Here is a 212968-nt window from a genome sequence, read left to right on the forward strand (position 1 = left end):
GCCGACGGCTCGAACTCGTAGAGCGGCAGGACCTCGTCCTCGGCCGGCGGCTCGATGCCCTCGACGACCTCCAACGGGAGGAGGCGCACGGCGGTGGGCTCCTGGACCAGCATCGACCGGAACCGGGTGTAGACGAGGTGGACCTCGTCGACGCCTGGGAACACGTCCTCGCCGCCCTCGGCCTCCCCGGCGAGGAACGCCGAGATCAGCGTCTGGCCGATCTCCTTGGCGACGTCGTAGGACGGCTGGTCGGAGTGGCCGGTCCAGGCCTTGACGATCGAGCGGCCACGGAACTTGTAGAACGCCTCGCCCTTGCGCCCGGAGACGTAGAGGTCGACCTGCTTGCCCTCCCCCTTGAGCTTCTCGACCAGGCCCTCGGCCTCACGCAGCACGCTCGAGGAGTAGGCCCCGGCCAGGCCGCGGTCGCTGGTGACGACCAGGACCGCGGCGCGGTCGGCACGCTCGGGCTCCGTCGTCAGCGCGTGGTCCACGTTGGAGTACGTCGCCACGGCCGAGACCGCCCGCGTCAGCTCGCGCGCGTACGGCGCGGCCGCGCCCGCCCGCTGCTGCGCCTTGATGATGCGGGACGCAGCGATGAGCTCCATGGCGCGCGTGATCTTCTTCATCGACTCCGTCGACTTGATCCGCGCGCGGTACTCACGCAGCGATACGGCCACGTCAGCCTCGCTTCTGCTTGACGATCTGCTCCTGCTCGACGTCCGCGTCCCCGAGGGCCTCGGTCCTCTCCGAGCCGGCCCGGAGGGAGCCGCCCTCGGAGGTCTCGAACTGGCCGAGGAAGGACTCGTACGCCGCAGAGAGCTCGGACTCGGTCGAGTCCTCGAACTTCAGCGTCTCACGGATGCCGTCCAGGATGCCGGGCTTGGAGCGCTTGACGTAGTCGATGAACTCCTGCTCGAACTTGAGCACGTCGACGACCGGGAGCTTGTCCAGGCGACCGGTGGTGCCCAGCCACAGGGACACCGTCATCTCCTCGACCGGGTAGGGCGAGTAGGCCGGCTGCTTGAGCAGGGCCATCAGGCGCTGACCGCGGTCGAGCTGCTGGCGCGAGGCGGCGTCGAGGTCGGAGGCGAACATGGCGAACGCCTCCATGGCGCGGAACTGCGCCAGGTCGACCTTGAGGGAGCCGGTGACGGCCTTCATCGCCTTGGTCATCGCCGCACCGCCGACGCGCGACACGGACACGCCGACGTCGATGGCCGGGCGCTGGTTGGCGGCGAACAGGTCGGACTGCAGGAAGATCTGACCGTCGGTGATCGAGATGACGTTGGTCGGGATGAACGCCGAGACGTCGTTGGCCTTGGTCTCGATGATCGGCAGGCCGGTCATGGAGCCGGCACCCAGCTCGTCGGACAGCTTCGCGCACCGCTCAAGGAGCCGGCTGTGCAGGTAGAAGACGTCACCCGGGTAGGCCTCGCGGCCCGGCGGACGGCGCAGCAGCAGCGACACGGCGCGGTAGGCCTCGGCCTGCTTGGTCAGGTCGTCGAAGACGATGAGGACGTGCTTGCCCTCGTACATCCACTGCTGGCCGATGGCGGAGCCGGTGTAGGGCGCCAGGTACTTGAAGCCGGCGCTGTCGGAGGCCGGAGCCGCGACGATGGTGGTGTACTCCAGCGCGCCGGCCTCCTCGAGGGCGCCACGCACCGAGGCGATGGTCGAGCCCTTCTGGCCGATGGCGACGTAGATGCAGCGCACCTGCTTCGTCGGGTCGCCGGTCTCCCAGTTCTGCTTCTGGTTGATGATCGTGTCGATCGCGATCGTGGTCTTGCCCGTCGCACGGTCGCCGATGATCAGCTGACGCTGGCCGCGGCCGATCGGCGTCATGGCGTCGATCGCCTTGATGCCGGTGGCCAGGGGCTCGTGCACCGACTTGCGCGCCATGACGCCGGGGGCCTGGAGCTCGAGGGCGCGGCGACCGCTCGTCTGGATCTCACCGAGACCGTCGATCGGGGTGCCGAGCGGGTCCACGACGCGGCCGAGGTAGCCGTCGCCCACCGGGACCGAGAGGACCTCGCCGGTCCGGCGGACCGTCTGGCCCTCCTCGATCTTGTCGAAGTCACCGAGGACGACGACGCCGATCTCGCGAGTGTCGAGGTTCAGGGCGAGGCCGAGGGTGCCGTCCTCGAACTCGAGCAGCTCGTTCGCCATGGCCGAGGGCAGACCCGTGACGCGCGCGATGCCGTCGGCGGTCTGCGAGACGGTGCCGACCTCCTCGCGGGCAGCGGCCTCCGGCTTGTACTCGGCGACGTACTTGCTCAGCGCGTCGCGGATCTCCTCCGGACGGATGGAAAGCTCCGTCATCTCCTGATGCCTTCTCTCTCGAATCTTCGTGGTGAACGTCGTGGGTCAGCCGGCCCGGTTGCCGGAGAGGTCCCGGCGGGCGTCGTCCAAGCGGCTGGCGATGGTGCCGTCGATGACATCGTCGCCGATCTCGACCCGGATGCCACCCAGCACCTGGGGGTCGACCAGCTGGTTGAGGTGGATCGGACGCCCGTAGGTCCGCTGCAGGACAGCGCCGAGGCGCTCGGTCTCGCTGTCGGTGAGCGGCTTGGCGACGCGGACCGTGGCCACGCCCTCCTCGTGGACGGCCGCAGCCACCTTCTGGTACTCGGCCAGAGCCGCCGAGACCGTGCGGTAGGTCCCGGCCAGGGCCTGCTTGGCAAGCGTGACGGTGGCCGGCAGCGCCTTGCCGGCCAGAAGGTCGTCGACCAGCCTCGCCTTGTCCTGCGTCGAGCGCACCGGGTCCGAGAGCGCGTCGCGCAGCTCCGGGGTGGCCTGGACCGACTGGCCGAAGGTGAAGAGCTCGTCGGCGAGCCGCTCGGCCTCGCCGCCGGCGGAGCGCACGGTCGCGACCTCGCTCAGGTGCTCGAGGGCGTCGGCCAGGTCATGGCTGGCGGTCCAGCGGCGGCCGACCGCCGACGCCACCAAGGTCAGGGCTCCGTCCGGCACCTGGCCCCCGAAGACCTCCCGCGCCAAGCCCTGCTTGGCCTCGGTCGGGACGGAGACATCGGTGAGGAACCGCCGCAGCGCAGGCTCCGACCTCAGCGCCTGGGAGAGGGAGAAGAGGCCGTCGGCGAGGGCGCTCGCCCCCTCACCTGAGCCGGTCAGCCCGACCAGCTCGCCGGTGAGGGCGGCGACCGCCTCCGCCGAACCACCGCGGAACTGCAACTGGGAACTGCCCATCAGCGGATCGACTCAGTCTCAACGCCGGCCTCGAGCTCGGCCAGGAAGCGCTCGACCACTCGGCTCTGGCGAGCGTCGTCCTCGAGGCTCTCGCCGACGATGCGACCGGCCAGGCCGGTGGCCAGGCCGCCGACCTCGGCGCGCAGCGAGGTGACCGCCTGCTGGCGCTCGGCCTCGATCTGCGCCTTGCCGTGCTCGACGATGCGCGCGGCCTCGACCTGCGCCTGCTCACGCATCTCGGCGACGATCTGAGCGCCCTGCTCACGCGCCTCCTCGCGGATCCGAGACGCCTCGTGGCGCGCGTCGGCGAGCTGCTGCTCGAGCTCGGCGAGCTTCGCGTCAGCCTCGGCCTGCTTGCTCTCGGCAGCGGCCAGGCCACCCTCGATCGCCGTCGTGCGCTCGGCGTAGGTCTGCTCGAACCGCGGCACGACGTACTTCCAGATGAGGAAGAGCAGGATGCCGAAGACGACCAGCGAGAGGATGAACTCGGACCAGACGAACCCGAGCGGGTTCTCCTCGTGGCCCGCTTCGGCGGCCAGGGTCACAACTGTCTGCATGGCAGCTTCCTAGGTTAGATCCCGCTAGTCGTCGATCAGAGCACGAACGCGAGGGCGATACCGATGATGGCGAGCGCCTCGGCCAGCGCGAAGCCGAGGATCGCGATCGCCTGGAGGCGGCTCTGCGCCTCGGGCTGGCGGGCAACGCCGGAGATGTAGGCGGCGAAGATCAGACCGATGCCGACACCGGGGCCGATCGCAGCCAGGCCGTACCCGATCATGTTGAGGTTGCCGTTCACGGCGGTATTTCCTTCCGGTTGATTTACTGCTGTTGGAGTTGAAAGCTCGGTGGGAGCGGGGAGCGGCTCAGTGCTCTTCGGCGAGCGCGCCCTGGATGTACATCGCGTTGAGCAGGACGAAGACGTAGGCCTGCAGGAACTGGACCAGGAGCTCCAGGAACGCGATGGCGACCGCCAGCAGCCAGGCCACCGGGCCTGCGACGTACCCGATCCCGCCGTGCTGGATGAGGTAGAGGCCACCGGTCGCGAACAGGATGAGCAGGATGTGGCCGGCGAACATGTTGGCGAACAGACGAAGGGCCAGCGTGACCGGTCGGACCAGGATGTTGGAGAAGAACTCCAACGGCACCAGCAGCGGCAGCATGAAGACGGTCACGCCCGAGGGGACGGTCTGGAGCTTGAGATAGCCCAGCAATCCGTGCCGCCTGATGCCGACCGCGTTGTAGATCACCCAGGAGAGAGCCGCGAGCGCGTAAGCCATCGAGGCGCGCGAGAAGGTCGGGAACTGGATGAACGGGATCGTCGCGAAGACGTTGTTCACCAGGATGAAGAAGAACAGGGCGACGAGGTACGGCACGAACGCCCGGAAGTCGTGTCCGCCGATGACATCGCGGGCGACGCCGTTGCGCACCATGTTGTAGGCGCTCTCGCCGGCGTACTGCAGCCTGCTCGGGACCAGTGTCCCGCGGCGGACCGCCAGCCAGAAGAAGGCGAACACGATGATCGCCGCCAGGACCAACTGGACCATCGGCTTCGTGACCGAGGAGTCGAAGAAGCCGGGGAGGTCGAAGTTCGACGGGCCCGGAGCGTTGAACTCCTCGGCCCTGACCACCGTCGCGAGCGAACTCACTGCGCCTCCTGCACTCTCTTCTTCAGATACAACTCGTCAGCCTTACGTCTTCGGGTCGCGATCGCTACCCGGGTCTTCCTTGCCGGCGCCCATGTCCGGACGTAGCGACGCCCACGTCATGTAGAGACCCAGTGCCGCGCCGAAGAGGATCCCAACCGCGACCAGGAACCTCGTCCCCAGCCACCGATCCAGTCCCCAGCCGATCGCGCCGTAGAACCCCACGCCGGCCACCAGGTAGCCGAAGGAGCGCCATGGGTCCCTGCGCGGGGAGTCGTGGGGTGCCATCGCGCCCCGGACAATAGCAGCCGCGGGCGATCACCGCGCACCCGCCCCAGTGGCCTCGCTCGTCTCATCGAGCGCCGATGCAGTCTCCCCTGGAAGAGTCACATCGTAGACGGCGATCCGGCGGCGGGTCGCGAACAGCAGGTGCGCCAGCGTCCAAGCCAGGGTGACGGCGATGAGCGACCCCGCAGCCCACCGCGTCACGGTGTTGTCACCCGAGCCGGCGACCGCCGTGAGCGCCAGCGTCAGGACCATCACCTGGCAGGCGTAGGTCAACAGGGCGAGGAGCAGCGAGGCCACGGGCATCACGCGGGCCACGACCCCGACGAAGAGGGCACCGCCGGCGAGGACACCCGCCGTCACGAGGGTGGCCGCGAGGCCCGCGTACAGCGCCGCGGGGCCGTCGACCGCGAGCCCCACCACCGCCACCGCGAAGCCGAACGGCAGCGCGCTCGAGGCCGCACCGAGGAGCGTGCCGGCACCTGAGGTGGCGCGGACCTGCTTCGTCTCGGTCGTCATCAGTGGCGGCCGTTCTAGGGAGAGGTAGTCGTCGGATCGCTCGTGAAAGTTATCACAAGCGTTCCTTGCCTTCGAATTGGAACGTTCTACCCGCTCGCTCGGGCCCCGGCGGGCGCCGCCGGGTCGACCTGCCGCAGCTTGGGCAGCAGGAAGGTCAGGGCCAGCGTGATGAGGAGCGAGGCGACGAGCGTCCCCCACATCCAGGGGCCGGAGTAGAGGCTGGCGAACGACGATCCGAAGGCGATCAGTCCCGCCCACAGCCACATGATGAGGACCGCACGCCGCTGCGAGTGGCCGATCTCGAGCAGGCGGTGGTGGAGGTGCTGCTTGTCGGGCGCGAAAGGCGAACGGCCGGCCCGCGTGCGCCGGACGACGGCCATGACCAGGTCCGCGATCGGCACGAGCAGCAGGGTGAGCGGCAGGGCGATCGGAAGGAAGGTCGGGAGCAGGCTGGCCGCCGAGCCGCTGACCCCCTGGCTCAGCTCTCCGGGAGTGAACTGGCCGGAGAGGCTGACGGCGCTCGCCGAGAGGACCAGGCCGAGGAGCATCGAGCCGCTGTCACCCATGAACAGGCGCGCCGGGTTCCAGTTGTGCACGAGGAAGCCCACGCAGGCGCCGGCGAGCGCGACGCTCAGCAGGGCCGCCGTGCTGGCCCGTTCGACCTGGTTGAGGCGCGTGATGCCGTAGCAGAACGCGAAGAACGCCAGCGCCCCGATCCCGACGACGCCTGCCGCGAGGCCGTCGAGCCCGTCGATGAAGTTCACGGCGTTGACTGTGGCGACCACCATGACGCCGGTCAGCAGCGCACCTTGGGTCGGGTCGAGGGAGAAGAAGGTGTTCCCGCCCGTGGGGATGAAGAAGTACTGGATGTTGAAGGCGATGAGGAAGGCCGTGGCGAGCACCTGTCCGCCCAGCTTCGTGAGCGCGTCGAGCTCGAAGATGTCGTCGAGCACCCCGACCATGCAGATGATGGCGCCCGCCACGAGGACGACTCCCGCGTCACGCAGCACGAAGGGCGAGCCGCCGGCGAGGAACGGGAGCTGCCGGGCGACGAGGTAGGCGGCCCCCAGACCTCCGAGCATCGCCATGCCGCCCATGTAGGGGATCGGCTCGGCGTGCACGTCGCGGTCACGCACGCGTGCGACCGCGCCGGTGCGGAGTGCGAGCTCGCGTGCAATGACCGTCAGGAGGTAGGTGACGGCGGCGGCGACGAGGAAGAGCAGGAGATAGGCGCGCACTACTCGCCTTCGTCGCCAGCGCCGTCGGCGAGGGTGACGCCATGCGGAGCGAGCACCTCGTTGAGCCGCGCGACGCTGATGGCACCGAGGCGGAGCAGGCGTGGCGACTCCCCCGTCGCGTCCACGATCGTGGACGGGTCGGCGCCGGGCGTGGGCCCCGCGTCGACGACGACGGACACGGCGTGCCCCAACATCTCCTCGGCTCCGTCCGCATCGGTCGCGGCCGGCATGCCGGTCCGGTTCGCCGAGCTCACCGCGAGAGGTCCGGTGCGCTCGAGCACCGCGATGGCGATCGGGTGGTCGGGGACCCGGACCGCGACGGTCCCCCGGGTCTCGCCGAGGTCCCACTGGAGCGAGCTCTGCTGGTGGCACACCAGCGTCAGCGCACCGGGCCAGAACGCCTCGGTCAGCGCCCGCGCCCAGCTGGGCACGCGAACGGCCAGGGCATCGAGCGTCGCGGCCGAGGAGACCAGCACGGGCGGCGGCATCTCCCGACCGCGCCCCTTCGCGGCGAGCAGCGCCTTCACCGCGACCGGGTCGAAGGCGTCGGCACCGATGCCGTAGACCGTGTCGGTGGGGATCACCACGAGCTCGCCTCGGGTGATCGCCCGCGCCGCGGCGTCGACCGCGGTGCTGACGTCCTGCTCGGTGACGGCCACGAAACGCTCACTCACAGAGGTCATCGTGCCAGCCTCGCGGTCGTGAAGCGGGGGCGCCCCGCGAGATCGACGTGGTCGCGCACGTCGACCCACCGTCCGCTCGCGGCGAAGACCGCCGGCGCACCGCCGCGAAGCCCGTCCGGCCCCTGCTCGTCGGCGTGCTCGGCGCCGACCACTCCCCCGGGCCGCAGCAGCACGGCGGCGCGCTGCTCGAGCACCCGCATCGCGTCGAGCCCGTCGTCCCCGGAGTAGAGCGCGAGATCCGGGTCGTGGTCCCGGGCCTCGATCGCGACGGACTCCCACGCGTCGAGAGGGATGTAGGGCGGGTTGCAGACGACGACGTCGACGGTGCCGGCCAGGTCGTCGAAGCCGGAGCCCATGTCCCCGTGACGCAGGTCGACGCCGGTGCCCGCGAGGTTGCGCATCGCCCAGGCGTACGCCGCCTCGTCCAGCTCGACCGCGTGGACCCGGGCGTTCGGCACCTCGTCGGCCAGGCTCTTGGCGATCGCACCCGAGCCCGTGCACAGGTCGACGACGACCGGGCCCGGGTCTCGATACGCGCCCGCTCGTCCCTCGCGGTCGCTACTCGACCAACGAGCCGGGTCACCCGACCAACGGTGGCACTGCTCGATCGCCCACCCGGCCAGCAGCTCGGTCTCGGGCCGTGGCACGAACACGCCCGGACCCACGGCGAGCTCGACGTGACGGAAGTAGGCGACTCCGGTCAGGTGCTGGAGCGGCTCCCGCGCCGCGCGGCGGGCCACCAGCGCCAGGTAGCGGTCAGCCTGCTCGTCGCTGATGTGGTCGACGAGCACGAGGTGGCCCCGGCTCACGCCCAAGGTGTGGGCGAGCAGCTCGCCGGCGTCGTGCTCCGGGCTTGCGACACCGCCCTCGCGCAGGAGCACCACGCCCGTGGCGAGCAGCCCGCGTCGGGTGGCCGCTGCCATCAGCCCTCGAGCGACGCAAGACGCGCGGCGAGGTCGGCCTCGACGGCCGAATCGAGCACTGGCCCGAGGTCGCCGTCGAGCACCTGGTCGAGGTTGTAGGCCTTGTAGCCGGTGCGGTGGTCGGAGATCCGGTTCTCCGGGTAGTTGTAGGTCCGGATGCGCTCCGACCGATCCACCGTGCGCACCTGGCTGCGCCGAGCATCGCTCGCCTCGGCGTCGGCCGCGTCCTGCGCGGCCTGCAGCAGCCGGGAGCGGAGGATGCGGAGCGCCTGCTCCTTGTTCTGCAGCTGGCTCTTCTCGTTCTGGCAGCTGACCACGATGCCCGTCGGGAGGTGGGTGATCCGCACGGCGGAGTCGGTCGTGTTCACGCTCTGGCCTCCCGGACCGGAGCTGCGGAACACGTCGATGCGCAGATCGTTCTCGTCGATCGTCACATCGACCTGCTCGGCCTCGGGCATCACCAGGACGCCCGCAGCGCTGGTGTGCACGCGGCCCTGGCTCTCGGTGACCGGCACACGCTGCACGCGGTGGACGCCGCCCTCGAACTTGAGCAGCGCGTACGGCGCCCGGCCCGGCTCTGAGGAGCCCTTGGCCTTCACCGCCACGGTCACCGACTTGTAGCCCCCGAGGTCGGACTCGGTGGCGTCGAGCATCTCGGTCCTCCAGCCATGACGCTCCGCGTAGCGGGTGTACATCCGGAGCAGGTCACCGGCGAAGAGCGCCGACTCCTCGCCGCCCTCCCCCGACTTCACCTCGAGGATCGCGTCCTTGTCATCGGACGGGTCGCGCGGCACCAGCAGGCGACGCAGTCGCTCCTCGGCCTCCGTGCGCTGCTCGGCGAGCTGGTCGGCCTCGTCGGCGAACGAGGCGTCCTCGGCGGCCAGCATGCGCGCGGCCTCGATGTCGTCGCCGAGCTGTTGCCAGTGCCGGTAGGCGCCGATGATCGCACTCAGCTCGGCGTAGCGCTGGTTGAGCTGCTTGGCCAGCCGTGCGTCGGCGTGCGTCTCCGGCGCCGCGAGCCGTCCCTCCAGCTCACGGTGCTCCTCGACGAGCCCCTCGACAGCTTCGAACTGTGCCATTTAGCGCCTCCGCTTCGCTTCGGCGCGTGCTCCCGCGCCCTTCATGCCTTGCCTTCCCTCGCTGCGCTCGGTCGTTCCTCCCTCGCTTCACTCAGTCCAGGCAAGGCGGCACGGGAGCTGTCCGAGGCGAGCCGATCCCCGAGACCGCGGACCAGCCCGGCCCGAGATAGCCGGGGAAATGACGAGCGCCGGCCTCCCGCACGATGGCGGGGGCCGGCGCTTCGACGCAGCTACTTCTTGCCGTAGCGGGCCTCGAACCTGGCGACGCGGCCGCCGGTGTCGAGGATCTTCTGCTTGCCGGTGTAGAACGGGTGGCACTGCGAGCAGACGTCGGCGCGGATGACGCCGTCGGTCTTGGTCGAGCGCGTGGTGAACGTCGCGCCGCAGGTGCAGGTGACCTGGGTCTCGACGTACTGCGGGTGGATGTCGGCCTTCATGGATGTCCTCATCACTCAGGGCCCGGGTCCTCGTGCGACGCACGCGGTGAACCGGTGCCGGAACGGATCAATGTTAGTCAACACACGTCCGGGCCGACGAATTCCCGCCCCGGCCGACGTAATCCTCGACGATGACGTCGACGGGCTGGGTCACGTCCAGGACGAGTCCGCGCTCGTCCGGAGCCAGTGGCTCGAGGGTCGCGAACTGCGACGCCAGCAGAGATGCGGGCATGAAGTGGCCGGCTCGTGTGGCCTGGCGTGCCGCGATGACCTCGGGAGTGCCGTCCAGCTGGACGACCTCCAGCTCAGGGACGTGCTGGCGCAGCTGATCGCGGTAGGCCCGCTTCAAGGCGGAGCAGCTGACGACGCCACCGCTGCTCCGGTGCGCGGCCAGCCACGTGCCGACCGCCTCGAGCCACGGGTGTCGGTCGAGGTCGTCGAGCGCGTGGCCGGCCGCCATCTTCGCGATGTTCTCGGGCGGGTGCAGGTCGTCGCCGTCGACGAACGGGACCCGCAGCCGCTGCGCCAGCGCGGCCCCGACCGTCGACTTCCCGGACCCGGACACGCCCATCACCACGACGAGGGGCGCGCGCTGTGTCGGCGGCATGCCAGCTCCTCCGGAAAGACCCTGGCTCAGATCTGGTCTGTTCCCGGGGTCGTCTTCTGCACCTGCATGAGGAACTCGATGTTGCTGTGCGTCTTCTTGAGGCGCTCCAAGAGCAGCTCCAGCGCCTGCTGCCCGTCGAGCGCCGAGAGCACGCGGCGCAGCTTCCAGATGATCGCGAGCTCCTCCTTGCTCATGAGGAGCTCCTCGCGACGAGTGCCCGACTGGACGGCGTCGATCGCGGGGAAGACCCGCTTCTCGGCGAAGTCGCGGCGCAGCCGGATCTCCATGTTGCCCGTGCCCTTGAACTCCTCGAAGATCACCTCGTCCATCTTCGAGCCGCTCTCGATGAGGGCCGTCGCGAGGATCGTCAGCGAGCCGCCGTTCTCGATGTTGCGGGCGGCGCCGAAGAACCTCTTCGGAGGGTAGAGGGCGGCCGAGTCGACGCCGCCGGAGAGGATCCGGCCGCTCGCCGGCGCCGCGAGGTTGTAGGCACGCCCCAACCTGGTGATGCCGTCGAGCAGCACGACGACGTCGTGACCCAGCTCGACGAGGCGCTTGGCCCGCTCGATGGCGAGCTCGGCCACGATCGTGTGGTCGGAGGCCGGCCGGTCGAACGTCGAGGAGATGACCTCGCCCTTGACCGAGCGCTCGAAGTCGGTGACCTCCTCCGGCCGCTCGTCGACCAGCACCACCATGAGGTGGCACTCAGGGTTGTTCGTCGTGATCGAGTTGGCGATCGACTGCATGATCATCGTCTTGCCGGCCTTCGAGGGCGAGACGATGAGGCCGCGCTGGCCCTTGCCGATCGGCGCGGCGATGTCGATCACGCGACCGATCATGTTCGTCGCGTCGGTCTCCATGCGAAGCCGCTCGTTGGCGTAAAGGGGGGTCAGCTTGGAGAACTCCACCCGGCTCTGCGCAGCCGACGGCTCGGCACCGTTGACCGTGTCGATGCGCACCATCGGGTTGAACTTCTCCCGGCGCTCCCCCTCACGCGGCTGGCGCACCTGCCCCGTGATGGCATCGCCCCGGCGAAGGCCGAGCCTGCGGACCATCGACAACGAGACGTAGACGTCGTCAGGACCGGGCAGGTAGCCGCTGGTCCGCACGAACGCGTAGTTGTCGAGAACGTCGAGGATGCCGGCGGCAGGGACGAGCACGTCGTCGTCGCGGATGTCGGTGTCCGGCTCGCTGCGCTGGGCGCCCGGGCGCGGCGGCGCGTTGCGGTCGCGGTCCCGGTCTCGGCCACGGCGACGCCGGTTGCGACGACTGCCGCCGTCATCGCCGTCGCGGTTGACGCCCTGGCCCTGCCCCTGGCCGTGAGGCTGGCCGTGCCCCTGGGGCTGGCCCTCGCTCTCGGACTCGCCGTGACCACGGTGGTCGCCCTGGTCGCCCTGGTCGCCCTGGTCGCGCTGATCGCGCTGGTCGCGCTGATCGCGCTGATCGCGCTGATCGCCGATCTCGCTGTGCTCGGCTCGGGCGCGGCCCTGGCCGGGCCGCCGCTCGCCCTGCCGCTCGCCCTGCCGCTCACGCGGCGCGGTCTGCTGGGTTCGCTCCAGCTCGAGGTCCAGCTGCGGCTCGGGCTCCGGCTCGCGCCGAGCGACGACCGCCGGCTCGGTCGTCGCGCTCTCCTGGACCGCCGCACGCCGACCCGTCCGCGGCTTGCGCGGGGCGCGGGCAGGCTCGCCGGCGGGCTCCGCCTGGGCGGCGGGCGCCTTCACCTCCGGCTGCGCCGATGTCGCGGCCGGGGTCGTCTCGCTCTGTGCAGGCGCGTCGGCCTGCCCCTTCGTGGCGCGGGGGGCTCCACGCCGTGGCCGCGTGGTGATCGCGCCTGCATCCGACGTCGGAGCGTCGTCCCCGGCCCGCGTGGCACGGCCGCCGCCCGACTGGGCGGCCTTGATGGCGTCGATGAGCTGGGCCTTCTTCATGGAGCCGGCCCCGCTGATGCCCATGCCGCTCGCCATGGCCTTGAGGTCCGCGAGCAGCATCGCGTTGAGCCCACCACGTTTCTTCGCGGCGCCTTCGGTGCCGGCGGCGGTGGGTTCGATGGTTTCCGTCACGTGAGGTCCTTCCCACGTATCACAGCCTGACCCGGCGTGACGCCGGTGGCTGACCTGATGTCTAGCTTCCCTCGCTGAGGGGTCTCCCGACCTGGGCAGAGCGCGTCTGCGCGGGATGAGGGAAGAAGGTTCGCGCATCGCGGACCGATGGGTCCTGATGATGCCACGCCGAACTGTGCGGCGCGTCACCACCCTAACACCGGGCGTGGCGTGGTGATTCCGTCACGGGTCCGCTAGTCGACGCGAGCGCCGTCCATCGAGACGTCGAGATGCCGGGCGGTCCATCCCTCGGGGCACCTGGCGAGCAGCTTCCCCGTGAGGGCCGAGCCGTCACCGTCGGTGAAGGCCAGCACCGTCGGACCTGCACCCGAGACGACGGCCGCGATGCCGTCGGCGCGGAGCGCGTCGACCAGTGCGAGCGAGTCCGGCATGGCGGGACGGCGATACTCCTGGTGGAGGTAGTCCCGCGTCGCCCGGTGCAGCTGCTCCGGCTGGCTGGCCAGGGCGGCCACCAACAGGGCGGCGCGCGCAGCGTCCGCGGCCGCCTCCCCGTGGGGCACATGACTGGGGAGCAAGCCGCGGGCGACCTTCGTCTCGACCCCGGTGGGGGGCACGAACACCACCGCACTGACACGCGGGTCCACCGACGCCGGCACCGCCCAGAAGCTCCGGCCCTGCTCCGCGCCGCCGTTCTCCCCCGAGATCACGAACCCACCGAAGTAGGCAGGGGCGACGTTGTCGGGGTGACCCTCGAGCTCAGCGGTCAGGCCGAATGCCGACTCGTCGTCCAGCAGGAGCTCGCCGCCCGCAACCAGCGCTCGGGCGAGCACGACGCCGCCGACGATCGCCGCGGAGGAGGAGCCCAGGCCGCGGGCGTGCGGGACGACGTTGCGGCACCGCAGCCGCAGCCCCGCCGGCTGACCTCCCAGGAGGTCGAACGCCGCCCGCATCGACCTGACCACGAGGTGGCTCTCGTCGAGCGGCACGGCGCCGGCGCCCGCCCCCTCGACCTCGACGACGAGGCCGGAGGAGGTGACCTCGGCCTCCAGACCGTCGCGCAGCTCGAGCGCGAGCCCGAGCGAGTCATAGCCCGGCCCGAGGTTGGCGGACGTGGCCGGCACCGTGACCCGCACGGGCCCTGGGACGAACGATCCCATCGGGTCAGACGAGCCCAGCTGCGGAGGCCGCCACGTCGATCTCCGCATCGACGACGACCTGGGGGATCTCGCCGAAGAACTCCAACGCGGTCACGGTGTCCTTGAGCCCGTGGCCGGTCACCGTGATGACGACCGTGGCGCCCGCATAGGAGTCACCCGCCGCCAGCTCGGCCAGCAGGCCAGCCACCCCGGCGGCCGACGCCGGCTCGACGAAGACGCCGTCGCGCCGGGCCAGCTGCGCCTGGGCACTGAGGATCTCGTCGTCGGACAAGGAGGCGAACCGGCCGCCCGAGGCGTCCTTCGCCGCCTCGGCCAGCTTCCACGAGGCAGGGTTGCCGATCCGGATCGCCGTCGCCCGGGTCTCGGGGAACTCGACGGGCCGGCCCAAGACCAACGGGGCAGCACCTTCGGCCTGGAAGGCGCGCAGCACGGGCTTCTTCGACGCGTGGCCGGCGGCGGCGTACTGCTGGTAGCCGAGCCAGTAGGCCGACATGTTGCCGGCGTTCCCGATCGGCATCAGGTGGTAGTCGGGTGCGTCGCCGAGGCGGTCGACGACCTCGAAGGCGGCGGTCTTCTGGCCTTCGAGCCTGATCGGGTTCACCGAGTTCACCAGCGCCACCGGATAGTGCTCGGCGAGACCCCGCGACAGCTTGAGGCAGTCGTCGAAGTTGCCGCGCACCTGGATCACCTGTGCGCCGTGGACGAGCGCCTGGGCGAGCTTGCCGGCGGCGATCTTCCCGTCAGGGACCAGGACGATCGGAGTGATGCCCGCCTTCGCGGCGTACGCCGCCATCGACGCAGACGTGTTGCCCGTGCTCGCGCACACACATGCCTTCGCGCCCTCGTGGACGGCCACCGAGATGGCGGCCGTCATGCCACGGTCCTTGAAGGAGCCCGTCGGGTTCTGCCCCTCGATCTTGAGCCAGACCTCCCCGCCGGTGAGGCCGGAGAGCCAGTCGGAGCGGACGAGCGGCGTGCCGCCCTCTCCGAGACTGACGGCGGCGGTGTCGGCGGGGATGTCGAGCAGGGCGCGGTACTCCTCGATCACTCCGCGCCACTGGTGCGTCGGCTGCTGGGTCATGCGAGCTCTCCCTCTACGCGCATCACGCTGGTGACGTCGCGGACGATGTCCATGCCCCGCAGCGCCTCGACCGTCGCGGCGAGCTGGGCGTCAGTGGCCTCATGGCTCACCACCACCAGCTGGGCGTCGGCGTCACGGCCCTCCTGACGCACGGTCTGGATCGACACGCCGTGGTCGGCGAACGCCGTGGCAACCGCGGCGAGCACGCCCGCCTTGTCGGCCACGTCCAGCGAGACGTGGTAGCGGGTGATCGTCTCGCCCATGGGAAGGACGGCGCGATCGGCGTACGACGACTCGCCGGCCCCCTTGGTGTCAGCCACCCGGTTGCGCGCGACCGTCACCAGGTCGCCGAGCACCGCGCTCGCGGTGGGCGAGCCGCCCGCACCACGCCCGTAGAACATGAGCTGGCCGGCCGCCTCCGACTCGACGAAGACGGCGTTGAACGCCTCCCTCACGCTGGCGAGCGGGTGGCTGCGCGAGATCATGACGGGGTGGACGCGGGCGCTGACCGAGTCGTTCGTCAGCTCGGCGATCGCCAGCAGCTTGACGACGCTGCCCATCGCCTTCGCGCTGGCGACGTCGGCGGCCGTGACCTCGGAGATGCCTTCGCGGTGGACGTCACTGGCCGTGACCCGGCTGTGGAAGGCGAGGCTGGCCAGGATGGCGGCCTTCGCGGCCGCGTCGAACCCCTCGACGTCGGCGGTCGGGTCGGCCTCGGCGTAGCCCAGCTCCTGCGCCTCGGCAAGTGCCTCGTCGAAGCCCGACCCCTGGGTGTCCATTTTGTCGAGGATGTAGTTCGTCGTGCCGTTGACGATGCCCATCACCTTCGTCACCTTGTCGCCGGCGAGGGACTCGCGCAGCGGACGCAGGATCGGGATGGCGCCGGCGACGGCAGCCTCGTAGTAGAGGTCGCGACCCGCCTTCTCCGCCGCCTCGAAGAGGGTCGCGCCGTCCTCGGCGAGCAGCGCCTTGTTGGCGGTGACGACGCTGGCGCCGTTCTCGAGCGCGCTGAGGATCAGACCCCGCGCCGGCTCGATGCCGCCGATGACCTCGACGACGAGGTCGATGTCGCCGCTGGCGACGAGCGCATGGGCGTCGGTGGTCAGGAGCTCGTGCGGCACCTCGACCTCGCGCGGTGCCTCCAGCCGCCGGACGGCGACTCCGGCGAGCTCCACGGGTGCGCCGACGCGGGCGGCGAGGTCGCCGGCCTGCTCCTGGAGCAGCCGAACGACCTGGGATCCGACGGAGCCACAGCCGAGCACCGCCACCTTGAGGGGACGCATGGGTCCAGGGTATCGGCGGATCGTCGGTCGGTCCCCACGCGTCGTCGAACGCGGACAGGTCGGCCTCCCTCCTCGCTGGTGGCGGCTGCCACGATGAGCGGGTGCTCTTCCCCAACGCTGACCTCGACCGCATCGTGCGGGGCGAGGTCGACCTCGCGTTCCGGACCTGGTCGCGGCCGATGCATGTGGCGGGGGGACGCCAGCGCACTCGGGTCGGCGTGGTGGAGTTCATCTCGGTCGACCGGGTCGACCCGGAGACACTGACCGAGGGCGACGCGGCCCGAGCGGGGACGACGCTGCCCGAGCTGCGTGCCTTCCTCTCACGCAAGCCGGGTGACGTCTATCGAATCGGCGTCCGTTTCAGCGGTGCCGACGAACGGGTCGCGCTGCGAGAGAGCCGACCGGGACCGCACGAGCTCGGGCAGATCCTCGCGAGGTTGGCAGACATGGACCGGCGCAGCCGCGACGGCCCGTGGACCCGACGGCATCTCGAGCTCATCGAGGCCCGACCGGCCGAGCTCGCCGAGACCCTTGCGGCCGTTATCGGCCGGGAGAAGCGTCCGTTCAAGGCCGACGTACGCCGGCTCAAGGAGCTCGGCCTCACCGAGAGCCTTCCCGTCGGCTACCGCCTGTCGCCACGCGGTCGCGATGTGCTCGAGGCCATGCGCGCCGAGGACTGAGCCGCGTCGAGCGCGTGCGATGACAAGGCGCCGCCGCGAAGGCGCCCTTCAAACGGAGCGGGGCGTCGAGCGGCGGCGACGTCGCCAGCGAGCCTGCTGGGCGCGGCTCAGCCCAGGTCGGTGGCGAGGAGGTCGTCAGGGGTCTCGCGCCGCACGATGACCCGATAGGCGCCGTCCTTGACGGCGACGACCGGCGGCCGCAGCGCGTGGTTGTAGTTGGAGGCCATGGACCGGCCGTAGGCGCCGGTGCCGGGCACCGCGATCACGTCGTCGGGCCGGATGTCGCCGGGCAGGAACTCGTGCTTGACCACGATGTCACCGGACTCGCAGTGCTTGCCCACCACCCGCGCAAGGACGGGGGCGGCCTTGCTGGGGCGCGAGGCGAGCGTGCAGGAGTAGTCCGCGTCGTAGAGCGCGGTGCGGATGTTGTCGCTCATGCCGCCGTCGACGCTGACATAGGTCCGACTGGCGCCACCGTCGAGGGCCACCTCCTTGACGGTGCCGACCGTGTAGACCGTGCACATCGCGGGGCCGACGATCGCGCGGCCGGGCTCGATCGAGAGGTGGGGGCGGTCGATGCCGAGCGCGGCGCACTCCCCCCTGACGATCGTGGTGATCTGGTCGGCCAGCACCGCCGGGTCAGCCGGGTCGTCCTGGGTCGTGTAGGCGATGCCGAAGCCGCCGCCGAGGTCGAGCTCGGGCAGCACGCGGCCGAGCTCCTGGCCGATCCGCGCATGCAGGGCCAGGACGCGCCGGGCCGCCACCTCCCAGCCCGAGGTGTCGAAGATCTGGCTGCCGATGTGACTGTGCAGCCCGCGCAGCTCCAGGCTCTCGGCCTCGACGACGCGCCGGGCCGCCTCGAAGGCGTCACCCGAGCTGATCGAGAAGCCGAACTTCTGGTCCTCATGCGCCGTGGCGATGAACTCGTGGGTGTGCGCCTCGACACCTGCTGTCACCCGCACCATGACGGGCTGGACGACGCCGAGCTGCGCGGCGACGTCGGCCACGCGCTCGATCTCGACGAACGAGTCGACGATGATCCGGCCGACGCCGGCATCGACGGCCCGGCGCAGCTCCATGGCCGTCTTGTTGTTGCCGTGGTAGCCGATCCGCTTCGGGTCGACCTCGGCGCGCAGCGCGACGGTCAGCTCGCCGTCGGAGCACACGTCGAGGTGCAGGCCCTCCTCGGCGACCCAGCGAGCGACCGCCGTGCTGATGAAGGCCTTGCCGGCGTAGTAGACGTCGTAGCCGGCGAACGCGTCGCGGAACGCGCGGGCTCGGACACGGAAGTCGTCCTCGTCGAGGATGTAGGCGGGCGTGTTGACGTTCGCGACCACGTCGACGACGGGGAGCCCGCCGACGTGCAGGACGCCGTCCACCTTCTCCGCCGTGCGCGACCAGAGCATCGGCACGAGTGCGTTGACGTCATCCGGCTCGCGCAGCCACACCGGCGACGTGCCGGTGAAGCTGCCCGGGCTCAGATGCCCGCTCACATCCGCTCCGGCGCGGAGACACCGAGCAGGCCGAGACCGTTCGCGATCACCGTCTGCGTCGCGACCACGAGGACCTGGCGCGCGATGTTGGTGGCGGTGACGGGCTCGTCGCCCTGCGGCAGCATCCGGCATTCCTTGGTGTCGTACCACTTGTTGAAGACCGAGGCCGTGTCCTCGAGGTAGCGCGCGACGCGGTGCGGCTCGCGCAGCTCGGCCGCTGCCGACACCACCCGCGGGAACTCCGCCAGCGCACGGAGCAGCTCGCCGTCGCGCTCGTGGACCAGGAGCGAGGGGTCGAACCCGCCCGCCGCCGAGGTGAGGTCGATGGGGACCGCCATGCCGAGGTCGGCGGCGTTGGCGAGCATCCGGCACGTGCGCGCGTGTGCGTACTGGACGTAGTAGACCGGGTTGTCGTTGGACGCCTTGGTGATCTCGGCGACGTCGAGCGTGAGCGGCGAGTCCGCCGGGTAGCGCGCCAGCGAGTAGCGCAGCGCGTCGACGCCGATCTCGTCGGCGAGCTCGTTGAGCGTCACGATGGTGCCGGCCCGCTTCGACAGCTTGAGCTCGGCGCCGTCGCGCAGGATCTTGACGAGCTGGCCGATCATGACGTCCAGCGTCTGGTCCGGGTCGTCGCCGACGCAGGCGGCCATGGCGCGCAAGCGGCCGACGTATCCATGGTGGTCGGCGCCCAGCAGGTAGATGCAGTGGTCGAACCCGCGCGCACGCTTGTCGAGGTAGTAGGCAGTGTCCGAGGCGAAGTAGGTCAGCTCGCCGTCGGACTTGATGAGGACGCGGTCCTTGTCGTCGCCGAAGTCGGTGGTGCGCATCCAGAGCGCCCCGTCCTGCTCGTAGACGTGACCGAGATCCTTGAGCTTGGCCAGTGTGTCGGGCACCGAGCCCGACTCGTGCAGGGAGAGCTCGGAGAGCCACACGTCGAAGTGGGTGTTGAAGGCCTCCAGCTGGTCCTGCTGCTCACGCAGCTGGAGCTCGTAGCCCTTGGCGCGCACGGCAGCCAGGCGCTCGGGCTCGGGGAGCTCGAAGATGCCGGGCTGCGCCTCGCCGACCGCCTTCGCCAGGTCATCGATGTAGGCGCCGGCGTACCCGTTCTCCGGCGTGGGCTCCCCGGCCGCCGCGGCGATGATCGAGGCGGCGAAGTTGTTCATCTGCACACCGCGGTCGTTGATGTAGAACTCCCGCGTGACGTCGGCGCCGGCCGCGGACAGCACCCGCCCGATGGCGTCGCCGAGCACCGCCCACCGCGTGTGGCCGAGGTGGAGGGGCCCGGTCGGGTTCGCCGAGATGAACTCGACGTTGATGCGGTGTCCGGCGAGGGCGTCACCTGAGCCGTACGCCGACCCGGCGGCGACGATCGTCGCCGCCACCTCGCCCTGTGCGCCCGCGTCCACCGTGATGTTGAGGAACCCGGGCCCCGCGATCTCGACGTCCGCGATGCCGCTCGAGGCCTTCAGCCGAGACGCGATCAGCTCCGCGAGTGCACGCGGGTTCGTGCCGGCCTTCTTGGCCAGCTGCAGAGCGACGTTGGCGGCGTAGTCGCCGTGCCCCTTCTGACGCGGTCGCTCCACCGTCACACTGGTCGGCACGCCGTCGGGAAGGGTGAGGGCACCCTCGTCCGTCAGCGCCCTGAGGGCGTCGACGATCGCGGTGGAGAGCTGATCAGGGGTCACCGGCCAAGCCTATCCGCGTGCGCGCGGGCGTCTCACGTCGGCATCGACCGGCCTCAGCGCCCCGGTTTCGTCCTCCGGTCAGGCGGGCGGTAGGGTCATCCCCGCATCGGCCTGGCCGGTGCATGCCTCCGTAGCTCAGGGGATAGAGCACTGGTTTCCGGTACCAGGTGCCGCAGGTTCGAATCCTGCCGGAGGCGCGCTCGTGATGTCGCCGACATCCTGACCGGGCCGAACCAGATCGCCACCAGATCGCCATGGGTTCGGCCCGTTCCTCTTGGCTAGGCAGCGGGCGTCCGCCGCGCCATGGCTGTCAATGAGACACGCCGCTCGGCATCTGTCTTTTTCTCGTAGCGGGTGCCAATCCGCCGGAAAGGCATTACCGTTCGTCACACAGTTCACATCCTTCACATGCGCCCCGACGCTAACGGAGCGCCGGAACGACAGGGCGAGGTGCGATGTCACAACACAGGAGCAGCCTGAGGCGAAGCGTGAGCATCGCCGCCGGAGCACTTGTGGTGGCAGCCCTGCCGGCGGTCACCGTCGCCGAGGCCCAGGCGACGGGCGGCGACGACAGCGGCGTCGTGTTCTACACCCCCAGCGATGGCGGGATGGTGCCGCCGGCGGGCAGCAAGGTGCACGTGGTGCTGGGCGCCGACCCGGGCGTGTCCGCCGTGCAGCTGAGCTACCGCACCTCCGTCAACGGGCCTCTCGTGGCCATCGGCCGACCGCAGCGCACTCCGGGCACGAACATGTTCGAGGCATGGTGGACCGTGCCTGCGACGGCGAGCAACCTGCTCCTCGAGGCGACCGGCTACACCGCCGACAACACCGCCTTCGGCGGCGCCGAGGTCGAGACCGTCACGCCTTCCTCCGCAGCTTCGCGCTTCACCGACCCGGGGGCCGGCGACCCGAACGCCGACCCCCGGGTGCTCGGTCCGTTCGTCCGGCCTCGGCGCCTGTTGGACGCTGCGAGGCCTGACAGGAACGGCGCGGTCGTGCCGCTCGGCATGTTCCAGCGCGTCGACGGCCGCTCGTTCGCGCGCGCCTCGGGCAAGATCTCCTCCCCCTCGGTCGCCGACGCCGACCAGATCACGGCCGTCGACGCCACGCCGGGCACCGTCGTGCCGCCGACGCCCACGCTGCCCCTCCCGGCCGGCACGTACGACGCCGACAGCCAGATCTTCCGCGAGCCCGTCGACGTGTCGACCCATGCGATCGCCACGCCGCTGGGCTCGACCGTGATCCTGGTGAGCAACGGCCCCTCCTCCGACGCCCTGGAGGCACCTCTCTATCTCCAGACCGTCACCGCGGTGCGGTCCCAGACGTCGACGGTTCCCGGGACCGACAACGTGACGATCCAGGCCACGGTCACCGATCAGTACAACCAGCCCGTCGTCGGCGCGCCCGTGCGCCTGGCCGGCTACGCCTCAGGATCCGCCACGCCGGTCTCCCAGCTCGCGATCACGGACGGCGGCGGCCAGGCGACCTTCACAGGACCCGGGACCTCGGCCACCGGATACCCCACCGGCTTCTACACCGCCTACGCAGACCTCAACGTCGACGGCAGGCGCGGCAGCAAGGAGCCCGGCTACGAGTCGGTCGTCGGCACCGTCTCCTACGTCGCGCCGGGCAAGTCGCTCTACCACAGCGACGCCCGCATCCGTGACGCCGGCGGCGTGCTCGCCGACTCCCTGCGAGGCACCCGTATCGCGGCCGCCCGCCACTACCAGTGGATCGACCAGGACGGACAGCTCAGCTACACCTCCTACACGGGCCTGCGGGGCGGCGTCGGCCGGGTCTCCCAGCCCGGCCACCTCACCTGGGTCAATGCGCACGGCGCACCCTTCAACCCACGCTGGCTGAAGAAGGGCCGGTTCGAGACACGGGTCTGGGCGCGGATCAAGTCACGCCCCGGACTGCGCAACGCCGAGATGACGTTCAAGCAGAACGCCGCCTACGGCCTCTCGGTCGAGTGGGAGGTCAAGAACATCAAGCCGTTCACCACCACCGCAGCACTCGACGCGGCCTTCACCAACCTCGCGACGGCAGCCCAGCAGTACTACGGCTCCGCCTGGGCCTCCCGCGTGCAGGTCAAGATGCTCTCGAACCTGCCTGGTGGCCCCGCCTTCGCGCTGCGGGTGCTCAAGGTGGCGCGCGCACACGGGTTCACGACGATCTACCTGGCGCGCGGCGCAGCGACACGCATGCAGATCCCCGCATCCGCGCACTCCTACGTCACCTACGTGCGTGGAGCCGCAGCAGGCGTCTTCGCGCCGATCCCGCCGGCGTCGCAGTTCACCAGGATCATTCCACGCGACCCTGCGGTCCTCAGCGTCCGCTGAGGGACGCCGCGCACGGTCCCGACGACGCCTGCGCGGCTCTCACAGTTCAGCCAGGGCACTCTCCACGGCTCGGTGAAACGTCGGGTAGGCGTAGATCATCGAGCGGAGTGTGGCGACGGGGATCCGGGCATGCACGGCGAGCGTGAGCATCGAGAGGATCTCCCCGCCGTACGGACCGACGACGCACGCTCCCACCAGCACGCCGGCGTCGGCGTCCGCGACGACCTTGATGAGGCCCTCAGCGCCAGGTCCGTGCGTGTAGCCCCGCGAGGACGCGGCCAGGTCGGTCTGCCCGACCTGGACGGTCAGGCCCCGGTCGCGGGCCGCACGCTCGGTGAGGCCCACGCCCGCAACCTCGGGATCGGTGAACGTGGTGTGCGGGACCGCGTGGTACTCCGCAGTTGGGCCCTCCTCGCCGAGGAGGTCGCGGGCGGCGATGGCCGACTGGTACATCGACAGGTGCGTGTAGGCCCCGTGTCCCGCCACGTCGCCGATCACCCACAGACCATCGCCGGCCCGCATCCGCTCGTCGACCGACACGGACCGGGGATCGAGGCCCACCGACTCCAGGCCCAGGCCGTCGAGGTTGGGCGTGCGACCCGCGCCCACCAGAAGCCTCTCGGCGGACAGCTGCGACCCGTCCGAGAGGCCGAGCGTGAAGCCGCCGTCGGCGTACGCCACCGAGGTGAGCCCCGTGCCGGTCAGCACGCGGATGCCCTCCCGCGTGAAGATCTGCTCGATGAGGGCCGAGGCCTCCGGCTCGTCACGCTCGAGGAGCCTGGCCGCGTGCTGGACGAGCGTGACCCGGGCACCGAGCCGCGCGAACACCTGGGCCAGCTCGCAGCCGATCGGCCCTCCTCCCAGGACCACCAGGGAGGCCGGCACCGCCGTGGCGCGGACGGCGTCGCGGTTGGTCCAGTACGGCGTCGCCGCGAGCCCGTCGACGGGCGGAGCTGCGGGCCGCGTCCCCGGGTTCAGCACCACGCCACGGCGAACCGTGTAGGCGACCTCCGACCCGTCGCTCAGGGTCACGACGACCCGGCCGGGTCCGTCGAGCCGGCCGACGCCGTGGTGGACGACGGCGCCGGCGTCCTCGAGGCGCTTGACGGCGACGGTGTCATCCCAGTCGGCGGTGGCCTCCGACACGCGTCGTGCCACCGGTGACCACGACGGCTCGAGCGAGACGGTGCCCGCGATCTCGCCGGCCCGTCGCACCTCGGCCACCGCGTCGGAGCTGCGCACCATGATCTTCGTCGGGATGCATCCGTAGTAGGGACACTCACCCCCGACGAGGTGCTTGTCGATCGCGACGACCTGCAGACCCGCCGAGGCGACCCGGTTGGCGAGCGACTCGCCTCCGGGGCCGGTGCCGATCACGACCAGATCCACCTCGGGCATGCGAGCCTCCTCTGCGGGACGGGTTCAGCTGACGCATCTGGAGAGCACGGCGTCCCTCTTCGCATCCTGACCCATCTGGTGGGCCGCTTGCACGTGTGGCAGCACGACGCTCTGTCCGGCTATGTTCCCGATCCCGCCCTGGACCACACAGTTCGTCACCTTGGCCGGGTCGATGTCGGCGAGCACATGACCGAGCCTGTACAGCGCGACGGGCGAGAGATCGGTGTGCAGGTTGCTCATCGCCGACAGGACCCCGCGGGCCAGGAAGCCCGGCTTGTCGCGGTCGGCCCGGACCTTCCTCTGGATCGCCTTGATCACGACCTGCTGGTGCGCGGAGCGGTCGAAGTCCCCCCGCCGCAGGGCGTGCCTGATCCGGGAGTAGGCCATGGCCTCGTAGCCGGTGAGGTGGAGGTGGCCCGCCTTGAACCCCTTGGGCTTGATCGGGTTGTCGGCGAAGAAGAACGGGTTGTCGATGTTGATCCCCCCGATGCCGTTCACCAGGGCCTGGAACTTCTCGAACCTCGTGATGAAGACGTAGTCCGGCTGGATCCCGACGAGGTCGCCGACGACCTGCCCGAACAGCCTCGGGCCGCCGAAGTAGAGCGCGGCGTTGATCTTGCTCATCCCATGGCCCGGGATGGCGACCCAGGAGTCGCGCGGGACGCCGATGATGGCGGCCGCACCGGTGCGGGTGTCGATGCCCACCATCTGGATCGCGTCGCCCCGACTGTGCGTCATGTCCTCACCCGGTCGAGCGTCCGACCCGACGGCGAGCACCCACACCACGTCGCGCCCGATGTCGACGCCCTGCGCGCGCTCGGTCGCGACCAGCACGCTGTCGGGGGCGCGGGTCGCGTCGTCCGGGAGAGCGAGCACCGTCAGGGCGAGCACGCCGGCCAAGGCGGCCGTCACCGCGACGCGGCGACCGAGCATGCGGCCCAGGCGGATGTGGCCCAGCCGGATGTGACTCAGCCTGACTCTGATCCTGCTCATGCGGGTGTCCTCGTGATCTCGTAGCCGAAGATCTTCCAGGTGTTGCCCACGGGCGTCAGGTCGAGCGTCCCGGTGACCTCTTGGGGGCCGGTCACCGTGCCCGTCGTCTGGAACCCGAGATCGACCCTGGCCGTGACTCCGACAGGCCGCTGGGAGATCGAGAGGACATCGAGCGAGATCGACCGCGTGGTCGCCTCGGCGCGCTGGATCCGGTCGGCGATGGCGGCGTTGCTCATCAGTGCGAGGTCGCGCCTCGCCTTGGCGGCCGCACCGGCGGTGAAGCCCGAGAAGGCCGCCGCGTAGTCCGACCTCGGGAAGTCTCCGAGGTAGGCCCGGTCCAGCCAGCCGTCGATCACCGTGGTCACCGCAGCCGCGAGCTCGTCGCGCCGAGCGGAGCCGAGCCGACCCGTCACCGTCGCGACGCGCGCCGGCGCCTTCGTCGGGTCGGGCGCGGCCGACGGGCTCGCCGAGCGCGTCGGAGCTCGGCCGGCCGGCTTCTGCTCGCTGCCCGAGCTGCAGCCGGCGAGGGCGAGTCCGCAGATCACGACGGCTGCCGTGGCGACGGAGACGACCCCTCTCGTCACGTGTCTCATGGGTCTCGACTGCTCCCTTCGTGTGGTGTCGATGACACCTTGTCCGAAACAGCACCCCGACGCCTGCATTTGCTGGCGTGTGGGTCTAGCCTTGACGTCCGGAACTCGTTCCCACGCAACGACAGCGCGCTCATTCCGGAAGAGGCGATCCAAGCCGTGCCGCAGCCCTCAGGCAACCCGTCCACCAGCTCCACCGAGATCCCCGCCGAGTTCGGCGCCAATGAGTGGCTCGTCGAGGAGATGTACGACCAGTACAAGCGGGATCCCGGGAGTGTGGACCCGGTCTGGAGGAAGTTCTTCGAGACCAACGGCGTGCCCGGCACGGCCGGCGGCTCCAACGGCTCGGTGAAGCAGGCCGCCGCTGCCCCTGCCGCGACGCAGGCCGCACCCCAGGCCGCACCCCAGACTGCGACGACGGCGGCGCCGTCCGCCCCGTCTGCCAGCACCTCCCCCGCCCCGGCTCCCGTCGCCAAGCCGCGACCGGCCAACACCAAGGCCGCCGAGCCGGCCAAGGGCACGACGAACCCGGTCCCCAAGGAGTCCCCCGCGCCTGCGCCGGCCAAGGCCGCCGACGCCCCGACGTACACGGTGCTGCGCGGTGCCACGATGCGCACGGCGCTGAACATGGACGTCTCCCTCTCGGTGCCGACCGCCACCTCGGTCCGCGACGTCCCCGTCAAGCTGCTGTGGGACAACCGCACCGTCATCAACAACCACCTGGCCCGTGCGCGCGGCGGCAAGGTCTCGTTCACCCACCTGATCGGCTACGCCCTGGTGCAGGCCGTCAAGGCGATGCCCTCGATGAACGTGGGCTACGACGTCATCGACGGCAAGCCGAACCTGATCACGCCTGCCCACGTCAACCTGGGCCTCGCCATCGACGTGCCCAAGCCCGACGGCACCCGCCAGCTCCTCGTGCCGAGCATCAAGGGCGCGGAGACGATGGACTTCGCCGCCTTCTGGGCGGCCTACGAGGACCTCGTGCGCAAGGCACGTGACAACAAGCTGACGGTCGAGGACTTCCAGGGCACGTCGATCAGCCTCACCAACCCGGGCGGCATCGGCACGGTCCACTCGGTGCCGCGCCTGATGAAGGGGCAGGGCGCCATCATCGGCGTGGGCGCGATGGAGTATCCCGCGGAGTGGCAGGGCGCGAGCGCCGACGCGATCGCCAAGAACGCCATCAGCAAGGTCATGACGCTCACGTCGACCTACGACCATCGCGTCATCCAAGGCGCCCAGTCGGGCGAGTTCCTCAAGAGGATGCACGAGCTCCTGCTCGGCAAGGACGGGTTCTTCGACGACATCTTCCGGTCGCTGCGGATCCCCTACACCCCCATCCGTTGGAACGTCGACGTGGCGACCAGCCACGACGACCAGATCAGCAAGCAGGCGCGCGTCCTCGAGCTCATCCACGCCTTCCGGGTCCGCGGCCACATGATGGCCGACACCGACCCCCTCGAGTACAAGCAGCGCAGCCACCCCGACCTCGAGGTCGAGAACCACGGCCTCACGCTGTGGGACCTCGAGCGCGAGTTCCCGACCGGCTCCTTCGGTCGGGAGGACAAGCCGTTCATGAAGCTGCGCGACATCCTCGGGATCCTGCGCGACTCCTACGTCCGCACGACCGGCATCGAGTACATGCACATCCAGGACCCCGAGCAGCGCCGGTGGATCCAGGAGCGCGTCGAGCGGCCGCACGAGAAGACCCCTCGTGAGGAGCAGCTGCGGATCCTGCTCAAGCTGAACGAGGCCGAGGCGTTCGAGACCTTCCTGCAGACGAAGTTCGTCGGCCAGAAGCGCTTCTCGCTCGAGGGCGGCGAGACCTCCGTGCCCGTCGTCGACGAGCTGTGCGAGGCCGCGGCGGAGGCAGGCCTGGACGAGGTCGCGATCGGCATGGCGCACCGCGGTCGTCTCAACATGCTGGCCAACATCGTCGGCAAGTCCTACAACCAGATCTTCCGCGAGTTCGAGGGCAACATCGACCCGCGCACGGTGCAGGGCTCCGGTGATGTGAAGTACCACCTCGGTGCCGAGGGCGAGTTCGTCGCCGGCTCGGGCGACACCATCAAGGTCTCGGTCGCCGCGAACCCGTCGCACCTCGAGACGGTCGACCCGGTCCTGGAGGGCATCGCCCGCGCGAAGCAGGACGTGCTGGACCGGGGCGAGGCGTTCCCCGTGCTTCCGCTCCTGGTCCACGGCGACGCCGCGTTCGCCGGCCAGGGCGTGGTCGCCGAGACGCTGAACCTCTCCCAGCTGCGCGGCTACCGCACCGGCGGCACCGTCCACCTCGTCATCAACAACCAGGTCGGGTTCACCACCTCCCCCGGGTCGTCGCGCTCGTCGCTGTATGCGACCGACGTCGCCCGGATGGTGCAGGCGCCGATCTTCCACGTCAACGGCGACGACCCCGAGGCGTGCGTCCGGGTCGCCCGACTCGCCTTCGAGTACCGCCAGGCGTTCCACAAGGACGTCGTCATCGACCTGATCTGCTACCGCCGCCGGGGCCACAACGAGGGCGACGACCCGTCGTTCACCCAGCCGCTGATGTACGACCTCATCGAGCAGAAGCGCTCGGTCCGCAAGCTCTACACCGAGTCCCTCATCGGCCGTGGCGACATCACGATCGAGGAGGCCGAGGAGGTCCTGCGCGACTACCAGAACCAGCTCGAGCGCGTCTTCACCGAGGTCCGCGAGGCCGACAAGGCCCCCGAGGCCTGGACGACGGTCCCCGACTACCCGGACAAGCCGGCTGCCGAGACCCAGACCGCCGTGCCGCTCGAGGTGCTCAAGCGGATCGCAGACGCCTACGTCACGCCGCCGGACGGCTTCACCGTCCACCCGAAGGTCATGCCGCAGCTGCAGCGTCGCTCGACCTCCATCACCGAGGGCAACATCGACTGGGGCACCGGCGAGCTGATCGCGTTCGGGTCGCTGCTGATGGAGGGCCGCCCTGTCCGCCTGGCCGGCCAGGACTCGCGTCGCGGCACGTTCGCGTCCCGCTTCGCGACGATCATCGACCGCGTCAACGCCGACGAGTGGACGCCGCTGGCCAACCTCACCGAGGACCAGGCCAAGTTCTATGTCTACGACTCGCTGCTGAGCGAGTACGCAGCCCTCGGCTTCGAGTACGGCTACTCGGTGGCCCGCCCCGAGGCGCTGGTGCTGTGGGAGGCCCAGTTCGGCGACTTCGTCAACGGTGCCCAGACGGTCATCGACGAGTACATCTCCTCGGGCAAGACGAAGTGGGGTCAGGACTCAGGCGTCGTGCTGCTCCTGCCGCACGGCTACGAGGGCCAGGGCGCCGACCACTCCTCAGCGCGCATCGAGCGGTTCCTCCTCCTGGCGGCCGACGAGGCCTTCGTGGTCGCCCAGCCCTCCACGCCGGCGTCGTACTTCCACCTGCTGCGTCGTCACGCCCTCGGCGAGGTCCACCGCCCGCTCATCGTCTTCACGCCGAAGTCGATGCTGCGCCGCAAGGAGGCGACCTCGCAGCCCGAGGACTTCACCACCGGGTCCTTCCAGACCGTGGTCGGCGACGGCACCGCGGACCCGGCGAAGGTGGAGACCCTGCTGCTCTGCTCGGGCCGGGTCACCTGGGACCTGATGGTCGAGCGCGGCAAGCGGGACAACGGCGACACATTCGCGATCGCGCGGGTCGAGCAGCTCTACCCGTGGCCGATCGAGGAGCTGAACGCGGAGATCGCCAAGTACCCGAACCTCAGGCAGGTCCGCTGGGTGCAGGACGAGCCGTTCAACCAGGGTCCGTGGCCGGGCTACGCGCTCAACGTCGTGCCGCACCTCGGCGTCGCCGTCGAGGCGGTCACGCGCCCGCCGTCGAGCACCACCGCCGTCGGCACGGTCAAGCGCCACGTCGCCGAGCAGGGCGTCCTCATCGGGCAGGCGTTCGCCTGAGAAGGCCAACGTCTTGCGACGTACGACGAGGGGCCGGTCCCGACCGGCCCCTCGTCGGCATTTGGGAGACTTCTCGCATGTACTTCACCGACCGTGGGATCGAGGAGCTGGAGCGGCGCCGGGGGGATGAGGAGGTCAGCGTCGCCTGGCTCGCCGAGCAGCTGCAGGCGTTCGTCGACGTCCACCCGGAGTTCGAGACCGCTGTCGAGCGGCTCGCGACATGGCTGGCCCGCCTCGACGACCCCGAGGACTGAGCGTTCAGCGGGGGCTGATCTGCACCTCGGGCATGGTGGCATCGTCCGGTAGGTCGAGCACCGCGACGATCGCATCGACCACCGTCTCGGGCCGGGTCCAGTCCGACTCGTCGTACTCCCTGCCCTCCTGCCAGTGCACCTTCTCCTGCATCGGCGTCGCGGTGCGGCCCGGGAAGACGCTCGTCACGCGAACGCCGTTGCCCCGCTCCTCGGCCCGCAGGGCGTCGGCAAGGGCGCGGAGACCGAACTTCGACGCCGCGTACGCCGCCCACCCCGGCTGTGCCCGAAGACCCGCCCCCGAGTTGACCAGGACGACGGTGCCACGCGCGGCCCGCAGCGCGGGAAGCGCCGCCCGCGTCAGCAGGGCGGGCGCGACCAGGTTCACCGCCAGCTGATCGCCCCAGGCCGCCTCGTCGAGGTCGACGACCGACCCCAGCTCCACGACGCCGGCCGCGTGCACCACCGAGTCCAGGCGGTCGGGAAGCTCCAGGCGCCCGATGGAGGCGCTGTCGGACAGATCGGCGACGAGGACATGGGCGTCGCCGAAGTCGTCGGCGACCTTGGCCGGGTCGCGTACGACGAGCCAGAGCTCGTCGCCACGGTCGCGAAGCCGTCGCGCCAGCTCGCGGCCGATGCCCGATCCTGCGCCGGTGAGAAGGTGTCTCACCGTGGGCTCAGCGGGTGAGGACGATCTTGCCGAAGACGTCGCCCCCGGCGATCGCCTCGAACCCTTGGCGAGCATCGGTCATCGGCAGCACACGGTCGATGAGCGGGCGCGTGCCGGTGGCGTCCAGGAGCTGCACGAGCGAGGCCAGCTCGGCCTTGGTGCCCATCGTCGAGCCGATCACGCGCAGCTGCAGGAAGAAGATGTGGGTGAGCATCGTGTCATCGGGGTTGGGCCCCGAGGTGGCGCCGGAGATCACGATCGCCCCGCCGGGGCGCAATGCCCGCACCGAGTGCGCCCAGGTGGCTGCGCCGACGGTCTCCATGACCGCGTCGACCTTCACGGGCAGTCGCTCACCGCTCGCGAAGACCTCGTGCGCGCCGATCTCGGGCGCCCGCGCCCGCTTCTTCTCGTCGCGACTGGTGGCGTAGACGCGCAGGCCGCCGGCCCGGGCCAGGGTGATGAGGGCGGTGGCCACGCCGCCCCCCGCGCCCTGCACCAGGACGCTGTCGCCGGCCTTGAGGCCGCCTTGGGAGAAGAGCATCCGATAGGCCGTCAGCCAGGCCGTCGGCAGGCACGCTGCCTCCTCGAAGGAGAGCCCCGCCGGCTTCGGCACGAGGTTGCGCCGTGGCACGACGACGACGTCCGCGAAGGTGCCCTGGTGCCTCTCGGAGAGCAAGGACCGCTTCGGGTCGAGCGTCTCGTCGCCCGACCAGTCCGGGGAGCTGATCACCGAGTGCACGACGACCTCGTTGCCGTCCTCGTCGAGGCCGGCTGCGTCGCAGCCGAGGATCATCGGCAGGGCGTCGTCCTTGAGGCCCTGCCCCTTGAGCGACCACAGGTCGTGGTGGTTGAGGCTGGCGGCCTTGACGGTGACCGTCGTCCAGCCCTCGGGGGCGATGGGATCGGGACGCTCACCGACCACCAGGCCGCTCAGCGGGTCGTCGCGGGAGATGGACTGCGCGTAGACGGCGAACATGACCTCAACCTAGCGAAGCACCGGGCCGGGAACGCGCGGGGTCACCGCCGGGCGACTCCCTCGGCGCGGGCTGCGTCGGCGACGGCGGCGGCGACCGCCGGACCGACACGGGGGTCGAAGGGCGAAGGGATGACCAGGTCCTCGCTCAGGTCGTCGCCGACCAGGCGGGCCAGCGCCTCGGCGGCGGCGAGCTTCATGCCCTCGGTGATGGCGGTGGCCCGTGCGTCGAACGCGCCGCGGAAGATGCCGGGGAACGCCAGCACGTTGTTGATCTGGTTCGGGAAGTCGGAGCGCCCGGTCGCGACCACGCGGGCGTAGCGGTGGGCGACGTCCGGGTGGACCTCCGGGTCGGGGTTGGCCATGGCGAAGACGATCGCGTCGCCGGCCATGGTGGCCACCAGCTCCTCGGGCACGGTGCCGCCGGAGACGCCGATGTAGACGTCGGCGTCGCGCAGCGCGTCGGCCAGCGTGCCGGTACGGCCGTTGCGGTCGGCGGTCAGCTCGGCCAGGGCGCGCTTGACCGGCGTCAGGTCCTTGCGGTCCGAGCTCACGATGCCTCGGCGATCGGTCACGCAGAGGTCCTTGACGCCGGCCTCCACCAGGATCTTCGCGATCGCCACTCCGGCCGCGCCGGCACCGGAGATGACCACGCGGGTCGACTCGACGGTCCGTCCGGTGAGCCGCAGGGCGTTCCACAGCGCCGCCAGCGTGACGACGGCCGTCCCGTGCTGGTCGTCGTGGAAGACCGGGATGTCGAGGCGCTCCTTGAGGCGCTCCTCGATCTCGAAGCACCGGGGCGCCGAGATGTCCTCCAGGTTGATGCCGCCGAAGCTGGGGGCCAGGCGCACGACCGTCTCGACGATCTCGTCGACGTCGGTGGTGTCGAGGCAGATCGGGATGCCGTCGACGCCGCCGAACTGCTTGAACAGCACGGCCTTGCCCTCCATCACCGGCATGGCCGCCGCGGGGCCGATGTCGCCGAGGCCGAGGACCGCGGTGCCGTCGGTCACGACCGCCACCGTGTTCGGGACCCACGTGTAGACGTCGCTCAGGGACGGGTCGTCGGCGATCGCCGAGCAGACCCGCGCGACTCCGGGTGTGTAGGCCATCGAGAGCTCGGCCTGACCGGTCAGGGGCACGGAGAGAGCGACCTCCATCTTGCCTCCACGGTGGAGGTCGAAGACGGGGTCGCCGGCGTACGGGAGGGCGGAGTCGTTCATCACGAAGGGTGCTTTCTGCTGCGGCCAGGAAGGACAGATGACCTGTGGAAGGGTGGCCGCCCGGGGTGTCAGGCGAGGTCGACACGAGGGGTGCTCGTGGAGGGGATGTTGGCCCGGTCCGCCCATTCTCCCACACGAGGTCCTCCGCGACCTGCGTCCGTGGCGGGTCTCACATCACAGTCGGCCCGGCGAAGGCCAGACGCGGGCGCGGACGACGGCGAGGATCTCGGACTCGGCGATGACACCCCGGTGACGCGAGTCGACCCCGACGCTCGGGTCGTCGCTGAGCAGCCACCAGCCCGGGGCGCCCGACCGCGTCGTACGCCGCTCGACGGCCCGCTTCACCGCGATCGTCCCGTCGGCGAACCGCGCGACCACGATGTCGTCCGCGGCCGCGTCTCTGCGGTAGGAGACCAGCAGGCAGTCACCCGCACGCAGGGTCGGAGCCATCGAGTCGCCGCGGACGCGTGCGAGGCCCAGCCACGGCCCACCGCGTGGACGGGGTACCCGTGCAGAGCGTCGCGACACGCGGAGTAGTGTCTCAGCCGACGCTTCCGTTCCACGACGAGAGGACCCGCATGTTCGCGCGACTGTTCGCACCGACGCTCGAGGTCTCTGCCCACTGCGACCTGCCCTGCGGTGTCTACGACCCCGCACAGGCGCGCATCGAGGCCGAGTCCATCAAGGCCATCATCGCCAAGGCCAACGACAGCTCCGACCCCGACTTCCGGACCCGCGCGGTGCTGATCAAGGAGCAGCGCTCCGAGCTCGTGAAGCACCACCTCTGGGTGCTGTGGACGGACTACTTCAAGCCGCCGCACTTCGAGAAGTACCCGCAGCTGCACACCCTCTTCAACGAGGCCACCAAGCTCGCCGGCGCCTCGGGCACCAAGGGCACCCTGGACGCCGGGGTCGCCGACCAGCTCCTCGGCAAGATCGACGAGATCGCCGAGATCTTCTGGGAGACCAAGAAGGCCTGACCTTCCGCTCCCGTTTGTCGGGGCCGGTTCCGGGGTAGGACCCTTGGAACCGGCCCCGCGGCCTTTCGAGGAGGCGCATCATCACCCGTGACACGAACGCCGACGTCGAGCTCCGGCTGCCGACCGACGGCGCGTTCATCTCCGTGCTGCGCACGGCGACGGCCGGCCTCGCCGCGCGGCTGGACTTCACCCTCGACGACCTCGAGGACGTCCGCATGGCGGTCGGCGAGGCTGCCGCGCTCGTGCTGGAGGCCGCCGACGTCGACGCCGACCTCACCGCCCGCTTCTGGCTCCGCCCCCGCGAGCTCACCATCACCGTCTCGACCGCGGCCGCGGCTGCGGATGTGCCCGAGCCGGACAGCTTCGCCTGGACGGTGCTCACCACCCTCGCGCGCGACGCGCGGGTGCAGGCCCGGCCCGGCCTGTTCGAGATCACCTTGCTGGCCGCCTCGTCGATCGGCCACCCGGAGCCGACCGCGGGAGCCGGCCACTGACATGATCGACGCGTCGACTCGGGGCGAGACCTCAGACGGGTATGAGGAGATCAAGCGCCGAAGTGCGGCTCTCTTCACCGAACTGAGGGCCAAGCGCGCCACGCCAGCCGCCCAGGCGGCCGCCCGCGACGAGCTGGTCGGGCTGCACCAGCCGCTCGTCGAGCACTGTGCGCGCCGCTTCCGCAACCGCGGCGAGCAGCTCGAGGATTTGCTCCAGGTCGGGGCGATCGGCCTGCTGAAGGCGATCGACCGGTTCGACCCGGACCGAGGCGTGGAGTTCTCGACCTACGCGACGCCGACGATCCTGGGCGAGATCAAGCGACACTTCCGCGACAAGGGCTGGGCCATCCGAGTGCCGCGCCGCCTCCAGGAGCTGCGCCTCCAGGTCACCGCGGCCGTCCCCGAGCTCACCCAGACCCTGGGCCGCTCCCCCACCGCCGTGGAGATCGCCGACGCCGTCGGGTGCAGCGTCGATGACATCGTCGAGGGGCTCGAGTCGGGCAACGCCTACGCGACCTTGTCCCTCGACGCGGGCGACGACTCCGAGGACGGCGCCGCGACGATGCTCGACGCGATGGGCGAGGACGATGCCAACATCGCCCACATCGACATGCGGGAGTCGATCAGGCCGCTGCTCGACCAGCTCGGCCAACGGGAGAAGCGGATCCTCCTGCTCCGGTTCTTCCGCAACATGACCCAGTCGCAGATCGCCGAGGAGATCGGGGTCTCGCAGATGCACGTGTCGCGCCTGCTCACGCGAACGCTCGCGCAGCTGCGCGAGGGCCTGGAGGAGGACTAGCGCCCTGACGAGGAGTCCTCGTCGTGCGGCTCCAGCGCCGCCAGGCTCGCCGGCGAGAAGATCGCCACCAGCACGACCACCGAGACCAGGGCGAGCGGCACGGCGACCGCGGGCGTGCTGCGCCAGCTCCAAGCCAGGCCGAGCTGGATCAGCTGGGCCAGCACCACGGGGCTCCGCGCCCAAGAGACGAGCCGAGCGAGCCCGTAGGCGCACAGCAGCAGCGCGGCGGCATAGAGCAGGAAGAAGACCGCCGTGGTGACGCCCATCGTGACGCGACCCACGCTCAGGCTGGCCAGCTCGAGCACCGCCAGGACGATCAGCGCGAGTGCCTCGACTGCCACCAGGATGACGGCCGCGGTGAGCGTCGCGGGGCGTGAGGTGTGTCGAAGAGGGCTGCTGGTCACCGGTGCAGCCTACGAGGCGGTGAGCAGGCGCCGCGGCCGGGTGTGAAGGGCGCAAGCGCATCGCGGTGATGAAACACACCACGATTCACCCTTGTCTCTGGTGCCGATTCTGGGAAAACTAGTCCGGTGCGCTCGTGAAGGCGTTCACACACACGCCCGGGCCACCCGCGGAGCCGAGCGATCCGGCATCGCACCACGACGTTGAAGGAAAGAGGGATCCCCCAGCCATGGATTGGCGCCACCGTTCGGCGTGCCTCGACGAGGACCCGGAGCTGTTCTTCCCCATCGGGAACACCGGCCCCGCCATCCTGCAGATCGAGGAGGCCAAGGCCGTCTGCCGCCGCTGTGAAGTCCGCGAGCAGTGCCTGCAGTGGGCGCTCGAGGCGGGTCAGGACCACGGCGTGTGGGGCGGGCTGAGTGAGGACGAGCGTCGCGCGCTCAAGCGCCGCAACGCCCGTGCCCGCGTCCGCACGACCGTCTGAGCACCGCGACTGGCATCGTCTCGAGAGTCGAGGACCATCACAGCGGGACACTGATCTCGGCACGCGCTCCGGCCTCGTGGGCTCTGTTCTCCAAACGGAGAGTGCCCCCGAGCTCGGAGCCGACGAGCGTGCCCACGATCGAGAGCCCGAGGTGGGTCGACGTCGTCAGGTCGAAGCCCTCCGGCAGGCCTCGGCCGTCGTCGTCCACCGTCACCCTCAGCAGGTCGTCGGTGCGCCGCACGCGCACGACGATCTGGCCCAGGTCCGTCGGGCTTGCGACGTGATGAGCACTCGCCTCCGGGTAGCCGTGCTCGACCGCGTTCTGGAGGAGCTCGGTCAGCGCCATCGCCAGCGGTGTCGCGACGTCGGAGGCGAGACCGCCGAAGCTGCCCTCACGACGCACGCGCACGGCCGCGCCGACGCCTCCCATCTCGCCTAGCGCCCCGCCGATCCGATCCGCGATCTCGTCGAACTCCACGACCTCCTCGACCGCCTGGCTCAACGTCTCGTGGACGATGGCGATAGAGCCGACGCGGCGCACGGCCTCCTCCAGCGCGACCTTCGCCTCGGCCGAGTCGATCCGGCGGGCCTGCATCCGGAGCAGCGCCGCGACGGTCTGGAGGTTGTTCTTCACCCGATGGTGGATCTCGCGGATCGTGGCGTCCTTGGTGATCAGCTCACGGTCGCGCCGGCGCAGGTCGGTCACGTCCCGGACCAGGACCAGCGCGCCGATGTGCCTGCCCTCCGGACGCAGCGGCAGCGCGCGGACGATGAGGGAGACCGACTCGGTGCCGATCTCGGTGTCGCGGTGCGCACGGCCGCCGAGCACCGCGCTCAGCGTCTCCTCGTCGGGGCGGCTGCGCGGCGGGACCAGCTCACGGGTCACGTCGGCCAGCGACAGACCTGAGAGGTCACCGGAGAGCCCGAGCCGACGGAACGCCGAGAGGGCGTTCGGACTGGCGTACTCGACGTGGCCCTCGGCGTCGACGCGCACGGCCCCGTCACCGACGCGCGGCGTGTCGGCGTGGTCGCTGCGCTGCCCCGAGGAGGGGAACCAGCCGTTGGCGATCATCTGGGTCAGGTCGGAGGCCGTCTCCAGATAGGTCAGCTCGAGGCGGCTCGGCGTCCGGACGCCCAGCAGGTTGGTGTTGCGGGCGATCACCGCGATCACCCGGCCCGCTCGTCGCACGGGGATGGTCTCGACCCGCACCGGGACGTTCTCACGCCACTCCGGGTCGCCCTCCCGCACCAGACGGCCCTGCGCGTACGCATGGTCGAGCAGCGGCCGTCGCCCGATCGGCACGAAGGTGCCGAGCACGTCGTCGACGTACGCCGTCGGGCCGGTCGTCGGACGCATCTGGCCTGCCGCCCAGAAGCCCTGACCGTCGCGGTCCGGCAGCCAGAGCACGAGGTCGGCGAACGAGAGGTCCGCGACGATCTGCCAGTCCGCCATGAGGAGCTGCAGCCACTCCACGTCGGCCTCGTCGAGGTCGGTGTGGCTGCGCACCAGCTCGCTCAGGGTCGGCACGGCCGTCAGCGTAGTCGTCGGGTTTCGTGGCGCCGCAGGCGGTCTGAGAGGATGAGGACATGGCGATGCCGGGGTCATACTGGGAAGCCGTGCAGGCCACCGGACTGGCCGTGCCCTCCGACCGGCCGCTCGACGAGCTGACCGCCGACCTCACCCGGATGCTGGGTGACCCCGACCCCGAGGCACGTGAGGGCCTGGCGGCGCCGACGATCGTCGCCTGGATCCAGCGGGGTGTGTACGACGACCTCATCTCCGGACTCGGTGACGGGATGGCGGCCGGGCTGCGAGTGGGACTCGGCGAGGCAGGGACCGACACGGTCTTCCGCCGCAGCTGGTCGGCTGTCGTCCTCGGCGCGTGCGTGGAGCGCGACAACGAGCAGTCCTGCGCCCCGGGCGGCAAGGTGCTCGAGTGGGGCGATCGGCTGGCGATCTGGCTGCTGCGCGAGCGGGACCTGCGCGGCCACGTCACCGGGAGCGGCTGGGCGCGCGCGATCGGGCACGGCGCCGATGCGCTCGCCGCGGTGGCTCGCTCGCCGCACCTGGGTCGCCCCGAGCTGACCGTGCTGCTCGACGTGGTCGCCGATCGCGCCCTGGCGCCGACCGATGTGAGCTTCGGTCTCGCCGACGCCGACCGCCTCGCCGCCACCACGCTCGCCGTCCTGCGCCGCAACCTGGTTCCTCTGAGCGTCCTGGAGCCGTGGGTCGCGCGCCTCACCGGGTCCGCGGAGGGCGCCAGCGACTCCGGCTCAGCCGCCGATGTGGTGGCCGGCAACGCTCAGGCCTTCCTCCGCTCGCTCCACCTGCAGCTCGCGCTCGCGCAGCGACAGCCGGAGGTCCGCTCCGACCTTCTGCTCGTCGTCATCGACGCACTGCGGCGCACCAACCGCGACCTCTGAGACTCCGGCTCTCCACAGAAGGCACGAGGTCCCGCACCGGGATCGGTGCGGGACCTCGTGGTCGTCTGTCAGCGACGCTCAGCTGTTGGGGCGCTTGCCGTGGTTCGCGCCCTTCTTGCGGCGTGCGCGGCGCTTGCGGCCTGTCTTGCCCATGGTGTCCTCCTGAGTCCTGTGCCCGTCTCGGGGCGTCCTGCGGGTCGTGCCCGCGACACGGGCCGAGGAACAGTCTCTCAAACAGCCCCTGCGGGTGCGAAATCAAGCGTCGGTCGTGGTGATCTCCACGCGGACCTGCTGGAGGCGCAGCATCACCTTGTTGCGCAGCTCACTCGGGGCGACCTCGGCGCAGGAGCGGGCGATGACCGCCTTCATCGTGCGCTGCAGGTCGTACTTCTCCAGGCAGGGGTTGCAGCTGTCGAGGTGCTTGCGCACCGCAGCACAGTCAGCCTCGGCCAGCTCGTTGTCGATGAAGAAGACGATCTGCTCGAAGAAGTCCGCGCACTCAGCTGCCGAGGGGGCTGCCGAGGGGGCTGCCGAGGCGTCATCCGAGACGGCTGCCGACGTGGCCGCGGAAGCCGCCGCGCTGAGGTCGTTCTGGTCGTTCATCTCTTGTCCTCGTTCACCGTGCCCGCAGGCAGCAGGTCGTTCTCACGCACGTAGTCCGAGAGCAGGTCGCGCAGCTGGCGACGACCACGGTGGAGCCGTGACATCACCGTGCCGATCGGCGTCTCCATGATCTCGGCGATCTCCTTGTAGGCGAAGCCCTCGACGTCGGCCAGGTAGACCGCGAGTCGGAACTCCTCGGGAAGGCGCTGCAGCGCCTCCTTGACCTGGCTGTCGGGCAGGTGCTCGAGCGCCTCTGTCTCGGCCGAGCGCAGGCCGGTCGAGCTGTGCGCCTCCGCCCGCGCGAGCTGCCAGTCCTCCACGTCCTCGGACATGGACTGCTGGGGCTCCCGCTGCTTCTTGCGGTAGCTGTTGATGAAGGTGTTGGTCAGGATCCGGTAGAGCCACGCCTTGAGGTTCGTGCCTGGCCGGAACTGGTGGAAGGAGGAGTACGCCTTGGCGAACGTCTCCTGGACCAGGTCCTCCGCGTCGGCGGGGTTGCGGGTCATCCGCATCGCCGCCGAGTAGAGCTGGTCGAGATAGGGAAGCGCATCGCGCTCGAATCGGGTGGCGCGCTCGGCGTCGGTCTCGGTGGCGACGTCCACCGGTGCGTCGGACCCGACGGCACCGTCGAGGTCGCTGAAGTCTGACTCGCTCATCGCCGCCCAGCGTACGCGCTGGGGCCCCACCACGAGGGCGTCAGCCGGTCGCTCGAGCAGCAGGGTCATGTTGGTCGCAACGCGAGGACCGCGCCGGCCATTCCCTCGATCGCCCGCTTGATCGCCGAAAGGATCAGCGAGGACCGACGACCTCGCGGACGAGCCACTCCAGGGTCGACTCGACGAGAACGGCCAACGCCTCCTCCTGGCTCAGCGGGCTGCGCTTGCCGACACGCAGCGAGTGGTCCGCACCCGGCACGACCGCCAGGTCGACGCCGCCGAGCTCGGGGAACTCGTCGGGGCGCCCCATGGGGTCGTTCTCCCCCTGCACCACGAGCGTGGGCACCCGAGCGCTGCGCAGCTCCTCGACCCGCGAGGTCTGCGGGCGACCGGGGGGATGGAGAGGGAAGGCGATGGCGAGGCATCCGGCAGCGCCCAGCGAGCGCGCCGTCCGGGCCGCCGAGCGTGCGCCGGCCGAGCGGCCGCCGACCACCAGCGGCGTGCGGACGCGCATCCAGTTCGCGGCAGCCGTGAGCGCGGCGTCGAGGGTGGCCGGCGGGGTGGCGATGCGGCGGCCGGCGACGCGCCACGGCTGCTCGAAGCGCACGACCGTGATCCCCTGCGGTGGCAACGCCCGCTCGAGGGCGACCAGGTCCTCGGTGTCGATGCCGTTGCCCGCGCCGTGGCTGAGGAGCACCGTCGCGACCGGACGGCGGGCCCGCCGGGTGACGAGCACGCCCTCGCCCTGCGGCGTCTCGATCCGCGTGGTACTGCTCATCTGCTCCCCCGAGCGTCAGCCCCGGCGGGCAGCTCCTCGACGGGGAGCGGTTCGACGAGCTCGGGTCCGTTGTTCTCAGCGCTGTTGACCCGGGTCGAGACCGGATAGGCCTCCAGGCGGCCGGGGGCTGCGGGCACCAGCAGGTCGAGTGTGGCCGGCGTGGTCGGGTCCAGCCACTGACCCCATCGCTCCCGCTCCACCATGAGCGGCATCCGGTCGTGGATGCGGCCGAGGTCGTCCGGCGCGTCCGTGGTGATGACGGTGCAGGACCAGAGGAACGGGTGCGGGTCGTCGTCGGGCTTGGTCGGGTCGCGCCAGATCTCGTAGAGACCGGCCATCGCGAGGATGCCGCCGTCGCGCGGGCGGATGAAGAACGGCTGCTTGAGCGGCTTGCCGCTCGTCGTCCTCTGCTGCGTCGGATACCACTCGTAGTAGCCGTCGGCAGGCAGGAGGCACCGCCGCGTCGCGAACGCCTTGCGGTACGCCGGCTTCTCGGCCACGGACTCCATCCGCGCGTTGATCATGCGACTGCCGATGGAGCGGTCCTTGGCCCAGGAGGGGATCAGACCCCAGCGGAGGGCACGCAGCTGTCGTTCCTGCGGCCGGTCATCGCGAGCCGGCCGCTCGAGCACCGCATAGACCTCCTTGGTCGGCGCGACGTTCCAGTCGGCGGGCAGCAGCTCGTCCACACGCAGGTCGACCACCTCGAACTCGTCGGCGAGCTCCTCGGCGGAGCGGCTGGACGCATATCGACCACACACGCTCCTCAGCCTAGGGGGCCACGACGTCCGGCGTCGTCCAGCCGAGGCAATCCCCCGGGCGGCGCCGCTCAGGCTCCGCGCGCCAGCTCGTCGAGCAGACGGACCGCGGACGCGTCGGTGCCGGGCAGACCCTCGATCCACACCCGGGCTCCGCGGTCGACGACCATCCGGCGCAGCAACGAGACCCGCGGGGCCAACGCGTCGTCGCGGCCGGCCACCACGACGACCCGCGCCGGGCCCACGCGGCCGATCGCCTCCTGCCCGTCGAACACGCTCCGTGCCGCATGTCCGAGCAGGGCGAGCCGACGCGACGACGCGACTGTGTCGAGGCCCGGCACCTCGCTCAGCTGCGTGACGACGAGCGCGTGCTTACGGGCATCGGCGCGCGAGTCGCGATACAGGTCGCCGATCCGCTCCCGCAGGTGCGCGAGGCTCGACAGCCCCGTCAGCGGGTCGGAGCAGGACAGTCCGTGGAGGTAGCCCAGCGTCGCCTCGCTCCAGGCGACGGAGAGCACGCGCATCTCGTCGAAGGACGGGTCGCGCCCTCGGACGAGCCAGGTGGTCGACCGGAGCCCCTCGATGCACTCACCGAGCGACACTCCCGCATCCGCCAGGTCGCGACCGACCACCCAGCACGCCCCCAGGATCGATGGGCCACCGGCGGCGAGGGCCTCCCCGGCCGCCTCGAAGCGAGGCGGCAGCGCCGCCATCAGCTCCTCGGTCAGCTCCACCCTCGCAGACGGCTCCTCGTCCGCACCTCGCGGACGGCGCCACGGCGAGAACAGTCGCACTGGTCCCACTCCCTCGATCCCTTCCACGACGCCGGTCCCCACCGCGCCGTACGAGGATGGGACGGAACTCCGGTGCGGTCATGACGCGGGTTCGCGGCGTTGGACGTCCTCGGAAAGAATTTTTGATTCGGACGACGTCACCGGGCTCCGGTTCGTGCGTCAATAACACTGTGAGCGAGCAGCTGCCGGGCATCCTGACGCCCGTCGACGAGCCCGGCGACGCCGAGCTCATCTCAGCTGTTCGCGCGGGCGACCTGGGCGCCTACGGCCTGCTGTTCGAGCGACATGTCGAGGCCGCCCGGCGGCTGGCCCGCCAGCTGGTCGCGGCGGGTGACGTCGACGACCTCGTCTCGGAGGCGTTCACGAAGGTCCTGGCGGTGCTGCAGCGAGGTGGCGGCCCCGATCTCGCCTTCCGCGCCTACCTCCTGACGTCGGTGCGCCGCCTGCATGTGGACAAGATCCGCGGCGGCGCCCGGCTGCAGACCACGGACGACCTGACGCCCTACGACCCGGGCGTGCCGTTCGAGGACACGGCCGTCGCCGGCTTCGAGAACGCGACCGCGGCGAAGGCGTTCGCCTCCCTCCCGGAGCGCTGGCAGCAGGTGCTCTGGCACACCGAGGTCGAAGGGCAGAAGCCGGCCGAGATCGCACCCCTTCTCGGCATCTCGGCCAACTCCGTCTCGGCTTTGGCCTACCGGGCGCGCGAGGGTCTGAGACAGGCGTTCGTCACGATGCACGCCCAAGACGTCGTCGACGACCAGTGCGCGACCGTGCGCGCCAACCTCGGCGCCTATCTGCGCGGGGGCCTCTCACGGCGCGACGCCGCCAAGCTGGAGGCCCACCTCCAGGACTGCCGTCCGTGCACCGCGATCTACCTCGAGCTCGCCGAGGTGAACGCCGATCTCGGGGCCGTGCTCGCTCCTATCCTGCTCGGCAGCGCCGGCGCGGGCTACCTCGCGGCGGCTCACGTCGGCGCCCTGTCTGCGGCCAAGGGCGGCGTGGTGCTCCTGCTCGACCGGGGCAGGGACTGGCTGGTGCAGAACCCGGCCGGACGAGCGGTGGGCGGCGTCGCGGCCGCGGCGGCCGTGACAGCGGCCGTCGTCACGGGCGTCCACCTGACCACCACGCACGGCAGGCCCACTGCCTCCATCACCTCACAGCATTCGCCGGCGCCACGCACGCCCGGCTCGATCTCCTCTCCGCCGGCGGGCGGCGGGACCGGCCCCGGCGTCGGAGCGGGCCGCCTGACGGTCCCGGACATCGCCGCGTCGGGGACGGGCATCGCGGGTGTCTTCGGCGCCACCGCGCCCGGCACCTCCGTCGCCGGCTCAGGGCCCGGCACGTCCGCAACCGGCACGTCCGCCACCGGCACGTCCGCCACCGGCTCCGGATCCGCCGCCGGCTCAGGGTCCACCCCGGGCGGTGACCCCACGTCTGCCGACGGCGCACCGCGGATCGTCCACCCGCTCGAGCCGGTCGTGCTCGCTCCCGGAGCCTCCTCGGTGACGATCGACGTGACGCGAGGGGCCGTCGACCCCGACGGCGACCCGTTGCATGCGACCGCGGCCCACATGGCAGGGGCCCACCCCCACGGCACCGTCACGGTGGGCGGACCGCCGGGCCGCGCGGCCGAGCGCTCGGCGGCCGTGACACGCGACCTCGCGAGCGCCGGTGCGGCCACGGTGACCTATGAGCCACAGCTGTCGTGGCGCGGGACGGAGACCATTGTCTACGTGCTCGCCGATGGACGCGGCGGCACCGTCACCGGCACGGTCGAGGTCACGACGCCGAACCGACCGCCGGTCGCCCGGGCCGACACGGCAAAGGTCCACCCGGCTCCGTCCGGGAAGCCCGTGACCATCGCGGTGCTCGCCAACGACACCGACGCCAACCACGACGCACTCACCGTCACCGCCGTCACGGCCGTCAGCGGCCCGGGCGGTCCGGCGACCGTGACCGCGGACGGCCGGCAGGTGAGCTACCACCCACCCGGCATGGCGACGACGGCCGACGTGGCCTCCTTCCACTACACCGTCTCCGACGGCCATGGTGGCACGGCGACAGCAAGGGTGACGGTGACCTTCGGCAACAGCCCCCCGACCGCCGGCAACGACCGGGCGATCACCCCGGCGACCGGTGACCGGTCGGTGACGGTCGCCGTGCTGGCGAACGACGGCGACCCCGACGGCGACCCCCTCCGGCTGGCGCCGACCCTGGCTGCCGGGCCGGCCCACGGCACCGTGACCCGCAAGGGCGACAGCTTCCTCTACACGCCCGACCGGTCCTTCCCCGACGGCACGGCCGACGGGACCGACTCGTTCCGCTACACCGTGACCGACGGCTTCGGAGGCACCGCCACCGCCACCGTCACCGTCACCGTCGTGGCACCCTCCTCGGACCTCTCACTCACCGCCGCCGTCCGGGACAACCAGGGCGAGGGCGTGGTGCGGTTCGCCTTCACCGCCGGCGGCATCCCTCCCGCACGACACGCTCGGTTCACCGCGGTGATCACCGACTTCGGTGAGTGGAACCGGCTTGCTCGCGTGGACGGCGGGCCCTCCTGCGCCCGGACCCTCGCCGGCACCACCATGACCCTCGAGTGCGCGGTGAACGACAACGGCCCGTTCCTCGAGGCGGACTTCCATCCGAAGGCGGCGTTCACCATCGATGCCAGGCTCGTGCCCGTCGACTTCGTCGGGAGCCCTGGCGTGCTGCACCGCAGCGACGACACAATGGCGGGTGTCCCGAGCGCTACGAGGGGGTAACGAGCCGTCATGACCCTGAGCAGACTCGTCGCACGTCCGCTGCTGGCCTCCATCTTCGTCGCCGGCCCGGTGAACGCCCTGAAGAACGCCGAGGGGCATGCCGAGAAGGCGAAGAAGGTGACGGACCGCGTCGTCCCGGTCGCCGAGCGCCTGGGAGAGCGGGCCGGCGTCCCCGTCCCGCATGATCCGGCGGTCTGGGTGCGCATCAACGCGGCGGTCCAGCTCGCAGCCGCTCTCGGGCTGGCGACGGGCCGCGCCCCACGGATCTCGTCCGCGGTGCTCGCGGGCTCGCTGCTGCCCACGACGTTCGCCGGCCACCCGTTCTGGGAGGAGAGCGACCCGAGCGCGAAGGCCCGTCAGCGCATCCAGTTCTTCAAGAACCTCTCGCTCCTGGGCGGGCTGCTCATCGCGGCCGGTGACACGAACGGCAAGCCGGGGGTCGCCTGGCGCGCCCGCCATGCGGCCAAGGACGCCCGCCGAGCCGCCCGACACGAGGCGAGGCTCCTCCGCGCGAAGGCACATGTCGGCTGAAGCGACGACGGGCGGGAACGCGGCGGCCGATAGCCTTGGCGCGTGACGCAACCGATCGAGGACCCCTGGCCCGCTCCGCGCGCACGCGAGCCGATCAATGCCGTCGTCGCACTCCCGGGCAGCAAGTCGCTGACCAACCGAGCCCTCGTCCTGGCCGCGCTGGCCGACGGCCCGTCCGTCGTACGCCGGGCTCTGCGCTCGCGCGACAGCCTGCTGATGGCAGGGGCGCTGTCCGCGCTCGGGGCCGAGATCGACGCGACCGGTGAGCACTGGAGGGTCACGCCGGCCACCTTCGACCGCGAGGCCACCATCGACGTCGGCCTGGCGGGCACCGTCATGCGGTTCGTTCCTCCGGTGGCGGCACTCGGCACCGGGTCGGTCTCCTTCGACGGCGACCCGCACATGCGGAAGCGGCCCATCGGGGAGATCCTGGACGCACTGCGGGTGCTCGGCGTCTCCGTCCGAGGGAACGCGCTCCCCTTCAGCCTGCACGGCACCGGATCGGTGCCCGGCGGGATCGTCACCCTCGACGCCTCCTCGTCGTCGCAGTTCGTCTCGGCCCTGCTGCTGGCCGGCGCCCGCTACGACGCGGGCATCGACCTGCGCCACGACGGCGGACCCGTGCCCTCGCTTCCCCACATCGAGATGACCGTGCAGGTGCTGGGCGAGCACGGGGTGCAGGTCGAGACCGCACGCGACGACCGCGGCGAGCCATACCGGTGGGTCGTCGCGCCCGGACCCGTGAAGGCTGTCGACCACGTCATCGAGCCCGACCTGTCCAACGCGGCCCCCTTCCTCGCCCTCGCCGCCGTCAGCGGCGGCGCCGTGACGGTGCGCGACTGGCCGCGGCGCACGACGCAGGCGGGTGACGCCCTGCGCGGCCTGCTCGAGGAGATGGGCTGCACCGTCGACTTCACCGACACGGGGCTGCGGGTGAGCGGAGACGGCGAGCTCCGCGGCATCGACGCCGACCTGCACGACGTCGGCGAGCTCACCCCCGTCATCGCCGCTCTGTGCGCCTTGGCGAGGACGCCGAGCCACCTGCGCGGCATCGGCCACATCCGTGGGCACGAGACCGACCGGCTCGCAGCGCTGGCCACCGAGCTGGGGGCGCTCGGTGCCGACGTGACCGAGCACGCCGACGGCCTCTCGCTCCGGCCGGCGGCGCTGCACGGCGGGGTGTTCCACACCTACGCGGACCATCGCATGGCCCACGCCGGCGTCGTCATCGGTGCTGCTGTCGACGGCGTGCGCGTCGAGAACGTGGCCACCACCTCGAAGACCTTCACCGACTTCGCCCCGTTCTGGGCCTCGCTGCTCTGACACGCCTCGACGACCCATGGCCCGCAACACGAACCGCTACACGGACCACGACGTCGAGCACTACGACCGACCCCGCCGGCGGACCCGGCCCCGCACGAAGGAGCGTCCGTCCTACGACGAGGCTGCCGACGGGGTCGTGGTCACGGTCGACCGGGGCCGGTTCACCGTCATCGTCGATGGCCACGAGATCTGGGCCGTCAAGGCACGTCCGCTCGGCCGCAAGGGTGTCGTGGTGGGCGACCAGGTCCGTGTCGTGGGAGACGTGTCCGGGGCGGAGGGCTCCCTCGCCCGGATCGTCGAGGTCCAGCCGCGCAGCACGGTGCTGCGGCGCACCGCCGACGACGACGACCCCGTCGAGCGCGTCATCGTGGCCAACGCGGCCCAGCTCGTCATTGTCACCGCGTTGGCCGACCCGGAGCCGCGGCACGGGCTGATCGACCGAGCGCTCGTGGCGGCGTACGACGCCGGCATGACGCCCCTGCTCTGCCTCACCAAGGCCGACCTGGCCGACCCCGAGACGCTGCTGTCGACCTATCGCTCCCTCGGCGTTCCGTGGGTGGTGACGCGACGGAGCGAGGGCGAGCTCGACGGCGTCGCGGAGCTGCGCGAGCGCCTCTCCGGCAAGGTCAGCGTGCTGCTCGGACACTCCGGCGTCGGCAAGTCGACGCTCGTCAACGCGCTCGTGCCTAACGCCCGACGCGAGGTCGGGCACGTGAACGCTGTGACCGGGCGCGGCCGGCACACCTCCACGTCGGCGTTGATGCTGCCGCTGCCCGCCTCGACGAGCGCGAACGGTGAGCCCGGCTGGATCATCGACACGCCGGGGATCCGGTCCTTCGGCCTCGCGCATGTGGAGCCGGAGCACCTGATCGAGGCCTTCCCCGACCTGGACGAGATGACGGAGGAGTGCCCGCGGGGCTGCACGCACGGCGCCGGGGAGCCTGAGTGCGGCCTGGACGACGCGGTGGCGGCCGGCGATGCCGACCCCGATCGGGTGGCCTCGTTCCGGCGGCTGCTGGAGGCGCGGTCCGAGCCCCTGTACTGACACGGCGCCGCATCGGAGGGCTAGCCTCTCCCCCGTGCCCAGCGACTACACCGACGACCTGCGCCTCGCGCACCTGCTGGCCGACGACGCCGACTCCATCAGCTCCGACCGCTTCAAGGCGCTCGACCTGCACGTGATGACGAAGCCGGACCTCACGCCGGTGAGCGACGCCGACCAGGCCGTGGAGGAGTCGATCCGGCGCACCCTGTCCCGCACGCGGTCGCGCGACGCGATCACCGGCGAGGAGACGGGCACGACCGGATCCGCGAGCCGGCGCTGGATCGTCGACCCCATCGACGGGACGAAGAACTACGTGCGCGGCGTGCCGGTGTGGGCCACGCTGATCGCCCTCGCCGTCGAGGACGAGGTGGTCATGTCGGTGGTCTCGGCACCTCAGCTCGGGCGCCGCTGGTGGGCCGTCCAGGACGAAGGGTCGTGGACCGGGAAGTCGCTGATGAAGGCGACGCGCAACACCGTCTCCGACGTACGGCGCCTCGAGGACGCCTCGTTCGCCTACTCCGACCTCTCCGGGTGGGAGGAGCGCGGCCGGCTCCAGGAGACGCTGGCGCTGATGCGCCGCGTGTGGCGCACGCGCGCGTACGGCGACTTCTGGTCCTACATGCTCCTCGCCGAAGGAGCCGTCGACATCGCCGCCGAGCCCGAGCTCGCACTCTACGACATGGCCGCCCTGGTGCCGATCGTGACCGAGGCCGGCGGCACCTTCACCGCCCTCGACGGCACTCCAGGCCCGTGGGGCGGCAACGCGCTCGCGACCAACTCCCACCTGCACGAGGCCGCCCTGTCGTTCCTCGGCTCGCTGCCCGACGGCGACGACGACCCGGACTGGCCGACAGGACCCGGCACCGTCACTCCCCTCCACGGGCGGTGACCCCTCCGCCGCGCACGTGAGCACCGAACGGTTGTGGCGCCACTCCGCGCGGGACTACGGTCTGAAGATGCACATCAGCGAGGTCCTCGTGCGCAAGCCGAAGGGATCCGTCGTGACGGTCACGCCCGACACGACCATCCGTCAGCTGCTCGGCATCCTCGCCGAGCACAACATCGGTGCCTGCATCGTCTCCGACGGCGATGACATCCAGGGCATCGTCAGTGAGCGCGACGTCGTGCGACGCCTGCACTCCGACGGCGCGAACGTCGCGATCGAGAGCACCGTCTCCGCGATCATGACCGCCGAGGTGACGGTCTGCTCCCCCGCCGACGCGGTGGAGGAGATCCTCGGCGTGATGACCGAGCGACGCATCCGGCACCTGCCGGTGGTCGACGACGGCCGGCTGGTGGGGATCGTGAGCATCGGCGACCTGGTCAAGCACCGGATCGACCAGCTCACCTTCGAGCGCGACCAGCTCGACTCCTACGTGCGCCAGAGCTGAGCGCCGCGGCGATCTGCACAGAACCTCCACACGTCGCACCCGCGTTCGCGACACCGGCGCTTCTAGCCTGCTGCCATGCAGCGCCATCGCCGGGTCCTCGTGGTCGAGGACGAGCCGGTCATCAACCAGACCGTCGCCGACCGGCTCGCCGCTGAGGGCTACGACGTCGTCAGGGCCTGGGACGGCCCCGGCGCGGTCTCGGCCGACGCCGAGCACGAGCCCGACCTCGTTGTCCTCGACGTCATGCTCCCCGGGTACGACGGCCTGGAGGTGTGCCGCCGGATCCAGGCGCGGCGGCCGGTCCCGGTCCTGATGCTCACCGCCCGCGACGACGAGGCCGACGTCCTGGTCGGCCTCGGGGTCGGCGCCGACGACTACCTCACCAAGCCGTTCCGGATGCGCGAGCTCGTGGCGCGCGTCGGCGTGCTGCTGCGCCGCGTCGACCGCGCCACCGAGCTCGCCGACAGACGACCGACCGAGCTCGGCGACCTGCGTCTCGATGCGGCCGCGCGGCGCGTCTGGCTGCAGGGCGACGAGGTGCGGCTCACGCCGACCGAGTTCGACCTCCTGCTCTGTCTGGCCGCCGATCCGGGTGCGGTGGTCACGCGCGACCGCCTCATGGCCGAGGTGTGGGGATGGCCCGGCGCCTCGGCCACCCGGGCCGTCGACAGCCACGTGAAGGGGCTGCGCGCCAAGGTGGGGGCCGACCGGATCCGCACCGTCCACGGCGTCGGCTACGCACTCGAGGCCGACGCGTGAGCGAGAGCGGACGGACGTGGCCGGTCAGCCCGCTCACCCGCGTGCGCTCGGTCAAGGTCAAGCTCGGCCTCCTCGTCGCCGCCAGCGTCGTGGTGGCGGTGGCCGTGACGATGCTGGGCAGCGCAGGCGGCGTTCCCATGGCCCTCAGCATCCCCGTCACGATCCTCCTCGCGCTCGCCGTCACGCAGCTCCTGGCCGTCGGCATGACCTCGCCGCTGCGCGAGATGACCGCGGCCGCGGGACGCATGGCCACGGGTGACTACGCCGTCCGCGTCACCGCCACCTCCAGCGACGAGGTCGGCGAGCTCGCCCGAGCGTTCAACACGATGGCGCGCGACCTGCGGTCGGTCGACCAGCAGCGGCGCGACCTCGTGGCCAACGTGAGCCACGAGCTGCGCACGCCGCTCACGGCACTCTCGGCGCTGCTCGAGAACCTCGTCGACGGGGTCGCACCGACCGACCCCGCCACACTCGAGTCGGCGCTCGCGCAGACAGAGCGGCTGAGCGGGCTGGTCGGGGACCTCCTCGACCTCGCTCGTGTCGACGCCGGCAAGGCGCCCCTCTCGCCCGTGCCGGTCGCGCTCGCGCCGCTGCTGGCCGACGCCGTCACCGAGGCCGAGACGGCGACAGGGGCCCTCGGCCGCGCGGTCACCTACGACGTCGAGGTGCCCGACGGCCTGGTCGTCCGTGCCGACCCCGACCGGCTGCACCAGCTCGTGGCGAACCTGCTCGACAACGCCTCGCGGCACAGCCCCGCGGATGGCGTCGTACGCGTCGTCGTCTCCGCCAGCATGCCCGACGCCGACGGGCGCTACCGCCTGGAGGTCCACGACGCCGGACCCGGGATCGCCGCCGCGGACCGCGAGCGTGTCTTCGAGCCGTTCGGCACGCTCAGCACCACGAGCGGAGGCGGAGGCACCGGGCTCGGCCTCGCGATCGCCCGCTGGGTGACCGAGCTGCACGGCGGCGTGATCGGCTTCGTCGACCCCGAGGACGGCGCCGAGGGTGCCCGCGTGCGCGTCGATCTCCCGCTTCAGCCACCCGACCGCCCCGCCGTCACACAGGAGGCACCGATGCCACCGCCATCGACCCGCGACACCCCGCCCGCGATCCCCGCGGGGCCGTCGGGCGCCTCACCCGCCTCGCCGGTCCCGCCTCGACCGATGCTCGACGACGTCTTCGGCTCCTTCTGGCCCGAGCACGGTGTGGCGGCACGTCCGCCGGTCCTCGGAGCCGCGCTCGGCGTCGGGTTGCTCGCGGCGATCGTGCTGCCCTTCCGCGAACTCGGCATCGGCACCGCGCTCGTGCTCCTCGTCGCAGGCGGCGTCGTGCTCTCGGCCGCCAAGGATCGGCGCGACCCGTTCACCGTCACCTGCGCCGCGCTCTGCGCCCTGCTCGGCGGCGCCGCCGCGGTGCGCGCCGCGGACTGGATCGTCGTGCTCTGCCTGCTGGCCGGCGCCGTCGTCTGTGCGTGCGGGGTGGCGCGCGGCAGGACACTGCCCGGCTTCGTCCTGGCATGCGTGTCCTGGCCGCTCGCCGGGATCCGCGGCCTGCCTTGGCTCGGCCGCACCGCAGCCCGCGTGACCGGCCTCGGGCAGGGCGCAGCCCTCCTGAGGACGCTCGTCCTGTCGCTCGTCGGCCTGCTCGTCTTCGGCCTGCTGCTCGGCTCGGCCGACGCGGTGCTGGCCCGATGGGTCCGGGACATCTTGCCCGAACTCAGCGTCGACACGCTGGTGCTCCGGGCCTTCGTGCTCATCGCGGTGAGCGGCACGGTGCTCGCCGCGGCGTACCTCGCGCTCAACCCTCCCCACGTCGACCGGGCCGCTCTGGCGCCGCGGCCGGTGAAGCGGCGCTATGAGTGGCTGGCCCCCGTCCTGGTCGTCGACGCGGTGTTCGCCGCGTTCCTGGTCGCGCAGGCGGCGGCGTTCTTCGGCGGCCAAGCCTACGTCCGGACCACGACCGGCCTCACCTATGCCGACTACGTCCACCAGGGGTTCGGGCAGCTGACCGTCGCGACCGCGCTCACCCTCGTGGTCATCGCCGCGGCAGCCCGCAAGGCACCTCGGGAGACGGCGTCCGACCGGGGGTGGCTGCGGGTCGCCCTCGGCGTGCTGTGTGCCGAGACGCTGGTGGTGGTGTGGTCGGCGCTGTACCGGATGCACCTCTACCAGCAGGCGTATGGCTTCACCCGCCTCCGGCTCCTGGTCGACGTCTTCGAGGGCTGGCTGGGCATCGTCCTCGTTCTCGTCGCGGCGGCCGGGCTCGCGCTGCGCAGCGCATGGCTGCCGCGCGCCGCCCTCCTGAGCGGCGTCGTCGCCCTGCTCGGCCTTGCCGCCGTCAATCCGGATGCCTGGATCGCGCAGCGCAACCTCGACCGGTACGCCGACACCGGACGCGTCGACTGGGGCTATCTGCGCCTGCTCTCCGCCGACGCCGTCCCTACCCTCGCAGCCGGCGACGCGGACTGCGCGCTGCTGGGACGGGGAGCCTCCGACGACGACTGGCTCGAGTGGAACCTCGGCCGCGCCCGCGCCGAGGTCCACCTGCTCGGTCCGCTCGACGCGACGAGCGCCTCGGTCTGTGCGTCCACGGGCGCCGACTAGGGTGATGGGCATGACTGAGAAGCCCGAGATCGAGTTCTTCGACCCCGAACCGCCCGCCGACCTCGTGGTCACCGACCTCACCGAGGGCGACGGCGCCGAGGCCAGCGCCGGCCAGACGGTCACCGTGCACTACGTCGGCGTGGCCCACTCCACCGGAGAGGAGTTCGACGCCTCCTACAACCGCGGCGAGCCGCTCCGCTTCCGCCTGGGCGTCGGCCAGGTCATCTCCGGCTGGGACCAGGGCGTCCAGGGCATGAAGGTCGGTGGCCGCCGCCAGCTGGTCATCCCCCCGCACCTGGGGTACGGCGACCGCGGCGCCGGCGGCGTCATCAAGCCCGGGGAGACCCTGATCTTCGTCGTCGACCTGCTTGGCGTCGCCTGATCCCGCGGCCCGTCGACCGGGACGTCATGCGGGCTGGTCGCTCAGGCAGCCAGGTCGTCTGACGTCCGCGGCGGGGTCGTCACCAGGGCAGGTTGTCCTCGAACTCCGCCTCGTCGACGATGCGGGCGGCCTGCGAGCCCAGCCGTACGACGTCCCCGACGTGAAGCTGTCGCCCGCGCCGCATCTCGACGTCACCGTTGACGCGCACCTCGCCGGCGGCGATGACCTCCTTCGCCTGGCCGCCGTGCTCGACGAGGTTCGCCAGCTTGAGGAACTGACCCAGCCGGATCATGTCCTCACGGATGGGGACGTCGTCGGGCTCGGGCTCGGAGGACACGCTGCGGGCGGACACGTGGTCAGTGAACCACCTCATCGCACGAGCACGGTGACCGCGTGGATGCCGACACCGACGAGGCCGCCGACGATCGTGCCGTTGATCCGGATGAACTGAAGATCCCGGCCGACGTGGAGCTCGATTCGCCGTGCGGCCTCCTTGCCGTCCCAGCGCTGGATGGTGTGGGTGATGACGGCGGTCACCTCGGCGCCGTACCGGTCGACGGCGAAGACCGCCGCATCCTCCGCCAGGCCGTCGAGCCGTTGGCGCAGCTCCTCGTCGTCGAGAAGCCGGCGGCCGAAGGTCACCAGCTCCGTGCGCAGGCGCTCCCGCAAGGCGCCGTCGGGCTCGCGCAGCGAGGCGGTCAGCACGCGGCGCAGGGCGTTCCAGATCGACACCGTGGAGGCGAGCACCTGTGGATGGTCGAGCAGCCGTGCCTTGAGCCGCTCGGCCCGCTCCTGCGTCGGCGGGTCCTCCCGCAGGTTCTTCGCTAGCGTCACCAGCATCGAGTCGAAGGCGGCCCGCGCCCGGTGGTAGGGGTCGCCCTGGATGTCCTCGACCCAGCGGACCAGCTCGAGATGGATCCGCGCCGTGACACGGTCGTTGAGCGCGGTCGGGGTCCACCACGGCGCCCGCTCGCCCAGCACGTCGGTCACCGTCTCCTCGTTGGCCAGCAGCCAGGCATGCAGCTCGACGAGGACCAGGTCGACGAGGCCGCGCTGCAGGTCCTCGTCGATCGCCTCCTCGAGCAGACCGCCGAGGAGGGGCGCCACGGGCTCCTCGCGCAGCCGCGGGAACAGCACGTCGCTGAACAGGGAGGCGACGTGCTCGTCGCGCACCCGGGAGAGCGTCGTGGCGGCGATCAGCGAGACCTCGTCCACGAGTCTGCGGGCGTTGTCGGGGTGGCTGAGCCAGCCGCCGACGCGCCGCGAGACGTCCGCGGCCCGCATCCGGTCGCGGATGACCTCCTCCTGCAGGAAGTTCTCACCGACGAACTCCTCCAGCCCTCGGCCGAGGTCGTCCTTCCGCTTCGGGATGAGAGCCGTGTGCGGGATCGGCAGACCGAGCGGGTGGCGGAACAGCGCCGTCACCGCGAACCAGTCGGCGATCGCGCCGACCATCGATGCCTCGGCGCCCGCGTTGACGAACCCCAGCACCCCGTCCGCGCCCAGCGTGACGAGGTAGACGATCGCCGCGAGCAGCAGCAGCCCCAGCGCGACGCTGCGCATCCGGCGCAAGGCGGCGCGGCGTACCTCGTCAGCCGCCGGGTCCCCCATCATCAGGCTCACGGGGCCGATTGTGCCGTGCCGCCCCAGGATTCAGTCGGCCCCATGCGTGCGTGGGAGACTGCACCCCATGCCTCGCACGGTGATCACCTTCGGGACGTTCGACGTCTTCCACGTCGGACACCTGCGCATCATCGAGCGCGCCGCGTCGTATGGCGACCGCCTCGTCGTCGGTGTCTCCGCGGACGCGCTCAACCGGGTGAAGAAGAACCGTGAGCCCGTCTTCACCGAGGCCGAGCGCCTCGCGATCGTCGGCGCGCTCAAGGCAGTCGATGAGGTGTTCGTCGAGGAGAGCCTGGAGCTCAAGCGTCACTACATCGAGAAGTTCTCCGCGGACGTGCTGGTCATGGGGGACGACTGGGCGGGCCGCTTCGACGAGCTGACCGACATCTGCGAGGTCGTCTACCTGCCTCGGACGCCGGCGATCTCGACCACGGCCCTCATCGAGAAGATCTCGAACGGCTGAGCCCAGCGATCAGAAGCTGACGCCCGGCGGCAGGTTCGGCCGCTCGTCGGAGAGCGAGACGTGCACGACGCCGTCGACGATCTCGACGGCGTGGGTGCGGATGGGACGCGTCGCGGGCAGCGTGTCGACCTCCCCGGTGCGCAGGTCGAAGGCAGACCCGTGCAGGGGGCACTCGATCTCGCATCCCTCGACCCACCCCTCGGCGAGCGAGGCCTCCTGGTGGGAGCAGATGTCATCGACCGCATACACCTCGCCATCATCGGCGAGGACGACGCAGATCGGGACGTCGCCGTCGGGCTCGAAGCGGATCGGCTCGGAGGCGACGAGGTCGGAGAGCGGGCAGACCGGGATCACGGCTGAGACAGTAGCGGGCCGCCCCATCACCGGCGTGACAGACTCCCGCCTGTGTCCGACCACCCTGCACCGACGTACGGGCCGACCTACGTCCTGACTGTCGACTGCCCCGACGGGCCGGGCCTGATCCACGCCGTCTCCGGCTTCCTGCTGGAGCGCTCGGGCAACATCCTCGAGCTGCAGCAGTACGAGAACCACCGTGAAGGCCGCTTCTTCCAGCGCATCCACTTCGAGGTGCTCGACGGCGCCGCCAGCCTGTCAGGGCTGCGCGAGGAGTTCGTGCCGCTGGCGCAGCGCTACGGCATGCACTGGCAGATGCGCGCCGCGGACGCCCCCTGCCGCACGCTGATCATGGTCTCGAAGGACGGTCACTGCCTCAACGACCTGCTGTTCCGGTGGCGCAGCGGCGCACTGCAGGTCGAGGTGGCGTCGGTCGTCTCCAACCACCGCAACCTGGAGCCGCTCGCGCAGACCTACGGCGTGCCGTTCCATCACGTCCCGGTCACCCGCACCACGAAGGCCGCGGCGGAGAAGCGGCTGCTGGAGCTGGTCGAGCACGAGCGGGTCGACCTCGTCGTGCTCGCCCGCTACATGCAGATCCTCTCCGACGGGCTCTGCGAGGCGCTGGCGGGGCGCGCCATCAACATCCACCACTCGTTCCTCCCGAGCTTCAAGGGGGCGAAGCCCTACCACCAGGCGTTCGACCGGGGCGTGAAGCTCGTCGGCGCCACGGCGCACTACGTGACCGGCGACCTCGACGAGGGACCGATCATCGAGCAGGACGTCGTCCGCGTCGACCACCGGGCCAGCGTCGAGGAGATCGTGGCCGCGGGGCGCGACGTCGAGGCGCAGGTGCTCGCCCGCGCCGTGAAGTGGCATGCCCAGACCCGGGTCCTCCTCAACGGCCACAAGACCGTCGTCTTCCGCTGAGCGGTCATCTGCGTCCGCTCGCGGAGCAGTTGTGCGAGCCTGTCCGGCGGCTACTCGGCGCGGGCCGAGACGAGCGCGAGGACGTGCTCGACGAGGTTGATGAGGGTCGTCTTGGTGGACTCCCGGTCGCGAGCGTCGCACGTGATGACCGGCACTTCGGGCCGCAGGGCGAGTGCCTCGCGGATCTGCTCGCCGGTGTAGCGGTTGTCGTCGAAGACGTTGTGGGCGACCACGAAGGGCACGTTGCGCGACTCGAAGTAGTCGATCGCCCCGAAGGAGTCGGCCAGTCGCCGGGTGTCGATGAGCACGACCGCTCCGATCGCGCCCTGTGTGAGGTCGTCCCACATGAACCAGAAGCGGTTCTGGCCTGGGGTCCCGAACAGGTACAGGATCAGGTCGGAGTCGAGCGAGACCCGACCGAAGTCCATGGCGACGGTCGTCGTCGTCTTGTTCGGCACCGCGGAGAGGTCGTCGACGCCCGCGCTCGCAGACGTCATCACGGCCTCGGTGGTCAGCGGCATGATCTCGGAGACCGAGCCCACGAACGTCGTCTTGCCGACGCCGAAGCCACCGGCGATGACGATCTTGGCCGACATGGTCGCCTGACGGGTGTCGGGAATCACGGGTTTTCCTCCACGGTGATGGTCACAGGTTGCGGAGTCCGCTGAGGACCCGCTCCAGCAGGGAAGCGTCGGGACGACTGTCGGCATCGCCGTAGGTCGCGGCGTGGACCTCGACGACGCCTCGATCGGCGAGATCAGCGATGAGCACCCGCACGACGCCCAACGGCAGCTTGATGAGTGCGGCGACCTCGGCGACCGATCGGCTCTCGGTGCACAGCTCGGCGATGGCCGACTCCTCGGGGGTGCGGAACCCCTCCGTCGCGAGCTCGGCGTCGGTCTTGACGAGAGCCTCGATCGGATAGTCCCGCTTGGGCTTGGTGCGTCCGCCGGTGAGGGCGTAGGGCCTGACGAGCGGCAGCGGCTCGGGGGAAGCGTTGCTCACGTCTACACCTCACGTCATGGCGCCGTCAGGCACCGTCGGCGCCGGTTCGGATGTCGGGAGTGAGAGCGCTGGTCACGCGTGAGATCAGCAGCTGCATCTCGTAGCCGACCTGACCGAGGTCGCAGTCCGGGCTCGCGAGGGCAGCGAGGCTGGAGCCTTCGCCGACCGCCATCAGCACCAGATAGCCGCCGTCCATCTCGATGACCATCTGCTGCACCTGGCCGGCGGCGAAGCAGCGCGCAGCGCCCATCGTGAGGCTCGTCAGGCCCGAGGTGATCGCCGCGAGCTGGTCGGCTCGGTCGGGGGGGAAGTCGCGCGAGCTCGCCATCGGCATCCCGTCGGCCGACACCAGGATCGCGTGGGCGATGTCCGGCGTGCGCTGGGTGAGGCTGTCGACCAGCCAGTCGAGTCCGGCACTGACAGTCGTCACTGCTGCTCCTCCATTGCTCGGTTCGCGGACGCGTCGTACGCGCCCGGAACGGTGATCTCTTCGCTGACGCCCTCGGACCCGGGGGCCTCGGACGTGCGCGCACGGCTGACGCCCTGCTGGAAGCTGGAGAGGCCACGCGTACGCCGCCTCTCGAGCCGCGGCATCGGCACGACGTTCTCCGCGGCGGCCGCGGGGATGACGGGCTCCGCTGAGCCGGGGACCAGGTTGCGGCCCGGGACGCGCAGGGGCAGGCCGTCCGCGGTCGTCTCGGCCTTGGGGTCCTCGGCGACGGGGTCGGCCACCTCGGCGGCGCGGCGCCAGCCTTCGTCGCCGGGCGAGACCCAGTCCGCCGACTCGGCGTCGAGGTCCTGAGCGTCGGGGTCGGGCTGGCTGCGGCGCGCCTCGAGCGAGGTGCGGCGCGTGAACCACTCCGACTGCAGGGAGGCGAAGATCGACGTGTCGTCCTCCTCCCGGCCGTCCGACTCGGCGAGTGCCTCCTCGGCGGAGGGGGCGCTCAGGACGTCGACGGCCAGCTCGGCGATGAGTGGGTCGAGGACCGGGCCGCGGCCTTCGGCCTGCTCAGCCGGAGAATCCATCAAAGGCTCGGTCGAGGACGCGGAGCGGTCAACCGAAGCCTCGGTGAGGGACTCGGCTAGAGACTCGGCCGGGGACTCGGCGACGGACGCGGCCGAAGAGGCAGGCAGAGGCTCGGCCAGGGGCTCCGTCGCGGGCGCAGCATCGGCCGCGGGAGCCGGTGCCGCGCCGAAGGCGTCGAACGGGCGCTCAGGCGGCAGGCTGCTGCGCGGGACCCGCGTGGGCAGCCCGCTCGAGGTGAGCGTCGGCTCGGTCGCCGGTTCCGGCGCCGACCCAGTCAGTCCCGCGCGGTCGACCGGCGACAGCGCGCCGTTCGCAGCAGCGTCGAGAGGGCCCGGCGAGGAGCGCTGGTGCTCGCCGTCGTGCGGCGCGGCGCCGCCGACGGTGGATCCGCCGACGCCGGAGGCGCCCCGCTTGGTGAGACCGGCGAACGGGTTCTTGATCGCCCCGTCGACACCCTCGGCCCGACCGATGAGGTAGTTGTTGAGCAGCTCCTCGGGGTCGCGCAGCGGAACCGTCGAGGTGAACCAGCTCTGCACCGGGGGCTCGGAGGCGACCGGCCTGTCGGCCGGAGGCTGGTAGCCCTCCGGCGGACGCACGGACGCCGGCATCGGCGCGCCTGGAAGCGCCTGACTCGAAGGCGGCACCGGAGTGGACGCCGTCGGCCGCCGCGGCAGGGCGGGACGACCGAGGTTCTCCACCGTCCGCTCAGCCGGCTCCAGCACCTCGACAGACGCCACCGGCTCGACAGGGGCCACCGACTCGACAGCCGCCACAGGCTCGGCTGAGACGTCCGGCTTCGACGCGGGCGCGGTCTTCGGGGCGAGCTCGCGCTCCCCGATCGGGCTCACCGACCGGTCCGAGCGCTGGAGCGGCTCGCGAGGAGCCGGGCTCTCGAGGAGCGGGCCTGCCAGGTCGACGGCGTCCAAGAGCAGAGCCGAACGGGTCTCGGGCTCGAGGAGGGCCGCGGCCGGGACCTCGACGCGGGCGACGACGCCGCGCGGGCTGTTGGCACGCAGCTCCACCGTCAAGGCGTGGCGGCTCGCGAGCCGCGCCGTGACGACCAGGCCCATCATGCGGGCGACGTCGGCGTCGAGGTCACCGGCACTGCGCAGCTTCTCGTTGGCGGCGTCGAGCTCGCCCGCTGTCATGCCGATGCCGAGGTCGCGCACCTCGATGACGAGAGGGCCGACCGGCGAGGTCCGGCTCGAGCGGACGACGACCGTCGTGTCCGGCGGTGAGAAGTTCGTCGCGTTCTCGATGAGCTCGGCGAGGAGGTGGACGAGGTCACCGGCGACGCCGCCGCGGAACTTCGCCGTCTCCCCGGACTCGATCTCGATGCGCGCGAACTGCTCCACCTCGGAGCTGGCAGCGCGAAGCACGTCGAGGACCGGGACCGGGCCCCGCGCGGCCTGCCCGGTGTCGCCTCCTGCGAGGACCATGAGCGACTCGTCGTTGCGGCGCATGCGGGTCGCCAAGTGGTCGAGACGGAACAGGTTGGCGAGGTGGTCCGGGTCCTGCTCATCGGACTCCAGCTGGTCGATGAGCCGGAGCTGCCGCTCGACCAGGCTCTGCGACCGGCGGGAGAGGTTCACGAACATCTTGTTGACGTTCGCTCGCATCTGCGCCTGCTCACCGGCCAGCCGGATGGCCTCGGCATGGACGGCGTCGAAGGCCGTTGCGACCTCGGCGATCTCGTCCCGGCTCCCCACCACGATGGGCTCGACGCTGAGATCTCCGACCCGGTCGGAGGCCTCGAGGGCGCGCACCCGTTCCGGCAGGCCGCGCCGCGCGATGTCGAGGGCGGCGTCCCGCAGCCGGTTCAGCGGTCCGAGGATCGAGCGCGCCAGGAACACGCTGGCGAGCAGCACGAGGAGGAAGATCAGGGCCACGCTGACCCCGCTGATGGCGGCGTCACGCTCCGCCGCGGCCTTGCGAGCCTCCACCGCCGCGGCGAGGTCAGCGGCCGCGGTCGCGATGACACCGGCCACCTGGGCCAGGAAGTCCCCGGAGGCGGCGCTCCACGTCGAGAGGTTCATGTTGACCGCGTCGGTGTCGCCCGTGCTGAGCAATGAGCTGACAGCGGCCTGCATCGGGGCATGGGAGCCGAGGAGGTCGCCGCTGCCGCCGTTGATCGTGTCGAACTCCTTCTGCGCGCGCGGCGAGGTGTTGCGGTAGAAGAAGTCGCTCGCCGCGTGCCAGGACTCGGTCGCCGTGGCGAGCGCGGTGAGGTCGTACTGACTGAGGTCGTTGTCGGTGAGCGCCTTGGTCACGAGGGTGCGCTGGTCGGCCAGCGCCTCGGCCGCCGTGCGCACCTCGCCCAGCGCAGACGCCTGGCGGTAGAGGTCGTGGGCCGAGCCGAGGTCCGGGAGGCGCGCGGCCAGTCCCAGCAGGGTGTTGAGCGTGTTCGTGTACTCCGTCGAGGCGAGCAGCCGCGTCCCGGGCGTGATCGCATCGGCGCGGAGCTTGGCGATGCCGTTCAGCGACCCGCCGATCGTGGCCAGGTCCTGGCTCAGCCTCGGGTCGTGCGAGATGTCCATCTCGGCGCGTCGCGCCCGCCACGCCGCGATGCTCGCATTCGTCGCCGACTCGACCCGTGCCCGGTCCTTGGCCGTGACCCGAGGCTCGGTCAGCGTGTCGCGCTCGACCTGCAGCTGCAGTGCGAGGCGGAAGCTGTCAGGCAGCGCGGAGGCGATGGTCGCCGCACGGGTCGCGGCGGAGCGGTCGTTGACGGCAGCCGCGACCCGCAGCCCGCCGAGCCCGACCGCCGCGAGGGTCGGGATGAGCAGGACTGCGACGAGCCTCGGGCGGATGCCCCGCCAGGCGCTTCGACGAGTTGCACGAGTGGTCGGTGGCTTCGCCATGCTCCCTCACCTCTGGACGACGTCCCGGAACGTTGTGCAAGGCACAGGCGGCCCACCCGACGCCGGTTCCCTGAGCCTGCCTCCGTCGCTGACGTGCCCCCCATCCACGCCTGCGACGTCTGCTCGGCAGCGCCAAAGTACGGCAATTCACGAGACCGCACCCGGAGATGGGGAAATTCCCGGGATTTGCCGGAGCTACCGCCTCGTTGGGTGGTGTGGGCCCTACTCGGAGGGACTAGGAGGTGGTGACCCGGTCGGGCCGGGTGTAGATCACCATCGACGTGCCGCGCAGGAAGCCGACGACCGTCAGCCCCGCCTCCTCCGCCAGCTCCACCGCGAGCGACGAGGGCGCCGACACGGCGGCGAGGACGGGGATGCCGGCCATCGACGCCTTCTGGGTCAGCTCGAAGCTCGCCCGCCCCGAGACCATGAGGACCATCCCCCGCAGCGGCAGCTTCTCGTGCTCCAACGCCCAGCCGACGACCTTGTCCACCGCGTTGTGGCGGCCGACGTCCTCACGGACGACCAGCAGCTCACCGGTGCGCCCGTCGAAGAGGCCCGCAGCATGCAGGCCGCCGGTCATCTCGAAGACCTCTTGGGCCTTGCGCAGGCGGTCCGGCAGGGCGGTGAGCAGCTCGGCGGTCACGGCCAGCGGATCGCCGTCGACCTCGTACGACGATCGGGTTCGGACCGCGTCGATGCTGGCCTTGCCACACACGCCGCAGGAGGACGAGGTGTAGACGTTGCGCTCGAGCCCGAACTCCGGGACGACGGTGCCGGGTGCGAGCTGGACGTCGAGGACGTTGTAGGTGTTGACCCCCTCCTCGGTCGCCCCCGCGCAGTAGCGCGCGATGCTGATGTCGTCGCGCTGTCGGACGACACCCTCGGAGACGAGGAAGCCCGCGGCGAGCTCCATGTCATGTCCCGGAGTCCGCATCGTCACTGCGAGCGGACGACCCCCCAGCCGGATCTCGAGCGGCTCCTCCGCCGCCAGCCGGTCCTCGCGGACGCGAGGGGCACCGCCGACCTGGAGACGGGTGACCTTGCGGCGTACGGCGCGCTTGCGCATGTGGCGACCTTAGCCGCGCCGGCCAACGGCGCTCACTCGGCGGCCTGCTCGATGAGGGCTCGGGTGGCACGGATCGCCTGCGCGACCGCCTCGGGCGTTCCTCCGGCCCGGCCCGCGGCAAGTCCGATGACGAACGCGGAGACGGGGGCAGCCTTCCGCTCCACGGCGTGCGCGACGTCCCCGGCGATCGCGAGGATCGCGTCGACGTCCACCTCGGTGTCCAGCCCGAGCTCAGCGGCGAGCCGCGGGATCCACTCCTCGACAGTCATGGGTCTCCTCAGATCGGCAGCGGTTGAATCAGGACCGGGCCGCCCTCGGAGGGGATGACCGCCAAGGCGTCGGCCTCGGCCACGCCTCTCAGCATGCCGCTGCGGTCGTGGCCAAGCGCGACCGGGCCCGCCTCGGTGAGCCGCACGGGCGCCAGCCGATCGTCGCTTCGATGGGGCGGCAGGTCGGCGGCAACCGCGGACAGCATGGGAAGGTCGTCTCCGCGCAGTGCCAGGAGGGCGGGCGCCACGACCGTCACGAAGGCGACCAGCGCGGCGAAGGGGTTGCCCGGCAGAGCCGCGACCAGACGCCCGTCGGCAAGCAGCCACAGGCCGGTCAGGCTGCCCGGCCGGCATCGGACCCCGTCCACGACCGGTCGGGCGTCCAGCTCGCCGAGCAGCGGGCGCAGATGGTCCTCCGGGCCGACCGAGGACGAGCCGGTCACCACGACCAGGTCGCCCGTGGCCGACGTCAGCGCCGTTCGCAGGTCGCTCGCTCCGTCGGGCAGCCACGTGAGCCCGCCGAGCGTCCCCCCGGCCCAGGCGACCCAGCCCGGCAGGGCGGGTCCGATCGCGTCGTGCACCTGACCCGGCCCGTCGCCGAACTCGTCCCCGGTCACGAGTGCCGTGACGCACGGAACGGCTCGGACGGTCATCTGGGTGACGCCGACGGCCGCCGCAAGGGCCACGACCTGCGGTGTCACGTGGGCGCCGGCCGAGATCAGCTTCTCGCCGGGGACCGCCTCCTCGCCGCGCAAGCGGACGTGACGCTCGTCGTCGATGCGCCCGTCCACGACGACGCGGCCAGGCGCTGGGGTGGTGACCTCGGCGTCCTCGATCGGAAGGACCGACCGGGTGCCCGCCGGCACGGGGGCGCCTGTGGCCACTGCCCAGGCCTCGCCGTGCTCGAGCGCCAGGCCGGTGCCGGGCTCCCCGGCCAGCGTGGTGCCACGCAGGTGCCAGGGGCCGGGGCCTGCGACGGCATACCCGTCCATGGCGGCATTGTCGAAGCGAGGCAGGTGGTCGACGGCGACCAGCGGATGGGCGAGGCGCCGCCCGAGCGCCTGCTCGATCCGCACCGTGGTGACGGCGAGCGGGTCGACTGCGTCGTACGCCGCCTGACGCGCCTCGCTCCACCTCAACCGCATGGGCACACCCTAGGGTGCCCCGAACTCGTTCCGAGAAGTCCTCCCCCGGCGGCCGGTGGCCTCCGGCTGCGCTAGCGTCCTCGCATGATCGGGACCCGCGAGCCGATCGACCTGGCGGTCGTGTCGACCGGCTACGCCCCGGTCAAGGGCACCGCCCACCGGCCCCAGGACACGGTGCGGCTCACGGCGACCGGGGCGGTCGGCGACCGCGGGCTCGCGCTGGTCGACCCCGAAGCGCACCGGGTGCTGCGCACGATCCAGAACCCGCGTCTCCTGACCGTCCTGGCGCGTCGCGACGGCGACGTCCTCGAGGTCACCCTGGACGGCTCGGATCCGGTGCGGGCACCCCTCGAGCCCACCGGCGAGACGATCACGTGCGACTACTGGGGCCGTCCGGTCGAGCTGAGCCTGCTCGAGGGCCCGCATGCGGAGATGCTCGGCAAGCACCTGGGCAGGAGCGTGCGGCTGACGGCCGCGCCGCCCGCGGCCGTGGTCTACAACGGGAGCAGCATCACGATCGTGGGGACCGCCTCCCTCCGCGACCTGGCCGAGCGCGTCGGGCGCGACCTGGTGGCGGAGTCGGCGCGCTTCCGGGCGACGATGGTGGTCGAGACCGACGAGCCCTACGTCGAGGAGACCTGGCTGGGGCGAGAACTGAGGGCCGGTGATGCGGCTCTCGTCGCGGGTGTCGCGATCCCCCGCTGTGCGGTCATCGACCACTCCCCGGTCAGCGGCGAGAAGGACGCACGACTCCTCCAGACTCTGGCCTCCTACCGACCGCGCAACAGCGCCGGCGAGCCCGCGTTCGGCATCTACGCCGCCGTGACGGTGGGCGGCACGGTGGCAGGCGGCACGGGCCCGACCGGCTGAGACGTCACTCCTCCTCGTCGAGCTTGCCCTCGCGCTCGGCCTCCTCGACGATGCGTCGGACGTTCTCGACGTCGCCGCAGCCGGAGTCGAGCAGCTCGTTGCGCCGCGCCGCCCACTTCTCGCCCAGCTCGCGCCTGACCCGCTCCCCCACCTCGGTGCGGGCCGGACTGAGGATGGTGAGCTCCTCCTCCGCGACATGGTGGGCGACGAGGTTGCTCAACTTCTCGACGGCGTCGGTGAACCTCTGGCTGTCGGTGCCCTTGAGCTCCAGCACCTTCAGGAGGGCGGCGTTGCCCTCGGCATGCTCCTCCTCGCCGTGCTCGACCTCGTGCTCGCCGACGTCGGCGGCCTGGCGGCGCAGGACCGGGTAGACCAGCTCCTCCTCGGCCACGCCGTGGGCGATGAGGACGTCGGCGAAGGCACGACGAACCGTGTCGCGGTCCTGGGTCGTGTCCCGCAGCTGGCGGAGCAGCCGCTCGAAGAGGCGGTGGTCGTCGCTGATCAGGTCGATGACGTCCCCGGAGAGGGGACGGCCCACGTCGATGCTCGTCATGGCGCAGCAGTAGCCCGCAACGGCCCGCGGCATGCCGGGGCATCGACCGGTTACCAGGCGCCGAAGCCCCGACCACCGACGAAGGAGGACCGATGCGCGCCGTGACCTGGCAGGGCCCCAAGCACATGAGCGTGGAGGAGGTGCCCGACCCGAGCATCACCGAGCCGACCGACGCGATCATCCGCGTGACGACCACGGGGCTGTGCGGCTCCGACCTCCACCTCTACGACCCCTTGAGCCCCTTCATGACCGCCGGCGACATCGTCGGCCACGAGCCGATGGGCATCGTCGAGGAGGTCGGGAGCGGCGTCACGAACCTCGCGGCCGGCGACCGTGTCGTCGTGCCGTTCAACGTCAGCTGCGGAGAGTGCTGGATGTGCTCGCGCGGCCTGCAGAGCCAGTGCGAGACCACGCAGAACCACGAGCACGACACTGGGGCGAGCCTCCTGGGCTACAGCTTGCTCTACGGCCAGATCCCGGGCGGCCAGGCCGAGTACCTCCGCGTCCCGTTCGCCGGCTTCGGCGCGATCAAGGTCCCCCAGGGCCCGCCGGACGACCGGTTCGTCTACCTCTCCGACGTGCTGCCGACCTCGTGGCAGGCGGTCGAGTACGCCGGCGTCGGCCCCGAGGACACCCTGCTCGTGCTCGGTGCCGGCCCGATCGGCGACATGTCGACTCGCATCGCCCTGCACCGCGGCGTTCGCGTGATCGTCGCCGACCGGCTGACCGAGCGACTCGGGCGCGTCGCGTCGCGCGGCGCCGCGGTGATCAACATCGACGATGCCGGCAAGCAGCTCGCCGAGCGCGTGCGCGAGCTCACCGGCGGCCGGGGCGCCGATGCTGTCATCGACGCGGTCGGCATGGAGGCCCACGGCTCCCCGCTGGTCGAGATGACCCAGAAGATGGTCGGGCTGCTGCCCGACGCGCTCGCCCAGCCCTTCATGAAGAAGGCCGGCGTCGACCGGCTGGCCGCGCTCACCAGCGCCTTCGGCGCGGTGCGCCGCGGCGGCACGGTCTCCATCTCGGGGGTGTACGGCGGCGCCGTCGACCCGATCCCGATGATGCAGCTCTTCGACAAGCAGGTGCAGATCCGGATGGGCCAGGCGAACGTGCGACGCTGGAGTGACCAGATCCTCGACCTCCTCCAGCAGGACGAGGACGTGCTCGGCGTCGAGTCGTTCGCGACGCACCACCTACCGCTGGATGCCGCGCCGACGGCGTACGCCGACTTCCGTGCCAAGAAGGACGGCATGGTGAAGGTGTTGTTCAACCCGTGACGAGGAGGTGCTGTACCGCTGCACCGATCGGGGTACATGATCGACACGACCACCCCTCAGAGCAGGAGGAACGATGACGGACGAGCCGCTGAGCGACGACGAGCTGACCACCACCGGCGGGACCGGCCCTGGGTCCTCCCTGGGCGGTGACAGCGACGGCACCGATGGCGCCGGGAGCGACGGGGACGGGACCGACGGCGACAGCACGGACGGCGACGGAACAGACAGCGACGGAACAGACAGCGACGGAACAGACAGCGACGGGACCGACGGCGACGGGACCGACGGCGACAGCACCGACGGCGACGGGACCGACGCCTGAGTGAGCGCACTCGACCTGCTGAGCGGTGACGCCCAGACCTTCCTCGCGAAGGTCTGGGCGTCCCGTATGCACTTGCACCGCACAGACGCCGACAGCCTCACCGGTCTGCTCTCGCTGGAGGACGCGGACCGACTTCTCACCGACACCGCGATCCGCACGCCGGCGATCAGGGTCGCCCAGGACGGCGCGGTCCTGCCCGAGTCGTCGTTCACACGCCAGGCGACGATCGCAGGCAAGCAGCTGACCGGCCTCGTCGACCCTCGCAAGGCGCTCGAGCTCCTTGCCGGTGGCGCGACCATCGTCTACCAGGGACTGCACCGCTACCACCCGCCACTGACCCGGCTCGTCGCCCAGCTCGAGCTGGAGCTGGGCCATCCCTGCCAGGCCAATGCCTACCTCACCCCTGCCGGCGCCCAGGGCTTCGCTGTGCACTCCGACAGCCACGACGTCTTCGTGTTCCAGACGGCGGGCTCCAAGCAGTGGGAGGTGCACGGCGCCGACGGTCCGGAGGAGGTCCTGCTCGAGCCGGGTGTGTCGATGTACCTGCCGACCGGCACGCCCCATGCCGCTCGCGCCCAGGAGACGGTCTCGCTGCATGTGACGATCGGCATCAACCAGCTGACCTGGCGCGGACTCCTCGAGCGGACGATCGCTCCGCTCGTGAAGCGGGTCAGCGACGAGCATCTGCCGGCCGGATACCTGGACGACCCGGCGGTCCTGTCCCCTGGGCTCGCGGAGCGACTGCAGGCCCTCGCGGACGACGTACGCCGTCTCGACGCCACCAGCGCCGCCGAGGCCGAGATCCGCCGGTTCCTGACCTCCCGGCCGCCGCGGCTCACCGGCGGCCTGCGTGACGTGCTCGGAGTCGAGTCGATCGACGTCGAGACCCTTCTGCGCCGGCGACCGGGGCACCCCTGCGTGCTGCTCGACCACGGCGACACGGTCGAGGTGCTGCTCGGCGACCGCGCCATGACGGGCCCCGCCCGCATCCGTGCGGCCGTCGAGGAGGTCCGTGCGCGCGCCCAGTTCACCCCGGCGGACCTGCCCCTGGACCCGCAGAGCAGTCTGGTGCTGTGTCGACGACTGATCAGGGAAGGGTTGCTGGAGCTCGCATGACGCTCTCCGATGCTGCGAGCACCGAGCCGAGAGCGGGCGAGGCGGCGCAGGCCCGGTGGCGCTGCTCCGCCGCCAGCCTCGCCCGGTCCGAGCCCGTCGCTGGGTCGGCGACCCACGTCAGGACCTGGGTGCTGATCGAGCACGTCGGCCCGTGGGGTGCCACCGCGCTGCTGGACGCCCGACTGCCGGACGGACTCGGCGCCGAGCTCAAGCGACGTGCTCATGAGCACCACGCGAAGATCCTGCTCATCCGCCGGTTCAGCTCCGAGCCGTCCAACGAGGACGGACTCCGCGTCTTCGCCGCCTACGCCGACCCGGTCGGCCCTCGGATCGAGTCGGCGGTCGTGGCAGACCCGCTCGACGTGCTCGACCTCGACCTCGGCGCGTTCCGGGCCGGGGGCAGCACCGGTCTGTCGTCGTACGACGGCGACCTCTACTGCGTGTGCACCAACGGCCGTCACGACACGTGCTGCGCGGAGCGGGGCCGTCCCATCGCGAAGGCGCTGGCGGCGGCGTACCCCGAGGAGACCTGGGAGGTCTCCCACATCGGCGGCGACCGGTTCGCCGGCAACATGGTCGTGCTGCCGCACGGTCTCTACTACGGGCGCCTCGATCCCGAGCGCGCGCTGGCCGTCGTCGATGCCCATCGGGCAGGTGACCTCCAATTGAACGACCTCCGCGGCCGCTCGTCGTACCCGATGCCGGTCCAGGCCGCCGAGATCGGGCTTCGTCGCGAGCTGCACCTCACGGCCGTGGGCGGCTTGAGACTGGTCCGGGCCACGACCGAGGGCGAGGTGACGCGCGCGGAGTTCGAGGCGGGCGCGAACCGCTACGCCGTGCGGGTGCGGACCACCCGCGCTGCGGAGCCGGCCGAGCGTCTCACCTGCAAGGCGACGCGACCCGAAGGCGTGAGCGTGCACGACGTGATCGAGACGGTGAGGCTGTGACGGCTTGGTCCTCGCCCGGCGGCTTGGCAGTCTGGTTCCCGTGGTGACTGTCGACTCCGAGCTCGTGGCCGGACGCTACAAGCTGATCCGGGAGGTCGGCCGAGGCGGCATGGGCTTTGTCTGGCTCGCTCACGACGAGGTGCTCGGACGTGACGTCGCGCTCAAGCGCCTCGGTCAGTTCCCCGGCGCCCAGAACCAGGCTCGCGTCCAGCGCGAGGCGCAGCTCGCCGCGCGGCTGAGCCACCCCAACGTCGTGACCGTCTTCGACCTGGCTGAGGACGGCGACACCCGGTGGCTCGTCATGGAGTACGTCGCCGGGACGACGCTGTCGAGGCTCGCCGCCGACCGCGGTGGCCTGCCGCCGGAGGAGGCGGCGGCGATCATCCGGCAGGCGGCCGAGGCGCTCCGGGTCGCGCACGCCGCCGGCATCACGCATCGCGACGTCAAGCCGTCGAACCTCATCGTGATGCCCGACGGCACGACGAAGCTGACCGATTTCGGCATCGCCCGCGGCGCCTCGGACGACACGCTCACCGCGACCGGCATGCTCACCGGCTCCCCCGCCTACCTGGCTCCGGAGGTCGCGTCGGGGCGGTTCGCCACGTCCGCGAGCGACATGTGGTCCCTCGGCGCGACGCTCTTCCAGGCGCTGTCCGGGCGGCCGCCCTACGACCTGGGCGACAACCTCGTCGCCGGTCTGGTCAAGATCGTCCACGAGGAGCCGCCTCGGCTCCCCTTGGGCTCCGGACCCCTCGGCACGGTCCTGGCCGCGACGATGGTCAAGGATCCCGAGCGGCGCTGGACGGCCGCACAGGTCTCCGCGTTCCTCGACGCGGCGCCGACCACCACCGTGCGCCACGAGACCATGCGGCTCCCCGCCGTCCCCCCGCCACCGCCCCCGACCTCGGCGCGGATCGCGGCGCGGACCGTGGCTCCGGCGCCTACGGCGGCACTGACGCCGGCACCGGCACCGGCACCGGCACCGGCATCCCCGCCCGTGCGTCGTCATGCCGGACTCCTCTGGCCCTCCGTGGCGGCGGCGCTCGTCGTGGTCCTCCTGGTCGGCGCCTGGCTGCTGGGGCGATCCGGCTCCGCCACACCCCACCGAGTCGGCGGCGCCGCGGGCTCGTCGACGACGTCCTCATCGCCGAGCAGCCCGCAGGCCGGCTCGACGGCGCCGTCGACGCCGCCCGCCGCGTCGAGCGGCCCTACGGCAGCCGGCATGGCGTCGTTCATCACCGACTATCTGGACACGGTGACACGAGACCCGCGCTCGGCCTTCACGATGCTGACCCCCGCCTTCCAGCGGGCATCGGGCGGCTGGAGCCAATATCACGCCTGGTGGGCGCCGATCAGGAGCGCGACCGTCAGCGACGTGCGCGCCGACCCCTCGTCGATGACCGTGCGCTACCACGTCGCCTATGACGACCCGCGTCATCGGCTCTCCTCCGATGACGTCGAGCTGCGCCTCGTCTACTCCGATGGCCACTACCGCATCGACGGGGAGCCTCGATAAGGCAGGGCGAGCCTTTCTGGTCAAACTGCATTAATCTAGTAGTCTAACGGTGTGAGCACCGAGGCCTATCCCATCCGAGTCGCCGTCGTCGGTGGGGGCGCCAGCGGCGTGCTCACCGCGATCAACCTCCTCGCGCGGTCCGACGACCCCCGGCTGGAGGTCGTCATCCACGAGGCGAGCGGTGTCGTCGGTCGCGGCGTCGCCTATGGGACCAACGACCAGCGCCACCTTCTCAACGTGCGGGCCCGACACATGAGCGCTTTGGCGGATGCGCCGAGCGACCTGCTCGAGTGGGCGATGCGCACAGGCCGCAGCGACGACCCGCAGGGCTTCCTGCCTCGCGCGGACTACGCGACCTACCTGCAGGACCGGCTGACCGACGTCGCCGACGACCGGCTGCGGATCCAGGCCGGCCGCGTCCTGGACATCGTTCCCACCGGCGAGGCGACCACGTTCGAGATCGTCACCGAGCGCACTCGCAGCCTGGCCGACGCCGTCGTGCTCTGCCACGGCAACCAGGCGCCCCGTCGGCTCCGGACTGCGGGCGCGGGTGCGACGATCCCGGACGCGTCGTGGCATCTGCCCAACCCGTGGGAGCTCGGCCGGCTCCGGACCCTGCCGGACGACGCCCGGGTGCTCGTCGTCGGGACAGGACTGACCGCGGTCGACACCGTCATCACGCTTCTGGAGGAAGGACCCGGGCGGCAGGTGCGCATGGTGAGCCGTGGCGGCCGGCTGCCCAAGCCGCACGTCGCCCAGCAGCACACGTCCTGGGTCACCAAGGTGCCGGAGGGTCCGCTCACCGCCGACCAGCTGGCGGCCGCGGTGCGCGAGGAGTGCGAGGCGGCGAGCCGCCAGGGCGTCGGCTGGCGCAACGTCGTCGATGGGCTGCGCCCCGTGGCTCAGGACGTCTGGCGTCGACTTCTGCTCGAGGAGCGTCGCCGCTTCCTCGCGGTCTACGCCGGCGAGTGGGAGGTCCGTCGTCACCGCATGGCGCCTGAGGTCGCGCTGCGGCTGCAGCGGTATCGGTTCGAGGGCCGCCTCACGGTCGAGACCGGCACGCTGCACGCCGTCACCGATCTCGGCGGACGATGCGCCGTGGCGACGAGTGCCGACGGACCGTCGCTCGAGGTGGACGCGGTGGTCAACTGCACTGGCCCCCACCTCGACGTCGCGACGACGACCGACCCGCTGCTGGCCGCCTTGCGCGAGAGAGGGCTGATCTCCTCCGACCCGCTCGGTCTGGGCCTGGCCACCACCGTCGACGGCCGGCTGATCGGGGCCGATGGGGCGGTCGTCGACGGACTTCTCACGATCGGTCCGGCACGCAAGGGCACGTTGTGGGAGTCGACGGCCATCCCCGAGATCCGGGCTCAGGCCGCGGCGGCGGCACTGGCGCTCACCCGTCGCACCCGCGCCGTCGCCGCCTGACTCAGTAGTGGCACGCCGCCCAGACGACCTTGCCGTCGGCGGTGCTCCGACTCCCCCAGCTGTCGGCGACGGCTTCGACGATCGTCAGGCCCCGGCCGCTCTCGGCGTCCCCGTCGACACGACGTCGGCGGGGGCGCTGCGCCGTGGCGTCGCCGACCTCGACGACCACCTCGCCGTCGACGCGGCGCAGGAGGAGCTCGTAGGGGCCCCGCGCATGGCGCAGCGAGTTCGTGACCAGCTCGCTGGTGAGCAGCACGAGGTCGGCGATGACGCGGTTCGGCACGTTCCATGCGCGCATCTGGGTGGCGACCGCCCTTCGTGAGGCGGCAACCGCGCTGTAGTCCTCCCTCAACGGCAGCCTCATCTGCTCGCTGCCAGAGTCGTGCAGCTTGACCACGGCGAGCGCGACGTCGTCGTGGGTGCTGCTGGCCAGGAGGCCGACCACCGTGCCCGGCAGGTCGGCGACGGGGTCGTCACGACGCTCGACGAGGGTCTGCTCGAGGGTGTCCAGCCGCTTGCCGAGGTCGAGCCCACGCCGCTCGACGAGCCCGTCGGTGTAGACCGTCAACAGGGAGCCGACCGGAAGCTCGACCCGCTTGGTGTCGAAGCCGACGTACCCCGCGCCCAGTGGCGGGCCGTCGACCGGAAGGCGTGTCGTCGTCCCGTCGGGCGCGACCAGGATGGGCGGGAGGTGCCCCGCGTTGGCGTAGGTCAGCGACCGGTCGGCATCGTCGTAGACCCCGTACACACACGTGACGATCCCGAACGGCGCGACGTCCTGGACGATGGCGTCCAGGTTCTCGATGACCTCGCCGGGGGTGAGGTCCAGACGCGCGAAGGCGCGCACGGCGGCCTTGATCTGGCCCATGACCGATGCTGCCCGCACGCCCCGGCCCATCACGTCGCCGATGACCAGCGCCGTGCGACCGGCACCGAGGTTGATGACGTCGTACCAGTCGCCGCCGACCTGGGTGCCCTCGACCCCGGGCCGGTAGAACGTGGCGATCTCCAGCGCCTCGGTGTGCGCCTCCACGTCGGGCAGGAGGCTGTGCTGAAGCTCGTCGGCGATGGCGAGCTCGCGCGCGACCGTACGGCGGTCCGCCTCTGCGGCCGCGCGCTGCAGCTGCAGCAGCCGGTGCTGAACGCGGACCCGGGCGAGCAGCTCCCGCGCCGCGAACGGCTTGACGAGGTAGTCGTCGGCGCCCGCATCCAGGCCCTCGGCCATGCCGTCCTCGCCGGCCCGCGCGGAGAGCATGATCACCGGCACCGCGGCCAGCACCGCGTCCTGCTTCATCCGCGCCAGGAGCCCGAACCCGTCCAGGCCCGGCATCATCACGTCGGAGATGACGACGTCGACCGGCTGTGCGTCGAGCACCTCCAACGCCTCCACGCCGTCGGTGGCCAGCAGGACGCGGTAGTCCTCCGAGAGCAGGCTCGAGACGTAGGTCCGCATGTCGGCGTTGTCGTCGACGACCAGCACCGTGGCTCGGTCGCCGTCCGGCGCGCCGGGCGGCGGCTCCGGCTCGTCGGTGGCCGCGGCGGCGTCGAGCCAGCTCAGCGTCTCCCGCAGGATCGAGCGTGCGTCTCCGACCGCGGAGGGGTCTGCGAGCGGTGGCTCGGCCACCTCCACGACGTGGTCGGCGGGCAGGTGGTCGCGGCCGAGGGGAATGCTGACCGTGAAGGTGCTGCCCTCGCCGAGCCTGCTGGTCACCCCCACGTCGCCGCCGTGAAGGTCCGCGAGCTGTGCGACGAGCGCCAGGCCGATGCCGGACCCCTCGATGCTGCGGGAGTCGGCCCCACGGACACGGTGGAAGCGCTCGAAGAGCCGGGACAGCTCCGACTCGGCGATGCCCGTCCCGGTGTCCGCGACCCGGAGCACAGCCGACTCGCCGTCCTGGTCGACCATGACGGTGACGCCGCCGTGGAAGGTGAACTTGAAGGCGTTGGAGAGCAGGTTGAGCACGATCTTGGCCCAGTGGCCGCGGTCGACGTACACCTCGCCGTCGAGGGTGCCGCCCACGGTCAGCCGCAGGCCCGCACGCTCCACGGCGGTCTCGAACATGCTGGCCAGCTCCGTCGTGTAGCGCAGCAGGTCCGTCGGCTGGAACGTCGACTCGTCGCGCACCGTGTCGAGACGGGAGAAGTCGAGCAGGTTGTTGACAAGCCCCAGCATGCGGGTGCCGTTGCGAGCGATGACCTCCACACGCTTGCGCTGGGTGGCATCCAGGCGATGGCGGTCGTCGGCGAGGGCGTCCTCCGCGGGGCCCAGCAGAAGCGTGAGGGGCGTCCGCAGCTCGTGGCTGACGTTGGCCAGGAAGTCCGACTTCGCCTGGTCCAGGCGCGCCAGCGCCTGGGAGCGCTCCTTCTCCTGCTCCATCGCGAGCGCGTCGGTGATGGCCGCGGCGAAGTGGCCGGCGATCAGGTCCGCGAAGTCGAAGAACGACTTGTCCACGGGTCGATGCCGGTTGGCACCGAGCACCAGGAACCCGTACGGCGTCTCGGCCAGTGGCTTCAGCAGCGGGACCAGCACCGCCTTCTGGGGCGGCACCGTCCACGCGCCGGTGGGGAGGTCGGGGAAGCGCTCGTCGACGCCCTCGACGGTCACGTGCTGACCTTTGGCCAGGGCGTCGATCGGCCAGACCGGGTCGGGGTCGGCCACATCGATGCGCAGCGGCGCCGCCGCGTGTCCCCTGCGGATGCCGGCGGTGCCGGCCAGCACGGCGCTGCGGTCCTCGTCGAAGAGATAGGCGGCCACCCAGGGCAGCGACTCGTCGTTCGAGGCCAGGTGGTCGCAGCCTGCCCGGACCGCGTCGGCCACCGACTCGGCCGTGGACACCCGGATCCCGAGATCGCGCAGCGTGCTCATCCGGCGCTCCTGGACCACCTGCTCGGTGACCTCAGCGACCACGCACAGCATGCCCCTGATCGACCCCTCGTCGTCGGTCAGCGGGCTGTAGGAGAAGGTGTGGTAGGTCTCCTCGACGTAGCCGGAGCGTTCGAGGAAGAGCCTCAGGCCCTCGTCCCAGCTGGCCTCGCCGGTCGTCATCACCCGCTCGATCCGGGGTCCGATGTCGGGCCAGATCTCGGACCAGACCTCGTGGGCCGGCCGGCCGAGGGCCCACGGGTACTTGCTGGCCAGCGTGACCCGCCGGTAGGCGTCGTTGCAGAAGAACGTCAGGTCCGGCCCCCACGCCATCCACATGGAGAACTTCGTCGTGAGCATCGTGCTCACGGCGTTGCGCAGCGTCAGGGGCCAGGCCTCCGGATCGCCCAGCGGCGTGGTGGCCCAGTCGACGGCGAGGAGGTCCCCGCCGACATTGCCGGCCGCGCCGAGCGTCTCACGCATCGAGGTCGTCGTCATGCGCGGCTCAGTCTGCGAACTCGCGGTCGAGCGCCTCCTCGGCGGTCGGATGGATGGCGACGACTTTGTCCAGGCTGGTCAGCCGCAGCAGCCGGAGCACGAGCTCATTGGTGCACGCCAGCACCAGGGCGCCGCCCAGCACCTGGAGGCGGCGCCGGATCGAGACGACGGCGCCCAAGCCCGCCGAGTCCAGGAACACATCGCCTTCGAGCGAGAGGACCTGGTTGACATGCCCCTCGTCGGCCAGCTGAAGCAGGCGCGCGCGCAACCGCTCAGCGGTCGTGATGTCGATGTCGCCGCTCACCCTCACGACGCAGGCGTTGTCGACGAAGGACACGTCGAACGACAACGCCTCGTTGTCGGGATGGTCGGGCTCTGAAAGCGACACCTGCGCTCCTCGGGTCGATGCTGACGCCGGGCCCGTACCCGGACATCCGTCATTCTGCACCCCCGGGATGGCCCTGCGTCGGAGCGCCGACGAGCAGCCGGGCCGCTCAGGACGTGATCGTGCTCTGCGGCCGCCTCACGACCTCGACGTCGCCGCGCTCCCGCCCGCTCGCCACTGCAGCGCGTCGAGCAGCACCTGCTCGGCATGGTCGGTGTGGGCGAACCCACGGCGCAGCCGTTCCTGGACGATCTCGTCGCATCTCGCCGCGAACTCCGGGTCCCGCTGGCGGGCGAGCTCGAGAAGCTCCCCCGCTGCGTCGCTGCTGCCCTTCCGCGCGACCTTGCTCAAGCGGATGCCGCGAACCCAGCGCTGCTGAGGCATAGCTGCACGCAGGTCGTGGACGAAGCGCTCCGCCGCGCGTCGTCCCGCGGGCGACTCCTCGGGGAGAAGCACCCAGGACCACGCCGGTGCACAGGAGCCCCACTGGGGGTCGTCGATGCTGACCGTGCGGGTCAGCGCCCATGCACCGCCCCGGCCCCGAACGCGACCGGCCACCGTGCCGGCCAGCACGAGCTCGTCGGTCGCGAACTCTGTGACCGAGTCGCCGCGGTCACTGGTGCGGTCCGGCTCGACGACCTGGAGCCGGCGCCCGTCGAGGAGCAACGTGATCGTCCGCCCTGTGCGCAGGTCGACCGCCCGGACACTGCCCCCGCCGCCCTGGTCCCCCGCTCGCCTCATCTGACACCTTCCTTCTCGCCTCTGGTCGCGCACCGAGCGTCGCGTGCCCCGCCGGCCCCGCACGCCCGCCATCGTGGGAGATACCTCGCCGAGGTGAGGGCGTGACAGCGACGAGTACCCGATTCTGGGGAAGTACCCGAACCATGCCGCTCGCAATGCCCCCGCTCGCGCTGGGCTACTCAATTCCTTTACTTTTGACGACCCAAGGAGCAGCTCGATGCGGATATTCCAGACGATCGCGGGCGTCGCCGCCCTGGCACTGGCCGCCGGCGTCGCCGCCGTGCCGCAAGCGGAGGCGGCCCGGCCGCGGCAGACGATGGCGAGCGGGCTGATCAGCCCGCTCAGCCTCGCTGTCACCGACAGCGGGGCGGCGTACGTCACGCAGAACTTCGCCGGCGTCCTCGCCAAGGTGCGGCCAGGCCAGGCACCGAAGGTCGTCTACTCCTCGACGGGCGGCAACGAGGTCGGGGGCGTCTCGGTCCGCAGGGGACGCGTCGTCTTCACCGAGACAGCGAGCGACGCGCAGGGCAACCCCGCCGACTCGTGGGTCAAGGTGCTGCGGCCCGACGGGACGGCCCGCACGCTCGCGCATGTCCGTGCCTACGAGAACCGGAGGAACCCCGACGGCAAGGTGACCTACGGTGCGCGCGGGATCAGCCCCACCTGTGCCAGCAAGTGGCCGGTCGCCGAGGCGGGCCCGGCGGTCTACCAGGGAATGAAGGACTCCCACCCCTACGCGACGTGGCAGACGCGGCGGCTCACCTACGTGGCCGACGCGGGCATGAACGCCGTCATCGCCATCAACCGGCACGGCAGGATCCACACGGTCGCGGTGCTGCCAGCGGTGCCGGTCAAGATCACCCGGAGCCTCGCGAAGGGCATGCACCTCCCCCGCTGCGCCGTCGGGCTGACCTACTACGGCGAGCCGGTGCCGACCGATGTCCAGAAGGCGGCCGACGGTCGGCTCCTCGTGACGACCGAGGGTGGGGGCCTGGGTGAGCAGATGCCGCTGGGCGCGCTCTACCGGATCAAGGGACACAAGCCGGTCCAGGTCGTCGGCGGCCTCTCCGCCCCGATCGGTCTGGCCGTCAACCGCCGGGGCGACGTCTTCGTGTCACAGCTGTTCGGCCACGCCATCTCCAAGATCAAGCGCGGTAGCCACCACACGCGGACGTACGCCGACGTGAACATGCCCGGTGCGCTCGACTGGCGGCACGGGCACCTCTACGCCACGACCGACGTGCTCGTCGGCCTCGAGCCCGGCGGCCACCCGGGCGGCAAGGTGGTCCGCTTCCGTCGCTGAGCCTCTTCAGACGCGAGGGGCCGTCCCACGGCCCCTCGCGTCTGCGGGCGCCCCTACTTCGAGGGCTGCGGCACCTTCACCTTCGAACAGTCCACCTTCGGGTTCGCGCCCACGTAGTTGAGCGGCCCCGCCACGATCGTCAGCGCCGTGTCGCCGAAGCTCTTGCAGCTGACGTTGCGGTCATTCCCGAAGTAGCCCCGCTGCCACGCGGCCAGCACGCCGATCAGCAGCCACACCACCACGATCACTCCGATGAGGCCTCTCATGCCCTCCCTGTACCCGACGGCGGGCCGCTCGATGAGCGAGGCGACGAACAAGCCGTACGCCGACCAGTGCCGCGACCACCGCGATCGTGACGGCGCCGCCGACGCCCGTGACGAGGTGCGCGACCGCATGCCAGCTGTTGCCGGCGAAGTAGCCGATCGCGACCATGAGGCCGCCCCAGACGACGGCGCCGGCCACCCCCGCCAGCGCCACGGCCACGACCGGCACGTGACCCTGGCAGGCGGACACCCCGCCGAGCAACAAGGCGGTCTCGCCCGGGAACACGAACCCGAGGAACGCCGACGACTCCAGCGCCGGCAGCGCGAACACGACCGCCAGCGTCAGCCACATCGGCGTCGCCAGCAGATGCTGGACGATCCCAGACATCGATCCCCCTCCACGAGCCGCACACTGCGTCTCGTGACGAGACGGTAGGCGGGCATGGATGAAGGGCCGGTGAATCCCGCCGGGTCAGTCCAGCTGCCCCGAGGCACACGTGATGCGCGGCTGGTGCCGCATCTCCTTGACGAGACTGCGTTCATCGAAGCCTGCTTGCTCGGCGGAACGGCTCTCGGAGTCCTTGAACGGCGGATTCAGTCCCCCACCCGGCCGGTGTCGTAGGCCCACATCGCGATCTCGACCCTGTTGCGGGCGCCGATCTTGGTCAGCAGGCTCGCGACGTGGGTCTTGGCGGTCGTCAGGCCGATGAAGAGATCGGCGGCGATCTCGGCGTTCGTGCGGCCACGGGCGACCAGCGCCAGCACCTCCTCCTCGCGGTCGGTGAGCGGCGCGATCGGTTGGGTAGGTCGACTCGACGGTTCCCTGGCGGCCAAGGTGGCCAGCAGCCGCCGCGTGATGTTCGGCGCGATCAGGGCATCGCCGACGGCGGCGGCATGCACGGCCTGGACGAGCAGCTCCGGCCCGGCGTCCTTGAGCAGGAAGCCTCGGGCGCCGGCCCGAAGCGCGCCGTGAACGTACTCGTCCAGATCGAAGGTCGTGATCACCACCACCGCCATCGGGTCCGGGACGCCCCGCCCCGCGAGGAGCTCGGTCACCTCGATGCCGTCGAGCCCGGGCATCCGGATGTCGACCAGGCACACATCGGGGGTGAGCCGACGCGCCAGCTCGACCGCGGCGTGGCCGTCGGCGGCCTGACCGACGACCTCGATGTCGGGCTGGGCGTCAAGGATCATGGAGAGGCCGGTACGCACCAGATCCTGGTCGTCGGCCACCAGCACGCGCACCGTCATCTGCCGACCTCCGTCGGCAGCTCGGCGTCGACCGTCCACCCGCCCTCGGGCGCCGGCCCGGCACGCAGCGTGCCGCCCAGCAGTTGCACGCGCTCGGTCATCCCCAGCAGCCCGAAGCCGTGGCTCGCCGGCCGCGCCGGGTCGATCCGACCATCGTCGCTCACGCGTAGCCGCAGGCGTCCTGCACCCTCGACGACCCGGATCTCCACACGCGTGGCGCTGCGGGCGTGCCGCAGGGCGTTGGTCAGCGCCTCTTGCGCCAGCCGGTAGACCGCCGTGTCGACCTGGAGCGGAAGTTGGTCCAGGTCCTCCGGCAGCTCCACGTCAACGACCGGGGCCGAGTCGCGGCGGGCGAGGGACATCAGGTCGGCAACGCCGGGCTGGGGGGCGTACTCCGCGGGCGCCCCGTCGCGCAGCACCCGGACCATCGCGCGCATCTCCGCGAGGGTCCGCGATGCTTCCCCTTCGATGGCCGCCAGCGCCTCGAGCCCGGCCTCGGGTCGCTGCCCGGCCATCGCCCGGCCCGCCTGCGCCTGCACAACGATCGCCGAGACATGGTGGGCGACCATGTCGTGCAGCTCGCGCGCGAGCCCGACCCGCTCGTTGCTTCGGACCTGGTCCAACGCCCGGCGCCAGCTCTCGGCGCGGTAGCGGAACGCCGCTCCGCCCGCCGCCGCCGCCGTCAGGATGCCGAACCCACCGATGATCTCGGCCGGCCCGGTGGCGTCGGCGACGAAACCGATGACCGCAGTGACCCCCACCACCGCCAGCCCGATCACGATCTCGCGCCCTGAGCCCCAGCGGACCAGCGCATAGACGAGCACCAGGACGACGTAGACCATCGTGTCCAGACCGACATTGGGGGCCCCGCCCGCCAGGGTCGCCAACCCCAACACCATCGCGGTGCCGAAACCCACCACGACACAGGCCAACGGCCGGGTACGCCGCCACAGCAGTACCGCTGCGAGGCCGACGGCCAAGATCATCGCGATTGGCCGCCAGGCGACGTCCTCCCGGAGGACTCCCTCCAGCAGCGCCGCCACCACCAGCACACTGACCAGCACCCAGTCGCGCCACCCCCGTTCGGGGGCGCCGGCAGCGCGGGGTTCGGCCCACAGCGCGCGCAGGGCGTTGGTGATCACCCACCCAGCCTAGGGACCGCCGAGGCATCGGGGACCGACCAGAAGAACGAGACCTCGCTCGTCCCAGCGGCCGAGGAGAGTCCGGCCTCGACGCCGATGTCCCCGTGACCTGACGCGCCGAGGGTTGTCGCATGATCACTGTTGAGTCACTGACCCGGAGATACGCCGGCTTCACCGCCGTCGACAACGTCTCCTTCACCGCCCTGCCCGGTCGTGTCACCGGCTTCCTCGGCCCGAACGGCGCCGGCAAGTCCACCACGATGCGCATGATGGTCGGTCTCACGGCCCCGACGTCCGGAACCGCAACCATCAACGGAAACCGGTTCGCCGACCTCCCCAACCCCGGCCTCGAGGTGGGCGTCCTGCTGGACGCCTCCGCCCAGCACGCCGGCCGCACCGGCCGCGAGATCCTCACCATCGCCGCCGACACCATGGGTCTGCCCCGCCGCCGCGTCGACGAGATGCTCGAGCTCGTCAGCCTGACACCGTCGGAGGCCAAGCGCCGCGTGCGCAACTACTCACTCGGCATGCGCCAGCGGCTCGGTGTCGCCACCGCACTGCTCGGCGACCCACGGGTGCTGATCCTCGACGAACCGGCCAACGGGCTCGACCCTGCCGGGATCCGGTGGATGCGCGACCTGCTCACGGACTTCGCCAACCAGGGCGGCACCGTCCTGTTGTCCTCACACCTGCTCCACGAGATCGAGGTCATCGCCGACGACCTGGTCGTGATCGGCAACGGCAAGATCGTCGCGGCCGGCACCAAGGAAGAGCTGCTGGCCGCGGCCGGGACGCTCGCCCGGTCGACGTCACCGCGCGACCTCGCTCACGCCCTCGAGCAGGCCGGGATCCCCAGCACGCTCGCCGGCGACGGCTCGGTCCGCACGGACGCCGACCCCGCTCGGGTCGGATCCGTGGCCCTGGCCGCCGGGATCCCTCTGACCGAGCTCCGGTCCGCCGAGGGCACCGGGCTCGAAGAGATGTTCCTCTCGCTCACCGCCGACACCCAACGCGAAGGAGTTGCGGCATGACCGCCACGATCATCCCTCCCGACACCATCGAGGCCGAGCCGGCCCGACGGAGGGCCCAACCCATCCCGGCCACCCGACTCGTCAAGGTCGAGCTGCGCAAGATGTTCAACACCCGCTCGGGATTCTGGATGCTCATCAGCATCGGCGTGCTGTCGCCCATCTCGGCCGGGTCGCTCCTCGTCCTCGGCCTTGACAGCGACGTCACCTACCAGAACTTCGTGAGGGCGAGCGGGTTCCCGATGTCAGTGATCCTGCCGATGGTCGCGATCCTGGCCGTCACGGGTGAGTGGAGCCAGCGCAGCGGACTCACCACGTTCACGCTGGTGCCCAGTCGCGGACGCATGATCGGCGCCAAGGCGATCGCGACCCTCCTGGTGGGCCTCGGCGCCGTCTCCGCCGCCTTTGCGGTTGGCGCCCTCGGCAACGTGGCCGGGTCAGCACTCGCAGGCGTCGACACCGCGTGGGACATCTCGATGTCCATGGCACTCCAGATGGTGATCTACAACCTGGTGGGCATGGCCTTCGGCTTCGCACTCGGTGTCGTGCTGCGCAACTCCGCGGCCGCGATCGTGGGCTACTTCGTCGCTTCACTCGTCATGCCCGGCATTCTCGCGCTCCTGGCTCAGGTGCGTTCGTGGTTCGAGGACCTGCAGCCGTGGATCGACTGGCACTACACGCAGGTGGCGCTCCTCGATGGCGCCACGAACACTGTCAAGGAGTGGGCGATGCTCGGATCGACCACGATGATCTGGATCGTCCTTCCCCTCGTCGTCGGGCTGCTGTCCCTGCGCCGCTCCGAGATCAAGTAGCCGTCCACGCCGTTTCTCATGAGCAAGTCGTGAACAGCCTGAGAAAACCCACAGGGCCTGACCGCGTTTCCGCAGATCAGGCCCTGTTCTTTGTAGCGGGGACAGGATTTGAACCTGTGACCTCTGGGTTATGAGCCCAGCGAGCTACCGAGCTGCTCCACCCCGCGTCGGTGAACCCAACGTTACATGCCGACGCACCAGGGCCCAAATCGGGGGCGTCGTCGCCTCAGGCGACCTCCACCGACCGCTTCGCGAGCCCGATCGCGTAGCCCTCGATCCGCGTGAGCGGAGGGGCGGTGGGGTCGGCGGCGGCACCGAGGGTGACGAAGAGCGGCGTGAAGTGCTCGACGGTCGGATGGGCGTACGGCATGCCCGGCGCGTGCGCGCGGAAGGAGGCGAGCTCGTCGACGTCGCCACGTCCGAGCGCATCAGCGGCCCAATGGTCGAAGTCGGAGGACCATCCTGGCACTCGGTCCGGGTGGGACCAGTCGATGAAGGGAAGCCCGTGCGTCATGTAGCCGGACCCGATCACCAGCACCCCTTGCTCGCGCAGGGTGGCCAATCGCCGCCCGAGCGCCATGAGCCGCTCGGGATCATGGGTGGGCATGCTGACCTGGAGCACAGGGATGTCCGCCTCCGGATACATGATCTTGAGCGGGACCCAGGCGCCGTGGTCCAGGCCGCGAGTCGCATTCTCGTGCACGTGCTCGGTGTCGGGCATGAGCCGGCTGACCTGATCCGCGAACTCCGTCGCCGGCGGCGTGTCGTACCGCATGAGGTAGTACATCGGGGCGAACCCACCGAAGTCGTAGACGAGCTCGGCGGGGGCGCTGCTGCTGAGGCTCAGCGGCGCGGACTCCCAGTGTGCGGACACGATCACGATGCCGCGAGGCCGGGGCATGGCCCGAGCCCACGCGAACAGCTCGGTCATCCACTCGGTCATCTCGAACAGCGTCGGTGCCCCGTGGCTGAGGTAGAGCGCCGGCATCGGGCCGTCCGCTGCGGTCCACGTCCGGTGCGGCGCCGTCTGCTCCTCAGCCGCGACACGCCGCAGGTGCGCAGCGAACGGATGGGCTGGCGCGATCCCCTGGTCCGCGAGGGCGGTCCGTCCGACGGACGAGGTCACCGGCGAGGCTCCGATCTGACGTAGTTGCAGATTCAACGAATGTTCGCTCAGCCTAGCTCGTCAGCGGGCGTGAGCGAAGCGCCGACGGCAGGGCTCACTCACCTGATCCGGGAAGGGACCGGCGTCGACGCCGTGCTCGCGCCGTCACGAACCAGCCCACGAGCCCGGCAGCCACCGCCAGTCCGGCCAGCACCCACCACACCCATGCCTGCGCCCCCTCCTCGGATGCGGTGGTTGCCTGGACATCCGGAGCCACCGTGCCGGACGGGGCCGACGAGGTCGACGGGATCGACGTGGTCGACGGGGCCGAGGTCGTCGGTGAGGCCGGGGCCGGAGCGACGGTCTGGGTGACCGTGGCCGTCTGCGTCGCAGTGGCAGTGGGCCTGACCGTGACCGTCGCCGTTCGCGTGGCCGGAGGCTCCGGCGCCGGCGTGACCTCGGGCGTGGGCGTCGAGCTGGGTGGTGCGGTCCGGGTGACCGAGGGCTGATCGGACGGCTGGGGGGACGGCGCCTCGGTCGGCTCGCTGGTGCGGGTCGCGGTGCGCGTCGCGCTCGGCAAGGTCCGCGTCGGCGACGCGGTGACCGAGGGTGACGGTGGCCCCGTCGGCAACAAGGTGGGCAACACGGTGGGCGACACCGAGGGCGACAAGGTGGGACGATCGGCGGCGCCATCGCTGCCACCACAGCCAGCGAGCAGCCCGACCCACATCAGGAGCAGCCCGGACGCGGCGGCACGACCACCGGCGCGACCACCGGCACGGCGAGCGGCCACGGCGTCCTCCTCCCGAAGGTCTCGCCGCGATCGTCGCTGCCTCGCGAGGTGTCCGGCCTCACCGCATCCGGGTGACTCCCGCCCCGCTGGGCGCGGGAGCCCCGGGCATCATCCGAGCAGCTCGATCGCCTTCGCGATCTTCTGCTGCGCCTGTGTGAGCAGCTCCTCCCGCTTGGCGAAGTCGCCTTGCTTCCCGGCTGCCTCCGCCTGCGCGAAGAGCGTCTGCGCCTCGTCGAGGAGGCGCTTGGCCTGCGCCTCGGCGGTGCCGGCGGTCGACGGCTTCGTGGTCGGCGTCGACGATGGTGAGGACGACGGAGACGGCGTCGGGGTCGAGGTGGGCGAGGGGGCCGGTGCCGAGGTCGTCGACAGGGCCTTCGTGATCGCGTCCTGCAGGGTCTTGCCGTAGCCCATGTGGTTGCCGTACTTGACCAGGACGTAGGCGAGCACGGGGTACGGCGACGAGGTCGCCTGCCTGGCATAGACCGGCATCAGGGAGATGAGGCCGTGTGTGTTGGTCGGGATCGTCAACAGGTTGCCGTAGGAGAGCAGCGATCCGATCTTGAACGGCTGCAGCGCCTGCGAGATCGCCGAGTCGTTCTTCAGGTCGGCCACCACCTGCTGGGGCCCCTGCGTCACCTGGTCGGGCCGCTCGAGGACCTGGATCTTGCCGAAGTCCTTCGAGGTGGCATCGGAGTTGACCGTCATCACCGCCGACAGCGTGTTGCGCTTAGTCGGCGTGAAGGTGGTCGACAGCGACCAGACCTCCTTGTCGCTGCCGGGCGCGTCCAGGAACATGCGGTACGGCGCCATCAGGTGCGGCACCGTGGAGTTCGGATCCTCCGGCACCTGCCACCAGTCCGAGCCCTGCTGGAACGCGCGAGCGTCCGTCACGTGGTACTTGGCCAGCTGGAAGCGCTGCACCTTGAACAGGTCCTCGGGATAGCGCAGGTGTGGCTTGAGGTCGTCGGGGATCGCCGAGCGCGGCAGGACGGTGCCGGGGAAGACCTTCGACCACGCGTGCAGAATGGGGTCGGACTCGTCCCAGGCATAGAGGCGGACGGTGCCGTCGTAGGCGTCGACCGTCGCCTTGACCGCGTTGCGCATGTAGTTGATCTGGTCCGTGGGCAGCGTCCGCAGACCGGTGTCCTGCTGCAGGACGTCGTCGGTCATCTCCTTGAAGGAGTCCTTCTCGGCGCCCGGGTAGCGGTCGGTCGTCGTGTAGCCGTCGAGCACCCACAGGATCCGACCATCGACGACCACCGGGTAGGCATCGTCGTCGAGAGTCAGCCACGGCGCGACCTTCTCCACGCGCTCGCGCGGCGTGCGGTCGTAGAGGATCTGGGAGTTCTCGTTCATCCGGCCCGACAGCAGGAAGCTGGAGGATCCGAACTTGATGCTGTAGAGCAGCCGGCGGAAGGTGGAGCCGATCGGGACGCCGCCGGTGCCGCCGTACGTCGTGTGGGTGTCGTTGCTGTCGCTGCCGGCGCCGAGGTCCAGCTCGACCGGCGACGCGCCCTTGGGCCGCCCGACGACGGCGTAGGTCGTCGACTTCTCACCGAAGTAGACCCGCTGCTCGAACGGACCGGGGCCGGCGGCGACCAGGTCGTTCTGGTCGGACTCGCTGCCTTGGGCCCACTGGATGCTCTGCTGCTCGGTGCGGTCCTGGACGTCGCGCTGGTTCGCATAGGCGGCGATCACGCCGGACCCGTGCGTGTAGGTCGTGTGCAGGTTCGTCCAGCTGCGGTCGCGAGCGTCGATGCCGCCCTGGTCGAGCTCGCGCACGCCCAGCACGAGCGCTCGGTCCTTGCCGCCGATCATGTAGTGATCGACGTCGAGAGGCTGGGCGAGGCTGTAGTAGCTGCGCTCCTGCTGGCTCTCGTTGAACAGGTCGTGAACCAGCTGTGGGTCGACCAGGGGCGCCGATGCCACCTGCTTGTCGAGGTCGGTGGCCAGCGAGGAGGAGTTGGTGACATTGGCCTGGGCCGTGTAGTTCTGAACGGTCACGTCGGCGTCGTCGATGGCGTAGGCCTGCCGGGTCGCCGTGATGTTCTTGGCCAGGTAGGGCGTCTCCTTGTCGGGCGAGGGCCGCACCTGGAATCCCTGCACGATCGCCGGCCAGATCAGTCCGAGGAGAATGGCGGACACGACCAGCAGCGCGGCTCCGACACCGGGCAGCAGCCAGGTGCGACGCCAGATGTTGACGAGGAAGAGCGCCGCACAGATGAGGGCGATGCCTGCCAGGATGGCCTTGGCCGGAAGCACCGCGTGGTCGTCGGTGAAGGAGATGCCGGTCATCTTCGAGCCGTCGCCATGCACCAGGTCGTAGCGGTCCAGCCAGTAGTCCGCGGCCTTGGCGAGCACGAAGACAGCGATCAGCATCGAGATCTGCAGCTGCGCCGGCCCCGAGACGCGCTCGTGGCGCGACTGCAGGCGGATGCCGCCGTACAGGTAGTTGACGAGGAGCGAGAGCAGCAGTGCCACGATGCTCACCGCCATCGTGAAGTTCACGATGAGATGCCACCACGGGAGGTCGAAGACGTAGAACCCGATGTCCTTGCCGAAGTAGGCGTCCTTCTGACCGAAGTCGCCACCGTTGCGCCAGAGGAGATAGGTGCGCCACTTGCCTGCCCCGGACGCCCCCGCGAACACGCCCGCGATCACCGAGACGCCGACCAGGAGCCAGGTCCGGATCGGCGTGACCGCATCCCGGTAGCGCTCCAAGCCGTTGTCGCCGGTGGTCGGGTGGGTCAGCGGACGGTTGCGGTAGGCGAGCATGATCGTGGCCGCGACGGCACCACCCATGACCAGCCCGAAGGCCAGGAACAGTCCTGTCCTGGTCCAGAAGAGCTTCCCGAACACGCTCCCATAGCCGATCTGGGCGAACCACAGCCGATCGGTCCACAAGGACGCGAAGGTGGTGAGCAGGAAGAGCATCACGGCGAGCGCGACGGCGGTGATGATGAGCGCCCGGGTGCGACCCGAGCCGCTGCGCGGCGGCGTGTCGCGCGGGTCGTCGTCGAAGAGCTCACTCACCGGGGGTCCTCCTCCAAGGTCTCGCGCAGCAGCTCGACCAGCTGCGGCACGAGGTCGTCGCCTGCGACGACCGACTCCGGGTCGTCGTGGGCACGCAGACGCAGCGCACAGTACGACGCCCCGGCGCGCGTGACGCCCACCACCATCCGCACCTCCTGGCGGTCGGGGTGGTGACGCGCGAACTCCTCCGCGGCGCCCGGGTCCTCCGGGATGGCATCGTCGACGCCGGGAGGCAGCACGAGCCGCTCGACCACTGCGGCGCAACCCGCGACGCCGGTCGGCCAGCTGATGGTGGGAAGCACCTCCTCCAGCGGGCGGGTGAGCTGCTCCTGCTCGACCGGCGTCAGGCTCCCGGCCGCCGAGAAGTCGTCCAACCCCATCAGGGCCGCCAGGGCGGGCTCCTTCGCGGCCAGGGCCGCGGTGTCGACGAGCGCGTAGAGCGTCGCCGGCCTGTCCCAGCCCTGCCCGCTGGCGTGCGTCTCCAGCTCGAGCACGGCCGCGGCCAGGGCCGGGTCGGTGTCACTGATCTCGAGGCTCATGCCTTCCCTCCGCACGTCGGCAGCGTGGCGTCGTGGTTCTTGACCCAGGACTCCACCGACGTGACGGCGTCGTGCATGGTGGTCACCTTCACCAGCCGTACGTCGCCCTTCGCGGCCCCGAGCGCCTCGTCGCAGTTGTCCTTCGGGACGAGGAACAGCCTGGCACCATCACGGTCCGAGGCGGCGATCTTCTGCTGGATCCCGCCGATCGGACCGACCGATCCGTCCGGCTCGATCTCGCCGGTGCCCGCGACCTTCTGGCCCCCGGTCAGCGATCCTGGGGTGAGCGTGTCGTAGATGCCGAGCGAGAACATGAGCCCGGCACTCGGCCCGCCGATGCTCGGGTCGATGTTCACCGAGACGTCGAACGGGAAGTCGTAGTCGACGCCCAGCGCGACCCCGATCCGCGGCACACCGTTCTCCCGGACCGGCGTCATGCTGACGCGCTGCTGCTTGCCGCCGCGACTGATCACCATCTCCACCGCCTGACCCGCCGGCGTGCGCCGGATCCTCTTCACGGCATCCCCGGTGTTCTTCGTCGTCACGGCGAGGCCGTCGACGTCCAGGACCTGATCGCCCGTCTTGAGCACGCCATCGGCCGGGCCGCCCTTGGTGACCGAGGCGATCTTGACCACCTCAGGGACCTTCTGGCCGAGCTCGGCGAGGGCGACCGCGGTCGCGGTGTCCTGGGACGTCGACATCTGGACAGCACCCTCCTGCTTGCTCTGCCGGTCGGAGGTGCCCTTGGAGTAGACCGCGTTCCACGGGTAGACCGCGTCCTTCTTGCTGAACCACGCCCCGAGCAGCTCGGGAAGGTAGACCTTCGTCTCCGGGCGCGTCACCGACACGGTCGTCATGCGCAGCTGACCGTCGTCGCGGTAGGCCGGGTGACCGACGACGCCGATGATCTCCTTGCCGTCGGTCTTCCCGAGCACGTTGACGGTGAGGCCGGGCCGGTAGACGACGTACGGCAGCGGGCTGAGCCAGGCGACGACGACGAGAGCGATCACCAACGGCACCGCGATGACCCCCGCGAGAGTCCGCTGCGACATCGATGAGGGCCCCTTCACGGCGACAACCCTCCCATGACCAGCCAAGAGGGTGCTGAGAGGATCAGGAGACCCGCTTGTCGCGCGAGGGGTCGCGTGAGGCGCGCACGGCAACGCCGGTCGACCGCTCCCGAGGCTGCTGGACGACCACCCGCGGGCGCGCCGGCCGGCTGAGCGCCTCTCCCATCCGACGTACGGCGGTCTCGCGGTCGATCTCGCCGCGACCCTCCCGGCCGAGCCAGCCGACCCAGGCCATAGCGAGGATCGTCACGACCACCGGCGGCACGAGCCAGAGCAGGATCACCACAGGACCAGGCTATTTCAGTGGCCGCCCCAGGGGCCTACGGCGCGCCGACCCACTCATCGGTCCCGTCGCTGAAGCGCTGGTGCTTCCAGATGGGCACCTCGCTCTTGAGCGTGTCGATGAGGGCACGGCTCGCCGCGAAGGCGTCGCCTCGGTGACCCGACGCCGTCGCAACGATGACGGCGACATCGCCGATGGCCAGTTCGCCGGTGCGGTGGACGGCGGCGACGCCGTTGACGTCGTGCTCCTCGGCGATCCGCGCGCAGACCTCGACGAGGCGGTCGAGCGCAGTGGGGTGGGCGTCGTACGTCAGGCCCCGCACGCCCTTGCCCTGGTCGTGGTCGCGAACGCGGCCGACGAAGAGGGTCAGGCCGCCGGAGGCCTCGTCGTCGAGCGCCTTCACGACCTCGTCGACCTCGAGCGGGGTGTCGCGGATGTCCGCCAGTCTGACGCGCTCGGAACCGGCCCCGCGGAGGGAGGAATCACTCACACCGCTCACCTTAGGCTGCACATGGGTCGGCCGCGTACCGTTGGGGTCATGGCTGAGACCCCTGGTGACCCGGGCGAGAACCCGTTCAAGGGCACCCCCTTCGAGGCGTTCTTCACGAGCGGAGGCGGCATGCCTGACCTGTCCTCGCTCTTCGCGCAGATGCAGACGTTCATGCAGCCCTACGACGGCCCGCTCAACTGGGAGGTCGCCCTCGACCTGGCGCGCAAGACGGCGGCCCAGACCCCCGACCCCACGCCGACCGAGCGACAGAGGGCAGCCGTCGCCGACGCCCTCCGGCTCGCCGACCACTGGATCGACGGCACGACCGCCTTCCCGTCCGGGATCACGACGCCGCACGCGTGGAGTCGCGCGGAGTGGCTGGTCAACACCGTGGACGTGTGGAAGGTGCTGGTCGAGCCGGTGGCCGCGTCGTCGGTGAACGCCATGAGCGGTCAGCTGCCGGCGGAGATGCAGGCGATGGCGGGTCCGATGATGGGCTTCCTCGGCAGGGCCGTGGGTGCACTGCTCGCCAACCAGACCGGTTCGGGCCTGGGCGCGCTGGCCGGCGAGGTGCTCTCGGTCTCCGACATCGGCGTGCCGCTGGCGGCGCCGGGCCGCGCCGGGCTCCTCCCGACCAACATCGCGGCGTTCGCCGAGGGCCTCTCCGACGTCTCCTCCGACGACGTGCTGCTCTACGTCGCACTGCGCGAGGCCGCCCACCAGCGGCTGTTCGCGGGCGTTCCGTGGCTGCGCGACCACGTGACCGGCGCCGTCACCGACTATGCCCGCGGGGTCGAGGTGAACCTCGGCAACATCCAGCAGCAGGTCGAGGAGCAGATGCGGGGCGTCAACCCGGCGGACCCGCAGTCACTGCAGCAGCTGTTCGAGAACGGGTCTCTCTTCGAGATGCCCGACTCCCCGGCGCAGCAGGCGGCGCTCGAGCGGCTCGAGATCGTGCTCGCGCTTGTCGAGGGCTGGGTGGACGAGATCGTGAGCGAGGCGACCAAGGACCGCATGCCGGCGGCCACCAAGCTGCAGGAGGCGTTCCGCAGGCGACGCGCGGCCGGCGGTCCGGCCGAGCAGACCTTCGCGACGCTCGTCGGGCTCGAGCTGCGGCCGCGCCGACTGCGCGACGCCTCGAGCCTGTGGGGCGCCCTGCGGTCCCGCCAGGGCGCCGAGGCGCGCGACGGCGTGTGGATGTCGCCCGCGCTGCTGCCGACCAGTGCCGACCTCGACGACCCGCTCGGGTTCCGCGAGGGCGCCGACACGCCGGAGACCATGTCGGAGGACGAGTTCGACGCCGAGCTCCGCAAGCTCCTCGACGGGCCGCCGCCCGGCGACGCCGGCGACCCCGAGTGAGTCGCCTGCGCGACGACGCCCTCAGCCTGCTCGCCTCCTGGGCCGCTCCCACGCCTGCCCAGGAGGCGCTGCGCGAGCAGTACGTCGCCTACTTGAGCACCCATCCCTCGGGTGTGCTGCGCGAGGACCGACCGCACCACGTCACCGCGTCGACCCTGGTGATCTCCGCCGACGGGTCGTCGGTCCTCCTGACGCTGCACGCCAAGGCGGGCCGGTGGTTCCAGTTCGGCGGACATCTCGAGCCCGATGACGCCTCCCTGTTCGGCGCCGCGTCGCGAGAGGCCCAGGAGGAGTCCGGTCTGGCACTGACGCTGGATCCGGTGCCCGTGCAGCTCAGCGACCACGAGGTGCCGTTCTGCGGCGACGCCGCCGGCGTGCACCATCTCGACGTCCGCTTCCTCGCTGTGGCGCCGGCGGATGCCGTCCATGCCGTGTCCGAGGAGTCCCTCGACGTGCGCTGGTGGCCGTCCGACGCGCTGCCGGACCCCGATCCCGACCTAGTCGAGCTCGTCCTCCACGCCCGGCGGCGGCTCGAGTCGGACCGCGGCTGACCAGCCCAACAGGTAGCCCTTCGCCCGTTCGGCCTGAGGGTAGCGATCCACCCATCCCCAGAACCGAGCGTCGTGCGAGGACTCGAAGAGGTGGGCGAGCTCGTGAACCAGCACGTAGTCGATGACCCAGGACGGCATGCCCTGCAGCCGCGCACTGAGCCGAATGGTGCGGTCGCCAGGGGTGCAGGAGCCCCAGCGAGCGTTCTGGTTGTCGACCCAGCGGACGGACTCGGGGATCGCGATCCCGCCGAAGTAGCGGTCGCTGAGGGAGAGCGCCCGCTTGAGCAGCTCCTCATCGCTTGGCTTGCGGCGGCGCTCCTGGCGCTCCAACCGCGCCACCATCGACTCGACCCACTCGGCCTCCTCCTTCGCCGAGAGCGAGGCAGGGATGAGCACGACGATCCGGTCGCCGTCGCGGTAGGCCGACACCGTGCGGCGCCGGCGCTTGCTGCGCCGCACCTCCACGTTGTCCCGCTGCATGTTCGGACCCTAGTGGCCGCGACCCGAAGTCCGCACTAGATGTCGGCGGGCCGAGCCCACTCCAGCAGGCGCTCGCGGGGCCACGTGTTCACGATCCGTCCTGGATCGATCCCCGCCGCCTCGGCGCGCTCGCACCCGTAGACCTGGAAGTCGAGCTGCCCGGGCGCGTGAGCGTCGGAGTCGATCGAGAACAGGCAGCCAATGTCACGGGCGAGCTCGAGCAGCTTGGTCGGCGGGTCGCGACGCTCTGGCCGGCTGTTGATCTCGATCGCCACCTGATGCTCCGCGGCGGCCTCGAAGACGCGGCGTGCGTCGAAGCGGCTGCCGGGCCTCGTCCCGCGGCTGCCGGTGATGAGGCGGCCCGTGCAGTGACCCAGGACGTTGGTGAACGGGCTCTGGATCGCCGCGACCATGCGCCTGGTCATGTCGTCGGGCTCCATCTTGAGCTTGGAGTGCACGCTCGCCACGCGGACGTCGAGCCGCGCCAGCATCTCGTCGGTCTGGTCGAGCGAGCCGTCGTCGAGGATGTCGACCTCGATGCCCTTGAGCAGGCGGAAGCCGCCGTCCTCAGCCGTCCCGGACGAGAAGAGGTGGTCGTTGACCGCGTCGACCACCGCGAGCTGTCGTCGGAGACGCTCCACGCTGAGCCCCTTCGCCACCGTCAGGCGCGGCGAGTGGTCGGTGAGGACCAGGTAGTCGTGGCCCAGCTCCATCGCCGTGAAGGCCATCTCCTCGATCGGTGACCCCCCGTCGGACCAGTCGGAGTGGGAGTGCAGGTCACCCCGAAGCGCGGCACGGAGGCCGTCGCCGCCGGCCACGAGCGAGCCGCCGTACTCCTCCTCCAGGCGGGTCAGCCGGTCCGGGACCTCGCCGGCCACCACTTGGGCGACCACTTTCGCGGTGCTCGCGCCCAGACCTGGCAGGTCGGTGAGAGTCCCCGCGCTGACACGCGCAGCGATCTCGGCGTCGTCGAGCGGAAGCAGGCTCGCGGCGGCCGTCCGGAAGGCCTTCACCTTGTAGGTGTCCTCGCGCCCCCGCTCCAACAGGAACGCGATGCGACGCAGGACCGCCACGGGGCCATGAGGGGACGACACGCCGGAGTTCACGGCCACTATTTTTCCTCCACAAGCAGTGGAGATGCATCGCCGCTGGTCAGGGCGCGGGTCTTCTCGCCCTAGGCCGCCCGATCCACATGGTGTTCCGGCGGTTCTCCACGGTGTTCCGCCAGTTATCCGCACGCTGTCCACACCCCTATCCACAGGGTGGGGATCACGCGCGTTGACCATGCTCCACCGGCCCTCCTAGGTTTCCTTCCAGATGAGGCCCCCGGCGCCGCCGGTCGCCCTTCGCAAGGGGAAGGCGAGGGACGACTCAGGCACCGGGGGTCTCCTCATCGGCCCTGCGACAGGCCCGACGGGCTGCGCCGGGTGCCCCACCCGCTGCTTCGCTCGGTGCTCCCCCGCGCGACACGCCGGGGCCAGGAGAGTGCCTCTGGTGTGGATCAGAGCGCCGTGTGCCGTAGGGTCGAGTCGATTCAGCGGCGTGCCGCCGCAGGATCCCGGCGGGCTTTCCTGACATTCCCCCGCCGCGACGACCAACGTGAGACACATAGATAGGGGGCCGTCATGGCGGAGTCCTGGAGCGGCGAGTTCTACTGCGTCAAGTGCAAGGAGAAGCGCGAGGCGACCGGCGAGGTCAAGGTGAACGACAAGGGCACCAAGATGGCCAAGGCCGTCTGCCCCGTGTGCGGCACCAACCTCAACCGCATCCTCGGGAAGGCCTGAGCACTCAGTCTGCAGCCTCGACTGCGGCGTCGCTCGGGTCCGAGCGACGCCGTTGTCATTTCGTGACACCGACGTCTCGGACCCTGTGGATGAGCGAGCGCGCGTCATGCGGATCTGTGACAGGGTCCCCGCATGGCTGAACTCGGGCGCCCGGTCCTCCGACCGGGCTGGCATGCCGTTCGCTTCGACGACCACCACCTGATCGTCGGCCTCGACGCCCCGACGCGCGCGCTCCTGACCGACTCGCCGGACGTCCACCGCCTCGTGAGTCTTCTTCAGAGCCCGCGCTCGCGCTGGGAGCGGCCGACATCGCTACCCGCGCTTCGGGCGCTGGAGGCGCTCCACGCGGCCGACCTGATCGTCGACGCTCCGGCCTCGCAGCTCGAGTCGAGGGTCGCCGCCGTGCACGGCCCGGGCGCCGCCGAACGGGTCGCCGCCCGGCGGGCGGCTCGAGTCTCGGTCGACGCGCTCCCCGGTGTCTGCGACACGATCATCCCGCTCTTGCGGGCGGAGGGGATCGAGCCAGTCACCTCCGGGGCCACGCTCACCGTGGTCGTCGCGATGGGCCCTGTGCGTCGAGAGTCGGTTGACGTGCTGATGCAGCAAGGACGTTCGCACCTCGTCGTGAGCGGCATGCCGACGGGATGGGAGGTAGGGCCCTTCGTCGTGCCCGGCCGCACGGCCTGTCTTCGCTGCGTCGATGCCGCCCTCGCCGACGACCATCCCCGCCGGCCGCTCGTCGTCAACCAGCTGGCGCGCCGCACCGACCCCGTTCCGACGTCGCCCGCGCTCCAAGCTGCAGCGTTGGCGCTCGCGGCACGGGAGGTGGTGTCGTACGTCGACGGAGACCTGCCGTCCACCGTGTCGGCGTCGCTGCTTCTCCCCGCCGATGGCGGACCCGTCCTGCGGGAGTGGCCACGCCACGCGCTGTGCGGCTGCGCGTGGGACGTCGTGCTCGTCGAGGAGTGACCTCAGCCGAGCAGGCCGTGTCGGGGCTGCGCTCGGTGACACAGAGCTTGCTGCCGTCCGGCGCCGTCATGACCGTCCACCCTTGCTGCCTGCTCACCTGCTCGGCGCCGAGATCGACCAGCCGCTCGACCTCCTGGTCGCAAGCGTCGAAGGCGATGTCGATGTGGCCGCCCGTTCGTCCTTCGTCCAGGCGCTGGAGAAGGATCCGCACCGGCAGCTCAGCCGGCGTCGCGAGCCGCGCGAGCTCCGGCCGGCTCCCCCGACGAACCTCCCAGCCGGTCAGGCCCGCCCAGAATGCGGTCTCGGCGTCCCACGCGTGCGGCGCGATGTCGATGGTCAGCTGGTCCACCCGCGAACGGTGCCTGTGTCCCCACGCGTCGACGACAGCCGATAGCCCGTCACGCCCTGCCCGAAGCGCGTGCCGGACTCGTGCACCGGAGCCGGCAGGTCGACGAAGATCGTCAGCCAGAAGGGCGTCGCGTTGCCAGATCGATCGATGCGTTCCATCGGCTCGACACCTGACGGTCTTCGGGCCTGGTCCCCTCACCACCATTCGGAGTCGAGCTTGCCCTCCATCGCGCGGAGATGCTCGCGCGAGCACTGCTCGCAGAAGGTCTTGCGGACGCCGTGCTCGACCGCGCTCGTCCAGGTGAGCGTCTCAGCGCCCTCCGGCGCTGCCCGGCCGCAGAAGTCACAGGTCAGCACGTCCCCAGCAAACCAGACGCAGAACGGTCCGCCCATCCCAGCACTGGGACGGACGGACCGTTCTTGTCACACACCCGCGATCAGGGTGCCGGGAGGTGATCCCGGTTCACAGAGCGCGGGCGAGGGCCAGGCGCGCAAGCTGTGCTGCCTGCTCGGCCTTGCGGCTGAGCCGGCGGGCGCGGGCCAATCGGCGGCCACGCTGCATCTCTTGCGCCTCTCCCAGGCGCGCGGCCATCTGGGCCCGCGCCAGGTCTTCCTGCATGGTGTTCATCTCGATGCTCCTGTTTCGACGAATGTTCATAGGTGGGCGGCTAGGCGACGATCGGGTTCTTCCGCGGGCGACCGCGGGGACGCTTGCGGGGGATCACCGCTCCTTGGAGGAACAGCTCACCACCCCAGACACCCCATGGCTCGCGCCGTGAGAGAGCGCCGTCGAGGCACATCGCCTGTACGGGGCACGCCTGGCAGAGAGCCTTGGCATACTCCACATCGCTCGGGGACTCGGCGAACCACAGCTCCGGGTTGTTGACCCGGCATGGCAGCAGCTCGTCGTCGACCTTGCTGGCCACGTCGTGCAGTAGACCCAGGGTGGGGTCCAGGACGTCGTCCAGCCCAGCCTCGAACGCCTGGTCGGCGCGGTCGAGAACGCTGGTGGTCATCTCGTTCACCTCCTGTGCTTCCTGATCGCTCTGCTTCTTGATGGTGCGGTGTGTGACTTGGGATCCACTTGGACCGGCCTGGTGCGAGCAACAGAAAGGCCGCGGATCCCGTGGTTCGGGTTCCGCGGCCTGGAGGGCGCCGACGTCTGTCTCAGACGCTCGGTGGACTCCAGGCGTAGGTCCCACGAACCCAGCCCTTGCGGGTAGCGGTGGCCGGCTTGAGAGCCACCTCGCCCTGGGCGAGATCGACGGTGCGCACAGCAAAGGGCGCGCCGGTCGTGCACGTGGCGAAGGCGTGGCGGTAGCCGGACATGGCGAAGGACGACTGGATGTCAGCCGCCTGCTGGATCGCGTTGATGTTCATGCTGTGCCACCTCCTTCGTTCCGGTCGTGCGCGGGAGCTGCCGACTCCGTGTGCGCGGTCTGCGGGGTTGGTGAAGACGCTAGTGCCGGCCCTTTACGATCCGCAAATCATTTATTGGCTTTTCTTCAGGGAATTTCTGCCACGATCGCAAGGATCTCCTCGCCGAAGGCCGTCAGCTTCGCATCGCCGACACCGGGAACACGGAGCAGCTCGCTGCGCGAGCCCGGTCTCCGCTCGGCGATCGCCTCGAGCGTGGAATCGGGAAAGACGACGTACGCCGGCTTTTCCAATGTCTTGGCGGTGGAGGTGCGCCAGTCCTTGAGCCGGGCGAGGAGATCCTCGTCGTACGGCGCCGGGCAGTCCTGATGACGTCCGAGCTTCTTCTCAGCCACGCCGTTCAGCGGCCGCCCACAGGTGCGACACATCCGGGCCCCGCGGCTGCCTCGAGGTCGGTCGACGGACCGAGCACTGTCGGGCAGGAGGGGGTCGAGGAAGCGCGACGGCTTGCGGCTGCCGCGCTGTCCGGGCTGGCGGGCAGCCGCCCAGGAGAGGGCGAGTTCGCGACGGGCGCGGGTGACGCCGACATAGAGCAGGCGGCGCTCCTCCTCGACGGCGTCGGGAGAGTCCAACGCGTAGGTGATCGGGAGCGTGCCGTCCTGGAGGCCGACGAGAAAGACCGCGTCCCACTCCAGCCCCTTGGCTGCATGGAACGTCGCGAGCGTGACGCCGTCGGCCACCGGCGCATGCTGGTCGGCGGCCCTGCGGTCGAGGTCGTCAACGAAGGCGCCCAAGTCGGCAGGTGCGCCGCCTCCGACGCCTTCGGCGAATGCGGTGGCCTGGTCGATGAGGGCCTGCCAGGACTCCCAGCGGTCACGGACCTGACCGCGCGACTCCGGCGGCGCCGAGGTCCACCCCATGCCGGCCAAGGTGGCATGCACCGTCTCGAGGAAGTCCTCGTCCTGGCCCGACCTCGCCGCCCCTCGCAGCCGGGTCACCGCCTCACGCACCTCGGGCCGGTCGAAGAACCTGGCAGCACCTCGGACGACGTAGGGCACGCCGGCCGCCGTCAGCGCCTCCTCGAACGTCTCGGACTGGGCGTTGATCCGGAAGAGGATCGCCATCTCGCCGTAGGCCCGCCCGTCCGCGTGCAGCTGCCGGATGCGCGCGGCAACGGCGTCGGCCTCCGCCACCTCGTCGGCGTGCGGATGGAACGTGACCGCCGGGCCGGCACCCGACTGAGCCCGCAGCTGCACGCCCTGACTGGGCGAGCCCGCGAGGAGTCGGTTGGCGGTCTCGACGACCTGCGCGCTGGACCGGTAGTTGCGCACGAGCTCCACGCTGGTGGTGTTCGGATACTTCCGGGGGAACCCACGGAGGTAGGTGGCGTCGGCGCCGGCGAAGGAGTAGATGGTCTGGGCGGGGTCGCCGACGACGCACAGCTCGTCCCGCCCACCCAGCCACAGGTCGAGCAGTGCCGACTGGAGTGGCGAGACGTCCTGGAACTCGTCGACGACGAACCACTTGTACTGCCGGCGGACCTGTGCGGCGACCCTCTCGTCCTCGGCCAGCAGTCCGGCGGTCAGCAGCAGGACGTCCTCCATGTCCATGCGGCCCTGCTCGCGCTTGACCTCCTCGTAGGACCCGAAGACGCGACCCACCGTCTCGACGTCGACCGTGCCCACCTGGCGCCCGCGTGAGACCGCCACCCGCGCATAGGAGTCGGGATGGACGTTGCTGACCTTGGCCCACTCGACCTCCGAGGCGAGATCGCGCAGCAGCGCCTGGTCGGCATTGAGCCGGTGCCGCCGAGCGGCCTGCGCCAGCATCCCGAGCTTCGACTCCGTGAGGGTGGGCAGCTCGGTGCCGTGCACGTGTGGCCAGAAGTAGCGCAGCTGCCGCAGCGCCGCCGAGTGGAACGTGCGCGCCTGGACGGCACCGGCGCCCATGCCACGCAACCGCTGCCGCATCTCACCAGCGGCGCGGGTCGTGAACGTGACGGCCAGCACCTCGGTGGGCGCATAGACGCCCGTTGCCACCCCGAACGCGATCCGGTGCGTGATCGCACGTGTCTTGCCGGTGCCGGCCCCGGCGAGCACGCGGACCGGCCCGCGCAGCGCCTCGGCGACACGGCGCTGCTCCGGGTCGAGGGCGTCGAGCAGAGCATCGGGGCTGACGGTCACAGGCGGAAACACTCCAGGAGGGGCGATGGTTCGCGGACGTTCTCACCTTAGAGGCGTGCGGCGACAGTCCTGGCGGGGCGGCGCACCGTTTCCACAGGCCCGGGCTCGGGAACACTCTGGACGGCGCAACAGTTGACCTGACGGGCGCCGCGGAGCGCGCCCGTCGGCCACCACCCTAGATGTCGGAGGGGAACAGTCTCATGAGCGAGACCTTCACGATGTACACCACCACCTGGTGCGGCTACTGCACCCGGCTCAAGGGCCAGCTGGGCCGCGAGGGGATCAGCTTCCAGGAGGTCAACATCGAGGAACACCCCGACGCCGCCGGGATCGTCGAGAGAGTCAACAACGGCAACCAGACGGTGCCGACGCTGGTTTATGCCGACGGCTCCGCACACACCAACCCGAGCCTGGTCCAGGTGAAGGAGCGCCTCAAGTCGTTGGCGCAGGCGCAGGCCTGAGCGACAGCCCGGGCGAATCCCGCTGGGCGTTTCGTCCAAGGTGATGCCCTCGGAAATGGATAAGCCCCCCAGGTGTTCTCGGGTTCACCAGGGGGGCTCGGTCGCCGAGTCTGCCATCGCCGAACGCCGCCCGTCGCGCCAAAGTGACGGACGCCACAACCGGACGCAGCAGAACGCCCCGCCGCGCATGAGGCGTCACACGGTCACCTCTGCCCAGGCCTGTTCAGGTCGACTCCCGCCCGCTCCGAGATGCTCGTCACAACAGCCGATGGGTGACGGGGCCGGCGAGTGGGGCAGGCCTGCTGCCCGGACTTCGACGGTGAAGACTTCCAGCAGGCCACCCCGGACACCCGGCTTTTCAAGATGTGTCGGTTCCAAGGTGCTCACTTCCAGGGCGCGTCCTTGCGTGCGCCTAGATGACTGAGCCTGACCGCTAGGGTGAGCGGTTCATGCCGTCTGCCCCCGCGCGGAGTTTCACGTGATCGATCATCACCACGTCGAGCTATGGATCGCTCGCAACGCCCATCTGCGGCCGATGGTCTGGGCCGAGGCAGCCGGCATCCCGCTCCCGGCCGAGCATCAGCGCAGTGCCTCGAAGCTCAATCACGACTGGGACGTCGCCGACGTCGTGACGACCTGCCGCGCCCTCGGTATCGACACGCTGCCTACCCTCGACGCGGCCATCACAACCGCAGAGTCGTGGGCGGTCGACAAGCTGTCGATCGCAGGGAGACGCGCGGCTGCGGAGTTGGGCAGACCGGTTGCTGTGTCTCCGTTGGACGCCGTGGTGTGGGTCCTGTTGATCGGCTCGCAGCGTGGCCGGGCAACCCTCGAACTCCTCCGCTACCACCCTCACATCTGCGCCGGGCTGGGCGAGGTATTCGAAGGCGCATTGCCGGCACTCATCGAGCGTCCGGTCGGTCCGACATGGCTGCCCACCGTCCCTCCGCTTCAAATGGCCTGAGCGCCCCTCCCGCCGAGAGACGGGAGTGACGCTCACCGCTTGGGCGGGGTCTAGACCTGTGGCGTCCGTCGCAGCGTCATCCCCGGACCTGCCCCACACTTTCGCCGTGAAGATGCTCCGTAGGTGGCGACGCAGGTGGCAGTGCCGACGGAAGCACAGGTCCGGCGGCTGCCCCCACATCGAGCAGCACTGACTGCGGGTCGAGACTCACGCCGCTGCCCGGCCGGCTGGTGGCGCGGGCTTGACGCAGTTGGGCCTTGAGCGTCGACGACCTAGCGGATCTCACGCAGGTGAAGGAGAAGCTGGCCGCGCAGGCCTGACGACTCACCAGGAGCCCGGCAGATCACCAGGAGCCGGGCAGGGGGGCGCCGTACCACGCCTCGATCAGCGACCTGCTGATCGAGACGGCGCCGGGGAGCCGGATCTCTCCGGACTCGGCTGCGGCGCGCAGCTCTTCTCGGCTGAACCAGGCAGCCTCGGCGATCTCGTCGTCGTCGACCTTGATGCTCGTCGAGGTGGCCCGGCCCAAGAATCCCAGCATCAGGCTCGCGGGCAGCGGCCACGGCTGGTTGCCGAAGTACGACACCTCGCCGACGATGACCCCCGTCTCTTCGGCGACCTCCCGGCGCACTGCGTTCTCCAGCGACTCCCCTGGCTCACAGAACCCGGCGAGGGTCGAGAACCGGCCCTCCGGCCAGACCCTCTGACGGCCCAGGAGGCAGAGCTCCTCATCGGAGCCGGACTCGCCTGTGGAGATCAGCATGATGACGGCTGGATCGGTTCGCGGGAACTGCAGGTGCCCGTCGCTGCAGATCAGCTGGTGCCCGGACGCGCGCGGCGAGAGCGGACCGCCGCAGCGCGGACAGAACCTCGTGGCGTGGAGCCACTCGGCCAGACCGAGCGCGTGCAGGACGAGCGGCGCCTCCCCCACGTCGGGGCCGCTCGCCAGTGCCGGCAGCAGCCCTCGGAGCGGCACCCATCCGTCACCCGCGTCCTCGGCCCCGAGGATGACGGCGAAGTGAGTCCTGCCCTCGGCGTCGCCGAGCAGGAGGCGGACGCCGTCGGGCGCCTCCTTCGGGTGCATCCAGCAGATGCGATCGTCCTCGATGCGCACCCGGTTGCCGGCGACCACGAGAACGCGCGACCCGGGGTCGACCCACTGTCGCTCGAGCCAGTCCTCGTCGTCGCGGTGAGCATTGAGACGGTCGTGCGCGGACCGCGCGAGCCGCTCGTGGGCAGGGAGGTCGATGGGCACGCTCCCAACGTAGGGCCTCACGCAATATCGCGGGAGGTCCGGGTGTTGTCCCGACGTGTCAGAGCCGCTCGAGTCCGTCGTCGTCGGTGCCGGTCAGGCGGGGCTGTCGGCCAGCTTCCATCTCGCCCGAAGGGGCATCGAGCACGTCGTGCTTGACGCGAACGACGCCGCAGGCGGCGCCTGGCAGCATCGCTGGGACTCGCTGACCATGGCGGACGTCCACGGCGTCTCCTCGCTGCCTGGCAGCGAGCCGCCGACCGAGCCGGGGCCGGCGAACACCGTCGTGCCTGCCTACTTCGACCACTATGAGCGCGCTCATGATCTCCCGGTCCTGCGACCGGTGCGGGTGGACCGGGTCGAGCCCGCGAGCGAGGGACTGCTCGTCGTACGAGCGGGCCTGCGCAAGTGGCGGACACGCACGATCGTGAATGCGACCGGGACGTGGTCACAGCCCTACGTCCCGTACTACCCGGGAGCCGGCACCTTCGCCGGCACCCAGCTGCACACCCACGACTACACGGGCCTTGACGCCTTTCGACACCAGCGGATCGTGGTCGTCGGCGGTGGCGCCTCAGCCGTGCAGCTTCTCGGCGAGCTCGCGCTCGCCGTCGACGACGCGGAGACCGACCTGCTCTGGGTCACACGACGCGAGCCGGTCTGGCGCACCGAAGGCTTCGACCGCGAGGCCGGCAGCGCTGCGGTGGCGCTCGTGGAGGAGCGGGTACGCCGGGGTCTTCCACCGGCCAGCGTCGTCTCTGTCACGGGGCTCGCCTTGCGCCCCCAGGAGGAGGCGGCCCGCCGGCTGGGTGTGTACGCCCGACGCCTCCCGATGTTCGCCTCGATCGAGCCGTCCGGCGTCCGCTGGACCGACGGGTCGTTCCGTCCGGTGGACGTGATCGTGTGGGCGACCGGCTTCCGTCCGGCTGTCGCCCACCTCGCGCCGCTGCGGCTACGCAGCGCTCAGGGCGGCATCCAGCTCGACCGGTTCGGGACCACCGCCGTCGCAGACCGACGGGTGCAGCTGGTCGGCTACGGCCCGTCCGCGTCGACCATCGGCGCCAACCGGGCGGGGCGGTTCGCCGCTCGGGGCGTCGCCGCCTGGCTCGAGGGGCAGCAGGAGGCGTCGGCCTGACCGACTCAGGCCTGTCTGCTCATCCGGGCGCATCTGCGGCGAGCAGCGCCTCGAGAGCCGGCCGGTCGGGCAGGTTGTCGGGCTCGACGACCTCGCCGCTGCGCACGTGGACGAAGGCGGCGCGCACGCGGTCGAGCGGGACCCCGGTCAGCTCGGCCCAGGCCACGCGGTAGATGGCGAGCTGCAAGGGCTCGGCCGTCGCTGCCTTGCCGGTCTTCCAGTCGACCAGGAGCCAGGTTCCGTCCGGCTCCCGGTACACCGCGTCCACACGCCCACGGACCACCTGACCGCCCAGCACGAGCGAGAAAGGCGCCTCCACACGATAGGGCGCACGCTCGGCGAACGGGCCGGCCTCGAACGCCGCGATCACCTCCTGCAGATCGGCGTCGTCGACGATGTCGGCGTCCGCCCGGCCCGGCAGGTCGTCGGGGTCGAAGAGGTCCTGCTGACCGAACCTGGCCTCCACCCATGCGTGGAAGCGCGTGCCGAACCTGGCAGCCGACGACGGCTGGCGAGGCATGGGCCGGGCCAGGTCACGGGCGAAGGCGTCCGGGTCGTCGCGCAGACGCGCCAGCGCTGTGGCCGAGAGGCTCTCGGGACGCGGTACGACGACCTCGGGCCCGCTCTCCGCGCGGGCCTCCGAGACCAACCGGTCGATCTCGGCGTCCCACTCCGCAACACGTGCCGCTTGGATCATGTCGAGCTCGTCCTCGGCCCACGGGTCGACCTTCGCCACGAGCTCGGCAGCGGCCAGCCGTCGCAGCCCCTCGGCGCCGGGACCGGTCGGTGGCCAAGGGCGGGCCGGGTCAACCGCGGCATACGGGTTCGGCGACACCTTGGGATCCGGCTTCGGCAGCCAGGCGACCGGCTCTCCGTGGGCCTCGAGGTGGTCGCGCACAACGCCCTGGTAGGCCGACGGGCCGAAGGGCGTCTTGCGCGGCGTCCAGAGGTAGCTGGTCACCGAGAGCCTGTCCTCCGCCCGTGTGAAGGCGACGTAGCCCAGCCGCAGCTCCTCGGACGCCTCGTGCGCCTTGACGGCGCCCCGATAGGCCTCGATCGCGGGCTTGTCGAAGCCCTCGAGGTGCGGGAGGTCGTGAGCGTCACGGCGAAGCCGGGACGGCAGCACGGCCGGTGTGGTCAGCCAGGTCGGCCGGGTCCTGTTGGACGGGAACACGGTCTCGCAGACCCCGACCAGGAACACCTCCGCCCACTCCAGGCCCTTGGACCGGTGGACGGTGAGCAGCTTGACCGAGTCGGCAGCTGACGGGGTGGCGAGCTCCAGGCCGCTGCCCTCGTCCTCCTCCGCGGTGAGGTAGGCGAGCAGCGCAGCCATCGACACCTCACCGTCGATGGCCTGGAAGTCGGCGACCGCCTTGACGAACAGGTCGACGTTGTCGCGACGCGTGGCGGCTGCCGGGCCGGCCGCTGAGGCGAGCTCGACGTCGGTGCCGAGGGTGTCGATGACCCGGCGGACGACGTCGAGCAACGGCTCACCGGCGTGGGAGCGGAGCATCCGCAGCTCGCCTGCCAGGAGGGAGAAGCGCTCGCGTGCCTCCGGGGAGTAGGACCACTCGCCCGGGTCGCCGGGGTCGGCCAGCGCATCGTCGAGCGCAGGGAGCTCGGCCACGTCGATCCCGTCGGCGATCGCCACCATGGCGTCGTCGATCGATCCGACGTCAGCGGTCCTCCTGCCGCCCGCCAGCTCCTGAGCGCGGGCAGCCAGCAGCTTCTGGTCGCGCGGGCCGATCGCCCAGCGCGGCCCGTTGAGCAGCGTCAGCAGCGCCGAGTTGGCCGTGACGTCGTGGAGCAGGTGCAGGACCGCGACGATCTCCGCGACCTCGGGAAGCCGGAGCAGGCCGGCCAGGCCGACGATCTCGACCGGGATCTCGGCCGACGTGAGCACGTCGAAGACGCGCTCGGCCGAGGCGTTGTCCCGGGTGAGGACCGCCAGCTTCGACCAGGCCGGCTCGTCGAGGGCCGCGTGCGCCGTCTTGATCTCCTCGGCGAGCCACGCGAGCTCGTCGTCCTGTCGCTCGAAGACCGCCGCCGTCACCCGACCGGTGCCCTTGCGCTGGTCGGGCACGAGCGGGAGCACCCCAGGCGTGGCGTCATACAACGGGCTGGCGAGCTCGTTGGCCACCGCGAGGATCTCGCTGCCGGAACGGCGGTTGACGGTCAGGTGGAAGAGGTCGACCGCCCCGCCGTCACGTCGAGGGAACGTGTCGGCGAAGCCGAGGATGTTCGACACCGAGGCACCTCGCCAGCCGTAGATCGCCTGGTTGGGATCGCCGACCGCCATCACGGCGTGACCGCCGCCGAAGAGGCGGGAGAGCATGATCGCCTGGGCCGTGGAGGTGTCCTGGTACTCGTCCAGCATGACGACCTCGAACCGCTTCCGCTCCGCCTCGCCGACGTCGGGCTGCTCCTCGGCCAAGCGCGCCGCGAGTGCGATCTGGTCGGAGAAGTCCATCAACCGCAGGTCGGCCTTGACCCGACGGTAGGTCTCGACGAGCTGCAGCAGCTCCTCGCGGCGGTCGAGCGTCTCCAGCGCCTTGGCGACCGGCTCGAGCCACGTCTTGCGTCCTTTGCCCGCCGCCTCCTCGGCCAGCGCTCGCTCGAAGCCTGCTCGGACGGCGGCGTCGTGCGCCCGGATCTCGTCGGGAGCACGCAGGTGCTCGTTGAGCGAGCTGTCGAGGGCGAGGAGCCACTGGATCACGGTCGGTGGATGGTCGGAGAGCAGCCGGATCTCGCCGGTGTGACGGTCGATCGCGCGCGCGCCGAGCTGATAGCGGGCAGCGTCGGTGATGACACGGGTGTCCGGCTCGTGGCCGATCCGGAGCCCGTGGTCGGCGAGCAGCCCCGCGGCGTAGGCGTTGTAGGTGGCGACCGTCGGCTCGAGCACCTCGCCCTCGTCGTCCTGGGCGAGCACCCCCGCGTTGTCGAGCGCCTGACGGATCTTGGCCCGCAGCTGCGCGGTCGCCTTCGTCGTGAAGGTCAGGCCCAGGACCTGGTCAGGCCTCACCTGGCCGGTCACGACGAGGTAGACCACGCGCGCCGCCATCAGGGTCGTCTTGCCCGATCCCGCCCCCGCGATGACCACGACGGGCTCGAGGGGCGCCGTGATCGCGGCCCACTGCTCGGGCGAGGCGGGATGGCTCTCCCCCATCAGCCGCCGCAGGTCGTCGGGCGTCCGGATCTCGTGCACGGTCATGCCGTCACCGCCCCGGCACCCTTGATCGGGCACAGGCTGATGTAGTCGCACCGCTTGCAGTGGTCTCCGGAGATGGCCGGCAGGGACTCGGAGCGTAGTCGCGCCGCAGCGACGGAGAGGTGCCGCCGAAGCTCGGTGCGCACCTCACTGTCGTCGGTGTGCGCCTCCTGTCGCTGCACCTTCACCCGAAGAGCGGCATCCGGCATCCCGAGCTGCACCAGCTCGCCACCGCCGCTGACTGCCCCCGAGGCGACCGCGTCCGCGCCGCCATGGTCGATGGCGAGCTGGTAGACAGCGAGCTGCGGATTGGACTCCACCGACCGGTCGCTGGGCGGGACCCGCCCCGTCTTCAAGTCCACGACGACCACCCGGCCGTCATGGTCGAGCTCGAGGCGGTCCGCGCGCCCCGTGAGGGTCACCGTCTCGCCGTCGTCGAGGACGACGTCGGCTCGGAAGCCGACCTCGACCCCGAGGAACCGGCGCGGGTTGGCGGCATGCCACGCGACGAACCGCTCCAGGGCCGCGCGGATGCGGTCGTGCTCGCGCGCGCCCGCCCACTGCACGCGGAAGCTCAGGCGATCCCAGACGGCGTCCACGTGCTCCATCAGCTGGTCGACGTCGGCGGCCAGGTCGCCGGTCGCGACCCGCTGGGCGAGCGCGTGCACGATCTCACCGACGTTCGCTGCCTGGTGCGATGCGACGACCCCGCCCGCCTCGCGCGAGAGGAACCACTGCGTGGGGCAGCTCAGCAGGCCGTCGAGCGCGCTGGGCGAGAGCGGCACCGGCTTGGCCGGATCACGCAGAGGCGTGACCGCTCGGGTCGCGGCCCGCGTGCCCCACCACGTCGACGGGTCCGCGGCGGGCACGAGCGCACGGTCGCCCCTCGACTCGGCGGCAAGACGAGCCAGGCGCCGCGCCGCGGCCACCCGGAGGGCCTCGTCGCTCTCGGGGTCGGCGACGACGCGCCGCAGCTCCGCGACCAACCCGCTCAGCGCCAGAGGGCGACGGGGACGGCCCACGATCCTCTCGACGCTCACGCCGAGCTCGTCCAGGAAGCGGCTCGGCTGCTCACCCTCGTCGTCGTCGGAGTGCACCGCGGTGACGAGGAGTCGTTCCCGGGCGCGGGTGCAGGCGACGTAGAAGAGGCGACGCTCCTCGGCGAGCAGCTCGCGTGGCGTGAGCGGCGGCACGAGCCCGTGCTCCCCGATCCTGTCAGGCTGGAGGAGACTGCTGCGGCGGCGCAGGTCGGGCCACGCCTCCGCCTGCACGTGCGCGACGACCACGAGCCGCCACTCCAGCCCCTTGGACCGGTGAGCGGTCAGGAGCCGAACGGCGGCCCCGCGGGCGCCGCGGTCGGCGAGCGTGTCTCCGGGGATCTGCTGCGCGGAGAGCAGATGGAGGAACGTGAGCGCGCTCGCGTGGTCGCGCCTCGACCCGACCCGGGCGGCGGTCTCGAAGAGGGCGAGAACCGCGTCGAGGTCACGGTGCGCGCGACGCGCGGGCGCACCGCCCAGCTCCACGGATCTCTGGAGGCGGGCCGGCCATCGGGTCGAGGACCACAGCTCCCAGAGCAGCTCCTCAGGGCTGCTTCCTGCGTCGGCCAGCGTCGCCACACGGTGCAGCAAGGAGACGATCGCCCGTGCGGCACCGGTGTCACTGCCGTCGACGCCGGCCAGGAAGCCAGAGTCGACGAGCGCGTCACGAAGAAGCTCGGGCGAGGAGCGAACGGGCCGGCCCTCCTCAGCAGCACGCTCCTTCTCACGTGTCCGAAGCGCGCGTGCCAGACGCCGGACGTCCGGCGCCGTCAGGCCGCCGAGCGGTCCGGTGAGGATGCTCTCGACCTGGGCGTGGTCGACGAAGCCCGCGTCGAGGGGGTCGTCGTTGTGGAGGTTCAGCGCGGCACGGAGGGCCGCCAGCAGGGGCTCGACGGCCGGGTCGCGCACGAGCGGCACCTCGTCGCCCGCCACCTCGACCGGCACGCCGAGTGCCACGAGCGCGCGTCGCAGGGGTGGGATGGTCGAGCGCCCGGAGCGGACGAGGACGGCCATCTCGTCCCAGCCGATGCCGTCCTCGAGATGGGCTCGCCTGAGCAGGTCGGCGATGTGCTCGGCCTCGGCCCGCTCGCTGTCGAGCGTCATCACCTGGACCCGTCCGTCGGGGCCCTCGGCCTGGGGCGCGAGGAATGCCTCGCGTGCTTCTGCGTCGATCGTGCCGGGCAGGCCGATCCGTCCGGCGACCCGTTGGGCCGCGGTGAGCATCCGGGTCCCGAACCGCCGGGTCGTCCGAAGGGCCACGACGTCTGCAGGACGGCCGTCGAGCTGCCCGAAGTCCGTCGGGAACTCGAGGATGCCCCTCACCTGAGCGCCGCGGAAGCCGTAGATCGACTGATGGGGATCGCCGACCACGACGAGGTCACGCCCATCGCCGGCCAAGGCCTGCAGCAGGGCCACCTGCCCGGGGTCGGTGTCCTGGTACTCGTCCACGAACACGTGCCGGTAGCGCGCCCGGAGCTCGTCGCGGTGGGCGTGCGCCTCGATCGTCGCCCGGCGGATGAGGTCGGCGTAGTCCGTCGCTCCCTGGCTGTCGAGGTTGGTCAGGTAGGAGTCGAGGAACAATCCCGCCGCAACGAACTCCGGCACCTGCTCACGCTCCCCCAGCGCCCGCAGGTCGGCTCCTTCCAAGCCCTTCTCCCGCGCCCGTGAGAGGACGGCCTGGACCTCCCGAGCGAACCCGCGCGTGCCGAGTGCGCGCCGGAGCCCGTCCGGCCAACGCACCGACTCGGGGTGATCGGCCAGCAGCTCGCGCAGCACCACATCGGCCTCGGGGGCGCTCAGCAGCCGAAGCGGCGCCTCGTAGAGCTCCTTGGGGGCGTAGGCGCGGATCAGCCCGTAGGCGAAGGAGTGGAAGGTCGAGCAGGGCGTCCCGCTCATCGTGCGGCCCAGCCGCGCGGTGATCCGGTCGCGCAGCTGGTCGGCCGCCTTGCGGGAGAAGGTCAGGGCGAGCACCTGGTCCGGCTCGGCGCCACGTCGCTCGATCCGGTCGACGATCGCCTCGACCAGCGTCGTGGTCTTGCCGGTGCCGGGGCCGGCCAGCACGAGAAGCGGGCCGCCGGCATGGTCGACGACGCGCTGCTGGTGCTCGTCGAGCGCCGGCACGACGGGCGCGGGGGCGGGGCCGCTCAGGCGATAGGTCAGCGTGGTGCTCATGTCGGGAACCACTCCATCACGCCCGACCGACACTTTGGTCGACACCTGCCGTTCCGCGTGGCGCGACGAGATGTGAGGCTGGCCGCCATGACCGGTCCCCTCGCAGATCTGCTGGTTCTCGACCTCACGCGCGCGCTCGCCGGGCCGCACGCCGCCATGACCCTGGGCGACCTGGGAGCACGCGTCATCAAGATCGAGCCGCCCACCGGCGACGACACGCGGTCCTGGGGACCACCGTTCATGCAGGACGCCGAACACACCTCGACGTACTTCCTCTCCGCCAACCGCAACAAGGAGTCGGTCGTCCTCGACCTCAAGGCGCCCGAGGACGCGCGCCTGCTCGAGCGGATGGTCGCCGAGGCCGACGTGCTGATGGAGAACTACCGTCCGGGGGTCCTGGACCGGCTCGGGTTCTCGACGGCCCGCCTGCACGAGCTGAACCCTCGGCTCATCGTCTTGTCGATCACCGGGTTCGGTCACGACGGACCGGAGGCCTCACGGGCGGGCTACGACCAGATCGCCCAGGGCGAGGCGGGGATCATGTCGCTCACCGGAGTGACGATGCCGACGAAGGTCGGGGTCCCGATCGGCGACCTGGTGGCCGGCGTCAACGGCGTCGTGGGCGTCCTCGCGGCCCTGCACGAGCGCGCCAGCACCGGTCGGGGCCGGGTCGTGCGCACCTCGCTGCTGGCCGGCATGGTGGGGTTCCACGCCTTCCAGGGCACGCGATGGACGGTCGCCGGCGAGGTGCCCGGGCTGGCGGGAGACCATCACCCGTCGATCGCGCCGTACGGCATGTTCGCGACCGCCACGGCGCCGATCCAGATCGCCTGTGGGTCCGACTCGCTCTGGAAGGCACTGTGCACCGCGCTCGACTGGGACCCGGCCGAGTCCGGCTTCGCGACCAACCCAGAGCGTGTGAGCAACCGGCCTGCGCTGGTCGAGCGCCTCGAGCAGCACTTCGCCGCAGGGCCGGCCGAGCACTGGCTGCGGCTGCTCGACGAGGCCGGCGTGCCCGCGGGCAAGGTGCGCTCTCTCGACGACGTCTACACCTGGGACCAGACCCGCTCGCAGGGCCTGGTCCTGACGGTGGACCACCCGACGCTCGGCACCATCGAGCTCCCCGGGTCGCCGCTGCGCTTCGACGACAACTCCTACTCGGGTGGACGCGCCGACCACGCCGCTCCCCCACTCCTGGGCGAGCACACCGAGGCAGTCCGCGCCGAGTTCGGCTGACGCCCCGGGATGTCATGCGGAGCGGTCGCCTCGGCAGCCTGTGCGTAGGACGTCAGACACGGGATGATCTGCCTATGGCGTACGACGAGGAGCTGGCCGCCCGCGTCCGGGATCTCGTGCCGGCGGGCACTCCGGAGATGAAGATGTTCGGAGGCCTGGCGTTCATGGTGAACACCCACATGGCGACCAGCGTCTCCGGGGACGGGCTGCTCACGCCGGTGGCCGAGGTCGACGAAGAGCTGAGCGCCGGACGTCATGCGAGCCGGCTGCTGGAACAGCCAGCTCGCATGACGTCCGGAGCGGGACTCAGCCGAGGTCGACGATCGCGGCGACGGGGCCGCCGCCGTCCGGGCCCTGATGGGCGGCCGAGACGGAGACGAACACGGCCGGGTCGCCGGTGACGGCGGCGGTCACCCCGCCGACGGCGGCCTTGATCTGGCGGTGCCAGTGGACGTCTGAGTCGTCGAGCATCGCGTTGCGGCGCCCGCGCACATGACCGTCCTGGGAGGCCTCGCACTTGAGGAAGACGTTGACCAGCCGGCCGTCGAGGTCGGCGCTGTGCGGCCGCTCGGGCAGGTCGAGCCCGGCGGAACGGATGGCCTCCCAGATGCCGTCGGCGTCGAGGGCGTCGTCCATCACGGAGTGGCCGATCCGATAGCGCCCCCCGACACCTCGCGCGTTGCCCACCACGACCACCTGTGCGCGGTCGAGCTCGACGCCCGAGGAGCAGGACGCCACCGCCGAGTAGAGCGAGCGGTCGCGCATGATCTGCTCGTCCGTCGGCATCTCGATCTCACCGAGCGCCAACGCGATGCCGAGCGCCGTGCCGCCGTTGGAGACGTCCATCGAGTGCAGGGTGTCCTCGGTGAAGACCGTCTTCCCTCGCGCCTGGGCGTCGGCGATCGTCTTGAGGGTGAGCAACGGGGTCTTCGTCTGCACATAGTGGACGTCGGCCGCATCCGTGATGCCGGCTCGCGACATCGCCACCTTCACGGCGTCGGCGACCTTGGTGACCATGGCGACGCGGCCGATGTCCTCGGGCAGGAGCTCCTCGCTCATGGCATACCCGACCGTGAGCCGCGGGGCGTCGCTCGGCTCGGCGTCGACGGTCGCGAAGATCGTCGCGTGGGGGCTGATGACGCCGTCGGTGCCGCCCGACCACACGATGGGCACCTGCTTGACCGCCTCCGGGTCCGCCCCCCGCGAGACCAGCGCCTCACGGAACGCCCTGTCGGCCAGGATCCGCGTGTAGTCGTTCACGCCGCCGTTGCCCTCGGTCTTGCCGACGACCGCGATCACGCGATCCGCGGCGAACACCCCCTCGTCGATGAGCCTCACCATCTCGGAGGCGTCGGACACGTGGTGCAGCGGCACCTTGCGGACTTCGATCGCGGGCATCAGCGGTTCCTTCCTTCAGTCGGGCAACACGTTCGTGCCGGCGTCGCCGGCGAGGGCGGGGACGATCTGGTCGAGCGCGCAGATCGAGGCGGGCCGGCCGGTGCGGCCTACGAACCGCAGAGCCGCCTCCACCTTCGGCCCCATCGAGCCGGCGCCGAACTCGCCGGCGTCGGCGTGGGCCTGCAGCTCCTCGAGGCCGACTCCTCGCAACGGCCGCTCCGACGACGTGCCGTAGCCGACCAGGACGTGCGGCACGTCGGTGGCGATGAGCAGTGCCTCGGCCTCCACCGCGGCACCGAGCACGACGGCCGCGAGGTCCTTGTCGATGACGGCCTCGACTCCCCGCAGCACGCCGTCGTCGTCCGAGACGACCGGCACGCCGCCGCCACCGCCGGCGATGACGACGTACCCGCTCTCGACCATCGCCCGCACGGCCGGCTCGTCGAGGATCCGCTGCGGCTCAGGGCTCGCGACGACCCGCCGCCAGCCCTTCGCCCCGAAGTCGTGCCAGACCTCACCATGGTCGATGAGGACCTGCGCCTCCTCGCGAGCCAGGTAGCGGCCGATCGGCTTCGACGGCTCCAGCATCCCGGGGTCGTCGGCATCCACGAGCGTGCGGGTGACGAGTGCGGCGACCGGACGGTGGGCGCCCCGGGCGTGCAGAGCGCGCTCGAGGGCGTTGCAGAGGATCACGCCGATGGTCGCCTGCGTCTGGGCGACACACCAGTCCAGCGGCACCGGCGGGACCACCGCCGCGGCGAGCTCGTTCTTGACGAGCAGGTTGCCCACCTGCGGCCCGTTGCCGTGCGTGACGATGAGGTCGTGGCCGGCGGCGACGAGGTCGGCCAGCCCCTCGGCGGCGCGCGCTCCCGCCGCGAGCTGGTCCTCCGGTCGGGCGCGCCCGTCGGGACTGCTGAGCGCGTTGCCGCCGAGTGCGCAGAGCACCCTCATGCCCGCACCGTCATGGCAGCACCCTCATGCCGAGAACGCTAGGGGCGCGCGTGGTCCACAGGCTTGGGCAGGTGTTGCCGCGGCTCCGGCTGGATGCTCGTCAAGGTATGCGGCCGAGTGCGCGCTTCGGCGTGCAGAGTTCCGCGTCGGCAGTGCGCACTCGGCTGCCTACCTCGACGAACCGTCAGCGGCCGCCCGCCACGCGCACGGTCGTCGCGGTGACGTACGACGCCTCAGGGCTCATCAGCCACGCCACGGTCGCGCCGATCTCATCGGGCTCACTGGGACGGCCGAGCGGCACCGCCGCGCCGATCCGGTCGAGCCGGTCGGCGTCGCCGGAGTCGGCATGCATCCTGGTCCGGACCGCTCCGGGCGCCACGCCGACGACACGCACGCCGTCCGGGCCGGCCTCCTTCCCCAGACCGAGCGTGAGCGTGTCCAGCCCCGCCTTGGCCGCGGCGTAGTGGACGTACTCCCCCGGCGAGCCCAGTGTCGCCGCCCCTGAGCTGATGTTGACGAGGACACCGCCCTCGCCTCCGTAGGAGCGGCCCATCGTGCGCAGGGCCGCGCGGGCCACGAGCATCGGAGCGACCAGGTTGATCTCCACCACCCGCCGGATGCGAGCGGGCCGGCCCAGCCCGCGTTGTTCACGACACCCGTGAGCGGACGGCCCGCTGCACCGAACACCATGTCGACGGCGTCCGGCTCCGTCAGGTCCGCGGCGACCAGCGTGCACTCCACCCCCGCAGCACGAACCGCCTTCGCGGTCGACTCGGCGGTCCGGCGGTCCTCGCGGTAGCCGAGCACGAGGTCGTGCCCGGCGGCCGCCAACCGAAGGGCCACGGCTGCGCCGATCCCACGCGTGCCGCCGGTGACGAGGGTCCTCACGGGGCGAGCTCGAAGTCGGCGAAGTCGAACCCAGGGCTCACCAGACAGCTCACGAGCGCCTCAGCCTCCGAGGCCTGCGTGCGCTGCCAGACACCGGCGGGCACGACGGCCTGCGGCGACTCACCGCCCGCCACGTCGACACCGACGCGCACGACCTCGCCGTCGACGGGCGAGGGTCCGGCGCCGCCGTACTGCAACGAGACGACCCCGGTGTGCGCCAGCCACGTCTCGTCCGAGGCGACCTTGTGCCACGCCGACGACGCACCGGCAGGCAACAGGAAGTAGATGAGTGTCGCCGTCGGCCGCACGCGACCGTCGGGCAGCTCCACGGTCTCGGGCGAGACCCAGGTCTGCCGGTAGAGGCCGCCCTCAGGATGAGGTCGAAGGCCGAGGGTCCGGATCAGATCGTCTTCCACGGCCTCATTCTGAGGGGTCATCCTCGCCGAACCTGGGGTCGGCCAGGAAGTACTGCCCGACCAGCCCCGGCTTCTTCTTCGGCACACGGTCCTGCTCGGGCACGATCCGGCCCTGGGCCGCGTCCCAGAACGCGTCCGTCTTGCGCATCATCCGTCGCGACAGCCGCCCGAGCACGCCGCCGTGAGGCTGGTGCGGGTGAGGGCGCGTCGGCTCCGTGGGCTCGACGCGCTGGACGCGACCGGTGATCTCCTCGAGGTGCCCGTCGTCGAGGGCTTCGGTGAGCGCGCTGGCGAGTCTCTCCTCCTGGCTGCGCTCCTCCGCCATCGCATGCTCCACATCGGCCCACAGCGTCGGCCAGGAGAACGACCCTTCGAAGGTGGATCCGTACTCGTGGGCGTTGACGTGGTAGAGCAGCACCTCGAGGCGCTTCACCGACGCGGTGTAGGCATGGCACAGCGCCTTGCCGTCCGGCAGCCCGGCGTACGCCGGCAGCATCACCTCGTCCATGGCATGCAGGTGCTGGCAGGTGGCCCCGAGGAAGTCGTCGATCCGGTGGCGCTCGAGGCGCGGGTCGTCGCGAGTCCCGTGCATCAGGCGAGCGGCCTCCATGCGGGTGGACAGGTCGTCGTGCGCGGACCTGACATAGTCGGTCAAGCAAGCCGTCTTCGCGCTCATGCTCATCACCTCGATGAACTCGTTCTCCTTCAACAGTGCTCTGCTGATCACGAGATCACAAGGCGAGCGGTTCAGGGACGCAGGTCGACCTCCGCGTACGCCGCCCCGCCCGCCAGTCGCGCGTAGCCGGGACCCCGGTCGAAGAACGCCTCCTCGCTCCGGGGACGGCCCGCTCGCTCGACCTCGGTGGCAGCGGGATCGAAGGTGAGGTGGTCGCCGTCGCCGGCGAGCACGACGCCGTAGTCGGCGTACGCGGCCTGGCGGGAGACCTTCTGCCACACGACGTCACGGACGACGAGCGCCGGGTCCCGATCGAGCGGGTCCCCCCAGCCGCCTCCGCCCGTGGTCCGGATGCGGATGACCTCGCCTGCCTTCACCGGCGCGGCGTCCGCGAGCGCGTCGACCTCACGCTCGTGCGGCCCGCCGGGGTCGATGGTGACCGCGAACGGCTTCCCCGCCTTCCCGCCAGCGACCCCCCAGCAGGCGAGGATCGACCGGTCGGCGATCGACATGAAGTGGGCGTCCTTGAGCATCCGGATGTGCTTCTCGTAGCCCAGTCCGCCGCGATGCCGGCCCGCTCCCCCGCTGTCGACGGCGAGCGAGAGTGACTCGACGCGGAACGGGAAGCGGGCCTCGGTGAACTCCGTCGGCAGGTTCCGGGAGTCCGGCACGACATGGATCGTGTCCTCCCCGTCCCCGTGCGGCCGACCACCGGAGCCGCCGCCGAGCACCTCGCGCATCAGGTAGGGCCGGCCGTCGCGGTCCTCCCCGTAGACCCCGGTGTAGCGGATCGTCTCCTGGTCGGCGGGCATCTGGCCATCGACGGCCTTCGCGACCACGCCTGCCAGCACGCCGAGCAGCCGGAGGATGACGAAGGTGCGTGCGTTGGTCGGCGCGGGGAAGATCGGCGTGAGCAGGGTTCCGGGCTCCGGGAAGCGCATCTCGATGAGCGGCACGATCCCCTCGTTGACGTCGAGCTCCGCCATCCGCTCCGGTGTGTCGGCGAGGTTGCGCAGGATCGGGGCGAGCCACTTCTTCAGGAAGACGCCGTCGCTGTAGTCGCCGCAGTGGTTGATCGGCCCCTTGGCCTGCGGCCCGGTGCCGTCGAAGTCGAGCACGATCCGCTCGCCGTCGGGGTCGCCGGGCGCCGTCCGGGTGAGCGTGATGCGCTGGGTGTGCAGCATCGGCTCGTCGACGCCGTCGTGCTCGGCATAGTCCTCCCAGGTCCAGGTGCCCACCGGGATCTTCGCCAGGATCTCCCGGCGGTAGGTCTGCGTGGTCCTGCTGATGATCGCGTCGAAGGCGCTCTCCACGGCGCCGACGCCGTACCGCTCGAAGAGCTCGCCCAGCCGTCCGGCGCCCATCAGGCAGGCGCTGCACTCGGCATCGAGGTCGGCGGCGAGGGACTCGGGCATGCGGGAGTTGCGCGTCATGATGGCCAGCGCGGAGCGGTTGGGCACGCCCTCGCTCCAGAGCTTGATCGGCGGCACCATCAGCCCTTCCTCGAAGACGCTGGTCGCCGCGCTCGGCATCGAGCCGGGCACCGCACCGCCGATGTCGTCGTGGTGGCCGAAGGCCTGGACGAAGGCGACCACCTGCAGCTCGTCACCGGCGCCTGCGAACACGGGCACGGTGACACACAGGTCGGGCAGGTGCCCGATGCCGCCCTCGGAGCGGTAGACGTCGTTGTGGAAGAAGACGTCGCCCGGGCGCATCTCCTCGATCGGGAAGTCGCGCGCGACCGGATGCACGAGCGCGCTGTAGGAGCGGCCGGTGAGCTTGCGTAGGAGGCGGTCGTGGATGCCCGCCCGGAAGTCGTGGGCATCGCGGATCATCGGGCTGCGGCTGGTGCGCGCGATGGCCGTCTCGACCTCCTGCTCGACCGCGGCGAGGCTGCCCTGCACGATCTCGACGAGCACCGGGTCGGCGCTCGCGCCGGCATCGTCGGTGAGGTGGCCGAACGGGAAGTCGGTGGGCACACGCCGGCTCATCGGGGTCCCCGATCGATCGTCCGTCCAGGAGCGACGCGCGGGAACGAAGGGTCCAGCGGGGTGGTCATGCTCCGCCTCCTTGCTCGTCATGGGAGCGGGTGACGACCAGGTTGAGGTAGGCGTCGACGGTCGCCGCGAAGCCCGGGTGGATCGGCACGGTCGAGCCGAACTCCTCGATGATCGCGGGCCCTCTCACGCGTACGCCGGGAGCAAGGTCCGGCCGCCAGATCACCGGCGTGTCGACGTAGCCCTCGGCCGCGTCGAAGCAGACCGGGCGGGTCCTGCTGGCGCTCGCTGCTCGACCAACGGTATCGAGACCGACCGTCTCGCTGGTCGAGTAGCCGGAGCCGCCAGGCGGAGGCGTATCGAGACCGACCCTCCGGATCTCCGGGCGCCGGATCGGGCCGATGCCGGAGACACGGAGGTTGACCCACTCGACCTGCTGGCCGGGGTCGGCGCTGAAGTCGTAGCCGTAGGTGGACCGGTGCTCGGCGTGGAAGCGGTCGGCCACCGTCCGGAGCGTGTCGGCCGAGACGGGACCGTCCGGCACCGGCACGCGCACCTCGAACGCCTGACCGAAGTAGCGCAGGTCGGCGCTGCGCACGAACCGGTGCTCCTCCTCGGCGAAGCCCTCGCCGGTCAGCGCCTCGGCGGCGCGCGCGGTGAGCTCGTCATAGCTGCGGCCGACCATGGACGCGTCGAGTGTCGACGCGAGCGAGACGTGGGTCTGCACGTAGTCGTTCTTCACGTCGACGGTGAGCAGCCCGAAGGCGCTGACGTTGCCGGGGTTCGGCGGCACCAGCACCGTCGGGATGCCCAGCACGTCCATGAGCCGGCACAACAGCAGGGAGCCGGAGCCCCCGAAGGTCACGAGGGTGAAGTCGCGAACGTCGAGCCCTCGCTTGACGGTGACCTGCCGCAGCGCGTTGGCCTGGCTCCACGCCGAGATCTCCAGGATGCCGGTCGCACACGCCTCGGGGCTCAGGCGCAGCGTGCCGGCCAGCTCCTCGACGCCGGCGCGTGCGGCCGGGACGTCGAGTGGGATCTCTCCCCCCAGCAGATGCGGCGGGATCCGTCCGAGCACCACGTGCGCGTCGGTGACGGTGACGTCGGACCCGCCCTGTCCGTAGCAGATCGGGCCCGGCGCGGCACCCGCGGAATGCGGCCCGACCTTGAGGCTGCCCTCAGGCGACACCCACGCGATCGAGCCGCCGCCGGCTCCGACGGTGACGACGTCGATCATCGGGATCTTCGACGGGAAGGCGCCCACGCTGCCTTCGGTCGTGAGCGTCGGCTCGCCGCCGATGACGACCGACACGTCGGTCGACGTGCCGCCGCCATCGGAGGTGAGCACGCGGTCGAAGCCGGCGACCTTCGCGATGAGCGCGGCGCCGAGAGCACCGGCGGCAGGCCCGGAGAGCACCGTGGTGATCGGCTGGTGGACGACCTCGTCGGCCGACAGGACGCCGCCGTTGGACTTCATGACGTAGAACGGCGGAGGGGCTCCGTCCCCTGGGGCCAGCGACGCGAGCCGGGCCGCGATGTTGCCGACGTAGGAGCGCAGGCGCGGCTTCACGGCGGCGTCGACGAGGGTGGTCATGGAGCGCTCGTACTCGCGGTACTCACGCAGCACCTCGCTGGAGATGCTGACGACCGCATCGGGATGCTCCTCGGCCAGGATCTGTCGCATCCGCTCCTCGTGGGCCGGGTTGGCGTAGGAGTGCAGGAGGCTCACGCCGAGAGTCGCGACGCCGTGCTCACGGAACCAGCGCGCGACCTCCCGGGCCACCTCGTCGTCGAAGGGCCGCACCTCGGCGCCCTCGAAGTCCATCCGGCCCTCGACGCCGCGCACCAGGTGACGGGGGACGATGCGGTCCGGCTTGACCCAGAAGTAGGAGTTGCCGTAGCCGTCCGGAACCGATTGCCGGGCGATCTCGAGCATCGCCTCGTAGCCGGCGTTGGTGACGAACCCGAGCCGCTCGACCTTGCCCTCGAGGAGCTGGTTCGTCGCGACCGTGGTGCCGTGGGAGATCGCGGCGATCGTCTCGCCGTCGGCCGGCCCGAGGCCGATGAGCCCGAGGCCCTTCTCCACCCCCGCCAGGAACCCCTCCGCCGGGTCGTGCGGCGTGCTGGGCGTCTTGGTCGTGACCACCTCCCCGGTCGTCTCGTCGAACACGACGACGTCGGTGAAGGTCCCGCCGGTGTCGATGCCGATCCTGATGCTGCGGGGCGGTCGCATGGCGACGATCCTTCCGCCGCACGACGCCTCGGGCGATGGCACGATCTGCCGACGGACGGGCGGTTCATTGGCAGGTGTCGTCAGCGTCGGCTCGCTCGGGTTGCAGGCAACTCACAGGCATTCGGGGGACGGACGTTGTCCACAGAGCCTGCTTGCCCACCTGGAAGTGGACCGGGCAGCCGAGCGAATGTTCTCGACATGGCCACCTCCCGCAACCGGCGATCTCGCCCGGCGACGACCTCAGCCCCAGCACTCGCACCCTGGACGCTTCAGATGCTCCGTGTCGACGCCGCCGAGTCCCGCGGTGACCTCGACGAAGCCCTCGACCTCATGGAGGAGATGCCGGACGGTCCCGATGGGCGGCCCTTCTGGCGACCGTCGCGTGTCGAACGTCTCCTCCAGCTGCGTCTGCTCGGCGCGGCGATGCCCTCCTGGGTGCACGCCCGCTGGCTTCTCGAGCAGGCGCTGCAGCCGCGCGAGGCCCGTCTGATGGATGTCGCCCGTCGCGCTCTGGAGACGGCGGTGCGTGTCCGCGGCGGCCACGCTGCGGTGCAGCACGCCTACCCGGTCGAGCCCGACGTCACGCTCATCGAGCACGACTGGGTCTTTCGCCAGTGCCACCTCTACGAGCTGGGGGGCCTGACCAGGTTCCTGGGAAGCGGGGCGAGCCCTGCTCTGGTGCGCAGAGCGAGCCACGTGCGGGAGTGGGCGCAGACGCCGATGGGTGGGTATCGACTCCTCGATCGCGGGTCGGCGCGGACGACGTTCAAGGACCTCGCCGGCGGCGAGCAGCTCGAGACGCCGAACATCGGAAGCGCCGCCCTGGTGATCCCCGGAGAGTGCGTGATCGGACGACTGGTCCCGATCACGACGGGCCGGATCTTCGAGTCCGTGCCTCTGCCGGTCCCGGAGGATCTCGCGCGGACCGTCGCGCGCCGGCCGCGATCGTGGCTCGACCTGCTGGAGCGCGCCACACAGGACGCGGCGGTCAGCGCGCACGTTCACCGCTTCGGGTTCGTCAGCGATCTTCCGACCGATCTCGCCGCAACCGCGATCCTCGACTCCGACGACAGAGCACCTGGAGATGTCGTGCGCGCTCTTCTCAAGACGGCAGAGGATGCGGTCGCGGACGCGCTCGACTGGACCGAGGAGGATGTCGACCCGTGGGCGTGCATCGGATCATTGGTGCAGTCGCCGGCTGTTCTCCACTCCTTGGCGCTCGATCAGAGTGACGTCGACGCGAACGTCTTCGCTCGGCTCAGCGAGCGGCTCGCCGAGCCGGCCGCATCGATCTGTCGTGGCATCGCAACGGAGCTTCGACACGTGGCGTGACCGGGTTCCTCACGCCATGACTCCTGATCAGGCGTCCTCCGACGGTCGCTCGTTGTAGACGCCGGACTCCTCCTGGCCGGTGAGCCGCTGGATCGCCGTCATCACCTCGTCGGTCAGGAGCCGTCTGGCCTTCCCGAGGGGCACTCCGTCGTACCTCCCGCGAGGGTCGATCGGCGTGCCGAACTCCACGTGCACCTTCACGATGCGCGGAATGCTCGAGCCGATGGGCTGGATGCGCTCGGTCCCCCGCAGCCCGACCGGGACGATCGGCACGCCCGCGGTGAGCGCCAGGTGTGCGGCGCCCGTGCGACCCCGGTGGAGTCGGCCGTCGCGACTGCGCGTGCCCTCCGGGTAGATCCCGAACGCCTCGCCCCGGCGAAGGACCTCGAGGGCGACGTCCAGGCTCTCCATCGCGGACTTGGTGTCGTCGCGGTCGACCGGCAGCATGCCGAGCGCCTCGAACCAGGCCCGCTGGATCGCACCGGAGACTCCGGTGCCGGTGAAGTACTCCGACTTCGCGAGGAACACGACCTTGCGCGGGGCCACCGAGGGGATGACCACCGAGTCGACGAAGCTCAGGTGGTTGCTCGCGAGGATGACGCCGCCGCTCCTCGGCACGTTCTCGACGCCCTGCACGTCAGGACGCCACACGGCCCTCAGCAGCGGGGGGACGACCCGGTGGAGCGCGTCGTAGAACATGAGGGCGATCATGTCGGGTGCCGACCGCTCGCCCCAACCTGGGGTCGGTTCCGGCGAGATCGCTGAGCGACGAGCTCCGTGTCTAGGCCGCCTCCTGAGCCGCCTCGAACGCCGCGGCGATCTCGAGCAGTCGCCTGTCGGCGCCGTGTGGCGCGACGATCTGGACGCCGACAGGCAGTCCCTCCGACGTCGTGCCGGCCGGGACCGAGATCGCGGGGCAGCCGGTGACGGTGATGTAGTACGCCGACCGCATCCAGTCCAGGTACGTCGCCATGGGCCGACCGTTGATCGCTGTCGGGAACTCCTGGTCGGCCGGGAACGGCGGGACCTGCGAGACCGGGAGGACCAGCACGTCGAAGGAGCCGAAGAAGAGCCGCATCGTCTCGGCGATTCGGGTGCGTTGCGCGTAGGCACGCGCCACGTCGGCACCGCTGAGCGTCTCGCCGGCCCGGATGTTGTCTGCGAGCGAGGGCTTGAACGCCTCCGGGTGGCGGGCCAGCAGTGCGCCGTACGACGCCTGGAAGTGCCAGGCCCGGAGTGTGCGGAAGGTGTCGTCGGCGAGGGAGAGGTCCGGCCACGCAGAGAAGACCTCGGCCCCGGAGCGGGCGAGCAGACGGCCTGCCTGCTCGACGACGGCTGCGACCTCGGCGTCGACCTCGAAGGCCCCACCCAGGTCGAGCGACCACGCCACGCGCAGACCGCGCAGGCTGCCGGCCAACGGGGGCGCGAAGGCAGTGCCGGGATCCCCCAGCGCCAGAGGGGCCCGCGGATCGGGTCCGGCGATGACCGAGAGCAGCAGCGCCAGGTCGCCGACGTTGCGCGCCATCGGGCCGCCGACCGAGGTGGTCTCCCACTGGTTCTGACGCGGCCACTCCGGGACGCGTCCGACGGAGGGCCGCAGACCGACGACGCCGCAGAACGAGGCAGGGTTGCGCAGCGAGCCGCCCATGTCGGAGCCCTCGGCGAGCGGCACCATCCCGGCCGCGAGCGCCGCGGCCGCGCCCCCACTCGACCCGCCCGCCGAGCGGCTCGTGTCGACCGGGTTGCGGGTGGTGCCGAAGAGGGTGTTGAAGGTGTGCGACCCGGCGGCGAACTCCGGGACGTTGGTGCGGCCGATCGTCACCACTCCGGCACGCCGGATGCGCTCGACGACCAGCTCGTCGGCGACGGGCACGTTGTCGCGATACAGCGGCGAGCCGTAGGTCGTGCGCCAGCCGGCCACCGCATGGGTGTCCTTGAAGGCGAAGGGCAGTCCGTGCAGCGGCCCGACCGACTGTCCCACCGCCAGGTGCTGGTCGGCGAGGGCCGCCCCCGCCCGGGCCCGCTCGACGTCGAGCGAGACGATCGCGTTGACCTCCGGGTTGCGCTCCGCGATGCGAGCCAGATGCAGCTCGAGCAGCTCGCGTGCCGAGATCTGGCGGGCACGCACCGCGCCCGCCATCTCCCGTGCCGAGGTGAACGTGTCCACGACCGCTGTGTCGCCCCGTCTCCTCCTAGGCGTTCTGCCACAGGCCGACGACGTTGCCCTCCGTGTCGGTGAAGTAGCCGGTGAACCCCATGTCGCCGACCGCCTGCTTGGCCATCTGCACCTTGCCGCCCGCCCGCTCCACCGCGGCCAGCGTGGCGTCGACGTCGTCGACGTCGATCACGATGTTGGTGCCACGGCTCGGGTCGTCGCGGCTGAACATGCCCCCGTTGATGAAGCCCGACTCGCTCGGTCCGCTCTGCGGATCGGTCGGCCCCGTCGCGACGATCGTGTAGCCCATGTCGGGCATCGGCATCAGCTGCCAGCCGAACAGCTCGGTGTAGAACCTGCCCGCGCGATCCGCGTCCTCGAACGGGATCTCGAAGTGGACGACCCTACCTGCCATTGCTCTCTCCTTTGAGTGTGGTGGTCGTCATCGCAGCCTTCTCCTGCGACGGCGCCGGGTCAACGGCGACCTCAATGGCGACCTCAAAGGCAACCTCGACGACCACCTCAACGACGGCCGAGCAGGCGGCCTGCCACGACGCCCAGCAGCACCAGCCCGGCCCCGACCGCGATGCCGCGGACGAACTCGTCGCGGTCGCCGCCGCGAGCGGGCGCAGTGAAGACCGTCTGAGCGGAGCGGGTCGGGGAGGGGATCTCGAGACGCTCGCCGGCGCTCGTTGCTCGACCGACGGATCGATCGCTGGTCGAGTAGCCCGAGCTCCTGGGCGAGGGCGTATCGAGACCACCCGCCCCGATCGCCTCGCCGACCCGCGTGAAGAAGTCGGCGGCCATCCGATTGGAGACGCTCGTGAGCATCCGCTGGCCGACGCCGCCGACCATGCCCCCGACCACGGCGTCGGCGTCGTAGGACACCTCCGTCCCGCCGTCGACCGCCGAGAACGACACGTTCACGACAGCGTCGATGGTGCCGGGCGCGCCCGCGCCGGTCAGCCTCATCACGAGCGACTCGCCCGGAGCGAGGTCGGAGAGCACGGCGGTGCCGTCGTAGGTGCCTTTGATGGCCGCGACGCCGGCGCTGACGGTCATCGCGTAGGTGCTCTCCCCCTGCTCCGAGGTGCTCAGCGCCTCCAGGCGCGAGCAGCCGGGAATGGCCCCGACGAGCACGGCGGGATCGAGGATCGCGTCCCAGACGGCGTCGACAGGGTGGGGCACGGTGACCGAGCCGGAGATCTTCACAGCGAGTGCTCCATCCTGAGGGTGAACAGCTCCGAGGGGGAGATCGGCATCGCGGTGAGCGCGAAGCCCTCGGCGTCGGAGATCGCGGAGGCGAAGACGGCCGCCGACGGGATGACGCCTGCCTCGCCGGCGCCCTTGATGCCGAGCGGGTTCAGCGGCGACGGCGTCTCGAGGTGGTCGATGTCGATGCCGTCGGGCACCTCGGTCACGTAGGGCATGAGGAAGTCCATGAAGGAGGCGTTGAGCAGCTGGCCCGAGGAGTCGTAGGCCATCCGCTCGTAGAGCGCACCGCCGACCCCCTGTGCCACGCCGCCGTGGATCTGGCCCTCGACGATCATGGGGTTGATGAGGTTCCCGCAGTCGTGGACGACGGCGTACTTGAGGATGCGGATCTCGGCGGTGTCCGGGTCGGTCTCCACGACGACGGCGTGCATCCCGGAGGCGAAGGTCGCCCGCTCGGGCGAGTAGAAGTCCTTGCCCTCCAGGCCCGGCTCGTCGTCCTCGGCGACCGGCGGCTTGCCCGGATCCCCGACCGAGAACTGGGTCGCGATCCTCGACTTCTCATCGAACGCGTAGCGCAGCGGGTTGGAGAGCACCGCGATGGTGCCGAGGTCGATGGCGGCGCCGCCGTCGAGCGGGGCGCCCTTCACCGAGACGACCCCGTCGACGATCTGGAGGTCGTCCTCGGAGGCCTCCAGCGCATCGGCGGCGATGCGCAGCACCTTCTCGCGTGCCCGCTTCGCGGCCAGGTGGATCGCCGACCCGGACATCACCGCTGCACGGGAGGCGAAGGTGCCGACGGCGTACGGCATGCGGCGGGTGTCGCCCGTGACCACCTCGACGTCGGCGAAGCGGCAGCCGAGCGTGTCGGCGACGAGCTGGGCGAAGACGGTCGCATGTCCCTGCCCCTGCGTCGTGAGACCGGTGGCCACCTTGACCTTGCCCGAGGTCTCGATGTGGACGTGCGCGCCCTCGTAGGGGCCGACCCCGGTGCCCTCGACGTAGCAGGCCAGCCCTATCCCGACCCGCCGCCCCTGGGATGCCATCTCCTCGCGGTAGGCGTCGAACTCGTCCCAGCCCACCAGCGCCTTGATCCTCTCCAGCATCGCCGGGTAGTCACCGGAGTCGTACTCGAGCTCGCGGCCGTCCTGGAAGATCAGGCCCTGGTCGTAGGGGAACTCGTCAGGCTGGATGAAGTTCACCGCGCGCACCTCGGTGCGGTCCTTCCCAAGCGCCTCGGCGATGGCGTCCATCGTCCGCTCCATGGCATAGCAGCCCTGCGGGCGACCGGCGCCGCGGTACGGCGTCACCATGACGGTGTTGGTGTAGAGGGACTCGAACACCACGCGGTAGGCGCCCGGCTTGTAGGGCCCGAGGAGCTGCGTCGAGGTGATGATGGGCACGATGAGCCCGTAGGGGATGTAGGCGCCGTGGTCGTGCCAGAAGGTCACGTCCAGGGCGAGCAGGCGACCCTCGTCATCGAAGCCGACCTCGACGTGCTGCACCTGGCCGCGCTCGTGTGCGCTGGAGATGAAGTGCTCGCGGCGGTCCTCGGTGAACTTCACCGTCCGCCCGAGGGCCATCGCGGCGAGCGGGACGAGGAGCTCCTCCGGCCAGGGGTGGTTGATCTTCACGCCGAAGCCGCCGCCGACGTCGGGGGTGATGACGTCGACCTGGCCGAGGTCGAGTCCGAGCTTGGCCGCCACAGCCGCGCGTACGCCGGTCGAGGACTGCGTCGAGGTCCAGACCTGCAGCCGGTTGGTGTCGGCGTCCCAGCGGGCGACCGTGCCGCGGCCTTCGAGAGGTGTGCAGGCCGACCGCTCGACGGTGAGGTCGAGGCTCAGGGTGCGCGGCGCCTTCGCCATCGCCGCGTCCACGTCGCCGGTGCTCTGCTCGAGGCGGGCCGCGACGTTGCCGGGCACGTCGGGATGCACCAGGTGCGTCGCCTGGCGCGCGGCGTCGAGGCCCACGACCGCGGGGAGGAAGTCGTAGGTCACCTCGATGCGCGCGAGGGCGTCCTCGGCGACGTAGCGGTCGGAGGCGACCACCAGGGCGATCGCCTCGCCGACGTAGTTGACCTCGTCCTTCGCCAATGCATACTGGGTCACCCCGTGGGTGAGCGCCGGGTGCGGGATGAGCAGCGGCAGGGGCTCGGCCATCGGGCCGGTCAGGTCGTCGTAGGTCCACACGGCGTGCACGCCGTCGACGTCGAGCACGCCCGAGACGTCGATGTCGACGATCCGCGCGTGCGCGTGAGGACTGCGCAGCACCGCGCAGTGCAGCGTGTCGGTGGAGACGGCGACGTCGTCGACATACCGCCCCCGACCGCGCAGGAAGCGCTGGTCCTCCACGCGTGGGACGCCCTGCCCCATGAGCTTCGTGGTCATCGCTGCTCCTGCATCAGCTCGGCAGCACGCTCAGCGGCCTTGACGATGTTCTGGTAGCCGGTGCAGCGGCACAGGTTGCCGGAGACCATCTCGCGGGCCTCGTCGTGGGTCGGCGTCGGATTGTCGCGCAGGGCGGCCGTGATCGTCGTGAGGAAGCCGGGCGTGCAGAAGCCACACTGGAGGCCGTGACACTCGGCGAAGGCCTGCTGCACGGGCCCGAGCGACCCGTCCTCGCGCGCCAGGCCCTCGACGGTCGTGATGTCGGCGCCCTGCGCCGTGACCGCGAACATCAGACAGGACCGGACGGGCCGGCCGTCGAGCAGCACGGTGCAGGCCCCGCAGACGCCGTGCTCGCAGCCCACGTGCGTCCCCGTCATCCCCAGATCGTGACGCAGCACGTCCGAGAGCAGCCGACGTGCGGGAACCTCCGCCTCACGGGTCACCCCGTTGACGGCCAATGTGATCCGGTGCCTCTCCTCGACGCTCACGCGGCCTCCCTCGCCTGCCGCACGACCTGAGTCGTCAGCACGCGCACCAGGTGGGCGCGGTAGTCGGCCGTCGCATGGAGGTCGCCGACCGGGTCGAGGTGGGCGAGGGCCGCCTCGCCGAGGTCCGCCTCCGGCACGTCGGTCAGGTCGACGACGGTGGGCACGTCGCTGACGGAGAGGTACGACGCCCGGACGGTGTCGCCGTCCACCAGGGCCGCCACCCCGCACAAGGCGTAGTCGCCCTGCCGACGGGCGATCTCGGCGAACGCGACGCTGGCGCCCTTCGGCAGGGCCGGGAAGAGTGCCCCCACAGCGAGCTCGTCCGGCGCCAGCGACGACTCCAACGGGCCGACGAAGAGCTCCTCGGCGAAGATGCTGCGCGCCCCTCGCACCGACCCGACGTCGAGGGAGCCACCCAGCAGGGCGAGCACCGCGGGAAGCTCAGCGGCGCTGTCGGCGTGGACGAGCGATCCCACCGACGTGCCGCGATTGCGGATGGTCGGGTGCGCGACATGGGCGAGGGCCTCGGCGAGCAGCGGTTGCACCTTCCTCGCCTCCCGGGAGGCGAGGAGGTCGGCGTGGCGCACCAGCGCTCCGACGTACACCCCTTCGTCGCGGACCTCGATGGCGTCCAGCCCCGCCACGGCGTTGATGTCCACCAGCGCCGACGGCGAGGCCAGCCGCATCGAGAGGAGCGGGACCAGGCTCTGCCCGCCCGCCAGGACCTTCGCACCTGTGCCGTCCTGCCCCTCGGCCGCCAGCGTCTCCCACGCCTCGGCAGGCGTCGCCGGGCGGTGGTAGCGGAAGGGCGCCGGCTTCACAGGGCTCTCGTCACCTCGTGAGCCCCGGCGTCAGATCTCGGACGGCGGTTGACCATGTGGTAGTAGACGATGACCATGATCGTCCCGAGCGCGATGCCCGACAGCGAGAAGTTGTCGGTGATCTTGAGGGTCACGCCGCCGATGCCGGCGATGATGCCGGCGGCGAGACCGACGATGTTGATGGGCTCGGCGAAGTCAACGCCGTTCTCGACCCAGATCTTGGCGCCCACCAGGCCGATCATGCCGTAGAGGACGACCGTGATGCCGCCGAGCACGCCGCCGGGCGTCGCGCTGACGATCTGGCCGAACTTCGGGCACAGGCCCAGCAGGATGGCGACGACGGCGGCGACGTAGTAGGCGGCTGTGGAGTACACCTTGGTCGCGCTCATGACACCGATGTTCTCGGCGTACGTCGTCGTCGGGCTGCCCCCGAACAGGCTGGCCAAGGCGGTCGCGCCGCCGTCGGCGGCGATCGCACGACCCATGTAGGGGTCGAGGTTGCGACCGGTCATCTCGGCGACTGCCTTCACGTGCCCGGTGTTCTCGGCGATGAGCGCGATGACGCCGGGCAGCACGAGCAGGATGAAGGTCAGGCTGAAGCTCGGGCCGTGGACCACGCTCACGCCGTCGGCCAGCTTGCCGCTCGGGAACCCGAACCAGTCGGCCTTGCTCACCAGCGACCAGTCCACCCGGTCGTGGTCGACCAGCTTGCCGTTGCTGGCGCCGGTGATGGAGTGGATCTGCCCGAAGAGCAGGTCGCAGAGCCACGAGAGCACGTAGCCGAAGATCAGGGCGAGGAAGACCGCGATGCGGCTCCAGAAGCCAGGCAGGAGGACGGCAGCGAAGACCATGAACGCCGAGGTGAGCAGCGCGACCCACTGGTCCTGGGGCCAGTAGATGCCCGCCACCACCGGCGCGAGGTTGAACCCGATCAGCATGACGACCGCGCCGGTCACGGCCGGCGGCAACAGCCTGTGCAGGAAGGCCGACCCGGCGAAGTGGATGGCGATGCCGACGAGGGCGAGCACGAGGCCCGCGACGAAGATCGACCCCGTGACGTCGGCCGAGTCGCCTCCCTGGGCGCGGATGGCCGCGACGCCGGCCACGAACGAGGCGCTCGTGCCGAGGTAGCTGGGCACCTTGTTCTGGCAGACCAGCAGGAACAGGATCGTGCAGACGCCCGAGAAGAAGATAGCCAGGTTGGGGTCGAGGCCCATGACGATCGGGAAGACGAACGTCGCACCGAACATGGCGACGACGTGCTGGGCTCCAAGGCCGACGGTCTTGCCCCAGCCGAGCCGCTCCTCGGGAGCGACGGGCTCACCCGGAGCCGGGTCGACCCTCGTCCACGTGAACAACGATGCCATCGGTGCACCCTTCTCACTCGTGCCTCGGCTCGGCAGAGCCGCAGCGGATCTGCTCAAGGTAATGACGCAGATCATCCCGACTCGATGGCGACACCTGCTGAAGGCTCACCAGATCGCGTGGCATCAGTTGTGAGGTCTCGCCCTCGACGGATCAGCCGGTGATCTCGAGGACGCGCAGGGCGACGGCGACGTCGAGCCGCAGGTGCGGGTCCTCCGACAGCGGGCCGAGCAGCCGCTCCAGCTTGGAGACGCGGTAGCGCATCGTGTTGTAGTGGAAGAACTGGCTGCGGGCGGCCTCCGCCACGTTGAAGTTCGTGTCGAGCAGGACCTGGAGCGTACGACGCAGGTCAGCCGCCTCCGCGGAGTCGTCCGCCAGTGGCCCGAGGACGTCGTGGGCGAAGGAGCGAAGCTCTGAGGAGTCGGGGATGAGGGCGATCAGCCGGTGCAGCCCGAGGCTGTCGAAGAACGTGGTCGAGCCGCCGCCGTGCACCCGCCGCCCGACCTCGACCGCCCGCTGCGCCTGCGCGTAGGCCTCCGGAAGGTCGTCGAGCGTGGCCGCGACGCGGCTGACGCCCACGCTGAACGGACGGCGCCCTCCCCCCTTGTCGCCGGCGACCGCGGTCACGGCCCGGCGCACGATGCCGTGCCCGTCCTCGGCGTCCTGCGCGACGGGCAGCAGGACGACCACCTCCGAGGAGAAGTCGACGGTCGGGATCGTGTCGTCGAGGCTGCGGGTCACCTGGCGCCACGCGGCAGCGAACCGCTCCTGCCATTGTCGCCGGACCAGTCGCGAGACCGCTGCAGCGTCGGGCGGCGAAGGATCGATCTCGGCACACAGCACGACCATCGGACGGTCGAGGTCCCACCCGAAGGTGGCGGCGTGCTCGGCGACGTAGTCGTCGCTGCTCGGCAACCCACCCGTGCGGTGCAGGAAGAGGTCGCGGAGGAAGTCGCCCTGGTACTTGTTCTCGACGGCCGTGATCGCCTCCTGCCGCGTGATCAGCAGCGCGGCGACCGCGGCGGCGCGCTCCAGGGCATGGACGTCGTCCTCGGTGATCGGTCCGTCGAGCTTGACCGCGATGAGCCGTGCGAGATCGGACCCGCCCGCGGCGACCCGCTGGCTGCGCGCCTCGCCGCCGCCGGGGAGGGGGACGTGGGCCCCGCTCAGGCGCTCGATGCGGATCCGGCCCGTCGGGTCCACCAGGTCGTGCTCGTCGAGCACGGCACGGTGGTCGATCGTCACCGCGGCGGCGCGCTCGCGGCCGTCGGTCGAGGTGACGAGGACACCTGCGCCGAGGACCCGCGCCACCTCGGCGCCGATGTTGTCGAGCGTGCCGTCCTCGAGGACGATCTGGGTGAGGGCACGGTGGAGGGTGTCGATCCGGGCGAGCGCCTCGATCGCGCTGTGCTGTTCGACGTGCTGGTCCGTGAGCTGGTCGGTCACGCTCGGCCCCTCCTCGACGTCCGTGGCAACATCTGCGGCGACCTCACCCGATCGTTGTCAGATCCTCACATCGGCACAGCGGAAAGTCCACGGCTAGCGTCGGGGAGGTGAATCCGCCGACCCGGCTGCCCGCGGCCGCACCGCGCCGCGTGAGAGACCGCATCGCACTCACCCCGGACGGTCCGACCCGGATCATCCACCGCAGCCCGCACTCGCTCTACCTCGAGGTGGCCGGCTGGTGCGTCGGCGTCGTCGACGCAGCCGCCGTCGGGGTCCCCTGTGCCTTGCGGGTGACCAGCTTGGCGGGGGTGGCCGGCGACCGGGCCCATGTCGAGGACGGCGTCCTCCATCTCGACGGCACCGCGGTGGCGGTCGGTCGGATCGTCGACGTGGCGGTGCCCTTGCTCAGAGCGGCTGCCCCGCCCCAGCCAGCCGCCGCGAGCGCCGCGTCGTCCTGGGTGGCGGGGCTGATCGGCGCGGGTGAGGGTCTCACGCCCTACGGCGACGACGTGCTCTGTGGCTGGCTGGCGATCCATCGCGCGGCCGGCGTCGCCACGCCCCCGGTCGACGCTGCCGTCCGGCGGCTTCTCCCCCGCACCACGCTCCTGTCGGCAACGCTGCTCGACTGTGCGATGCGCGGCGAGGTGATGCCGGAGTTCGCCGCCTGGGTGCGCCACCTCGGCACGTCCGAGGGCGCGGCAACGGCGGCGGCGCTCGAGGCGGTCGGGCACACCTCCGGTCGAGGGCTGCTCGAGGGCGGGCGCCGGGCGCTGATCGAGCTCGGCCTCGCCGAGCTCGCGACCGGACCGGGAGGTGTGGCCGCATGACACACGTCCACGTCGACATCCGGTCGGGTGCCTACGCGGACTCGGTGACGCTTCTGCAGGTCAGCCGTCAGGCGCAGGAGCTGCCCGGCGTGCTCGCCGCCCAGGTGGCGATGGCGACGCCGCTCAACGTGGACGTGCTGGCCGGGATGGGGCTGCCGGTGCGGCGTGAGGTCAGTCCCAACGACCTCGTGGTCGCCTTCCGGCTGGACTCGGCCGACGGCGTGCCCGACGTCCTGGCAGCGATCGACGGGCTGCTGGCGCAGGCCAGCCGCCGACCGGACACGGGGGCGGCGAGCGAGCTGGCGCCGCCACGCACGACCGCGGCTGCGCTGCGCCGCAGTCCCGAGGCGATCGTGTTGGTCTCCGTGCCCGGCGACCTCGCGGTGCTCGAGGCGATGGACGCGGTCGAGTCGGGACGCGACGTGATGGTCTTCAGCGACAACATGCCGCTGGAGCAGGAGGTCGCACTGAAGCGCGCAGCCTCGGCGCGCGGGTGCCTCGTGATGGGGCCCGACTGTGGGACGGCCGTCGTGGGCGGGCTCGGACTCGGCTTCGCCAATGTCGTCCAGCCCGGGCCGGTCGGCATCGTCGCCGCCTCGGGCACCGGGACCCAGCAGCTGCTGGCGCTGCTCGACCACGCCGGTGTCGGGGTCTCCTCGGCCCTCGGCGTGGGCGGTCGTGACCTGTCGGCCGGCGTCGGCGGCCTGTCGACACGCGAGGCGTTGCGCCGCCTCGACGAGGACGAGTCGGTGGAGCTCGTCGTGCTGCTGTCCAAGCCACCGGCGCCGGAGGTCGTGGCGGCGATCACGTCGTACGCCGGCGGCCTCTCGACCCCGGTCGAGACCGCTCTGCTGGGGCCGGGGGCGCCCGACCTCACGGCGTCGGCCGAGACGGTGCTGAGCCGGCTGGGGGTGCCCGTGCCGGAGTGGCCCGTCCATGGGCTGGCCCATCCCGCGCCCTCCGGCCGTTGGCTGCGCGGGCTCTTCGTCGGCGGCACGCTGTGCGACGAGGCGATGCTGATCGCCACAGCGGCGCTCGGCCCGGTGCGCTCCAACATCCCGCTCGAGCCTGACCGGGCCCTGCCACCGTCGTTGACCGCGGAGGGTCACACGTTCGTCGACTTCGGCGACGACGCGCTGACCATCGGCCGCGCGCATCCGATGATCGACCCGACGCTCCGGCTCGAGCACCTGACGCGCGCCGCCGCCGATCCGGCGACAGGGGTCATCCTGCTCGACGTCGTCCTCGGCCACGGCGCCGACGCCGACCCTGCCGCCACCCTCGCGCCCACCCTCCGCCAGATCCACCAACCGGTCGTCGTGACACTGGTCGGCACCGCCGGTGACCCGCAGGACCTCCATCGTCAGGCCCGGGCGCTCGCGACCGCCGGGGCCGAGGTCCACCTGTCCAACGCCGGCGCGACCCGCCGTGCCCTCGAGCTGCTCGGAGATCGCCGATGACATCCCCTGTCGACACCGTCGTCGCCTCCGGCATCGACCTGCTGGCCACGTCCGTCGAGGACCAGGCGGTCACGGTCAGCCGGGTCGACTGGCGTCCGCCGATGCCGGGGACCGCCGCCGATCTCGCCACCCTCGCCACCGACCCGCTTCGCCCGGACGCCAACCGGCAGGCGCTCGAGGCCTTCCTCGGCGTCACCGCGCGGCTCGTCGACGTCGCGCCGGCCGCCCAGGTGCTGGGGCTCGAGCACGGCCAGTTCCTCCATGCGGGCCCGCCCATCACCTGGGATCGCGCGTCAGGCCCGCTGCGCGGCGGCCTCATGGCGGCCGCCGCCTTCGAGGGCCTCGTCGCGGATCCCGAGGACGCGCCCGCGCTCTTCGAGGGCGGCTCCTTCACCTTCGAGCCGTGTCACCATCACGGCGCGGTCGGCCCGATGGCGGGCGTCGTCTCGCCGTCGATGTGGATGTCGGTGCTCGAGGACGCCGACAGCCGGAGGCGGACGTTCTGCTCCCTCAACGAGGGGCTGGGCAAAGTCCTGCGCTACGGCGCCTATGACGCCGGCGTGCTCACCCGTCTGCGCTGGATGCGCGACGTGCTGGGTCCGGCACTGCAGCGCGCCGTCCGCGGCCTCGCGGACTCGGGCGGACTGCTCGACGTGACCGGCATCCTGACCCAGATGCTCCAGATGGGCGACGAGGCGCACAACCGCAACCGCGCCGGCACGCTGATGCTCCTGCGCGACCTCTCCCCCTGGCTGGTGACCAGCGGGCTGGAAGCGGCCGACGTGGCCGAGGTGCTCCGCTTCGTCGGTGGCAACGACCACTTCTTCCTGAACCTGGCCATGCCGGCCTGCAAGCTCGCGCTCGATGCGGCGCGCGACGTCCCCGGCTCCACGATGGTGGTCGCGATGGCCCGCAACGGCACCGACTTCGGCATCCAGGTCTCCGGCACGTCAGACGAGTGGTTCACCGGTCCGGCGCAGGTGCCCGAGGGACTCTTCCTGGGCGACTACGGTCCCGATGACGCCAACCCCGACATCGGCGACTCCGCGATCACGGAGACGGCCGGCATCGGTGGCTTCGCGATGGCGACGGCACCTGCGATCGTCCGCCTCGTCGGCGGCAGCGTCCCGGACGCACTCGCCACCACCCGTCGCATGCAGGAGATCTGCCTGGGCGAGAACCCCCGTTGGAGCGTTCCGGTGCTGGAGTTCCAGGGCGTGCCGGCCGGCATCGACGTCACCCGGGTCTGCCGGACGGGCATCCTCCCCCAGATCAACACGGGCATGGCTGGCAAGGTGGCCGGAACCGGTCAGGTCGGCGCCGGGCTCGTCAACCCTCCCGCGGACATCTTCCCGGCGGCGCTCGCCAGGCTGGCGGCCCTCACCCGAGAGCGGGCAGCCACAGGGCCTGTCTGACGTCCACCGCGCCCGACGGCCGCAGCGGCGTGCCCTCCTCGAGCCAGGCCTGCCGTGCCTCGTCGAGCAGCCAGCCGGGAAGTGTCCCGTCGGAGCGGACGCAGCGCCACCAGGTGACGCTCGAGCCATGCCGCGACATCACACGCGCCACCGACCGCGGCCCGTGTCCGTGGACGTCGAAGAGGACGTCCGCCACAGCGCCGTACGTCGTCACCCGTCCAGGCGGCACCTGCTCGACGACCGAGAGGACGGCGTCGTCGTACTCGGTGAGGTCCGGGCTCACATCCACCCGGGGCAGATTAGCGCCCACGTCGGCGCGCCGGACGCCTTCGCCTGCGTGAGCAGCACGAGGGCGGCCACGACCGCCAGCAGGACGGCGAGAGAGATGGTGACCACCTGAGTCATCCGCGACTGCTTCATCACGACCCTCCACGACGCGGGCCGCCGAGATGCGGCCCACCCCCTGCAACGAGGACCGCCCGCCCGGAGTTATCCGGACGGGCGGCGGATCCCTCAGATGGGGGACGTCAGTACGCCGGCTGCGAGGGGTCGATCTGGTTGACCCACGCGACGACGCCACCACCGACGTGCACGGCGTCGGAGTAGCCCGCGCCCTTCGCGATCGCGAGCGCCTCAGCCGAGCGAACACCGGACTTACAGTGCAGGACCAGCTGCTTCGCGCCGTCGCCGGTCAGCTCCTGGAGCTGGGCGATGGCGTTGCCGTTGAGGAACTCGCCCTTCGGGATGAGGATCGCGCCGGGGATCCGGTTGATCTCGAACTCGTTGGGCTCGCGCACGTCCACCAGGACGAAGTCGCGGCCGCCCTCCTCGCGCTCCTTGATCATGTGCTCGAGCTGGACCACCGAGATCGTGGAGCCGGCGGCGGCATTGGCGGCCTCCTCCGACACAGCGCCGCAGAAGACCTCGTAGTCGATGAGCGAGTCGACCGTCGGCGCGTCGCCGCACAGTGCGCAGTTGGGGTCCTTGCGCACCTTCAGCTTGCGGTAGCTCATCTCGAGCGCGTCGTAGATCATCAGCTCGCCGACGAGCGGGTCGCCGACGCCGGTGAGGAGCTTGATCGCCTCGGTGACCTGGATCGCGCCGATGCTCGCGCACAGCACGCCCAGCACGCCGCCCTCGGCGCAGGAGGGGACCATGCCCGGCGGGGGCGGCTCCGGGTAGAGGCAGCGGTAGCACGGCGCGTCGGCGGCCGCCAACGCCAGCTCCGGGTCCTTGCCGTTGCGCAGGCCGGCCGCGAAGATCGAGGCCTGGCCGTCGAAGCGGTAGATCGAGCCCCAGACATACGGGATGCCGAGGAAGTACGCCGCGTCGTTGACCATGTAGCGGGTCGCGAAGTTGTCGGTGCCGTCGACGATGAGGTCGTAGCCCTCGAAGATGCGGAAGACGTTGTCGTTGTCGAGCCGCTCGCCGTGGACGACCACCTCCACGTACGGGTTCGCCTCCTTGATGGCGTCCCGCGCCGACTCCGCCTTCGGGCGGCCGATGTCGGACTGGCCGTGGATGATCTGACGCTGGAGGTTCGACTCGTCGACCTCGTCGAACTCGACGATGCCGATCGTGCCCACGCCGGCGGCGGCCAGGTAGAGCAGCGCGGGGCTGCCCAGGCCGCCCGCACCGATCACGAGGACATTCGCGTTCTTGAGCCGCTTCTGGCCGGACATGCCCACGTCGGGGATGATGAGATGGCGGCTGTAGCGTCGCACCTCATCGATCGAGAGCTCGACGGCAGGCTCCACGAGCGGGGGGAAGGACACGTCGGTCTCCCTTTCGTTAGGTCGGTTGCGTCCAGGTCGGCCGGACGGTTCTGCGGGGCAATGCTGGTGCAACGCCGCGCACCGGCGTCCATGTTCCCTCGCCGCGCGACGCGCCCCGGAACTCATCCCGTCATCCGGACGGAAGTGGGGCGCAGAGTAGGCTCGGCGCGTGACGACGGACTATGACCTCGAGACCGCTCGCCCCCGGGGTGGTCGCATGCCTCGGCGCGAGCGGCGGGCGCAGCTCCTCGACTCCGCGCTCGAGGTCTTCGTCGCTCAGGGCTACCACGCCGCCGCGATGGACGACATCGCCGACAAGGCCGGCGTGTCCAAGCCGGTCCTCTACCAGCACTTCCCCGGCAAGCTGGAGCTCTACCTCGCCCTGCTCGAGCAGTCCTGCGACACGATCATCGCGAAGTGCCGCGCCGCGCTCGACTCCACGCAGGACAACAAGCAGCGCGTCGCCGCGACGATCGACGCCTTCTACTCCTACGTCGCAAGCGAGTCCGGAGCGTTCCGTCTCGTCTTCGAGTCCGACCTGACCAATGAGCCGGCCGTCCGCGAGCAGGTCGACCGCGTGACCAACGAGTGCGCCGCCGCCATCGCGGAGGTCATCCACGACGACACCGGCCTGCCCGATGCCGCGTCGCGGCTGCTGGCCGTCTCCCTGGTGGGAATGGCCCACGTCAGCTCCCGGTTCTGGCTCGACGAGAGCGGCGGTCTGGCCCGCGAGGAGGCTGCGGCGCTGGTCGCCGGGCTGGCCTGGCGCGGCATCCGCGGCTATCCCAAGGCCGACGAGCACTGACGCATCCCACCCACAAGAAGGAGACCCCGTGGAGGTCAAGATCGGCGTCCAGCACGCGCAGCGCGAGCTGGTCCTGGAGATCGACGAGACGGCCGAGGCCGTCGAGAAGCTGGTGAGCGACGCGATCGCCGGCGGCGGGCTGCTCAGCCTGACCGACAACAAGGGCCGCAAGGTCTACGTCCCTGCCGAGAGGCTCGCCTACGTCGAGCTGGGGACGAGCACGATGGGACACGTCGGCTTCCGCAGCTGACCCCCTCGACCCGCGCGGGTCAGTGCTCCAGGCCGAGACCGGTCATCCGCTCGACGTGGCGCTCGGTGAGCCGCGCGAACATCCGGCCGATGGCGGCGAGGTCGAGTCCGGGCATGTCGATGCCGCCGGCCAGCAGCGCGGAGAGCGCGTCCCGGTCGGCGGCGACCCGCTGCGCCTCGGTGAGCGCCTCCCCCATCAGCCGGCGTCCCCACAGCGCGAGGCGGCCGGCCAGCCTGGGGTCGGCCGCGATCCCGGCGCGGACCCGGTCCACGACGAACTCGGCGTGGCCCGTGTCCTCGAGCGAGGTCAGCACGAGGTCGCGCGTCTGCGGGTCCAGGAACGCCGCGATCTCGCGGTAGAAGTCGTTGGCGAGCCCGTCGCCGACGTATGCCTTGACGAGCCCCTCCCACCAGTCGCTCGGCGCAGTGTGGGCGTGGAACGAGTCGAAGCCGTCGCGGAAGGACTCCATCGCCGCGAACGGGTCGGTGCCGAGCTCGGTGAGCCGTGCGCGGATGAGGTCGACCTTCCCCAGCTGCTGGGCGGCGAACATGCCCAGGACGAGCTTGTCCTCGAGGGTCGGCGCCAGCTTGGCGTCCTCGGCGAGCCGCTCGAACGCGCTGACCTCGCCATACCCCACCGCGGCGAGGAGATCGACGATCGCCTCACGGTAGACGGGGTCGGAGAACGCGGCCGAGTCCACCGATGCAGTCACGTGGCCACCCTACCGATAGGATGACCACCGATTGACTGGCCGCACCGCGCCATCGGCGTCGACGACGACACGAGCCGGCGCCCGCGCGGCCGTGTATGTGCGCGGCGCAGCGCTGATCGCCTCGAAGCTGTGAGTGCCTCCGCCGCACGGACCAGCAACCCGGCGAGCCGCCGGCACACGAAAGCGACAGATGACCACCTTCCGAGAGCTCGGGGTGCACCCCGAGATTTGTGACGCGCTCGAGCGCAAGGGCATCACCACTCCGTTCGCGATCCAGGAGATGACCCTCTCGGTCGCCCTCCTGGGCACCGACCTCATCGGCCAGGCCCGCACCGGCACCGGCAAGACGCTCGCCTTCGGCATCCCGGTGGTGCAGCGCAGCGTCTCCCCCAAGGACCCCGACTACGCCGAGCTGCCGCAGGGCAAGCCGCAGGCGCTCGTGGTCGCCCCGACCCGCGAGCTGGCGCTCCAGGTCTCCGGTGACCTCGCGCTCGCCTCCGAGGACCGCGGACTGCGCGTCCTGACGGTGTACGGCGGCGTCGGCTACGAGCCGCAGACAGAGGCGCTCGCAGCAGGCGTCGACATCGTCGTCGGCACACCCGGACGCCTCATCGACCTGGCCAACCGCCGCGTCCTCGACCTCTCCCACGTGCACGCCCTTGTGCTCGACGAGGCCGACGAGATGCTCGACCTGGGTTTCCTGGAGGACATCCAGCGACTCATCAAGCTGACCCCCGAGACGCGTCAGACGATGCTGTTCTCGGCGACCATGCCCGGTCCGATCGTCTCGCTGGCACGCATCTACATGCGCCACCCGATGAACATCCGCGCCGAGTCGTCGTACGAGAACGCGACGGTGCCGGCCACCGCGCAGTTCGTCTACCAGGCGCACGACCTCGACAAGCCCGAGATGATCGGCCGCATCCTGCAGGCCGAGGACGTCGACAAGGTCGTCGTCTTCGCCCGGACCAAGCGGCAGGCGCAGCGCGTCGCCGAGGACCTCGCCGACCGCGGCTTCCCGGCCGCTCCCCTGCACGGCGACATGGCACAGGTCGCCCGCGAGAAGACGATGCAGCGCTTCCGCGACGGCAAGGTGCAGGTTCTCGTCGCGACCGACGTCGCGGCCCGTGGCATCGATGTGACCGGCGTCTCGCACGTCATCAACTACACGACGCCGGACGACGAGAAGACCTACGTCCACCGGATCGGCCGCACCGGTCGCGCGGGCGCCTCGGGCATCGCGGTCACCCTGGTCGACTGGGCCGACATCCACAAGTGGAAGATGATCAACAAGGCGCTCGACCTGCCGTTCGACGAGCCGGTCGAGACCTACTCCTCCTCCGAGCACTTCCTCCACGAGATGGGCATCCCCAAGGGGACGAAGGGCCGGATCAAGAGGGCCGCCGCGGAGAAGCCGGCTGAGCGATCGCGCGAGGAGCGGTCCGACGCGGAGCGCACTGAGCGGGCACCGCGCAACCGCAGCCGGAGCCGGACCCGCTCGCGCGGCGGCCGCCCGGTCGACGGCGACGCGGCGACAGCGGAGTCGCCTGAGGCCTCCGAGTCCTCCGCCGCGGGCGCCACCGACGGGGAGTCGACGTCGGCCTCCCGCAACCGGCGCCGCCGCCGGTCCTCCGCTGCCGCCCGCGGGGCCGCCGCCGAGGCGGGCGCCTCCAGCGAGAGCTGACTCAGCGACCCTTCGAGATCAGGGTCGCTGAGCGGCGCGTGCGATCAGGTTGGCGGCCACCTCACGGTAGGCCTGCGCCCCCTTGCTGGACCGCGAGGTGGCGAGGATCGACCGTCCCGCTGCCGGAGCCTCGGCGAACTTGATGGTCTTCGGGATGGGTGGCTCGACCACGTCGAGGTCGTAGGTCGCCGAGATCGTGTCGAGCACCGTCCGAGCGTGGGTCGTGCGGCCGTCGTACATGGTCGGAAGGACGCCCCAGACCTCCAGGCCCTTGTTGGTGAAGCGGCGGACGTCGTGCACGGTGTCGAGCAGCTGACCGACGCCGCGATGCGACAGGGTCTCGCACTGCAACGGCACGAGCACCGCATCGGCGGCGGTCAGCGCGGCCACGGTCAGCACGCCGAGCGACGGCGGGCAGTCCAGCAGCACCCAGTCGTAGGAGCCGTCACCCTGGAGCAGCTCCTCGAGCGAGGCCTTGACCACGTGCTCACGGCCGGTGCGGGTGAGCAGATCCGCCTCGGCACGCGCCAGGTCGATCGTGGCCGGCAGCAGGTCGACGCCGTCGTCGGTCTCGAGGATGACCTCCTCGGGATCGAGGCCCTTCGTGAGCACCTCGTGCACCGACCGCTCCAGGTCCTCGGGGTCGACGCCCAGGGAGAAGGTCAGGCAGGCCTGCGGATCGAGGTCGACGAGGAGCACCCGCTGACCGCGCTCCGCGAGCGCCGCGCCGATCGACGCGACAGAGGTCGTCTTGGCGACGCCGCCCTTCTGGTTGGCGACAGCGAGCGTGGTGGTCATCGGGGCCATCATGCCGGACGGCGGAGGCGTCTGGGCCAGACTGAGACGCATGTCAACCGCACTCGTCACCGGCGCCACGGCCGGCATCGGTCACGCCTTCGCCCGCCAGCTCGCCGACCGAGGGCATGACCTCGTGCTCGTGGCCCGCGACGGCGCCCGGCTCCAGGCGGTCGCCGCGGAGCTGCACGGCACGTACGGCGTCACCGTCGAGGTGCTGTCCGCGGACCTGGTCGACCGGGTGCAGCTCGCGCGGGTCGAGGACCGCCTCGCCAGCACCGACCGACCCGTGGACCTGCTGGTCAACAACGCCGGCTTCGGGCTGAGGAGGCGCTTCCTGGACAACACCGCGGACGAGGAGACCGCGATGACCGACCTGCTCGTCATCGCCCCGCTCCGCCTCAGCCACGCAGCGCTCGCGGGGCAGGTCCGCCGCGGCCGCGGCGGCGTGATCAACGTCGGCAGCGTCGCGTCGTACCTGCCGCGCGGCACCTACAGCGCCGCCAAGGCGTGGATCAACAGCTTCACCGCATGGGCCCATCACGAGTACCGCCCGGCCGGCGTCACGGTGATGGCGCTGCTGCCAGGCTTCACCAGGACCGAGTTCCACCAGCGGATGGGCGTGGGCCGCGGATCGGCACCGGACTGGATGTGGCTCGACGTCGACGAGCTGGTCAGCGAGGCGCTGGCGGACTACGACAAGGGCAAGGCGTTCTCGGTGCCGTCGCCGCAGTACAAGGCCATCGTCGGGCTCACGCGCCTGGTGCCTCGCGGCGTGCTGCAGCGGTTCCAGTCGCTCGGGCGCCGCTGAGCGGCGGCCCATGTTCTTCGCCGGCATCGACCTCGCGTGGGGCGAGCGCCGACCCACAGGCCTGGCGGTGCTCGACGATGCCGGCTCGCTCGTCCTCGTCTGCGCGGTCGGGAGCGACGACGAGATCGTCGCTGCCTTGGCGCCGTACGTCGCCGGCGACTGCCTGGCCGCGATCGACGCCCCCCTGGTCGTCCGCAACCCCACCGGCAACCGTCCCGCTGAGGCGCTGCTCAACGCGGACTTCGCCAGGTTCGACGCCGGTGCGCATCCGACGAACACCTCGCGGCCGGAGTTCCGGATCCAGCCGCGGGGCGCACGAGTGGCGACGCGACTCGGCCTTGACATCGACGGGCGGGCCGGCAGCCCGCGCCGGGCGATCGAGGTCTACCCGCACGCGGCCACCGTGGCACTGTTCCGGCTGGGCAGGACACTGAAGTACAAGAACAAGCCCGGACGCGACTTCGACCGGCTCGTCGGCGAGCTCACCGTGCTGCTCGACCTGGTCGAGTCGCTCGCGGACGCCGAGCCGCCCCTCCGGCTCCACGGCGACCCTGCGGCCGACGAGGGCGGACCCCCCGGCTGGGGGGCGCTGCGAGCCGCCGTCCGACGCGCTGAGCGCAAGAGCCAGCTGCGGGTCGTCGAGGACCAGGTCGACGCCATCGTCTGCGCCTACGTCGCCCTCTTCGCGAGCCGCCACCCGGAGCGGACCACGACCTACGGCGATGCCGTGACCGGCTCCATCGTCACACCGACCTTGCCGCCCGGGCTGACGCCGACGGCGCGACGCCCCGCTACTGCTCGATGAAGGCGCGCACCGAGTCGGCCACCATCTGCACCGCGATGGCGGACAGCAGGAGACCCGCGATGCGGGTGACGAGCAGGACGCCGCTCGCGCGGATGAGGCGCAGGATCGGCAACGAGAACCGCATGGCCAGCCACAGCACCGCATGCACCCCGATGATGCCGAGGGCGACGGCGGCGACATCCCCGACGTCGTGGATGCGCCGGGTGAAGACCATGGTGGCCACGATCGCCCCTGGTCCGGCGAGAAGCGGCGTGCCGAGCGGCACCAGGGCGACGTTCGTGCCCGCCGCCGCGGTCGGCTCGTCGTCGTTGCCGGTGAGCAGCTCCAGGGCGACGAGGAGAAGCAGCAGGCCGCCCGCGCCCTGGAGCGCGGCGAGGGAGATCGAGAGGTAGTCGAGGATCCCCTGCCCGAAGAGCGCGAAGACGACGATGACGAAGAACGCCACCAGCACCGCCTGCCACGCCGCACGACGGGCCGTCGCGGCCGAGCGCCCCGAGGTCAGCGAGAGGAAGATGGGGACGGTGCCCACCGGGTCCATGATGACGAAGAGGGTCACGAAGACCTCGACCATCAAGGTGACGTTCACGCGACGACCTGGGGGGTGCTGCGGCCGCTGGCGGCCGATGCGGCGGCTGCGGCGTCGAGCAGTCGCTCGTACTCCTCCGGTGCGGTCGTGTTGATGCCGAGGTCGTGCAGCGTCTTCCCGGCGCCGTGGTAGTCGCTGGAGCCCGTGGCCACCAGACCGAGGTCGCGCGCGATGGCACGCAGCCGTTCGCGACGGTCGGGGTCGTGGTCCTGGTGGTCGACCTCGATGCCGGTCAGCCCGACCTCCTGCAGCGCGGCGAGCTCGGTCTCCCCCGGGCTCTCGGACCGGCTGCGCCCCCACACGTGGGCGATCACCGAGACCCCGCCGGCGGCCGAGACGAGCCGGATGGCCCTGTCCAGCGGGGTGGCGTATCTGCCCACGTACGCCGGCCGTCCGGCCGCGAGCAGCGTGTCGAAGGCCTCGTCCCGGTCAGCGACGACCCCCTTGCGCACCAGCGCGTCCGCCACGTGCGGCCGGCCGGAGGCCGCCGCGTCGGCCGAGACGGCGAGGACGTCGTCGACCGTGAGGTCGATGCCGAGGCCACGCAGCCTCTCCACCATCGCCGGCAGCCGCGAGCGGCGCCCGTCGAGGACGTGGCGCAGCTCGTCGGCGAGCGGAGGATACGTCGGGTCGGGCAGATAGCCGAGGAGGTGGACGCTCCTGCCCTCGTGGGTGGTGCTGATCTCCATCCCCCGGACCAGCTCGATGCCGAGCTCGTGGGCCGTCGCCGCCGCCTCGTCCCAGCCGTCCGCCGTGTCGTGGTCGGTCAGCGCGACGACGTCCAGCCCGGCGGCCTGAGCCGCCCGCACGAGCTCGTCGGGCGAATCGGTCCCGTCGCTCACACGCGAGTGAGTGTGGAGATCGATGCGCACCCGGCGAAGGATAGTGGGAGGGGCCCTCACCAGGACGGCGCCGGGCCTCCGAACGGCACCTCGAGCAGCGCCGGTCCCAGTGCCGACACATCGCGCAGCAGCCAGGGGTCACGCAGCAGCAGCAAGGCCGACGCCGGCCTGATCACCATCCACAGCCACCGGCCACCGCCCTCGCCGGCCAGCACCGAGCGGTCCCACTCGGTGGCGGTGCCGTTGCCGTCGATGGTCGACACGGCCCACAACGGCACGGGCTGACCGTCGAGGCGGACCTTCGAGGCCGGGGGGCCGTCGCCGAGCTCGTGGCCCGGGTCGTCGTGGACGGTCCCGGCGCAGCGTGACCCGAGACCGGTTGCCGGCTCCTCGGCGACGACGATGAGGTCGACCGGGCCGTCCAGCTCGCTCGTGCCGGAGACGCAGGTGTAGGTCGCCGCGCCCTCGATGACGCCGAAGTCGGTGAGCCGCCAGCCGGGGCTGAGCGGCCAGGGGAGGTACGTCGGGACGTGGCCGGCGAGCTCCAGGTGAGCCGCGAACTCGTCGTAGGTCGCCTCGTCCGGCCGCCACAGGGGCGAGACGAGGCCGTGCTCAGGACACGTCCATCCCGAGTCCGGCGTCTCAGCCGGTGCGACGGGCGTGGGGCAGCGCGGACAGCCAGGCGTCACCAGGCCACGGTGTCGGTCGTGCGGGTGGGCCGTCAAGAGGGAGCCCCCCGCCGCCGCACGCACGCTGGCACCGACCTCAGGAGTTCCAGTGCAGGATCACCGGCTGCTCGCGCTCGAGGCCGAGCACGGACAGGGTGGCCGTGTCGAGCCGGAACAGCCGGCCCTCGGTCGCGGGCAGGCCGAGCCAGCGGGCCGCGAGCGCGCGGAGCGCATGACCGTGCCCGAAGACGAGCACGTCGCCTCCCGCGGCGCGGACACGCGCGATGACCCGGTCGAGTCGTGTGCCGACCTGCTCGCAGGTCTCCCCACCCGGGGTGAGGCCGGTCCAGATCGTCCAGCCCGGATCCGTCTCGCGGATCGTGTCCGTGGTGACGCCCTCGTAGGCGCCGTACCCCCACTCGCCGAGGTCGTCGTCGACCACCGCACCCGGGAAGCCGGCCAGCTCCGCCGTCCGGCGAGCGCGCTGACGAGGCGAGGTCAGCACGAGGTCGAAGTCGATGCCGGACAGACGCGGGGCGAGCGCACGCGCTGCCTCCTCACCGTCGGGCAGGAGCGGCACATCGGTCGTGCCGGTGTGCCGCCCGGACACGCTCCACTCGGTCGCACCGTGCCGGACGAGATAGACATCGGTCATCGCCCCCAGTCTGCCAGGGGGTCTGGCAGTCTCGGCGCATGAGTCCCGGTCTGGGCCGCCACCGCGCCGCCGTCGCGGCCGCCTTCGCCACGCAGGGCATGGTGTTCGTCAGCCTCACCACCCGGCTGCCGAGGTTCCGCGACCACTGGGACCTGGGGGAGGTCGGGCTCTCGTTGGTGCTGCTGATGATCGTGCTCCTCGCAGGGGCCGGGTCGGTGGTCGCCGAGCAGCTGGCTCACCGAGCCTCGAGTGCCGCCCTCCTGCGCGCCGGGCTGCTCGCCATCGCGGTCTCGGTGCCGGTGGCGGCGGCCGCGCCGGCGTTCGCCTTCTTCATCGGCGGCCTGGCCGTCTACGGCGTCGCCCTCGGCGTCGTCGACGCGACCACGAACATGCAGGCCGTCGCGCTGGAGCACCGCTACGGCCGCCCCATCCTGCCGTCGTTCCACGGCGCCTGGACCGCGGGAGGCCTGGTCGGCGCCGGCCTCGCGCTCGCGGCCGGGGACGCACCGCTCGCCCTCACCGGAGTCGTCGGCGCCGTGCCGGCCGTCGTCGCCCTCGCGCCGTTCGTCGCCCGTGACCACGGGACGCCGGCCACTGATGCCACGGCCGAGGTGCCCTGGCGGCCGATCCTGCTGGTCGGCCTCGGCATGGTGCTGTTCTACATGGTCGACACGGCCGCACAGACGTGGGGACCGACCTACCTCGACCAGGTCTTCGACACCCCACAGCGGCTGGTCGCGCTGGCGACGTTCCCCTACCTGCTGGCGAGCCTCGTGACCCGCGTCGCCGGCGACTCTCTGGTGGGCCGGTACGGCGCCGTGCGCGTGCTGCGCCTCGGCGCACTGGTCGGCTCGGCCGCGCTCGCCGTCGTCGTCTTCGCCCCGACCTGGCCGGTGGCGGTCCTCGGCTTCACGGTGCTCGGCGCAGGCGTGGCGGTCATCGCACCGTTGAGCTTCTCAGCGGCCGCGCGGATCGCCGGGGGTGCCCCGACGGACTTCGGGTCGACCGAGCGGGCGCGCGTCGATGCCCTGATCGCACGCTTCAACCAGTTCAACTACGTCGGGGCACTCCTGGGGGCCGTGCTGACCGGCCTCGTCGGGGCCGGGAGCCTGCGGGTCGGCTTTGCGGTCCCCATGGTGCTGATCCTGGGGATGCTGCCGTTGGCGCGGGCGTTCGCCCCCGCCCCGCTCGCGCGAAGGCCTCAGAGGGGCATGAGCGCCCAGTAGTCGAGGTCGAGCAGGACGCCGTCGGCGTACGTGCCGTCGTCACCTCGCAGCGTCATCGACTCGTCCCGACCCTTCGTCGCGACCAGCCGCAGGCGGATCGCCCCGACACCCGGGGCCTGCGTCTGCGCCCGGTCGAGCACCTCCGACCAGGCATACACGGTGTCCCCGGCGAACGCCGGTGCGACATGGGAGCCGGCGTTGATCGCCGCGATCAGCTGGGCGTTGGCCAGTCCGTTGAACGAGAGGGCACGAGCCAGGGAGATGACGTGGCCGCCGTAGACCAGGCGCCGCCCGTCCGGCCGCGCCTCGGTGTTGAAGTGGACCTTCGCGGTGTTCTGCCACAGTCGGGTGGCCATCATGTGCTCGGCGTCGGTCAACGTGACTCCGTCGACGTGGTCGATCCGCTCCCCCACCTCGTAGTCACCCAGCCGGTGCGGCTCACCGGCGGCGTTGAAGTCGTAGGCGGTGAAGGTGAGCCCCGGCGGGACCACCAGGTCGCCGGCGGCCACGGCATCCTGCAGGTCGGGGACGACCGCGTCGGGCGCCGACCCCTCGGCCGGCGTGCGCCTGTGGACCATCACCCAGCGCGCCCAGTCGATGACGGTCTCGCCCCGCTGGTTCGTGGCGGTCGAGCGAACGTAGACGACGCCGGACCTGCCGTTGGAGTTCTGCTTGAGGCCGATGACCTCCGAGCGGGTCGACACGGTGTCGCCAGGAGAGACCGGCCGGTGGAAGCGACACTCGGCATAGCCCAGGTTGGCCACCGCATTGAGCGAGACGTCCGGCACCGTCTTGCCGAAGGCGATGTGGAAGGCGACCAGCTCCTCCACCGGGTGGGGGTCGAGACCGACCGACGCGGCGAACTCTGCCGACGACGGGACCGCGAAGCGGGTCGGATAGATCGCCCCGTAGAGCGCTCGGTCTCCTTCGGTGACGGTTCGGGGCGTGGCGTGCTCGAGCACCTGGCCGACCTTGAAGTCCTCGAAGAAGTTGCCCTGGTCGGTCTTCGACATCGCTGTCCTCCGCATCGCCACACTCAGCACTAGCGGCCCCATGATCACGGAGCAGGCTGCCCCTGCGGAACCGCTGCCCGGGTGGGAAAACTCATATCCGCCTGAAGTAGGGCCTGCTCAGACCGTCACCCCGGCACGGACGCCGGCGGCGACGAGATCGGCGAACGCCGCCACCGCGGCGTCGCCGTCAGCCCCTGCCGGCCAGTCAGGAAGCGACGCCACGGCCTCGTCGGCCAGATGGCGACGAAGCGTGGCGAAGGCCTCGGCCGCGACGGCGGTCAGGGCCGCGTCGGCGACCTTGGCGGGGTCGTCGCCGGGAACCTCGGCGGGTGTCAGGTCCGACCAGGACCCCTCCAAGCGCGTCCCGGCCCGGATCAGGCCGTCCACGGTGCGAGTGGTGTGCTTCGTGACCCAGGACGCGACAGGCAGCCCGATCCGCGGCTCGGCGGCTGCGCGAGCGGCAAGGATCTGCTTGGCGACCAGCCGCTTGCGGAAGCGCTTGCCGTCGGTGCGGTCGAGGCCGGCCGCCTCCAGACGGGCGTTCACGCGTTGCAGGAGGACGGCTGAGAGCAGCCCGAGCGAGGCGTTGGCCGACTTCCGGGTTGCGGATGCGGGAGCGAATCCGACCGCGCGAGCGAAGCGCTGGGTGAGCTCGGTGCCGGTGCCTCCTGGCGGGGGCAAGGTCACCACGGTGACGGCATCGTCACCGACGCCCGCAGCCCACCGGCGGACCATCGCCCCGAGGTCCTGCTGTCCCCAGAACAGCCGGCCGGCCTCAGACTCGGACCGCAGCATGCGGCCGTGCGGTCGGCTCCGACGAACGGCGGACGTGTAGTCGGCCCACGGCCATGACCGGCCGTTCTGGATCGTCTCCTGCCACATCGAGACCAGGCTCCGGTTGAGGTCGCGGGCGGTGATGACGACCTCGACCCGCGCGGCCTCGCCAAGGCTGTCGACGACGGCCGCGATCTGCGGGGGCGCGAAGGCGCCCAGATACTCCATCGACACCACCGCCGTGCCGGGCGCATCCGCCATCTCGGCGACGAGGGCGGTCCACAGCTCGCCGTCCGCGCGCCACGTGCGGGCCACCTCCGTGACGGCCCGTGCCTGGTCACCCCACGCCTGGCCCGGCACGAGGATCCCTTGCTCGGCCAGCCTGGCCTTGTCGGCGAACATCAGCTCCTGCAGGCTCGTCGTCCCGGACTTCATGGCACCGACATGGAGGACGACGCGGTCAGCCATCCACGGCACCGCCCGCGGATCGCTCGGGGTCGTCGGCCACGTCGCGTCGCAGGAGCTCCTCGATCGCGTGGAGTGCCGCGTCGAGCTGCGCCTCGACCCCGACCTTCTGCGGGCTGACACCGGCCGAGGGCACCGGCTCGAGGTCGGACAGGTCGCCCACGACCCTGACGCCTGCTGCGGCCAACCCCGTCTGCTGCTGATCGGCCGCTCGGCGAAGCCAGCGGCCGATGGTGAAGCCGATCGCCGGCTCCGCCGTGCGATGTCCGGTCAGGATCCACTTCGCCAGGCCGAACTTCACGTAGCGCGAGTAGTCGGGCCACGGGAGGTCGCTCAACCGGTGATTGAGACGCTCCATGAGCACCGCGGAGGCGGCGCCGAGCGACTCGTTGCCGCTCTCGGGCGCGGCCGACGCCTCGGGCGGCAGCCCCGTCGTCTGGCAGAACCGTTGCCACAACGTCTCCGGGTCGGCGCCTGGACGCGGCAGCGTCACCACGGTGACATGGTCGGCGCCGACCACGTCCGACCACTTCGCGGTCACCGCGACGGCATCCTGCTCCCGCCAGAAGTCCTCGCCCGGGCCGCGGTGGTGGCGCACGCCATCGACGTACTCCCCCCAGGGCCAGGTGCGGCCGTTCTTCACCGACTCCTGCCACATCGAGGGGATCGCCCGGCCGAGGTCGCGCACAGTGACGACCACGTCGAGGGCCGTGCCGCGGAAGGAGTCGACGACGTCGCGCACGCGGTCGACTCCGGCAGCCGCGAGGAACTCCATCGAGATGATGGCCGTCCCCGGGAACCGGTCGATCTCCGACACCATGCGCGACCAGCGGCCCGGCGCCTCGTCAGCGCGGCGGCGGCCGAGGACCTCTCGGACGGCGTCGACGTGGTCGCTCCAGGTGGGGCCCGGGAAGACGAAGCCAGCAGCTGCCAGCCGGTCCGGGGCGTCGACGAGGCGGCTCTGCAGATGACTGGTGCCGGACTTCATGAGTCCGACGTGCAGGACGACGCGCTCAGCCATGGTGGGTCAGGCTAGCGAACCGCGTCCGACGCTCCAGGCTCGGTCCGCTGGACCGCCCTGGCTGCGGCCGCGTTCAGGCCTTGTAGTCCTTGAGCAGGCTGCGGCCGATGATCATCTTCTGGATGTCGCTGGTGCCCTCGCCGATGAGCATGAACGCGGTCTCGCGGTAGAGCCGCTCGATCTCGTACTCCTTGGAGTAGCCATACCCGCCGTGGATGCGGAAGGAGTCCTCCACGACCTCGTTGGCATACTCCGAGGCGACCATCTTCGCCATCCCGGCCTCCACGTCCATCCGCTGGCCGGTGTCCTTCAGCCGGGCGGCGCGGACCATCATGGTGTGGCTGGTCTCGACCTTGGTGGCCATCTCGGCGATCCGGAACAGGATGGCCTGGTGCTCGGCGATCGGCTTGCCGAAGGTCTTGCGCTGCTGGGCGTAGGCCACCCCGAGCTCGAACGCGCGGATCTGCAGACCGCACGCCCGGGCGGCCACGTTGACCCGGCCCACCTCGACGCCGTCCATCATCTGGAAGAACCCCTGCCCGGGGGTCCCGCCCAGGATCTGGTCGGCACCGATGCGGTGGTCCTCGAGGATGAGCTCGGTCGTCTCGACGCCCTTGTAGCCCATCTTGTCGATCTTGCCCGGCACCGTCACACCCTGCGCGGTCTGCCCGAACCCGGCCTCCTTCTCGACCAAGAACGTCGTCATGTTCCGGTAGACGTTGTCGGAGCCCTCGTCCGTCTTCGTCAGCAACGCGACAAGGGTCGAGGTGGCACCGTTGGTCAGCCACATCTTCTGGCCGGTGATGGAGTAGGACCCGTCCTCCAGCCTCGTGGCCTTGGTCGAGACCGCGGAGACATCCGACCCCAGGCCTGGCTCGGACATCGAGAACGCGCCGCGGACCTCACCGGTCGCCATCCGGGGCAGATACTTGGCCTTCTGCTCATCGGTGCCGTGCTGCATCAACAGGTAGGCCACGATGAAGTGGGTGTTGATCACGCCCGACACGCTCATCCAGCCCCGGGCGATCTCCTCGACCACCAGGGCGTAGGCCAGCAGCGACTCCCCCAGACCACCGAACTCCTCCGGGATCGTCAGCCCGAAGACGCCCAGCTCCTTGAGGCCCTCGATGATCTCGGTCGGGTAGGTGTCGGAGTGCTCCAGCTCCTGGGCGACCGGGATGATCTTCTCCTCCACGAACGCACGGATCGTCTTGAGGATCTCCTCCTGGACATCGGAGAGACCTTCGGTCTGAGCGAGGCGACCCATGATGCTCCTAGCGTTCGTCGGTGCGGCGCCGCTGACGCTACCGGGCGGTAGCCGGTCATGGCGTGTGGCTTCTTTCACACCGGCGCGGTGACGGGCGTCAAGACGCCTCACCCAGGCGAACGATTCCAGCTCGCTCGTGGCCCTCGTCTAAGATCACACCTCGGCTTGCGGTGCATCGGGCGCCGCGTGGGAGGTCAACGGTGGGTCGGCGAGGAGGCGCACGCCGCGCGCCTCGCGCTGCCCGTCGGCACTCCCGCGTGACCGCGGCGCGGATGAGCCGCCGCGTGCGGACGGCGGGGATCGCGGCGGCGCTCCTCGCCCTCGGTGTGGTCGCAGGCGTCAACCTGAGCATTCGCGACGGCGGGATCTCGCCCGTCGACTCCGCCCGCCCGCCCGAGAGGGCTGCCGCGCAGACCGAGCTCCGCCCCGCTCCCGCGTCGTCGACGGAGGCGGCGCCCGTCCAGACCGTGGTGCCGGCCGTGCACTTTCGCGACCGGATCCTGACGCTCCCGGAGATGAAGCGGAAGTTCGCCAAGATCGGCCTCCAGCTCACCGATGTCGACCCCACCCAGCCGACCACCTTCACGATCTCGTCGTTCAACGTCCTCGGGTCCAGCCACACCAGCAAGAAGGGCGCCGCGGCGGGCCCTGCACGAGCCGCGAGGGCCGGCGCGCTGGTGCGCCGCAAGGGCGTGAGCGTCGTCGGACTCCAGGAGTTCCAGTCCAACCAGCGGGGGGCGTTCCTCGCGGCCGCAGGCGGCTTCGCGGTCTATCCCGGCAGCAGCGAGGGCAGTCTCAATGGTGAGAACTCCATCGCGTGGGATCCCTCGGACTGGGAGCTCGTGGCGTCCCACACGGTCGCGATCCCCTACTTCTTCGGCAAGCCACGGCAGATGCCGTACGTCCTGCTCCGCAACCTCCACACCCGTCGGACAGCCTGGTTCTCGAACTTCCACAACCCAGCCGACGTCTTCGGCTGCAAGTGCGGCGGCCACCGTGCCGCCGCCACCGACCGCGAGGTGGCGCTCGCCAAGGAGCTGACCGCCGACGGCACGCCGATGTTCACCACCGGCGACATGAACGACCGTGCCGGCTATGCGTGCCGCTATGCCACCTCGGGGCTGCACTCCGCTGACGGCGTACGGCGCGTCGCCAGCGGGTGCGAGCTGCCCGGGAACGAATGGATCGACTGGATCTGGGGCTCATCGCAGGTGACGTTCGCCGACTACGCGCGCGACTACGCGACGCGCACCGGACCCCGGATCTCCGATCACCCGATCATCACGGCCACGGCCCAGATCGCGCCCGCATCGGGTGACTGCAAGAGCTACGACCGGCACGGGAAGACCTACTGGTTCTGCCCGACCGGGCCTGAGGCGCCGCCGCGGCCGTAGCCGTCAGGGCAACGTCGCCGTGACCGAGTTGACCGGGTGGTCGGTCGCCGCGTCCACCAGGGGGCTGTCGTCATGCAGGTAGTCCGTGAACGACACGCCCTTCGTCGCCAGGATCCAGTCGATGGGCGTCGGCGTCGGCGGATGGCACCCGGCCGCGTCGTGACTGCCGCCCGCAGCGAAGACGACCGGCAGCGCCGCCGACATCTCGCAGTAGAACGCGCCCTTGGAGTTCATGTCGCCGACGAGGAAGACCGGCGTTCCGTCCGCGCTCAGCGCCCTGATCGCAGCGACCTCGCGCGCGACCGCCGCGCCGCGCCAGCGGTCGTTGTTCCCGCCACACACGGCACAACCGGTCGCCGGGTTGTGGACGTTGAAGACCCAGAACGCGTCGTCGGTGCCGCGCACGCGCAACTCGACCGTGGGCGTGCGGATCGTCTGACCGTGGAAGTAGGGATAGGTGACCGTCCGGGTCCGCAGAAGCTCGATCCTCTCCTGCCGCCAGGCGATCGTCTGACGACCGTCCGCGGCCTTGCTGCCCGGGCTCGGGAACATCGCCCAGCCCTGACCCATCTGCCGCGCGAACGCGAACGCCTGCGGCGGCTCGAACTCCTGGAATCCCACGACGTCGACGGCGTGGTCGGTCAGGATCCGCACGGCATAGCTCATCCGCCTCTGGTACGGCGTCTTGATGAACGAGTCGCCGCCCCTGCGCGTGTGGGAGGCGCCGAGGACGTTGAACGTCGCGAGCCGGAAGATCGACGGTGTCGCCGCGAGCGACTGAGCCGACTGGGCGAGATCGGAGGCGCCGGCACCGGGCCGCGGCACCCACGGCGTGCCAGCGCCGGAGGGCGTCGCCGACGAGCCCGGGGTCGCCGGACTGGCGTTCGCGCTCGTCCCGGGGCTGGTGGTCGGGGCCGGCCCGAGCGAGGAAGGCGCGCCGCCGGCCGACCGAGCCGCCGATGAGGGCGCGCGGTCCGCCTGCCCGGGCCGCCAGACGAGCTGGAGCACGACCAGCCCGGCGACCACGGCGACGATGGCCGCGACGACGAGGGCGTCCGGAAGCACAGGACGGGACGGGCGGCGCACCGCCTCATTGTCACCGATCGACCGTGAGCATCGACGCCGGGCACGCCGACCCTGCAGCAGCACCACCGTTCCCACCTGCCCCAGTAGTATCGGGGAGCGTTGCTGCCGTCTTCCCCGGAGGCTCCGATGCCCGCGCGACTCCGCCCGATCCGCACGCACGCCCACCGCAGGCTGGTCGCCGCCCTCGCGCTCGGCGTCGTGATCGCCGCCGGTCTCACACTCGGGACAGGCACGATGTCGACACCCGGTGCCGGGCCCGTGACGCTGACCTCCGACATCTCGCTGGCGGCGCAGCCTCCGGGTCCCACCCGCGTCCGGGTCAGCACCTTCAACCTGCTCGGCTATGGCCACACGATGCCGGGTGGCGACCGGTCTGGCTGGCTCGACGGCGTCACCCGTCAGAAGATGGCCGACCAGCTCATCCGAGCCAACGGGCTCGAGGTCATCGGCTTCCAGGAGATGGAGCAGCCGCAGCTGGACCAGTTCAACGCCGACCTCGGGTCGGCCTACGACCTCTTCCCGGGCAACACCTACAAGGGCCCCGCCACCGTCAACGTGCGCGGCAACAGCATCGCGTGGCGCCGCGACAGGTGGACGGCCCTGCAGCGGAGCTACTACGACGCGCCGTACTTCAACGGGACGAACGTCCCCAGACCGGTCGTCCTGCTCCAGAACCGGGTCACCGGGCAGCAGGTCCTCGTCACCAACACGCACAACCCCGCGAACACGAAGGGCGATGCCCAGACCTGGCGCGACCAGTCGGTCGACATCCAGGCACGGACGCTCAACGGGCTGCATGCGGCGCACCCGGGCGTGCCCATCATCTTCACCGGTGACATGAACGACACGCGCCGGTTCTACTGCCGCATCACCGGCAGGACCCCCTTGCGGGCGGCCAACGGCGGCATCCGAACGGCCAGGTCGTGCACGCTCCCGCCGGCGCCTCAGATCGACTGGATCATCAGCACCACCGACGTCGCCTGGAGCGGCTACCAGCAGCTGCGCACGCCGTACGTCAAGAAGACCACCGACCACCCCCTCGTCTGGGCCGACGCGACGATCCGACCCATCGCCGCCCAGCGCGCCGGGATCTCCCGGGTCGTCGTGGTCGACATCGAAGGTCTGCCGTCGGCTGCGATCTCCAGCGCCCATGCCCGCTACGCGCCCCACCTGCGCCGGCTCGCCGCCGCCGGAGCGGCCACCCTCAACGCCCGCACCGACCCCACGACCACCGCGGCCCTGCCCAACCTCGTCTCGCTCCTGTCGGGGCGCCCGGTCGCTCGCGCGTACGGCGGCCACGGCGTCACCTGGCTGAAGGACCAGCCGGGCCGCAAGGGCCGCTCGACGATCAGGGAGGGCAGCGGCCGCTACGTGCCGACGCTGTTCGACACCGTGCACGACTGGGGCGGCTCGACCAGCTTCATGTCCTCGGACCCGTCGGGGGCGCTGGTCCGCCGCTCCTACGACGCCGCCCACGGTGCGGCCGACCGTCAGGGTGTCAGCTACGGCAAGGCCAAGCTGAGCGTCTCGAGCGTGCGCTCCTCCGACAGCTCGGTCGTGAGGGTGCTGAGGGCGCAGCTGCGTGCCAACCCTCGCCGGGTGTCGGTCGTCCAGCTCAGCAGTCTCCGCGTCGCCGGGCAGCAGCACGGCTTCCTGAGCCCGGCCTACCTCAGGACGCTCCGGCAGGTCGACGCCGAGGTCGGCGCGATCCGGGCGTCGATCGCCCGGAGCCCGCGCCTGGCCCGCTCCACCCTGCTCGTCGTCACCGCCGACTCCGGCGGCCACGGGCGCAGCGCGGTGAGCCAGTCGCTCTCCGGCTTCCAGGTGCCGCTGATCGTGTGGGGCCACGGCGTCCCGGGTGCGACCGACCTCTACGCCCTGAACCCGGCGTACGGCTGGCCCGGCATCCGGCAGGTCGGCTACGCGGGTCGCCAGCCCATCCGGCCGCACGATGTGGCGAACCTGGTCACCGGCGTGCTGGGCTACCCGGCTGTCTCCGGCAGCCGGACGCGGACGACGCAGGACTTCAACGTCTTCGTCACGCGGTGACCCGGCCGCTAGCGTTCACCTGTGAGCACCACCCCCTCCCGCGTCTTCCTCGCCCGCCTCGTCGGGCTGCCGATCTTCGACCCTCAGGGCGACCAGGTCGGCAAGGTGCGCGACGTCGTGGTGACGCTGCGGCGAGAGCGCAGCCAGCCGCGCGTGCTCGGCCTCGTCGCCGAGGTCTTCGGGCGTCGCCGTGTCTTCCTGCCCATGACGAGGGTGACGAACGTCGACGCCGCGCAGGTCTACACCACCGGTCTCCTCAACATGCGCCGCTTCGAGCAGCGCTCGACCGAGACTCTGGTCATCGGACAGATGCTCGACCGACAGGTCACCATCGTCAGCACAGGCGTGAGCGGGACCGTCTACGACGTCGCCATGGAGCAGGCGCGCAACCGCGACTGGGTGCTGTCGCGCGTCGCGGTCCAGGAGGCGCCATCGAAGGGGCGCGCCGCCTTGCGCCGGCGCGGTCAGACGCACGTGGTCGAGTGGAGCGACGTCATCGGCCTCACCGAGCGCTCCCCCACCCAGCCCGCGACGCACCTGCTCCATGCGATCAACGAGATGCGACCGGCCGACGCCGCAGCCATGCTTCACGACCTCCCCGCGGAGCGGCGGCGCCAGGTCGTGGCGGGCCTCGACGACGAGCGCCTCGCGGAGGTCCTCGAGGAGCTGCCCGAGGACGACCAGGTCGAGATCGTCGCGCTGCTCGACTCCGAGCGGGCCGCCGACGTGCTCGAGGAGATGTCTCCGGAGGACGCCGCGGACCTCATCGCCGACCTCCCGCCGGAGACGGCGGCCACCCTCCTCGAGCTCATGGAGCCGGAGGAGGCCGAGGACGTCAGGCGACTGATGTCGTATGAGGAGAACACCGCCGGGGCGATGATGACGCCCGAGCCCGTCATCCTGGGCCCCGACGCCACGATCGCCGACGCGCTGGCACACGTGCGCAACCCCGAGCTGACGCCGGCGCTGGCCGCCCTCGTCTACGTCTGCCGACCGCCGCTCGAGACGCCCACCGGCAAGTTCCTCGGCGTCGCCCACATCCAGCGCCTGCTGCGCGAGCCTCCGTCCACGCTCGTGGCCGGGGCCCTCGACAGCGAGCTGGAGTCGCTGCGCCCGGAGAACACCCTCGACGAGGTGGCAGCCCACCTGGCGACGTACAACCTGGTCGCCGCACCCGTCGTGGACGAGGCCGGACACCTCGTCGGCGCGGTGACCGTCGACGACCTGCTGGACCACCTGCTGCCGGAGAACTGGCGCGACCGGGCGGTCGAGCATGGCTGAGCTGCGCTCCGAGCCCCGAGCTCGGCTCGACACGCCTCGTGAAGTGCGCCGCCAGCTGGTGCGGCGCCCGAGCGTCGCCCCGGACGCGTTCGGGCGGTTCGCGGAGAAGTTCGCGCGCTACATGGGCACGGCCCGGTTCCTGCTCTGGATGACCGCCTTCGTCATCATCTGGGTCGTCTGGAACCTGACTCCGTGGCGCTTCGACCAGTACCCCTTCATCTTCCTGACCCTGATGCTGAGCCTCCAGGCGTCGTACGCCGCTCCCCTGATCCTGCTCGCGCAGAACCGGCAGGAGGACCGCGACCGGGTGATCGCCGACCAGGACCGCCGGGTCAACGCCCAGGCGCAGGCCGACATGGAGTTCCTGGCACGCGAGGTCGCGTCACTTCGGATGGCCCTCGGCGAGGTGGCCACCCGCGACTACCTGCGCTCGGAGCTGCGTGCGCTGCTCCAGGAGCTCGAAGAGCGGCGTGACGGATCAGACGGGCCGAGTGCAGAGACGGAGTCGGAGGCGGACCACCCGACCACGTAGTCTTGGACCTCGTGAGCCCTGCCCTTCTCGACCGCGTCAACGCTGCACTGGCGACCGTCAACGACCCCGAGATCAAGCGCCCGATCACCGAGCTCGGCATGGTCGAGTCGGTCTCGGTCGACGACGCGGGCGTCGTGCACGCGAAGGTCCTGCTCACAGTCGCCGGCTGTCCGCTCAAGGACACGATCAACCGTGACGTCACAGCCGCCCTCGACCAGGTGGACGGCGTGACCGGTGTCGACCTCGAGCTGGGCGTGATGACCGCCGAGCAGCGGGCCGAGATGCGCAGCTCCCTCACCGGGGGCGCCGCTGCGCGCGAGATCCCGTTCGCCAAGCCCGGCTCGCTGACGAAGGTCTTCGCGATCGCCTCGGGCAAGGGCGGTGTCGGCAAGTCCTCGGTCACGGTCAACCTCGCCGTCGCGATGGCCCGTCAGGGGCTCAAGGTCGGGCTCGTCGACGCCGACGTCTACGGCCACTCCGTCCCCGCCATGCTCGGCGTCGCGGACGCGCGGCCCACCCAGGTCGATGACCTCATCATGCCGGTCCCGACCGCGTCGGGCGTGTCGGTCATCTCCATCGGCATGCTCAAGCCGCGTCGCGACCAGGTCGTCGCGTGGCGAGGACCGATGCTCGACCGGGCTCTGGTGCAGATGCTCGCCGACGTCTACTGGGGCGACCTCGACGTGCTCCTCCTCGACCTCCCCCCCGGCACCGGCGACATCGCGATCTCCCTCGGCCAGCATCTGCCGAACGCCGAGATCGTGGTCGTCACCACTCCACAGGAGGCAGCCGCCGAGGTCGCCGAGCGGGCCGGGACGATGGCCGAGATGATGCACCAGCGGGTCGTCGGCGTCGTCGAGAACATGTCCTACCTCGCCTGCCCGCACTGCGGCCCCGAGCACCGGATCGACGTCTTCGGAGCCGGCGGCGGCGCCCGCGTCGCTGAGACGCTCTCGACCCGGTTCGGCACGCAGGTGCCGCTGCTCGGCCAGATCCCGCTCGAGCCCTCCCTGCGCGAAGGTGGCGACGTCGGCAAGCCGGTGGTCGAGGCCGACCCCACCGCTGCCTCGGCCGTCGAGCTGATCCAGATCTCCCAGCGGCTTGCCGGCCGCTCCCGGGGTCTGGCAGGGATGCAGCTGGGGCTCACGCCCTCGAGTAAGTTCTAGCCGTGTTCGGCATCGGCCTGCCCGAGCTGGCGGTCATCGCCGTCGTGGCCATCTTCGTGTTCGGGCCGGACAAGCTGCCCGAGCTGGCGAAGCAGGCCGGGCAGTTCGTCCGGCGCGCCAAGCAGTTCGCCGACGGCGCACGCGACCAGCTCCGCGAGGAGCTCGGTCCGGAGTACGCCGACCTCGAGCTGCGGGATCTCGACCCTCGCGCGTTCGTGCGCAAGCAGATCGCCGAGGTGCTCGCCGAGGCCGACGCCGACGAGCTCGCCGCCGCTCGCGCAGCGGTGCGGCACCAACAGCTCCAGGACGGCGAGCGCCCGCCGTACGACGCCGACGCGACCTGAGCCCGCTCGGACTCAGGTCCCGCTGGCTGCGGCCTCCACGACGTGGAAGAACCGCCACTTCCCCACCCGGGCGACGAGCCGGTAGCGCTGGTCCAACACCCGCTGCGCCGTCGTGGTGTCGACGGCCCATGTCGCGAGGTCGTCTCGCGGCACGACCACCCAATCCGGGCGCCGAGGTCCGCTCAGCACCGCGGTCAGCTCGGTGAGGCGGGAGTCGCGCACGCGCACCGGCAGGCTCCAGAGGTACTCATATGGGCTCTGCAGACCGCTCTCCCGCAGGATGGACGCCGTGCCGAATGCCACCAGCCCGGTGTCGCCGGGGCGAGCGTGGTCGGCGAGGTAGAGCGCCGCCTGGTGGTTCTCCTTCAGACCGCGACTGGACTCCTCCTGCGCCAGGGGCATGTGGACGCCGAGGACCGTCGCATAGGCGAGCACCGCCACCAGGGAGGCCTGCAGCCCCGGGCGATGCCGGGAGAGCGCCGTGGCGACGAGGACCAGTCCGGGCACGAGTCCGATCAGGTAGTGCCACCAGTAGCTGCCACCGGCCGCCACCCCGACCGCCTCCCACGCGCACACGCAGGCCGCCACGAAGGGTAGGCAGCCGGTCAGTCGAGCGCGCGGAGCGCGCAGGATCGGCAGCAGGAAGATCACCGGCGCGCCGCTGCGCACCAGCGCTCCCAGCATGCTCATGAAGCGCCGGTGACTCACGCCCGGATCGTCAGCGGAGATGACAGCGGCCGCATGGAAGCGGAACGACACGACGGCATCGAAGAGAGCACGTGGATCGGTCCCCCGGGTTGCCGCCCAGACGAGGATCACGACCAGGGCGGCGATGGCACCGGCCGCGGCGGCCAGCGCGTCGTATGCCGTCCGCCGCAGGCCCCGGAACCGCACCTGCCACACCAGGGCGACCAACCCGGCGACGACGACGTCCGCCATGTTCTGCTTGACTGCGACCGAGCAGGCGGCCAGCGCGCCCGAGGCCGCCCACCAGGCCACTGCCCTGCGCCCGCCGTCGACGGCACGGAAGACGGCGATGAGACCGCCGAGGATGAACGGCACGGCGAGGAGCTCTCCGTTGACCTCGCGGGTGCCGAAGAGCGGCGTCGAGAGGAAGACCGCGGCAGTGGCGGCGGCGAGGACCGGCGCCCACCGCCGTTCCGGGGCGGCGAGGTGCCCGAGCACTCCGGCGAGGACCACGGCGATGCCGACCGCCACCACGCCGACGATGCGCAGGCCCGCCCCGCCGCCGGCCAGGCGGTCGGCGACGGCGAAGATGCCGATGAGCAGCGGGGGGCGGTCGACCCAGTAGGCGCCGTACAGCGACGACCCCGGTGACCACTGGTGCGCCAGCAGGAGGAAGCCGCCCTCGTCGGGCGACAGGGGCCGGTTGAGGAACGGCAGTCGCGCCAGCCCCGCCAGCAGCGCAAGGGCAAGGGGGACGCGCACGGTGGTCCTGGTCGGCACGCCGTACCCCCGCGTGCCGGCGGAGACCTCCTGTCGCTGCATGCCCCTGACCGTAGGCGATGGCGGGTGAAGGGAACCTGAACGGGGTCCGTGTTGCCTCGACCCACGGCGTGCTCGCGCACGCGCGCGTGACACACACAGGCCAACCTTTCCGGCATTGACACGCGGCAAGCGGTGGCTTTCAATGTCAAACGAATGCAAACGCACGGTCTCTGGGGGGAGGGAGTGCGTATGTGCCTCGAGCATGTCGAGCACGTCCGAGCGTCCTGCCCCGTCCGTCCTCGGGCGGCCATGGACGTGCCCGACAGCTCGAGGAGCTCTCCATGACCCGATCATCTCGCGACAATGTGGTGGCGCTGCCGCCGACGGCTCCTGAGGGCGCCGTCCAAGGCACGCTGGCCCTTGCTCTGCAGGCACGGCGAGAGCCTCCACGCCCCGCAGCGTCGCATCCAGACGGCGCGAAGATCCTCAGCATCGACCGAGCAGACGGCTATGTGAACGAGTGGGCACGTCGCTTCGTGCAGGCTGCGGCCGAGGTCGTCGGCGGGGACCGCCCGGCCGTCCAAGTGATCCGGTGGGCGTCGGCCGAGGTCTATGCCGACCTCAACCGCCGAGCGCTCCTGGTCGCCCGCGCCGGCCGCCACCAGCCCGGCTACTCGCGGGTCCAGGCGGTCCGCCCCCAAGTGGCCAGAGTGCACCCGTGCCATATCAACAGCGACGTCGTCGAGACGAGCGTTCGCGTGCGCTACGGCAGACGGTCCCGCGCCGTGGCTGCTCGCTTCGAGCGCCAGGAGGATCGATGGGTCTGCACCGCCCTCGAGTTCGCCTGAGCGGCGAACGGACGCAGATGTCCACGCCATAGGCCACGAACGGACGCAGATGTCCACGCCATAGGTGGCGAACGGACGCAGATGCACGGTTCAGCCGCGAACATCTGCGTCCGTTCGCCGCCTTGCGGGCGGAAGGGCTGGGCGGTCGGGACTATCCGTTCACGCGGGTCGTCAGGCCGGTCGGGCCACCGGGGCGCCCGTGGCACTGCTTGAACTTCTTCCCCGACCCGCACGGGCACTGCTCGTTGCGCCCCACGCTGGCGTAAGGGTCGTCGGCCGTCGTCACCGGAGCCGCCTTGACGGCCTGACCACCCTGCTCGTCTGGAGCGGAGTAGGAGAGGTGCTGCGGTGCGGACGGAGCCTCGAGGCCCTTCGCCCTGATCTGCGGCGCTGCGGCCTTGAGCGCCTCGGAGATCTCCGACAGGTCCACACCCTCGATCCCGAGCCCCACGGGGGGCTCGGCAAGGGCGCCCTCGTGCATCGGGCCGGCGTGACGGGTGCCGTCAGGGTGGTAGTGGAACTCTGCCCCAGATCCAGCGGAGTCCTCCTCCTCGACCTGCACCTCGAGGTTGAACAGGAAGCCGACGGCCTCCTCCTTGATGGAGTCCATCATCGCGGAGAACATCTCGAAGCCCTCGCGCTGGTACTCCACGAGCGGGTCGCGCTGGCTGTAGGCGCGCAGATAGATGCCCTCGCGCAGATAGTCCATCTCGTAGAGGTGCTCGCGCCACTTGCGGTCCAGCACCGAGAGCAGGACACGGCGCTCGAGCTCACGCATGACCTCCTCCCCGACCTCGGCCTCGCGGGTGTCGTAGGCCGCCTGGGCGTCCTCCCGGAGCGCGGCGATGAGCTCGTCGCGGTCGAGGTGCGCCTTGCCGCCGGCCGACTCGATGAGCTGGTGCTGGTCGAGTGAGAGCGGCCAGAGCTGCTTGAGGTCGGTCCAGAGCTGCTCGAGGTCCCACTCCTCCGCGAACTCCTGGGTGCGCGCGTTGACGACCCCGGCGACGACGTCGTCGATGAAGCCGCGCACCTGCTCCTCGATGTCAGCGCCCTCGAGGACCTCGCGGCGCTCCGCGTAGACCACCTTGCGCTGGCGGTCCATGACGTCGTCGTACTTCAGGATGTTCTTGCGGGACTCGAAGTTCTGCGACTCGACCTGGCCCTGGGCGTTCGCGATCGCGTTGGTGACGTTCTTCGCCTCGATCGGCACGTCGTCGGGCACCCGCAGGACCCGCAGGACGCGGTCCACCCAGTCCGACTTGAACAGCCGCATCAGCTCGTCCTGGAGCGAGAGGTAGAACCGGGACTCCCCTGGGTCGCCCTGACGGCCGGAGCGACCACGCAGCTGGTTGTCGATGCGGCGCGACTCGTGGCGCTCCGTGCCGACGACGTAGAGGCCGCCGAGCTCCTTGACCTCATCGTGCTCGGCCGCGACCCGCCCCTTGATCGACTCGACCATGCCCGGCCAGGCCTGGTCGTAGGCCTCAGCGGTCTCACCCGAGGGCTCGAGACCCTGCTTGCGCAGCTCCTGGTCGGCGAGGAACTCGACCGACCCGCCGAGCATGATGTCGGTGCCTCGACCGGCCATGTTGGTGGCGACGGTCACGGCACCCTTGTGACCGGCCAGCGCGACGATCTTCGCCTCGTCGGCGTGGACCTTGGCGTTGAGGACGGTGTGCGGGATGCCCTTCCGCTTCATGAGGTTCGAGAGGTACTCCGACTTCTCGACCGAGACCGTGCCGACGAGAATCGGCTGGCCCTTCGCGTGCCGCTCGGCGATGTCGTCGACGACGGCGTCGTACTTCGCCTCCTCGGTCCGGTAGACGAGATCGGGCTGGTCGAGGCGGATCATCGGCATGTTGGTGGGGATCGGAACGACGCCGAGCTTGTAGATCTTGTCGAACTCGCTGGCCTCGGTCATGGCCGTGCCGGTCATGCCGGAGAGCTTGTCGTACATCCGGAAGTAGTTCTGGAGGGTGACGGTCGCGAGGGTCTGGTACTCCTCCTTGACCTCCACGCCCTCCTTCGCCTCGATCGCCTGGTGGAGACCGTCGTTGTAGCGGCGTCCGGAGAGGATGCGACCGGTGTGCTCGTCGACGATGAGCACCTCGCCGTCGATGACGACGTACTCCTTGTCCTTGTGGAAGAGCTCCTTGGCCTTGATCGCGTTGTTCATGAACGAGATCAGCGGCGTGTTCACCGAGTCGTAGAGGTTGTCGATCCCGAGGTGGTCCTCGACCTTCGTGATGCCGCCCTCGAGGACCGAGATCGTGCGCTTCTTCTCGTCGACCTCGTAGTCGACGTCGCGGTCCATCTTGGCGACGATCTTCGCGAACTCGTCATACCACTTCACGTCGTCCTCGGTGGGACCGCTGATGATGAGCGGCGTGCGCGCCTCGTCGATGAGGATCGAGTCCACCTCGTCGACGATCGCGAAGAAGTGGCCGCGCTGCACACAGTCCTCGATGGAGGAGGCCATGTTGTCGCGCAGGTAGTCGAAGCCGAGCTCGTTGTTGGTCGAGTAGGTGATGTCGGCGTTGTACGCCGCGCGTCGCTCCTCCGGGGTCATCTCCGGGAGGATCACGCCGACGGAGAGCCCCAGGAAGTGGTGGATGCGGCCCATCATCTCCGACTGGTACTGCGCCAGGTAGTCGTTGACAGTGACGACGTGGACGCCGTTGCCCGCGAGAGCGTTGAGGTAGGCGGGGAGCGTCGAGACCAGCGTCTTGCCCTCACCGGTCTTCATCTCGGCGATGTTGCCGAGGTGGAGCGCCGCGCCGCCCATCACCTGCACGTCGTAGTGCCGCTGGCCGATGACCCGCTTGGCGGCCTCGCGCACCGCGGCGAAGGCCTCCGGCATGAGGTCGTCGAGGGTCTCGCCGTTGGCGAGCCGCTCCTTGAACTCCCCCGTCAGCGCCTGGAGCTCCGCGTCGGACATCTTGACGAAGTCGTCCTCGATGGCATTGACAGCCTTGGCGATGCCTTCCAGCTGGCGGAGGATCTTGCCCTCGCCGAGGCGGAGAAGCTTGTCGAGAATGGCCACGGTGGTTCGACTCCTAGCAGAGGTCCGGAGGACTCCTCCGGGCGGGAGATGTTGACGCGGTGTGAAACTCTACCTGCGGGCCGTGAGGTGTCCCATGTTCAGGGCACGTGCGCCGCGACCTCGGCAGCCAGGCCCGGACTCAGGTCGCCACGCGGCTCGACGACGACCTCGCCGAGCGAGAGCCACGCCGCGAGGCGGCCGAGCTCGGCGGCCAGCTCCGCCGCCGTGTCGGGTGGCGCCGTCGGCTCGGCGTACGCCGCCCTGACGACCAGCCTGCCGAGGCGCCGGTCAGCCTTGAGGTCGACCCGTGCCACGATGCGGTCGCCGAGCAGGAACGGCAGCACGTAGTAGCCGTGGACCCGCTTGTCGGCCGGCACGTAGATCTCGATGCGGTAGACGAAGTCGAAGAGGGCCTGGGTGCGCGCCCGCTCCCAGACGACCGGGTCGAACGGGCTCAGGAGTGCCCGCGCTCGGATCTGCCGGGGCAGCCGGGCGTCTCGATGGAGGTACGCCGGACGGCGCCAGCCCTCGACCGAGACCTGCTCGAGCTCGCCGGACTCCACGAGCGTCGCCACGGCGCGCGCCGTGTCCGCGACCGACATGCGGTAGTAGTCGCGCAGGTCCTGCACCGTAGCCACTCCGTGGCTGCGGGCGGCCCGGCGGACCAGCTCGAGGTGTGCCGCCTCAGGCGTCGGCGTCGGCAGGGCGAGCACCTCGGGCGGGATGACCCGCTCGGGGAGGTCGTAGCGGATCTCGAACTGGCCGTTGCGTCCCGCGATGGCCAGCTCCCCACAGGTGAAGAGATAGTCGAGGACACGGCGGGCGTTGGACCAGTTCCAGCCCCAGTGCTCGGTCGCTCGCGGCAGCCCCGCGTCCAGCTCACGTGCCGTGGACGCACCGCGCTCCTTGATCTCGGCGAGCAGGCTGTCCTCCAGGCCCGGCTCCGCCTCGACGATCGACCACTTGCCCCGCCGCTTGCGGTAGTGCTCCATCCGGTGCTGCATCACCGGCCAGAGCTCGACGGGCATGAAGGCCTGCACGTGCGCCCAGTACTCCACCATGCGGCGCGGCGCGGTCTCGCTCGCGCGTCGCAGCAGGTCGACGTCGTAGGGCCCCATCCGCGAGTACAACGGCATGTAGTGCGCCCGCTGCAGCACGTTGACGCTGTCCACCTGGAGCACCCCGGTGCGCTCCAACGTGCGGTCGAAGGTGCGCATGGTGGGACGCTCGTGGGGCCGGTCCGCGAACCCCTGCGCCGCGAGCGCGATGCGACGCGCCTGAGCGAGCGACAACGACTCCACGCGGCAGACCCTAGGGCACGCCGCCGACAGTCCTACGGAAGATCGAGCAGCTTCTCGCGCACCGCGTACATGACCGCCTCCATCCGCGAGTGCAGCTGCAGCTTCTCGAGGATGTTGCGCACGTGATTCTTGACCGTGTTCTCGGAGATGAACAGGTGCTTGGCGATCTCGCGGTTGTTGAGGCCCTTGGCCACGAAGCGGAGCACCTCGAGCTCGCGCTCGGTGAGCTTGAGGCCCGGCACGTGGTCGCGCTCGGGTCTCGACATCTGCTTGAACTCGTCGATCAGCTTGACCGCCATGGAGGGGCTGATGAGCGACTGGCCGTCCGCGACGACGCGGACGGCCTGGGCGACCTCCTCGATGGAGGAGTCCTTGAGGAGGTATCCGGAGGCACCCGACTTGACCGCCTCATAGAGGTCAGCCTCCTCGTCGGAGACGGTCAGCATGATGATCTTGGCCGACGGCACCGCCTGCTTGATGGACGCGCAGGCCTCGATGCCGGTGCGCTTGGGCATCCGGATGTCGAGCAGCACGACGTCGGGCGCGACGGCGGATGCGAGCGCGGTGCCCTCGTCGCCGTCTCCGGCCTCGCCGGCGACCTCGATGCCCGGCTCGGCGGTGAGCAGCATCGTCAGACCTCGGCGGAACAGCTCCTGATCGTCGACCACGAGGACGCGGATGGGCTCGCTCTCGGCCTGAGTCTTGGCACCGGACACGGGTAGATCATGGCACGTCCGGGCCGGACATGCCCGCCCACCCGGGTGATGCGCACAGGCCCGGGATGGTCACAACGGACCATCCCGGGCCTGGTGAGCCGGTGAGGCAGGGCTCAGCTCTCGTCGAGATCGATCCCGATCACGCCGTAGTCGTAGCCCCGTCGGCGATAGACCACCGAGGGACGCTTGGTCTCCTTGTCGACGAACAGGAAGAAGTCGTGGCCGACGAGCTCCATCTCGTAGAGCGCCTGGTCGAGCGTCATGGGCGTGGCGGGGTGCACCTTCTCACGGACGACGAGCGGGCCGTCGCCGGTGACCTCGATCGGGCCGACCTGCCGCTCCACCGCACGGTCCTCACCGGCCGCCGAGGCGCTGTCGGCCGGCTCCTCCAGGGCGACCCCGGCCAGTGCCTGTCCGACCGACACGGGCGTCCGACGGCCGCGGTGGACGCGCCGTCGGTCAGCGGCGCGGCGCATCTGGGACGCCATCTTGTCGAGGGCGAGGTCGAGCGCCGCCATCTTGTCCTCCGCGCACGCCTCGGCGCGTATCACCGGTCCCTTGGAGAACGCGGTCAGCTCGACGTGGATCGCGCCTTTGTGCTGCCGCGGGTTGGGCTCGCAGTCGACCTCGACATGCACCCGCATGATGCGATGGTCGTGCTTCTCGAGCCTGACCAGCTTCTCTGTCGCGTGAGTGCGGAACCTGTCGGAGACCTCGCAGTTGCGTCCGGTGACAACGACTTCCATGGGTTACCTCCCGAGCTTCTCGATGGCTGTTTCAGGGGAGTGGAGTCCGCCCGGCCGACCTGGTCTTCTTCCCCACAACCGCCTGCTGAGGACTTGCGGCTTGCTGCCACTCCACCTTCTCCCTGTGGCTCGCCGTATCTGACGACGAGCCAGGGGCAGGACTTATCTCTAAGCCGCACCGTGATCCCCGATCGCTCGGGTTACGTGGGCCGCTTTGCCTGCGACTGGCATCGGCTAGTCGTGCAGGCGCCCGGTGTCCGGACGTCTGAACGACGCAACCACGGACCCGGGCGGACTCCATACACAGACGTTAGACCCCTCCCCCTGACGGGCCAAGGGCAGGGGTGAAGCGTCCCGGCAGTTGGACGCGGCCTGCCGGTCGGCCCGCCGCACGGTCGCGGCGACCGCCGCCACGGCCATCACGTCCAGCCCCACCGCCTCGAGGGCGCGCTGGGCCTCGCGAGCCGTCGCCCCCGTGGTCACGACGTCGTCGCAGATGACGACGCGCGCGTGGTGCCGCCTCCGCGCAAGCCGGCGCAGACCCGCCGTCGGACACGTCATCGAGCCGGCGAGGTTCGCCGCACGGGCGGGGGCTGAGAGGCCGGCCTGGTCACGCAGCCCCGGCCGCGTGCGCAGCAGGCGCGCCACCATCACGTCCGCCCCTGCCGCGCGCAGCCGACGGGCGGCCGCGACGGTCACGTCGTACGTCGAGTCGAGCGCCCGCTCGCGCACGCTGCTCGGCCGCGAGGGGACCGGGACGAGCACGACGGGGCCGTGGAGACCGGACGCCGCCCTGCCGGCCGCGACCGCGAGCAGGCGGCCGAGGGGACGGCGCAGCGCCAGGAGCCGATGCTCCTTCAGGCCGACCACCAGCTCTTTGAGGACGCCGTCATAGGCGCCTGCGGCGAACGGGGGCACCAGCCCACGCGGCGTCGGCGACGGCCAGGCGCACCGGGCAGCGTCGGGAAGCGCGGCATCGCACCGGCTGCAGAGGAGCCGTCCCGGCTGCTCGCAGCCGACGCAGGTGGCGCCGACGACGAGGTCGGCCCAGGCATCGCGGAGGCTGTTCGACACCTTCCCATCAGAGACGACGACGGGCTGGCTCGCCACCGTGCGCGGACCGCCCTGTGGACGAGGCGGCTAGCCGACGAAGCCGAGGGAGGTGACCGGCCCGTCGAGGACGGAGTCGCGCGTATCGCCGGTGAGCCCCCGCAAGGTGGTGCCGAACACTCCGTAGGCGCCCTGCGCGGGCACCGGCGAGCTCACCACGGCGTCGACACTGTCCGCGACGACGACCGACTGAGCCGGGAAGGCGGCGCCCGACCCGTCGACGGCGATCTCCCGCAGCTGCGTGACGCCGGAGAGCCGGTGCAGCATCTGGACCGTCGTCGGGGAGGACCAGGCGATGTCCTTGACCCGCATCGGGGCGCCCTCGTCCGAGGAGATCCGGACCGCGGGGCTCGCCGAGGTGATCCGGCCGTCGTCGTCGCTGTGCAGCCGGCTCACGACGAGCCGGTCCCCGTCCGGAGTGCGTTGGACCGCGACCAGCCGGGTGCCGTCGCGCGAGACGAGGAAGCGGCTGACGTCGGTCCTGGTGATGCCCGGCACGACGACGGCGTGGCGGAGGCCGTCGGGGTCGACGTACGACACGGCGGCACCACCGGCCGCCCGGTCGACCAGCCAGAGCCGGCCGATGACATCCCACGCGGGGCGGAGCAGGTCGGCGCCCCGGGCGACCGTCCTCACGACGGAGCTGCCGCCGCGCACGGCGGCGTGTCGCACCGCCGTGCCGGACGTCGTGACGCCGGCGACCTGGGTGCCGTCGAGGTCGACGGCGACCGTGCGCAGTCCGGCCGATCGGACACCGAACGGCCCGGAGACGGGAGCCAGCCTGGGCGGCTGCCCGGCGACCAGGCGGCCACGAGCGTCGAGCCCGAAGAGCTGGGAGCTGGTCTGGTAGCCGGCGGGGTCGTACTCGGGCCCGTCGGAGACGCTGAACTCGTTGCGGCCGCCGGGGAGCTGCACAGGTCGACCGCCGATCGAGAGGCGGATCGCGCTCACCGTCGGGTCCTGGCGCAGCGTCCACCCCAGCTGTGCCGTCAAGAAGGTGAGCGCCTGCGTGGACGACTGAGCGGGCTGGTCCGGTCCGGCGGTCAAGGCGATGTCGGCGGTGCCAGAGGCGTCCACCGGCACCGAGAGCCCTTCGCCGACCCCGGACGGCAAGAAGCTGCGCACGACGCCGGCCAGCTCAGGCGGCGGACCGGCGACCAGGTCGCGCACCAGGGTCGTGGCGAGCTGGTTGCCCCGGGGCACGAACACGGGCTCGGGCAGGAGGACCTGGCCGGTGGGGTCGAAGAAGTAGAGCGACTGCTGGACGAACCGGGCCTCGAACCAGGAGATCGGGACGATGAGCGCGTCCGGCGCGGACGCGATGCGCCACTGGCCGTTCTCGCGCGCGACGTGGAAGGACAGCTGCTGCCCCGAGGGTGGCACGGCCCCTTGCCAGCCGCCCCGGGAGTCGAGGCGGTAGGCGCCGGCGAGGTCGACCCGCACGTCGCCCGAGCCGCCGCGTGGCACGCCCTTCTCCGCGTACACGAGGGTCGACTGGGCCGGATCCCAGGAGGTCCGGGCTCCCTTGGTCAGGAACTGCTGGGCCGACCGGGTCTGCGTCGGGGTCGCCAGCATCGCGTCGAGGAACCCCTGCACGATCGCGGTCGGCGAGGCGCCTCGCTGCGGGGGGCGTGGGTCGATGGAGATGCCCGGAACGCGGGTGGTCGTCGGTGCCGGCCCGGCCTCGACGACGCCGCCGCTCACCGGCATGCCGACGCCGCAGGCGGTGAGTGCCGCGAGGATCGACGTGAATGCGACCGCCGCCGCGGCGCCCCGCAAGGCTCGAGCGCTCACGACACCCGCTCCCCCGCGTCGGCCGGCACGAGCGGCAGGGGACTGTGGTGGAGCGGTGCACCGACGCGTCGCGGCAGCGTGAGCCGGAACTGCGCGCCACCGCCGGGGCGCCCCCAGGCCTGCAGCCAGCCACCGTGCAGGTGAGTGTCCTCCAGGGAGATCGCCAGGCCGAGCCCCGTCCCGCCACTCGAGCGGTCGCGAGCCGGGTCGGCCCGCCAGAACCGGTTGAACACCATCGCCGACTCCCCGGGCGCGAGCCCGATGCCGTAGTCGCGCACGGCCACCGCCGCCGCCTGGTCGTCCGCTTCGACGGTCACCACGACCGACGGCGCCCCGGGCGTCGCGGGCGGCCCCGCGTGGTCGATCGCGTTCGTCACGAGGTTGCGCAGGATCCTCTCGACACGGCGTACGTCGGCCTCGGCGAGGCAGGGGCGAGCCGGAGCCCGCACGACGATGCCGACCCCGCGCTTGAGCGCCAGCGGCTGCGCCGCGTCGACGACGCGATGCGCGACGTCGACGAGGTTGACGTCATCGGTCTCCAGCACGGCCGCACCCGCATCGAAGCGGCTGATCTCGAGCAGGTCGACGAGCAGCCGCTCGAATCGATCCAGCTCGGTCTGGAGCAGCTCTGCGGCGCGAGACGTGGCCGGGTCGAAGCGGTCCCGCGCGTCGTGCAGGACGTCGCCGGCCATCCGGACCGTGGTGAGCGGCGTCCGCAGCTCGTGGGAGACGTCCGAGGTGAACCGCCGCTGGACGCGGCTCAGCTCCTCCAGCTGCCGGATCTGTCGCTGCAGGTTGCTCGCCATCTGGTTGAAGGAGATCGCGAGGCGGGCGAGGTCGTCCTCGCCCTGGACGCGGAGACGCTCCTGGAGCTGGCCGGCCGCGAGACGCTCGGCGACCTGGCGGGCGAGGCGGATGGGAGCGACCACCTGCCGTGCCACCAGCCATGAGACGCCCGCGAGGAGGAGGACGAGCAGCGCGCCCGTGGCCAGGAGGGCGCGCGTGACCAGGCTGAGGGTCTCCTGCTCGGCATCGAGCGGGAAGAGGAAGTAGAGCACGTAGGTGAGGCCGTCAGCGGGAAGCTGCACCTCCGAGCCGACCACGATGCCGGGCACGCTCGTGGTCGAGTCGCCCTCGGTCGTCCGGATCCTGGTGTAGGTCCACGCGGTGCCGTCACGGCGGGAGAAGTGATCCTCGAGCCGCTCGGGGACGCTCGCCGTGTCGAGCCCCGGTGAGAACTCGGCTCCCCCATCGGCGATCCGGCCGCTCGGCTGGCCGCCGCCGCGGCTGATGGGGCCCGCCATCACCACGTCGAAGCCTCGGGTGGCGCCCCGCTGGATGATCGGCTCGACGAGGTCGCGCTGCTGGCCGGAGGCGTCGACGTCGACGGTCGAGGCCGCCGAGAGGCGCTCGCGCGCGTCGGTGACCTCCGTGGCCGACTCCGCGAGGACGGCGTCGACGCGGTGCTGCACCAGGCCGTCGCGGACCTGCTGCAGCAGGAGCCAGCCCACCACGGAGACAGCCAGCGCCGAGAGGAGGACGGTGCTCACCACGACGCGGGCCTGGATCGACCTGCGCCACACCGTCAGTGCACGCCTGAGGAACACGCCGACCTACTGGCCGCCTGCCTTGTAGCCCACGCCGCGCACGGTCACCACGATCTCCGGGTTCTCGGGGTCGTGCTCGACCTTGGAGCGCAGGCGCTGGACGTGGACGTTCACCAGCCGCGTGTCGGCTGCGTGCCGGTAGCCCCACACCTGCTCGAGGAGCACCTCGCGGGAGAAGACCTGGTGCGGCTTGCGCGCCAGGCAGACCAGGAGGTCGAACTCGAGGGGCGTGAGCCCGATCGGCACGCCGTCGCGCGTCACCGTGTGGCCGGCGACGTCGATCAGCAGGTCACCGATCGTCAGCGACTCGGTGTCGAGGTCGTCGAAGCGGCGCATCCGAGCACGGATGCGGGCGATGAGCTCCTTGGGCTTGAACGGCTTCACGACGTAGTCGTCGGCGCCCGACTCGAGCCCGACGACCACGTCGACCGTGTCACCCTTGGCGGTCAGCATCACGATCGGCACGCCGGACTCGGCGCGGATCCGCTTGCAGACCTCGATCCCGTCCAGGCCCGGGAGCATCAGGTCCAGGAGGACCAGGTCCGGCCGGTAGTCGTGGTACGCCGCCATCGCCTCGTCACCCCGTCCGCAAAGCTCCGAGTCGAAGCCCTCCTGACGCAGCACGATGGACAGCATCTCCGCGAGTGAGGCGTCGTCGTCGACGACGAGGATTCGACCCTTCGCGCCCGGGTCGATGGTGTTGCTCATGAGTTCGATTGTGCCCTAGCCATGTACGAAAACACTGAGAACTGCCATCCACACCGCTCGGCGCCGCCCTCGTCTGGACTGACCAGAGCGAGGGAGGAACGACCGAGCGGCGGGAGGGAAGGCGAGGGTTACGAGGCGCCGAGCCGCGCGAGCGGAGCGAGCGCCATCAGTACCGATAGTGCTCGGGCTTGTACGGACCCTCCACCGGGACGCCGATGTAGTCGGCCTGCTCCTGGCTCAGCTGCGTGAGCTCGACACCCAGGGCCTCGAGGTGGAGCCGGGCGACCTCTTCGTCGAGGATCTTCGGCAGCACGAAGACGCCGACGGGGTAGTCGTCGGTCTTCGTGAAGAGCTCGATCTGCGCCAGCACCTGGTTGGTGAAGGAGTTCGACATGACGAAGGAGGGGTGTCCGGTCGCGTTGCCGAGGTTGTAGAGCCGTCCCTCGGACAGGACGATCACCGACTTGCCGTCGGGGAAGGTCCAGGTGTCGACCTGCGGCTTGATGTTCTGCTTGACGATCCCGGGGACCGCGGCGAGCCCAGCCATGTCGATCTCGTTGTCGAAGTGGCCGATGTTGCCGACGAGGGCGTTGTGCTTCATCTGCTCGAAGTGCTCGACACGGATGATGTTGTAGTTGCCCGTGGTGGTGATGAAGATATCGCCCTCGGCGACGACGCTCTCGAGGCGCTTGACCGCGTAGCCGTCCATCGCCGCCTGGAGGGCGTTGATGGGGTCGATCTCGGTGACGATGACCCGAGCGCCCTGGCCGCGCAGCGCCTCGGCCGTGCCCTTGCCGACATCGCCGTAGCCGCAGACGACGGCGACCTTGCCGCCGATGAGGATGTCGGTGCCACGGTTGATGCCGTCGATCGCCGAGTGCCGGGTGCCGTACTTGTTGTCGAACTTCGACTTGGTGACCGAGTCGTTGACGTTGATCGCCGGGAAGAGCAGGGAGCCCTCCTTGAACCGCTCGTAGAGGCGGTGCACGCCGGTGGTGGTCTCCTCGGAGACGCCCTTGATGGCGTTGGCGATGGTGGTCCAGCGCTGCGGGTCGCTCTCGAGCGAACGGCCGAGGACGCGCAGCACCTCCTTGAACTCGTGGTTGTCAGTGGTGTCGGGCGACGGGACCGCGCCTGCCTTCTCGAACTCGACGCCCTTGTGGACGAGCAGGGTGATGTCGCCACCGTCGTCGAGGAGCATGTTCGGGCCCTCGCCACCGAAGTCGAAGACCTGCTCGGCGAGGTCCCAGTACTCCGCCAGCGTCTCGCCCTTCCAGGCGAAGACGGGCGTGCCCTGCGGGGCGTCGACCGTGCCGTTCGGGCCGACGACGACGGCGGCGGCGGCATGGTCCTGGGTCGAGAAGATGTTGCAGGAGGCCCAGCGCACGTCGGCGCCGAGGGCGACCAGCGTCTCGATGAGGACGGCGGTCTGGATGGTCATGTGGAGCGAGCCCGCGATGCGGGCGCCTGCCAACGGCTTGCTCTCGCTGTAGCGCGCACGCAGCGCCATGAGGCCGGGCATCTCGTGCTCGGCGAGGGTGATCTCCTTGCGGCCGAACTCGGCCAGGCTCAGGTCAGCAACCTTGTAGTCCATGACAACTTCCTTGTGCTGGAGGCGACGTCCTGCGGCGCATCTGCGCTCCTTCGGGATCTCCCGCGCATGACGTTGCTCAGCAGACTACAAGCGTGTGCGCCGCGCCGCTCAATCTGCGCCGGCGGCTCCCTTCTGCCCGAACGGCAGCAGGTGGGTCACGAGCACGAGCAGGCCACCCACGACCAGGCCGACGACGAAGGACACGAACGTGTTGAAGAGCCAGCCGAGCGGGGCGCCGACCCCGTGCACCGCATCGTGGAGGTGCTCCTCCGCGTGGTGCACGCGGTCGTAGGGCCAGTGCCAGCCGACCTCGGCGGCGTTGGTGAGCAGGATGTGGCCCCCGACCCAGAGCATCGCGATGACGCCGACGACCGAGATGACCGAGAGCAGGCGAGGCATGGCCGCCACGAGGCCACGGCCGACGGCTCGGCTGAGGCGGGAGCGGCGCTGCGCCAGGCTCAGCCCGGCGTCGTCCATCTTCACGATGAGCCCGACGACGCCGTACACCCCGATCGTGAGCGCGATCGCGACCACCACCAGGATGGCCAGGCGGGTCCAGAACGACTCGTGCGCGACCTCCTTCAGCGCGATCACCATGATCTCGGTGGAGAGGATGAGGTCCGTGCGGATGGCGCTGGCCACCAGCGACTTCTCGTCGGTGCCGTCGCCGGTCGGCGTCGGCAGGTCGCCGACGTGGTCGTCGTGGTGGCGCAACCCCTCCCAGACCTTCTCGGCGCCCTCGAAGGCGAGGTAGGCGCCGCCGACCATGAGGATCGGCGCGATCAGCCACTCCATCCACTGGCTGAGCACGAGCGCGACGGGCAGGATGATGAGCAGCTTGTTGCGCAGGGAGCCGATCGCGATCTTCTTGACGATCGGGATCTCGCGCTCGGCGGCGATGCCTTGGACGTACTGCGGGGTGACCGCGGTGTCGTCGACGACCACGCCGGCCGCCTTCGCCGTCGCCTTCCCGGCCGCGGCGCCGACGTCGTCGATCGAGGCGGCTGCCAGCTTCGCGATCGCCGCGACGTCGTCCAACAGACCGAACAGCCCCGCGCTCATCCGGGGTCCCCGCCGAGTTGTGCGTGGAGCGAGCGCAGCGAGTGGAGCGCAGAGCTCGGTGGGGTGGTCATGAGCGAAGGCTAGCGACCGGCGGCGACAGCCTCCCGATCGGCGGTCTGGTGCATCGACGCCCGATCGGTCCGGGTGTCGGTCTCGGCCCGTGCCGCGACCACAGCGAGGTCGGTGGCGTACTGCAGCCGCCTCTCCGCGTGGTCGAGCGGGTCGATCACCCTGAGGAGACCAGTGGCGACGGGGCGCCACGCGAGGAGGAACGCGATCGCCACCGAGATCACCGTCGTGACGAGGAGGGCCACGAAGCCATGCGCGTTGGCCCACGCCGAGTAGCCGGCGTAGCCCAGTGCCTTGATGAAGAAGCCGTGACACAGGTAGACCACGAGCGTCATCGACCCCATCCGCGTGAACCACCCGCTGCGGCTGGTCATGAGCGAGAGCAGGGCGAGCGCGCCGACCGCACCGGCGCCGAGGACGAGCATGCGCGTCACGTAGCCCTCGGACGCGCTCGCCCCCATCGCGTGGTAGTTGTCGTTGTAGTAGAGCCAGTCGCCCGTCCCGGCCCAGTCACGCAGGTGGCCGCTGAGGAACCAGATCCCCACCATCGCGGCGACAGCCGCGCAGCGCGCCGGCACCCTCCGGAGCGCGTCCAGGCGCTCCCGGCTCGCGTGCAGACCCAGGACGAAGAAGGGCAGGAAGCCGAGGACGCGCGCGAAGTCGAGGGTCGCCCCCGTGTAGAGGCCACCCAGCAGGCTCGCCGCCACTGCCACGGGGAACGCCACCCACGGTGAGCGCAGCAACGGCGTCGCGAGCCGCCACAGGAAGACGGCAGGCAGGTACCACAGGGGCCAGTGCGGGTCGATCCAGAGGTTCTGCAGGTGCTCGCCCCCCGCCCACAGCCGGAACATCGCGAGGGCGGCCTCGAGGATCACGTACGGGATCGCGACCGAGCGCACGAGTGCCCACAGCCGTGACGCTGTCCACTCGAACCCGCGCGAGAGGTAGCCGGTGATGAACACGAAGGCCGGCATGTGCCAGGTGTAGAGGAAGTCATAGAGGTGGTCGTTGCCCGCGTTCGAGGCCAGCATGGTCCACGAGTGGCCGATGACGACGAGCGTCACCAGCGTCATCTTGACGTTGTCCAGCCGAGGATCTCGTAGAGAGGTCACCCCTCTGGAGTACCCAGGGTTGCTGAGAGAGACACTCAGATGCACGGTGAGACGGACGACTGTGCCGCTCAGTCCTCGACGAGCCCGATGCGCAAGTACTCCGCCGCGTAGGTGCCGGACAGCAACAGCTCGGCGTATCGCGCCACCTCGCCGGCCGCCTCGGCGGCGACGACCTCGACGCGCACGCCCCGCTCGTCCGCCGTCTGCGTGAGCTCCTGACGCTGCTCGTGCCGCACCGGGTCGTCCGCGCCGTCGTCGAGCACGACGAGGACGGGCCGCGCCCCGCCGCCATCCCCGGAGGCACCGCCCTCGAACGGGTCGTCGAAGACGGTGCGCTGACGAGTCGCCTCGATGACCGGCAGCAGATGCTCGGCGTCGCCGGCGAGCGCACCGCGGCCGCTCGCGCGGCGGATGGACTCGGCCACGCGCCGCGCCGCACGCGCGGCGAGGACCGAGCCGCCCCACACGAGCGGGAGCGAGTCGGCGAGGGTCAGGGCCAGCACCTTGCCCGGGTTGACCGACACGTCCCGGTGCGGCGAGCAGGAGATGGCGACCTGGTCGAGGGCCGCCGCGACCTGCTCCGGGTCGGCGCTCGGCCCGAGCCCGACACGGTCCAGGTAGGAGAGCATGAGGACCGCGACCGCCAGCTGGTCGCGCGTCGCGACGGGGAGGACGCTGGCATCACGGCCGACCGCATGCTCGGCGACCAGCGACCGCTCCGGGCACGCGACCACGACCTGGCAGCCGCGCCGGACCGCCTCGGCGACCGCGCTCGCCGTGCCGGAGCTGCCGCCGTCGGGCGCCAGCACGACGACGAGGTCGAGACTGCCGACCCAGCCTGGCAGGTTCGGCGAGGGCCAGGCGACGAACGGGACGGGACAGGACGGCTCCAGCACCGCACGGACCAGTCGTGAGTCCGGCCCGGCAGCCACCACGGCGCGCGGCCTGCCCGCCGAGCCCGCCCGCTCGACGGCGAGATCGAGTGCGCTTGCCGCGTCGGCGGCCTCTCGGCGGATGCGGGCGCCGGACTCCGCGAGCCCGCGCAGCCTCAGGTCCGCCGCCGAGAGGACCTGCTCGTCGTCGAGCCTCGTCTCGTCGAACCACGTGCCCATGTCAGCGAGCCTCAGGCCGGCTTGCGGGCCTCGTCGACGAGGAGCACGGGGATCTGGTCCCGCACGGGGTAGGCGTAGCCGCAGGTGCCCTGGCAGACCAGCTCGCCGCCCTGGGTGGGGTCCCCGGGCACGGTCTCCACCGGCGTCAGCGCGCCATGGCACTGCGGGCAGACGATGATGTCGAGCAGCTGCGGGTCGAGGCCGAGCGGAGTCGTCGAGTTCATTCCTCAGGTGTCCTTCCGGATGATCGCGAGCACCTCGTCACGGAGGTGCTCCATGGTGGCCGCATCCTTGCCCTCGACGTTGAGCCGCAGCAGCGGCTCGGTGTTCGAGGCACGCACGTTGAAGCTCCACTCCGGCGTGCTGACGGTGAGACCGTCGAGCCTGTCGAAGTCGACGGCGTCACGCTCGGCGAAGACACGCTCGACCTCGGCGAGCACGGCCTGCTGGTCCGCCACGGTGGAGTTGATCTCGCCGGAGAGCGGATAGCGCTCGTACGGCGCCAGCAGCTCGCTCAGCGGCACGTCGGCCTGTGCGAGGGCGGACAGCGCATGCAGCGCGGCGAGCATCCCGGAGTCGGCACGCCAGAAGTCTCGGAAGTAGAAGTGGCCCGAGTGCTCGCCGCCGAAGACCGCATCGGTCTCGGCCATCGTCGCCTTGATGTAGGAGTGCCCCACCCGCGTGCGGACCGGAGTGCCGCCGTGCTCGGCCACGATCTGCGGCACGGCACGACTGGTGATCAGGTTGTGGATCACCGGGCTGCCTGGGGCCTTGGCCAGCTCTCGGACCGCGATCAGCGCGGTGAGCGTGGACGGGGAGACGAGCTCGCCACGCTCGTCGACCAGGAAGCAGCGGTCGGCGTCGCCGTCGAAGGCGAGGCCGACGTCCGCGCCGGTCTCTCGGACCCTGGCCTGCAGGTCGGCGAGGTTCTCCGGCTCGATCGGGTTCGCCTCGTGGTTCGGGAACGTCCCGTCGAGCTCGAAGTACATCGGGACCAGGTCGACGTCCGGCAGCCGCGCGAAGACCGCGGGCGCGGTGTGCCCCGCCATGCCGTTGCCGGCATCGACGACCACCTTGAGACGCCGCCCGGAGACAGGCGCCAGGGCGAGCAGGTGGTCGACGTACGCCTCGAGGACGTCGGTCTCCTCGACCACCGTGCTCGCTGGCCGGGCAGGCTGTTCCAGCGGAGCACCCTCCAGCACGAGGTCGCGGATCTGCGCGAGACCGGACTCCAGACCGACCGGCGCCGCGAAGGGCCGACACTGCTTGATGCCGTTGTACTGCGCCGGGTTGTGGCTCGCCGTGAACATCACGCCAGGCAGGCCGAGGTGACCGGAGGCGAAGTAGAGCTGGTCGGTCGAGCACAGGCCGATCAGCACGACGTCGGAGCCGGCCTCGTTGGCTCCCTGGGCGTAGGCACGGGCCAGCTCGGGGGAGCTCGGCCGCATGTCATGTCCGATCACGATCCGCCGGACGGGATCCTCGGGCCGGCCGAGGACCTGCACGAACGCCCGTCCGGTGGCCCGGGCGAGCTCGGCGTCCATCTGGTCCGGCACGGTGCCGCGGATGTCGTAGGCCTTGAAGACGGCGGCGACGTTCGCGGGGTCGAGGGACGAGGTCACGCAGGAGACCCTATCGATGCTCAGTCGCTCGTGAGGACCCGGAGGTGGCCTTTGCGATGCGTCTCACGCGCCCCGGACTCCGCGACCGGTCGCGGCGGCGGCGAACTCGGGCGTGCGGCCTCGCGCACGGCATCGGCCAGCGCGAGCAGGTCGTCGTTGGAGGGCCCCACCTCGAGCGGGCCGCTCGCCAGGCGGAGGACCTCCCAGCCGCGGGGCGCCGAGAGCCGCTCACTGTGCTCGAGACACAGGTCGTAGGCGTGCGGCTCCGCATAGGTCGCGAGGGGACCGAGGACCGCCGTCTGGTCGGCGTACACGTAGGTCAGCGTCATGACCGCGGGACGGCTGCAGGCCGTACGTGAACAGCGACGGGCGGGACTCACGAGGCAGACGGTACCGCCCGTCGACGGCGAGGCCGACTAGGCTCGCTGATGTGCAAGACGTTGTGGCGATGGACGTCGGCCGACAGCGCGTGCAGCCGCGTGGGCGCCGGGACAGGCGCGGGCGCGGGATGCGTGGCCCTGGCGTGGTGCCCCGCGTGCCCGGCGTCCCCGAGCTCCGCACCGCCCGCGAGCGCTTCGACGACCTCGCGCTCGGCATCATCAGCGAAGTGGACGCGGCCTGGGCCGACCGGCTCGGCCTGGTGGAGTACGCCGTCGAGGACGCGCCCCAGCTGCCCGACGACTGGTCGGTCGACACGGTGCCGCTGTCGTCCCTGGTGCGGGGCTCGGGCGGCAGGCCCACGCGACTCGTGCTCTTCCGCCGGCCCATCGAGCACCGCTGCGAGACACGCTCCGATCTGGAGGCCATGGTCCTCACCGTGGTCGTCGAGCAGGTTGCCGAGCTCCTCAACGTGGAGCCGTCGGTGATCGACCCCCGCTACGAGCCCGACTGACGCCTCACCGGGTCCCGGGGGCGACCGCCGGGACAGCACCCGAACGCACGAGCTCCCTGAGCCGTACGACGGCCGAGCCGCCGCGGTCCTGGACGAGCATCGCACCTCGCAGGGCCGTCCGCTGCGGCGTCACCTCGACCGATGCGGCCTTGTCGGGCAGGTCGAGCGACGCGCCCTCGTCCGGCTGCAGCGACACCCGCTTCTCGAGCAGCTGGCGGCCGTCCGCGGCCCTGGCCACGACGGTCGCGACCCCGACGGCGTCCGCACCGGCCAGGACCAGCTGCTTGCGGCCTGGCGGCAGGACGGCGGTGGTGGCGGTGAAGACCCGGCGACCGGGCGTCAGGACGGACAGGTCTCCGTCCACCACCGAGCGCAACGAGGCGGTGACGGGCTCGTCGGCGTCGACCTCCAGTCCGATCGCGTCCTTGGCGTTGTCCGCCTTCATCAGGTCGTCCAGGTAGACGCGCGCCACGCCGTGCGGCGGCACCGTGAGCGGCTTGACACCCGCCGGTGCGAACACCGACCCCGCCGTGATGAGCCGGATGTCGGCAGTCGTCTGGTGGTCGGAGTCGTTGGCGACGGTGAGCGTGTGCTGACCGGATCCCGGCTGAAGCCCGAGCAGGAGGTTGCGGCGGGTCGGTCGCGGCTGCGCGGGAAGCCAGTCCTCGGTCGTCGTGCCGCCGGTGAGCCGTTCGCCGCGATCGCGGACCGCCACCCCCAGCTGGCCGCGCTCGACCGTGACATGGAGCGCCAGGTCGCCGGTGCTGGGCACCACGGTGCCGAGGTCGACCTGGACATGGGACCGGCCCTCGACCGCGATTCCGCGGAGCCGCGGAACGTCCATGGGGCCCTCGTCGCCGAGCACGTCGACGTCGGCCACGGCCGAGCCCGGGTTGGGGTTGGTCAGCTCGAGCACCGAGGCGTGTGTCGGGCCGGCACCCACTCCGGTGAGCCACTGGCTCGCCATCATGGGAGTGCAGTCGAGCGCCGTGAGCGGCTTCGAGGAGTCGATCCCCGCGACGAGACCCGGCGCCAGGGCTCCCTGGCCACTCACCACCACCGGCGCGCCCTGGCTGGACACGGCGCTGACGCGCCCTGGAGCCACCTGCACCGTCGAGGAGCCGGCCTCCGACGTCAACGCGAGCGAGCCGGTCGCGCCGGACGCGCTCGCCACCCGCACGGCCGAGGAGCTGCCCGGCTTGTCGTCGAGCGCGCTCGGGCACACCACCGAGCTGGTCGTCAGGGCGCTCGTCGTCGGCCGGGAGCGCTCGAGCGCCGGCGGATCGGGATGGACCAGGGCGAGCAGGAGCGCGACGACGACGGGGACACCGATCGCGATGCCGGTGATCGTGTCGAGCCGGCGCCGGGGGGCGTCCGGGCGGGGGCTCCGAGAGTCGGGGGTGGTCACCGCTTGCTCCTCCGCTCGACGGTCGGCGCGCACTGCACGACGACCGCGACCAGCGCGGCCAGGTCGACGATGACGAGCAGCACGTGCAGCCACGAGGTGGAGCCCTGGAGCGCGTCAGCCGAGGGCTCGGCGTCGAGCTGCCACGCACGGGTGCTGCGACGCTGGGCGCTGGCCTGGGACACGCCGCTGGCGGCGTCGATGGCGGCGGACACGGCCGGATCACTGGGTGCGGGCTGGACGACGTACTGGATGCCGGCGGCCGCGAGCCCCCTGATGGTGCTCTGGTCCGGTCGCGAGACCAGCTCGCGGACCAGCCGGCTCAGCTCGGCGTCCTCCGGGGTCAGCGCGACGATCTCGTCCTCGCCGAGCCTCACGCCGTCACCGCGTACGACGGTGTAGCGAACACCTCCCAGCACGCCCCCGTGTAGCACCAGGATGCCGTGCTCCGGACCCTCGGACGCCGCCTGCAGCATGTAGGTCGGCACCTCCGCCGGCGGCTCGTCCCCGAGCGCCCCGTGCTTCCCTGCGACCGCCCAGGCCAGCCCGCCCAGCGGGGCGACGAGCGCGACGACAGCGAGCGCGACGACGGCGACGTGCCAGGTCCGCGAGGCGCTGGTCAGCGCTCCCTGCGCACCGATGACGGCGGCGACGATTGCAGCGCCCTGCACCAGCACAAGGAGGAAGGAGGTGCTCGCGGGCGACGTCTCCGCCCCGAGGTGGAAGCTGACGGCGGACAGGAGGAGGGCGACGAGCGCCGCGACCGCTCCCACGACCCAGCACACGAGCACGGGGACGCGGGTGCGCGCCGGCACCAGCGCGGCCACGGCGAGCAACGGCACCACCAGGCCCAGCCACCAGGGCGCACCCAGGTGCGGGAGCCTGCCGAGAGTGAGATCCCATCCGGACGGGGACGCGGTCGGCGGGATGCCCGCGTCGAGGAGCAGGCCGCGTCCCGCGCCGTGCAGGAGCGCCGGTAGCCACCAGGCGGCGAGAAGGACCACCGGCACCGCGAGCGCGACCACCGGTGGGCCCCAGACCGAGCGCTCGGGGAACGGCCCGCCCGCCCGGCGCAGCAGCAGCACCGCGGTGACCAGCACGACGATCGAAAGGACGACGCAGACGAGCCACGCGACGGGGGTGAAGGCCGTCATCAGGGCCAGCAGCAGCCCCGTCCGCCAGCCCGCACGCCAGCGGCGGTCAGGCTCCGGGTCCGCGAAGCCGAGGGCGGCGTGCGCGGTCCACGGCAGCGTGGCGGCTGCGACGACGGGGCCCAACCTCCCGTCGCTCCAGGCCCCGGAGACGAGCGGGACCAGTGCGTAGGTGGCGGCGCCCCACAGCACCAGCCAGCGCGGGGCCCCCTTGATGGAGAGCAGGCGGCCGACGACACGCAATAGCCGCCAGGCGCCCCAGAGGGCGAGGGGCGGCGCAGCCACCAGGACCACCGTCACTGCCACGTCCGGCTGCCCTGCGAGGAGGGTCGCCAGCAGCGCGAGCGGGAGGAGGTACGCCGGGGCGGGGACCTGGCTGCCCTGCATGATCGGATGCCAGGACTCGCCGACGAGCCGCCACCAGTGTGCGACGCTGTCCGGCGCAGGCGAGAGGCCCCCACCCGAGACCGCGCCGAGGGCGGTGCGGGTGGCCACGAGGAGCGCGATGACGACGAGGGCCAGCACGACGGCCACCGGGTTGGTCAGGAACCGGGCGACGACGCCGGTGTCGCGCAGGATCGCCTCGCCGTCGTAGGCGTCTCCGGCCTCGATCTCGGCCTGCCGGCGGGCGGCGAACGAGGCGGGGTCGCGCTCGGCCGCCACGGCCCGGCGCCGTTCGGCCACGTCGGCGGCCTGGTTGGTCACCGCACCGACGACGTCGCCGACGAAGTCGAGGCCGTGCCGGTAGGGCAGCCAGGGGGGCGCGAGCAGACGTCGGACCTCCCGCGGGTCGGCCACGTCGAGTGCCCGCCTCTCGCGCCGCGCGGCGAGCACCTGCCCCGGCCGGGCATACACGTTCACGAGCGCGGCGAGCTCGTCGAGAGCCTCCCCGACCGAACGCACCATGAGGAACCCGACCATCCGCAGCAGGGTGCCGAAGAAGAGCCTGACGAGCTGGAACGGCAAGGTGCGGGCGCGGGCGTTGACCAGGAGCGTGTAGATCGCGGCCCGGCGCTCCTGGAAGTGCGTGTGGCGACCTGTGAGCGCCGTCGTCCTCGCGCCGCGGTGGGCAGCCTCGGCGTGGAAGACGACCGCATCGGGGACGATCATCGTCCGCATGCCGGCCCGCGCGGCGCGCCAGCCGAGGTCGATGTCGTTGCCGAAGAGCGGCAGGTGGGGGTCGAAGCCGCCCAGCCGCTCCAACGCCTCCCGGCGGATCAGCATCCCGGCCGTGTTGACCGCCAGCACGGTTCGCACGTCGTCGTGCTGGCCCTGGTCGTACTCCCCGCGCTCGAGCCCGGTCTCTCGTCGACCGGTGCCGGAGATCGTGACGCCCAGCTCGAGGAGTCGTCGCAAGGAGGGCCATTCGCGCAGCTTCGGCCCGAGGATGTCCACCCCCGGGTCCGCCTCGGCAGCAGTGAGCAGCCATTCCAGTGCGTCCGGAGCCGGCGTGGAGTCGTCGTGCAGGATCCAGAGCCATTCAGCGGGCTCGTCGCGCATCTGCTCCAACCCGAGGGCGACGGCCTCCGGGAACGAGGTCGAGCTCGTCACGACGTGCACCTCGCCGAAGGCGTCGCGCAACAACTGCGCACTGGCGTCCTTGCTGCCGGTGTCGATCGCGACCACCCGCGCGGGCGCCTGCTTCTGGGAGCGGATCCCGTCGATCACCGTCGGCAGCCAGCGGGAGCCGTCATGGCTGACGACGAGCAGGACGACCGATGGCGCAGACACGATCGGCAACCATAACCGGCCGGCCCAGCGCCCCCGAAAAAGCGCCTCAGAAATAGCAGAGACCCCGGGGCTGGGCCCGGGGGCTTCTGCGCAACGACGTGCTCCGGCGCGGCGGCCGGCGTCAGACGGCGCGCTTCTTGAGCTTGCGTCGCTCGCGCTCGGACAACCCTCCCCAGATGCCGAAGCGCTCGTCGTTCATCAAGGCCGACTCGAGGCACTCATCGCGCACCTCGCAGGTCTGGCAGACCTTCTTGGCCTCTCGCGTGGAACCGCCCTTCTCGGGGAAGAACGCTTCCGGGTCGGTCTGCGCACACAGTGCGCGCTCCTGCCAGCCCCCATCTTCGGCGTCCGGCTCGAGGAGAAATAGCTCTCTCACGTCATCGCCCTTTCGACCCTGTGTTGTAAACCGCGGTGCTGTCACCCCTGTTGGACCAACTCGCCCTGACCCACTGTGTCCCACTCATCGGTGTGCGACACGCCGGATCAAGGAAAAACAACACTATGGGAATTACATGCCTGTCGTACCCACAAGTCAAGCCGGTCATCTGCTACAGGGACCAAGGTCGCGGGCCTCTTGCACTCGTGGTACAGCCATAGGGAACGATGGGGTCTCATGCGCACGATCACCGTCCTGTCCGGCGGGGTGGGTGGCGCACGGTTCCTCCAGGGCTTGCTCCACGGCATCGCCGAAGGCAGCCTGCCTGGTGTCTCCCCCGACGCCGAGGTGACCGTGATCGCCAACACCGCCGACGACCTGTGGGTCCACGGCCTCAAGGTCTGCCCCGATCTCGACACCGTGATGTACACCCTCGGCGGTGGCATCGACACCGAGCGCGGATGGGGCCACGCGGATGAGACGTGGAGCGTCATGGAGGAGCTCCGGGCGTACGCCGTCGAGCCGACGTGGTTCAACCTCGGCGACCGTGACGTCGCGACCCACCTGGTCCGGACGCAGATGCTCGACGCCGGCTACTCGCTCTCGGCGGTCACCGAGGCGCTGTGCCAGCGATGGCTGACCCCGGTCTTCGGACCGCGGCTACGGCTGGTGCCCATGAGCGACGACCGGGTCGAGACCCATGTCGCGATCGCGGATGCCGAGGCACCGAGCGGTCGGCGGGTCGTGCACTTCCAGGAGTACTGGGTGCGGCTGCGGGCCGGCGTAGCGGCCGAGTCGCTCCTCTTCGTCGGCCTCGACGAGGCGCGTCCGGCACCTGGCGTGCTCGCTGCGATCACGGACGCCGACCTGGTCATCCTCCCGCCCTCCAACCCCGTCGTCTCGGTCGGCACGATCCTGGGCGTCGCGGGCGTGCGCGACGCCGTGGCGTCGACCTCCGCCCGGGTCGTCGGCATCTCCCCCATCATCGGCGGCCACCATGTGCGCGGCATGGCGGAGCAGATGCTCACCTCCGTCGGGGTCGAGGTCAGCGCGGCCGGCGTCGGCCTCCACTACGGGTCTCGGACGGCAGGCGGACTGCTCGACGGCTGGCTGGTCGACACCAGCGATGCGACCTCGGTCGCACGCCTGGTCGACGCTGGTCTCGCGTCGGCGTCCGTCCCCCTGTGGATGAGCGACGTCGAGGCCACCGCCGCGATGGCCGGCGCCGCGATCGGACTGGTCGCCTCGTGAAGGTCACCGTGTGGACACCCGACGGCGTCGGCGAGATCCGCCAGGGCGACGACGTGGCGTCAGCCCTCCTGGAGGCGATCAGCCTCGCCGGCACCGGTCGGATGCTGCACGACGGCGACATCGCGGTGGTGACCAGCAAGGTCCTCAGCAAGGCCGAGGGACGCGCGCGGGTCTCCACCCGCGAGGCCGAGCTCCCGGGCCAGACGACCCGTGTCGTGGCCCGCCGCGGGCCGACGACCATCGTCCGCAACCTCCTGGGACTGACGATGGCAGCCGCCGGCATCGACGCCTCGAACGTGGCCGCCGGCACCGTGCTGCTGCTCCCCGAGGACCCCGACGCCTCGGCGCGCCGGATCCGGGCGACCGTTCGCGAGCGCACGGGCGCCAACGTCGGGGTCATCGTCACCGACACCGCCGGACGGGCCTGGCGCGACGGTCAGACCGACATGGCGATCGGGGCGGCCGGCGTGACCGTGCTGCAGTCGTTCGCCGGGCGCGCCGACGCGCACGGCAACCCGCTGGTCGTGACGGCGCCGGCGGTCGCCGACGAGATCGCCTCCGCCGCCGAGCTCGCCCAGGGCAAGCTCGGCAACCGTCCGTTCGCCGTCGTCCGGGGTCGCGCCGACCTCGTCCTGCCGCCCGGAGAGGACGGGCCCGGAGCCGCGTCACTCGTGCGACCGGAGGGGGCCGACCTGTTCGGGTACGGCGCCCGGGAGGCCGTCGTTCGAGCGCTGGCCGGGCGGGACGAGGACCGCGGTCCCTTCGGCGCCGCGGCCCCCACCGAGGAGCTCGCCGCGGCGGTCACGGAGGTCACCGGCGTTGCGCCCGAGGTCTGCGGCGACAGCCTGCTGGTGAGCGACGGGGATGCCACGGCGCTGCGGGCCCTCGCCTTCGCGTTCGGGTGGACCGTGACACCTGCCTCGGGCGGTCTTGCACGACTTCGCCCACCGACTCCGTAGACTCAGCGCGACCCGCTCCACCCACCGCACCGAGGACGCCGAGACCCGTGGCCAAGAAGACCGCCGCCCAGAACAGCCGCCGGGCGGTCATCGACGACATCCGCAAGAAGCAGAAGGGCGCCGAGCGCAGGCGTGGCTTCGCCATCGTCGGCGTGTGTGCCGTCGTCGCCGTCCTCATCGTCGGCGCCGCCGCCTTCCGCCCGATCAAGGACTGGTGGGACGAGCGACAGTTCAACGGCGTCCAGCTCGCCGACGTCGGCGCCTCCGCCTCGGCCTGCGGCAAGATCAGCACCAAGCCTGCGGACGGCAACCAGCAACACGTGCCCACCGGGACCGTGGTCAACTACACGACCGCTCCCCCGGCGTTCGGCGCGCACTGGAACGAGGCCGGCGTCGCCCCCGTCGCCATGGCCAAGAAGTTCTACGCGTGGGGTGAGCGGCCCGAGCTCGAGGCGCTGGTGCACAACCTCGAGCACGGCTACACGATCGTGTGGTACGACGAGACGGTCAACAAGGACAGCAGCGAGGTCGCGCAGCTGCGTGCCGTCGCGAACAAGTTCCCCGGCGCCTCCAACATGCGCTACAAGCTGAAGATCGTGCCGTGGCTGCCGACCGACGAGGGTGGGAAGAAGTTCCCCTCCGGCCAGCACATCGCGATCACGCACTGGTCCGCCGGCGGCGAGGGTCAGACCGACACCTCCAAGCAGCAGGGCGTCTTCCAGTACTGCACGAGCTTCTCCGGTGCGGCGCTGAAGGACTTCATGACGAAGTACCCCTACACCGATTCCCCCGAGCCCGCAGCGATGTAGTTTTGCGCCTCCGCTGCGCTTCGGCGCGTGCCGCGTCGCCTTCCAGGCCTTGCCTTCCTCCGCTCCGCTCGCTCGTTCCTCGCTCGCTGCGCTGCGTCCAGGCAAGACCGGCGACGCGGCGGCGGCGTGAAATGAGGGCGGCGTCGGGCCGCCACCCGGCTCACGTCACCGCCAGTGTCACGTCAGGTCTTCGGCTCCGTCGAGGCGTAGGCCGGCGACGAGCTGCTTGACCTGCTGGGCCCGCTCGCGGGTGGTCACCAGCACGGCGTCGGGGGTGTCGACGACGACGACGTCCTCGAGGCCGACGACGGCGATCACGCGGTTGCCGTGCGGCACGACGAGTCCGCTGCTGTCGATCGACTTCACCAGCTGCTTGTCGCCGAGGACGGTGGGTCCGTCGTTGTCGACCGTCAGGGCCGCGTCGAGCAGCGCAGCGAGGGAGTCGAAGTCGCCGACGTCGTCCCAGCCGAAGTCGGCCGGCACGACGGCGACCCGCCCTGCGGCGGCGGCGGGCTCGGCCACCGCGTTGTCGAGGGGGATCTTGGGCAGCGTCGGCCACACCTCGTCGATGGTCTCGGGCTTCGCGGCGATCCCCCGGAGCCGCTCGGTGAACTCCGGGTCGGAGGCCGCGAGCAGGTCGAGCAGCACCCCCGGGCGCACGACGAACATGCCGGCGTTCCACCGGTAGCCTCCCGTCGCGAGGTAGCGCTGGGCGACGTCGACCGAGGGCTTCTCGACGAAGCTGTCCACGAGGCCGACGCCGGGGTGCCCCTCGAGCGGGCCCGCGTGGTGGATGTACCCGTAGGCCGAGGACGCGAACGTCGGCTGGATGCCGATCGTCACCAGCCAGTCCTCCCGCGCGACCGCGACGGCGGTGTGGACGGCCTGGGTGAACCTCTTCGCTCGGGTGATGACGTGGTCGGCGGCGAACGACCCCATGACGGCGTCGGGGTCGCGCCGCTCGAGCACTGCGGCGGCGAGGCCGATGGCCGCCATCGAGTCGCGCGGGCTCGGCTCGGCCAGGACGCCCGCGCCGCCGACCTCGGGGAGCTGCTCGAGCACCGCGTCGCGGTGCGCGGCACCCGTCACGATGAGGAGCCGGTCGTCGACGAGCGGCACCAGACGGTCGTGGGTCTCCTGCAGCAGCGACCGACCGCTGCCGGTCAGGTCGCGGAGGAACTTCGGTGCCGTCGACCGGGAGAGCGGCCACAGCCGCGTGCCCGAGCCTCCCGCCGGGATGACAGCCCAGAAGTTGTCGATGTTCAGCTTGCCGATCACGCGGCCAGGGTAGGCGATCAGACCCCGGACCGAGGGCCATAGGGTCGGCGCGTGACCGTCTTCACTGATGTGTTGTCCTCCCTGCTACGTCATGAGCCGGGACGTCCGCTCGTCACGTTCTACGACGAGGCGACCGGAGAGCGCACCGAGCTCTCGGTCGCGACCTACGCCAACTGGGTCGCCAAGGCGGGCTCACTTCTCGTGGACGAGCTCGGTCTCGAGCGCGGTGACCGGCTGCGGGTCGATCTGCCGGCGCACTGGTTGACGGTCGTCTTCCTCGGTGCCGCATGGAGCACGGGGCTGGTCGTCACCGACGAGGTCGCCGACGGCGGCAGTCCGGACGCGGTCGTGACCGGCCCCTACGGACTGGCCCGCTGGGTGTCGTCCCCTTCGACAGGCTCGGGACCCGGCGCCCCGGTCCTCCTCGCCTGCTCGCTGCTGCCGCTCGGCGTGCGGTTCGCCGACCCGCTGCCGGCGGGGGTTCACGACGTCGGCGTCGAGATCTGGTCGCAACCGGACTCGTTCGTGCCCTGGGACCCGCCGTCCGCGGAGGATCCGGCGGTCGCGATGGGGGGCGCCGAGCTCACCCAGCGACAGCTGTGGGAGGCGGCCGCCGCGGGGACCTCTGTGGGGTCCGCCGGCGGCGACCGCCTCCTCTCGGAGGTGAACCCGGCTTCCCCACCGGGGCTCTCCTCCCTCACCGAGCCGCTCGCGACGCGAGGCTCGGTCGTCCTGGTCTCCCATGCCGACCCCGACCGGCTCGAGGCGATCGCGGTCGCTGAGCGGGTCACGGGCCGCTTCCCACGCGTGGGGGCCGAGGACTCCTGACGCCGGCTCTCACCCGGCCAGGTCGTAGCCTCCGAATCCGCTTCCGAGGAGCTTCGGAGCCTGCAGGCTGCCATCCGTGTTTCCCTGCAGCGTCCACAGCGACCCGTCCGCACGGTTGCGCACCACCAGGTCGGCGTGGCCGGTGACGTCGAGTGCGCCGACCCCGATCACCCAGTCGTACGGCGCCAGGCTGACGCCGAGCGTGCGTGGCGTGGTGAGACCGGCCGGACCGTTGCCCGGGTAGAGCTGGAGCGCGTCGCCGTTGCGGACGAGCACGTCGGGCGTCTTGTTGGCGTCCCAGGTGCCGCCGGCGGTCTGGCTCTGGCCTGCCACGGCGCCGTACGCCTGGAAGTAGCCGCTGAGCCCCGTGGCGCCGTTGCCCTTGTAGACGTACATCTTCTGGCCGGTCTGGCCGACCAGGTCCATCTGCCCGTCGCCGTTCATGTCGCCCGCCGCGGACAGCAGCGTCACCATCCCGAAGTTGCCCAGGGAGTAGCGGCCGCTGAAGGAGCCGGCACCGTTGCCCAGAGTCAGGTACAGGTTGCCGGAGGTCTCGCGGTAGATCACGTCGCCGTGGCCGTCGCGGTTCCAGTCGCCCACGTTGAGCACGAGGTCGGCCCGGGACAGGTCGAGATTGGTGACGACGGGCGTCCCGAGATCCGTGCCGGCGCCACGCACCCAGACATCGAGACGCGAGCCGGTGGCCGTCAGGACGTCGGGCCCGCTGTCGCCACGGACGTTGGTGGCCCCCAGGACGCGACCCACGCCGTGCATCTCCGGGTAGGGACCGACGGTCCCACCGAAGACGCCGCGACCCAGGTTGGCGCGGACATACCCCTGCTTCGAGGCGGCGGTGCGCACCATCAGGTCGGCGAGGCCGTCCTTGGTGAAGTCCCCGGCGACGATGGCGTCGTAGGCCTGCCAGCCGCCCCCCAGCGAGCGGCGCGTCGGGAAGCCGCCGTTGCCCTTGCCGGGGTAGAGCCAGAGCACACCGCTCGTGTCCCGGGCCAGCAGGTCGACCTTGTGGTCGCCGTCGACGTCTCCGGCGGTGACGAGGTTGTAGGAGGCGAAGCTGGACCTGAGGTTCTGCTGACGGAAGGTGCCGTTGCCGTTGCCGAGCCAGACGACCACCTTGCCGGTGCGGCGGTCACGGGAGAGCAGGTCGTTGCGTCGGTCGCCGTTGACGTCGCCCAGCGCGGTGATGAGGTCCCGGCCCTGCTGCGCCAGGGACGGCGCGATGGCCCTGCCGAAGCCTCCGCCACCGTTGCCTGGCCGGATGACGGACCTGCCGCTCGGGGTCACCACGACGAGGTCGGCACGACCGTCGCCGGTCAGGTCCGGCGAGAGCACCGCCGTGTTGCGCGCGTTGTACGTCAGGCTCGTGCGACCGGCGAAGCCGCTGAACCCGGTCGTCGGGATGATGACGCCACGCTTGTCGCTCGCACGACGGGCGATGATGTCCGGCTGTGGACCGCCCACCAGGTTGGCATTGCGCGCGGCGTAGGACAGGGGATGCTGCGCGGCTGCCGCGATGGTGCGGATGTCAGGGATCCGCGCGTAGAGGTAGCGGCCGGGGCAGGCGGTCGACTTGGTGTCGCGGTGACCCATGATCGAGGAGGCGAACACATGACCCTGGATCTTCACGTTCCTGGCAGCCGCGGACACGCCGTTGAGTGCCAGCTTCCACCCGAACAGGGCACCAAACGCGCCGACTACCTGCTGCGGCGGAGCCGCGATGTCGAAGTTGCCGATCGCGGACGCGCCGAAGGAGTCGTTGTTGTAGTTCTCGGTGTGGGCGCCGACCACGTTGCGGTCGACGCCGCCGTACCGCCCCTCCCAGATCCGCCCGAAGCGGTCGATGAGGTAGTTGTAGCCGATGTCGCGCCAGCCGCGGCTCTTGACGTGGTAGGTGTAGATGCTCCGGATGATCGCGGGCACCTCGGCGGCCGTGTAGTCATTGGCGTTGACGGTGTGGTGGACGAAGGCGCCGTGCACGGTGCCGTAGGAGGGCGCCGTCTGCTCCCGCAGCTTCTCGTCGGCGCCCCACTGCGCCCGGCTGTAGATGTAGGGCTTCGTCGCCACGATCGGCGAGGCGGCGAGCTCCAGTCCGTCGCCGGCGCTGCCTGGGTCCGCCGGGGTTGAGGGGTCCGCAGAGGCTGGGGAGTCCGCCGGGGCTGCGGTGGACGGGGTCGGGACAGTCTCACCGGAGCTGTCCGGCGCCGCGTCCGGGATGGCCGGGAGCGTCCTGGTGTCGATGTCGGGCGTCTCCGCCTTGGTGGCGGTCACCTTGCCGGGGTCGATGACCGCCAGCTTGAGGTCGGCGGGCACGTCCTGGGACCGCACCTTCGCCCGCACCTGCACCTGGTCGACGTGGCCGACGAGGGCCTCGTCGGTGCCCGGACGCTCGTGACGGGCCTCGGCGGTGCCGGCGTCCGGACCGTGCTCGTCGTGGTAGTCGAGCCGCTGCCAGCCGCCCCAGTGCCCGTCAGTCTTGGTGCGGAGCGTGAAGCTGATGTCGCCCTCACCGATGTCCTGCCCGTGCTCCCAGGTCACGCCGACCGTCCCGAACCCGCTGACGTCCTGCGGGTCGCTGGTGATGGTGGTGGTGTCGGTCGAGACATCCGCCACGGCCGTGGCGTGCACCGACGTCGACGCGGACCGGGTCGCCACCGCTGCGACCGCGCGCACCGAGCCGTGCGAGCCAGAGCCAGCAGGGGCCAGGGCACCGGACGCACCGGATGCACCGGCCGGCGCCGTCAGTGCGTACTCATGCAGCGTCGCGCTCGCCTTCCCCGCTGCGACCGGCGTCGGTCGGTCCGCCACGGCGGCGTAGGCGGCCACGGCCGCCTGATCGCCGGAGGGCGGGGCCGTGGCCGGCACCGAGGCGGGTGCCGGCTCCTCACGGACGACGTCGAGGTTGACGACGCTCGCCGCGGGGACGAGGGCAGCGAGGACGGCGCCCATGACCAGCATCTGCTGGCACAGGGCGACGAAACGCGACTTCTGCGGGTGCATTCAAAGCTCCAGGTGTGCGGGGAAGAGTCACACGAGGGCTCAACTTTCACATCCGTCACAGTCGTTGGGAAGGGAAACTGAGTAACTACAATTGTGTAATTTCCACTCGACACGCCGGCACTTGGAAGATTAAAGTAAAATTACATGGATGTGATTCGGAGAAGCCGACGGCCCGCCCTCCCGAAGGAAGGCGGGCCGAAGAAGGACGGGCCGCGGAGCCTCAAGCCGCGCGGGGCCCTGAAGCGGGAGGGTCAGATGTCGGCGCCGAGCACCGCGTCGCTGTTCGCCAGGGCCCGCGCCTGGGACCCGACGCTGCCATCCGTCGGGCCGAGATCGTCGTCGTACTTGACGTAGCGGATGCCGTCGAGCGCCGGGCCGTCGAAGCCCATCTTGCCCTTCTCCAGCACGATCACCCGCTCGCACATGTTGGCGACCGAGGCGGCAGCGTGGCTCACGTAGACCAGCGTCACGCCGCTGGCCTTGACCTCCATCATCTTGTCCATGCACTTCTTCTTGAAGGGCTTGTCGCCGACGGCCAGCACCTCGTCGGCGAGGAAGATGTCGGAGTCGACGTGGACGGCGACGGCGAAGCCGAGACGGGAGTACATGCCGCTGGAGTAGTTGCCGACGGGCGTGTCGAGGAAGTCGCCGATGTCGGCGAAGTCGACGATCTCGTCGAACTTGCGCTGCGTCTCCTTCTCGGTCATGCCGAGGATCGCGGCGTTGAGGTAGACGTTCTCCCGCCCGGTCAGCTGCGGGTGGAAGCCGGCACCGGTGGCGATCAGGCCGGCGATCCGCCCTCGGGTCAGGACGCTCCCGGTGTCAGGACGCATGGTCCCGTTGATCAGCTTCAGGAGGGTGGACTTGCCCGAGCCGTTGAGGCCCATCAGGCCCACCGACTCCCCCTGCTGGATCTCGAACGTGACGTCGTCGACGGCGTTGAAGACGTCGGCGATCTTGTTGCCGCGCAGCTTGGCGACCGTCATCTGCTTGAAGGTCTTGTGGTAGCGCTTGGTGAAGATCTTCGTCGCGTGCTCCACCTTGATCGACGTCGTCATCAGAGCCGCTCCGGGATCTTGTTGTCGAACTTCTGGAAGACGATCTGCGCGACCAGCAAGGCGATGAGCGCGATGCCGAGGTCGACGCCGGCCCAGACGAACAGGTGCTCCGGAAGCGTCTTGGCCCCCATCCTCACCGGGTCGGCGGTGGTGCCGAGCCAGAAGGCGCGCTGGAAGAGGATCACCGAGATCGCCACCGGGTCGAGCAGGTAGAGCTGCGCCAGCCAGTGCGGGAGGTTGTCCTTGACCAGGGAGTACGGGTAGAGCATCGGCACGCTGAACCGGATGTAGTTGTTGATGATGCTCACGAAGCTGCCGAAGTCGCGGAAGAACACGTTCGCGGTGCTGAACAGCAGGGCGAGAGCGGTCCCGAGCACCATGCAGATCACGATGCCGAGCACCGCGGCCACCATGCCGAGCGCGTCGGGATGCCAGCCGCTCATCAGGCACACCCCGATGAGGATCAGCAGCTGGGGCGCGACGTGCCACAGCGAGACCAGCATCGTCGCCACCGGGAACATCTCCCGGGGCACCGACATCTTCGCGATCAGCCCCTTGTTGCCCACCAGGGAGCGGGTGCCGGCCCCGAAGGTCTCGGTGAAGAAGTGCGTGATGATGAGACCCGCGAACATGTGCACGGGGTAGTTCTCGAAGCCGTGGCTGGCCCCGAGGAGCTTGCCCATGAAGAACCAGTAGATGAAGAACTGCGACAGCGGGTTGATGTAGGACCACATGAACCCGAGGAACGAGCCCTCGTAGCGGCCCTGGATCTCGCGCTTGACCAGCAGCCGGAGCACGTAGCGACGCCGGAAGACCTCCAGCAGCCCCTGGTTGGCCGCCGGCGACTCCAGCGGCATCTGCGCCAGCTGGTGCCGGTCGACGAGCGCCGCAGCGCCCGTGGCGTTGCTTGTCTGCGTCATCCGCGGGTCTCCTGCTCGTCACCGTTCGTCTCGACCCATGGCCGGAACGTCTCGTCCCAGGCCTCCGGCGAGGTGATGTCCTTCAGCGCAGCACGGTAGCGCTGTGCCAAAGCGGGCCACTCGCGACGGTAGCGCTCGTGGACGGCGATGGTGCGCTTCATCAGGTCGCGGAACGTGCCCAGGTCGCGCCGGTAGAGGGCGGCGGAGGAGCCGTCGTTCATCGACACCACGGCCGAGTCGTACGACGCCAGCTTCCACCACTTGGCATCCAGCGCGCGGATCTCAGCCTCGGGGAACTGCCGCGACAGCTCCCTCGGCGACTTGATCGCGTGCCGCACGGGGGCGACACCGGCGCTGATCAGCTGCGAGATCCGGCCGGGCACCTCGACGATGTCGCGCCCCTTCTTGGGCGGCTTCGTCCGCCGCACCGGCGGGAGCTCGTCTCGGTCGGAGTGGAGCTGCGCATCGGTGAACTGCTTGCGGAACGCGTTCACCTCGCCCAGCTTGGTCGCCAGCATGCCGTGCAGCGCCTCGGGACCGGCGAGGACGTCCTCGAGGGCCTTCAGGCGCAGCTCCGCCGTCGAGTACTGCATCGAGACCAGGTGCGCGATCTGGTGGTTCAGGCTCTCTCGGATCATCCGTCCGCCCTTGGGATAGGGCGAGTGCAGCAGCGCGGCGATGAAGCGGTTGCGCAGGTGGAAGTAGGCCTGCCAGTCGACCGCGTCGTTCTTGTCGCCCCACGGGATGTGCCACACGGCGGCGCCCGGGAACGTCACCGTCGGGTAGCCGGCCTCCTTCGCACGCAGCCCGTACTCGGAGTCGTCCCACTTGATGAAGAGCGGCAGCGACAGGCCGATCTCGGCGATGACCTCACGCGGGACCAGGCACATGAACCAGCCGTTGAAGTCGACGTCGACCCGCTTGTGCAGCCACCGCGACGAGCGGATGTTGCGGGCCGCCAGATCCCAGTCGCTGTAGCCGTCGAGCGGCGTCTGCCACCAGAACCGCCACGGCTGGACGATCTCGCCGAAGCTGTGCAGCCGGCTCTTGGCGTAGAGGCTGAACATGTGCCCACCGACGATCGTCGGCCGCCGGCACAGGTCGCCGAAGGTGACGGCACGGATGATGCCCTCCGGCTCGCAGACGACGTCGTCGTCCATCATCATCGTGTACGTCGCCGTGCCCTTGCGCAGCGACTCCAGCTGGCCGCGGGCGTAGCCGCCGGACCCGCCGAGGTTGCCCTGCTCGATGACCCGGAGCTTGCCGCCCAGGCCCTTCTCGGCGGCCGGGAAGAACTCGCTGTCGGTGACCTTGTCCTTGCCCTGGTCCATCACGAAGACGGTGTCGAGGTAGGGCGCCAGCTCCTCGGCGTCGCCGAGCTGTCCCAGGAGCTGGGCGCTCATGTCGGCCAGCATCGTGGTGATCGCGATGTCGACGGTCCCGTGCTGAGCGCGGTCGGCTGGGACCTGCGCGGTCCACTCGGCGGACTCGACGACGGCGTCGGAGGTGCCGGCGACGACGTCGTACCAGTACCACCCGCCGTCGACGAACGGCTTGAGGGAGAGGTCGAAGGTCAGGACCGCGCGCTCGCCGTCGACTCCTGCCGAGTCGACCTTCTGCGAGCGGCCGTCGGCCGTCGACTTGTTGACGATGACGCTGGCGCCCTCGCCCTTGACGGTGAGCGTGAGAGTGACGTCGGTGACCACCGTCCACCGACGCCAGTAGCTGGCGGGGAAGGCGTTGAAGTAGGCGCCGAAGGAGACCTTCTCCCCCAGCGGCACGCGGAACGCCGTGCGCGAGACGATCTGGTCGGGGTGCACCGTCCGGCCGGTCGAGGTCGACTGCCGGATCGCGGCGTTGTTGAGGTCCTTGGCGGCCTTGTTGCCGCCGATCTCGTACTTGCTCGCGTCGAGCCGAGGCTCCTCCACGTCGACGTAGAGCGCGATCGCGTCGAGCTCGCGGTCGACGGGCATGACCTGCCGTTGGAGCAGGCGGGTCACGGTCCCGGTGTCCGTCCCGGAGCCGCGAGTGGTGGTGGCGGTCATTCGGCGATCCCTCCCGAGGCGAACGCGGCGCCGTCTGTGAAGTGCGGCTTGATCTTGTTGTCGTACATCGACAGCGCCGATCCGATCGCCATGTGCATGTCGAGATACTGATAGGTGCCCAGCCGGCCGCCGAAGAGCACCATCGGCTCCTGGCGGGCGAGGTCGCGGTACTTGAGCAGCTTCGCCCGGTCCAGGTGCGTGTTGATCGGGTAGTACGGCTCGTCGTCGTCCTCGGCGAAGCGGCTGAACTCGTGCACGATCACCGTCTTGCCCGGCAGATGGGTGCGCTCGGGGTGGAAGTGCTTGAACTCGTGGATGCGGGTCCAGGGCACGTCGGCGTCGTTGTAGTTCATCACCGAGCAGCCCTGGAAGTCGTCGACGTCGAGCACCTCAGGCTCCAGGTCGACGGTGCGCCAGGAGAGCCGGCCCTCGCTGTTGCCGAAGTACTCGTCCACCGGACCGGTGTAGACGATCGGCACCTTGCCCTTGTACCCCTCCGCGACGTCGAAGAAGTCGGTCTCGAGCCTGACCTCGATGTTCGGGTGGTCCGCCATCCGCTCCAGCCACGCGGTGTAGCCGTCGGTCGGCAGGCCCTCGTGGGTGTCGTTGAAGTAGCGGTTGTCGAAGTTGTAGCGGACGGGGAGCCTCGTGATGATGTCGGGGCTCAGCTCCTTGGGGTCGGTCTGCCACTGCTTGGCCGTGTAGGCCTTGATGAACGCCTCGTAGAGGGGGCGCCCGATGAGCGAGATCGCCTTCTCCTCGAGGTTCTGCGCGTCCTCGGTGCGGATCTCGCTGGCCTGCTCCGCGATCAGCGCCCGAGCCTCCTCGGGCGTGTGGCTGCGCCCGAAGAAGACGTTGATGAGGTTGAGGTTCATCGGCAGGGAGTAGACCTGGCCGTCGTACTTCCCGAAGACCCGGTGCTGGTAGCTCGTGAACGTCGTGAACCGGTTGACGTACTCCCACACGCGCTCGTTGCTCGTGTGGAACAGGTGCGCGCCGTACGTGTGCACCTCGATGCCGGTCTCGGGCTCGCGCTCGCTGTAGGCGTTGCCGCCGAGGTGGGAGCGGCGCTCGAGGATGAGCACCTTCTTGTCGAGCTCGGAGGCGACCCGCTCGGCGACGGTCAGGCCGAAGAAGCCGGAGCCGACGACGAGGAGATCGGGAAGTTCGGTTGACACGGTCGCTCAGTCTACGGACGTGGAGGGAAGGCTCCGCATTCCACGCGCCGACCGGATGGCGCGGATCACGTTGCGCGCCTCACCGCGGCGGCCCCGGACGAGGGCGAGCAGCGTGACGGCGGCGGCGATCGCCCACGGCTTCGCCCGCACCAGGACGTTCTCCCCGTAGCGCAGGTGGACGACGAACAGGTTGCGGTACATATAGAACCCCTTCCAGCTGCTCAGGTCGTGCTGCTGGCTGAAGTCGAGCTGGCGCACGAGGCGCGCGTCACGGACCGCCCAGATGCGGAACCCGGCGCGTCGGGCCCGCAGGGCGTAGTCGACGTCGTCGTAGAAGATGAAATACGACGCGTCGGGAAGCCCGATCGCCTCGACCACGCGCCGCGTGACCATGAACCCCTCGAAGGCGACGTTCGCGAGCTCCACCCGCTCCGGCATGCTGGCCCGGTCCGGGTAGGTGCTCATCACGCTCGCCTTCTTCGGCTTGATCGCGAGCGGGTTGCGCAGGTCGAAGCGCGTGGCGGCCAGCTCGATGAGACTGCCGTCGGGGCCCTCCCGCACCGCCATGACGCAGTCGGCGTCCCCCGGCCCGGCCGCGAGCAGCACGTCGAGGCAGTCCGGCGCGGGGACCACATCGTCGTCCATCAGCCAGATCCGGTCGAAGCCTGCGTCGTACGCGGCCTTCACGCCGGCGTGGAAGCCCCCGGCTCCCCCGAGGTTCTCCGGGCTGGTGATGACGCGCAGCCCCGCCAGCGTGCTCGACCCGAGGACCGCCGGGGTCTCGTCCGTGCTGGCGTTGTCCACCACGATCACCGCGTCGGCGGGCCGGTCCAGCGCCGCCAGACCCGCGAGCAGCCGCTCCAGCAGCGCCGCCCGGTTGTAGGTCACGACGACGACCGCGACGGTCTCGGTCATCGCAGGAACCTCTCGTGTCCGGTGAAGTCGCCACGCAGGCCGGCGTACATGGCCCGCGCACTCAGGACCAGACGTCCCAGGGACGGCCGCGTGAAGAGGTAGAACCACGCCGTCTTCGCCACGAACGCCAGGGCGTGCGGCCAGCCCTGGTAGTCGCGCTGGTTGAGGAGGTTGTTGCGCGCCATGCAGTAGTGCTTCAGGTCGGAGGGCGAGTGGTTGTAGGTCGTGGCCCCGAACATCATCGGCGTCCCGAGACTGCCCACCGACGGGTGCAGGAACCGTGCCGCCGCGACGGTCGCGATGCGTGCGCCGGCCGCCTCAGCCCGGAGGCGGAACTCATGGTCGTCACCCCAGATGAAGAAGTCGGCACGCGGGACGCCGATCCGCTCGACGAGCCCGCGCGTGACGAGGACGCCGTTGAACGGGATGACGATGCCCTCGATGACACCGCCGGCCGACCCGCTCGCCGCGTGCTCGACCGCGGCGACGTCGTGCACGACCCGAGTCCCGCCAGGGAGCCGGATCGGGAAGACCAACCGCTCGGGGGCGGCCTCGTTGACGACGACCGGCCCCCAGAAGTCGAGCCCACCTCGCTCCAGCAGCCGTTCGAGGCAGTCGGGGGCTGGCACGCCGTCGTCGTCCATGAGCCAGACCAGGTCAGCGCCGCGGTCGACGGCCCAGGCGACTCCCTCGGCGAACCCGCCGGCGCCTCCGGTGTTGGTCGCCAGGGTCCGACCGAGCACCCGGCGCTCGTGGTGACCGTCGGCGCCCTCCGCGCCGGGCTCCAGGCTCGCCAGCCACTCCGAGGTCCCGTCGGTCGAGGCGTTGTCCACGACCAGGACCTCGTCCACGGCCCGGACGGCGTCGAGACGCTCCAGCAGCCGCTGGAGGAGGGGAAGCCGGTTGTAGGTGACGACGACGGCGACGATCCGGCGCGCGGTGCCCGGGCCCGTGCCGAGACCGGGGCCGCGCTCCGGGTCGTCGCGGGCGCCGGACTGGGGGTGCGTCACGCGAGCAACCCTAGGTGTGGACGGACCGGAGACCCGAAAGGGCGTCCTCAGCAGGCCGCGGCGAGGTCGTCGGACTGGTTCGCCGCGTAGCCGGTCTTCAAGGAGCCGATCGAGCCGCCGGTGACGACCTCGGGCTGGCCGGACGGCGCCGCAGACGAGGAGCCACCGCTGCCGGACGTGCCGCCCGAGCCGCCTGTGCGGCCACTGCCCGCCGACGTGCCCGCAGCCGCCTTGCGCGAGGCTGCGGCCTTCGGCGGCTTCACGCCCTCGGCCCGGTCGATGGCCGTCGTGACCATCTGGCGGACCTTGGCGATGTCGGGGTGAGCCGTGACGATCGCGGGCGGCACGAGCGAGACGGTCGCGATCTTCTGGCTCTTCGCCTTCAGCGCCAGCGAGACGAACGTGCCGACCTCGCTGGCGGGGATGTTGGTGGAGACCATCGCCGATCCGGCCTTGGCGATCTGGTCGAAGTGCGTCAGCACGGTCTGAGGGCTGACCTGCGAGAGCATCGCGCTCATCACGCACTTCTGCCGAGCCATCCGCGAGTAGTCGTCGGAGTCGTGCCGGGCGCGGGCATACCAGAGCGTCTCCCAGCCGTTCAGCTTGCGCACGCCCGGCTTGAGATGGGTGTAGAACTTGTCGCCGGGGATGCCGACCGGGATGGCCTCACGGACGTTGAGCCTCACGCCGCCGACCGCGTCGACGAGCCCCTGGAAGCCCGAGAGGTTGACCATCGTCCAGTAGTTGATCTTGAGACCGGTGATGCCCTCGATGCCCTCGATCGTCGCCTCGATCCCCGGGTCGTCGTATCCCTTGAAGAGGTCGGGGTGGTCGCCGGCCCAGGTGCTCAGCGAGTTCAGGTAGCACCCGGCGCAGCGGTAGCCCTGCGGGAACTGCCGGCGCAGGACCGAGCCCTTCTCGAAGGGGAAGTCCGACATGTTGCGCGGCAGGCCGATGAGCACGGTCTTGCCGGTGCGTGCATCGATGGAGGCGATCGTCATGGAGTCGGTGCGCAGACCCCAGCGCGTCTTGCCGCCGTCGCTGTCGCCGCCGATGAGCAGGACGTTGAAGCGCCCGTCGTGGGCGCCCGAGACCTCGCTGCCGGCGAAGGTCGCGAGCATGGTGCTGCGCATCACACCGACGGTGTGTGAGCTGAAGAGGAGCACTCCGGCCACGACCAGGCACATCGCCCCGTTGACGCCGAGCAGGACGCGTCGGTGGCCGACCAGGAGCGAGAGCGGCTGGCCGATCCGCCAGGCGTCGACCAGCAGGGCAGCCCATGCGACGGCGAGGCCCATCAGGCCGAGCCGGAGCACCTCGAGGACCGACGGGTCGGCGAACGTGCGCAGGGCGCGCTCGTGGTCGACGGCGGTCATCACGAGCGACCCGGCAGCCACCAGCAGCAGGCCGATCCACACCCGGAGGGCAATGCGGCCGATGCGGGCGTTGCCGGCGATGATCTGAGCCGAGCCGGGGAGGACGAGTGTCATCACGAGGAGCGCGAACGCCCGCCGGTAGCGGACGCGAGCCGCACGGTCGGCGCAGGTGGTGCGGGCGGTGGGGAGGGGCCGGAGCTGCGACATGGGTGGCTCTCTGTGCAGTCTGCGCGAGACGGGGAAGATCAGGCGGTGCCTCGCCAGTATCACCAGTCACACCGGTCACGCCGCGCAGCGACACGCCTGCGCTCGTCGAGTCGGTCCCGACTGGGGACGGCCGGTACCTTCGACGCCATGGCAGACCGTCCCGGCACCTCAGGCGAGGGCCCTGACTTCGACTGGCTCTACGGCGGCCGAGGCCGCGGCAGCGCCTCCGAGAAGCCTGAGGCGACGCGTGCCATCCCGGTCCAGCCGCGCGCACAGACCCGGGCTCGGCAGGCCGACCCGACACAGGCCCGCCGTACCTCTGACCAACGCGCGCCTCGGCCGCCCGCGGCTCCCCCGCTCGCGCCCGCCCCCGGGGAGAGGAACAGCCCGGCGGGAGGCGGTCGTGGCCGCGGCCTCACGTTCAAGACGGTCCGCCGCGTGGTCTACCTGCTCGTGCTGATCTGGGTCGTCAGCCTGCTGTGGGTCGGCCTGTCGTTCCCGAAGGCGCTGACCCGCGTGGCCTGGGAGCCCGAGGGTGCTCGACCGGCCGACCAGCCCGGCACGACCTACCTCGTGGTGGCGAGCGACTCCCGCAAGGGCCTCTCGAAGGCCGAGCGCAGGAAGCTGCACACCGGCGGCGACGTCGGTCAGCGCACCGACACCATCAAGCTGCTCCACACCGGCAGCGGCCCGAACCTGCTGATGACGATCCCGCGCGACTCCTACGTGCCGATCCCGGGGCACGGCAGCACGAAGATCAACGCGGCCTTCGCCTACGGCGGCCCGAAGCTCCTCGTCAAGACGATCGAGCAGGACACCGGCATCCGGATCGACGGGTATGTCGAGATCGGCATGGGCGGCCTGGTCAACCTGGTCGACGGTGTCGGCGGCATCACGATCTGCCCGACGACGAACATGAACGACCCGCTCGCGAACCTCCACGTGAAGAAGGGCTGCCAGCCCGCCGACGGCGTGAAGGCGCTGGCCTACTCGCGGTCGCGGCACGCCCAGAAGCTCGGAGACCTCGGCCGCGGCGAGGCGCAGTCGGAGGTGATCGGGCAGATCGGCAAGAAGGTCGCCACTCCCAGCACGCTGCTCAACCCGTTCAAGCTCAGCGGGCTCAAGGACGCCGCCGCCGGGATCGCGGTCGGCAAGGACATGAGCACCCTCGACATCGCGAGGTTCGGGTGGGCGTTCAAGTCCGTGTCGAACGGGTCCGCGCTGACCTGCGGCGTGCCGATCTCCGACATGTACATCCACTGGGACCGTGCGCGGGCCAAGCGCATGTTCGACTACGTCATCGCCGACAGGACCCAGGACATCCCGAAGGGTCTCTGCACGCCGTCCGGGCTGCCGAAGTCGGTGACCGGGTGACCCCCTCGGACCTCCCGCGGGTGTTCCCGGACGAGTAGGTTCGACCTCATGACGAGTCAGCCTGAGGAGTTCGAGCCGGAGACCCGTGTCGACCCTGCTGAGGGCATCTGGGAGGGCGACGCGGTCGACACCCTGGAGTCCGAGGAGGCCGACGATCGCGAGCTCTACCTCGACTCCGAGCGCCGCGAGGAGCTGGTCGACCCCGACGACGAGGACGAGGAGTCGTAGGCTCCTGGGGCGCCGTCCCCGCTGCCACCCGCACGGGCGGCACGTCCCTCGGCGACGGGGTCGCCGGTGAAGAGACCGGAGCCGCTGGCGGGCTGCCGCAGGTACGGGTGGCTGCTCGACTCGACCAGCTCGGTGCGGGTGCGCGGCAGGGCGTCCTCGTCGTGGCGCTGGAGCCACCCGACGAGCTGCTCGCGCACGTGGCAGCGCAGGTCGAAGAGCGTCGGCGCGTCGCGCGCCGTGACGAGGACCCGCACCCGCACGTAGCCGGCCAGCGCGTCGGTCACCTGCAGCACCTTCACCCGGCCGTCCCAGAGCTCGGTGTCGGCGAGGATGCGGTCGAGAGCCGCACGCATCGCCTGGGTGTCGACCCGCCAGTCGACGTCGAGCTCGACGGCACCGAGGAGCTCGGAGGCATGCCGGGTCCAGTTCTCGAAGGGGTTCTGGGTGAAGTAGGTCGACGGCAGCATGAGCCGCCGGTCGTCCCACAGACGCAGCACGACGTAGGTGAGCGTGATCTCCTCGACCCAGCCCCACTGCTCCTCGACGATGACGGCGTCGTCGATGCGGAGCATGTCGCTGAAGGCGATCGTCATGCCAGCGAAGACGTTGGCCAGTGACGACTGGGCGGCGATGCCGACGATGACGGAGATCACGCCCGCCGAGGCCAGCAGGCTGGCGCCGAAGGTGCGGACCCCCGGGAAGGTGAAGAGCGCCACCGCGATGGCAAGGATGATGACCGCGACCACCGTCAGCCGGCGCAGGAGGAGCACCTGGGTCCGCAGCCGGCGGGCCGTGAGGTTGTTGGGGACGTCGGTGCGGTGGCGTCGCAGGCTGACGTCCTCGATGTAGATGAGCATCGCGCCGAGGAGCCAGGCGCCCGATGCGACGATGGCGATCCTCATCGTGTGCTGCACCGCGGGCCACCACTCCCACGCGCCGTACGGCGTGCGGGAGACCGCCACCGCGACGGCGACCACCCCCGCGAAGACGCGGAACGGCTTGCGCACGCTCCGCGCGAGCATGCTGCCGCGCGACCAGTATCGAGCCGCGACTCGGAAGACGACAGTGCCGAGCACGACGACGGCCAGCGCGGTCACACAGGCCGTCACACCGAAGGCGAGGAAGTCGGTCCAGGAGACGGTCATGTCCTGACCGGTGCGCAGCGGGATGCGGACCGAAACGCCCGACGGGACGTGTCGCCATGCACAGACGGTGCACAGGACGACGGAACCGGCACCACAGTTCGAGCCGTGACCGTGTCGACATGACCACACTCCTCACCCCTTCTCCCCAGGCAGGGGCGCCGACCGCCGTACCCGAGCGTTGGTCCAGGTGGGGCCGTCACGGCTCGCTCCTCGCCCTGCTCACCGGCACCGGCGTCCTCTACCTGTGGACGCTGTCGGAGTCGGGCTACGCCAACTCCTTCTACTCCGCGGCCGCGCAGGCCGGGTCGCAGAGCTGGAAGGCCTTCTTCTTCGGATCCCTCGACGCCGGCAACTCGATCACCGTGGACAAGCCACCGGCCGCACTCTGGCTGATGGACCTCTCCGTCCGGTTCTTCGGGCTCAGCCCGTGGAGCGTCCTCGTGCCGGAAGCGCTCCTCGGCGTCGCCACGGTCGGTCTCGTCTACGCCGGCGTATGCCGCACCGGTGGCCACGCCGCGGGCCTCGTGGCCGGCGCGGCCACAGCGCTGACACCGTCGGCCGCCCTCATGTTCCGCTTCAACAACCCCGACGCGCTCCTGCTGTTCCTGCTCGTCGCGGCCGGCTATGCGACGCTGCGGGCGGCGGAGGCGGCCCGCGGCCGCTGGCTGGTCCTCGCCGGCGCCCTCGTGGGCCTCGCCTTCCTCACCAAGATGCTGCAGGCGTTCCTGGTCCTGCCGGCCTTCGCTCTCGTCTACCTGCTCGCGGCACCGACGTCCTTGCGACGTCGGCTGCTGCACCTCCTCGGAGCCTTCGCCGCCTTGGTCGCCAGCGCCGGATGGTGGATCGCGATCGTCGAGCTGGTCCCCGCCTCCGCACGGCCCTTCATCGACGGCTCCACCGACAACTCGATCCTCCAGCTCGTCATCGGCTACAACGGGCTCGGGCGGATCACCGGCGCCGAGACGGGTGGCCTCGGCAACGGCGGCTTCAGCAGCGGGGTCGGCCCGTTGCGCATCTTCCAGGGCGTCTCGGGCGGCATGGTCAGCTGGCTGATGCCCGCGGCCCTCATGCTCGCAGTGGCGGGCGTCGCCTTCCGCGGCCGCGCCCCGCGCACCGACGGGCTGCGCGCGGCGCTGCTTCTCAACGGCCTCGCGATGATCACGACGGCGGGCGTGTTCTCCTTCATGGCCGGCATCTACCACGACTACTACACCGTCGCTCTGGCCCCGTGGATCGCCGGCACCGCCGTGCTCGGCTGGGTGGCCGTCTGGCGGGAGCGTCGACTGCTCGCCGCCCGGCTGGTCCTGATCGCGGCCGTGCTCGCCTCGACCGCGTGGGCGTTCACGCTGCTCGGACAGTCCGGGCAGCAGCCGTATGACGCCCTGCGATGGGTCGTCCTCGTCTCCGGCTTTACCACGACCGCCGCGCTGCTGGTGGCCGACCGCCTGAGCCACGCGTTGACCGCAGGCGTGCTGGGCGTCGTGCTCGTCAGCGGGTTGACCGGGCCGGCGGCGTACGCCGTCGACACGGTGGTGACGCCGCACACCGGCTCGATCGTGACGGCCGGTCCGGTGAGCTCCAGGGGCGGTCCCGGCGGCGGCTTCGGTCGGCAGGGCGGACCAGGTGGCTTCCCCGGCGGCCTGCGTGGCCTCCCCGGTGGGCAGCCAGGTGCTCGCCCGAACGGCGCTCCCGGCGGCGTCGTCGGTGGTCGGACGGGCGGCATGCCTCGAGGTGGCGGCCTGGGCGGGGTCCTCGGGGGCTCGACGGTCTCCTCCGACCTGAAGGCGATGCTGCTCGACGACGCCGGGAGCTACACCTGGGTCGCAGCGACGACCGGCGCCCAGAGCGCCGCGAGCTACCAGCTGGCCACCGGCGAGCCGGTCATGGCGATGGGCGGCTTCAACGGCACTGCGGGCAGCCCCACGCTCGCCCAGTTCCAGTCCTACGTCGCCGAGGCCAAGGTCCACTACTTCATCAGCGGCGGAGGGATAGGCGGGACGGGCGCGATGGGCCGGATGGGCGGCATGCGCGGCGGACAGGGTGGCTCCTTGACCCAGGCGTCGCAGATCGCGACATGGGTGAGCGAGAGCTTCACCGCGAAGACGGTCGACGGCGTGACGGTCTACGACCTCACCCAGCCGGCGTCGGGCTCGCCGAACGCCTCCGGCGACGCCACGACGGGGGTCAGCTCGTGACGGCGCTCGCCCGGGAGCCGTGGGCGGACGACACGCTCGCCATCGCCACCGCGGTGGAGCTGGTGATCCCCGTCCACAACGAAGAGCACGTCCTCGAGCGGTCCGTGCGACGTCTTGACGACTACCTGTGTGGGCTCCCCTATCGCTGCCGAATCGTCATCGCCGACAACGCGAGCACGGACGGGACGTGGCGCGTCGCGGAAGAGCTGGCGGCCGCGCTCCCGAGGGTGCGCGCGCTGCACCTGGCGGACAAGGGCCGCGGGCGGGCGCTCAAGGCCGCCTGGGCGACGTCGACCGCCGAGGTGGTCGGCTACATGGACGTCGACCTGTCCACCGACCTACGGGCCATCGCGCCCCTGGTCGCCCCCTTGCTCAGCGGGCACTCCGACCTCGCGATCGGCAGCCGCCTCGCGCGCGGCAGCCGCGTCGTGCGTGGGCCCAAGCGGGAGATCATCTCGCGCTGCTACAACCTCCTGCTGCGTGGCGTGCTGGCGACCTCCTTCAGCGACGCCCAGTGCGGCTTCAAGGCGATCCGTCGCGACGTGGCCGAGCGACTGGTGCCCCAGGTCCAGGACGGAGGCTGGTTCTTCGACACCGAGCTGCTCGTGCTCGCCGAGGAGGCCGGCCTGCGGATCCACGAGGTCCCGGTCGACTGGAACGACGACCCGGACTCCCGGGTCGACATCGTCACAACGGCCCTCGACGACCTGCGCGGCGTTCGCCGCCTGTTCACCGGCCTCGCCTCAGGTCGGATCGCGGTCGACCGGATCGACGTGGACCGGGTCGTGCCGACCCGACAGCCCGATGCGGGGCTGCCGGCCCAGGTCGTCATGTTCGCGGCGATCGGGTTGTTCAGCACGCTCGCGTACCTGGTGCTCTACCTCGGACTGCGGCTGCCGTTCGGGGCTCAGGCCGCCAACCTGCTCGCGCTGCTCGTCACCACGGTCGCCAACACCGCGGTGAACCGACGTCTGACCTTCGGCATCAGGGCACGTCGCGGCGTCGTGCGACATCACGCCGCGGGGCTGGCGGCGTTCGCGGTCGGACTGGCGCTCACCTGCGGCTCACTTGCCCTGCTGCACAGCTGGGCGACGAGCCCGAGCCGGGCCGCGGAGCTGACCGTGCTGGTGCTGGCCAACGCAGTCACCACGCTGCTGCGGTTCGGGGCACTCAGGCGTGTGATGGGGTGAGGGTCCGACGCAGGCAGCCGATCGGCCACGGCTGAAGAGCCGTGCGGACGCCTCCTCTCACGAGGCCGCGGCCCGCTCGACCGGACAGCTCATGCACCGGGGTCCGCCGCGGCCGCGGCCGAGCTCGCTGCCCTGGATGGCCACGACCTCGATCCCATGCCGCTCCAGCATCGTGTTCGTCGCGACGTTGCGCTCGTAGGCGATGACGACCCCAGGACGCACGGCGAGCAGGTTGCAGCCGTCGTCCCACTGCTCCCGCGCAGCCGTGTGGTCGTCGTGCGCCGGCGCAAGGAAGCGAACGTCGTCCCGGCCGAGCGCCGAGGCGATCGTGTGGCGCATCCGCTCGGGCGGATGAACGGTGATGGCCAGCTCCTTGTCGTTGTCGCCTGGCTCGATCGTGTAGGCGGGCCGGTCGCCGAGCCCGGCGAACGTCACGAAGGTCCGCTCGTCGGCCATCGTCATGACCGTGTCCAGGTGCATGAACGCCCGCTGCCGGGGCAGGGCCAGTGCCACGATCCGCTCGGCGGCACCGCGGGCGAAGAGCCTCAGCGCCATCCGCTCGATGCCTTGCGGCGTGGTCCGCTCGCTCATCCCGACGAGCAGCGCTCCTCCGCCCAGCACCAGGATGTCGCCGCCCTCGAGACTCGCCGGCGCGTCGACCGCACCGTCGGTCCACCGCGGCACGGCGTCTGAGAACCGCGGATGCCAGCGGTAGATCGCCTCATAGTGCAGTGTCTCCCTCATCCGCGCCCGCCTGCGCATGGCGTTGACGCTCACCCCGCCATAGATCCACGCCGACGGGTCGCGCGTGAAGAGATGGTTGGGCAGCGGGGCGACGAGCATGTCGTCCATCCCCATGCCGCGCACCACCAGTGACGGCGGCTCCTCGACGTGCTCGAGGAGCTCGCGCTTCGACATCCCTGCGACGAGGTGCTGCGCGGCCGTCGGGGCGTCCATCCCGGCGAGGAGGTTGTAGAGCGAGTCGAGCGCCAGCGGCCCGTGGACGCGCTCGTCGAGCGCCCGGTCGAGCACATGCTTGCGGGCCTCGGGCACCGCCAACGTCTCGCTCAGCAGGTCGGTGAGCAGGTGCACCTTGACGTCGAGGGCCCGCAGCGTCGCAGCGAAGCCGTCATGCTCGTGCTGTGCCCGCTCCACCCAGACGACCTCGTCGAAGAGGTAGTCGTCCTTGTTGCCCGGCGTCAGTCGCTCCAGCTCGCGCCCCGGCCGATGCAGGATGACCTCCTGCAGCCGACCGACCTCGGATTGCACCGCCATGAGACGTCAGTACCCAGCCGCAGTCCTCCTGGGGCCTGCCCACCGCGGAAACGTCGGCCGGTCGACCCGGCGGCGGGAGACCGCGGGCCCTCAGCCCTTGACGCGCAGAGCGACCATGCGGGTCTTGGGGCGTGCCTTGCCGCCGCCGAGGTAGACGAGCTTGACCCAGTAGTGGCCGGGGTAGAACCGCAAGGTCCGCAGGGTGGCCTTGCCGTGGCGGAGGTTGCGCTGCCCGATCTTCATGGCTCCGTAGCAGGCGATGACCGTGCCGCGGGCGGGCTTGCGGCGCGACGTCGCAGCGACCTTCACCGACGGCCGCCGCTTCCAGGAGACCTTGCCCGCCTTCGCCGACAGCTTCGTCGGGCGCTGCCCCGCACGGGCGCGAGGCGCGGTCACGCACGGGTTGGGCCTCGACGGGTTGACGACCGCCTCCGAGCCGCCGCCGGGGGTGACCGGTCCACGGCCGCCGCCGTCGGTGCCCGGGCCCCCGGGGTTCGCGGGAGCGGTGACCAGCAGCGTCGTGATGACGTCGTCGGCGCCCTTGATCGTGCAGCTCGCCGTGCCCAGGAGACCGTGGACGGTCAGCGACGGGGGCAGTGTGACCGGGAAGCTCCCCGCGGTGTCAGGCACCGGAAGTGCCGGGACCGACACGGCACCGCTCGAGGCCACGGCGCCCTGGTAGGTGTCACCGGCGAGCGTGACCGCCAGACCACCGGCGCCGAGAAGGCTGCTCGCGGCACCGCCCAGCGACGAGAGCAGACCTTGAACGCCGAGCGTCCCCGAGATCTGCCCCAACGTTCCGCCGACAGGGACCGTGACACTGTCGAGGACGTCCAGGTTCACCGGCATGTCGACCGGCGGCAGCGTCACCGGCACGACGCCACCCAGCGTCGGGACGCAGGAGTAGATCGCGACAGGATGCGCCGCAGCGCCCGCCGGTGTCGGCGCGGCCGCGAGCGCACCTGCGACCAGGGCGGCGCTGAGTCCCGAGCCGAGCAGGCGAAGCCTGTGTGACATGAGTTCCTCCCCCGGGACGCCGAGACGACGTCGATACCTGAGGGGATTCTGTGACCATCCGCTACCGTTTGGTAGTCCTGACTTTACCTTTCAGGGTCCCGGGCTACGGTTGGGACCATGAGGCCCTGGCTCGACCCCGAGGCGATCCACTTCATGCTGGACGACTGCAAGACCTGGGCGGTCGTCGGACTCTCGGGCGACCCGAGCCGGACGGCGTACTCGATCGCCGACCTCCTGCAGCGACGCGGCAAGCGGATCGTCCCGATCCACCCCGCCGCGGCGTCGGGGAGTCTCGAGGTGCTCGGCGAGAAGGCCTACGCGACCCTGGCCGACGTGCCGTTCCCGATCGACGTGGTCGATGTCTTCCGCCGCTCCGAGGCGGCCGGTGAGTTCGCCGACGAGGCCGTCCAGATCGGCGCACAGGCGGTGTGGTTCCAGCTCGGCGTGGTCGACCATGACGCCTTCGAGCGCACGACGGCCGCCGGCCTGCGCATGGTGATGGACACCTGCCCCGCGATCGAGTGGGCCAGGCGTCCCTGAGTCAAGGACCTGAGGGCCCGGCGGCTCGCCAGCGCGTCAGTCCGGCGGCTCGGGCGGCTGCGCGTCCGGCTTCGGCTCGGGCATCGGGTCGGGGCCGGGCGTCGGGTCGGGGATGTCGGGTCCGGGCTCAGGGATCCCGCCGGGGTAGGGATCCGTGCCGGGCTCGGTCGGAGGGACGGGTGTCGTCGTCATGCCTGCCCGGTAACCGGCCCGCGGCCGGCCATGTGAAGGGCACGTTGCCGTTTGCCATGCGCCTCGACGGGGACCGAGCCAGGGTGAAGACCACGACGGCGCGGAGGTCGCTACCACCGCAGACTCGTTCCTCGGCTGAGGCGCGAGGACCGTCGAGTCGGGGTCAGTCGCGGTGCGCCTCGCGTCGGACGACCTCACCCTTCGCGTGCGCGGCTGCCTTGAGCGAACCCTGGAACTCGACGACCTTGGCCTGCAGCGCCGGGTCGGTCGCCGCCAGGATGCGGACGGCGAGGAGACCTGCGTTGCGCGCGTTGCCGATCGAGACCGTGGCGACCGGGACGCCGGCCGGCATCTGCACGATGGAGAGCAGCGAGTCCATGCCGTCGAGATACTTCAGCGGCACGGGTACGCCGATCACCGGCAGCGGCGTCACTGCGGCCAGCATGCCCGGGAGGTGGGCCGCTCCGCCTGCTCCGGCGATGATGACCGAGAGTCCACGCTCGTGGGCGCGCTTGCCGTAGTCGATCATCTCCTCGGGCATGCGGTGCGCCGAGACGACGTCGGCCTCGTAGGAGATGCCGAACTCCGTCAGCGCCTCCGCCGCAGCTCGCATCACCGGCCAGTCCGAGTCCGAGCCCATCACGATTCCGACGGCCGCGCCTTGGCCGACCTCGTCGATGCCCACCACCGTCACTCGCTCTCGTTGCCCAGGTCGCCGGCGAACCAGGCGGCTGCGTGCCGCGCCCGCTCGAGGCAGTCCTCGAGGTCCTCGCCGTAGGTGTTGACGTGCCCGACCTTCCGGCCGGGGCGCAGCTCCTTGCCGTAGAGGTGCACCCGGAGGTGCGGGTCGCGGGCGAGCGCATGCGGGAACCCGTCGAAGAGCCGGCCGGCATCCGGGTTCTCACCACCGAGGATGTTCACCATCACCGTCCAGCCCTGTCGGGGCGCCGGCGAGCCGAGGGGCAGGTCCATGACGGCCCGCAGATGGTTCTCGAACTGCGAGGTCTCGGCGCCGTCCTGCGTCCAGTGACCGGTGTTGTGCGGCCGCATGGCGAGCTCGTTGACGAGGATCCGGCCGTCGGTCGTCTCGAAGAGCTCCACCGCGAGGATGCCCGTGACGCCCAGCTCGCCGGCCACACGCAGGGCGATCGACTGGGCCTGACCGGCGAGCTCGTCGGAGAGATCCGGGGCGGGCGCGACGACCTCGTGGCAGATGCCATCGCGCTGCGTCGTCTGCACGACCGGGTATGACGCCGCCTGACCACTCGGCGAGCGCGCGACGATCGCGGAGAGCTCCCGGCGGAAGTCGACGAGCTCCTCGGCGAGGATGCGCACGCCGCTGCGCGCGGCCACCGCGAAGGGCTCCGCGGCGTCGGCGGTTGAGCGGACCAGCCACACGCCCTTGCCGTCGTACCCGCCCCGCGTGGTCTTGAGGACGCAGGGGAAGCCGAACGCCTCGACCTCCTCGACGCTCGCGACGATGCTGTTGCGTGGACAGGGCACGCCGAGCTCGGCCAGCCGCTCCCGCATGAGGCCCTTGTCCTGGGCGAACACGAGCGCCTCAGGGCCCGGGCGCACCGCCACGCCGGCCCGCTCCAGGGCGTGGAGATGCTCCGTCGGCACATGCTCGTGATCGAAGGTCACGGCCGCACATCCGTCGGTGACCTTCAGCAGGGTGTCCAGGTCGCGGTAGTCGCCGACGACGTGGTCGCCGATGACCTGCGCGGCCGAGACTCCGTCGGCCTCGGCGAGCAGTCGCAGCGGCAGTCCGAGTGCGATGGCCGGCTGCGCCATCATGCGCGCGAGCTGGCCACCGCCGATGACGGCGAGGGTGGGGGCTGACACCGGCACAGGCTATCGGTTGTGCCGCGTCGAACCGCGCTCGCTCCGCTCGCGCAACCCAGACGGTGCCTCAGGCGACGGGCACGGGCCCCAGCTCGAAGCGGAGGCCCTTGCCGCGCACCGTCGTGATCAGGTGGGGGTGCCGACTGTCGTCGCCGATCTTGCGGCGGACCCAGCCCAAGTGCACGTCGATGGTCTTGGACGAGGTCCAGAACCGCGTCGCCCAGACGTCCTGCATGAGCTCGTCGCGGCTGACGATCGTGCCGGCGTTGCTGATGAGCTTGTGCAGGAGGTCGAACTCCTTGCGCGACAGCCTGATCTCCTCGTCTCCGCGCCAGGCGCGTCGGGCGTCGGCGTCGAGACGAATGTCCTGAACCTGGATCACAAGCAAAATGTAGGCAGCCCATCGACGAATGATCGCCGGTTTGCTCGTTCCTGCCAGTGGCATCTTCATGCCACTCGTTTCGCTCAGGTGTCAGGCATCAGTTCCGACGGACGGCGACGGGTTCGACGATCCCGAAGCCCCGCACGGGACGCGCCGGAAGTCGGCGGGTCTCGAACTGATCGGAGGGCAGCCGCGCAGCCGTCGTCTCGTCGATGATGATCCGATTGCGCCTGGCGACGGCCGTCAGCCTGGCAGCCATGTTGACCGGTGGCCCGAACACGTCGCCGAGGCGGGTGACCACCGAGCCGGTGGCGAGCCCGAGCCGTACGTCAGGCATGCGCGGATCGCGCCCGATGACGTTGATGATCCCCTCGGCGGTGTCGTAGGCCCGGATCGGGTCGTCGTTCACGAACAGCACGGAGTCGCCCAGACTCTTGATGACGCGACCTTGCTGCACGGCGATGACGTCGGCGCAGCGGGACTCGAACAGTTCGACCAGGTCCCCGATCTTCTCCTGGGTCAGCGTGTTCGAGAGCGCCGTGAACGAGACGATGTCAGCGAATCCCACGGTCACCTGGGTCGTGCCGAGGTCCTCGGCCTCCGATGCCTCGAGGCGCGCGAGCGCAGCGCTCATGTGACGCCTCCAGGCATAGGTGAGAAGGCCCTCGAAGCGCTTGTTGAACTCGTCGGTGACGGCCGCCGTCACCTGCGACAGCCCGGGCCGGTCGTCGAGCCGGCCGAGCGACTCGAGGTGATGGACCATGGCCGAGATCTCCCAGTCGGAGAGCCGCGCCATGGTCAGACCCACGCCCCGCGTCAGGTTGACCGCGACGTCGAAGTCGATGATGCCCGAGGCGAGGATGTCCGAGAGCGTCGAGAGCGCCCCGAGATCGTCCTCGGTGTAGAACGCCTCGTCGCCTGACTCCGGGAAGCCCAGCGCGCGCCACAGCTTCTTGGCCTGGTCGACGGTGACGCCGGCACGCTCGGCGACTTCCGACGCCGTCAGGCGCAGGCCCTCGGGACTCGGTTCCACCACGGGCTCAGACACCCTCGTCGTGCTGGACTCGCTCACCCACGCGGTCCTCGAGGCCGTCGAGGAGCTCATGGAGCTTGCGCTGCGTCGCCTCGACGTCGGGGATGTCGTGGAGCACCACCTGCCCGTGCGTGCTGGCGTCGCTGATGATGAGCGTCCCGCAGCCGAGGAGACGGTCGATCGGGCCGAGCTCGTAGGCGACGTCGCTGATCCGGCTCAGGGGGATGTCGTGCCCGCGGCGGGTGATCACGCCGCGGCGCGTGATGAGGCGGCGGGTCGTCACGGTGTAGGTCGCCGAGGCCCAGATGAGCACCGGTCGCACGACCCACCACAGGACTCCGACGACCGCGAGGAACCACACCACGAGGGCGGCGGCTCCCGGCAGCTCGATCTGACCCGCCACGCCCATCGCGAGACCGATGACGAGCACGATCAGCGGCAGGAGGAGTGCCTTGACATGCGTCCTGGTGGTCAGGACGACCGTCTCGCCCTCGTTCAGGAGCTTCCTGGAGATCCCCACGGCCGCATCATGTCACTACCCCGCAGCGCGGAGGTGAACCACGTCACCGGCCCCGACCGCCTGCTCGCCCTCTGCCGTGGAGATGACGATGCGTCCCTGCTCGTCGATGCGGGTCGCCGTCCCGATCAGGACTCCCCCGCCCGGGAGCTCCGCCCGCACCTCGCGGCCGAGGGTCAGGCTCGCCGTGGCGTACGCCGGCCGGAGCGCCTCCGGGTCGGCCACCCAGTCCGCGTAGTGACCGAAGAGCCCGCGCAGGAGGTGCAGCAGCACCGCCGAACGGTCCACCGGGGAGCCCGACTCGAGCATCAGGGACGTGGCCGTCGGCACCGGCAGCTCGTCGGACGTCAAGGAGGTGTTGAGGCCGATCCCTACGATCGCCGCCGGCCCGTCGGACGTCTCGACGCGCTCGACGAGGATGCCGCAGACCTTCCGCTCGTCGCCGGCCGCGGTGCGGAGCAGGACGTCGTTCGGCCACTTCACGCCAGCGCCGTACCCCTCCTCGCGCAGGACCGAGGTGACCGCCAGACCGGTGAGCAGCGGCAGCCAGGGCCAGCGCCCCGGGGGCACCTGCGCCACGGGCGGCCGGAGCAGCACCGAGAAGGTGAGGGCCGAGCGCGGCGGCGTCTCCCAGGTGCGGTCCAGACGTCCCCGGCCAGCCGTCTGGTGCTCGGTGACGATCACCAGGCCCTCCGGCGCGCCGTCACGTGCACGCTCGGCGAGCACGGCGTTGGTGGAGGGGGTCTCGGACAGGATCTCGACGACGAAGTCGCCCGCCTGCACATCGGAGCTCGTGGCGATCCTCACAGAATCGAGGGGTGCTCGGCCATTCGTGTCCTGGGTCACGGGGACTAGTCTGCCCGTTTGTGACCGCCTCCTCTGCGCAGCCTGATGAGTCCGTTCCCGATCTGCACACGACGGCGGGGAAGCTGGCCGACCTCGACCGGCGTATCGACGAGGCGGTCCATGCCGGGTCGGCCAAGGCGGTG

General features: G+C 71.0%; 204 protein-coding genes, 2 tRNA genes and 2 pseudogenes (1 of these 208 running past the window's edge). 67 read left to right on the plus strand and 141 right to left on the minus strand.

Going from position 1 to position 212968, the window contains the following annotated elements:
• From ACYQ1K_RS07645 to ACYQ1K_RS07730, 18 genes are all read right to left on the minus strand, one after another.
• Positions 1-677, minus strand: the 5' portion of a protein-coding gene (locus ACYQ1K_RS07645; RefSeq protein ID WP_459982236.1) for a F0F1 ATP synthase subunit gamma. The gene continues 253 nt to the left of window position 1, outside the view; 677 of the gene's 930 nt are visible here — the first part of the coding sequence; its start codon is at positions 675-677; the stop codon falls past the left edge of the window.
• 1 nt (position 678) lies between these two features.
• A complete protein-coding gene (atpA, locus tag ACYQ1K_RS07650; RefSeq protein ID WP_459982237.1) occupies positions 679-2319 on the minus strand; it encodes a F0F1 ATP synthase subunit alpha in 1641 nt (546 codons plus the stop codon).
• Between the two features lie 45 nt (positions 2320-2364).
• On the minus strand, positions 2365-3201 hold the full coding sequence (locus ACYQ1K_RS07655; protein WP_459982238.1) for a F0F1 ATP synthase subunit delta: 837 nt from the start codon (positions 3199-3201) through the stop codon (positions 2365-2367).
• On the minus strand, positions 3201-3758 hold the full coding sequence (locus ACYQ1K_RS07660; RefSeq protein ID WP_459982239.1) for a F0F1 ATP synthase subunit B: 558 nt from the start codon (positions 3756-3758) through the stop codon (positions 3201-3203). Before ACYQ1K_RS07660 ends, ACYQ1K_RS07655 begins: the two co-directional genes overlap by 1 nt.
• A 35-nt stretch (positions 3759-3793) precedes the next feature.
• Positions 3794-3979, minus strand: a complete 186-nt coding sequence (gene atpE / locus ACYQ1K_RS07665) for an ATP synthase F0 subunit C (protein ID WP_192680518.1) — start codon at positions 3977-3979, stop codon at positions 3794-3796.
• An 85-nt stretch (positions 3980-4064) separates the two neighbouring features.
• Complete coding sequence (gene atpB / locus ACYQ1K_RS07670; protein ID WP_459982240.1) at positions 4065-4847, minus strand: F0F1 ATP synthase subunit A; 783 nt, start codon at positions 4845-4847, stop codon at positions 4065-4067.
• A 42-nt stretch (positions 4848-4889) separates the two neighbouring features.
• Entirely contained in the window at positions 4890-5132 is a 243-nt protein-coding gene (locus tag ACYQ1K_RS07675; protein WP_459982241.1) for an AtpZ/AtpI family protein, read from the minus strand.
• Between the two features lie 30 nt (positions 5133-5162).
• Positions 5163-5648: a hypothetical protein gene (locus ACYQ1K_RS07680; protein ID WP_459982242.1), complete on the minus strand. Its 486-nt coding sequence runs from the start codon at positions 5646-5648 to the stop codon at positions 5163-5165.
• Between the two features lie 86 nt (positions 5649-5734).
• Positions 5735-6886, minus strand: a complete 1152-nt coding sequence (locus tag ACYQ1K_RS07685) for an MraY family glycosyltransferase (RefSeq protein ID WP_459982243.1) — start codon at positions 6884-6886, stop codon at positions 5735-5737.
• Positions 6886-7560: an L-threonylcarbamoyladenylate synthase gene (locus ACYQ1K_RS07690; protein WP_459982244.1), complete on the minus strand. Its 675-nt coding sequence runs from the start codon at positions 7558-7560 to the stop codon at positions 6886-6888. The genes ACYQ1K_RS07685 and ACYQ1K_RS07690 overlap by 1 nt, the downstream gene beginning before the upstream one ends.
• 5 nt (positions 7561-7565) lie before the next feature.
• Complete coding sequence (gene prmC, locus ACYQ1K_RS07695; RefSeq protein WP_459982245.1) at positions 7566-8492, minus strand: peptide chain release factor N(5)-glutamine methyltransferase; 927 nt, start codon at positions 8490-8492, stop codon at positions 7566-7568.
• A complete protein-coding gene (prfA, locus tag ACYQ1K_RS07700; RefSeq protein ID WP_459982246.1) occupies positions 8492-9571 on the minus strand; it encodes a peptide chain release factor 1 in 1080 nt (359 codons plus the stop codon). The genes prmC and prfA overlap by 1 nt, the downstream gene beginning before the upstream one ends.
• A 230-nt stretch (positions 9572-9801) precedes the next feature.
• Entirely contained in the window at positions 9802-10008 is a 207-nt protein-coding gene (gene rpmE, locus ACYQ1K_RS07705; RefSeq protein WP_279879980.1) for a 50S ribosomal protein L31, read from the minus strand.
• A 73-nt stretch (positions 10009-10081) separates the two neighbouring features.
• Positions 10082-10615, minus strand: a complete 534-nt coding sequence (locus ACYQ1K_RS07710) for a gluconokinase (RefSeq protein WP_459982247.1) — start codon at positions 10613-10615, stop codon at positions 10082-10084.
• A gap of 26 nt (positions 10616-10641) precedes the next feature.
• Positions 10642-12675 (minus strand): transcription termination factor Rho, encoded by a 2034-nt coding sequence (rho, locus tag ACYQ1K_RS07715; RefSeq protein WP_459982248.1) that lies wholly within the window; start codon positions 12673-12675, stop codon positions 10642-10644.
• 233 nt (positions 12676-12908) lie between these two features.
• A complete protein-coding gene (gene thrB, locus ACYQ1K_RS07720; protein ID WP_459982249.1) occupies positions 12909-13832 on the minus strand; it encodes a homoserine kinase in 924 nt (307 codons plus the stop codon).
• 4 nt (positions 13833-13836) lie between these two features.
• Positions 13837-14913, minus strand: a complete 1077-nt coding sequence (gene thrC / locus ACYQ1K_RS07725) for a threonine synthase (protein ID WP_459982250.1) — start codon at positions 14911-14913, stop codon at positions 13837-13839.
• Positions 14910-16196: a homoserine dehydrogenase gene (locus tag ACYQ1K_RS07730; RefSeq protein WP_459982251.1), complete on the minus strand. Its 1287-nt coding sequence runs from the start codon at positions 16194-16196 to the stop codon at positions 14910-14912. Before ACYQ1K_RS07730 ends, thrC begins: the two co-directional genes overlap by 4 nt.
• 101 nt (positions 16197-16297) lie before the next feature.
• Between ACYQ1K_RS07730 and ACYQ1K_RS07735 the strand changes: the two genes are divergently transcribed.
• Positions 16298-16876 carry a hypothetical protein gene (locus ACYQ1K_RS07735; protein WP_459982252.1) on the plus strand — a complete coding sequence of 193 codons (579 nt, stop codon included), beginning with the start codon at positions 16298-16300 and terminating at the stop codon, positions 16874-16876.
• A 107-nt stretch (positions 16877-16983) separates the two neighbouring features.
• On the opposite strand, the gene lysA is transcribed toward ACYQ1K_RS07735, so the two are convergent.
• Complete coding sequence (lysA, locus tag ACYQ1K_RS07740) at positions 16984-18369, minus strand: diaminopimelate decarboxylase (protein WP_459982253.1); 1386 nt, start codon at positions 18367-18369, stop codon at positions 16984-16986.
• Positions 18366-20054, minus strand: coding sequence for an arginine--tRNA ligase (gene argS / locus ACYQ1K_RS07745; protein ID WP_459982254.1), 1689 nt, complete (start codon positions 20052-20054; stop codon positions 18366-18368). Before argS ends, lysA begins: the two co-directional genes overlap by 4 nt.
• A 124-nt stretch (positions 20055-20178) precedes the next feature.
• On the opposite strand from argS, the gene ACYQ1K_RS07750 reads away from it, so the two are divergent.
• A tRNA-Arg gene (locus ACYQ1K_RS07750) sits at positions 20179-20251 on the plus strand.
• Positions 20252-20542: 291 nt separating this feature from the next.
• The gene (locus ACYQ1K_RS07755; RefSeq protein ID WP_459982255.1) at positions 20543-22396 is read left to right on the plus strand and encodes an Ig-like domain-containing protein; all 1854 of its coding nucleotides are present in this window, start codon (positions 20543-20545) and stop codon (positions 22394-22396) included.
• Positions 22397-22435: 39 nt separating this feature from the next.
• On the opposite strand, the gene ACYQ1K_RS07760 is transcribed toward ACYQ1K_RS07755, so the two are convergent.
• The 3 genes from ACYQ1K_RS07760 to ACYQ1K_RS07770 are packed head-to-tail and all read right to left on the minus strand — an operon-like array spanning position 22436 to position 25380.
• Positions 22436-23794: a dihydrolipoyl dehydrogenase family protein gene (locus ACYQ1K_RS07760; RefSeq protein ID WP_459982256.1), complete on the minus strand. Its 1359-nt coding sequence runs from the start codon at positions 23792-23794 to the stop codon at positions 22436-22438.
• Positions 23795-23818: 24 nt separating this feature from the next.
• Positions 23819-24787, minus strand: a complete 969-nt coding sequence (locus tag ACYQ1K_RS07765; RefSeq protein ID WP_459982257.1) for an LCP family protein — start codon at positions 24785-24787, stop codon at positions 23819-23821.
• On the minus strand, positions 24784-25380 hold the full coding sequence (locus ACYQ1K_RS07770; protein WP_459982258.1) for a hypothetical protein: 597 nt from the start codon (positions 25378-25380) through the stop codon (positions 24784-24786). The genes ACYQ1K_RS07765 and ACYQ1K_RS07770 overlap by 4 nt, the downstream gene beginning before the upstream one ends.
• A gap of 156 nt (positions 25381-25536) precedes the next feature.
• Here ACYQ1K_RS07770 and ACYQ1K_RS07775 point away from each other — a divergent pair, with 156 nt between their 5' ends.
• Positions 25537-29295, plus strand: coding sequence for a multifunctional oxoglutarate decarboxylase/oxoglutarate dehydrogenase thiamine pyrophosphate-binding subunit/dihydrolipoyllysine-residue succinyltransferase subunit (locus tag ACYQ1K_RS07775; protein WP_459982259.1), 3759 nt, complete (start codon positions 25537-25539; stop codon positions 29293-29295).
• Between the two features lie 77 nt (positions 29296-29372).
• The gene (locus tag ACYQ1K_RS07780; RefSeq protein ID WP_459982260.1) at positions 29373-29549 is read left to right on the plus strand and encodes a DUF6104 family protein; all 177 of its coding nucleotides are present in this window, start codon (positions 29373-29375) and stop codon (positions 29547-29549) included.
• 4 nt (positions 29550-29553) lie between these two features.
• On the opposite strand, the gene ACYQ1K_RS07785 is transcribed toward ACYQ1K_RS07780, so the two are convergent.
• From ACYQ1K_RS07785 to ACYQ1K_RS07800, 4 genes are all read right to left on the minus strand, one after another.
• A complete protein-coding gene (locus ACYQ1K_RS07785) occupies positions 29554-30216 on the minus strand; it encodes an SDR family oxidoreductase (protein WP_459982261.1) in 663 nt (220 codons plus the stop codon).
• Positions 30217-30223: 7 nt separating this feature from the next.
• Positions 30224-31192 carry a zinc-binding dehydrogenase gene (locus ACYQ1K_RS07790; protein ID WP_459982262.1) on the minus strand — a complete coding sequence of 323 codons (969 nt, stop codon included), beginning with the start codon at positions 31190-31192 and terminating at the stop codon, positions 30224-30226.
• A gap of 41 nt (positions 31193-31233) precedes the next feature.
• Positions 31234-32412 (minus strand): NAD(P)-dependent malic enzyme, encoded by a 1179-nt coding sequence (locus ACYQ1K_RS07795; protein WP_459982263.1) that lies wholly within the window; start codon positions 32410-32412, stop codon positions 31234-31236.
• Between the two features lie 174 nt (positions 32413-32586).
• Positions 32587-32940, minus strand: a complete 354-nt coding sequence (locus ACYQ1K_RS07800) for a S24/S26 family peptidase (protein ID WP_459982264.1) — start codon at positions 32938-32940, stop codon at positions 32587-32589.
• Positions 32941-32990: 50 nt separating this feature from the next.
• Here ACYQ1K_RS07800 and sodN point away from each other — a divergent pair, with 50 nt between their 5' ends.
• From sodN to ACYQ1K_RS07815, 3 genes are all read left to right on the plus strand, one after another.
• Positions 32991-33392, plus strand: coding sequence for a superoxide dismutase, Ni (gene sodN, locus ACYQ1K_RS07805; RefSeq protein WP_344046037.1), 402 nt, complete (start codon positions 32991-32993; stop codon positions 33390-33392).
• 143 nt (positions 33393-33535) lie between these two features.
• Positions 33536-33886 carry an anti-sigma factor gene (locus ACYQ1K_RS07810; protein ID WP_459982265.1) on the plus strand — a complete coding sequence of 117 codons (351 nt, stop codon included), beginning with the start codon at positions 33536-33538 and terminating at the stop codon, positions 33884-33886.
• Between the two features lies 1 nt (position 33887).
• Positions 33888-34685 carry an RNA polymerase sigma factor SigF gene (locus tag ACYQ1K_RS07815; RefSeq protein WP_459982266.1) on the plus strand — a complete coding sequence of 266 codons (798 nt, stop codon included), beginning with the start codon at positions 33888-33890 and terminating at the stop codon, positions 34683-34685.
• Here ACYQ1K_RS07815 and ACYQ1K_RS07820 read toward each other — a convergent pair.
• Positions 34682-35089, minus strand: a complete 408-nt coding sequence (locus ACYQ1K_RS07820) for a hypothetical protein (protein ID WP_459982267.1) — start codon at positions 35087-35089, stop codon at positions 34682-34684. The genes ACYQ1K_RS07815 and ACYQ1K_RS07820 overlap by 4 nt on opposite strands.
• A 227-nt stretch (positions 35090-35316) precedes the next feature.
• On the opposite strand from ACYQ1K_RS07820, the gene ACYQ1K_RS07825 reads away from it, so the two are divergent.
• Complete coding sequence (locus ACYQ1K_RS07825) at positions 35317-35571, plus strand: WhiB family transcriptional regulator (RefSeq protein ID WP_192678991.1); 255 nt, start codon at positions 35317-35319, stop codon at positions 35569-35571.
• 37 nt (positions 35572-35608) lie between these two features.
• Here the strand turns inward: ACYQ1K_RS07825 and ACYQ1K_RS07830 are convergent, their stop codons facing one another.
• A complete protein-coding gene (locus ACYQ1K_RS07830; RefSeq protein ID WP_459982268.1) occupies positions 35609-37099 on the minus strand; it encodes a sensor histidine kinase in 1491 nt (496 codons plus the stop codon).
• 59 nt (positions 37100-37158) lie between these two features.
• On the opposite strand from ACYQ1K_RS07830, the gene ACYQ1K_RS07835 reads away from it, so the two are divergent.
• Positions 37159-37995 carry a DUF2785 domain-containing protein gene (locus ACYQ1K_RS07835; protein ID WP_459982269.1) on the plus strand — a complete coding sequence of 279 codons (837 nt, stop codon included), beginning with the start codon at positions 37159-37161 and terminating at the stop codon, positions 37993-37995.
• Positions 37996-38073: 78 nt separating this feature from the next.
• On the opposite strand, the gene ACYQ1K_RS07840 is transcribed toward ACYQ1K_RS07835, so the two are convergent.
• The 6 genes from ACYQ1K_RS07840 to ACYQ1K_RS07865 all read right to left on the minus strand — a co-directional run bounded on the left by ACYQ1K_RS07840 (position 38074) and on the right by ACYQ1K_RS07865 (position 41524).
• Positions 38074-38148 carry a 50S ribosomal protein bL37 gene (locus ACYQ1K_RS07840; RefSeq protein WP_370249596.1) on the minus strand — a complete coding sequence of 25 codons (75 nt, stop codon included), beginning with the start codon at positions 38146-38148 and terminating at the stop codon, positions 38074-38076.
• Between the two features lie 102 nt (positions 38149-38250).
• Positions 38251-38598, minus strand: coding sequence for a mycothiol system anti-sigma-R factor (rsrA, locus tag ACYQ1K_RS07845; RefSeq protein WP_459982270.1), 348 nt, complete (start codon positions 38596-38598; stop codon positions 38251-38253).
• Positions 38595-39254, minus strand: a complete 660-nt coding sequence (locus ACYQ1K_RS07850) for a sigma-70 family RNA polymerase sigma factor (protein ID WP_459982271.1) — start codon at positions 39252-39254, stop codon at positions 38595-38597. Before ACYQ1K_RS07850 ends, rsrA begins: the two co-directional genes overlap by 4 nt.
• A gap of 133 nt (positions 39255-39387) precedes the next feature.
• On the minus strand, positions 39388-40032 hold the full coding sequence (locus ACYQ1K_RS07855) for an alpha/beta hydrolase family protein (RefSeq protein WP_459982272.1): 645 nt from the start codon (positions 40030-40032) through the stop codon (positions 39388-39390).
• Positions 40029-40793: an SOS response-associated peptidase gene (locus ACYQ1K_RS07860; protein ID WP_459982273.1), complete on the minus strand. Its 765-nt coding sequence runs from the start codon at positions 40791-40793 to the stop codon at positions 40029-40031. The genes ACYQ1K_RS07855 and ACYQ1K_RS07860 overlap by 4 nt, the downstream gene beginning before the upstream one ends.
• Before the next feature lie 68 nt (positions 40794-40861).
• On the minus strand, positions 40862-41524 hold the full coding sequence (locus ACYQ1K_RS07865; RefSeq protein WP_459982274.1) for a hypothetical protein: 663 nt from the start codon (positions 41522-41524) through the stop codon (positions 40862-40864).
• A 230-nt stretch (positions 41525-41754) separates the two neighbouring features.
• Here ACYQ1K_RS07865 and ACYQ1K_RS07870 point away from each other — a divergent pair, with 230 nt between their 5' ends.
• The 9 genes from ACYQ1K_RS07870 (at position 41755) to ACYQ1K_RS07910 (ending at position 52383) form a co-directional block, all read left to right on the plus strand.
• Positions 41755-44349, plus strand: coding sequence for a sigma-70 family RNA polymerase sigma factor (locus ACYQ1K_RS07870; RefSeq protein WP_459982275.1), 2595 nt, complete (start codon positions 41755-41757; stop codon positions 44347-44349).
• 9 nt (positions 44350-44358) lie between these two features.
• Positions 44359-44880, plus strand: a complete 522-nt coding sequence (locus ACYQ1K_RS07875; protein WP_459982276.1) for a DoxX family protein — start codon at positions 44359-44361, stop codon at positions 44878-44880.
• A 42-nt stretch (positions 44881-44922) separates the two neighbouring features.
• The gene (gene aroA, locus ACYQ1K_RS07880; RefSeq protein WP_459982277.1) at positions 44923-46203 is read left to right on the plus strand and encodes a 3-phosphoshikimate 1-carboxyvinyltransferase; all 1281 of its coding nucleotides are present in this window, start codon (positions 44923-44925) and stop codon (positions 46201-46203) included.
• A gap of 16 nt (positions 46204-46219) precedes the next feature.
• Positions 46220-47248 (plus strand): ribosome small subunit-dependent GTPase A, encoded by a 1029-nt coding sequence (rsgA, locus tag ACYQ1K_RS07885; protein WP_459982278.1) that lies wholly within the window; start codon positions 46220-46222, stop codon positions 47246-47248.
• A gap of 34 nt (positions 47249-47282) precedes the next feature.
• Positions 47283-48137 (plus strand): inositol monophosphatase family protein, encoded by an 855-nt coding sequence (locus ACYQ1K_RS07890; protein ID WP_459982279.1) that lies wholly within the window; start codon positions 47283-47285, stop codon positions 48135-48137.
• 67 nt (positions 48138-48204) lie between these two features.
• On the plus strand, positions 48205-48639 hold the full coding sequence (locus ACYQ1K_RS07895; RefSeq protein ID WP_459982280.1) for a CBS domain-containing protein: 435 nt from the start codon (positions 48205-48207) through the stop codon (positions 48637-48639).
• A 75-nt stretch (positions 48640-48714) separates the two neighbouring features.
• Entirely contained in the window at positions 48715-49398 is a 684-nt protein-coding gene (locus ACYQ1K_RS07900; protein WP_459982281.1) for a response regulator transcription factor, read from the plus strand.
• Positions 49395-52001: a DUF4153 domain-containing protein gene (locus ACYQ1K_RS07905; protein WP_459982282.1), complete on the plus strand. Its 2607-nt coding sequence runs from the start codon at positions 49395-49397 to the stop codon at positions 51999-52001. Before ACYQ1K_RS07900 ends, ACYQ1K_RS07905 begins: the two co-directional genes overlap by 4 nt.
• A gap of 10 nt (positions 52002-52011) precedes the next feature.
• A complete protein-coding gene (locus tag ACYQ1K_RS07910) occupies positions 52012-52383 on the plus strand; it encodes an FKBP-type peptidyl-prolyl cis-trans isomerase (protein WP_459982283.1) in 372 nt (123 codons plus the stop codon).
• A gap of 79 nt (positions 52384-52462) precedes the next feature.
• On the opposite strand, the gene ACYQ1K_RS07915 is transcribed toward ACYQ1K_RS07910, so the two are convergent.
• Together ACYQ1K_RS07915 and ACYQ1K_RS07920 are read right to left on the minus strand one after the other, a co-directional pair.
• Positions 52463-52675 carry an RNA-binding S4 domain-containing protein gene (locus ACYQ1K_RS07915; protein ID WP_459982434.1) on the minus strand — a complete coding sequence of 71 codons (213 nt, stop codon included), beginning with the start codon at positions 52673-52675 and terminating at the stop codon, positions 52463-52465.
• A gap of 77 nt (positions 52676-52752) precedes the next feature.
• Positions 52753-53997 (minus strand): DUF445 domain-containing protein, encoded by a 1245-nt coding sequence (locus ACYQ1K_RS07920; protein WP_459982436.1) that lies wholly within the window; start codon positions 53995-53997, stop codon positions 52753-52755.
• A 76-nt stretch (positions 53998-54073) separates the two neighbouring features.
• Here ACYQ1K_RS07920 and ACYQ1K_RS07925 point away from each other — a divergent pair, with 76 nt between their 5' ends.
• Positions 54074-54469 carry an FAD synthase family protein gene (locus ACYQ1K_RS07925; protein WP_459982284.1) on the plus strand — a complete coding sequence of 132 codons (396 nt, stop codon included), beginning with the start codon at positions 54074-54076 and terminating at the stop codon, positions 54467-54469.
• Between the two features lie 9 nt (positions 54470-54478).
• On the opposite strand, the gene ACYQ1K_RS07930 is transcribed toward ACYQ1K_RS07925, so the two are convergent.
• Entirely contained in the window at positions 54479-54823 is a 345-nt protein-coding gene (locus ACYQ1K_RS07930) for a bifunctional 3-phenylpropionate/cinnamic acid dioxygenase ferredoxin subunit (protein ID WP_459982285.1), read from the minus strand.
• 51 nt (positions 54824-54874) lie between these two features.
• On the opposite strand from ACYQ1K_RS07930, the gene purU reads away from it, so the two are divergent.
• On the plus strand, positions 54875-55753 hold the full coding sequence (gene purU, locus ACYQ1K_RS07935) for a formyltetrahydrofolate deformylase (RefSeq protein WP_459982286.1): 879 nt from the start codon (positions 54875-54877) through the stop codon (positions 55751-55753).
• Positions 55754-55803: 50 nt separating this feature from the next.
• Here the strand turns inward: purU and ACYQ1K_RS07940 are convergent, their stop codons facing one another.
• From ACYQ1K_RS07940 to ACYQ1K_RS07970, 7 genes are all read right to left on the minus strand, one after another.
• Positions 55804-56376, minus strand: a complete 573-nt coding sequence (locus ACYQ1K_RS07940; protein ID WP_459982287.1) for a GTP-binding protein — start codon at positions 56374-56376, stop codon at positions 55804-55806.
• 22 nt (positions 56377-56398) lie between these two features.
• Positions 56399-56758 carry a DUF742 domain-containing protein gene (locus ACYQ1K_RS07945; RefSeq protein WP_459982288.1) on the minus strand — a complete coding sequence of 120 codons (360 nt, stop codon included), beginning with the start codon at positions 56756-56758 and terminating at the stop codon, positions 56399-56401.
• 25 nt (positions 56759-56783) lie between these two features.
• Complete coding sequence (locus tag ACYQ1K_RS07950) at positions 56784-57188, minus strand: roadblock/LC7 domain-containing protein (protein ID WP_459982289.1); 405 nt, start codon at positions 57186-57188, stop codon at positions 56784-56786.
• On the minus strand, positions 57185-60646 hold the full coding sequence (locus ACYQ1K_RS07955) for a sensor histidine kinase (RefSeq protein ID WP_459982290.1): 3462 nt from the start codon (positions 60644-60646) through the stop codon (positions 57185-57187). Before ACYQ1K_RS07955 ends, ACYQ1K_RS07950 begins: the two co-directional genes overlap by 4 nt.
• A gap of 235 nt (positions 60647-60881) precedes the next feature.
• Positions 60882-61715, minus strand: a complete 834-nt coding sequence (gene fdhD, locus ACYQ1K_RS07960; protein WP_459982291.1) for a formate dehydrogenase accessory sulfurtransferase FdhD — start codon at positions 61713-61715, stop codon at positions 60882-60884.
• Positions 61716-61747: 32 nt separating this feature from the next.
• Complete coding sequence (locus tag ACYQ1K_RS07965; protein WP_459982292.1) at positions 61748-61984, minus strand: DUF6457 domain-containing protein; 237 nt, start codon at positions 61982-61984, stop codon at positions 61748-61750.
• Positions 61985-61992: 8 nt separating this feature from the next.
• Complete coding sequence (locus tag ACYQ1K_RS07970) at positions 61993-63129, minus strand: molybdopterin molybdotransferase MoeA (RefSeq protein ID WP_459982293.1); 1137 nt, start codon at positions 63127-63129, stop codon at positions 61993-61995.
• Positions 63130-63213: 84 nt separating this feature from the next.
• On the opposite strand from ACYQ1K_RS07970, the gene ACYQ1K_RS07975 reads away from it, so the two are divergent.
• Entirely contained in the window at positions 63214-63999 is a 786-nt protein-coding gene (locus ACYQ1K_RS07975) for an MOSC domain-containing protein (protein WP_459982294.1), read from the plus strand.
• Between the two features lie 4 nt (positions 64000-64003).
• Here ACYQ1K_RS07975 and ACYQ1K_RS07980 read toward each other — a convergent pair whose 3' ends face one another.
• A complete protein-coding gene (locus ACYQ1K_RS07980; protein ID WP_459982295.1) occupies positions 64004-64552 on the minus strand; it encodes a hemerythrin domain-containing protein in 549 nt (182 codons plus the stop codon).
• A 92-nt stretch (positions 64553-64644) separates the two neighbouring features.
• Here ACYQ1K_RS07980 and ACYQ1K_RS07985 point away from each other — a divergent pair, with 92 nt between their 5' ends.
• The 6 genes from ACYQ1K_RS07985 (at position 64645) to ACYQ1K_RS08010 (ending at position 71161) form a co-directional block, all read left to right on the plus strand.
• Positions 64645-65829, plus strand: a complete 1185-nt coding sequence (locus ACYQ1K_RS07985) for an alcohol dehydrogenase catalytic domain-containing protein (protein WP_459982296.1) — start codon at positions 64645-64647, stop codon at positions 65827-65829.
• Between the two features lie 73 nt (positions 65830-65902).
• Positions 65903-66151 carry a hypothetical protein gene (locus ACYQ1K_RS07990; protein ID WP_459982297.1) on the plus strand — a complete coding sequence of 83 codons (249 nt, stop codon included), beginning with the start codon at positions 65903-65905 and terminating at the stop codon, positions 66149-66151.
• Entirely contained in the window at positions 66152-67267 is a 1116-nt protein-coding gene (locus tag ACYQ1K_RS07995; RefSeq protein ID WP_459982298.1) for a cupin domain-containing protein, read from the plus strand.
• The gene (locus ACYQ1K_RS08000) at positions 67264-68214 is read left to right on the plus strand and encodes a ferredoxin family protein (protein ID WP_459982299.1); all 951 of its coding nucleotides are present in this window, start codon (positions 67264-67266) and stop codon (positions 68212-68214) included. The genes ACYQ1K_RS07995 and ACYQ1K_RS08000 overlap by 4 nt, the downstream gene beginning before the upstream one ends.
• A gap of 40 nt (positions 68215-68254) precedes the next feature.
• On the plus strand, positions 68255-69730 hold the full coding sequence (locus ACYQ1K_RS08005) for a serine/threonine-protein kinase (RefSeq protein ID WP_459982300.1): 1476 nt from the start codon (positions 68255-68257) through the stop codon (positions 69728-69730).
• Positions 69731-69781: 51 nt separating this feature from the next.
• Positions 69782-71161, plus strand: coding sequence for an FAD/NAD(P)-binding protein (locus ACYQ1K_RS08010; RefSeq protein ID WP_459982301.1), 1380 nt, complete (start codon positions 69782-69784; stop codon positions 71159-71161).
• 1 nt (position 71162) lies between these two features.
• Here ACYQ1K_RS08010 and ACYQ1K_RS08015 read toward each other — a convergent pair whose 3' ends face one another.
• The 3 genes from ACYQ1K_RS08015 to ACYQ1K_RS08025 all read right to left on the minus strand — a co-directional run bounded on the left by ACYQ1K_RS08015 (position 71163) and on the right by ACYQ1K_RS08025 (position 75648).
• A complete protein-coding gene (locus ACYQ1K_RS08015) occupies positions 71163-74522 on the minus strand; it encodes a SpoIIE family protein phosphatase (RefSeq protein WP_459982302.1) in 3360 nt (1119 codons plus the stop codon).
• A gap of 7 nt (positions 74523-74529) precedes the next feature.
• Positions 74530-74910, minus strand: coding sequence for an STAS domain-containing protein (locus ACYQ1K_RS08020; protein WP_459982303.1), 381 nt, complete (start codon positions 74908-74910; stop codon positions 74530-74532).
• Between the two features lie 135 nt (positions 74911-75045).
• Complete coding sequence (locus ACYQ1K_RS08025) at positions 75046-75648, minus strand: hypothetical protein (protein ID WP_459982304.1); 603 nt, start codon at positions 75646-75648, stop codon at positions 75046-75048.
• A 217-nt stretch (positions 75649-75865) separates the two neighbouring features.
• Here ACYQ1K_RS08025 and ACYQ1K_RS08030 point away from each other — a divergent pair, with 217 nt between their 5' ends.
• A complete protein-coding gene (locus ACYQ1K_RS08030; RefSeq protein ID WP_459982305.1) occupies positions 75866-76951 on the plus strand; it encodes a ScyD/ScyE family protein in 1086 nt (361 codons plus the stop codon).
• A 53-nt stretch (positions 76952-77004) separates the two neighbouring features.
• Here ACYQ1K_RS08030 and ACYQ1K_RS08035 read toward each other — a convergent pair whose 3' ends face one another.
• The 4 genes from ACYQ1K_RS08035 to ACYQ1K_RS08050 all read right to left on the minus strand — a co-directional run bounded on the left by ACYQ1K_RS08035 (position 77005) and on the right by ACYQ1K_RS08050 (position 79607).
• Positions 77005-77193, minus strand: coding sequence for a hypothetical protein (locus ACYQ1K_RS08035; protein ID WP_459982306.1), 189 nt, complete (start codon positions 77191-77193; stop codon positions 77005-77007).
• Positions 77132-77602, minus strand: coding sequence for a hypothetical protein (locus ACYQ1K_RS08040; protein ID WP_459982307.1), 471 nt, complete (start codon positions 77600-77602; stop codon positions 77132-77134). Before ACYQ1K_RS08040 ends, ACYQ1K_RS08035 begins: the two co-directional genes overlap by 62 nt.
• 206 nt (positions 77603-77808) lie before the next feature.
• Positions 77809-78465 (minus strand): response regulator, encoded by a 657-nt coding sequence (locus ACYQ1K_RS08045; RefSeq protein WP_459982308.1) that lies wholly within the window; start codon positions 78463-78465, stop codon positions 77809-77811.
• Positions 78462-79607: a sensor histidine kinase gene (locus tag ACYQ1K_RS08050; protein WP_459982309.1), complete on the minus strand. Its 1146-nt coding sequence runs from the start codon at positions 79605-79607 to the stop codon at positions 78462-78464. Before ACYQ1K_RS08050 ends, ACYQ1K_RS08045 begins: the two co-directional genes overlap by 4 nt.
• Before the next feature lie 131 nt (positions 79608-79738).
• On the opposite strand from ACYQ1K_RS08050, the gene ACYQ1K_RS08055 reads away from it, so the two are divergent.
• Both ACYQ1K_RS08055 and ACYQ1K_RS08060 read left to right on the plus strand, forming a co-directional pair.
• Complete coding sequence (locus ACYQ1K_RS08055) at positions 79739-80638, plus strand: ABC transporter ATP-binding protein (RefSeq protein WP_459982310.1); 900 nt, start codon at positions 79739-79741, stop codon at positions 80636-80638.
• Positions 80635-81447, plus strand: coding sequence for an ABC-2 transporter permease (locus ACYQ1K_RS08060; RefSeq protein WP_459982311.1), 813 nt, complete (start codon positions 80635-80637; stop codon positions 81445-81447). The genes ACYQ1K_RS08055 and ACYQ1K_RS08060 overlap by 4 nt, the downstream gene beginning before the upstream one ends.
• A gap of 93 nt (positions 81448-81540) precedes the next feature.
• Here the strand turns inward: ACYQ1K_RS08060 and ACYQ1K_RS08065 are convergent.
• A tRNA-Met gene (locus ACYQ1K_RS08065) sits at positions 81541-81614 on the minus strand.
• A 59-nt stretch (positions 81615-81673) separates the two neighbouring features.
• Positions 81674-82573: a dioxygenase family protein gene (locus ACYQ1K_RS08070; protein ID WP_459982312.1), complete on the minus strand. Its 900-nt coding sequence runs from the start codon at positions 82571-82573 to the stop codon at positions 81674-81676.
• Between the two features lie 257 nt (positions 82574-82830).
• On the opposite strand from ACYQ1K_RS08070, the gene ACYQ1K_RS08075 reads away from it, so the two are divergent.
• Positions 82831-83061, plus strand: coding sequence for a hypothetical protein (locus ACYQ1K_RS08075; protein ID WP_459982313.1), 231 nt, complete (start codon positions 82831-82833; stop codon positions 83059-83061).
• 392 nt (positions 83062-83453) lie between these two features.
• On the opposite strand, the gene ACYQ1K_RS08080 is transcribed toward ACYQ1K_RS08075, so the two are convergent.
• From ACYQ1K_RS08080 to ACYQ1K_RS08100, 5 genes are all read right to left on the minus strand, one after another.
• Positions 83454-86378: a UPF0182 family membrane protein gene (locus tag ACYQ1K_RS08080; RefSeq protein ID WP_459982314.1), complete on the minus strand. Its 2925-nt coding sequence runs from the start codon at positions 86376-86378 to the stop codon at positions 83454-83456.
• Positions 86375-86917: a PPA1309 family protein gene (locus ACYQ1K_RS08085; protein ID WP_459982315.1), complete on the minus strand. Its 543-nt coding sequence runs from the start codon at positions 86915-86917 to the stop codon at positions 86375-86377. The genes ACYQ1K_RS08080 and ACYQ1K_RS08085 overlap by 4 nt, the downstream gene beginning before the upstream one ends.
• Positions 86914-87969, minus strand: a complete 1056-nt coding sequence (locus ACYQ1K_RS08090) for a YlbL family protein (protein ID WP_459982316.1) — start codon at positions 87967-87969, stop codon at positions 86914-86916. Before ACYQ1K_RS08090 ends, ACYQ1K_RS08085 begins: the two co-directional genes overlap by 4 nt.
• A gap of 61 nt (positions 87970-88030) precedes the next feature.
• Entirely contained in the window at positions 88031-88273 is a 243-nt protein-coding gene (locus tag ACYQ1K_RS08095) for a hypothetical protein (protein ID WP_459982317.1), read from the minus strand.
• A 34-nt stretch (positions 88274-88307) separates the two neighbouring features.
• On the minus strand, positions 88308-88760 hold the full coding sequence (locus ACYQ1K_RS08100) for a molybdenum cofactor biosynthesis protein MoaE (RefSeq protein ID WP_459982318.1): 453 nt from the start codon (positions 88758-88760) through the stop codon (positions 88308-88310).
• A gap of 48 nt (positions 88761-88808) precedes the next feature.
• Here ACYQ1K_RS08100 and ACYQ1K_RS08105 point away from each other — a divergent pair, with 48 nt between their 5' ends.
• Both ACYQ1K_RS08105 and ACYQ1K_RS08110 read left to right on the plus strand, forming a co-directional pair.
• The gene (locus ACYQ1K_RS08105; protein WP_459982319.1) at positions 88809-90119 is read left to right on the plus strand and encodes a zinc-dependent metalloprotease; all 1311 of its coding nucleotides are present in this window, start codon (positions 88809-88811) and stop codon (positions 90117-90119) included.
• Positions 90116-90670 carry an NUDIX hydrolase gene (locus tag ACYQ1K_RS08110; protein WP_459982320.1) on the plus strand — a complete coding sequence of 185 codons (555 nt, stop codon included), beginning with the start codon at positions 90116-90118 and terminating at the stop codon, positions 90668-90670. The genes ACYQ1K_RS08105 and ACYQ1K_RS08110 overlap by 4 nt, the downstream gene beginning before the upstream one ends.
• On the opposite strand, the gene ACYQ1K_RS08115 is transcribed toward ACYQ1K_RS08110, so the two are convergent.
• Both ACYQ1K_RS08115 and ACYQ1K_RS08120 read right to left on the minus strand, forming a co-directional pair.
• Entirely contained in the window at positions 90617-91150 is a 534-nt protein-coding gene (locus ACYQ1K_RS08115) for a M48 metallopeptidase family protein (RefSeq protein ID WP_459982321.1), read from the minus strand. The two genes, ACYQ1K_RS08110 and ACYQ1K_RS08115, sit on opposite strands and share 54 nt — an antisense overlap.
• Before the next feature lie 35 nt (positions 91151-91185).
• Positions 91186-92262 carry a PHP domain-containing protein gene (locus ACYQ1K_RS08120; protein ID WP_459982322.1) on the minus strand — a complete coding sequence of 359 codons (1077 nt, stop codon included), beginning with the start codon at positions 92260-92262 and terminating at the stop codon, positions 91186-91188.
• A 513-nt stretch (positions 92263-92775) separates the two neighbouring features.
• Between ACYQ1K_RS08120 and ACYQ1K_RS08125 the strand changes: the two genes are divergently transcribed.
• Positions 92776-92934, plus strand: coding sequence for a DUF5679 domain-containing protein (locus ACYQ1K_RS08125; RefSeq protein WP_091119258.1), 159 nt, complete (start codon positions 92776-92778; stop codon positions 92932-92934).
• A gap of 132 nt (positions 92935-93066) precedes the next feature.
• Positions 93067-93903: a hypothetical protein gene (locus ACYQ1K_RS08130; RefSeq protein ID WP_459982440.1), complete on the plus strand. Its 837-nt coding sequence runs from the start codon at positions 93067-93069 to the stop codon at positions 93901-93903.
• A 46-nt stretch (positions 93904-93949) separates the two neighbouring features.
• Here ACYQ1K_RS08130 and ACYQ1K_RS08135 read toward each other — a convergent pair.
• The 7 genes and pseudogenes from ACYQ1K_RS08135 to ACYQ1K_RS08165 form a co-directional block, all read right to left on the minus strand.
• Positions 93950-94252, minus strand: a pseudogene (locus ACYQ1K_RS08135) (VOC family protein); the annotation flags it as partial.
• Positions 94240-94410: a hypothetical protein gene (locus ACYQ1K_RS08140; protein WP_459982323.1), complete on the minus strand. Its 171-nt coding sequence runs from the start codon at positions 94408-94410 to the stop codon at positions 94240-94242. The gene ACYQ1K_RS08140 and the pseudogene ACYQ1K_RS08135, both read right to left, overlap by 13 nt.
• A gap of 36 nt (positions 94411-94446) precedes the next feature.
• Positions 94447-94608 carry a hypothetical protein gene (locus ACYQ1K_RS08145; protein WP_459982324.1) on the minus strand — a complete coding sequence of 54 codons (162 nt, stop codon included), beginning with the start codon at positions 94606-94608 and terminating at the stop codon, positions 94447-94449.
• A 106-nt stretch (positions 94609-94714) separates the two neighbouring features.
• Positions 94715-94909, minus strand: coding sequence for a hypothetical protein (locus ACYQ1K_RS08150; protein ID WP_488199515.1), 195 nt, complete (start codon positions 94907-94909; stop codon positions 94715-94717).
• A gap of 10 nt (positions 94910-94919) precedes the next feature.
• On the minus strand, positions 94920-95267 hold the full coding sequence (locus ACYQ1K_RS08155) for a WhiB family transcriptional regulator (protein ID WP_459982326.1): 348 nt from the start codon (positions 95265-95267) through the stop codon (positions 94920-94922).
• Between the two features lie 151 nt (positions 95268-95418).
• Complete coding sequence (locus ACYQ1K_RS08160; RefSeq protein ID WP_459982327.1) at positions 95419-95631, minus strand: hypothetical protein; 213 nt, start codon at positions 95629-95631, stop codon at positions 95419-95421.
• Positions 95632-95756: 125 nt separating this feature from the next.
• Positions 95757-97811 carry an ATP-dependent DNA helicase UvrD2 gene (locus tag ACYQ1K_RS08165; protein WP_459982328.1) on the minus strand — a complete coding sequence of 685 codons (2055 nt, stop codon included), beginning with the start codon at positions 97809-97811 and terminating at the stop codon, positions 95757-95759.
• A 200-nt stretch (positions 97812-98011) separates the two neighbouring features.
• Here ACYQ1K_RS08165 and ACYQ1K_RS08170 point away from each other — a divergent pair, with 200 nt between their 5' ends.
• Together ACYQ1K_RS08170 and ACYQ1K_RS08175 are read left to right on the plus strand one after the other, a co-directional pair.
• On the plus strand, positions 98012-98272 hold the full coding sequence (locus ACYQ1K_RS08170) for a mycoredoxin (protein WP_459982329.1): 261 nt from the start codon (positions 98012-98014) through the stop codon (positions 98270-98272).
• A 478-nt stretch (positions 98273-98750) separates the two neighbouring features.
• Positions 98751-99236 carry a hypothetical protein gene (locus tag ACYQ1K_RS08175; protein WP_459982330.1) on the plus strand — a complete coding sequence of 162 codons (486 nt, stop codon included), beginning with the start codon at positions 98751-98753 and terminating at the stop codon, positions 99234-99236.
• Between the two features lie 343 nt (positions 99237-99579).
• On the opposite strand, the gene nudC is transcribed toward ACYQ1K_RS08175, so the two are convergent.
• Positions 99580-100491, minus strand: coding sequence for an NAD(+) diphosphatase (gene nudC / locus ACYQ1K_RS08180; RefSeq protein WP_459982331.1), 912 nt, complete (start codon positions 100489-100491; stop codon positions 99580-99582).
• Positions 100492-100546: 55 nt separating this feature from the next.
• On the opposite strand from nudC, the gene ACYQ1K_RS08185 reads away from it, so the two are divergent.
• The gene (locus ACYQ1K_RS08185; RefSeq protein ID WP_459982332.1) at positions 100547-101623 is read left to right on the plus strand and encodes an NAD(P)-binding domain-containing protein; all 1077 of its coding nucleotides are present in this window, start codon (positions 100547-100549) and stop codon (positions 101621-101623) included.
• A gap of 19 nt (positions 101624-101642) precedes the next feature.
• On the opposite strand, the gene ACYQ1K_RS08190 is transcribed toward ACYQ1K_RS08185, so the two are convergent.
• Together ACYQ1K_RS08190 and ACYQ1K_RS08195 are read right to left on the minus strand one after the other, a co-directional pair.
• On the minus strand, positions 101643-104834 hold the full coding sequence (locus tag ACYQ1K_RS08190; RefSeq protein WP_459982333.1) for an ATP-dependent helicase: 3192 nt from the start codon (positions 104832-104834) through the stop codon (positions 101643-101645).
• Positions 104831-108040, minus strand: a complete 3210-nt coding sequence (locus ACYQ1K_RS08195) for an ATP-dependent helicase (protein ID WP_459982334.1) — start codon at positions 108038-108040, stop codon at positions 104831-104833. Before ACYQ1K_RS08195 ends, ACYQ1K_RS08190 begins: the two co-directional genes overlap by 4 nt.
• Before the next feature lie 87 nt (positions 108041-108127).
• Here ACYQ1K_RS08195 and ACYQ1K_RS08200 point away from each other — a divergent pair, with 87 nt between their 5' ends.
• Positions 108128-109276 carry a CaiB/BaiF CoA transferase family protein gene (locus tag ACYQ1K_RS08200; RefSeq protein WP_459982335.1) on the plus strand — a complete coding sequence of 383 codons (1149 nt, stop codon included), beginning with the start codon at positions 108128-108130 and terminating at the stop codon, positions 109274-109276.
• 306 nt (positions 109277-109582) lie between these two features.
• On the opposite strand, the gene bar is transcribed toward ACYQ1K_RS08200, so the two are convergent.
• From bar to ACYQ1K_RS08240, 8 genes and pseudogenes are all read right to left on the minus strand, one after another.
• Complete coding sequence (gene bar / locus ACYQ1K_RS08205; RefSeq protein WP_459982336.1) at positions 109583-110674, minus strand: barbiturase; 1092 nt, start codon at positions 110672-110674, stop codon at positions 109583-109585.
• A 15-nt stretch (positions 110675-110689) separates the two neighbouring features.
• Positions 110690-111625, minus strand: a complete 936-nt coding sequence (locus ACYQ1K_RS08210) for a carbamate kinase (RefSeq protein WP_459982337.1) — start codon at positions 111623-111625, stop codon at positions 110690-110692.
• A 184-nt stretch (positions 111626-111809) separates the two neighbouring features.
• Positions 111810-112235: an SDR family oxidoreductase gene (locus tag ACYQ1K_RS08215; RefSeq protein WP_459982338.1), complete on the minus strand. Its 426-nt coding sequence runs from the start codon at positions 112233-112235 to the stop codon at positions 111810-111812.
• 74 nt (positions 112236-112309) lie between these two features.
• Positions 112310-112513 (minus strand): annotated as a pseudogene (locus ACYQ1K_RS08220) (SDR family NAD(P)-dependent oxidoreductase); the annotation flags it as partial.
• On the minus strand, positions 112510-112929 hold the full coding sequence (locus ACYQ1K_RS08225) for a cupin domain-containing protein (protein WP_459982339.1): 420 nt from the start codon (positions 112927-112929) through the stop codon (positions 112510-112512). The gene ACYQ1K_RS08225 and the pseudogene ACYQ1K_RS08220, both read right to left, overlap by 4 nt.
• 4 nt (positions 112930-112933) lie before the next feature.
• Positions 112934-113605 carry a hypothetical protein gene (locus tag ACYQ1K_RS08230; protein WP_459982340.1) on the minus strand — a complete coding sequence of 224 codons (672 nt, stop codon included), beginning with the start codon at positions 113603-113605 and terminating at the stop codon, positions 112934-112936.
• A gap of 71 nt (positions 113606-113676) precedes the next feature.
• Positions 113677-115584: a hydantoinase B/oxoprolinase family protein gene (locus ACYQ1K_RS08235; RefSeq protein WP_459982341.1), complete on the minus strand. Its 1908-nt coding sequence runs from the start codon at positions 115582-115584 to the stop codon at positions 113677-113679.
• A gap of 76 nt (positions 115585-115660) precedes the next feature.
• The gene (locus ACYQ1K_RS08240; RefSeq protein ID WP_459982342.1) at positions 115661-117835 is read right to left on the minus strand and encodes a hydantoinase/oxoprolinase family protein; all 2175 of its coding nucleotides are present in this window, start codon (positions 117833-117835) and stop codon (positions 115661-115663) included.
• Positions 117836-118033: 198 nt separating this feature from the next.
• Here ACYQ1K_RS08240 and ACYQ1K_RS08245 point away from each other — a divergent pair, with 198 nt between their 5' ends.
• A complete protein-coding gene (locus tag ACYQ1K_RS08245; RefSeq protein ID WP_459982343.1) occupies positions 118034-119167 on the plus strand; it encodes a hypothetical protein in 1134 nt (377 codons plus the stop codon).
• 27 nt (positions 119168-119194) lie between these two features.
• Here ACYQ1K_RS08245 and ACYQ1K_RS08250 read toward each other — a convergent pair whose 3' ends face one another.
• The 9 genes from ACYQ1K_RS08250 to ACYQ1K_RS08290 all read right to left on the minus strand — a co-directional run bounded on the left by ACYQ1K_RS08250 (position 119195) and on the right by ACYQ1K_RS08290 (position 129041).
• Complete coding sequence (locus ACYQ1K_RS08250) at positions 119195-119878, minus strand: lysophospholipid acyltransferase family protein (protein WP_459982344.1); 684 nt, start codon at positions 119876-119878, stop codon at positions 119195-119197.
• A 70-nt stretch (positions 119879-119948) separates the two neighbouring features.
• Entirely contained in the window at positions 119949-121334 is a 1386-nt protein-coding gene (locus tag ACYQ1K_RS08255; RefSeq protein ID WP_459982345.1) for an amidase, read from the minus strand.
• A gap of 25 nt (positions 121335-121359) precedes the next feature.
• Positions 121360-121737, minus strand: coding sequence for a VOC family protein (locus ACYQ1K_RS08260; RefSeq protein ID WP_459982346.1), 378 nt, complete (start codon positions 121735-121737; stop codon positions 121360-121362).
• Positions 121738-121844: 107 nt separating this feature from the next.
• The gene (locus tag ACYQ1K_RS08265; RefSeq protein WP_459982347.1) at positions 121845-122534 is read right to left on the minus strand and encodes an SRPBCC family protein; all 690 of its coding nucleotides are present in this window, start codon (positions 122532-122534) and stop codon (positions 121845-121847) included.
• Positions 122531-124921 (minus strand): aerobic carbon-monoxide dehydrogenase large subunit, encoded by a 2391-nt coding sequence (cutA, locus tag ACYQ1K_RS08270; RefSeq protein ID WP_459982348.1) that lies wholly within the window; start codon positions 124919-124921, stop codon positions 122531-122533. Before cutA ends, ACYQ1K_RS08265 begins: the two co-directional genes overlap by 4 nt.
• On the minus strand, positions 124918-125409 hold the full coding sequence (locus tag ACYQ1K_RS08275) for a (2Fe-2S)-binding protein (RefSeq protein WP_459982349.1): 492 nt from the start codon (positions 125407-125409) through the stop codon (positions 124918-124920). Before ACYQ1K_RS08275 ends, cutA begins: the two co-directional genes overlap by 4 nt.
• Positions 125406-126230 (minus strand): FAD binding domain-containing protein, encoded by an 825-nt coding sequence (locus ACYQ1K_RS08280; RefSeq protein ID WP_459982350.1) that lies wholly within the window; start codon positions 126228-126230, stop codon positions 125406-125408. Before ACYQ1K_RS08280 ends, ACYQ1K_RS08275 begins: the two co-directional genes overlap by 4 nt.
• Complete coding sequence (locus tag ACYQ1K_RS08285; protein WP_459982351.1) at positions 126227-127597, minus strand: uracil-xanthine permease family protein; 1371 nt, start codon at positions 127595-127597, stop codon at positions 126227-126229. The genes ACYQ1K_RS08280 and ACYQ1K_RS08285 overlap by 4 nt, the downstream gene beginning before the upstream one ends.
• A 151-nt stretch (positions 127598-127748) precedes the next feature.
• The gene (locus ACYQ1K_RS08290) at positions 127749-129041 is read right to left on the minus strand and encodes a PucR family transcriptional regulator (protein WP_459982352.1); all 1293 of its coding nucleotides are present in this window, start codon (positions 129039-129041) and stop codon (positions 127749-127751) included.
• A gap of 107 nt (positions 129042-129148) precedes the next feature.
• Between ACYQ1K_RS08290 and ACYQ1K_RS08295 the strand changes: the two genes are divergently transcribed.
• The 3 genes from ACYQ1K_RS08295 to ACYQ1K_RS08305 are packed head-to-tail and all read left to right on the plus strand — an operon-like array spanning position 129149 to position 132743.
• Complete coding sequence (locus ACYQ1K_RS08295; RefSeq protein WP_459982353.1) at positions 129149-129868, plus strand: oxamate carbamoyltransferase subunit AllH family protein; 720 nt, start codon at positions 129149-129151, stop codon at positions 129866-129868.
• The gene (locus ACYQ1K_RS08300; RefSeq protein ID WP_459982354.1) at positions 129865-131328 is read left to right on the plus strand and encodes an AllF/FdrA family protein; all 1464 of its coding nucleotides are present in this window, start codon (positions 129865-129867) and stop codon (positions 131326-131328) included. The genes ACYQ1K_RS08295 and ACYQ1K_RS08300 overlap by 4 nt, the downstream gene beginning before the upstream one ends.
• Positions 131325-132743, plus strand: coding sequence for a YlbE family protein (locus tag ACYQ1K_RS08305; protein WP_459982355.1), 1419 nt, complete (start codon positions 131325-131327; stop codon positions 132741-132743). The genes ACYQ1K_RS08300 and ACYQ1K_RS08305 overlap by 4 nt, the downstream gene beginning before the upstream one ends.
• On the opposite strand, the gene ACYQ1K_RS08310 is transcribed toward ACYQ1K_RS08305, so the two are convergent.
• From ACYQ1K_RS08310 to moeZ, 3 genes are all read right to left on the minus strand, one after another.
• Entirely contained in the window at positions 132709-133032 is a 324-nt protein-coding gene (locus tag ACYQ1K_RS08310) for an MGMT family protein (protein WP_459982356.1), read from the minus strand. The genes ACYQ1K_RS08305 and ACYQ1K_RS08310 overlap by 35 nt on opposite strands.
• A complete protein-coding gene (locus tag ACYQ1K_RS08315) occupies positions 133023-133148 on the minus strand; it encodes a hypothetical protein (RefSeq protein WP_459982357.1) in 126 nt (41 codons plus the stop codon). The genes ACYQ1K_RS08310 and ACYQ1K_RS08315 overlap by 10 nt, the downstream gene beginning before the upstream one ends.
• A gap of 122 nt (positions 133149-133270) precedes the next feature.
• Positions 133271-134518 carry an adenylyltransferase/sulfurtransferase MoeZ gene (gene moeZ / locus ACYQ1K_RS08320; RefSeq protein ID WP_459982358.1) on the minus strand — a complete coding sequence of 416 codons (1248 nt, stop codon included), beginning with the start codon at positions 134516-134518 and terminating at the stop codon, positions 133271-133273.
• A 217-nt stretch (positions 134519-134735) separates the two neighbouring features.
• Between moeZ and ACYQ1K_RS08325 the strand changes: the two genes are divergently transcribed.
• Complete coding sequence (locus tag ACYQ1K_RS08325; RefSeq protein WP_459982437.1) at positions 134736-135323, plus strand: TetR/AcrR family transcriptional regulator; 588 nt, start codon at positions 134736-134738, stop codon at positions 135321-135323.
• A gap of 28 nt (positions 135324-135351) precedes the next feature.
• On the plus strand, positions 135352-135573 hold the full coding sequence (locus tag ACYQ1K_RS08330; RefSeq protein WP_459982359.1) for a DUF3107 domain-containing protein: 222 nt from the start codon (positions 135352-135354) through the stop codon (positions 135571-135573).
• Positions 135574-135592: 19 nt separating this feature from the next.
• Here ACYQ1K_RS08330 and ACYQ1K_RS08335 read toward each other — a convergent pair whose 3' ends face one another.
• The gene (locus ACYQ1K_RS08335) at positions 135593-136285 is read right to left on the minus strand and encodes a ferritin-like fold-containing protein (RefSeq protein ID WP_459982360.1); all 693 of its coding nucleotides are present in this window, start codon (positions 136283-136285) and stop codon (positions 135593-135595) included.
• Between the two features lie 190 nt (positions 136286-136475).
• On the opposite strand from ACYQ1K_RS08335, the gene ACYQ1K_RS08340 reads away from it, so the two are divergent.
• A complete protein-coding gene (locus ACYQ1K_RS08340; RefSeq protein WP_459982361.1) occupies positions 136476-137969 on the plus strand; it encodes a DEAD/DEAH box helicase in 1494 nt (497 codons plus the stop codon).
• Positions 137970-137987: 18 nt separating this feature from the next.
• Here the strand turns inward: ACYQ1K_RS08340 and ACYQ1K_RS08345 are convergent, their stop codons facing one another.
• Complete coding sequence (locus tag ACYQ1K_RS08345; RefSeq protein ID WP_459982362.1) at positions 137988-138767, minus strand: ParA family protein; 780 nt, start codon at positions 138765-138767, stop codon at positions 137988-137990.
• A 49-nt stretch (positions 138768-138816) separates the two neighbouring features.
• Between ACYQ1K_RS08345 and ACYQ1K_RS08350 the strand changes: the two genes are divergently transcribed.
• The gene (locus tag ACYQ1K_RS08350) at positions 138817-139575 is read left to right on the plus strand and encodes an SDR family NAD(P)-dependent oxidoreductase (protein ID WP_459982363.1); all 759 of its coding nucleotides are present in this window, start codon (positions 138817-138819) and stop codon (positions 139573-139575) included.
• Between the two features lie 10 nt (positions 139576-139585).
• On the plus strand, positions 139586-140380 hold the full coding sequence (locus ACYQ1K_RS08355) for a DUF429 domain-containing protein (RefSeq protein WP_459982364.1): 795 nt from the start codon (positions 139586-139588) through the stop codon (positions 140378-140380).
• Here the strand turns inward: ACYQ1K_RS08355 and ACYQ1K_RS08360 are convergent.
• The 4 genes from ACYQ1K_RS08360 to ACYQ1K_RS08375 all read right to left on the minus strand — a co-directional run bounded on the left by ACYQ1K_RS08360 (position 140367) and on the right by ACYQ1K_RS08375 (position 143131).
• On the minus strand, positions 140367-140966 hold the full coding sequence (locus ACYQ1K_RS08360) for a MarC family protein (protein ID WP_459982365.1): 600 nt from the start codon (positions 140964-140966) through the stop codon (positions 140367-140369). The two genes, ACYQ1K_RS08355 and ACYQ1K_RS08360, sit on opposite strands and share 14 nt — an antisense overlap.
• On the minus strand, positions 140963-141838 hold the full coding sequence (locus tag ACYQ1K_RS08365) for a PHP domain-containing protein (RefSeq protein WP_459982366.1): 876 nt from the start codon (positions 141836-141838) through the stop codon (positions 140963-140965). The genes ACYQ1K_RS08360 and ACYQ1K_RS08365 overlap by 4 nt, the downstream gene beginning before the upstream one ends.
• Before the next feature lie 26 nt (positions 141839-141864).
• The gene (locus tag ACYQ1K_RS08370) at positions 141865-142497 is read right to left on the minus strand and encodes a DUF6758 family protein (protein ID WP_459982367.1); all 633 of its coding nucleotides are present in this window, start codon (positions 142495-142497) and stop codon (positions 141865-141867) included.
• A 76-nt stretch (positions 142498-142573) separates the two neighbouring features.
• Positions 142574-143131, minus strand: coding sequence for a histidine phosphatase family protein (locus ACYQ1K_RS08375; RefSeq protein ID WP_459982368.1), 558 nt, complete (start codon positions 143129-143131; stop codon positions 142574-142576).
• 38 nt (positions 143132-143169) lie between these two features.
• Between ACYQ1K_RS08375 and ACYQ1K_RS08380 the strand changes: the two genes are divergently transcribed.
• The gene (locus ACYQ1K_RS08380) at positions 143170-144357 is read left to right on the plus strand and encodes an MFS transporter (RefSeq protein ID WP_459982369.1); all 1188 of its coding nucleotides are present in this window, start codon (positions 143170-143172) and stop codon (positions 144355-144357) included.
• Here ACYQ1K_RS08380 and ACYQ1K_RS08385 read toward each other — a convergent pair.
• From ACYQ1K_RS08385 to ACYQ1K_RS08400, 4 genes are all read right to left on the minus strand, one after another.
• Positions 144333-145370 carry a MaoC family dehydratase gene (locus tag ACYQ1K_RS08385; protein WP_459982370.1) on the minus strand — a complete coding sequence of 346 codons (1038 nt, stop codon included), beginning with the start codon at positions 145368-145370 and terminating at the stop codon, positions 144333-144335. The genes ACYQ1K_RS08380 and ACYQ1K_RS08385 overlap by 25 nt on opposite strands.
• A gap of 117 nt (positions 145371-145487) precedes the next feature.
• Complete coding sequence (locus ACYQ1K_RS08390; RefSeq protein ID WP_459982371.1) at positions 145488-146612, minus strand: hypothetical protein; 1125 nt, start codon at positions 146610-146612, stop codon at positions 145488-145490.
• Positions 146605-147630 (minus strand): hypothetical protein, encoded by a 1026-nt coding sequence (locus ACYQ1K_RS08395; protein WP_459982372.1) that lies wholly within the window; start codon positions 147628-147630, stop codon positions 146605-146607. The genes ACYQ1K_RS08390 and ACYQ1K_RS08395 overlap by 8 nt, the downstream gene beginning before the upstream one ends.
• Positions 147631-147703: 73 nt before the next feature.
• Positions 147704-148897: an acyl-CoA dehydrogenase family protein gene (locus ACYQ1K_RS08400; protein WP_459982373.1), complete on the minus strand. Its 1194-nt coding sequence runs from the start codon at positions 148895-148897 to the stop codon at positions 147704-147706.
• Between the two features lie 272 nt (positions 148898-149169).
• Between ACYQ1K_RS08400 and ACYQ1K_RS08405 the strand changes: the two genes are divergently transcribed.
• Positions 149170-150291: an endonuclease/exonuclease/phosphatase family protein gene (locus tag ACYQ1K_RS08405; RefSeq protein WP_459982374.1), complete on the plus strand. Its 1122-nt coding sequence runs from the start codon at positions 149170-149172 to the stop codon at positions 150289-150291.
• Positions 150292-150294: 3 nt separating this feature from the next.
• On the opposite strand, the gene ACYQ1K_RS08410 is transcribed toward ACYQ1K_RS08405, so the two are convergent.
• Positions 150295-151377 (minus strand): endonuclease/exonuclease/phosphatase family protein, encoded by a 1083-nt coding sequence (locus ACYQ1K_RS08410; protein ID WP_459982375.1) that lies wholly within the window; start codon positions 151375-151377, stop codon positions 150295-150297.
• Positions 151378-151503: 126 nt separating this feature from the next.
• Between ACYQ1K_RS08410 and ACYQ1K_RS08415 the strand changes: the two genes are divergently transcribed.
• The 5 genes from ACYQ1K_RS08415 to ACYQ1K_RS08435 are packed head-to-tail and all read left to right on the plus strand — an operon-like array spanning position 151504 to position 156749.
• Complete coding sequence (locus ACYQ1K_RS08415; protein ID WP_459982376.1) at positions 151504-153426, plus strand: alkaline phosphatase family protein; 1923 nt, start codon at positions 151504-151506, stop codon at positions 153424-153426.
• Positions 153427-153447: 21 nt separating this feature from the next.
• Positions 153448-154707: a magnesium transporter MgtE N-terminal domain-containing protein gene (locus ACYQ1K_RS08420; protein ID WP_459982377.1), complete on the plus strand. Its 1260-nt coding sequence runs from the start codon at positions 153448-153450 to the stop codon at positions 154705-154707.
• Positions 154700-155239 carry a DUF1003 domain-containing protein gene (locus ACYQ1K_RS08425; RefSeq protein ID WP_459982378.1) on the plus strand — a complete coding sequence of 180 codons (540 nt, stop codon included), beginning with the start codon at positions 154700-154702 and terminating at the stop codon, positions 155237-155239. The genes ACYQ1K_RS08420 and ACYQ1K_RS08425 overlap by 8 nt, the downstream gene beginning before the upstream one ends.
• Before the next feature lie 11 nt (positions 155240-155250).
• On the plus strand, positions 155251-156405 hold the full coding sequence (locus tag ACYQ1K_RS08430) for an Mrp/NBP35 family ATP-binding protein (protein ID WP_459982379.1): 1155 nt from the start codon (positions 155251-155253) through the stop codon (positions 156403-156405).
• A gap of 2 nt (positions 156406-156407) precedes the next feature.
• Entirely contained in the window at positions 156408-156749 is a 342-nt protein-coding gene (locus ACYQ1K_RS08435) for a sec-independent translocase (RefSeq protein WP_459982380.1), read from the plus strand.
• 12 nt (positions 156750-156761) lie between these two features.
• Here ACYQ1K_RS08435 and ACYQ1K_RS08440 read toward each other — a convergent pair whose 3' ends face one another.
• Positions 156762-158258 carry a glycosyltransferase family 39 protein gene (locus ACYQ1K_RS08440; protein WP_459982381.1) on the minus strand — a complete coding sequence of 499 codons (1497 nt, stop codon included), beginning with the start codon at positions 158256-158258 and terminating at the stop codon, positions 156762-156764.
• A gap of 281 nt (positions 158259-158539) precedes the next feature.
• On the opposite strand from ACYQ1K_RS08440, the gene ACYQ1K_RS08445 reads away from it, so the two are divergent.
• Positions 158540-159046 (plus strand): Rv3235 family protein, encoded by a 507-nt coding sequence (locus ACYQ1K_RS08445; protein WP_459982382.1) that lies wholly within the window; start codon positions 158540-158542, stop codon positions 159044-159046.
• Between the two features lie 151 nt (positions 159047-159197).
• Here the strand turns inward: ACYQ1K_RS08445 and secA are convergent, their stop codons facing one another.
• From secA to ACYQ1K_RS08520, 15 genes are all read right to left on the minus strand, one after another.
• Positions 159198-162089, minus strand: a complete 2892-nt coding sequence (gene secA, locus ACYQ1K_RS08450; protein ID WP_459982383.1) for a preprotein translocase subunit SecA — start codon at positions 162087-162089, stop codon at positions 159198-159200.
• Positions 162090-162187: 98 nt separating this feature from the next.
• Positions 162188-163390 (minus strand): winged helix-turn-helix domain-containing protein, encoded by a 1203-nt coding sequence (locus ACYQ1K_RS08455; RefSeq protein WP_459982384.1) that lies wholly within the window; start codon positions 163388-163390, stop codon positions 162188-162190.
• Positions 163391-163422: 32 nt separating this feature from the next.
• Positions 163423-164106, minus strand: a complete 684-nt coding sequence (locus tag ACYQ1K_RS08460; RefSeq protein ID WP_459982385.1) for a response regulator — start codon at positions 164104-164106, stop codon at positions 163423-163425.
• A 113-nt stretch (positions 164107-164219) separates the two neighbouring features.
• Positions 164220-164852 carry a ribosome hibernation-promoting factor, HPF/YfiA family gene (gene hpf, locus ACYQ1K_RS08465; RefSeq protein WP_459982386.1) on the minus strand — a complete coding sequence of 211 codons (633 nt, stop codon included), beginning with the start codon at positions 164850-164852 and terminating at the stop codon, positions 164220-164222.
• A gap of 234 nt (positions 164853-165086) precedes the next feature.
• Positions 165087-165926 carry a ComF family protein gene (locus ACYQ1K_RS08470; RefSeq protein WP_459982387.1) on the minus strand — a complete coding sequence of 280 codons (840 nt, stop codon included), beginning with the start codon at positions 165924-165926 and terminating at the stop codon, positions 165087-165089.
• A gap of 66 nt (positions 165927-165992) precedes the next feature.
• Complete coding sequence (locus tag ACYQ1K_RS08475; RefSeq protein WP_459982388.1) at positions 165993-167756, minus strand: LpqB family beta-propeller domain-containing protein; 1764 nt, start codon at positions 167754-167756, stop codon at positions 165993-165995.
• A complete protein-coding gene (mtrB, locus tag ACYQ1K_RS08480; RefSeq protein ID WP_459982389.1) occupies positions 167753-169363 on the minus strand; it encodes an MtrAB system histidine kinase MtrB in 1611 nt (536 codons plus the stop codon). Before mtrB ends, ACYQ1K_RS08475 begins: the two co-directional genes overlap by 4 nt.
• 6 nt (positions 169364-169369) lie before the next feature.
• On the minus strand, positions 169370-170071 hold the full coding sequence (mtrA, locus tag ACYQ1K_RS08485; RefSeq protein WP_459982390.1) for an MtrAB system response regulator MtrA: 702 nt from the start codon (positions 170069-170071) through the stop codon (positions 169370-169372).
• A 166-nt stretch (positions 170072-170237) separates the two neighbouring features.
• A complete protein-coding gene (gene ahcY, locus ACYQ1K_RS08490; RefSeq protein WP_459982391.1) occupies positions 170238-171665 on the minus strand; it encodes an adenosylhomocysteinase in 1428 nt (475 codons plus the stop codon).
• Between the two features lie 108 nt (positions 171666-171773).
• Positions 171774-172727, minus strand: coding sequence for a DUF808 domain-containing protein (locus ACYQ1K_RS08495; RefSeq protein WP_459982392.1), 954 nt, complete (start codon positions 172725-172727; stop codon positions 171774-171776).
• 80 nt (positions 172728-172807) lie between these two features.
• Entirely contained in the window at positions 172808-173908 is a 1101-nt protein-coding gene (locus tag ACYQ1K_RS08500; RefSeq protein ID WP_459982393.1) for an acyltransferase family protein, read from the minus strand.
• 68 nt (positions 173909-173976) lie between these two features.
• Positions 173977-175020, minus strand: a complete 1044-nt coding sequence (locus ACYQ1K_RS08505) for an SIS domain-containing protein (RefSeq protein WP_459982394.1) — start codon at positions 175018-175020, stop codon at positions 173977-173979.
• Positions 175021-175031: 11 nt separating this feature from the next.
• Positions 175032-175244 (minus strand): Trm112 family protein, encoded by a 213-nt coding sequence (locus ACYQ1K_RS08510; protein WP_459982395.1) that lies wholly within the window; start codon positions 175242-175244, stop codon positions 175032-175034.
• Between the two features lie 3 nt (positions 175245-175247).
• Positions 175248-176642 carry a phosphomannomutase/phosphoglucomutase gene (locus ACYQ1K_RS08515; protein ID WP_459982396.1) on the minus strand — a complete coding sequence of 465 codons (1395 nt, stop codon included), beginning with the start codon at positions 176640-176642 and terminating at the stop codon, positions 175248-175250.
• Positions 176643-176662: 20 nt separating this feature from the next.
• Positions 176663-177022 (minus strand): DUF3499 domain-containing protein, encoded by a 360-nt coding sequence (locus ACYQ1K_RS08520; RefSeq protein WP_459982397.1) that lies wholly within the window; start codon positions 177020-177022, stop codon positions 176663-176665.
• Between the two features lie 50 nt (positions 177023-177072).
• Between ACYQ1K_RS08520 and ACYQ1K_RS08525 the strand changes: the two genes are divergently transcribed.
• Complete coding sequence (locus tag ACYQ1K_RS08525) at positions 177073-177534, plus strand: metallopeptidase family protein (RefSeq protein WP_459982398.1); 462 nt, start codon at positions 177073-177075, stop codon at positions 177532-177534.
• A 4-nt stretch (positions 177535-177538) separates the two neighbouring features.
• Here the strand turns inward: ACYQ1K_RS08525 and ACYQ1K_RS08530 are convergent, their stop codons facing one another.
• From ACYQ1K_RS08530 to ACYQ1K_RS08540, 3 genes are all read right to left on the minus strand, one after another.
• Positions 177539-178942 carry a DUF5719 family protein gene (locus ACYQ1K_RS08530; RefSeq protein WP_459982399.1) on the minus strand — a complete coding sequence of 468 codons (1404 nt, stop codon included), beginning with the start codon at positions 178940-178942 and terminating at the stop codon, positions 177539-177541.
• Positions 178939-181821, minus strand: a complete 2883-nt coding sequence (locus tag ACYQ1K_RS08535) for a glycosyltransferase family 2 protein (protein ID WP_459982400.1) — start codon at positions 181819-181821, stop codon at positions 178939-178941. The genes ACYQ1K_RS08530 and ACYQ1K_RS08535 overlap by 4 nt, the downstream gene beginning before the upstream one ends.
• Positions 181822-181942: 121 nt before the next feature.
• Positions 181943-182197 (minus strand): WhiB family transcriptional regulator, encoded by a 255-nt coding sequence (locus ACYQ1K_RS08540; RefSeq protein ID WP_459982401.1) that lies wholly within the window; start codon positions 182195-182197, stop codon positions 181943-181945.
• A gap of 237 nt (positions 182198-182434) precedes the next feature.
• Here ACYQ1K_RS08540 and cofD point away from each other — a divergent pair, with 237 nt between their 5' ends.
• The 3 genes from cofD to ACYQ1K_RS08555 are packed head-to-tail and all read left to right on the plus strand — an operon-like array spanning position 182435 to position 185216.
• Positions 182435-183448 (plus strand): 2-phospho-L-lactate transferase, encoded by a 1014-nt coding sequence (cofD, locus tag ACYQ1K_RS08545; protein ID WP_459982402.1) that lies wholly within the window; start codon positions 182435-182437, stop codon positions 183446-183448.
• Positions 183445-184407: a coenzyme F420-0:L-glutamate ligase gene (locus ACYQ1K_RS08550; protein WP_459982403.1), complete on the plus strand. Its 963-nt coding sequence runs from the start codon at positions 183445-183447 to the stop codon at positions 184405-184407. The genes cofD and ACYQ1K_RS08550 overlap by 4 nt, the downstream gene beginning before the upstream one ends.
• Before the next feature lie 47 nt (positions 184408-184454).
• On the plus strand, positions 184455-185216 hold the full coding sequence (locus ACYQ1K_RS08555) for a DUF3105 domain-containing protein (RefSeq protein ID WP_459982404.1): 762 nt from the start codon (positions 184455-184457) through the stop codon (positions 185214-185216).
• 177 nt (positions 185217-185393) lie between these two features.
• On the opposite strand, the gene ACYQ1K_RS08560 is transcribed toward ACYQ1K_RS08555, so the two are convergent.
• Positions 185394-186494, minus strand: coding sequence for a mannose-1-phosphate guanylyltransferase (locus ACYQ1K_RS08560; protein WP_459982405.1), 1101 nt, complete (start codon positions 186492-186494; stop codon positions 185394-185396).
• A gap of 51 nt (positions 186495-186545) precedes the next feature.
• On the opposite strand from ACYQ1K_RS08560, the gene ACYQ1K_RS08565 reads away from it, so the two are divergent.
• Positions 186546-187322, plus strand: coding sequence for a TIGR03089 family protein (locus ACYQ1K_RS08565; protein ID WP_459982406.1), 777 nt, complete (start codon positions 186546-186548; stop codon positions 187320-187322).
• A 9-nt stretch (positions 187323-187331) separates the two neighbouring features.
• Here the strand turns inward: ACYQ1K_RS08565 and ACYQ1K_RS08570 are convergent, their stop codons facing one another.
• The 8 genes from ACYQ1K_RS08570 to ACYQ1K_RS08605 all read right to left on the minus strand — a co-directional run bounded on the left by ACYQ1K_RS08570 (position 187332) and on the right by ACYQ1K_RS08605 (position 199046).
• Complete coding sequence (locus ACYQ1K_RS08570; protein WP_459982407.1) at positions 187332-190337, minus strand: FG-GAP-like repeat-containing protein; 3006 nt, start codon at positions 190335-190337, stop codon at positions 187332-187334.
• Between the two features lie 251 nt (positions 190338-190588).
• Positions 190589-191395, minus strand: a complete 807-nt coding sequence (locus ACYQ1K_RS08575) for an ABC transporter ATP-binding protein (protein WP_459982408.1) — start codon at positions 191393-191395, stop codon at positions 190589-190591.
• Positions 191395-192315 (minus strand): ABC transporter permease, encoded by a 921-nt coding sequence (locus ACYQ1K_RS08580; RefSeq protein ID WP_459982409.1) that lies wholly within the window; start codon positions 192313-192315, stop codon positions 191395-191397. The genes ACYQ1K_RS08575 and ACYQ1K_RS08580 overlap by 1 nt, the downstream gene beginning before the upstream one ends.
• Positions 192312-194360, minus strand: coding sequence for a glycosyltransferase (locus ACYQ1K_RS08585; RefSeq protein ID WP_459982410.1), 2049 nt, complete (start codon positions 194358-194360; stop codon positions 192312-192314). Before ACYQ1K_RS08585 ends, ACYQ1K_RS08580 begins: the two co-directional genes overlap by 4 nt.
• Positions 194357-195538 carry a UDP-galactopyranose mutase gene (glf, locus tag ACYQ1K_RS08590; protein WP_459982411.1) on the minus strand — a complete coding sequence of 394 codons (1182 nt, stop codon included), beginning with the start codon at positions 195536-195538 and terminating at the stop codon, positions 194357-194359. The genes ACYQ1K_RS08585 and glf overlap by 4 nt, the downstream gene beginning before the upstream one ends.
• A gap of 6 nt (positions 195539-195544) precedes the next feature.
• Positions 195545-196453: a glycosyltransferase family 2 protein gene (locus tag ACYQ1K_RS08595; RefSeq protein ID WP_459982412.1), complete on the minus strand. Its 909-nt coding sequence runs from the start codon at positions 196451-196453 to the stop codon at positions 195545-195547.
• A complete protein-coding gene (locus tag ACYQ1K_RS08600; RefSeq protein ID WP_459982413.1) occupies positions 196450-197463 on the minus strand; it encodes a glycosyltransferase family 2 protein in 1014 nt (337 codons plus the stop codon). The genes ACYQ1K_RS08595 and ACYQ1K_RS08600 overlap by 4 nt, the downstream gene beginning before the upstream one ends.
• A gap of 47 nt (positions 197464-197510) precedes the next feature.
• Positions 197511-199046: an LCP family protein gene (locus ACYQ1K_RS08605; protein ID WP_459982414.1), complete on the minus strand. Its 1536-nt coding sequence runs from the start codon at positions 199044-199046 to the stop codon at positions 197511-197513.
• 147 nt (positions 199047-199193) lie between these two features.
• Here ACYQ1K_RS08605 and ACYQ1K_RS08610 point away from each other — a divergent pair, with 147 nt between their 5' ends.
• Together ACYQ1K_RS08610 and ACYQ1K_RS08615 are read left to right on the plus strand one after the other, a co-directional pair.
• A complete protein-coding gene (locus ACYQ1K_RS08610; RefSeq protein ID WP_459982415.1) occupies positions 199194-200420 on the plus strand; it encodes an LCP family protein in 1227 nt (408 codons plus the stop codon).
• A 48-nt stretch (positions 200421-200468) separates the two neighbouring features.
• Positions 200469-200648, plus strand: coding sequence for a hypothetical protein (locus ACYQ1K_RS08615; protein ID WP_459982416.1), 180 nt, complete (start codon positions 200469-200471; stop codon positions 200646-200648).
• On the opposite strand, the gene ACYQ1K_RS08620 is transcribed toward ACYQ1K_RS08615, so the two are convergent.
• On the minus strand, positions 200585-201793 hold the full coding sequence (locus tag ACYQ1K_RS08620; protein ID WP_459982417.1) for a mechanosensitive ion channel family protein: 1209 nt from the start codon (positions 201791-201793) through the stop codon (positions 200585-200587). The two genes, ACYQ1K_RS08615 and ACYQ1K_RS08620, sit on opposite strands and share 64 nt — an antisense overlap.
• 119 nt (positions 201794-201912) lie before the next feature.
• On the opposite strand from ACYQ1K_RS08620, the gene ACYQ1K_RS08625 reads away from it, so the two are divergent.
• Entirely contained in the window at positions 201913-203988 is a 2076-nt protein-coding gene (locus tag ACYQ1K_RS08625; RefSeq protein WP_459982418.1) for a glycosyltransferase family 39 protein, read from the plus strand.
• Positions 203985-205178 (plus strand): bifunctional glycosyltransferase family 2/GtrA family protein, encoded by a 1194-nt coding sequence (locus ACYQ1K_RS08630; RefSeq protein WP_459982419.1) that lies wholly within the window; start codon positions 203985-203987, stop codon positions 205176-205178. Before ACYQ1K_RS08625 ends, ACYQ1K_RS08630 begins: the two co-directional genes overlap by 4 nt.
• Positions 205179-205235: 57 nt before the next feature.
• On the opposite strand, the gene ACYQ1K_RS08635 is transcribed toward ACYQ1K_RS08630, so the two are convergent.
• Together ACYQ1K_RS08635 and ACYQ1K_RS08640 are read right to left on the minus strand one after the other, a co-directional pair.
• Positions 205236-206453, minus strand: coding sequence for an arginine deiminase (locus ACYQ1K_RS08635; protein ID WP_459982420.1), 1218 nt, complete (start codon positions 206451-206453; stop codon positions 205236-205238).
• Positions 206454-206543: 90 nt separating this feature from the next.
• Positions 206544-207470: a hypothetical protein gene (locus ACYQ1K_RS08640; RefSeq protein ID WP_459982421.1), complete on the minus strand. Its 927-nt coding sequence runs from the start codon at positions 207468-207470 to the stop codon at positions 206544-206546.
• Between the two features lie 117 nt (positions 207471-207587).
• Here ACYQ1K_RS08640 and ACYQ1K_RS08645 point away from each other — a divergent pair, with 117 nt between their 5' ends.
• Entirely contained in the window at positions 207588-208010 is a 423-nt protein-coding gene (locus tag ACYQ1K_RS08645; protein WP_459982422.1) for a CoA-binding protein, read from the plus strand.
• A gap of 36 nt (positions 208011-208046) precedes the next feature.
• Here the strand turns inward: ACYQ1K_RS08645 and ACYQ1K_RS08650 are convergent, their stop codons facing one another.
• The 7 genes from ACYQ1K_RS08650 to ACYQ1K_RS08680 all read right to left on the minus strand — a co-directional run bounded on the left by ACYQ1K_RS08650 (position 208047) and on the right by ACYQ1K_RS08680 (position 212825).
• The gene (locus ACYQ1K_RS08650) at positions 208047-208202 is read right to left on the minus strand and encodes a hypothetical protein (RefSeq protein WP_459982423.1); all 156 of its coding nucleotides are present in this window, start codon (positions 208200-208202) and stop codon (positions 208047-208049) included.
• Between the two features lie 163 nt (positions 208203-208365).
• Entirely contained in the window at positions 208366-208959 is a 594-nt protein-coding gene (purE, locus tag ACYQ1K_RS08655) for a 5-(carboxyamino)imidazole ribonucleotide mutase (protein WP_459982439.1), read from the minus strand.
• Positions 208893-210053, minus strand: a complete 1161-nt coding sequence (locus ACYQ1K_RS08660; protein ID WP_459982424.1) for a 5-(carboxyamino)imidazole ribonucleotide synthase — start codon at positions 210051-210053, stop codon at positions 208893-208895. Before ACYQ1K_RS08660 ends, purE begins: the two co-directional genes overlap by 67 nt.
• A gap of 61 nt (positions 210054-210114) precedes the next feature.
• Positions 210115-210429, minus strand: a complete 315-nt coding sequence (locus tag ACYQ1K_RS08665) for a winged helix-turn-helix domain-containing protein (protein WP_459982426.1) — start codon at positions 210427-210429, stop codon at positions 210115-210117.
• Between the two features lie 97 nt (positions 210430-210526).
• Positions 210527-211501 (minus strand): adenylate/guanylate cyclase domain-containing protein, encoded by a 975-nt coding sequence (locus tag ACYQ1K_RS08670; RefSeq protein ID WP_459982427.1) that lies wholly within the window; start codon positions 211499-211501, stop codon positions 210527-210529.
• Entirely contained in the window at positions 211470-211982 is a 513-nt protein-coding gene (locus ACYQ1K_RS08675) for a PH domain-containing protein (protein WP_459982429.1), read from the minus strand. The genes ACYQ1K_RS08670 and ACYQ1K_RS08675 overlap by 32 nt, the downstream gene beginning before the upstream one ends.
• A 15-nt stretch (positions 211983-211997) precedes the next feature.
• Positions 211998-212825 (minus strand): biotin--[acetyl-CoA-carboxylase] ligase, encoded by an 828-nt coding sequence (locus ACYQ1K_RS08680; RefSeq protein ID WP_459982430.1) that lies wholly within the window; start codon positions 212823-212825, stop codon positions 211998-212000.
• Between the last annotated feature and the right edge of the window lie 143 nt (positions 212826-212968).

The organism is Nocardioides sp. AN3 (assembly GCF_054653495.1).

Excerpts from the sequence above, each read along its gene's own strand:
- ACYQ1K_RS08105 (WP_459982319.1), top strand. The coding sequence starts at position 88,809 with ATGGCTGAGACCCCTGGTGACCCGGGCGAGAACCCGTTCAAGGGCACC.
- ACYQ1K_RS08250 (WP_459982344.1), bottom strand. The coding sequence starts at position 119,878 with ATGATCGCCCTCATGTTCTACGACGCGCTCCACCGGGTCGTCCCCCCG.
- ACYQ1K_RS07815 (WP_459982266.1), top strand. The coding sequence starts at position 33,888 with ATGATCGACGCGTCGACTCGGGGCGAGACCTCAGACGGGTATGAGGAG.
- ACYQ1K_RS08580 (WP_459982409.1), bottom strand. The coding sequence starts at position 192,315 with ATGACGCAGACAAGCAACGCCACGGGCGCTGCGGCGCTCGTCGACCGG.
- ACYQ1K_RS08570 (WP_459982407.1), bottom strand. The coding sequence starts at position 190,337 with ATGCACCCGCAGAAGTCGCGTTTCGTCGCCCTGTGCCAGCAGATGCTG.
- bar (WP_459982336.1), bottom strand. The coding sequence starts at position 110,674 with ATGCCCGCGATCGAAGTCCGCAAGGTGCCGCTGCACCACGTGTCCGAC.
- ACYQ1K_RS08055 (WP_459982310.1), top strand. The coding sequence starts at position 79,739 with ATGATCACTGTTGAGTCACTGACCCGGAGATACGCCGGCTTCACCGCC.
- ACYQ1K_RS08605 (WP_459982414.1), bottom strand. The coding sequence starts at position 199,046 with ATGTCGCAGCTCCGGCCCCTCCCCACCGCCCGCACCACCTGCGCCGAC.
- ACYQ1K_RS08390 (WP_459982371.1), bottom strand. The coding sequence starts at position 146,612 with ATGGCTGACCGCGTCGTCCTCCATGTCGGTGCCATGAAGTCCGGGACG.
- ACYQ1K_RS08015 (WP_459982302.1), bottom strand. The coding sequence starts at position 74,522 with ATGACGACGACCTCGATGCGTGAGACGCTCGGCGCGGCCGGCAATGTC.
- ACYQ1K_RS08350 (WP_459982363.1), top strand. The coding sequence starts at position 138,817 with ATGTCAACCGCACTCGTCACCGGCGCCACGGCCGGCATCGGTCACGCC.
- ACYQ1K_RS07760 (WP_459982256.1), bottom strand. The coding sequence starts at position 23,794 with ATGCCCGAGGTGGATCTGGTCGTGATCGGCACCGGCCCCGGAGGCGAG.
- ACYQ1K_RS07710 (WP_459982247.1), bottom strand. The coding sequence starts at position 10,615 with ATGCCGCCGACACAGCGCGCGCCCCTCGTCGTGGTGATGGGCGTGTCC.
- ACYQ1K_RS08620 (WP_459982417.1), bottom strand. The coding sequence starts at position 201,793 with ATGACCGTCTCCTGGACCGACTTCCTCGCCTTCGGTGTGACGGCCTGT.
- ACYQ1K_RS08160 (WP_459982327.1), bottom strand. The coding sequence starts at position 95,631 with ATGAACATCAACGCGATCCAGCAGGCGGCTGACATCCAGTCGTCCTTC.
- ACYQ1K_RS07920 (WP_459982436.1), bottom strand. The coding sequence starts at position 53,997 with ATGATGGGGGACCCGGCGGCTGACGAGGTACGCCGCGCCGCCTTGCGC.
- ACYQ1K_RS08405 (WP_459982374.1), top strand. The coding sequence starts at position 149,170 with ATGAGCCGCCGCGTGCGGACGGCGGGGATCGCGGCGGCGCTCCTCGCC.
- ACYQ1K_RS08415 (WP_459982376.1), top strand. The coding sequence starts at position 151,504 with ATGCCCGCGCGACTCCGCCCGATCCGCACGCACGCCCACCGCAGGCTG.
- ACYQ1K_RS08240 (WP_459982342.1), bottom strand. The coding sequence starts at position 117,835 with ATGCGACCGCCCCGCAGCATCAGGATCGGCATCGACACCGGCGGGACC.
- ACYQ1K_RS08440 (WP_459982381.1), bottom strand. The coding sequence starts at position 158,258 with ATGCAGCGACAGGAGGTCTCCGCCGGCACGCGGGGGTACGGCGTGCCG.
- ACYQ1K_RS08640 (WP_459982421.1), bottom strand. The coding sequence starts at position 207,470 with ATGTCACACAGGCTTCGCCTGCTCGGCTCGGGACTCAGCGCCGCCCTG.
- ACYQ1K_RS08355 (WP_459982364.1), top strand. The coding sequence starts at position 139,586 with ATGTTCTTCGCCGGCATCGACCTCGCGTGGGGCGAGCGCCGACCCACA.
- ACYQ1K_RS08115 (WP_459982321.1), bottom strand. The coding sequence starts at position 91,150 with ATGCAGCGGGACAACGTGGAGGTGCGGCGCAGCAAGCGCCGGCGCCGC.
- ACYQ1K_RS07915 (WP_459982434.1), bottom strand. The coding sequence starts at position 52,675 with ATGATCCGGCTGGGTCAGTTCCTCAAGCTGGCGAACCTCGTCGAGCAC.
- ACYQ1K_RS08325 (WP_459982437.1), top strand. The coding sequence starts at position 134,736 with ATGCCTCGGCGCGAGCGGCGGGCGCAGCTCCTCGACTCCGCGCTCGAG.
- ACYQ1K_RS08375 (WP_459982368.1), bottom strand. The coding sequence starts at position 143,131 with ATGACCGATGTCTATCTCGTCCGGCACGGTGCGACCGAGTGGAGCGTG.
- atpA (WP_459982237.1), bottom strand. The coding sequence starts at position 2,319 with ATGACGGAGCTTTCCATCCGTCCGGAGGAGATCCGCGACGCGCTGAGC.
- ACYQ1K_RS07900 (WP_459982281.1), top strand. The coding sequence starts at position 48,715 with ATGCAGCGCCATCGCCGGGTCCTCGTGGTCGAGGACGAGCCGGTCATC.
- thrB (WP_459982249.1), bottom strand. The coding sequence starts at position 13,832 with ATGGGATCGTTCGTCCCAGGGCCCGTGCGGGTCACGGTGCCGGCCACG.
- ACYQ1K_RS08345 (WP_459982362.1), bottom strand. The coding sequence starts at position 138,767 with ATGACCACCACGCTCGCTGTCGCCAACCAGAAGGGCGGCGTCGCCAAG.
- ACYQ1K_RS08155 (WP_459982326.1), bottom strand. The coding sequence starts at position 95,267 with ATGACCACCAGCGTTCTCGACCGCGCCGACCAGGCGTTCGAGGCTGGG.
- ACYQ1K_RS07985 (WP_459982296.1), top strand. The coding sequence starts at position 64,645 with ATGCGCGCCGTGACCTGGCAGGGCCCCAAGCACATGAGCGTGGAGGAG.
- ACYQ1K_RS08285 (WP_459982351.1), bottom strand. The coding sequence starts at position 127,597 with ATGGCATCGTTGTTCACGTGGACGAGGGTCGACCCGGCTCCGGGTGAG.
- rsrA (WP_459982270.1), bottom strand. The coding sequence starts at position 38,598 with ATGAACGACCAGAACGACCTCAGCGCGGCGGCTTCCGCGGCCACGTCG.
- ACYQ1K_RS08380 (WP_459982369.1), top strand. The coding sequence starts at position 143,170 with ATGAGTCCCGGTCTGGGCCGCCACCGCGCCGCCGTCGCGGCCGCCTTC.
- ACYQ1K_RS08510 (WP_459982395.1), bottom strand. The coding sequence starts at position 175,244 with ATGAACTCGACGACTCCGCTCGGCCTCGACCCGCAGCTGCTCGACATC.
- ACYQ1K_RS08040 (WP_459982307.1), bottom strand. The coding sequence starts at position 77,602 with ATGTCTGGGATCGTCCAGCATCTGCTGGCGACGCCGATGTGGCTGACG.
- ACYQ1K_RS07855 (WP_459982272.1), bottom strand. The coding sequence starts at position 40,032 with ATGAGCAGTACCACGCGGATCGAGACGCCGCAGGGCGAGGGCGTGCTC.
- ACYQ1K_RS08305 (WP_459982355.1), top strand. The coding sequence starts at position 131,325 with ATGACATCCCCTGTCGACACCGTCGTCGCCTCCGGCATCGACCTGCTG.
- ACYQ1K_RS07850 (WP_459982271.1), bottom strand. The coding sequence starts at position 39,254 with ATGAGCGAGTCAGACTTCAGCGACCTCGACGGTGCCGTCGGGTCCGAC.
- ACYQ1K_RS07770 (WP_459982258.1), bottom strand. The coding sequence starts at position 25,380 with ATGAGACACGTGACGAGAGGGGTCGTCTCCGTCGCCACGGCAGCCGTC.
- thrC (WP_459982250.1), bottom strand. The coding sequence starts at position 14,913 with ATGACCCAGCAGCCGACGCACCAGTGGCGCGGAGTGATCGAGGAGTAC.
- ACYQ1K_RS07680 (WP_459982242.1), bottom strand. The coding sequence starts at position 5,648 with ATGACGACCGAGACGAAGCAGGTCCGCGCCACCTCAGGTGCCGGCACG.
- ACYQ1K_RS07990 (WP_459982297.1), top strand. The coding sequence starts at position 65,903 with ATGACGGACGAGCCGCTGAGCGACGACGAGCTGACCACCACCGGCGGG.
- ACYQ1K_RS07875 (WP_459982276.1), top strand. The coding sequence starts at position 44,359 with ATGACCCTGAGCAGACTCGTCGCACGTCCGCTGCTGGCCTCCATCTTC.
- ACYQ1K_RS08195 (WP_459982334.1), bottom strand. The coding sequence starts at position 108,040 with ATGAGCACCACGCTGACCTATCGCCTGAGCGGCCCCGCCCCCGCGCCC.
- ACYQ1K_RS08260 (WP_459982346.1), bottom strand. The coding sequence starts at position 121,737 with ATGGCAGGTAGGGTCGTCCACTTCGAGATCCCGTTCGAGGACGCGGAT.
- ACYQ1K_RS08610 (WP_459982415.1), top strand. The coding sequence starts at position 199,194 with ATGGCAGACCGTCCCGGCACCTCAGGCGAGGGCCCTGACTTCGACTGG.
- ACYQ1K_RS08030 (WP_459982305.1), top strand. The coding sequence starts at position 75,866 with ATGCGGATATTCCAGACGATCGCGGGCGTCGCCGCCCTGGCACTGGCC.
- ACYQ1K_RS08060 (WP_459982311.1), top strand. The coding sequence starts at position 80,635 with ATGACCGCCACGATCATCCCTCCCGACACCATCGAGGCCGAGCCGGCC.
- ACYQ1K_RS08245 (WP_459982343.1), top strand. The coding sequence starts at position 118,034 with ATGGCCACCTCCCGCAACCGGCGATCTCGCCCGGCGACGACCTCAGCC.
- ACYQ1K_RS08595 (WP_459982412.1), bottom strand. The coding sequence starts at position 196,453 with ATGACCGAGACCGTCGCGGTCGTCGTCGTGACCTACAACCGGGCGGCG.
- ACYQ1K_RS07730 (WP_459982251.1), bottom strand. The coding sequence starts at position 16,196 with ATGCGTCCCCTCAAGGTGGCGGTGCTCGGCTGTGGCTCCGTCGGATCC.
- ACYQ1K_RS08445 (WP_459982382.1), top strand. The coding sequence starts at position 158,540 with ATGACCCGATCATCTCGCGACAATGTGGTGGCGCTGCCGCCGACGGCT.
- ACYQ1K_RS08575 (WP_459982408.1), bottom strand. The coding sequence starts at position 191,395 with ATGACGACGTCGATCAAGGTGGAGCACGCGACGAAGATCTTCACCAAG.
- ACYQ1K_RS07790 (WP_459982262.1), bottom strand. The coding sequence starts at position 31,192 with ATGTTCGCCGTCTACGCGCAGTCCATCTCCCGCGACGACCCGCTGAGC.
- ACYQ1K_RS08585 (WP_459982410.1), bottom strand. The coding sequence starts at position 194,360 with ATGACCGCCACCACCACTCGCGGCTCCGGGACGGACACCGGGACCGTG.
- ahcY (WP_459982391.1), bottom strand. The coding sequence starts at position 171,665 with ATGGACTACAAGGTTGCTGACCTGAGCCTGGCCGAGTTCGGCCGCAAG.
- cutA (WP_459982348.1), bottom strand. The coding sequence starts at position 124,921 with ATGACCACGAAGCTCATGGGGCAGGGCGTCCCACGCGTGGAGGACCAG.
- ACYQ1K_RS08170 (WP_459982329.1), top strand. The coding sequence starts at position 98,012 with ATGAGCGAGACCTTCACGATGTACACCACCACCTGGTGCGGCTACTGC.
- ACYQ1K_RS07925 (WP_459982284.1), top strand. The coding sequence starts at position 54,074 with ATGCCTCGCACGGTGATCACCTTCGGGACGTTCGACGTCTTCCACGTC.
- ACYQ1K_RS07970 (WP_459982293.1), bottom strand. The coding sequence starts at position 63,129 with ATGCGGTTGAGGTGGAGCGAGGCGCGTCAGGCGGCGTACGACGCAGTC.
- fdhD (WP_459982291.1), bottom strand. The coding sequence starts at position 61,715 with ATGCGCAAGCGCGCCGTACGCCGCAAGGTCACCCGTCTCCAGGTCGGC.
- ACYQ1K_RS08400 (WP_459982373.1), bottom strand. The coding sequence starts at position 148,897 with ATGGGTCGCCTCGCTCAGACCGAAGGTCTCTCCGATGTCCAGGAGGAG.
- ACYQ1K_RS08190 (WP_459982333.1), bottom strand. The coding sequence starts at position 104,834 with ATGACCGTGCACGAGATCCGGACGCCCGACGACCTGCGGCGGCTGATG.
- ACYQ1K_RS08645 (WP_459982422.1), top strand. The coding sequence starts at position 207,588 with ATGAGGCCCTGGCTCGACCCCGAGGCGATCCACTTCATGCTGGACGAC.
- atpE (WP_192680518.1), bottom strand. The coding sequence starts at position 3,979 with ATGATCGGGTACGGCCTGGCTGCGATCGGCCCCGGTGTCGGCATCGGT.
- ACYQ1K_RS07675 (WP_459982241.1), bottom strand. The coding sequence starts at position 5,132 with ATGGCACCCCACGACTCCCCGCGCAGGGACCCATGGCGCTCCTTCGGC.
- ACYQ1K_RS08090 (WP_459982316.1), bottom strand. The coding sequence starts at position 87,969 with ATGTCGCAGCGGACTCTCGCGGGGGTCATCGCGGTGCCGTTGGTGATC.
- rpmE (WP_279879980.1), bottom strand. The coding sequence starts at position 10,008 with ATGAAGGCCGACATCCACCCGCAGTACGTCGAGACCCAGGTCACCTGC.
- sodN (WP_344046037.1), top strand. The coding sequence starts at position 32,991 with ATGTTCGCGCGACTGTTCGCACCGACGCTCGAGGTCTCTGCCCACTGC.
- ACYQ1K_RS08340 (WP_459982361.1), top strand. The coding sequence starts at position 136,476 with ATGACCACCTTCCGAGAGCTCGGGGTGCACCCCGAGATTTGTGACGCG.
- ACYQ1K_RS08425 (WP_459982378.1), top strand. The coding sequence starts at position 154,700 with ATGGCTGAGCTGCGCTCCGAGCCCCGAGCTCGGCTCGACACGCCTCGT.
- ACYQ1K_RS08085 (WP_459982315.1), bottom strand. The coding sequence starts at position 86,917 with ATGAGCCTCGAGATCAGTGACACCGACCCGGCCCTGGCCGCGGCCGTG.
- ACYQ1K_RS07655 (WP_459982238.1), bottom strand. The coding sequence starts at position 3,201 with ATGGGCAGTTCCCAGTTGCAGTTCCGCGGTGGTTCGGCGGAGGCGGTC.
- ACYQ1K_RS08025 (WP_459982304.1), bottom strand. The coding sequence starts at position 75,648 with ATGAGGCGAGCGGGGGACCAGGGCGGCGGGGGCAGTGTCCGGGCGGTC.
- ACYQ1K_RS07980 (WP_459982295.1), bottom strand. The coding sequence starts at position 64,552 with ATGACGAGCATCGACGTGGGCCGTCCCCTCTCCGGGGACGTCATCGAC.
- ACYQ1K_RS08650 (WP_459982423.1), bottom strand. The coding sequence starts at position 208,202 with ATGACGACGACACCCGTCCCTCCGACCGAGCCCGGCACGGATCCCTAC.
- prmC (WP_459982245.1), bottom strand. The coding sequence starts at position 8,492 with ATGGCAGCGGCCACCCGACGCGGGCTGCTCGCCACGGGCGTGGTGCTC.
- ACYQ1K_RS08615 (WP_459982416.1), top strand. The coding sequence starts at position 200,469 with ATGACGAGTCAGCCTGAGGAGTTCGAGCCGGAGACCCGTGTCGACCCT.
- cofD (WP_459982402.1), top strand. The coding sequence starts at position 182,435 with ATGCGCACGATCACCGTCCTGTCCGGCGGGGTGGGTGGCGCACGGTTC.
- ACYQ1K_RS08150 (WP_488199515.1), bottom strand. The coding sequence starts at position 94,909 with ATGAACATTCGTCGAAACAGGAGCATCGAGATGAACACCATGCAGGAA.
- ACYQ1K_RS07795 (WP_459982263.1), bottom strand. The coding sequence starts at position 32,412 with ATGAACGACTCCGCCCTCCCGTACGCCGGCGACCCCGTCTTCGACCTC.
- ACYQ1K_RS08000 (WP_459982299.1), top strand. The coding sequence starts at position 67,264 with ATGACGCTCTCCGATGCTGCGAGCACCGAGCCGAGAGCGGGCGAGGCG.
- ACYQ1K_RS08315 (WP_459982357.1), bottom strand. The coding sequence starts at position 133,148 with ATGACTCAGGTGGTCACCATCTCTCTCGCCGTCCTGCTGGCGGTCGTG.
- ACYQ1K_RS08045 (WP_459982308.1), bottom strand. The coding sequence starts at position 78,465 with ATGACGGTGCGCGTGCTGGTGGCCGACGACCAGGATCTGGTGCGTACC.
- ACYQ1K_RS08385 (WP_459982370.1), bottom strand. The coding sequence starts at position 145,370 with ATGTCGAAGACCGACCAGGGCAACTTCTTCGAGGACTTCAAGGTCGGC.
- ACYQ1K_RS08140 (WP_459982323.1), bottom strand. The coding sequence starts at position 94,410 with ATGGAACGCATCGATCGATCTGGCAACGCGACGCCCTTCTGGCTGACG.
- ACYQ1K_RS08200 (WP_459982335.1), top strand. The coding sequence starts at position 108,128 with ATGACCGGTCCCCTCGCAGATCTGCTGGTTCTCGACCTCACGCGCGCG.
- ACYQ1K_RS08210 (WP_459982337.1), bottom strand. The coding sequence starts at position 111,625 with ATGAGGGTGCTCTGCGCACTCGGCGGCAACGCGCTCAGCAGTCCCGAC.
- ACYQ1K_RS08300 (WP_459982354.1), top strand. The coding sequence starts at position 129,865 with ATGACACACGTCCACGTCGACATCCGGTCGGGTGCCTACGCGGACTCG.
- ACYQ1K_RS08625 (WP_459982418.1), top strand. The coding sequence starts at position 201,913 with ATGACCACACTCCTCACCCCTTCTCCCCAGGCAGGGGCGCCGACCGCC.
- ACYQ1K_RS07660 (WP_459982239.1), bottom strand. The coding sequence starts at position 3,758 with ATGCAGACAGTTGTGACCCTGGCCGCCGAAGCGGGCCACGAGGAGAAC.
- ACYQ1K_RS07780 (WP_459982260.1), top strand. The coding sequence starts at position 29,373 with ATGTACTTCACCGACCGTGGGATCGAGGAGCTGGAGCGGCGCCGGGGG.
- ACYQ1K_RS08130 (WP_459982440.1), top strand. The coding sequence starts at position 93,067 with ATGGCTGAACTCGGGCGCCCGGTCCTCCGACCGGGCTGGCATGCCGTT.
- mtrA (WP_459982390.1), bottom strand. The coding sequence starts at position 170,071 with ATGAGCAACACCATCGACCCGGGCGCGAAGGGTCGAATCCTCGTCGTC.
- ACYQ1K_RS08125 (WP_091119258.1), top strand. The coding sequence starts at position 92,776 with ATGGCGGAGTCCTGGAGCGGCGAGTTCTACTGCGTCAAGTGCAAGGAG.
- ACYQ1K_RS07975 (WP_459982294.1), top strand. The coding sequence starts at position 63,214 with ATGATCGGGACCCGCGAGCCGATCGACCTGGCGGTCGTGTCGACCGGC.
- ACYQ1K_RS07765 (WP_459982257.1), bottom strand. The coding sequence starts at position 24,787 with ATGAGCAGGATCAGAGTCAGGCTGAGTCACATCCGGCTGGGCCACATC.
- ACYQ1K_RS07910 (WP_459982283.1), top strand. The coding sequence starts at position 52,012 with ATGACTGAGAAGCCCGAGATCGAGTTCTTCGACCCCGAACCGCCCGCC.
- ACYQ1K_RS07825 (WP_192678991.1), top strand. The coding sequence starts at position 35,317 with ATGGATTGGCGCCACCGTTCGGCGTGCCTCGACGAGGACCCGGAGCTG.
- ACYQ1K_RS08495 (WP_459982392.1), bottom strand. The coding sequence starts at position 172,727 with ATGAGCGCGGGGCTGTTCGGTCTGTTGGACGACGTCGCGGCGATCGCG.
- ACYQ1K_RS07835 (WP_459982269.1), top strand. The coding sequence starts at position 37,159 with ATGGCGATGCCGGGGTCATACTGGGAAGCCGTGCAGGCCACCGGACTG.
- ACYQ1K_RS08635 (WP_459982420.1), bottom strand. The coding sequence starts at position 206,453 with ATGGCGGTGCAATCCGAGGTCGGTCGGCTGCAGGAGGTCATCCTGCAT.
- ACYQ1K_RS08505 (WP_459982394.1), bottom strand. The coding sequence starts at position 175,020 with ATGGGCACGTGGTTCGACGAGACGAGGCTCGACGACGAGCAGGTCCTC.
- ACYQ1K_RS07955 (WP_459982290.1), bottom strand. The coding sequence starts at position 60,646 with ATGGCGAAGCCACCGACCACTCGTGCAACTCGTCGAAGCGCCTGGCGG.
- ACYQ1K_RS07965 (WP_459982292.1), bottom strand. The coding sequence starts at position 61,984 with ATGACTGTCGAGGAGTGGATCCCGCGGCTCGCCGCTGAGCTCGGGCTG.
- ACYQ1K_RS08230 (WP_459982340.1), bottom strand. The coding sequence starts at position 113,605 with ATGAGCGCGAAGACGGCTTGCTTGACCGACTATGTCAGGTCCGCGCAC.
- prfA (WP_459982246.1), bottom strand. The coding sequence starts at position 9,571 with ATGGCACAGTTCGAAGCTGTCGAGGGGCTCGTCGAGGAGCACCGTGAG.
- rsgA (WP_459982278.1), top strand. The coding sequence starts at position 46,220 with ATGGCCCGCAACACGAACCGCTACACGGACCACGACGTCGAGCACTAC.
- ACYQ1K_RS08395 (WP_459982372.1), bottom strand. The coding sequence starts at position 147,630 with ATGGCTGAGCGCGTCGTCCTGCACGTCGGACTCATGAAGTCCGGCACC.
- ACYQ1K_RS07895 (WP_459982280.1), top strand. The coding sequence starts at position 48,205 with ATGCACATCAGCGAGGTCCTCGTGCGCAAGCCGAAGGGATCCGTCGTG.
- hpf (WP_459982386.1), bottom strand. The coding sequence starts at position 164,852 with ATGGAAGTCGTTGTCACCGGACGCAACTGCGAGGTCTCCGACAGGTTC.